This window comes from Stenotrophomonas sp. Ker107b (assembly GCF_053847245.1).
The window spans coordinates 167,456-392,368 of record NZ_JBSPHX010000001.1 but is presented as its reverse complement, the minus strand read 5'-3'; the positions used below and the strand labels follow the sequence as shown (position 1 = coordinate 392,368).

Genomic DNA, 224,913 nt, shown 5'->3' with positions numbered 1-224,913 from the left:
AACACGCGCCCATGCCACGCATCGTAGTAACGCGTGCCTTGCGCATGCGCCAGCGCGATCTGCTCGCCGTCCACGGCGTACTCGTTGCGGTTGATCAACGTGTGCAGCGCTACCCCCTCGCCCGGGAACCGGCTGGCGAAGATGCCGCCCTGCAGGCAGACCTGGTACGGCTCCCAGTCCATCGAGACCACCAGCTGCGGGAACTGCCGGTACAGGGTGGCAATCCGGCGCAGCGCTTCACCGTCGCGCGGGGTGAACTGGTTCCAGACGCCCCAGATGTTCTCCCAGGCGTTGTAGCCGATGCCGTTGAAGAAGCAGTACTGCAGGTCGTGATTGCGGTTTCGACCCCAGCGGTTCTCGTAGTTGACCATATGGCGGGGCTCCAGCCACTTCCACTTGGACACCGGCGGCACCGGGCCATCGGGCGCCTTCTTGCCCCAGCTCTGCACGTTCCAGATCAACTGCTCTTCGGAACTGATGGTGGATTCGGGCTGCACCACCACTGGATTGCCGCGTGCATCGCAGGCATCGAAGAACGCCCGCGGCACACCGTTGAAGGTGTCACCGTTGATACCATCGGCACCGACCGCCTTGACGATCTCGGCCAGCCCATCCCAGTGCGTCACGCCCGGGTCGCGGGTGCCGTGGTCCCACGGCTTGGCCGGCAGGAACACTTTGACGCCACGCTTCTGGAACGCCTGCACCGCAGTCTTCAATCCCGCCAGGCCGCCGGGCAGGTCATGCGCCAGATCGAACTGGTTGCGGTCATCGATGCCGATGTTGGGGTAGATGTACCAGATCAACACCGAATCCAGCCCGCCGAACCGTGCGGTCAGATCGTCCAGATACCGATCAACGGTGTACTGCCCGGTGGCCGCATCGAAGAAGTAGCGGTCTTCGACCATCATCTGCGCATGTACGAAGTTGCGCTGCGCCCACTGCAGCTCTGGACGACGGTAGTTCACATCCGTGTAGCCGATCCGGACCAGGTGCTCGCGGCGCCAGTCCTTGAGTTCTTCCAGCCAATCACCCGCGCTGGCATTGGCATCGATCATCCAGCTGCCGATATCGGCGAAGGGCCACGCCGGCGCCTTGCCGGGCGTCGGCAGGTAACGCCCGGTGGTCACGTGCGAGAACTTGTACTCGGTGCGGATCGCCTCACGCCCGTAGTCGGCTGCATCGGCGTCGTAGTCGGGGCTCTGATACGGCGTGGTCATGGGCAAGGCATCCAGCAGGAAACGGAAAGGAGGTACATCACTGCGCGCACCCGACTGCCAGCGCGGCATGGGCGGCGGCATCGGGAACGCGCGTGGGATCGGCCAGCAGCGCCTGCACCTCGGCGCGGGTGGGAATGCTCGCCTGTGCGCCCAGGCGGGTGCAGGTCAGCGCGGAGGCTGCGGTGGCGGCCAGCAACGCCTCGGCCATCGGTTGATGGTCCGCCAGCGCAGCGATCAGGGCGCCACAGAAGGTATCGCCAGCCGCAGTGGTGTCCAAGGGGTCGATACGGAAGCCCGGCTGCAGCAGCACCTCGCCGTTCACCCGGGCCAGACAGCCACGCGCACCCAGGGTCACGATCACGCAGGGCACCGGCACGCGCGCCAGTCCCGTGGCCAGGTCCGGGGGATGGCCGGCCACCACGTCCAGCTCACCTTCGTTGACGATCAGCACATCCAGCAGCGCGAGCAGCGCATCGGACAGGACCTGTGCCGGCGCCGCGTTGAGCGCGACCTTGAGCCCGGCCGCACGGGCGCGGCGGGCATAGGCGGTGATGGTGGGCACGGGCGTTTCCAGCTGCAGCAGCAGCCAGCCCACGCCCTCCAGCGCCGGCAGGTGCTCCTCGCGAAGCCCCAGGTTGGCACCGGGCGCGACCGTGATCGCGTTCTCGGCGGTGTCGGCCAGGCAGATGAAGGCAGTGCCGGTGGGCAGCGCAGGATCGCGCACGGTCGACAGGGCCACACCGGCGTCGCGCAGGGACGCCTCGATCGGTGCGGCGAAATCATCCTCGCCCACAGCCAGCAGCATCCGTGCCGGCACACCGCCGGCCCGCGCACAGGCCACGGCCTGGTTGGCGCCTTTTCCACCGGGGAACGTGCTGAAGCCACGGCCCAGCACCGTCTCACCGGGCGCCGGCACATGCGTGGCGCGCACCACGAAATCGAGATTGGCCGAGCCGGCGACAAGGACGGTGGAACGTGCCGCACTACTCATGGGTCTATCGCCTCATCAACGCGGTTGTAGAACGTCGTACTGATGCGCGGCAGATCGTCATTGCCGCCGGGCAGATGCTGCAGCATCAGAATCGCGACCAGGCGGCGTGCCGGGTCGATCGTGTAATAGGTCGAGGCCGCGCCCGACCAGCCGAACGCGCCCACCGAAGCGGTGCGTCCTTTCAGGGCCGGATCCAGCAACACCGAACCGCCCAGGCCGAAGCCCTCGGCATCGCTGAACTCGGTCACCGGCCGGGGCAAGGCGGTGTACACCAGCTGGTTCTGCATCATCAGGGCCACGGTGGACGGTCGAAGCAACTGCACCTCGCCAAAGCGGCCGCCGTCCAGCAGCATCTGCGCGAACCGGCCATAGTCGCCGGCCGTGGAATACAGACCACCGGCACCGCTTGGATAGGGCCGGAGCGCACTGCCGGGCACCCGCGCATGCACCTCACCGGCGAGCACCAGATCACCGTGCTCGCCCATGGTGGTCAGCGCCACCACGCGTGCGCGATCACGCACCGGCACCACGAACCCGGTGTCGCGCATGTCCAGCGGGCGGAAGATGCGCTGTTGCAGGAACTGCTCGAACGGCAGGCCACCCACCACTTCCACCAGTCGCGAGAGGACCTCGATGGAGGTGCTGTCGTAACGGAAGCGTGTGCCCGGCTCGGTCGCCAGTGGCACGCGGGCCAAGCGCGTGGTGTAGGTGGCCAGGCTGTCCGCGGCCTGCACCTGCTGGTGTTCCAGCAGCTCGGTGACGGCCTCGAATCCTTCCCCACCCGCTGCGAAACCGGCGGTATGGGTGAGCAGATGTCGTACGGTCAGCGTCTGCCTCGCCGGCCGCAGCTGTGGCGCCGCGGCGGTGCCCCCGGTGAAGACCTGCAGGCGTGAGAACTCAGGGAGATGGCGCGCCACCGGATCATCCAGATCCAGCCGACCCTCTTCCACCAGCATCAAGGCGGCCACCGAGGCCACCGTTTTGGTCATCGAGTAGAGGCGGAAAATGCTGTCACGCTGCATGGGCGTGGCATGCGCCAGATCCTGCCAACCGTAGGCGGCGTCATGCACGATGCGGCCGTCGTGAATCACCAGCGCGACCGCGCCGGTGTAGCCCTGGCGGCCGGTCGATTCGTGGAGGAGAGCATCGACCGCCGGCAGCCGTGGCGGTGAGGCGGGACGTTCCGGCAACGACGCCGCAGCCTGTCCCACCGCCAGCATCAGCCACGCGAGGACGGCCAGGCGTGCCCGGGGGCGGCAATGACGGGCGTGGGCCGGTCCGTGCGATGGCCAGTACATCCGCTCTCCTGCTGTCAGTGGCGGTAACGTCATGACAGGGTAAGGCAATAAAAACGGACCGGCGCTGCAGTGCGTCGCAGCGCCGGTCCGCGGTGACGGTCAGAAGGTGAAGGTGTGGGTCAGCGACACCATGCGGCCACGGCCGGAGAAGAAGTTCTGCCAGCCCGGCAACTGCGACCAGGTCAGCACGTACTGCTTGTCCAGCAGGTTCTCGATGCCCAGCGACAGCTTGCCGTAGGTCCCGGTGTCGTAGTTCATGCTGAGATCCCACAACGCGTAACCGTAGGTATCCTCGTCATTGCGGTAGACCGCGCCGTTGGACGGATTGACGAAGGTCTCGCGCAGGTCGCGGCTGAAGGTACGGCTCACGCCCAGCGTCGCATCGAAACGATCATTCGGTGTCCAGGTCAGCGAGGCATTGACCTTGTCCGGGGAGATGTCGAGGATGCCCATCTCCTTGTTCAGGCCCGAGCCGTCGTAGTACTGGGTCTGGCCGCGGATCCGCGAGTACAGCAGCGTCGCCTTCCACTGGTCGTTGAAGGTCCAGGCGCTGTTCATCTCAATGCCTTCGATCCGGGTCGGTGCACGGGTGAGGATGAAGTCCTCGGTCACCTTGTCCACCGTCAGCGAAGACCCGAACTCGGAGGTCGAGCGGTAGCCCGAGATGCCGACCTGTGCCTGCTCGCCGCGCCAGTTGAAGCCCACTTCCTTGTTCTTGGTGATCAGCGGCTGCAGATCGGCGATGCATGCCACTGCCTTGCACGGGCTGTTGGCCTGGATATTGCGCAGCGGGATGCCCACGTTGGCAATACCGAAGCCTTCCGAGTACGAGGCGAACACCGACCACGCATCGGTGATGCGCCAGATCGCACCGAAGTTGGGCAGGTTGGCCTTGTAGTCGAGCTTGCCGCCCTGCACCGGGGTGAAGTCGCGGTAGGCGGTGGTGGTGTAACCGTCGATTTCCAGCTCACCGTCTTCGCGGCGGATGCCGGCATCCAGCGTCACCGGGCCGATGTCCCAGCTCAGCTGCGCGTACGGCGCCAGGCTGGTGTACTTCATCGGCGGCACCCAGACCCGGTCGGTCAACGCCAGGCGCTGTTCGGCCGTGTCTTCCACCAGGTCCAGGCCGGTGCGCAGGCGCAGACCCTCCACCGCGAACAGGTCGCCGTAGGCATAAGCCACACGCAACCCCTTCTTCTCGGAGTTGATCTCCGACTGGTCCCAGATGCGGTCGGCCTCCGGCGGCGCCGGCTTGACCAGCTGGCGGTCGGCGCCGTTCTCCGGCACATAGCGCATCGCCTGCTTTGCCCAGTACAGGTCCACGCTCAGGTCACCGCCGAAGAAGTCGGCATGGGTGTACTTGGCAGCGAACTGTTCGAAATCGTTGAACTCGGCCAGCGAGCCGGCGATGGACCCCTTTTCGGCGGTGTTGGTGCTCGGAATCGGGCACTCCACGGCGTCGTAGCGGCAGCCTTCGACCGGAATGTAGTTGTGCTTCCCACCAATATGGAAGTTGCTGTAGCTGGCCTGGATGCGCTGCATCTGGCCCTCGCCAAAGTTGTAGCCGCCCTTCAGAAAGAGGTTCTTGCTGTAGGAGTCGGACAGCGAGCCGGAGGTGTTCAACCCCACCCGGCGACCGTCGCCGTCGTAGGCGATGCCGCGGTCGATGTAAGCGCCGCTGATCAGGAAGTCCGCGGCGTCGCCCTTGAAGGTGTGGGTGATGCCGATCTTGGACTGCCCGCTGTCATCCTTGAACTGGGTGCCGTAGCGCGTGCTGACCGTGGTCTGGTGGCCCTCCACTTCAGGATTCTTGGAGAGATAGTTGATGACGCCACCGGCACCACCGATGCCCTCGGCGGCCGACGGGCCGTTGATCACTTCGATGCGGCCGATCACGCCCATGTCGGTGAACGTGCCGTTGCGGCTGCCTTCGCGCAGCGGGGAGCCCTGCGGCACACCGTCGAACAGGCGCAGCGCGACGCGGCCGCGCAGGGTCTCGCCACTGTTGCTCATTGCCTGGGAGGATTCGGAGTAGCCCGGCACCATGCGTGCCAGCACGGCCGTGGCGTCTTCGGTCAGGTTGAGGGTGCGCTGCACCTGTTCCTGGTTCACGACGGTCACTGCACCGGGAACCTTCTCGATCGAGATCGGGGTCCGGCTGCCGGTCACGATCACCTGGTCCAGATCGGTGGGTGTCGCGTTCTGCGCCATGGCAGGGCTGATGACACAGGCGAACAGTGCAGTGCTGATGGCCGCGGAAAGTGGCTTGATCATTCGTTTCTCCCCCCCAAAAAAGGAAATGCGGGACAGCCGGCCGGGGAGCCGTCGCCACCGATGACGCGCGTGGGCTTTCGCCCTTCCGCCGGTCGATGCGGTTCCCTTGCGGGTTTCCACGTCCTGTCCGGCAACGAGGCGAGAGCCTAGGCGCGGCGTCATGGCGATAGAACTGCGCTCAGGTATGTTCAAAGCCTAGGATTTGTTTCGCTTCGCACGGCGCACCGCGCGAAAACCCGTGGTATCAGCGTTGCGGCTCGGTCAATGCGACGCGCGCTTCCTCCAGCAACACGTTCACCAGGCGGATGCGCACTGACGAACGCGACCACACCACGCCAATCCGGCGCGGTTCGCTGCACTGCGGCAAGGGAATGCGCACAACGTTCAACCCTTCCGGCCATGGCTTGGCCCAATCCGGCACCAGTGACACGCCAAGCCTGCGGTCGACCATGACCGCGATGGCATTGAGTGCATTGAGCTCGAATCGCTCGCGCGGCACGATCCCGGCCTGCCGCAGATAGTCATCGGCGAGACGACCACCCCATTCGTGGCGGTCGTACCGGATCAACGGCTGCTCGCGCAGCAGCTCGTGCGGGTCACGGCCCGCCAGATGGGCCGGCGCCAGCACCACCAGTGGTTCTTCGCGCAGCTGCTGCCACTTGCAGGTCTTGGGCAGCGCGAACGGCGCCTGCAGCACCATCGCCGCATCCAGATCGCCGGCCTCCACCGCGCGGTACAGATCGGCCGAGTAGCCCGGCTTGATGAAGACGTTGATCTGCGGGAAGGTCGCCACCATCCGCGACAGGATGTCCGGCAGCAGGCCGGCCAGCGCGGTCGGGCACGCGCCCAGCCGCAGCTCGCCGGCCAGGTCGTTTTCGTTGGCCACGCTGCGCAGGTCGGCGACCTGGCGTAGCAGGTCGCGCGCCCGCTGCAGGATGCGCGCGCCGTCCTCGGTGACGCTGACGGTGCGCCCGGCGCGGGCGATCAGCGGCGCGCCGAGTTCACGTTCCAGCGTGCGGATCTGCTGGGCGACCGCGGCCGGGGTGATATGCAGCGAGCGGGCCGCGGCGGCCATCGAGCCGCGGTCCACCACCGTTACGAACGTACTCAGGAACTGGGTTTCCACGGATCACCTCTCAGCGCGTGAGCAACCTACACGAGCGACTGGCGCAATGCGATTGGACCAATGGCCCGTGCGCCGGCGCCTCGACGGTGCTGGTCATGGGGCTGCCGCTTCGGCCGGGGCATCGCGGTAGATGGTCAGCCCCTTCAGCGAGCGGGTCGGCGCCGGGAAGAACAGGCTGGCCACATAGCCGATCACGATGCACAGCAGGATCGAGATCGCCAGATAGAAGTACGGGTGCACCAGGTCCATGCTCCAGCAGACCAGCGTGATCAGGATCGAGCCGGCCACACCGATCGCCACGCCCGGTGCGTTGGCGCGGCGGGTGAACATCCCCAGCGTGTAGGCACCGGCAAAACCACCGCCGAGCAGGCCGGCCAGTTCGATGGAGACATCGAACAGCGAATGGATGTCATAGCGGCTCATCACCAGCGCGATGCCGATGCCGATCAGGCCCACGCCCACGCCGGACCATTCGGCCACGCGCACGGCGGTTTTCTCGTTCGGGTCCTTGACCAGTTTCTGGTAGAAATCCACCGAGACCAGGGTCGAGATCGAGTTGATGATGCTCGACAGGGTCGACATCGCCGCGGCGAAGATGCCGGCGATGATCAGCCCGGTGACGCCGGCCGGCAGCTCGGCGGCGATGAACAGCGGGAAGGTCGCATCGATCGGCAGCAGCGGATTCAGGCGTTCGGGGTTGTTGCGGTAGTACATCCACAGGGCCGTACCGATGCCGTAGAACACGAAGCCGCCGGGAATCATGATGGCGGCGAATGCCCAGATCGATCGCCCGGCTTCCTTGTCCGAGCGCGTGGACAAGGTGCGCTGCATCAGCACCTGGTCCTTCGGGAACGTCAGCACCACATCGAACACCACCAGGAAGATGAAGCCCCACACCGTGGCCTTGGTGAGGTCGAAGCTGAAATCGAACAGCTTGGTCTTGTCCTCCGCCGCGGCCGCACTCAGCAGCTGCGGCATGTCGCCGCCGGTCTGCAGGAAGATGAAGCCGATCGCGAACAGCGCGCCGCCGAACATCACGATCACCTGCACCACGTCGGTCCAGATCACCGCCTTGGAGCCGCCCACAGTGGAGTAGATGATGGTGAACACGCCCATCAGCATGATCGACCAGACCACGTCCACACCGGTGATGGTGGAGATCGCCAGCGCCGGCAGGAACAGGATCACGCTCATGCGGCTGCCGATCTGCATCACGATGCACAACGCACTGGACAGCATGCGGATCGCCGGATGGAAGCGCGTTTCCAGGTAGGAGAACACGCTCATCAGGTCCAGCCGACGCAGCAGCGGCACGATCCATACCGCCACGAACATCAGGCCGACGACCGCGATCAGGTTGTTGGTCAGGTACTGCCAGTTGGTATCGAAGGCTTTGGCCGGGATGGCGATGAAGCTGATCGAACTGGTGTTGGTGGCATACAGGCTGATGCCGGCCGCCCAGAACGGAATCGAGCGCCCACCGACGAAGAAGTCCGCCGTGGAGGCGTTCTGGTCTTTGAGATAGAAGTAGAAGCCCATCCCAAGCATGGCCAGCAGATAGACGCCGATCACCGTCCAGTCCAGCCAGCGCAGCAGGTGCTTGCCGCCCTGCAGTTCGGCGTACTGGAGCTGGCTGCCGGTGGCGCCCGCGGTGGCCCAGGCCAGTCCGTTGCCCCACGCCGTGACGGCCTGCGGTGCTGCGGCAATCGGCGTGTCCAGTGTCGTCCATGCGTCGGTGATGGTGTGGAAGGTGCGCGCCTGGGTCACGCCGCTGCCGTCGTTCACCAGCATCAGCAGATGTGCCTGGCCCAGCGCGCGCATCGAGCCGGCGATGATGGTGCCGTCCGGCGACGCGACCTGCTGCCAGCTGGCGTCGGCGTTGCGGCGCCACAGCTGATCGGGTTGGCCAGCCACAGCGGTGGCCAGGTAGAGCGCGCCCTTCTGCGCCTGCAATGCGTGCGGCACACCGGAAGCCGGCACCTGCTCAAGATGCTGCCAGGCGGCCGCCGCCCCGCGTCGATACAACTGGGTGACGCCGCCAGCGTCGGTGCCGATCAGGAACAGTGCATCGTTGAACGCCGCTCCCTGGGCGTTGCTCAAGGGCTGCGGCAGCGGCACGGGAGGATCGAGAACCAGCGCGCCGGCGCGCAACGTCAGCGCTTGCAGCGTATCGCTCCTCACGTCCGGCCCGTCCAGCAGGTAGGTACGCCCGGCGACGCTGGCGCTGCCCTTCACCCCCCTGCCCGGCGTCGCCGCCGGCACCTTAAGCGGCTCCCACGCGGTGTTGTCCGCACTGAGTGCCCAGCCATGGCCTTCGCTGAGCGCAACGATGCGCCCGTCCACGTGGAGGAGCCCGGCCGCCGATACCGGTGTCGGCAGTGCGGGCAGGCTGCCCGAGCTGACCGTAGTCAGGCTTTCGGCGGCGACCGCGCCACTGCCAGTGAGCAGCACTGAGGCAGCAAGCAGGCGCGCCGAGCGTGCACACCGCCGGATCAAGGACGAGAAGAAGGCGAACGGGACAGGCTTGAGCATGGAATCACCCGGAAAGAGCGCGGCGTGGCCGATGCAGGCCGTCGCGCAGGAATGAGAAAGGGGTCGATGCATCCGGTTGTCGCCGTCAGGCGACCGGAGGAGAGGCCGCGGCCAGGAGGGCCTCGGCACGGCGCAGATACGGCAGGTCGATCATCCGGCCTTCGAACAGGAACGCGCCGTGGCCGTTGCCGGCGGCGCTCGCCGAAGCAGCGACGATCCGGCGGGCCTCCTCAAGCATCGCCGGCGGCACGCTGAAGGTGGCATTGGCCAGCCCCACCTGGCGCGGGTGGATGCAGCTTTTGCCAATGAAGCCCAGCTGCTGGGCGATCCGTGCCTCGGCCAGGAAGCCCTCGGTATCGGTCACGTCCGGGAAGGCGCCATCGCAGGCGAACACATTGGCTTCGGCCGCGGCAAGGCGCACCGCGAACAGCGTGGCATGCACGTTGCTGAGCTCACGGTGGATGCCATTGGGCGCGAACAGGTCGCCCAACCCGAGCTGCAGGCCGGCCACGCGCGGATGCGCGGTGGCCAGCTCCGCGGCCGTGCGCAGCGCCTTGGGGGTTTCGATGTTGATCAACAGGCCGATCGGGCGCTCCACGCCATTGGCCTGCTCGGCCCGCTCCAGCCGGGCGATCGCGGCCAGCAACTGGGCGACCGATTCGATCTTGGGCAGATTGAGCAGGCTCACGCCGGGCAGTGCCACGGCCGCCAGATCGGCATCGAACTGCGCACTGCTGGTGCCGTTGGTACGCACGATCAACTGCTTGCCGCTGGCCCGGGTGGCCGCGCGCCGCAGGACATCGGCGACGTGGGCACGCGCCTGGGCCTTGCCGGCCTCGGGAACCGAGTCTTCCAGATCGAACGAGAGTGCATCGGCCTGGCTGGCCATGGCTTTGTCGAACAGTTCCGGGCGTGCCCCGGGGACGAACAGCTTGCTACGCATGGTTTTCCCTCATCAACCCGCGCAGTCTGCAGAATTAAAAGCCCGTAAAAAGTGCGGCCCCGGACATTCATTGGATAGTTTTTGTATCGATCGGGGGAGTGCCGATGGTGACGGCCGGGCCAGCGAACAGCACCGCCCGGCATCGCGGGCCGGCCCATCCTGCCATCGACATTGCCGCCCCGCGCCCCTGCCCTTCCCGGTGCGTTTGACCCGCGGCCGGGGAATTTCCGATGGCTCGGCTTAAACTGGGCGCCTTGATGACGGCCGGCCTGCCTGCCGCGCACAGCCCGGATCGACCGCCCGTATTCGTAAGGACGTTTCTTGCAAACCACTGATTCCAAACTGAAAGCCAAAGACAGCAAGGGGACCGCCGAGCACACCCCGCTCATGAAGCAGTTCTTCGCCGCCAAGTCCGACTACCCGGACCTGCTGCTGTTCTTCCGGATGGGCGATTTCTACGAGCTGTTCTACGATGACGCCCGCAAGGCGGCGCGGCTGCTGGACATCACCCTGACCCAGCGCGGCAGCTCGGGCGGCGCGCCGATCCCGATGGCCGGCGTGCCGGTGCATGCCTACGAAGGCTACCTGGCGCGCCTGGTCGCCTTGGGCGAGTCGGTGGCGATCTGCGAGCAGATCGGCGACCCGGCGCTGGCCAAAGGCCTGGTCGAGCGCAAGGTGGTGCGTATCGTCACCCCCGGCACCGTCACCGACGAAGCGCTGCTGGACGAGCGCCGCGACACGCTGCTGATGGCCCTCTCGCGGGGGAAGAACGGCTACGGGCTGGCGTGGGCCGATCTGGCCGGCGGCCGTTTCCTGGTCAACGAGGTCGATTCGGACGATGCGCTGGAAGCCGAGCTGGCCCGCCTGGAGCCGGCCGAACTGCTGGTGCCCGATGAAGAAAACTGGCCGGCCTTCCTGCAGTACCGCAATGGCATCCGCCGTCGCGCGCCGTGGCTGTTCGATGCCGACAGCGGCCGCCGCCAGCTGCTGAGTTTCTTCAAGCTGCACGATCTGACCGGCTTCGGCATCGACGACAAGCCACGCGCTACCGCCGCCGCCGGCGCCCTGCTCGGCTATGTCGAAGAAACCCAGAAGCAACGCCTGCCGCACCTCACCGCGATCGCCACGGAAACTGCGAGCGAAGCCATCGCCATGAACGCGGCCACGCGCCGCCATCTGGAGCTGGATACGCGGGTCGATGGCGATACCCGCAACACCCTGCTTGGCGTGCTCGATACCACAGTGACGCCGATGGGCGGTCGCCTGCTGCGGCGCTGGCTGCACCGCCCGCTGCGCCTGCGCGAGGTGCTGGTGCACCGCCACGATGCGGTCGCCACACTGATCGATCGCGGCGCCGAGGGCGACGTACGCGATGCCTTCCGTGCACTGGGTGATCTGGAACGCATCCTCACCCGCGTGGCGCTGCGCTCGGCGCGCCCGCGCGATTTCTCCACGCTGCGCGATGGCCTGGGCCTGCTGCCCGAGGTGCGCGCGGTGCTCGCACCGCTGGATTCGCCACGGCTGATCGCGCTGCACGATGCACTGGGCTCGCATGACGAATGCGCGCATCTGCTGGCCAGCGCGATCGCCCCGACCCCGCCGCTGAAGCTCAGCGATGGCGGCGTCATCGCCGAAGGCTACGACGCCGAGCTGGACGAACTGCGCCGCCTGTCCACGCATGCCGATCAGTTCCTGATCGATCTGGAACAGCGCGAGCGCATCAGCAGCGGCATCGCCACGCTGAAGGTCGGCTACAACCGCGTGCACGGTTACTACATCGAGATCAGCAAGGGCCAGTCGGAGAAGGCGCCGGTGCATTACACGCGCCGCCAGACGCTGACCAATGCCGAGCGCTACATCACCGAAGAACTGAAGTCCTTCGAAGACAAGGTGCTGTCCGCGCGGGAACGCTCGCTGACCCGCGAGAAGTTCCTGTACGAACAACTGCTGGACATCCTCGCCAGCGGGCTGGAGCCGCTCAAGCAGTGCGCCGCCGCGCTGAGCGAGCTCGACGTGCTGGCCGGTTTCGCCGAACGCGCGCAGGCGCTGGACTGGGCGCGGCCGCAACTGGAAACCGGGCCGTGCCTGAAGATCGAGCGCGGGCGTCATCCGGTGGTGGAAGCGGTACGCGAGCAGCCGTTCGAGCCGAACGATCTGGACCTGCATCCCGACCGCCGCATGCTGGTCATCACCGGCCCGAACATGGGCGGTAAATCCACCTACATGCGCCAGAACGCGCTGATCGTGCTGCTGGCCCACATCGGCAGTTTCGTGCCGGCCAGCCGCGCGGTGATCGGCCCGATCGACCGCATCCTGACCCGCATCGGCGCCGGCGACGATCTGGCCCGTGGGCAGTCGACCTTCATGGTCGAAATGGCCGAGACCAGCTACATCCTGCATCACGCCAGCGCACAGTCGCTGGTGCTGATGGACGAGATCGGCCGCGGCACGTCCACCTACGATGGCCTGGCGCTTGCTGACGCGGTCGCACGGCATCTGGCCTACCAGAACCGCTGCTACACGCTGTTCGCCACGCACTATTTCGAGTTGACCGCACTGGCCGACGAGCAGCACGAAGGCGGCGCCAGCGGCATCGCCAACGTGCATCTGGATGCGGTGGAACATGGCGACGCGCTGGTGTTCATGCACGCCGTGAAGGATGGCCCGGCCAACCGCAGCTTCGGCCTGCAGGTGGCCGCGTTGGCCGGCCTGCCCAAGTCGACCGTGGCCCAGGCGCGGCGTCGCCTGGCCGAGCTGGAACAGCGCAGCCACGACACGCAGTCGGCCGTGGTCGCCGCGCAGGCGCTGGATGCACCGCAGCAGTTCGGCCTGTTCAACGCGCCCAACACCGCCGCGCAGGACGCGCTGGCCGCGATCGATCCGGACGAGCTGACCCCGAAGCAGGCGCTGGAAGCGCTGTACCGGTTGAAGACGCTGCTCTGACGATCCGGCAGTGCCGGCCGCTGGGCGGCTCCCCGCAGAGCCGGTAGCACCCGACCGTTGGTCGGGTGTCCTAGCAGGCCTGCGTGAATTCTTCGCATTCCCGTAGTGAACGCAGCGCTATGCTCGGGCGATTCCCATCCCTGCCGTGGAGCCCGCCGTGAATACCGAATCACTTGCCGCGTCCCTCTTCCAGCAACTGCAGCAGGGCCAAGGCCTGCAGCAGGTGTCCCAGCAGCTGGGCATCGACCCCAACCAGGCCAGCACCGCAGTGGGCGCGGCCCTGCCGCTGCTGCTCGGCGCGATGGGCCGCAACGCGCAGGAACCCCAAGGCGCACAGGCACTGCTGGGCGCCTTGCAGCGTGATCATGCGCCGGCCAGTGCCGGGGGCGGCTTCGATCTGGGCGGGCTGCTGGGCAGCGTGCTGGGCGGCGGGGGCGGCAATGCCACCAACGGTGCCGGGATCCTCGGCCACGTCTTCGGCGGCAACACTGACCGCGCCACCCAGGGCCTGAGCCAGGCCACCGGGCTGGACAGCAGCAAGACCAGCCAGCTGCTCGCCATCCTCGCCCCCATCGTCATGTCCTATCTCGCCCAGCGCTTCGCCAGCGGCGGCAACGCCAACCCGGGTCAGCTCAGCCAGGCCCTCGGCCAGGAAGCACAGAGTGCCAACAGCGGTGGCCTGCTGACCTCCGTGCTGGACCAGGACGGCGATGGGCAGCTGGGCGTCGGCGATCTGCTCAAGCTCGGCGGCGGCCTGTTCGGCAAGCGCTGACGGCACGCGCTCGAAATAGCCTACGCCTATCGCATTAGTTGATTCATTCGAATGTACCGAATGAACAGCAATGGCTAACGTGTAGGCACGCCTTCACATCGCGCTGCCCGGCGGCCCGATGTGCAGGCAACCTTTCCGACGTCGCCATCGCCTCCCCCACGCCGATGGTGGCCACGTTCGCCAGTACACAGGTAGATACCCATGAAAAGCGAAGCCAAGTGCCCGTTCAACCACGCCCTCGTCGGCGATGCCACCACCAATCGCGACTGGTGGCCCAAGCAGCTGCGGGTGGACCTGCTCAACCAGCACTCGACCCGGTCGCATCCGCTGGATGAGGCATTCGATTACGCCGAGGCCTTCAAGGGCTTGGATTACGCCGCACTCAAGGCCGACCTCAAGGCCTTGATGACCGATTCGCAGGACTGGTGGCCGGCCGACTTCGGCCACTACGGTGGCTTGTTCGTGCGCATGGCCTGGCACAGCGCCGGCACCTACCGCATCGGCGATGGCCGTGGCGGCGCCGGCCGCGGCCAGCAGCGCTTCGCCCCGCTCAACAGCTGGCCGGACAACGTCAGCCTGGACAAGGCACGCCGCCTGCTGTGGCCGATCAAGCAGAAGCATGGCCAGGCGATCTCCTGGGCGGACCTGCTGGTGCTCACCGGCAACGTCGCGCTTGAATCGATGGGCTTCAAGACACTCGGCTTCGCCGGCGGCCGCCCGGATACCTGGGAACCCGACCAGGATGTGTACTGGGGCCGCGAAACCACCTGGCTCGGCGGTGATGTGCGCTATGCGCATGGATCCGAAGGCGTGCAGGAAGACCACGGGGTGCTGGTCTCCGACGATGACGCGGACGGTGACATCCACTCGCGCGATCTGGAGAACCCGCTGGCCGCGGTGCAGATGGGCCTGATCTACGTCAATCCGGAAGGCCCGGATGGCAATCCCGATCCGCTCAAGGCGGCCTTCGACATCCGCGATACGTTCGGCCGCATGGCCATGGACGATGAGGAAACCGTCGCGCTGATCGCCGGTGGCCACAGCTTCGGCAAGACCCACGGCGCCGGCCCGGCCGACAACGTCGATGTGGAACCGGAAGCGGCGGGCCTGGAAAGCCAGGGCCTGGGCTGGGCCAACCGATTCGGCACCGGCAAGGGCGGCGATACCATCACCAGTGGCCTGGAAGTGACCTGGACGCGCACCCCGGCGCAGTGGAGCCATGACTTCTTCGAGATCCTGTTCGGCCACGAGTGGGAGCTGACCAAGAGCCCGGCCGGTGCGCACCAGTGGGTGGCCAAGGACAGCGAGGCGATCATTCCCGACGCGCACGATCCGTCGAAGAAGCATCGCCCGACCATGCTCACCACCGATCTGTCGCTGCGTGTGGACCCGGCCTACGAGAAGATCTCGCGCCGCTTCCTGGCCGATCCCCAGGCCTTCGCCGATGCCTTTGCCCGTGCGTGGTTCAAGCTGACCCATCGCGACATGGGCCCGCGTGCACGCTACCTCGGCCCGGAAATTCCCACCGAAGAATTCGTCTGGCAGGACCCGGTGCCGGCGGCCCCGAAGACCGCGCTCAGCGCGCAGGACATCGCCGCGCTGAAGCAGCAGATCGGCGCGGCCGGGCTGAGCGCGGGCGAGCTGGTTTCCACCGCGTGGGCATCGGCCTCGACCTTCCGCGGCTCGGACAAGCGTGGCGGCGCCAACGGTGCGCGTGTGCGCCTGGCCCCGCAGAAGGACTGGGCCGTCAACCAGCCGCAGCAGCTGGGCAAGGCGCTGGCCGCGCTGGAGAAGATCCAGGCCGGTTTCACCGGCGACGGCGGTGCGCAGGTCTCGCTGGCCGATCTGATCGTGCTGGCCGGCAACGTCGGCGTCGAGCAGGCGGCCAGGGCCGGTGGCCATGAGGTCAGCGTGCCGTTCAACCCGGGCCGCACCGATGCCAGCCAGGAGCAGACCGATGTCGAATCGTTCGCCGTGCTGGAACCGTATGCCGATGGCTTCCGCAATTACGTCAAGGGCCGCTACAGCGTGCCGGCCGAGGCGCTGCTGATCGACCGTGCGCAGCTGCTCACACTCACCGCACCGGAGATGACCGCCCTGGTCGGCGGCCTGCGGGTGATCGGCACCAACGTCGGCGGCAGCAAGGACGGCGTGTTCACCGATCGCGTCGGCACGTTGAGCAACGACTTCTTCGTCAACCTGCTCGACATGGGGACGCAGTGGGTCGCCAGTGGCGATGGCTACAGCGGCCGCGACCGCCGTACCGGCGCGCAGCGCTGGAGCGGCAGTCGCGTGGATCTGGTGTTCGGCTCGAACTCGGTGCTGCGCGCCCTGGCCGAGGTCTACGCCAGCGCGGACGGCGAGAAGAAGTTCGTCCGCGACTTCGTCGCTGCCTGGGCGCGGGTGATGGAGCTGGACCGTTACGACCTGCGTTGATTCAATACGGCAGGCACACACAACGACCGGGCCGCATGGCCCGGTCTTTTCATGTGTGCGGTGCGCGGCTCACAGTGCGTCCAGATCGCCCAGCGCACGGATCAACCGGCGCGCGCGCTTGTCCGGCTTGTGCTCTGGCGGCTGGTACCCGTTCTTTGCGGCGGCACGCTGCAGGCGCAGTTCCGCGCGGCGTGCAAGCGAGGCCTCGCTCTCGGCGTACAACTGCTGCGCCACCGGGGCCGGGCCGCGCATCTCGCTCAGGCCACGCACTTCGACCTCGAACACCTCATCGCCACGGCTGATCTGCAGCGCTTCGCCCACGCGCACCGCGCGCGAGGATTTCGGGCGTTGCCCGGCCACATCCACCTTGCCGGTTTCCACCGCCTGTTTGGCCAGGCTGCGGGTTCGATAGAACCGTGCGGCCCACAGCCACACATCCAGCCGCACGGCGGCCACCGGTGTTGCATCAGTCATGCTTTCTACCCAGCTCCACGGCGTTGGCCGGTTGTCGGTTCAGGGGTTGCGGGGCGTCCGGTGTACCGCGGCACCCGGTGCCACCGATCAGCGCCGGTACCCCCGCATCCAGATCGCGGCGCTGGCTGCCGACCTGGCATTCCGGTCGGTCCATCGGCCGCACCTGCGCATCGCGCAGGCGGTCGTCCGCACTCGAACATGCGGTCAGCGCGGCGCCAATCAAGAGGGCCAGCGCGGCGGGGATGAACCGGTCAGCCGGGAGGGCTGGATGCCGGCCAGCGGCCGTCACGACCGACGGAGCGGCTGACGTGCGGTGAGACGCGAACGTGCGCATCGCGATATCCCCTTGATGGGCTTGGTGCTAGTGTGCCGCTCTCTGAGCTTGATCTCCAGCGCACATGGCCAAAGCGCCGCTTGACCTGACCACGGGCCCGATCGGGCGCAATCTGTTCCTGTTCGCCCTGCCGATCCTCGCCGGCAACATCGCCCAGTCGATGAACGGCTCGGTGAACGCGATCTGGGTCGGCCGCTTCCTCGGCGAGGCGGCGCTGACCGCCACCGCGAACGCCAACAACATCATGTTCTTCCTGATCGGCTCGGTATTCGGGATCGGCATGGCTGCCTCGATCCTGATCGGCCAGTCGATGGGCGCGCGTGACCTGCCCCAGGCCCGGCGCGTGATGGGCACCAGCGCGACCTTCTTCATCGGCCTGTCGGTGGTGATCGCGATCGCCGGCTGGTGGTTGTCGCATCCGTTGCTGGCGGCGATGGGCACACCGGCCGAATCGCTGCCGCTGGCCGAGGCCTACCTGCGCATCATCTTCCTGGCGATGCCGACGCTGTACGCCTTCGCCTTCCTCAGTTCGGCACTGCGCGGTGTGGGTGACTCACGCACGCCGTTCCGCTTCCTGCTGCTCTCGGTGGTGCTGGATATCGGCTTCAACCCACTGTTGATCTTCGGCATCGGCCCGTTCCCGCAGCTGGGCATCGCCGGCGCCGCCTGGGCCACGTTGATCGCGCAGACGCTCTCGCTGCTCGGCCTGCTCTGGTACATGCGCAACAAGCGCCATGTGCTGTGGCTGGGGCGCAAGGACATGGCGCTGTTCAAGATCGATGGCGAGATCCTGCGCGCCTTGGTGGTCAAAGGCGTGCCGATGGGCCTGCAGATGGTGCTGATCTCGCTGTCGATGATCCTGATGATGACCATGGTCAACAGCTACGGCACCGATACCGCCGCCGCGTATGGCGCCTCGCTGCAGTTGTGGACGTACGTGCAGATGCCGGCGATGGCGATCGGTGCGGCGTGCTCGACCATGGCCGCGCAGAACGTCGGCGCGCAGCGCTGGGACCGCGTGCGTGGCACCGCCCGCAGCGGCGTGCTCTACAACTTCCTGCTGACCGGCGTGCTGATCCTGCCGCTGATCCTGCTGGACCGTTACACCCTCGCCCTGTTCCTGCCCGAGGGCAGCCAGGCGCTGGAGGTGGCGCGCCACCTCAACCACATCGCAGTGTGGTCGTTCCTGTTCTTCGGGGTGAACTTCGTGATCTCCGGCGTGGTGCGTTCGACCGGCGCGGTGATTCCGCCGCTGCTGATCCTGGCCGCCTCGCTGTGGGGCATCCGCGTGCCGTTCGCCGAGCTGCTGCAGGACCGCTGGGGGGCCGACGCGGTGTGGTGGAGTTTCCCGGTCAGCTCGTTCTGCGCGATGCTGATGTCGCTGGCGTATTACCGCTGGGGTGGCTGGCGCAAGGCGCGGATGCTGCCCAGCCATCACGAGGAACTGGCGGCCCCGGCCGAGGTCCCCGCTTCGCCGCCGTCACCGGTGGCGGACCCGAACCCGACGACGCCGCTGCAGCCTGCCCCGGCGGGCAGCGCCAGACCGGATTAACCCACGCGCCCCTGCAGCAGCGTCTTCCAGGCAGGCAGTTGGTAGCGCCGCCGCTGGTAGCGCATCAGCAGCGCCATCATCACGCCGAACAACAGCCCGGCCATGACCGCGCTGCCAATGGTGATGCCGGGCGGGAACGGGCCCAGTTCGAAGAGCAGCCACATCAGCGCCTGCCACAAGACGCTCCACAGCAGGCCGAACAGCCCGCCCATCACGAACAGATTGGCACTGAAGCTGGCAAGCAGCGGTGGCGGCACGCGCAGCCCCATGCGCCACAGCAGCCGATGCATCGGCGGTGCGCGCATGCCGGCGGGCACGTTGGCGTCGGCCATGGCCTGCAGCGCGTGACGAACATCAGCGGGATAACGGTCCATGTGCTTCTCCATCACGAGGCCATAAACGCAAACGGCCACCCGAAGGTGGCCGTTTGAGGCGACAACCGGGGTTGTCGGCCGGGAATTACTGGGCAGCCTTGGCAGCCAGGCGCGCGGCCTTGGCCTGCGCAGCAGCAGCCAGATCTTCCTTGATGCGGGCAGCCTTGCCTTCCAGACCACGCAGGTAGTACAGCTTGCCGGCGCGGACCTTACCACGACGCTTCACTTCGACCGAGTCGATGATGGCGCTGTGGGTCTGGAAGACGCGCTCGACGCCGTAGCCGTGCGAGATCTTGCGGACGGTGAACGCGGAGTTCAGGCCGGCGTTCTTGGTGCCGATGACGACGCCTTCGTAAGCCTGCACGCGCTCACGGTTGCCTTCCTTCACCTTCACGTTGACGACGACGGTGTCACCCTGGCTGAACTTCGGCAGCTCGCGGGTGATCTGGGCGGATTCGAAGTCCGAGAGGATGGATTTGTTCAGCTTGCTCATGGGTGCACCGATAATGTTCGGGTGATCGTGTCGTTCGACAACGTGGGCTCATGCAGTCACCGGACTGTGCTGCACGTTTTTTGTAGGGGTTCCTGCCAACGAGACCCAAAAGGCCGATGGCAATCCCGAATTGTAAACAAGATCCCGCCCCCGCGCTAGGGGGTTGGATCCTTGGCAACGGCCTGCCGTGCCTGCTCCAGCAGGACGCGGTCGGCCTTGGACAACTGGCCTTCGTCGAGCAGATCCGGCCGCCGCAGCGCCGTGCGCAGCAACGATTGCTGCCGGCGCCAGCGGGCGATGGCAGCATGGTTGCCCGAGCGCAGCACGTCCGGGACAGTGCCCCATTCATGCTGGGCCGGATGGCTGTAATGCGGGCAGTCCAGCAGCCCCTGCGGGCCTTCGAAACTGTCCTGGGCAGCCGATTCGGCATCGCCGAGGGCCCCCTGCTGCAGACGGGTCACCGCATCGACGATCACCGCCGCGCCCAGCTCACCGCCGGACAGGACGTAATCGCCGAGGGAGATTTCCTCGGTGACCTCGGCCTCGAGGAAGCGCTCGTCGATGCCCTCATAGCGGCCGCAGAGCAGGATCATGCGCGGCAGTGCGGCCAGCTCCCGGACCTTGGCCTGGGTCAGCGGCGTGCCCTGCGGGCTGAGGTAGATCACCGGTGCGGGCGCCGGATCGGCGGCTTTCGCGGCCGCCAGACAGGCCCGCAGCGGCTCGATCAGCATGACCATGCCCGGGCCACCCCCGAATGGACGGTCGTCCACCCGGCGGTAGTTGCCTTCGGCATAGTCACGCGGATTCCAGCCGTGCAGTTCCAGCAGACCGCGCTCGGCAGCACGGCCGACCACGCCCAGCGCGGCCGACTGCGCCATGAACTCGGGGAACAACGTGACGACGTCGATACGCATCCGGCTTAGAACTCCGGATCCCAATCGACCACGATCAGGTTGGCCTCGAAATCCACCGAGACGACGAATTCGGGCTGCACGAACGGAATCATCCGCTCACGATCCCCCTGCACCACGAGCACGTCGTTGGAGCCGGTCGAGAACAGGTGTGACGCCCGCCCAAGTTCGACACCTTCGACGGTACGCACCTGCAAGCCCTCCAGATCGACCCAGTAATACTCATCGGGTTTCGGGGGCGGCAGTGCGCTGCGCGCGACATAGACTTCGGTCCCGTACATCGCCTCGACCACATCGCGGTCGGTGATGCCGGGAAACACGGCGACCAGATGCTTGCCGGACTGACGTCCGCGTGCACCGGTGAGCGTGCTCTCCTGGCCGGCGGGGGTCCGCAGGATCCAGGGCTGATAGTGGAAAATGGCGGTACGCGGCTCGGTCCAGGACTCGAGCTTGATCTCGCCTCGCACACCAAAAGCGCCGACAATCCTGCCCAGCAGGATGCGGCGCTCGGTATCTTTCATCTGTATAGACCGATGGGCCGCGGCAGGCGCGGCCCTTCAGGATCAGGCCGCGGAGGCCTGGGCCTTGGTCGCTTCCTTGTACAGGTTGCGAACCTTGTCGGTCATCTGGGCGCCGTTGGCGACCCACTTGTCGACCAGCGGCAGGTCCAGCACGATGCGGGATTCGGCACCCTGGGCAACCGGGTTGTAGTAACCGACGCGCTCGATGTTGCGGCCATCACGGGCGCTACGCGAATCGGTCACGATGATGTGGTAGAAGGGACGCTTCTTGGCGCCGCCGCGGGTCAGTCGAATCTTGACCATGGTGTTGTTTCCTCAATTGCCCAGTCGCCAGGATGGCGCGGTAAGCCGGCGATTATAGCGGCGGCCTCCGGTCATTCCAAGCCTGTGAAGGCCGGGAAAGCTGAACAGGGCCTGCCGATCAGGCGGTTCCGGCCACCAACGGCTGCCACAGCGCCGCCGCCAGCACCTGCCGGGCCTTGGCGCACAGCGCCGCCGAGTTCGCCAGCAGGCCCCCATCGATCACCGCGATCGGCCAGATGCCGGCTGCGTTGCAGGCGATGGCCGCGTCGAATCCAGTCAGGTCCGCCAGGGCGACCGGCCGCACCTGCTGATCGCCGCCCCACCCGGCCTGCAGCAGGCGCTCCTGGGTACCGCGCAGCGCGGGCGCCTGCGGCCAGATCAACGTGTCACCCGAGGCGAAGGCGATGTTCCAGGTGGTGCCTTCGCTGACCAGGCCGTCGTCGCCGACGAACAGCGCGTCATCCACGCCTGCCAGCAAGGCCTCGCGGCGATGCTGGAACAGCGCGAACGTGCCCACATGCTTCACGTGCGGCAGTTCGCGCTGGTAGCGCACCGTCCGCAGCCGCCGCGCTATCGCCGGCAGATCGACCGGTGGTGCGACGGCGACCAGTACATCGACGGCGACGGGTCGCAGCGGCTGCCGGAAATCGAACTGCCGTGAAAACACGGTCACCCGCAGCGAGGCATCGACTGCACCTTCGGCCTGCAGCGCATCGTGCATCCAGGCACGCACCTGCAGCGGATCCAGTGCGGTGCCGAACAGCTCCACCGTGCCCTCCTGCAGACGCTGCAGATGCAGATCCAGACCCTGCACCGCGCCATTGCGCACCTGCAGCGAGGTGAAATGACCGTAGTTGGTCAGTGCGCCGGCAAGGTCATCGGCGCTGGCAACGCGGCCATTGCAGTACAGCGTCATCCGAGCAACGCCTTCGCATCGGCCCACATCTGCTGCAGCACCTCGGCCGCCGGGCGCGCCGGGGCCATCCACGCGGACTGCCCCGCCCAAGCCTGCATTGCATCAAGATTGTTGTCCCGGCCCGCCTGCGCGCGCATCGGCGCGGTCAGCCCGCGCTGCACCGGATACGGCCGCGGCGGTGGTGCGTCAGCAGACGCCGCCGCGCGCACATACGCGGTGGCCAGGCCACGGCCGAGACGACCACTGAAGGCGCGCGTCGGCCAGGTGTCTTCCGGTTCGGCGTTCGCCAATGCCTGTGACCATGCCGGATTCAACTGGCACTCCGGGGTGCGCAGGAACGCGGTGCCCACCTGCACCGCACTCGCACCGAGCGTCAGGGCCGCCGCGATGCCGCGCCCATCGGCGATGCCACCGGCCGCGATGACCGGGACATCCAGATGATCGGCCAGCCGCGGCAGCAGCGCGAACAATCCGACCAGCTGGCGCTCGGCCGCGTCTGGATCGAACGCACCACGATGGCCGCCCGCCTCGAACCCCTGCGCGACCACCGCATCGGCACCGGCCGCCTGCGCGGCACGCGCTTCGGCCAAGGTCGTGGCACAGGCGATCCAGGCAATGCCCACGTCTTTCAGGCGCTGCACCTGTGCCGCCGAGAACACGCCCATGATGGTGGAGGCCACCGCCGGGCGCGCTTCGATCAAGGCATCGAACTGCGCGTCGACATCGGCCGGCCCGGCATCGGCCGCGCTGGCCGGCACGTCCGGGCCCCACTGCGCCAGAAAGCGGCGTGTCGCCGCTTCAGCATCGGCATCGCGTGACGGCAGCGGGTCGGGTATCCAGACGTTGACCTGCGCCGGCCCTGCGGACTGCGCACGGAAATCATTCATCCACGCCACGATGTCCTGCGGCTGGGACAGCACCGCGCCCATCGCGCCCATGCTGCCGGCATTGGCCAGCGCGGCCGACAGCGGCACGGGGCAGGCGCCGGCCATCGGCGCGAGCAGGATCGGGGCCTGCAATGCAAAACGCCGACAGAAGCTGTCGGCGCGTTCGAGAAGCGGGGAAACACTCACGCTCGGCGCACCTGTGAAAGGAGACGGTGCCAGCATACGCCGCACCGCCCCTGCCCGGAATGCGCCTGCGCAGGACTCAGCGGAACGGCATGCCGCCGCGCCCGCCCATGGCGCCCATCATCCCCTTCATGCTGCGCATCATGCCCTTCATGCCGCCGCCGGCCATCTTGCTCATCATCTTTTCCATCTGCTGGAACTGCTTCATGAGCTTGTTGACGTCGGCCGGGGTCAGGCCGGAACCGCGCGCGATACGGGCGCGGCGCGAGCCATTGAGCAGGCCCGGGTTGCGGCGCTCTTTCTTGGTCATCGAGTTGATGATCGCGATCATGCGCGGCACGTCCTTGCCCTGGCTGACCTGCTGCTTGAGGTGCTCGGGGATCTGGCCCAGGCCCGGCAGCTTGTCCATCAGGCCGCCGATGCCGCCCATGTTCTGCATCTGTTCCAGCTGGTCACGCATGTCGTTCAGATCGAACTTCTTGCCCTTGGCGACCTTCTCGGCCAGCTTCTGGGCCTTGTCCTTGTCGACCTGCTGCTCGACCTGCTCCACCAGCGACAGCACGTCGCCCATGTCCAGGATGCGGCTGGCGATACGGTCCGGATGGAACACGTCCAGACCGTCCGGCTTCTCGCTCACACCAACGAACTTGATCGGCTTGCCGGTGATGTAGCGCACGCTAAGCGCGGCACCGCCGCGGGCGTCACCGTCGGTCTTGGTCAGCACCACGCCGGTCAGTGGCAGCGCATCGCCGAAGGCCTTGGCGGTATTGGCGGCATCCTGGCCGGTCATGGCATCGACCACGAACAGCGTTTCGGCCGGGTTGACCGCGGCGTGCAGCGCCTTGATCTCGGCCATCATCGCTTCGTCGATGGCCAGGCGACCGGCGGTATCGACGATCAGCACATCCACGAACGACTTGCGCGCGTCATCGATCGCGGCGCGGACGATGGCTTCCGGCTTCTGGTCGGCGGTGGACGGGAAGAACAGCACGCCGACCTGGTCGGCCAGGGTCTTGAGCTGCTCGATCGCGGCCGGACGATAGACGTCGGCCGAGACCACCATCACCTTCTTCTTGCGCTTTTCCTTGAGGTGCTTGGCCAGCTTGCCCACCGTGGTGGTCTTGCCCGCACCCTGCAGGCCGGCCATCAGAATGATCGCGGGGGCCGGCACGTTGAGGTTCAGGTCCGAGGCGGCCGAGCCCATGACCGCGGTCAGCTCGTCGCGCACGACCTTGATCAGCGCCTGGCCGGGCGTCAGCGACTTGAGCACTTCCTGGCCCACCGCACGCACCTTGATGCGTTCGACCAGCGCCTGCACCACCGGCAGCGCCACGTCGGCTTCAAGCAGCGCGATGCGGACTTCGCGGGTGGCCTCGCGGATGTTTTCCTCGGTCAGGCGACCGCGGCCACGCAGCCGCTCGATGGTGCCGGAGAGGCGCTGGGTCAGGGACTCGAACATGGAAGCGACCTGTTCAGAACAAAAGACAATGAGACCGCCAGTATAACGGTTCCGCCCCGGCTCCCGGACCGGCCCCGGCGGCGGCGCTGCGGGCATCGCCAGCACCCCGGGGGTATGCGAAACTGACACGATGACAATCGTTCTCATCGCGACCCTGCTGTACCTGACCGCCACCGGCCTGCTGGTGCGCGCGGTCGTCCGCGATGATGCGGTGACCTCCCCGGCCTGGCTGTGGCCGGCGCTGCCGGCCATGCTGCTGCACGGCGGCTATCACGTGCTGGTGGCGATGCGTACCAGCGGCGGGCCGGACATGCACTTCTTCGCCGCGCTGTCGCTGGTCGGCCTGGGCATGGCGTGGCTGACCTCGCTGGTCGCCGCGCGCGGGCGCATGGCGGCGCTTGGCGTGCTGGTGTTCCCGATGGCCGCCGTGGTGCTGTGGATCTATCACGCCTACGGCCACGAGCCGAGCAAACCGCTGGGCTGGCAATTGGCCACGCACGCGTGGATGGCGCTGCTGGCCTACGCCACCCTGAGCGTGGCCGCCTTGCTGGCGATCATGCTGTGGCTGCAGGAACGCGCCCTGCGCCGCCGTGATTTCCGCCCGTGGCTGCGTGCGCTCCCCCACTGGCGGACCTGGAAGCCCTGCTGTTCCGGGTGATCGCGGTCGGCTTTGCGCTGCTCACGCTGACCCTGGTCACCGGCGTGCTGTTCGTCGATGACCTGCTGGCCCAGAAGCTGGTGCACAAGACGGTGCTCAGCATCCTGTCCTGGATCGTGTTCGGCACGCTGCTGATCGGCCGCCGTCGCTATGGCTGGCGCGGTGCGAAGGCGGTGCATTGGACCCTCACCGCGATGGCGCTGCTGCTGCTGGCCTTCTTCGGCAGCCAGTTCGTGATCGAACTGGTGTTCGGACGCACGCGATAGCGGCGTGCCGACCAACGGTCGGCACGCCGCTATCCGCTGATCACAACCCGTACCGTTCGATCGCGTCCAGATGCGGCTGCCGGTCCTGGTCGCAAGCCTCGGCCAGGCGCAGCCAGCAGTGTGGGTGTGCCCACCCCGCCGTCGCCTGCTGCAGGAAGCGATGCAGTGCCAGCGGCGCGTGATCCTGCGGCTGGGCGACCGTGAACAGCAGCCCCGGCAGCGTCCCGCCTTCGGCATCCGGATCGGTCACGGTGTAATCCGCACGGCTGTGCGACCACACCTTCCAGCCCTGCGCCTCGGCCGCTTCCACCAACGCGTTCCATGCCGCCTCGCCCGGATGCGCGCCGTCGACCAGCCAGCTGCGTGCGAATCCCCCCCGCTCCAGCACGTGCACCTGCGCATAGGTCGGAATGAAGTGCTCGCGCTCGGCTTCGTCCTCTGGTGCGGGGTGCACCAGGCCGGCGTCGAACACCACCCAGTCACCCACCTGCTGCGCGCGGTTGGCCGGTGCGTTCTCGACGATGCGCGCGGTCACCGGCCCGCTGCGGCGGGCGTAGTACTCCACCGGCTCGCCGCCGTCTTCGCTGCGGATGATCACCCAGCCCCAGGGCTCTTCGACCACGCCCTGCTGGCTGGACAGTTCCATGCCGATCGCGGCCGCCGAGCGTCGCACCGCATCCCAGTCGCCCGCCGCACTCGCCGCACTCATGTGGTCCCAGTGCGCGGCATTCGGCTCCTCCAGCGTCTCCACCAGCTGCGCGTAGCAGGCCTGCGCATCGCTGAAGCGGCCGGTCTCCATGTACATGCTGGCAAGCGTCCGGCGTGCGCCGTTCGAGCCCGGCGACAACGCCAACAACGCCTGCGCGGCCTGTTCCAGCGCCGGCCAGTCGGACGCGCGCCGTGCACGCTGTACTTCGCACCAGTGCGCGAACACCGGCACGCTGTCGCGATAGGTCGCGGCCAGCCTGCGCAGGCCATCATCATCGCCCTGCTCGGCCAGCCAACGCATCAGGGTGTAGGCCGCCGCGCCATCTTCCTGCGCGTGGCCGCGGACGAAGTCCCAGAGCAGCGCCATGGCTTCGGTGGTTGCGCCGCAGGCGTGCAGCGCCGAGGCAGCGACCTCGGCCAGCGCGCCGTCGTCCGGCTGCTCGGCGTGCGCCTGCAGCAGCCACTGCGCTTCACGCTCAGGATCGCGCGACTGGTGCTGTTCGCCCTGCGCCTGCAGCCATGCCAGCAGTTCATCGGCGGGCACCGGCAGCGGTGCCATCTCCGGCAGTGCCTCGATCCGTGCGGCCAATCCAGCCACCAGCGCGGCAGCGCCACGATCCTGCCGCAGCTGCGCCAGATGGGTCCGGGCCAGACCGAGCTGGCGCTGCGCCACCCAGCGCGCGCCACGCTGCAGGGCCAGTTCCAGGCTCAATGCAGCGATCTCGATCACCAAGCGATGCGCGCCGACCGCGGCGAAGTGCTCGATGATGGTGTTGAAGCGCGTGCCCAGATCCCAGGTATTGCGCGCGCCATCCCGGCTGCACAGTGTCGAGGCGGAATTGGCCCACAACCGCCAGTGGTTCGGCGTCAGCTCGCTCCATGGCACCAGCTGCTGCAGTGCCTCTTCGTCACGCCCCAGCTGGGCCAGCGCCCAAGCCTTGGACAGCCGGCGCGGCACCGTGCAGTTGGCCGGCTCGTAGTCGCCTGCAGCGGCTACTTCGGCCTCGCGCTGCTCGATCAGTGCCAGCGCCTCCTCCGCACGGCCGCTGGCCAGCAGGATCTTGATCTGCATTTCCGGGAAGCTGTCGAACACCTCCTTGCCACGCGCCTGGATCGCCGCCGCCTGCACCTGCAGGTACTCCAGCGCGTCCTGGCCGCGGCCGTCGTCCAGCAGCGCGTCCGCCTTCTCGCAGCTCAGGCACTGGAAGCAGGCCCAGCTCGGGTCGATACGGCCCAGCGTCTCGTCGCAGACCTCGATGCGCTCGGGCACCCAGCCCGGACCATCGATGTTGCCGTAACAGGCGGCAAGATCCTGGGTGACGCAGATCGACTGCGGGCAATCCAGGGTATCGGCACGGTGTGCGCGTTCGAACAGCGCCACCGACTCGCCCAGTGCGCTTTCACCTTCCATGCGGTTGCCGACGCGGTTGCGCAGCGCCCAATGGCCGACATAGACGTCGACCCAGGGGTTGTCCAGCGCCTTGCCCAGCGCGCGCGCTTCGGGCAGCAGTGCATCGACGCGGTCGACCTGCAGTTCACTGACGTCATCGGCAAGGCGGGTCAGCAGGTGGGCGTTCTGTGCCTGCCCGGCCTGACGCAGGTCTTCCTGCAGTTTTTCAACCCAGTTCCAGATATCCATGGGGGGAATGCTCCTGTCTAGCGAAGGCTGGATGAGAGGGGGCGGTGCTCAGCGCAGCATCTGCTGCAGGGCACCGGCAATATCGGTAAATGCACCATTGAGATCGGGGCCCGGCGTTGCCGCCCCCCGCTGCAACGGCCGGCCCTGTGCGGACACGATGATCTTCAGCGAGCGCAGCAGGCGTGCGGCCGAGGCGGCCTGCGGGTGGCCATCGCGCTGGGCCTGCAGCAATGCCTGCACCGCTGGATTGTCCAGGTTGAGGTAGAGCCGTGACGGCGCACGCGCCTCGATTCGCGCGGTGAACTGGCGCGCCAGCCGCAGTGCGGCCATCGATACGCGCTTGTCGTTCTCGTCGTCTTCCAGTCGCTGCTTCAGCTCGGCTTCGCGGTCGGGCACCACCACCACCGGCAGCGCCTCGGGGCTGAACCGCGCCGGCAGCAGCTGTTCGCCATCGCCCAGGTGTTCGCGCAGCCAGGCCAGCTGCGCATCGTCAAGGCTGTCGTCAGTGCGGAACAGTGCGCGATTGCCCTGCTCGGTACCGAGCTCAACCAGGCGCAGGCCTTTGGCCTGGGCCCAGCGGCGCAGGAAGGGCACCACTGCATAGCGATGGCCATGCGCGACCGGCACGCCCATCGCACGGAACAACATTTCCTCGAAGCCGCCACCGTTGTCGAGGATCACATGCACCGCGCCACGCGCCGGCAACGCGCTGGCCGGCAGGTCGCCCTGCGAGGTCGGCACGCGCACGTGTTCCAGCAGCAGGTCGAACAGGCGCTCATCGCACAGGGCTGCGCCCAGCAGGGCTTCATTGTGCCGGCTGAGCACACGCCGCCAGGCTTCGGGCTGCTGGCGTGCGACGTCGGCCAGGCCATCGATCAGCGCTTCCAGCAGGGCGTGCTGCACGGCGCGATAGTGATCATCGCGCTGCAGATCCTCGCGGCTGGCCGTCGGGGTCAGCTTCGACGATTCGATCACCCCGCCGATGAAGCCGGCCCACGGCGGCAGCAGGTCGCGTGCATCGTCGTCCAGCAGCATGCCGCGCACGAACACCGACAGGTTGCGGTTGTCGCTGGTGCCGTAGGTGGCACCGTCCTGCACCCAGAGCATCCCGACGGCGTCGCTGCTGCCATCGGACTGCAGCGGCATCGTCACGATGGGCTCGAAATCGTGTTCGAAACGGGCAGCGAACTGCAGCGCCTGGCGGCGCGCCTGCACGGGATGCAGCGCGACGTCCCCCTGCCCGCGCCACGGCGGCGGTTCGGGGTTGATGGCCTCGGCGGCAGCGCCGATGAAGATCGGTTCGGACAGCAGCGCGCAGTAGCGGCCAAGCACCTCGTGCAGGCGCGCTTCGTTGGCCAGCGGCAGGAAGTCCGGATGCAGCTGCAACTCGACCTCGGTACCGATCGCCCGTGCCGGCACGTCGCTGACGGTGTACTGCTCGGCGTTGCTGGACACGTACAGGTGGCCCAGCTCCGGCGCCTGGTAGGAGGTGGTGCGCACGCTGACACGGCGCGCCAGCACGAAGGCCGACAGGAACCCCAGGCCGAACATGCCGATCAAGCCGTCATTGTCCTCGCCCTCCTGGCGCAGGCCACGGGTGTAACCCACGCCGACCGTGGCCAGGTAATCGTGGATTTCCTGCCGGGTCAGGCCGGCACCGGTGTCGGTGATGCGCAGCACGCCGGCGGCGGCATCGACCTGCACGTCGATGCGCGACACACACGGGATGCCGGGCTGCTCGATACGGCGGCGGATGATCGAATCGTGCGCGTTCTGCACCAGTTCGCGCAGCGCCACCATCGGGGTGGAATACAGGTGCTTGCCCAGCACCGTCATCAGTCCATTGAGATCGACCCCGGCGCGGCGGATTTCGGCAGCGGGGGTGCTGAACATCGGGTCCTGCATGTAATCGATTACTCCTTGCCACGGAAAAGCGCCGGAGGGCGCCTTCGTCGAGCCCGGAAAACTAGCACAGGCTGGCTGACCGCAGACCCATTCGTCATGGGTGGAGCCGAGCATGGGCTCGGCTCTACAGGGGCGCGACAACCGAGCCTCGGCCCGGCCCCGGTCACAGCGCGTCGATCGCCTCCGACAACCGCTCCACCGCGATCACCTCCATGCCCTTCACGCTGCCCGTCTTCGGTGCATTCGCCTTTGGCACGATCGCGCGCTTGAAGCCATGCGTCGCTGCTTCGCGCAGGCGGTCTTCACCGTTGGGCACGGGGCGGATCTCGCCGGACAGGCCCACCTCGCCGAAGGCGATCGTCTTCTCGGCCAGCGGCCGGTCCTGCAGCGAAGACAGCACCGCCAGCAGCACCGGCAGATCGGCGGCAGTCTCCTGCACGCGGATGCCGCCCACCACGTTGACGAACACGTCCTGGTCGCCCACCAGCACGCCGCCATGCCGGTGCAGCACCGCCAGCAGCATCGCCAGGCGGTTCTGCTCCAGCCCCACCGCCACCCGGCGCGGGTTGGACAGCGGAGAAGCGTCCACCAGTGCCTGCACTTCCACCAGCAGCGGGCGCGTGCCCTCGCGGGTCACCATCACGCAGCTGCCCGGCTGCTGGGTGCTGCCGCCGGAGAGGAAGATCGCCGAGGGATTGGAGACCTCTTTCAGGCCCTTCTCGCCCATGGCGAACACGCCCAGCTCGTTGACCGCGCCGAAGCGGTTCTTGAACGCCCGCAGCAGGCGGAATCGGCTGCCGCTCTCACCTTCGAAGTACAGCACCGCGTCGACCATGTGCTCGAGCACGCGCGGGCCGGCAATGCCGCCCTCCTTGGTGACGTGGCCGACCAGGAACACGGCGGTGCCGGTTTCCTTGGCAAAGCGCACCAGCCGTGCGGCGCTCTCACGCACCTGGCTGACCGAGCCGGGCGCGGCGGTCAGCGATTCGGTCCACAGCGTCTGCACCGAATCGGCCACGATCAGCCGCGGCTTGGCTACGCTGGCATGCTGCAGGATCGCCTCGACCTGGGTTTCGGACAACGCGTTGACGTTGTCCAGCGGCAGATCCAGGCGAACGGCACGGCCAGCCACCTGCGAGAGCGATTCCTCACCGGTGATGTACAGCACCGGCAGGCTGGCGGCCATCTTCGCCACCGCCTGCAGCAGCAGGGTGGATTTGCCGATGCCGGGATCGCCACCGACCAGCACCACCGCACCTTCGACCAGACCACCGCCGAGCACGCGGTCGAACTCGCCGATGCCGGTACTCACCCGCAGGTGCTCGGTCTGCTGTACGTCCTTGAGCGCCATGATCTTCGGCGCATCCACCTTGCCGGCCCAGCCGGAACGGCGCGACGCCGGCGACGACTTGGCAGGCGTGGCGCTTTCCAGCGTGATTTCGCTGAGCGTGTTCCAGACCCCGCACTCGGTGCACTGGCCCTGCCACTTGCTGTATTCGGCGCCACATTCACTGCAGACGTAAGCGGTGAGTCGCTTGGCCATGTCAACTTCCGCTTCAGAATCGATGCGGCAGGATAGCCGAGCCGCGTCGCAGCAACCGAGACGCCGTGCGCCCCAGCCCCCTCAAGAATCCGGCCACAGTGCCGATACTCCGGCGGGCCACCGCCTTTCCTTCAACTTTCCAGGCTTCTCCATGACCGGCACCTACAGCCAGAGTCTTGTCGTGTTCTCGCTGCTGGTTGCCATCCTCGCCTCCTACACCGCGCTGGACATGGCCGGCCGACTGGCCAGTACCCAAGGGCGGGTCGCCCGCTGGTGGCTGGCCGGCGGCGCCACCGCGATGGGCCTGGGGGTCTGGTCCATGCACTTCATCGGCATGCTGGCCTTCCATCTGCCGATCCCGGTCGGCTATGACCTGGCGATCACCCTGTACTCGCTGGCGGTCTCGGTCGGTGCCTCGGCCTATGCGCTGTGGCTGGTCTCGCGCGCGGAGCTGCCCTGGTCGCGCCTGTGCGCCGGCGCGGTACTGATGGGCCTGGGCATCGCCACCATGCATTACCTGGGCATGAGCGCCCTGCAGATGCAGCCGGGCATCGACTACAACCCGGTCTGGTTCGCCGCCTCCATCCTGATCGCCATCGGCGCGGCCGGCGCAGCACTGTGGATCGCCTTCCGGCTGCGCCTGGAGCAGCGGCGGCCCTTCCTGCTGCGCGGGCTGGCCTCGCTGGTGATGGGCCTGGCGATCGTCGGCATGCACTACACCGGCATGGCCGCGGCCAACTTCCCCGAGGGCGCGGTCTGCGGTGCCGCGTTCGGCGAAGGCATCGATGCCAAATGGCTGGCCGTGCTGGTGATCGTCACCACCCTGGGCACCCTGGGCATCGCGCTGATCTCCTCGGTGTTCGATCGACAGATGCGCACCCGCACCGGCCTGCTGGCCGACTCGCTGGCGCAGGCCAATGAAAAGCTGCTGCAGGCGGCCCTGCACGACCCACTGACCCAGCTGCCCAACCGCATGCTGCTGCAGGACCGCATCGAGCAGGCCATCGAGAAAGCACGCCGCCGACAGTTCAGCTTCGCGGTGATGTTCTGCGACCTGGATGGCTTCAAGACGATCAACGACGCCTACGGCCATCAGCTCGGCGACAAGCTGCTGATCCAGGTCAGTGAACGCGTGTCGGCGCTGCTGCGCGCGCAGGACACCTTCGCCCGGCTGGGCGGCGACGAGTTCGTCATCGTGTTCCAGATCGACGACCCCGAAGACGCCGCCGTTGTCGCCGAACGAATCATCGCCTGCGTGGCCGAGCCGTTCGAGATCGATGCACTGGAACTGCAGGTCAGCGCCAGCCTGGGCATCGCGCTGTACCCGGCCGATGCCACCACCGAGCGCGACCTGATGGCCCACGCCGACGCCGCGATGTACCACACCAAGGATTCGGGCCGGAACGGCTATACGTTCTTCACCCAGTCGCTCAACGTGAGCGCGAACCGCCAGCTCAAACTGCTGCAGGAGCTGCGCAAAGCGGTCAGCCGCAATGAGCTGGTGCTGCATTACCAGCCCAAGTTCCAGGCCAATGGTGAATCACTGATCGGCGCCGAAGCGCTGGTGCGCTGGCAGCATCCCGAGCTGGGGCTGCTCTCGCCCGACGCCTTCATCCCCATCGCCGAGCGAAGCGGGCTGATCCTGGCGCTCGGCGAGTGGGTGCTCGACCACGCCTGCCGCCAGCTGCGCCAGTGGCACGATGCCGGGAATCCCGACTGGACCATGGCGGTGAATCTGTCGCCGTTGCAGTTCGGTTCCAGTACGCTGCTCGATACGGTGCGCCGCACCCTGGATCGCCATGGCCTGGACCCGAAACGACTCACGCTGGAAGTGACCGAAACCACGGCAATGAAGGACGTCGATGCCAGCCTGCTGATCCTGCACGGGCTGACCGCGATGGGCGTGAACATCTCCATCGACGATTTCGGCACGGGTTACTCCAGCCTGCTCTACCTCAAGCGCATGCCGGCCACCGAGCTGAAGATCGACCGTGCGTTCGTGCGTGATCTGGAGGACAACGCCGAGGATGCCGCCATCGTCTCATCGATCATCGCGCTGGGCCGTTCGCTGCAGCTGCAGATCGTCGCCGAAGGCGTGGAGACGGCCGGCCAACGCCAGTACCTGAGCGACATGGGCTGCGATCAGCTGCAGGGGTATCACCTGGGCCGGCCGGTGGATGCGGCGGAGTTCATGCGGTTGGCGAAGGCGGCGTAACGCGCGGCTCGGCGCCTCGGTTCCGGTAGCCGAGCCGCGGCGGGACTCGGCTTCTCATACGGATGCGAGGGCGAACCAAACAGAAAGGCCGCCCGAGGGCGGCCTTTCTGCGTGTGGCAACGTCGCGAAGACGTCAGTGCATCATGTGCACGTTCATGTTGTGCATGACCCACAGCGAACCGGCAACGATGATGCCGATCACCACGACGGTGAAGGCCGCCGCGCTGACGTTCCAGCGCTGTTCCGAGGAGCGGTCCAGGTGCAGGAAGAACACCAGGTGCACCAGGATCTGCAGCACCGCCGCAACGACGATGATGACGCCGGTGGTGAAGCGCGGCAGGTCGCCATGCATGACCGCCCAGAACGGGATGATGGTCAGCACCGCGGCCAGCAGGAAGCCGATCAGGTAGGACTTGACGCTGCCGTGGCTTTCGCCGGCGGCACCGTGGCCATGATCGTGTGCGTGATTGTCATGTGCGGCCATTACAGCGCTCCATTCAGATAGACGACGGAGAACACGCCGATCCAGATCAGATCCAGGAAGTGCCAGAACAGGCTCAGGCACGCCATGCGGGTCTTGTTGGTCTGGGTCAGGCCGTTCTGCTTGATCTGGATGAACATGATCAGCAGCCACAGCAGACCCGCGGTCACGTGCAGACCGTGGGTACCCACCAGCGCGAAGAACGCCGACAGGAAGGCACTGTGGTCCGGACCGTAGCCCTGGTGGATCAGGTGGTTGAACTCCCACACTTCCATGCACATGAAGCCGAAGCCCAGCAGCCAGGTCAGTGCAAGCCATGCGTACATCTGGCCCACCTTCTGCTTGTGCATGGCGATCATGCCCAGGCCGAAGGTCAGCGAGGAGACCAGCAGCAGCGTGGTTTCCCAGGCGACGAAGGACAGTTCGAACAGGTCCTTCGGGCCGGGGCCACCGTCGGTGCCGCCGGACAGCACGATGTAGGTCGCAAACAGGGTGGCGAAGATGAGGCAATCGCTCATCAGGTACACCCAGAAACCGAAGACGGTATTGCCGCCGGTGTCGTGGTGCTCGTGGTCGTCATGGCCGTGGGCCGCCGCGTGCGCGGCGTGCCCAGGGTTCATGGTGTTGGGGATAGTGGTGCTCATGCCTTCAGCTCCGATTTCACCAGGCCCTGCGCCACCAGGTGGCGACGGTGCTCATTTTCGATCCGCTCCACTTCCGCGGCCGGCACGTAGTAATCCACGTCCTTGTCGAAGGTGCGCCAGATGAAGGTACCGATCATGCCGACCAGACCCACGATGGCCAGCCACCAGATGTGCCAGATCATCGCAAAGCCGAATACCAGGCTGAAGGCGCCGATCACCACACCGGTGCCGGTGTTGCGCGGCATGTGGATGTCGGTGTACTTGGCCGGGCGTTCCCACGCCTCACCACGCTGCTTGCGCTCCCAGAACTCGTCCAGTTCGTTGACGCGCGGCAGCGAGCCGAAGTTGTAGAACGACGGCGGCGAAGAGGTTTCCCACTCCAGCGTACGGGCATCCCACGGATCGCCGGTCAGGTCGGCGGTCTTCTTGCGGTCGCGGATCGACACGGCGATCTGGATCACCTGGCACAGGATGCCGGCGCCGATGATGAAGGCACCGCACATGGCGATGATCAGCAGCGGCTGGTATTCCAGGTTCGGGTAGCTCTGCATGCGGCGGGTCATGCCCATGAAGCCCAGGATGTACAGCGGCATGAACGCGACATAGAAGCCGATGAACCAGCACCAGAACGCGCGCTTGCCCCAGGTTTCATTGAGGCGGAAGCCGAACATCTTCGGCCACCAGTAGGTGATGCCGGCGAACATGCCGAACACCACGCCGCCGATGATGACGTTGTGGAAGTGGGCGATCAGGAACAGGCTGTTGTGCAGCACGAAATCGATGGCCGGGATCGCCAGCATCACGCCGGTCATGCCGCCGATGGTGAAGGTGACCATGAAGCCGATCGTCCACAGCACCGGGGTCGTGAACTGCACGCGACCGCGGAACATGGTGAACAGCCAGTTGAAGATCTTCACGCCGGTCGGGATCGAGATGATCATCGTCGTGATGCCGAAGAAGGCATTGACGTTGGCACCCGAGCCCATGGTGAAGAAGTGGTGCAGCCACACGATGAACGACAGCACGCCGATGCAGGCGGTGGCGTAGACCATGCCCTTGTAGCCGAACAGCGCCTTGCGCGAGAACGTCGCGATGACCTCGGAGAACACGCCGAAGGCCGGCAGGACCAGGATATAGACTTCCGGGTGACCCCAGATCCAGATCAGGTTGATGTACAGCATGGCGTTGCCGCCACCATCATTGGTGAAGAAATGCGTGCCCAGGTAACGGTCCAGGGTCAGCAGCACCAGGGTGATGGTCAGCACCGGGAAGGCGGCGATGATCAGCACGTTGGTGACCAGCGCGGTCCAGGTGAACACCGGCATCTGCATCAGCTTCATGCCGGGGGTACGCATCTTCAAGATGGTGATGAAGAAGTTGATGCCGCTCAACGTGGTACCCAGGCCTGCCACCTGCAGGCCCCAGATGTAGTAATCGACACCTACCCCTGGACTGTATTCCTTGCCTGACAACGGCGGGAAGGCCAGCCAACCGGTCTGCGCGAACTCACCGACACCCAGCGAGATCATCACCAGGCCCGCGCCCGCCACGAACAGCCAGAAGCTGAGCGAGTTGACGAACGGGAAGGCGACGTCGCGTGCGCCGATCTGCAGCGGCACGACGACGTTCATCAGGCCGGTGATCAGCGGCATCGCCACGAAGAAGATCATGATCACGCCGTGGGCGGTGAAGATCTGGTCGTAGTGATGGGGGGGCAGCACGCCCTCGTTGCCGCCAGCGGCCATGGCCTGCTGGACACGCATCATGATCGCGTCGGCGAAGCCGCGCAGCAGCATGACGAAGGCGACGATGAGGTACATCACGCCGATCTTCTTGTGGTCCACCGAGGTGAACCACTCCTTCCAGAGATAGCCCCACAGCTTGAACTTGGTGATCAGGGCCAACAAAAGCATGCCACCGATGCCCGCGCCGATCAGCGTGGTGATGATGATCGGGTCATGCGGGATGTCGGCAAAGGTGAGTTTACCCAACAGATTCATGGTCATTCTCCCGAGCCGCCGTGACCGGTGTGACCGGCTGCGGCGTGCTCGTCTGCAGTGTGTTCGGCGTGTGCAGCAGCATCGCCTTCAGCCATCGCGTGGCCGTCGTGCGATTCCCCGGCCGGCATGGCGTGGCCTGCGTGGCTTTCGCCCTCGGCGCCGTCATGCTTCATGGCCTTGTGGTCGTGCTTCATGCCGTAATGCTGGTTGTCGCCCATGTGCTTGGCGATGACCCAGTCGAACAGGCCGGTCTCGGTGGTACCGAAGTAGGTCACCGGGTGCCAGTCGTGGTTCTTCTCGGCGGTCAGCGCAGCAAAGGCAGTCTTGTCCAGGGTCGCGCTTTCGCCACGCACCTTGGTCAGCCACTGCTGGTACTCCGCCTCGGTCACCGAGTGTGCGGAGAAATGCATCTTGCTGAAGCCCGCGCCGCTGTAGTGCGAGGACATGCCCGGGAACTCACCGGTCTCGTTGGCGATCAGGTGGAGCTTGGTCTCCATGGCCGTCATCGAGTAGATCATGCTGCCCAGGTGCGGAATGAAGAACGCATTCATCACCGTATCGGACGTGATCTTGAAGTTCAGCGGGGTATCGACCGGGAAGGTGATCTCGTTGACGGTGGCGATGTTCTCTTCGGGATAGATGAAGAGCCACTTCCAGTCCAGCGAGATGGCTTCGATCACCACCGGCTTCTTGTCCGAGTCCAGCGGACGGTACGGATCCAGCGCGTGCGAGGAACGCCAGGTCAGCACGGCCAGCACCAGCACGATCATGCACGGGATCGACCAGACCACCACTTCGATGGCCGTGGAGTGTGACCACTTCGGCTCATAACGGGCCTTGGTGTTGGTCGCACGGTACTTCCACGCGAAGGTGAGGGTCATGATGATGACCGGCACGACAACCAGCAGCATCAGCACGGTCGCCGTGATGAGCAGGGTCTTCTCGTCGTGGCCGATCTGGCCCTTGGGGTTGAGGATGGCCGAGTTGCAGCCCGTCAGGAACACGGACAACGCAAACAGCAGGCCCGGACGCAGGAAGCGTCCAAGGGGGTTCAACGGAATCATCGGTCGATCCAATTGCGTAGGGAATGCCAGTTCAAGCCCGCCTCCGTCCCAGCCAAAGCCGGTGGTGCCGGTCCAAGGGGACAGGCACGGAGGACGATCATGTCAGCCTTCTAATTTTAGGCCGTCATGCATCATTTAAGAAAGGCATTGACAATGATCCAGCGCAGGAAAGGCCTGTTTTGGGCTGCGACACGTTGTCGCAGTGCCGGGCAATCACCCGATTCGGCAACATTCCGCCCCTTGTATAGACATGAACGAGTCATCCGCAGGGCGCCAGCGGGTGGCCACCGTACACGCCCCGGCGGCCGGCGTCACCGGCAGCGCCGCTCAGGCGGCCAGCACCTGATTCGGACAGGCCGCCCCAGTGGCGAAGTCCGTCAGGTTGCACAGCGTGATCTCGGAGATCTCCTGCAGCGCCTCCACCGTGAAGAAGCCCTGGTGCCCGGTCACCAGCACATTGGGGAAGGTCATCAGCCGCTGGAACGCATCATCGTCGATGATGTCGCCGGACCGGTCCTGGAAGAACAGCCCGCTCTCCTGCTCGTACACATCGATGGCCAGATGCCCCAGCCGCCGTGACTTCAGCGCGCGGATCACGGCATGGGTATCCACCAGCCCACCGCGCGAGGTATTGACCAGCATCGCCCCGGGCTTCATCCCGGCGAGTGACGCATCGTCGATCAGGTAATGGGTCTCCGGCGTCAGCGGGCAGTGCAGCGAGACGACATCCGAGCGGGCGAGCAGCTCGTCCAGCGCGACCGACGTGCCGATCGCGGCGAACGCCGCCGACGGATACGGATCGTGGCCCAGCACGGTGCAGCCCATCCCGTTGAAGATACGGGCCGTGGCCAGGCCGATCTGCCCGGTGCCGACGATGCCCACCGTTTTGCCATGCAGCGTGCGGCCCAGCAGGCCATCGAGCATGAAGTTGCCCTCGCGCACCCGGTTGTAGGCGCGGTGGGTCCGGCGGTTGAGCGTCATCACCAGCGCCAGCGCATGCTCGGCCACGGCCTCCGGCGAATACGCGGGCACGCGGGCCACGAACAGGCCCAGCTGCCCCGCCGCCGCCAGGTCGACATTATTGAAGCCGGCGCAGCGCAGCAGCACCGCGCGTACCCCCAACACCTGCAGCGCCTGCAGTACCGGGGCATCCAGCCGGTCATTCACGAACACACAGACCGCCTCGCAATCCTGCGCCAGCGCCGCGGTATGCAGATCCAGCGCGGCATCGAAGTACAGAAACTCGAACAGCTGCCCTGCCCCGCGGCGCTGGCTGGCCTCATCGAGAAACTGCTGGTCGTACGGGCGGGCGCTGAATACTGCGATCTTCATGAGGGTGATCCCCGGGAGTTCGAGCCTGACGATACCGCAGTACACTCCGGCCAACTGCCTGGAGCCTTCCGTGTCCCTGACTGCCCGCCTTCTCAGCTGGACCGCCACGCCGATGGGTCCTGTTCGCGCGTTGGACCCGCGCGCGCCCGTGACCTAGTATTCGCCCCTTGCAAGACGCCATGGGTGGATGTGCGTGGAAAGTTTCGAGCGGTTCAACGGGCGCCGTAGCGGTGCGGGCAAATCAGTCGCGATCCTGTCACACGGCTTTGGCACCGATCAGACCGCATGGAACACCCTGCGCCCTTGGTTTGAAGCACGCTTTGATGTGATCTCCTTCGATCTTGCCGGCTGCGGTCCGAAAGGTGCGCAGACCTACGTTTTCGAACGTCACGGCTCGCTGTTCGGCTATGCCGACGATCTGCTCGACATCCTGGACGAGCTGGACGTGCACAACTGCACGTACATCGGCCACTCGATGAGCGGAATGATCGGCGCGGCCGCCGCCGTTGCTCGGCCGGAGCTGTTCGAGCGACTGGTCATCATCGGTGCGTCGCCGCGTTATCTCGACGACGCCGGCTACACCGGCGGCTTCAAGCCGCAGGACCTGGAGCAACTGTTCGAGAGCATGCGCGCCAACTACCAGGCCTGGATCGCAGGCTTCGCCCCGATGGTCGTAGGCGTTGACGACAGCGCGGTTGTCGCCGACTTCTCCAACACGCTGTTCCAGATGCGCCCGGATATCGCACTCAATACGTCGCGCACGATCTTCACCTCCGATCTACGCAGCCTGGCTGCGCGGGTTTCCACGCCAGTGCACCTCATCCAGACCGCGCACGACATCGCCGTGCCGGTCGCGGTCGGCGAATGGCTGGCCAACGCGATCGACGACGCTACGCTCGATGTGATCGATGCCTCCGGGCATCTCCCGCATATGACCGCGCCGAACGACGTCGTGGACATTCTGGAACGGCGCCTGGGCGGAACGGCGCTGTGACCACGTCCGACAGTGAAGCGCTCGCCGCCCTGTGCCAGTTTGCCCGCCTCGCCTCCCACGCCGACCTGGTCATGGCGATGGAGGTGGAAGACGGCGGCAGGGCGACCTGGGCTGCCGCAGCACCGGCGCTGCCCTCGTCGAGCTTCAACCTGGCGCGCAGCGGCCTGTTCGAGCACACCTGGGGCGATGACGCCGTCGACGCGGCGGGGTTCCGGCTGCCGACCGCGGTGATCCATGCGCTGGAAGGCCTCCCCGCCCGCCTGCTCTACGTCCCGGCCCCCTCGCACGGGGCACCGCTCAGCGGCCTGCTGCTGCTCTGGCGAAACCAACCGGCGCCCGTCGGGCTGACCGGGCAGATGAGCCTGCTGGCAAAGAGCGTGGCACGCCTGTTGTCCGCACGCCGCGAGGCCGCCCGGCAGGTCATCGTGCGCAATCAGTTCCTCGATCTGTTCGACAGCGTGCCAGCCGGGATTGTCCTGATCGACGGCGACGGTGTCGGTGCTGCGGTCAACGAGCACGCCGCGGCATTGCTTGGCTGCATCGCCGGCAATCACCGCGCCGCGGATCTCGCCGGCCCGATGCGCGCTCTGCGCCAGCGCTGCGACAACCACACCGAACTGGAGCTGGCCTACAGCGCCCAGATGAACAACGATCAGTTCGCCGCGACGCTGAACTGGACACTGGGCGAGCGAACCTTGGAGGTGGACACCCACCCGGTGCGCGGCAACGGGGCGCACGGGCGCATCTGGCTGTTCACCGACGTCACCGCCGATCTGCTGATGGCCGCCGAACTGCGCCGCCTCGCCTCCTCCGATCCCTTGACCGGTGTTCCCAATCGACGGCACTTCGAGGAATGCTCGGCCCAGATCATCGCCGCCCGCGAAGCGAACGGCCGCGCTGTGGCGGTGCTCATGGTGGACGTGGATCACTTCAAGAAGATCAACGATACCTACGGCCATCCCGCCGGCGATGAAGTCCTCAAGGTCGTGGCCAGGCGCTGCCGGGACGCCCTTCGCGAGCGCGACCTGTTTGCCCGCTTCGGCGGCGAGGAGTTCATTGCCCTGCTGGCCGCGTCCGCCGTGGATGAGATTCCCGCCGCTGCCGAACGCCTGCGCCATGCGGTGGCCGCTGAACCCATCCTGGTGGGCGGCGACCGGATCTCCGTCTCCGTCAGCGTCGGTGGGGCGATCGGCGAGGCGTTGCCGGGCGGCGACCAGAAACTGCTGGAGGACCTGATCTCCCGCGCGGATGAGGCGCTGTATGAGGCCAAGACCAGCGGCCGGAACCAGGTCCGGATGGCGGCGCTGCAGCTGGCGCCGGTCGACCTCTGAGCCGCTCGGGCGGCACTTGTCCGCGTCAGCCTAACACTGTTAGATTCGTCGCCTAACATCGTTAGGCCACCCACAGTGCGTCAACCCATCGCGCGGGAAAACATCGTCGAGGCAGCCTTCCGGATCCTCGACGAGGATGGGCTGGAGGGCATCACGCTGCGCAAAGTGGCCTGCTCGCTGGGCATCCGCGCGCCCTCGCTGTACTGGCACTTCAAGAGCAAGCAGGCGCTGATCGACGCCATGGCCGACGCCATGATCTGCGACGTCGCCCGTGCGTTTCCCGCGGGACAGCCGTGGCGGCAGACCCTGCTGCAGATCGGGCGCGAGTTCCGCCTGGCCTTCAAGGCCCGCCGCGACGGTGCTCGGGTGTATGCCGGCACGTTCCTGGCCACCGAAAACGTGCTGCGGGTGGGTGAGGCGAGCATCGCCGCGCTGATCGGCGCGGGCGCCTCGGCACGCTTCGCTGCAACCACCTCGATGGACCTGGTGTACTACACGATGGGCTTCGTCATCGAGGAGCAGTCCTGGCCCGGCGACGGCAGCATGGAGGCGCTCGGTGAGGCCTTCATGGCGCTGGCCGAGGCGCGCTTCCCCCATTGCTGGCAGGCCCGTGACGTGTGGAGCGAAGTCGATTTCGACGCGCGCTTCGAGCAGGGGCTGGGCCTGATGCTGGATGGCATCGAGCTGCATCTGTCCCGCGACGCCTGATTCCCCCCTCCTTCTTTTTCCCGCTGTTCCGACCCGGAAAGCCCCTCAATGCGTGCACCCTCCTTCCGCAGTTTCTCCCTGATCCTGGCTGTCGCGCTGCTGTCCGCGTGTGGCGGCAAGGACGACAAGGCCTCGGCCGACGTCGCCGCTGCCAGCTCGGCGCTGCCTGTCTCTTTGGCGCCCGCGCAGCAGCAGACCATGGCCCGCACGGTGCTGGTTTCCGGGCCGGTCACTGCCTATGAAGAAATGCAGCTTGGCGTGGAGATCAGCGGCCAGCGCGTGACTGCGTTGCTGGTGGATGTGGGGCAATGGGTCAAGCAGGGCCAGGTGCTGCTGCAGGTGGACCATCGCACGTTGGACAGCGAGCTGGCGCAGGCCGACGCCTCGTTGCGACAGGCGCAGGCCTCGCAGGAGCTGGCCCGCATGAACTACGAGCGCAGCGCCAAGCTGGCCGCCCAGCAGCTGATCAGTGAAAGCAGCCTGGATGAGCTGCGCGCCTCGCGCATCAACGCCGAAGCGCAGACCGCCACCGCACGTGCCGCGCGCGATGCCGCCAAACTGCGCCGCGACTTCGCCGACCTGCGCGCACCGGCCGACGGCCTGATTTCCAAGCGCCTGGTGCAGCCGGGCCAGGTGGTTTCCGCCGGTACCGAGCTGCTGCGCCTGATCCGCGACGGCCGCCTGGAGTGGCGTGCGGAGCTGCCGGAGAACCAGCTGGCGGATGTCGCCGTGGGCAACACCGTGGAGCTGCCGTACGGCGGCCAAGTGGTCAGCGGCCGCATCCGCGCGGTCACCCCGGGTGTCGATGGGCAGACCCGCACCGGCACCATCTACGCCGACCTGCCCACGCCCGGCCCGCTCAAACAGGGCATCTATGTGGATGGCCGCATCGTCACCGGCGACGGCCCAGTGCTGACCATCCCGACCGCCGCGATCGTGCAGCGCGACGGCCACAACTACGTGTTCACCGTGAACGACAAGCAGCAGGCCACCCGCCACCGCGTCAGCACCGGCCAGGCCGTGCAGGGCCGCACCGCGATCCTTGAAGGTCTGAAGGCCGGTGACCAGGTCGTGGTGGATGGCGCCGGCTTCCTCGGCGAGGGCGACCGCGTGCGTGTGGTAACCGCGACCAAGGCCGCCGCACGATGAACATCTCCGCCTGGGCGATCAACCGCCCCCTGCCCGCGCTGCTGATCTTCTTCGTGCTGTGCGTGGCCGGCCTGTGGGGTTTCCATCAGCTGCCGGTAGCGCGCTTCCCCGACATCGCCTTCCCGATGACCACCGTCACCGTCACCCAGCCGGGCGCCTCGCCCAGCCAGCTGGAGGCCGAGGTGACCCGCAAGGTCGAGGACTCGGTGGCAACCGTCAACAACGTCAAGCGTGTGATGTCCTCGGTCAGCGAAGGCGTCAGCACCACCACCATCGAATTCCAGCTGGAAGCCGATCTGGCGACCGCGCTGGATGACACCCGTGATGCGGTTACCCGCATCCGTACCGACCTGCCGCAGGACATCCAGGAACCGGTGATATCCAAGGTCGATATCGGCGGCTCGCTGATGACCTACGCGCTGGTCGCCCCGCACATGACCACCGATGAGGCCAGCTGGTTCGTCGACCGTGACATCTCGCGTGCGATGTACGGCGTGCCCGGTGTGGCGCGCGTCACCCGCGTGGGCGGCGTGCAGCGCCAGGTGCGCGTGGATCTGGATCCCAATGCGCTGATCGCGATGGGCATCACCGCCGGCGATGTCTCCCAGCAGCTGGCCCGCATCCAGGTCGAGCGTGCCGGCGGCAAGACCGAGGTCGAAGGCGCGCAGCAGACCATCCGCACGCTGGGCACGGTCGGTGACGCACAGGCACTGCGCGACTACTCCATCGCCCTGCCGGACGGGCGCGCCGTGCGGCTCTCCACGCTGGCCACGGTGACCGACGGCGCTGCCGATCCCACCGAGGCCGCCCTGCTGGACGGCAAGGGCGTGGTGGCGTTCTCGATGTCGCGCACCCGCGGCTCCAGCGAGGTCAAGGTGGAGGCCGGCGTGCATGACGCGCTGGACAAGATCAAGGCCGAGCATCCGGGCATCGACTTCCGCCTGGTCACCACGGCGATCGACGAGACCCACCGCTCCTACGATTCCTCGATGACCATGCTCTGGGAAGGCGCACTGCTGGCGCTGCTGGTGGTGTGGTTGTTCCTGCGCGACTGGCGCGCGACCTGGGTGTCGGCGCTGGCGCTGCCGCTGTCGATCATTCCGACGTTCGCGGTGATGTACTTCTTCGGCTTCACCCTCAACATCATCACGCTGCTGGCGCTCTCCGTAGTGGTCGGCATCCTGGTGGACGATGCGATCGTGGAGATCGAGAACATCGTGCGCCACCTGCGCATGGGCAAGCCGCCGCTGGAAGCTGCACGCGAAGCGGCCGGCGAGATCGGCAACGCGGTGATCGCCACCTCGCTGACCTTGGCGGCGGTGTTTGTGCCGGTCGCCTTCATGCCCGGGATCGCCGGCAAGTTCTTCCGCGAATTCGGCTGGACCGCCGCCACCGCCGTGCTGTTTTCGCTGCTGGTGGCCCGCCTGCTCACCCCGATGATGGCCGCCTACCTGCTCAAGCCGCATGGCGAGGAGAAGCCGGAATCCAGGCTGATGACGTGGTACCTGGGCTGGGTGGACGCCGCACTGCGCTATCGCGGCCGCACCCTGTGGCTGGCCACCGGGTTGTTCGTCGCGTCGCTCGCGCTGGTGCCGTTCATCCCGGCCACCTTCATCCCGCAGTCCGATCTGGGCCGCAGCAACCTCAATCTCGAACTGCCGCCGGGCACGCGCCTGCAGGAGACCGTGGCCGTCGCCGAACACGCCCGCGGTTTGCTCAAGGACATGCCCGAACTCAAACAGGTCTATACCGCCGTCGGCAGCGTGCTCGACCTGGGCGACCCGGGTGCGACTGGCGTCGGTGAGCCGCGCAAGGCGACCCTGGTGCTGGACTGGGGCAGCGCCGACGGGCGCGACCGCGACCAGCGCGTGCTGGAACGTGAGGCGCGTGAGCGTCTGGCCGATCTGCCCGGCGTGCGCGTCAGCTATGTCAGCTCCGAGCCCGGCAACCTGCTGCAGCTGGTGCTCTCCGGTGACGACCCGCAACGCCTGCAGGATGCCGCCACCTCGCTGGAGCGCGACCTGCGCGGCATCCAGGGCCTGGGCAGCGTCACCTCCACCGCCTCGCTGCTGCGCCCGGAACTTCAGATCGTGCCGAACCCCGCCCGCGCCGCGGACCTGGGTGTGGCGACTGCCGATATCGCCGAGGCCGCCCGCATCGCCACGGCGGGCGATTACGAGCAGCGCCTGGCCAAGCTCAACCTGCCCGACCGGCAGGTACCGATCCGGGTCGGCTTTGCCGAAGCCACCCTCGCCAACCCGGGCCTGATCAGCCAGCTGCGCGTGCCCGGCCGAAATGGCCCGGTGCCGCTGGCGGCTGTCGCCGATATCCAGCAAGGCAGTGGTCCCTCACAGATCTCGCGCTACCAGCGCCAGCGCAACGTGACCCTGACCGCCGAACTCAACGGTCGCCCGCTGGGCGATGTGATGACCGAAGTGCAGGCGTTGCCGGGCGTCAAACAGCTGCCACCGGGCGTGACCTTCCTCAACACCGGCGATGCGGAAGTGTTCGTCGAGCTGTTCATCGGCTTCATGCTGGCGATGGCCGCCGGACTGATCTGCATCTACATGGTGCTGTTGCTGCTGTTCAACCACGCGCTGATGCCGGTCACCATTCTGGCGGCGGTGCCGCTGTCGGCCGGCGGTGCGTTCGGCGCGTTGCTGATCACGCAGAACATGCTCTCGCTGCCGGCGCTGATCGGCCTGCTGATGCTGATCGGCATCGCCACCAAGAACTCCATCCTGCTGGTGGACTACGCGGTGATGGCCGAAGACGAGCACGGCATGAGCCAGCACGACGCGCTGATCGATGCCTGCCGCAAGCGTGCACAGCCGATCATCATGACCACCCTGGCGATGGGCGCGGGCATGATGCCGATCGCGCTGGGCTTTGCCGGGGATTCCAGCTTCCGTGCGCCGATGGCGATCGCCGTGATCGGTGGCCTGATCACCTCGACGCTGCTGAGCCTGATCGTGATTCCGGCGGCCTTCACCGTGGTGGATGATGCGGGCGATTGGCTGTCGCGGAAGTTCCGGCGGCGGTCTTCGCATCCGGCGGGGAGTGGTGCGGAGTGAGGTGACTGTCGGCTTCGCCACAAACAAAAAGCCCCGGCCAATGCCGGGGCTTTTTGCTGCATGTGGTGTCCGGAGCAGAAATTGAGCCTGCTGCCAAGCTGACGCTGGCTGCATCACCTGCTGCATAGATACGGTTGCACTTCAAAATGCAGCATGTACAGATGCGCCATCCGCCATCGAAGTCTCATCGACAAAGTTATGGCAAGGCACTTACGAACATGTCAACGGCGCAGCTCATCTGTGATGTCAGACAGAAATCTTCGCAACCCAACCGGATCGTCTTCTCCAGGGTCAAAATCCTCGACCATTCGCTCCATGACACCGTTCAAACCATGAAGACGGTCGATCACCTCGCGCATGAAATCTCGCTCTGCCGCAAACAGGGTCACGTCCTGATCGAGGCGAACCACCCAGTTGAACGAGGACGAAAAAAAGTAGTGATCGCGCAGAAATCGCTCATCCTCCATCCAGTATCGACGCAGCGAGTCACGCGTGGGCTCCGCCCTACATTCCTCCTTGCCGGCAGCAAGGTCCTCCAAGGAGGCCATCCCGATGGCATCAGACGGGCAGGATTGTTGTTTATGCACATCCAACCAGGCTTCCCAAACGTCTGCCGGGGCAAGATCCGCATATCTATTTCTGTCAAATGCAATCCCCGCCCAACCACTGGCAACAATGGGATTGTCAGGCGGTTGCGCATCAGAAAGAACCGCGAGCAGCTTCAGTTTTAGCGAACTATCAGACATCACGCCTAATCCTTTGTGTATCGACTGGCTAACGTCCATCCATCGACCGTCGCCACCTGAACCTTCTCATCCTCAAAGGTCAACGTCACATACGTGTCTTTGAGACGTTTAAACGTGCCCAATCGATCCCCGCTCATATGACAGTTAAAATGGCCTGGGCGGATGACATCGGGCAGGATCCGTAAGTGGCGATAAGGCCAACTTAGGACAGGATGCCAGGCGGTGTTTGGATGAGCATGGTCCGCAGCGCTCTACTCCTCCAAATAACGAGTTCAAGCTCACTCATTCATGAGACCTGCGCCTGAGTCCGGCCCGATAAAATCAATCAACGCTTCGATTTCCAGCCCACGCTCATTAGGTTCATCGTCCAATTTCAGGCCAGTGGCGGAGAGCTCTCGAACAAGCGCATCAACCAACCACTCCCGATCATTGCCATCGAATAAACACTCGTCGCCCTCCACCTTCTCAAATGACAGATCACGGCCATTTTTGGCGCAAATATCCACAAGCAGTATGCGCAAATGCAATGGCATCTTTCCACTCATTTGATAATCCCCCCGCTTTTAGCGGTCGCCAAAAATGAAACTACGCTGCCAGTGCAAGCTTCTGCATTGGCGTGATGCCGCCGAGCGCCATGTCTGGGCGCTCGTGGTTGTAAGTCCATAGCCAACGAGTGGCGATGTCCTGGACCAGTTCGATGTCATTGAACAGATTGCTGGCAAGCCAAGCGTAACGCACGGTCCGGCTGTAGCGCTCGATGTAGGCGTTCTGCTGAGGATTGCCTGGCTGAATGTAGAGCAGCGCAATGTCTTGCCGCTCGGCCCATGCTTGCAGCGCTCCGCTGATGTACTCGGGCCCGTTGTCGCAGCGTATGGCGCGGGGCTTTCCGCGCCATTGAATGACCTGTTCCAAGCTGCGGATGACGCGCGCCGCAGGCAAGGAGATGTCGACCTCCATCGCCAGTCCCTGACGGTTGAAGTCATCCAGTACGTTGAGCATCCGGAAGCTGCGTCCATCAGCCAACTGGTCGTGCATGAAATCCATCGACCATGTCTGGTTGACCGCCTCAGGCACGGCCAAAGGCTCCGGCACTTCCCGGACGATGCGCTTGCGCGGCTTGATGCGCAGATTCAGCTCCAAATCGCGATAGATCCGATACACGCGCTTTTGGTTCCAAGCGAAGCCCTTCGCGTTGCGTAGGTGAAGTAAGCACAGCCCAAAGCCCCAATCGCGGTAGGCGCTGGTCAGCCTGAGCAACCGGTCGGCGATGATCGCATTTTCTTGGCAGGCCTTGGCCTGATAGCGGTAGCAGGTCTGACTCACCTCGAACGTCCTGCACGCATGAACGATGCTGGTGATGCCTGCCTGGACCGCCCGTCTGGCCATCTCGCGACGCTGAGATGGCCTCACCATTTTTTTAGAGCGCTTCCTTCAGCAGCTCGGCACTAAGCTGCGCATCGGCGTACATCTTCTTCAGCCGCCGGTTCTCGTCCTGCAGTTCTTTTAGCTGGGACTCCATGGACGCATCCATGCCGCCGAACTTGCTGCGCCACTTCTAGAACGTCGCTGAGCTGATGCCATGCTGTCGGCAAAGGTCCGGGACAGGCGTGCCGGTCTCGCCCTGCTTGAGTACGGCGATGATCTGGCTGTCGGTGAATCGTGATTTCTTCATGGGATCTCCTCGGGTTAGGTTACGCCAGCCGTGGGCTGGCACTACGGCCTGCCTAAACAAAAAGCCCCGGCCAAGGCCGGGGCTTTTTGCTGTATCTGGTGCCGGAAACAGGAATCGAACCTACGACCTACGCATTACGCATTACGAAGCCGAACGACCGATTCGGGCGAGAGTTCCAAGCGCCAAGCAGCTGTTTGCAGAAGCCCGGCTCCAAGCCACCGGTCGGCATTAAACATCGTCAACCACGCGTTATACGCAGATCGCTTTGCGAGCCCCTACCGACCGCGCTTTAGAGATGCGTAGCGGTGTGTGGATGCGGATCGTTCACTCCGAGACTTTCAACAGGGCGGATCCACGACTCTGGCCACCAAGCCAAAGGCACTAATGAGAAGAACGTTCCACCGTCCGAGTTGGGGTAGTCGGATATGTAATTCCTCGCAATATCGATGCTACGCTCAACATACTCGCACATCCGCTCACCATCGTTCCTGTTGCAATACCAATTGTCATAAGTCGGTTCAAGGCGGCCATTCTTCGGCCTGTAAACGTCACCTCCGGTGACGGCAATCTGCTGACAACTCAGCCTCCCCACTGCATCCAGCGCTCCAGCCTGATCAAGCGCCCAATTACGCACACCCAGCATTTCCAAAGACTCGCCTGCGCCCAATATCGAATCGACTTGTTCTGACCATACATACTGAACCACGATCACAACTCCTTTTCGGGCTTGAACAGCCGGTGGCTTAGGGCATCATCTGCATCTTTGATGAACTCCAAGCTGCCCTCACGCCCCTTGTATTCTCCGGTTATCGTCAACATCTCGCGCGCGACACCATCGCCACATTTAAGACTAGTCACCTGACACGCCGACTGAAACTTTACGCTTTCAGAAAACACGTGATTACCCACTGCCTTCATCTCTCTGAGCTCGCTTGGGAGATCCTTGAGCTCAGCTGTGAGGACGATGAGCCTGGTGAGTGGGGATGACATTGACCGACTATCCGCAAGTGGCGATAGAGCCAACGGAGAATGGGATACGAGCCGGTGCTTGGATGAGGATCATCCGCATGCGAGTCAATTTAAACAGGACCTCCCGCCGCCATGTAAGGCTCACCGTCGAGATCCACTGCATCCGCTGAAATGCTGATTAGCCCGCCTGACTGCATCTCAATCTTCAAACAAACTCCTCCTTCCATAGGCGAAGAATCCCAAGAAGCCTTATTGATTGAGCCGCTCGGACCCCAATGCTCCTGTCTATCAGCAGAGAATTCGCGCAATCCTCTGAAGAATATTGATCGGCTCGCAGAGTGTTCGTCCAGCACAGTTAGCTCGGCCGAGCTTTCAGCCCAGTCGATTCGTATCTTCAGAAGCGTCCAATCGTGCATCAGAGCCTCACTTTGTCTTGTGAGGAGGATGCGCTTCCGGCGAGTCCGGAGCAACGTTCTTCCCATTGATATCCAAACGTTTGCCACTCATCAGCAATGCCCTTGGCGATAAGCGCCAGCGAAGCCGGGCCGGGTCGAGGTGGCGATGTCAGTCCAGGGTGCGTCGAACGGACCTGAGCTTGCCGGCCAGCGGTCGGCACTACCCGCAAGCGATCCACAAACAAAAAGCCCCGACCAAGGCCGGGGCTTTCTGCTGTATCTGGTGCCGGAAATAGGAATCGAACCTACGACCTACGCATTACGAATGCGCCGCTCTACCAACTGAGCTATTCCGGCGAGGTCGTGAATTCTAGGGGGTGCGGACCACTTTGGTCAATCAGGGAAGCGCGCGCGCCACCGAACCGCCGCGCGCCAACGGGCTGGCCCGACGTGCTCCAGCAGCACCAAGCCTTGACGCACCAGCCCCTACAGTGGATTCCCCACCTCCGGAGGCATCCCATGCGCCCCTGTCCCCGCTTGGCCGGTCTGCTGCTGTCATCCCTGTTGTTCAGTGTCCCCGCGCTGGCACAAGGCACGGGGCCGATGCCGCAGACGCCGGACCAGCAGTGGCAGCCGCTCTTCCAGCAGGTCCAGGGCGCACACCTGTTCAAGGATCAGAAGACCTTCGCTGATGCAGTGCCCCGCCAGCCCAGCGCGCACCTCCTCACCGAGTGGCAGCGCGCCAGGACTCAGCCCGGATTCGACCTGGCAGCCTTCGTCGCCGAGCACTTCGCAGTGCCCGGTGACACCCAGCCCTACGTGCCGCCAGCGGGCGAGACGCTGCGCGCGCACATCGAGGGGCTGTGGCCCGTGCTGACCCGCACCACCGACACGGTGGATCCGAACGGCTCGCTGCTGCCGCTGCCCAGGCCCTACGTCGTGCCCGGCGGGCGCTTCCGCGAGGTGTACTATTGGGACAGCTATTTCACCCTGCTCGGGCTGGCCTCCAGTGGTCGCTGGCAGCAGGTGCGCGACATGGTGGACAACTTCGCGTTCCAGCTCGACGGCTACGGCCATATCCCCAACGGCAACCGCAGCTACTACCTCAGCCGCTCGCAGCCGCCGTTCTTCAGCCTGATGGTGGATCTACTCGCCACCCACGAAGGCGATGATGCCTACCGCCGTTACCTGCCACAGCTACGCATCGAGCATGCATTCTGGATGCGCGGCGCGGAAGCGCTGGCGCCGGGCGAGGCACGCGAACGCGCGATCAGGCTGGCGGGCGGGCAACTGCTCAACCGTTACTGGGACGACCGCGCAGTGCCGCGCACAGAGTCCTGGATGGACGATCTGGCCACCGCCGCGCAGGCGCCGCAGCGTGCGCCTTCGCAGGTGTATCGCGACCTGCGCGCCGGTGCGGAATCGGGCTGGGATTTCAGCTCACGCTGGCTCGCCGAGCCGTCTGCGTTGGCGAGCATCCACACCACGGCGATCGTGCCGGTGGATCTGAACAGCCTGCTGTTCCATCTGGAAACGACCCTGGCCCGCGCCAGCAAGGCGGCCGGTGATCGCAGCGGCGCACGCACCTTCACCCAACTGGCGAAGGCGCGTCAGCACGCCATCAACCAACTGCTCTGGGATGACACGCAAGGCTGGTACGTGGATCGCGATCTGGAGCGCGGCCAGACCCGCCCGGCCCTGACCGCGGCGGCGTTGTTCCCCTTGTGGCTGGACGTTGCTGGCCGCACGCAGGCACGCCGTACCGCGGAGGCCGTCCAGGCTCAGTTGCTGCGCGATGGCGGACTGCTGACCACCACCGTGACGACCGGCCAGCAATGGGATGCCCCGAATGGCTGGGCACCGTTGCAGTGGGTCGCGGTGGACGGTCTGCAGCGCTATGGGCAGGACACCCTCGCCCGCCGGATCGGCACGCGCTTCCTGCGCACCGTGCAGACGGTGTACGACCGCGAGGGCAAGCTGGTGGAGAAGTACGTGGTGGACGGTTCGGCCACCGGCGGCGGCGGTGGCGAGTACCCGCTGCAGGATGGCTTCGGCTGGAGCAACGGGGTCACGCTGGCGCTGCTGGATCGCCTGTGTGCGCCGAAGCGTGCGTGTGAGAGCGCCCAGGATGTGGACGCCGCGGACTGATCCACCAACCGCGCCGCGCGAACGTGATGCGCGCTATGGCACGCAACATGCCCCGTGGACAGTATTGGCCAGCAGCCGTGCACGTGCCCGCTGGTCTGCGCTCAATTCGGCATCCAGCGATTGCATGACCAGCGGAGAGACGTAGTTGGGATTCACCTGTTGCAAGGCCAGGTTGTAGGCATAGGCGGCCACCGGATCGCGCGGCACGATGCCGCCGTGTTCGTAATCCTGGGCCAGCTTGGCGACCGCATCGATGCTGCCGCTGCGGGCCAGTGTTTCCAGGTATTGCCCTGCGGTGTGCTTCCACGCCACGGCCCGCTCCGGGTCTTCCAGGATATCCGCGTAGGTGCCCAGCACATCCTCGGGCGAGCGTGCGTAGCCCAGTTGACCCTCAACAGAGCCCTGCAGCGCCGCCTGTTCCAGCCAGTTGCCGGGGTACAGATCGCGATCAAGCACCAGTGCGCCGCACTCGCGAAGCAGACGCTCGGAGCGCTCCAGGAATGCCTTCTCTGCACCCACCAGTGCCGCGGACTGCGCGAGTTGATCCACCCGGTCGGAGGTGAACGTGCGGCACTCAAGCACGGTCAGATAGATGTCGTAGCTGGCGGTACCGTCGCCAGCCTTCGAGCGCGGCAGCAACTGCTGGACATAGGCCAGCGCATCGCCGGGTGGACGGCTCGAGCCTTGGCGTGACAGCTCGTAGGCTTTGGGTCCCAACGAACGGAACGTGCCCGGTGCCGGCGGTAGCGCAGTGACCGAGGCAGGCACGCGCATCCCACTGAGCGCCACCGGAGAGGCAGCATCACCGGTAGTGCTCCGCACGTGTTGGCCAGCCGGAACGCTGTCCTGACTTCGAAGTGCCAACGCTCCTACGAAGATGCCGGCCGCAGCGACGAGCACCACTGCCACTCGTGCCTTCCCGTGTTTTCCAAGCATGAGCGTCCGTGCCACCTTCGCATCCAGTCCAGCGCGTTTGATAACGCATCCACCATGAATCCTCGCTGCCTCGGGCGAGGACACGGCATCACCGCGCCTTCCACAACTCCGCCAACCGGTCCGGCTTGCCCGCGATGCGCTCCAGCGACGGATACTTCAGCCCATCGTGATAATCCAGCGTCACCGTATCGATGCGATCGAAGCTCTTCACCAGCAGCGTCAGCGGTGCCTTGTCGGTCTTGGCGGCGGTGATCGCCTCCTTCAACTGCTCGGCCTTGAACACGCGGCCATTGAGCGCGACCACGCTCATGCCGGGAATCAGACCGGCATTGAAGGCCGCGCTGTCCCACAGCACGTCGCCGATGTAGCCGGACTCGCTGACAGACAGGCCGATGGAGTACAGCAGGTTGCTGTTCTTGCCGCGGGTTTCCTGCGCCTTGAACGCCTCGTTCGGCGTATCGGTGTAGACCAGCTTCCAGCCGGCCGCTTCCAAGCCGCCGATCAGCGGCCCGTGCCCGTCCAGGCGCTCGCGCAGGAAGCTGGCCCAGTCAAACGGCGCTACGCCGTTGAGCGTGCTCACCACGTCTTCAAAGGTGTACGGATGGACGTTCCAGTCGCCATCGTTCATGCCGAAGAACGCCTTGGCGAAATCATCCAGGCCGCGTTTGTTGCCGGTCAGCGCGCGCAGCTTGCCGTCCACCTCCAGCCACACCATCTGGCCGCCGGAGTAGTAGTCCTCGCTCATCTGGTAGTTGCGGAAGGCCAGCGCGCGGCGCTGCGCGATGGTCGGGTCGTTGGTGGTGTCCTGCAGGTTGCGCCAGGCCAGGCCGGGGCGACCGCGGTCATAAGTGCCCGCCACATTGGCCAGCACGTCGCGCGTCTGTTGCGGGGTCCACAGCCCGGAACGCGCGGCCAGCACCTGACCCCAGAACTGGGTCTGGCCTTCGTACAGCCACAGCAGGCTGTCGCCCATCGGCACGTTGAAGTTGGCCGTGGTCAGATCGGCGCCCCGACGGTACTTGCCGTTCCAGGAGTGGTTGAACTCGTGCGGCAGCAGATCACGGCCCAGCCAGGTCTTGTCCCACTCGGTGAAGTAGCCGGTGTCGCCGCTGTTCTCGCTGGAGCGCTGGTGCTCCAGGCCGATGCCGCCGAGCTTGTCGGTCAACGCCAGCAGGAACTCGTAGCGGTCGAAATGGCGTGCGCCGTAGAGCTTGTACATCTGCTGCACCAGCGCGCGATGCGCCTGGATCTGCTCTGGCTTGGCGGCCAGCGATTTGGCCTCATCGGCGAACACATTCAGGTGCACCGGCACCTTCGCACCGGGGTCCAGATCGAAGCGCTGGAAGTGGCGGCCGGCGAACAGCGGCGAGTCGACCAGGTGGTCATAGCTGATCGGCTTGAACACCACGGTGTCGCCTTCGCGGCGCTCGGTATCCAGCGCGGTGGCGTACGACCAGCCCGGCGGCAGCGTGACGGTGGCCTGCGCCTGGATGTTGCGGGTGATCACCCCGGCCGGGTACAGCGAATTGGCATTCCACTGCAGGTTGAGCATGTCCGGGGTCATCACCACGCGGCCCTGGGTGCCCTGCGAAGAGAGGAACTTGAACTCGGCCACCACTTCGCTGGCGCCCTGCGGCACCTGCACGGTGAAGGCATAGACGTCGTACGGGTCGCGCGTCCACTGCAGCGGTGTGCCGTTGGCGGTGACGACCAGACCAGCGAGCTTGTCGATCGGGCCACTCGGCGAATGCGCACCGGGCAGCCACTGCGGGTACAGCAGGGTCAGCGGGCCAGGCTTGGCCGGCACCGTGGCCTTGACCTTGAAGATGCGTCGCCCGATGTCGCGCGCGTCAACGTCGATACGCAGCAGGCCCGGGAAGGCCACGTCCTGCGGCGGCGGTGTCTGCGCCTGCACGCCGGTGGCGGACACGGCCAGCAACACGGACAGGGCAATGGCACGCATCTTCATCAGGCAGGCTCCAGCGGGGGAAGCCTCGATCCTAGTCCTCCGCCAGCGCCCTGCCCCATGGCCAAAGGTCATGCAGGGGAAAGCAGCCACAACAGGCAAAGCGCAGGCCGTGCGCCACTTGGCCTGCGCTCTGCCTCGTTTTACGGCGTGGTGCCTGCCACCTGCGGGAGCTGTTGGGTGACGTTGCCCTTGTCATCCATGAACGCCAGCGAAGGTTCACCGCTGGGGCTGACCGTCATCATGATGCGTGGCCGACCCGCGGCATCGGCCAGGATCAGCGCCGAGGAATCCCCGCGGGTGCGCCCAACGAACAGGCGCTGCGTCTGCTCGCCACCGGCCTCTTTCCACTTCTGGCGAAGGGCCTGCTTCTCCGGCCCGGCCGGTGCATCCTTGTACTGCTGGTAGAGCGCGTCATACGCCTTGTGCAATCCGCGATCGTAGACCGACAGCCCGGTCTCCATGTGCCCGTTGGACTCGTAATGATGCACGGCCAGCTGCTGGTCGCCGCCGAAGCGGTCCATTGACAGGTGTACGCCACCGCTGGGCTTGCCCTTGTCATCCAGCTTGCCGTCGTAGATCAATCCGCCCACTTCATCGCCTACACCGTTGTAGAACAGCATGCCTGGCATGACACTACGGCTGCTGTGGACTTCTTTCCCATCAATGATCGGCTCGGGCAGCAGTCCGCGTGCTGCGATGACCATGGATTTGGCACCATCGGCGCCGACAATGTTGATTTTCGCCACATCGATCTCGTCGAACGCGACGCGCGACGGTGGCGTGCGTGCGCCCATCAATACCAGCGCCCCACCTACGGTCAGCACGCCGCCCAACACCAGTTTCAACAGGCGATTCTGGGCATGCAGTTGATCCACCAGACGGGCCGCGGCATCGTCCTGGGCCATGCCCTCATGGAGGGCACCGTTCATTGCCATCGGCCCATTCGCCGGTACGGCTTGCTTGCTCATCCTTCACTCCTTGTGTGGCTCGATCCATCGCGGCACAGCCGCTCCTTGCGACGCCATGCGGTACACGCTGCGTCACAGAGGATGCTCAAGGGGAGCGAGCAACACCGTCAAGTGCCGTTCTTCAGGATGCCAAGCGGCCTGAGATGCCGCCATAGGCTGGCAGCAAGGATCGTGCAGCAAACAGCCGCGGTGCAGCGTCAGTCGACCAACCGCAGCCGCAATTCCTTCGGCAGCGCGAACACCATCGATTCGGGCTCGCCCTCCAGCTCGCCCACACCGGTGGCACCGAGCTCCTTCAGGCGCGCGATCACACCATCCACCAGTACCTGCGGGGCCGAGGCGCCCGCGGTCAGGCCGATGTGCTTCTTGCCGGCCACCCACGCGGGGTCGATCTCGTCGGCACCGTCGATCAGGTAGGACTCCACGCCATCACGGCGCGCCAGTTCACTCAGGCGGTTGGAGTTGGAGCTGTTCGGCGAGCCGACCACCAGCACCAGATCGCACCGTTTGGCCAGGTCACGCACGGCGTCCTGGCGGTTCTGCGTGGCGTAGCAGATGTCGTCGTTCTTCGGGCCCTGCATCGCCGGGAAGCGGGTGCGCAGCGCGTCGATGATGCTGCGGGTGTCATCCACCGAGAGCGTGGTCTGGGTGGTGTAGGCGAAGTTCTCCGGCTGGTCGATGACCAGCGTGGCGACGTCCTCCACATCCTCCACCAGGTAGATCTGGCCGGTGCCGCGCTCGCGGCTCCACTGGCCCATCGTGCCTTCCACTTCCGGGTGCCCGGCGTGGCCGATCAGCACCACGTCGCGGCCGGCGCGGCAGTGGCGGGCCACTTCCAGGTGCACCTTGGTAACCAGCGGGCAGGTCGCGTCGAACACCTTCAGGCCACGGCGGTCGGCTTCCTGGCGCACGGCCTGGGACACGCCGTGGGCGCTGAAGATCACCGTGTTGTCGTCCGGCACTTCGTCGAGTTCTTCGACGAAGATCGCGCCACGGGCCTTGAGGTCATCCACCACGAACCGGTTGTGCACGACCTCGTGACGCACGTAGATCGGCGCACCCAGGGTCTCGATCGCGCGCTTGACGATCTCGATCGCACGATCGACACCGGCACAGAAACCACGCGGATTGGCGAGCAACACATCCATCGGTCAGATACTCCGGCCGGCGTGAGCCGGGTTGTTACGGATACAGGAGGGAATTATCCCGCTTTTTTGGCAGCCTTGCCGTCGAACAGGCCGAACAGGGCGATACCCACCGCGCCGACCACGATCGCCGAGTCGGCGATGTTGAACGAGGGCCAGTAATGGTCCCCGATATGCCACTGGATGAAGTCGACCACGTGACCGTGCATCAGGCGGTCGATCACGTTGCCGATCGCCCCGCCGATCACCAGCGCGTAAGGCACGGCGCTGCGCCAGGCACCGCGCGCGGTGCCCCACATCCAGTAGGCCATCAGGCCGCTGATGCCCACCGCCAGTGCGGTAAAGAACCACAGCTGCCAGCCACCGGCATCGCTCAGGAAGCTGAATGCTGCGCCGGTGTTGTAGGTGCGGAACCAGTTCCAGAAGCCCTCGATGACCACCACCGGCTCGTACTCGGGCAGGCTGGACAGCACCCAGGCCTTGCTCCACTGGTCGGCGATGATGATCACTGCCGACAGCAGCAGCCACATCAGCGCGTTCGGACGCGGACGGGCGGCGGTCATCAGAACCACCGCCGGTCTTCGCCGGCACCGTCGATGTTGGTCACGCAGCGGCCGCACAGTTCCGGGTGCGCAGCGACCGAGCCGACATCGGCGCGGTAATGCCAGCAGCGCACGCACTTCTGCTTGCCGGTCGGCTGGGCGCTGACGAACACCTCGTCGGTGGTCGCCGGGCGCACCTGCACGTCACCGCTGATCAGCAGGAAGCGCAGCTCCTCGGCCAGCGGCTGCCAGCGCGCGGCGGTCTCGGCATCGGCGGCGACGGTGATCTCCGCTTCCAGCGCCGCACCAATCGCACCATTGGCGCGCATCGGCTCAAGCACCTTGGCGACCTGCTCGCGCAGGGCCAGCAGCTGATCGAAGTCGGCGGCGTTGAGCGGTGCATCGGCCGGCAGCGGGGCCAGTCCTTCATACCAGGTGGCGAACAGCACGTTTTCCTTGCGCTCGCCCGGCAGGTAGCCCCACAGCTCATCGGCGGTGAAGCTCAGGATCGGCGCGATCCAGCGCGTGAACGCTTCGGCGATGTGGTACATCGCGGTCTGCGCCGAGCGGCGGCCGCGCGAGTCCACCGGCATGGTGTACAGGCGGTCCTTGGTCACATCCAGATACACCGAGCCCAGATCCACGCTGCAGAAGTTCAGCAGCAGCTGCACGATCTCGGCCATGTTGTAGCCGGTGTACGCCGCCTTGATCTTCTCCTGCACCTCGAAGGCGCGATGCACGATCCAGCGGTCCAGCGCGACCATGTCGGCCGGGGCCACCAGGTGCTGGGCCGGATCGAAGCCGTCCAGGTTGCCGAGCAGGAAGCGCGCGGTGTTGCGCAGGCGCCGGTAGGCATCCGCGTTGCGCTTGAGGATTTCCTGCGACAGCGACATTTCATTGCTGTAATCGGCCGAGGCGATCCACAGGCGCAGGATGTCCGCGCCCAGGGTCTTCATGATGTCCTGCGGCTCGATGCCGTTGCCCAGCGACTTGGACATCTTGCGGCCCTTCTCATCCACGGTGAAACCGTGGGTGAGGCACTGCTTGTACGGGGCCTGCTTGTCGATGGCCACGCCGGTCAGCAGCGAGGACTGGAACCAGCCGCGGTGCTGGTCCGAGCCTTCCAGATACAGATCGGCCGGCTTGCCGAAGCCACGCGCCAGCAGCACGCCTTCATGGGTCACGCCCGAGTCGAACCAGACATCCAGGATGTCGGTGACCTTCTCGTACTGCGACGCTTCCTCGCCCAGCAGCTCGGCGCTGTCCAGCGAGTACCACACGTCGATGCCTTCGGCCTGCACGCGGTCGGCGACCTGCTGCATCAGCGCGACGGTGCGCGGGTGCGGCTCACCGGTTTCGCGGTGGGTGAACAGCGCGATCGGCACGCCCCAGGTGCGCTGGCGGCTGATGCACCAGTCCGGGCGACCATCGACCATCGAGCCGATGCGCGCCTTGCCCCAGCTCGGGAACCAGCCGACGTTGTCGATCGCGGCCATCGCGTCGCGGCGCAGGTTGGCCTTGTCCATCGAGATGAACCACTGCGGGGTGGCGCGGAACACGACCGGCGTCTTGTGCCGCCAGCAATGCGGGTAGCTGTGCACGATCTCAACGAAGGCCAGCAGCGCACCGGAGGCGCGCAGCACATCGACGATCAGCGGCTGCGCCTTCCACAGGTGCACGCCTGCCAGCTCGACATCGCCGGCCGGCGGGGTCGAGGACAGGTACACGCCACGGCCGTCGACCGGGTTGATCTGGCCGGCGTTGTACTTGTCCATCAGCCCGTACTGCTGGCTGACCACGAAGTCTTCCTGGCCATGGCCCGGAGCGGTGTGCACCGCGCCGGTGCCGTCTTCATCGGAGACGTGGGCGCCGTTGAGCAGCGGGATGTCGCGCTGCGGGTAGAACGGATGGGCCAGCAGCAGGTTTTCCAGCGCGGCGCCGGTGGCACGACCGTGTACGACCAGACCGTCCACGCCGTAGCGCTGCAGCGAACGCTCGGCCAGCGCGGCGGCCAGCACCAGCCAACGGCGCTTGCCGTTGTGGGCCGGGCCTTCGGCCAGCACGTACTCGATCTCCGCACCGAGCGACACCGCCAGCGAGGCCGGCAGCGTCCACGGGGTGGTGGTCCAGATCGGCACCGCCACCTCGACATCGGCCGGCAGCGTCACGCCGAAGCGCTCGGCCAGCTGCTGCGAATCACGCGACACGTAGGCCACGTCGATCGCCGGGGAGGTCTTGTCCTGGTATTCGATCTCGGCCTCGGCCAGCGCCGAGCCACAGTCAAAGCACCAGTGCACCGGCTTGGCGCCGCGCACGATGTGACCGTTGGCGAACACCTTGGAAAGCGCACGGATCTCGTTGGCTTCGAAATCGAAGCTCAGCGTCTTGTACGGGTTGTCCCAATCGCCGATCACGCCCAGGCGCTTGAAGTCGCGGCGCTGCAGTTCGATCTGCTCTTCGGCGAACTCGCGGCACTTCTGGCGGAACGCGACCGCATCGAGCTTGACGCCGACCTTGCCCCACTTCTTCTCGACCGCGATCTCGATCGGCAGGCCGTGGCAATCCCAGCCCGGCACGTAGGGCGCATCGAAGCCGGCCAGGTAGCGCGACTTGACGATGATGTCCTTGAGGATCTTGTTGACCGCGTGGCCCAGGTGGATCTGGCCATTGGCGTAGGGCGGGCCGTCGTGCAGCACGAACAGCGGGCGGCCCTGCGCGTTGTCGCGCAGGCGGGCGTAAAGGCCCTCGTCCTCCCAGCGCGACAGAATGCCCGGCTCGCGCTTGGGCAGGTCGCCGCGCATCGGGAATTCGGTTGCCGGCAGATGAAGGGTGGCTTTGTAGTCCTGGCTCACGCAGTGGCTCGCAATCTGTGTTCGGAAAGGATGTGACGGGCCTGTTCGGCGTCACGGTGCATCTGGTCGGTCAACGCAGCCAGATCTTGGAACTTTTCTTCATCGCGCAGTTTGGCGACGAACTCGACATCGATGTGGCGGCCGTACAGGTCGCCCTGGAAATCAAACAGGTGCGCTTCCAGCAGCGGCTCCACGCCATCCACGGTGGGACGCGTACCGAAGCTGGAGACCGACGGCCACGGCTGGTCGAACACACCATGGACCCAGGTCGCGTAGATCCCCGACAGCGCCGGCGTCTTCGGAAAGCGCAGGTTGGCGGTCGGGAACCCCAGCGTACGGCCCAACTGGCGGCCGCGCACTACCCTGCCCCCAATCGTATACGGCCTGCCCAGCAGATCGCCGGCATGACGGAAATCACCGGCGCGCAGCAGTTGGCGGATGCGGGTGCTGGAGATGCGCTCGCCGTGCAGGTCGACCGGCTCGATCTCCCCCGCACTGAAGCCACGCTCGCGGCCCATCGCCTGCAGCAGGGCCAGATCACCCTTGCGGCGGTTGCCGAAGCAGAACTCCGGTCCGATCCACACCTCGCGCGCGCTCAGCCGGTGCACCAGCAGCTGCTCGACGAAATCCTCGGCCTGCATCGCGGCCATGCGCGCATCGAAGCGCAGCAGGCCGATCGCATCCACGCCGAGTTCGCGCAGCATGGCGACCTTGTCACGGGCCAGGGTCAATCGCGGCGGCGGCTCGCCCTGGGCGAAGTACTCGCGCGGCAGCGGCTCGAAAGCCACCGCCACGGCGGCCACGCCCAGCGCGCGCGCGCGCGAAACGGCGTGGCGCACCAACGCACGATGACCCAGGTGCAGGCCGTCGAATGCGCCGATGCAGACCACGCTTCCGTGCGGGAACAACTGCCCGCCTTCGACGTTTCTAAACAGCCTGCTCATCTACGTGGAATGCGGCCCACCAGGGCCGATGCTTTGCAAGAGATAGCCATGAAGTATAGCCGGGCTGCCCCCGGATCAATGCTCCCGCAGGTGGCGCGGGCGGAAGCCCATGGCGACCAGGGCCACCAGATAGGTCAGACCGCCACCGCCGACCAGCAGCGCGAGGTTGCCGATGCGGTGCCATTTGTCCATGCCGGTGAAGTCCGCCATCCCGTAGCGCAGGCCCAGCAGCACCGCCACCATCGCCAGGCAGGCCAGTCCCAGCTTGGTGACATAGCCGCCCCAGCCCGCCTTGGGCTGGTAGACATCGGTCTTGCCCAGCCAATACCAGAGCAGGCCCAGGTTCAGATAACTGGACAGCGCACTGGCGATACCCAGCGCGAGATGCAGGCCCGGCTGCTTGCCCAAGGCTACCCAGACGCCCTGCGCTTTCAGCGCCTCGGGCACCATGACGTGGTACAGCACAGCCAGCAGAATGAAGTTGAACACCATGTTGGCCACCAGCGCGACCACACCGGCGCGGACCGGGGTGCGGGTGTCCTGGCGGGCATAGAAGGCCGGCAGCACCACCTTGAGCAGCGCGAAGGCCGGCAGGGCGAAGCTCAGGCCGTACACCGACAGCGCGGTCATGCGGGTATCGAAGGCGGTGAAGCGGCCGTACTGGAACACGGTGGCGATCAGCGGCTCGGCCAGCAGCAGCAGGCCCAGCATGGCGGGGATGGCGATCAACAGGGTCGTGCGCAGGCCCCAGTCCAGCGCACTGGAGAAGCCGGCCTTGTCGGTACTGACATGGTGGCGGGCCAGCGCCGGCAGGATCACCGTGCCCAGCGCCACGCCGAACACGCCCAGCGGCAGTTCCAGGAAGCGGTCGGCCAGCGACAGCCAGGACTGCGAGCCATCGGTCAGCTTGGCGGCGATCACCGTATCCAGCAGCAGGTTGATCTGCGCGATAGAGGAACCGAACAGGGTAGGCACCATCAGGGTCAGCACCTTGCGTACCCCCGGATGCCGCCAGCCCCAGCGTGGCAGGGTCAGCAGGTTGATGCCCTTCAGCGACGGTAGCTGGAACAGCAGCTGCAGCAGGCCCGCGGCCAGCACCGCCCAGCCCAGCGCCAGGATCTGCTTCTCCGGGGTGCCGCCCAGCCGCGGGGCCAGCCACAGCGCACCGGCGATCATGCACAGGTTGAGGATCACCGGCGTCAGCGCCGGCATCGCGAACTTCTGGAAACTGTTGAGCGCCCCGCCGGCCAGCGCGGTCAGCGAGACGAACAGCAGGAACGGGAAGGTCAACCGGAACAAGTCCACCAGCAGGCCGTGCTTGGCCGGGTCGGTATCCACCCCGCTGGAGAACAGGGTGGCCAGCTGCGGCGCGAAAATCAGCGCCAGCGCGGTGACCAGCAGCAACACCCCGCCCAGCGTGCCGGCCACCCGCGACATCAGTTCGCGTAGTTCGGCATGCGAGCGGGTTTCCTTCACCTCCGTGAACACCGGGACGAACGCGGTGGCGAACGAGCCCTCGGCGAACAGCCGGCGCAGGAAATTGGGCACCCGGAAGGCGACCCAGAAGGCGTCGGTCACCGCATTGGTGCCGAACGTGGTGGTGATGACCAGGTCGCGAACCAGCCCCAACACCCGCGAAATCATGGTCATGCTGCTGAAAGACAGCAGGCCCCGCAACATCCTTGGTGAACTCACCCGTGTTCCCCCTTGACAATTGACTTGACGTACATTTTTCGAGCCATCATACTTTCCAGCTTGCTGTTCCCATTACACCGATTTTTCAGGAAACCACCACTGTGGCCAATATCAAGTCCGCCAAGAAGCGCGCCAAGCAGACCGTCGTGCGCAACGCGCGCAATACGGCTCAGCGTTCGATGCTGCGCACCGCTGTCAAGAAGGTGATCAAGGCTCTGGATGCCAACGACGCCGCCGGCGCCGAGGCAGCCTTTGCTGTTGCCCAGCCGATCCTCGACCGTTTCAGCTCGCGTGGTCTGATCCACAAGAACAAGGCTGCTCGCCATAAGAGCCGCCTGACCGCGCGCATCAAGGCCATCAAGGCCGCCTGATACGGCGCTGCGGGTGTCGTAGAGCCACGCGCTGCGTGGCTTCGACCCAGCCGCAGAAAAAAGCCCGGCCCCGGCCGGGTTTTTTGTTGCCTGCGATCTCGAGCGCCCATCCTGATCGACGGCAGCGCCACGCCATGCGTGGCTGGCACCACAGAAAAACCCGGCCGGAGCCGGGTTTCTCAGGGGCGCGCGGGTGCGCTCAGTACGCATCGCGCGCTTGCGCCTCGTCTTCCTTCTGGCGATCGAAGAACGCCATCACGTTGTTCATGATCGGCCAGGTGCCTTCGCGGCCCAGCGCCGAGACCAGGTACCACGGCTGGGTCCAGCCCAGTTCGGCGACGATCTTCTCGGCGGCGGCCTTGGCCTCGTCTTCGAACATCAGGTCAGCCTTGTTCAGCACCAGCCAGCGCGGCTTGTCCAGCAGCTCCGGATCGTGCTTTTCCAGCTCGCGCTCGATCGCACGGACCTGCTCGATCGGCGAGACACCTTCCACGCCGCCTTCCATCGGGGAGATATCCACGAGGTGCAGCAGCAGGCGGGTGCGCTGCAGGTGGCGCAGGAACTGCGCGCCCAGGCCAGCGCCATCGGCCGCACCTTCGATCAGGCCGGGAATGTCGGCGATCACGAAGCTGCGGTAGTTCTCCACCCGCACGACGCCCAGATTGGGGTACAGCGTGGTGAACGGGTAGTCGGCCACCTTCGGGGTCGCCGCGGACACGGCGCGGATCAGGGTGCTCTTGCCGGCGTTCGGGAAGCCCAGCAGGCCCACGTCGGCCAACAGCTTCAGCTCCAGCTTGATCAGGCGCTCTTCACCCTCTTCGCCCGGCAGCGCCTGGCGCGGCGAGCGGTTGGTGGAGCTCTTGAAATGCATGTTGCCCAGGCCGCCGCGGCCACCCTTGGCCACCAGCAGGCGGTCACCATGGCTGGTCAGATCGCCGATCACTTCATCGGTGCTGACGTTCATGATCACGGTGCCGATCGGCACGGTGATGACCAGGTCTTCGCCGCCCTTGCCATAGGCCTGGCGGCCCATGCCGTTCTCGCCGCGCTGCGCCTTGAAGATGCGGTCATGGCGGAAATCGACCAGGGTATTGAGGTTCTCGTCGGCGCGGATCCACACGCTGCCGCCATTACCGCCGTCGCCACCGTCCGGCCCGCCCAGCGGAATGAACTTCTCGCGACGGAAACCGATGCAGCCGTTGCCGCCATTGCCGGCGATCACCTGGATTTCTGCTTCGTCTACAAGTTTCATGATTCTGGATGCCAATCTGGAGGCGGCGGGCGCGAGGTGCACCCCACCGCAGAGTCTAACGGCCCCGGTACGATCCAGGGCCGGCGGCGGGAAATGTCCCGCCCGATAGTTGATACCAACGAAAAACCCCGCCGAAGCGGGGCTTTCGTCAGCGACCCCACGCCGTGGCGTGGGCGCCTGCGTACCGCTGAAGATCAGGCTTCGGCGACGACGCTGACGGTACGACGCTTCTTCGGGCCCTTGACCGAGAACTCCACCTTGCCGTCGACGAGCGCGAACAGGGTGTGGTCACGGCCGAGGCCAACGCCGGTACCCGGATGGAACTGGGTGCCGCGCTGACGCACGATGATGTTGCCGGCATCGATGGCCTGGCCACCGAAGATCTTGACGCCGAGGTACTTCGGGTTGGAGTCGCGACCGTTGCGCGATGAGCCTACGCCCTTCTTATGTGCCATGACTGCTTCTCCTTATTACTTGCTGCCACCGGCAATGCCGGTGATCTCGATTTCGGTGTAGTACTGACGGTGACCCTGGCGCTTCATGTGGTGCTTACGGCGACGGAACTTGATGATCCGGACCTTGTCGGCACGACCCTGGGACACGACCTTGGCAGTGACCGAAGCGCCGCTCAGCGCGTCGCCCAGCTTGATGCCATCGCTGTCACCCAGCATCAGGATGTTGTCGAACTTGATCTCGTTGCCGACTTCGACTTCGAGCTTTTCAACGCGGAGCGTTTCGCCCTGCGCCACGCGGTATTGCTTACCGCCGGTTACCAGTACTGCGTACATGACCAGACTTCCTCTGTAGTTATTGTGGTCTATGGACTGCCGCCATCGAGGGCGGACAGAAGCGGAATTTTAATGACTTCAACCACTTCGGGTCAACCCACCCCCTGCTCGGACCCGCATTTGGCTGAATACGGTTCAGGAAACCGGCCGGCGGGGTCTCAGGGAATGAGACATGGGGGTGGCAAAGTCCGCGATTGCCCCCAAATCCCAAGCTCGGTAGGCTGACCGATTGCCGTTTCCGATTGCCCCACCCGCTTGCCGGCTCCCTGAGCCGAAGCCCCACAACGGATCCCCCATGGCGATGGATTTCATCCGCATCCGCGGCGCGCGGACGCACAATCTCAAGAACATCGATCTCGACCTGCCCCGCGACAAGCTCATTGTCATCACCGGCCTGTCCGGCTCGGGCAAGTCCTCGTTGGCGTTCGACACCATTTACGCCGAAGGCCAGCGTCGTTACGTGGAGTCGCTGTCGGCCTATGCCCGCCAGTTCCTCAGCGTGATGGAAAAGCCGGACCTGGACCACATCGAGGGCCTGTCCCCGGCGATCTCGATCGAGCAGAAGTCGACCTCGCACAACCCGCGCTCGACCGTCGGCACGATCACCGAGATCTACGACTACCTGCGCCTGCTGTACGCCCGCGTCGGCAGCCCCCGCTGCCCGGACCACGGCTACCCGCTGGAAGCGCAGACCGTCAGCCAGATGGTCGACCACGTGCTGACCCTGGATGCCGAGCAGCGCTACATGCTGCTGGCCCCGGTGATCCGCGAGCGCAAGGGCGAGCATGCCCAGGTGTTCGACCAGCTGCGCGCGCAGGGCTATGTGCGCGTACGCGTGGACGGCCAGCTGCATGAAATCGATGCGGTGCCGCCGCTGGCGCTGCGCCAGAAGCACACCATCGAAGCGGTGATCGACCGCTTCCGTCCGCGTGAAGATATCAAGCAGCGCCTTGCGGAGAGCTTTGAAACCGCGCTGAAGCTGGGCGACGGCATGGTCTCGGTGCAGTCGCTGGATGTGGAGGATGCGCCTGCGCACCTGTTCTCCTCCAAGTACAGCTGCCCGGTCTGCGATTACTCGCTGCCGGAGCTGGAGCCGCGCCTGTTCTCGTTCAACTCGCCGGTCGGCGCCTGCCCGGGCTGCGATGGCCTGGGCATGGCCGAGTTCTTCGATCCCTCGCGCGTGGTGGTGCACCCGGAGCTGTCGCTCTCGGCCGGTGCCGTGCGCGGTTGGGACCGCCGCAATGCGTATTACTTCCAGCTGATCGCCTCGCTGGCCAAGCACTACAAGTTCGACACCGACGCCCCCTGGCAGAGCCTGCCCGAGGACGTGCGCCAGGCCGTGCTGTACGGCAGCGGTGAGGAGACGATCACCTTCACCTACTTCACCGAAGCCGGCGGCCGCACCCAGCGCAAGCATCGCTTCGAGGGCATCATTCCCAACCTCGAGCGCCGCTACAAAGAGACCGAATCCTCGGCGGTGCGCGAAGAGCTGGCCAAGTACATCAGCGAGCGCAACTGCCCCGAGTGCAACGGCCAGCGCCTGAACAAGGCCGCGCGCAATGTGTTCGTGGCCGACCGTGCGCTGCCCGAACTGGTGGTGATGCCGATCGACGATGCGCTGAAGTTCTTCAGCAGCATGACCCTGCCCGGCTGGCGCGGCGAGATCGCCGGCAAGATCGTCAAGGAGATCGGCGAACGGCTCGGCTTCCTGGTCGACGTCGGCCTGGATTACCTGACCCTGGAGCGCAAGGCCGACACTCTGTCCGGTGGCGAAGCCCAGCGCATCCGGCTGGCCTCGCAGATCGGTGCCGGCCTGGTCGGTGTGATGTACGTGCTGGATGAGCCGTCGATCGGCCTGCACCAGCGCGACAACGAGCGCCTGCTCGGCACCCTGACCCGCCTGCGCGACCTCGGCAACACGGTGATCGTGGTCGAGCATGACGAAGACGCGATCCGCCTGGCCGACTACGTGCTGGACATCGGTCCGGGCGCGGGCGTGCACGGCGGCGAGATCGTCGGCCAGGGCACGCTGCAGGACATCCTGGACGCCCCGCGTTCGCTGACCGGCCAGTACCTGTCGGGCAAGCGCGCCATCGAGATCCCGGCGCGCCGGCACAAGCCCAACCCGAAGATGACGCTGCACCTGCGCGGTGCCAGCGGCAACAACCTCAAGGGCGTGGACCTGGATATTCCGTCGGGTCTGCTGACCTGCATCACCGGCGTGTCCGGCTCGGGCAAGTCGACCCTGATCAACGACACCCTGTTCTCGCTGGCCGCCAACGAGATCAACGGCTCCTCGCACCCGATCGCCCCCTACAAGGAAGTGGACGGGCTGGATCTGTTCGACAAGGTGGTGGACATCGACCAGTCGCCGATTGGCCGCACCCCGCGCTCGAACCCGGCCACCTATACCGGCCTGTTCACGCCGCTGCGCGAGCTGTACGCGCAGGTGCCCGAAGCGCGTGCGCGGGGCTATTCGCCGGGCCGTTTCAGCTTCAACGTGCGCGGCGGCCGCTGCGAAGCGTGCCAGGGCGATGGCCTGATCAAGGTGGAAATGCACTTCCTGCCAGACGTTTACGTGCCTTGCGATGTCTGCCACGGCAAGCGCTACAACCGCGAAACGCTGGAGATCCTCTACAAGGGTTACAACATCAACGACGTGCTGCAGATGACCGTCGAAGATGCCCTGAAGCTGTTCGAGCCGGTGCCGAGCATCGCGCGCAAGCTGGAAACGCTGGTCGATGTGGGCCTGAGCTACATCAAGCTGGGCCAGAGCGCGACCACGCTGTCCGGCGGTGAAGCGCAGCGTGTGAAGCTGTCCAAGGAACTGTCGCGTCGGGATACCGGGCGCACGCTGTACATCCTGGATGAGCCGACCACCGGCCTGCACTTCCACGACATCGAAGCGCTGCTCGGCGTGCTGCACAAGCTGCGCGACGAAGGCAACACGGTGGTGGTGATCGAGCACAACCTGGACGTGATCAAGACCGCCGACTGGATCGTCGATCTCGGTCCGGAAGGCGGCCATCGCGGTGGGACCATCCTGGTCACCGGTACGCCCGAAGACGTGGCGGCCTGCCCGACCTCGTACACCGGCCAGTTCCTGGCCAAGATGCTGCCCTCTACCAGCGCGCGTCCGGAACAGCCGGCGGCCGTGGCCAACAAGCCCGACGCCCGCCCGCCGCGCAAGGCCAAGCCGGAACCGAAGAAGGCCGTGCGCAAGACCGCCGCGACCAAAGCCCCCAGCAAGACCAAGAAGAAGACCGCATGAGCAACGAGCACAAGATCCTCGCCCGCGTGCCGATCAGCGTCCGCTGGCGCGACATGGACAGCATGGGCCACGTGAACAACGCCAAGTACATCTCCTACCTGGAAGAAGCGCGCGTGCGCTGGATGCTGGGCGTGGAGGGCGTTTCGATGACCGACCGGATCGCACCGGTAGTGGCGGCGACCAACGTCAACTATCGCCTGCCGATCGTGTGGCCCAACGACATCGTGGTGGAGCTGTTCGTCGAGCGTCTCGGCAACAGCAGCGTGACCATCGGCCACCGCATCGTGGACGAGAAGAACGACAGCACGCTGTATTCGGATGGCAACGTGGTGGTGGTCTGGATGGACACCCAGACCGGCGAGAGCGCGCCGTTGCCCGAGGCGATCCGCACCGCGTCAAGCTGATGGGTTCTGCCGCGTCAAGCTGAAAGGTCGTGCCGGCCGCTGGCCGGCACGCCCGTTTCGCCTGCAAAGGAATGACATGTTTCACCAGACCGATATCCGCACGCTGCGGCCCGGGCTCACGCCCTTCCCCACCGACGTATTCACCGCCGACCAGCCGTGGCTGGCGCGACATCTGCTGCCACTGATCAGCATCGACCTGGGCGTATTGCGCCCGGCGCTGACCGGCACCATTGCCACGATGCTGTGCCCGATCGAACCGGATGAAGGCTGCATCGGCGAAGAGACCGCAGCGCACCACACCGAGTTCACCGGCACGAACTGGATCGCATTCGAGCTGACCGCCGATAACCGCATGCGATTCCTGGGGGAGGAAGGCTATTTCCTCGGCGATCAGGTGGCAGACAAACACGTCACCGAAATGACGGAGAGCTACGCCAAAGCGCATGCCTACTTCCAGTCGCATGGCCGCCTGGCCAGCTATTCGCGATACGGCGACGGCAGCGCAGGCGAGCAGGCCTATCTTGACGCGCTGGGCGGACAGGTGTCGAACGGCAACTGGGTTGAAACCGCGCCGATTCCGGCGGCGTTCGCGCTGACCTTCACCGCCGCCGCGTACGACCGGCATGCACCGGAGGATGCCGAGCGCGTCATCATCAGCCGCGACGGCAACCCGTTCTTCTCGGTCGCCGAAGTCGCCGGCTACAACTGGTGCGCGGCAGGCCCAGATGCCATCGTGATGCTGTACGAGCCACACAGCCGCACCGTGCTGTTTTCCTTCGACTGGTCGTAGACGGTCGTTCCCGGCTGCCCAGCGTTGCGATCCTCACTTCAACGCGCTGCGCACCTGCAACGTTCCATCCACCTTGCGCCCATCTTCCAGGCTCAGCCGCAATGGCAGCTGCGCGCCTTCCTTCAGCACCACCTCCGGCTGCATCAACATCAGATGCAGTCCGCCCGGTTTGAGCGCGACCGTTGCGCCTGCCGCGATCGGCAGGCGTTCCACCGCGCGCATGCGGCTGACGCCGTCGACCAGCGTGGTTTCGTGCAGCGAGACATCGCCGAACGCCTTGCTGCCGGCAGCGACCACCACCACCGCCTCGCGGCAGTCATTGCGGATCTGGCCGTAGCCGGCCGCCATCGGCATCGCGCCCGGCGGCAAACGTACCCAACCATCGCGCAGTGACACACAGACCGGCGCTGCGGCCACGGCTGATGTTGCGAACGCACACAGCCCCAACAATACGCACACGAATGGTTTGGTTATCATCGGCTTCGTTCCCTGTCCGCAACGAGACTGCAGCATGACGACGCTCATCGAGGTGATCAACCATGGCCCCATCCGCGAACTGCGGCTGGCCAGGCCACCGGTCAACGCGTTGGACACCGAGCTGTGCCGGCACCTGATCCACGCAATCAACCAGGCCATGTCCGATGACGTGCACGGCATCGTGCTGTCCGGCAGCGAGCGCATCTTCAGCGCCGGCATGGACGTGCCGCACCTGCTCGGCCACGGCGATGACAAACACAAGCTGCTGGACAGCTGGCAGGCCTTCTTCGGCGCCGTGCGCACCCTGGCCGAATGCCGCGTGCCGGTGGTTGCCGCCATGACCGGGCACGCCCCGGCCGGCGGCTGCGTGCTCGCGTTGTGCTGCGACTACCGGATCATCGCCCGCAGCCCCGATGCCGCCCATCCCACGGTGATCGGCCTGAACGAAGTGCAGGTCGGGCTGGTCGCGCCGGAGGGCATCCAGCGCCTGATGCGCCGCGTGGTCGGCCACCATCGGGCCACCACCCTGCTGGTCGGCGGCGAAATGGTGCCGGCCGAGCGTGCGCTGCAGATCGGGCTGGTCGATGAAGTGGTCGACGCCAATCTGGTGGTCGCCCGTGCCGTGGCCTGGCTGCAGGGCCTGCTCACGCTGCCGCGCCAGCCGATGCTGCTGACCCGCGCGATCGCCCGTGCCGATCTTCACGAGGCTCTGCACGCCGACCTGATCCAGCTGGATCGCTTCATCGAGGCCTGGTACGCCCCGGACGCCCAGCAGGCGCTGCAGGGGCTGGTGGCCAGGCTGGGCAAGGCCTGAAGCCCGGCAAACGCCAACGCCCCGGTAGTGCCGGCCATGGGCCGGCACTACCCTATAATTTGCGTTCGCCCACCCCAGGTTGCTTCCCTTGTCCGCCACGCACGAACCCGTCGTTTCCGAGCTGATCGACCTGCTCTCGCTCGAACGCCTGGAAGACAATCTGTTCCGCGGCCAGAGCCGCGATATCGGCACCAAGTACGTTTTTGGCGGCCAGGTGCTGGGCCAGGCGCTGTCGGCCGCCCAGAAGACGGTCGAGAACGGCCGTCACGTGCATTCGCTGCACGCCTACTTCCTGCGCGCCGGCAACATCGACCATCCGATCGTCTATGACGTGGATCGCACCCGCGATGGCGGCAGCTTCTCCGTGCGCCGGGTCACCGCGATCCAGCACGGCAAGGTGATCTTCTTCTGCGCCGCTTCGTTCCAGCAGGCCGAGACCGGTGCCGAGCACCAGCACAAGATGCCGGAAGTGCCGCAGCCGGAGGACATCGAGCCGAACCAGCCACTGCCGCAGGCCGTCCTGGATCGTCTGCCGATCAAGGTGCAGCGCTGGCTCTCGCGCGGCGGCCCGTTCGAGTTCCGCCATGTGTACCCGCGTGACGAACTCAACCCGCCCAAGCGCCCGCCGTACCACCAGGTCTGGCTGCGCCTGAACGAGACCGTCGGCGATGCCCCGGAGCTGCATCAGGCGCTGCTCGCCTACGCCTCGGATTTCCACCTGCTCGGCACCGCGACCTTCCCGCACGGCATCAGCTACTACCAGCCGCATGTGCAGATGGCCTCGCTGGACCATGCGATCTGGTTCCACCGCCCGTTCCGCGCCGACGATTGGCTGCTGTACTCGCTGGACAGCCCCAGCGCGCAGGATTCGCGTGGCCTGGCGCGTGGCCAGTTCTTCACCCGCAACGGCATCCTGGTCGCCAGTACCGCGCAGGAAGGCCTGATCCGCGTGGTCGACGACAGTGCCGCGGCCGCCGCCGTACCGGCCAAGGACTGACATGAGACAAATCTTCAACAGCCAGCGCGTAGAAACCGTCGAAGGCGTGGCCCAGCTGCTGCGCGACGCCGGCATCGAAGTGCGCATCACCAACGGACGCTCGTACCACAGCAAGCGCGGCAGCCAGTTCAGCTATCTGGACAAGGAAAAGGCCACTACCCACCCGACCCTGTGGGTGGTGCATGCCGATGACCAGCCGCGCGCCCGCGAGATCCTGCGCGATGCACGCCTGCTGGAAACCACCCGGCGCGACCACCCGACCGCGCAGTTCGCGTTCCGCGATGAGGTCGCCCAGAACGACGCACCACGCAACTGGGCCTGGCGCATCCGCATCGGCCTGCTGCTGGTGATCGCCGCCGTGGCGATGGTGGTGGTCATGCGCCACCGCGGCGCCCCGGTCGTGGCGCCCGCACCGGCACCGGCCGTGCAGCCGACGGCGTCGCCGACCCCACCGGCAGCCACCCCGCCGGAAGAAGAGGAAGTGCGGGTCCGGATCCAGCCCACCCAATAATGGGTAGTGCCGGCCGCTGGCCGGCTGCCCGGTCACATCCGGGGCCGGCACGCGTCATGATGGGACCATCCCCGGGGGAGGACATCATGACGACGCATCCGCTGACCATCACGCTCGAACGCGAGCTGCCTGCTGCCGCAGGCGGCTGCCAGCAGTCATATGGCCGCATCGTGCTGGCCTGCCAGAACACGGTCACCGCGATCGCACTGGCGATCACCCGTGACGTGCACGCCAGCGAGGACATCGCGCAGGAAGCCTTCATCAAGGCCTGGCAGCAGCTCAACCAGTTGCACAACCACGCCAGCTTCCTGCCGTGGCTGCGCCAGATCACCCGCAACCTCGCCCGTGACTGGCTGCGCGCCAACCGCGGCCGCCCGCTGTCCGGTGAGGCCGCCGAGATCGCCATCAACATGGCCGCCGACCCCAGCCCGAGTGCCCCGGATCATCTGCAACGGGTAGAGGAAGAACTGGCCGCCGAAGACATCATCTCGGCGCTGCCGGAAGACAGCCGCGAAACCCTGCTGCTCTATTACCGCGAAGGCCAGAGTTCGCAGCAGGTCGCAGATCTGCTCGGGCTCAGTGATGCCGCCGTGCGAAAGCGCCTGTCGCGTGCACGTGCCACCGTGCGTGAGGAGATGCTGCGTCGCTTCAGCGACTTTGCCCGCAGCAGCGCGCCGAGTGCCGCCTTCGCCACGACCGTCGTATCGATGGTGCTGGTCGCCGCCCCGGGCACGGCCAGTGCTGCGATCCTGCTGGGCACCGGACTGGGCACCGGCAAGCTCGGTCTGGGCGGTGCCAGTGTCTCCGGCGGTGCCGCAATGGGGTCATTGACGGCCGCGGCCAGCCAGACGAACGTGTTGCCGCCGGATCTCGCCTGGGGCGCGATCATCGGCAGCATGGTCGGCGGCGTGCTGGGCAGCTACCTGGGCGGCCGTTATCTGCTCTCGTATGCCGAGAACGAAAGTGAGCGCGCAGCGATCCGCAGGTTCGTCCACTACAGCACCTTCACTGCGATGCTGGTCTGCATGGGCGTATTCGCCCTGGGCTTCCTGCCCCTGGCCTGGTACTGGCCAGCCGTGGCGCTGGCGATCGGCCTGGGCGTCGTCAACTATCAGTGCCTGGTCCCGCTGCAGCGGATCATGGCGCCGATGATCGCGCGCGATGCGGCCCGCCATGGGCGCACCGGGGCGAACTGGAAATACCAGTCGTTGTACGGCCCCAAAGCGCTGTGGGTCATGAATCTGCTGGTGGTCGGCACCATCGTCTGGGCGATGTACAAGAACGGCCCCATCTGATGGACGAAAAGCGCCGGTCGATGACCGGCGCTTTTCTCGTGCAACCCCTTCGTACGGCTTACTTCGCGGCCGGTGCCTTCGGCGGCATCGGCGGCTTGCCGTCGCGATGCTTGCCATCGCGATGATCGCCACGCGGGCCACCGAACGGCCCCTTGGCAGCATCGAACTCGGCCTTGCTCAGCTGGCCATCCTTGTTGGTATCGGCCGCGGCAAACCAGGCATCACGATGCTGCTTCATGCGCAGCTCGCGGTCGGCCTTGTCCAGATAGCCATCCTTGTTGACGTCCATCTCATCGAAGCGCGCGGCCAGGCGCGGGTCGGCCTTGGCCTCCTCGCGGCTGATGCGGCCGTCCTTGTTGGTGTCCAGCTTGGCCATCCAGTCACCATGCCCACCCGGGCCACGCCCATGGCGCTTGCCGTGCCAGCGCGGCAGTTCCTCACGGGACAGCTTGCCGTCCTTGTTGGCATCCAGCGTGTCGAACTGCGCAGCCAGACGCGGCGACTTGGCCGCCTCGGTGCGGTCGATGAAGCCATCGCCATTGGTGTCCAGCTTGGCGCGGGCAGGCTTGTCGGCGGCGGCGGGGGTATCGGCGGCGACCGCCAGGCCGGCAGCACCGGTGGACAGCAGCAGGGCCAGCAGCAGGAGGGATTTGCGGTTGCGCATGGGTAACTCCGGTTCGTAAGGGAAACTGCGTGCGGTGCGTGGCACCCACACCGGTAACAACGCGTGGACGCGGGAGGCGTTGACAGCCCGGCCGGCCATGTTCATGTGGCAGACAGTCGCGCCGGCTGCGACGGCACGGGGCTATGCTGTAGGCATGGCAATACACGGCGACCGCGACGACGAGCTGCGACTGTTCCAGACCGGTGACCACCCCTGTGGCTACTGGCCGGAACGGGCCGCGCGCGATCTGGTGCTCGACCCCAACGACCCGCGCCTGGGCACGCTGTACCCGATGGCGCTGGGCTGGGGCTTCCGTCGTTCCGGTGATCTGGTCTACCGCCCGCACTGCGCGGACTGCCACGCCTGCGTGGCCGTGCGCATCCCCGTGGCCCGCTTCGCACCGGACCGCAGCCAGCGCCGCTGCCTGGCCCGCAATGCCGATCTGGAAGTGCGTATCGTCGCGGCCGAACAGACCGAAGAGCAGTTCGCGCTGTACCACCGTTACCTGTCCCACCGGCACGCGCAGGGCGGCATGGACGAGCACGGCCCGCACGAGTTCGACCAGTTCCTGATCGGGCGCTGGTCGCAGGGGCGTTTCATCGAAATCCGCGCCCCGGGCGAGGACGGCCATCGCGGCCCGCTGCTCGGGGTCGCCGTGACCGATGTGACCCCGCAAGGACTCTCGGCGGTCTACACCTTCTTCGATCCGGACCAGGCCCATCGCGGCCTGGGCACCTTCGCGATCCTGCAGCAGATCGCCTGGGCCCAGCGCGGGCAGCTGCCGCACCTGTACCTGGGCTACTGGATCCGCGACCACCGCAAGATGGACTACAAGCGCCGGTTCCGCCCGCTGGAGGCCTATGACGGCCGCCGCTGGCACGCCTTCGATGACGAATTGGACGGCCGCTGACGCATCACTGACACCGCGCCGGGTGCAAAATAGGCGGATGAAAGCCCATCCCCTGATCCTTGCCCTGGCCCTGCTCTGCGGCGCCTGCGCCCAGACCCCTGCCAAGACCGCCGCCATGCCGGATACCGCCTCCGCACCGCTGCGGATCGCCACCTACAACACCTCCCTGTACAGCGACGAGACCGGCGGGCTGATCGCCGAGCTCGAAGGCGACAGCGAACACGCGCGCAAGATTGCCGCCGTCCTGCAGCAGGTCCGCCCGGATCTGGTCCTGCTCAACGAGTTCGATTACGACGACGCCCATCGCGCCGCTGATCTCTTCCAGAAGCGCTACCTGGAAGCCGCCCAGCCGGGCGGCGGTGAACCGCTGCATTACGCCTATCGCTACCTCGCCCCGGTCAACACCGGCGTGCAGAGCGGACTGGACCTGGACAACAACGGCGAGATCGGTGGCGAAGGCCGCGCCCGTGGCAACGATGCCTGGGGCTACGGCCTGCACCCGGGCCAGTACGGCATGCTGGTGCTGTCGCGCTACCCGATCGATGAAGCCAAGGTCCGCAGTTTCCAGCTGCTGAAGTGGAGCACGATGCCCGGCGCCCTGCGCCCGATCGACCCGCGCACCGGGAAATCCTTCTACAACGACCACGTCTGGTCGCAGCTGCGCCTGTCCTCCAAATCGCATTGGGACGTGCCGGTGACCACCCCGAGCGGCACCGTGCACGCCCTGGTCTCGCACCCGACCCCACCGGTCTTCGACGGCCCGGAGAAGCGCAACGCCGCCCGCAACCACGACGAACTGCGCCTGTGGCAGGACTACCTCAAGGACCGCGACACCTCATGGCTCTGCGATGACCGCGGCCACTGCGGCGGCCTCGCGCAGGACGCGCGCTTCGTCATCCTCGGCGACCTCAACAACGACCCGGTCGACGGCGACGGCCGCCATGAGGCCATCCTCGAACTGATCGAAAACCCCCGCGTCCTGCGCTACCCCACCCCGCGCAGCGTCGGCGCCGAGCAGACCAGCCTGGCCTACGCCGAGAAAGGCATCACCCGCAAAGGCGCGCCCTTCCATGCCACCGGCGACTTCGGCCCGAAATCCGGCACCATGCGCCTGGACTACGTCCTGCCCTCGGTCGGCTTCAACTACATCGGCAGCGGCGTGTTCTGGCCGTCCAATGACACCCCGGAAGCAAAAATCGCCGACGGCAGCGATCACCACCTCGTATGGGTCGACCTGAAGTAAGACCCGCGTCGCTCTCAACGAAAAAACGGCGAGCCAAGGCTCGCCGTTTGTTTGTCCTGCCATTTTCTGCCCCGCCGTTGGATCCGCCTAACCGACCCTCCGCGAAGAGGTGATCGGGCAGCCCGATGAAGGACCGTGTGCGGCATGGATGCCGCACTACGAGCCCCCAGGGATGGGTTTACGGCGTGTCCTGCATCGGGCTGCCCGATCGCCTCACACCGACAGCAACCAAGGCGCCAGCTTCGGCTTCTGCGTCGGCCAAACCCGGCTCAAGACCGCAACTCGATCCCGATAGCCTCAGCCGCCTCACGCGCAATCTTCCGCGCAGCATCGATATCCGCACCGCGCGCCAACGTCACCCCCACCCGGCGATGCCCATGCACGCTCGGCTTGCCGAACAACCGCAGCGCCGAATCCGGCTGCACCAGCGCCGCGGCCACATTGCTGAAGAACGGCACCCCCTCGCCGTGCGCCAGCAGCGCACACGACGCCGACGGACCACTCTGGCGGATCACCGGAATCGGCAGCCCCAGGATCGCCCGCGCATGCAGCGCGAACTCGCTCAACTCCTGCGAAGCCAACGTCACCAGGCCCGTGTCGTGCGGACGCGGCGACACCTCGCTGAACCACACCTCGTCGCCCTTCACGAACAACTCGACCCCGAACAGCCCCCAGCCGCCCAGTTCGTCGGTGATCGCCTGCGAAATCTCCTCCGCCCGTGCCAGCGCGCGCGGCGACATCGGCTGCGGCTGCCAGCTCTCGCGGTAGTCACCGTCTTTCTGCCAGTGCCCGATCGGCGCACAGAACGAGGTCCCGCCCGCATGACGCACGGTCAGCAGCGTGATTTCGTACTCGAAATCGATGAAGCCCTCCACGATGCAGCGCCCGGCACCGGCGCGGCCACCGGTCTGCGCATACTCCCAGGCCGGCGCGATGTCGGCGTCCTGGCGCAGCGTGCTCTGGCCCTTGCCCGAGGAGGACATCACCGGCTTGACCACGCACGGCAGCCCGATCGCAGCGACCGCCGCACGGTACTCGGCGTCGGTATCAACGAAACGGTACGGTGAGGTCGGCAGGCTCAGCGTCTCCGCGGCGAGCCGGCGGATGCCTTCACGGTCCATGGTCAGGCGTGCGGCACGCGCGGTGGGCACCACACGCAGGCCCTGTTCCTGTTCCAGCTGGACGAGCGTTTCGGTATGGATCGCCTCGATCTCCGGCACCACCAGATGCGGCTTCTCCAGTGCGATCAGCGCGCGCAGCGCCATCGCGTCGAGCATGTCGATCACGTGCGAGCGGTGCGCCACCTGCATTGCCGGCGCGTCGGCATAGCGGTCGGCGGCGATCACCTCCACCCCCAGCCGCTGCAGTTCGATGGCGACCTCCTTGCCAAGTTCACCGGACCCCAGCAGCAGCACACGGGTGGCGGAAGGAGACAGCGGCGTACCGAGCGTGGACATGGCGGTGTTCCGGGCAACAGGGGCGGGAGGGCATTTTAGCCGCTGCGCCCCCTCCATGACCGGCCTTCCCGGCACTTGCGGACTGATATCAATTTGATATCTTCCAATCAACTACCCAAGGACGCCCCGCCATGAAAGAGAAGTCGATCCGCTCGCTGTCCGGCCTGCCCTTCCTGCTGCTGGTGCTGGCCCTGACCGCGGTGGCGGTGTGGATGTTCGTGGTCGGGGTGGACAAGGGCAACCGCAACCCGGCGCTGATCATCGGCAGCCTCCTGCTGGCCACCACCGCCCTGCTCAGCCTGGTCGGCCTGTATACGGTGCAGCCCAACCAGGCCGTGGTCGTCAGCCTGTTCGGCAAGTACGTCGGCACCGTCAAGGAGAACGGCCTGCGCTGGAACAACCCGTTCTTCACCAAGGTCAAGGTGAGCCAGCGCGTGCGCAACTTCGAGAGCGGCAAGCTCAAGGTCAACGAGCTGGACGGCAGCCCGATCGAGATCGCCGCGGTGATCGTGTGGCAGGTGGTGGATGCTTCCGAAGCTGTCTACAACGTGGATGACTACGAGAGCTTCGTGCACATCCAGTCCGAATCGGCGCTGCGCGCGATGGCGACCAGCTATCCGTATGACCAGCACGAAGAAGGCCAGCTGTCGCTGCGCAGCCATGCCGCCGAGATCTCCCAGCACCTCAAGGACGAGCTGGCCGAGCGCCTGGCCGATGCCGGCGTGCAGGTGATCGATGCGCGCATCAGCCACCTCGCCTATGCCCCGGAAATCGCCCAGGCCATGCTGCAGCGCCAGCAGGCGAACGCCGTCATCGCTGCACGCACGCGGATCGTCGCTGGTGCGGTCGGCATGGTCGAAATGGCCTTGGCCGAACTGCAGAAGAACGGCGTGGTCCAGCTCGATGAAGAGCGCAAGGCGCACATGGTGAGCAACCTGCTGACTGTGCTGTGTTCGGACCGTGGCACCCAGCCGGTGGTCAACGCCGGTTCGCTGTATTGATGCACCAGCGTGCCGACCCAGGGTCGGCACCTGCCAACGCAACCCGGCGCCGAGGGGACGGCACGGGGTGTAGATAAAGGACCCCCGCATGACCGAAAAGAAAGCGTACCCGCTGCGTATCAATGCCGACGTTCTGGCGGCGGCGCAGCGCTGGGCCGACGACGAACTGCGCAGCCTCAATGCGCAGATCGAATACGTGCTGCGTGATGCACTGCGCAAGGCCGGACGCCTTCCCAGACCCACCACCGACAAGGAGAGCAAATCATGAGCAGGCGCTGGAGCTACCTGACCGTTGAAGTAAAGCCGGGCATGATGGGTATTGTGAAACCCAAAGACATACAGGACGAGCTGACCCGGCATGGCAACCTGGGCTGGGAACTGGTCAACCTTGTCTTCGCACCGCCCCTCAATACGGCGTTGCTGATCTTCAAGAAGGAGGATTGAGATGCGCGCACTGACACGCTGGGCATCAACCCTCTTGATGGTGTGCGCAAGCACCATCGTCCACGCCGCGTCACCGGAACAGACGGCGAGCGCATTGCTGGATCACCTCCAGGCAGACAGGACAGCCGCCGCCGAGGCGATGTTCACGCCAGAGATGGCCAAGGCCGTTCCGGCCGCGCAACTCCGGTCCATCTGGCAGTCGCTGGGCGAGCTTCGCGAGCGCGGGACCGCACGTTCCAGCACGCACGAGGACATGACCCTCGTCGTCGTGCCCCTGACGTTCGCCAAGGGCGCGCTCGATGCGCAGATCGTGGTGGACGCGCAGCAGCGCGTGGCGGGCCTGATGTTCAAACCTGCGGCGGCACCAGCCGCGCCCGCGCCGCCGGCCGATGCGCCCTATCGCGAATCCTCGTTCGAGGTCCCCACCGCGACCGGCGCACTGCCGGGAACACTGGCGATGCCGACCGGCCGCGGCCTCTTCCCCGCCGTCGTGCTGGTGCACGGCTCCGGCCCGCAGGATCGCGATGAAACCGTCGGCCCCAATCGCCCGTTCCTGGACGTGGCGCGCGGCCTGGCGGCGCAGGGCATCGCGGTGCTGCGCTACGACAAGCGTACGAAGGTGCGCCCGCAGGACTTCGTCGGCCGGGATTTCACCATGGACGATGAGACCACTGACGATGCCGTTGCCGCGATCAACGCAATGGCCGGCGCACCTGGCATCGACCCAGGTCACCTGTACGTCATGGGTCACAGCCAGGGCGGCATGCTGGCGCCACGTATCGCACAGCGGTCGGACAAGGTGGCCGGTCTGATCCTGTGGTCGGCACCGGCGCGCTCACTGCTGACGCTGTTGCCGGAGCAGAACCACTATCTGCTGGGGCTGCGGGGCCAGATCAGTGCGGAGGAGCAGGCCTTCCTGGACACGCTCGATGCACAGATCGCCGCCGCACGTGGCACTGCCGACGTGCCGGCCAAGGACCTGCCCCTGGGCCTGCCGGCCGCCTACTGGCGCGCCTTTGAAGAGGTTGATCCGGTCGCCGATGCGCGCGCCTTGAAGCAACCGATCCTGCTGTTGCAGGCCGGCCGCGACATCCAGGTGATCGATACGGATTGGCAGTTGTGGAAACGCGGCCTGTCGCGCCAGCGATCTGTCACCTTCCGCGACTACCCCAGCCTCAACCACCTCGGCATCGCCGGGCAAGGCCCAGGCACCCTGGAGGAATACGCCAGCCCCGGCCATGTATTGCCGCAGCTGATCGACGATGTTGCCCGCTGGATCAAGGAGCGATCATGAGCCCGCGCAGTTCCGCTCTACCACGCAGCATCGAGGTCGCCCCGGCGCCGGCCTGGCGGTTGCTCTGGCTGTGGATTCCGCTACTGCTCGTCGCTGGCCTGATGGTCGGCACCGCGCTGGACGCACCGGAGCCTTCGCACACCGAGCTGATGATCACCTTGCCTTTCCTGGCCGTGCTGGCAGCCGTACTGACCTGGGCCTACAGCCGGCGTCGCATCGTGCTGCATGAGGACGCCCTGGAGGTGTTGTCGACCTTCTACCGCAAGCGCGTGCCGGTCAGCGCGATGCGGCTGGACGAGGCGCGTATCGTCGACTTCGCCGAGCATGGCCGGTACAAGCCTTCGATCAAGACCAACGGCTACGGTGTACCTGGCTTTCAGTCCGGGCACTACCGCATGGCCGATCGCAGCAAGGCGTTCTGCCTGATCACCGACAGCAGCCGCGTGCTGTACGTGCCGCTGCGCGATGGCAGCGCCCTGGTGATCAGCCCGGAGCGCCCACGTGCACTGCTCGATGCCCTGCAGGCGCTGGCCGGACCGCCGCGCGCGCACTAAGCTGGTGACATGCGCCGATCCCCTGCCCTGCTGATCAATACCGCCGAGATCGACCTGTGGCCCGGCGGCCTGCTGCGTGCGCGCAGCTCCGCCGACGCACGCGCCCTGGCCCGTGCGCAGTGGGTCCTGCGGCGCAAACGCGATGGGCGATACCTCGCCGTGGCCACTCCGCACGGCGTATTGCCGCTGGTGCCGCGCCTGATGCGCGAGCCGGGCATCGAGGAGGCACTGGATGCGCTGGACCGCCAGCTGCTGGATCGCCGCCGTGGCAGCGCGCCCGATGCGGTGCTGCCCCTGAGTGGACTGCAGCATCGCCTCGAAACCCTCGGGATTGATGCCGATGCTTACGAGGCCGCGACCGGTCTGGCGCTGGAAGCCGAACCGGCTCAGCTGCACCTGGCCGGTTTCGACCGCTACCGGCGGCCACTCTGGCTGCAGCGTGACGCCGCGCGCAGCTGGCAACGCCTGCGCGCGCGGGCCACTGCCGATGGCATCGCCCTGGATGCGATCTCCGGCTACCGCAGCCACGATTACCAACTCGGGATATTCGCGCGCAAACGCAACCGCGGGCTGAGCGTGGAGGAGATCCTCAAGGTCAACGCCGCGCCGGGCTACAGCGAGCACCACAGCGGCTACGCGCTGGATATCGGCACACCCGGCGAACCGCCGGCGGAAGAATCGTTCGAGTCGACTGCCGCGTTCGCGTGGTTGGCCGAGCATGCGGGCCGCTTCGGCTTCCAGCTGAGCTACCCGCGCGACAACCCGCATGGGATTGTCTACGAACCGTGGCACTGGTGCTGGCGACACCCCACGCCCTGACCGGCGCGAGCCGCCTCACCCCTGCGAGCGGTTGGTCGTCGTCTTCGGATCCACTGTGAAATCTGCGATCCGCCACAGGTACAGGCTCGCGTAGGTTCGGAACGGGCCCCATTTCTCGCCGCGGGCGAGCAGTTCCTTCGGGGTCGGCATCCGCTCGGCCTTGTCCACGCGCTGGGCGCCCTTGCGGACACCGAGGTCGTCCACCGGCAGGATGTCCGGGCGACCGAGCCGGAACATCAGCATCATCTCCACCGTCCAGCGGCCGATGCCGCGGATCGGGACCAGCGCGTCGATGATCGCGTCGTGGTCCATCACCGACATCCGACGCAGGTCGGGGATCTCGCCCGCCGCCTCGCGACGCGCCAGGTCTCGCAGCGCCAGCGCCTTGTTGCCCGAGACCCCGCAGACCCGCAGCCCGGCATCATCGATGCGCGCCAGCGTATCGGCGTGCAGCCGGGGGCTGCCGATGGCGGTCTCCACCCGCCCGACGATGGTCGAGGCGGCCTTGCCGCTGAGCTGCTGGAACAGGATCGCCCGTGCCAGCGCATCGACCGGGTCGAAGGTCTTTGCCCAACCCGGCTGCGCCTGGATGGGGCCAAGCCGCTTCATCCACGTGCCCAGCCGCCGGTCGCGCCGGCTGAGCCAGTCATGCGCCTGATCGACATCGAAGCCACGGCGGTAACGGGGCATGTCAGCGCTTCAGCGCATTCAGCCCGTAGGCCAGCCAGCCCACCATCAGGGCCGTGCCGCCGATCGGTGCCAGCTGGGTGCTGAGCTTCCACAGCGCGCCTGCCACCAGGCTGCCGGAGAACAGCAGCGTGCCGATCAGCAGCACATACAGGGCCAGCCGGCCCAGCGTGTTCTGCTGGGTCGGGCCGAGTACGGCCAAGGCCACACCGTGCCCGAACGCGTATAGCGCCGCGGTGGTCACATGCGACTGCGCCAGCGGGTCGGCGATGCCATGGGAGGCGTAGGCCGACAGGCCCACCGCCGTGGCCGCGAGCAGGCCGCCCAGGCCAGCCAGCAGGGAGGGTTTGCGCGTGCGTCTTTCCAGGTTGAGCATGCTTGCATCCTTCAGCCAGTGTTCCGTGGCCGGAGCCAAAAAAAAACGCGCCGCAGGAAGCGGCGCGTTTCAGGTCGTGCGTTACATCACGGCAACCGTCGGATTACTTGACGGCCCAGTAGATGTCGTACGTGCCTTCCGGAGTGAACGACTTGTCCACGCCGTCCTTCCAGGACTCGTACGGACGATCGATCACTTCGTTGCCGCCGGTCACCGACCACGCACGCAGGGCGTTACGGGCGATGTCCAGGCCGGCCATGTGGCCGGTGTAGGCCGCGTGGGCCGAACGATGCGGCGCCACATGCACGTACTTGACCGGTGCACCATCGTCGATCTTCACCGTCAGGGCTTCGGCCGTCGCGGCTTCAGTACCCTTCTTCTTGACCGGCTGGGCCACGTCGAAGGCGTACTTCTCGGCGCCGAAATCGGTGGTGATGATGCGGAACGGACCGGCGGCTTCGAGGTCGTTGGCCTCCATGACGCGCTTGATCCACTCCTGGTTGTCCTTGATGGACTTGGTGATGGTCTCCTGGCCGCGGTCCACGTTGCCGGCGGTGACGACCAGCAGGTCCTCGGCCGGGACGTCCACGATGGCCAGATCGGTCAGCGGGGCTTCGGCGGTGCGGTAGTCCACGTTCGGCACGGTGGCCAGCATGTTGGCCATGCGCGACAGACCGAGCTTCAGGTCGTCACCGGCGTGACGGCTGACGTACAGGCCAGCGTAACGACCGAACAGGTTGAACCCGTACTTGACGCTGTAGTCCTGCGTGATCTTGACGTTGCGGCCACCCTTGCCGGTCGGCTCGAGGGTGAAGTTGGTCACCTTGTCGTGGCCCTTGGTCTGGTCCTCGATGGCGATGGCAACGTGCTTGTTCTGCTCGGACTCGGTGATCACCCAGCTACCCTGGCCCAAGGAACCTTCCTTGGAGGTGTAGTCCAGGCGTGCGCCGACACCGGCAGCCGGGCCGGAGTGCTTCAGTTCAACGGCGGGATCGCGCAGCAAGAGCGGGTTCCAGTCCTTGAAGCGGCGCAGGCTGTTGACCGTGTCGTACACGATCGTCATCTTGCGGTTGGTCTCGATGCTTTCGGAAATATGGCGCTCGCCCGGCAGACATACGCCAATGATGACGAACAGGCCAGCCACGATCCCCAAGGCGATCAGGAACTCGATAATACGGGTCATTCAGGAGTCTCCGGGGCCGATCCCACGGCCGGGTTGATTGAAGCGAAGCGCCAATCCTAGCAGGCTTCGCCGGTGTTGTTGATCAGGGTTGGCACACCGGTTTCCATGTCGGCAGCGGTTTTGCATAGACAAGGAGCGGAAAGATAACGCATCGCGCGTGTCAGCACGTAGCGTATGGGCAATATTTCTTTGCCGGATTCGGCCGCTGGACCCGTAAACCCCCTTGTATCGCTTGCGCTGCAAGGGTTTCGCGGAATTCAGAAATTACCTGCGAACCCGCGACCGCCCGAAGGCCGCCGACGGGTCCACCGGCTCAGACCAGCTGCAGCTCGAAGGCCTTGAGCACCGCCCGGGTGCGGTCGCGCACCCCCAGTTTGGACAGGATGTTGGACACGTGGTTCTTGATGGTGCCTTCGGCCACGCCCAATGAATTGGCGATCTCCTTGTTGGAGAAGCCACTGGCCATCAGCCGCAGGATCTCCGTCTCACGGTCGGTCAACGGGTCCGGCCGGTCCAGGCTCACGAACTCGTTGCGCATGTGCTCCAGGCCCGACAGCAGCCGCTGGGTGACCGCCGGCTGCACCAGCGAACCGCCATCGGCCACCGTGCGGATCGCGCCCACGAGCTGATCCAGGGTCACATCCTTGAGCAAGTAGCCCTTCGCCCCGGCCTTCAGCCCCGCCAGCACCAGCTGATCGTCATCAAAGGTGGTCAGGATGATGGTCGGCGGCAGCTGGTTCAGCCGCGAGAGCATCTGCAGCGCCTCCAGCCCGGACATCACCGGCATGCGCATGTCCATCAGGACCACGTCCGGGCGGACCTGCGGAACCACCTCGACTGCCTGGCGGCCATCAGCGGCCTCGGCGACCACCTCGATACCGTCATCGAGCGCCAGCAGCGAGCGGATTCCCTGCCGCACCAGGGTTTGGTCGTCGACCAGGCAGACGCGAATCATCAACGCACTCCTTCAATGACAGCGGTCAGCATCAATACTGGCACGCCGGGTACCGAGGCGCGCAGGCGGAAGCCCTGACCCCGGCGGGTTTCGATCTGCAGCTCACCACCGCATTGTTGCAGCCGCTCGCGCATCCCGCGCAATCCATTGCCGACCACGATGCCGTCCGCGCCGACCCCATCATCATGCGCCTCCAGCACCACGATGCCCGGCGGCTCGCGCCGGACCTTGATCCACAGGTTGCGTGCGCCGGCGTGGCGCACCGCATTGGTGATGATTTCCTGGGTGCAGCGCAGCAGCACATGCGCGCGCTCGGGGTCTTCCACGCTCAGTGGCTCATCGATGTCCAGGTGGATTTCCAGCGAGGGCACCTGCTCGGTCAGCGGGCGCAGGGCCGCGGCCAGATCGATGGCACCACTGTCGCGCAGCTGGCTGACCGCCTCGCGCACGTCGGTCAGCAGCAGCTTGGCCAGGGTGTGGGCCTGGTGCACGTGTTCCTGGGCCTGGCCGTCGGTCAGGTGGCCCGCCACCTCCAGGTTGAGGCTGAGGGCGGTCAGGTGGTGGCCCAGCAGGTCGTGCAGCTCGCGCGAGATGCGGGTGCGCTCATTGACGCGGGCGCTCTCGGCCAGCAGTACACGGGTGGCGCGCAGCTCGGTATTGAGCCGGCGCTGCTCTTCCCGGGCATCGGTCTGCTGGCGCGCGACCAGGCTGGTCACGAAGATGAACATGGAGAAGCCGCCGTACAGCAGCGACTGCATCAGCGCTTCGAACAGCGGCATGCGCAGGATCAGGTAGTACACCGGCAGCACCGCCAGCTGGCTGAGCAGCAGCCAGATCACGCCACCACGCACGGGCAGCATCCACGGAATGACGCCGGCAGCGACCATCATCAGGATGCTGCCCAGCCCCGAGCCGCTCAGATAGCTCACGCCCAGCGCCGAGGCGGTGAGCAGCACCAGCATGACCCGGTCGTACCAGCGCGAATGGCCGCCGTTGCGCAGCCCGCGGGTCAGCCAGAAGTAGCCGGCACCGAAGGCCAGGTACGCGGCGAACAACCACAGCGCCCAGGCATCGACGCCACCGCCGCGGCGCAGCAGTGCTTCGTACTGTGAATAAACCAGAGGGAGTCCGACCATGACCCAGGTGAACAGGCCGGCCAGTCGCAGTACTCGGGTGTGGCTGAGGTATCCCAACATGGACGCATAGTAGGCTGAACCTGTTCCCCTGCACTCCCACAGAAGTCATGCCTGTCGGCTCGCGGGGGGAGGCCACCCATGCAATAATCGGACCGAACGGCCCCTCGATGGGCCAACCGCGTTACCCCACGGAGTCACAATGTCGATTGTCATCCGCGACGTGCGCGAGCACGAGCTCGATTCCGTCCTGGCCCTGAACAACAATGCCGGCTTGGCCATCCTGCCGTTGGATGCTGCCCGCCTGCGTCTGTTCTATGAAAGCGCTGAGTATTTCCGCGTCGCCGAGCGCGACGGCAACCTGGCCGGTTTCCTGATCGGCTTCGGCAGCGACAGCCAGCACGACAGCAGCAACTTCGCCTGGTTCAAATCGCAACTGGGCAGCAAATTCTTCTATATCGACCGCATCGTGGTCGCCAGCCGCCGTCGCGGCGGTGGCGTCGGCCGTGCGTTCTATGCCGATGCGCAGAGCTACGCCGAGCTGCGCTACCCGCAGCTGACCTGCGAGGTCTTCCTGGACCACGGTGCCGATGCCGCCCTGCTCTTCCACGGCAGCTTCGGCTTCCGCGAAGTCGGGCAGAACACCATGGCCCACGTGGACGTGCGTGCCAGCATGCTGCTCAAGGACCTGTGCAGTTACCAGTGGGTGCACGACACCTACGGCGACCAGTTGCCGGATGTGCCCTGGGTGGGCCATCGCCGCGAGCCGCTGCGCGTCCAGCAGCAGACGGGGACCTGATCGGTGGCAGCGAACATGGATTTTGAACAGGCCGGCGAACTGAAGATCGGCCAGGTCGGCATCGCCAATCTGCGTATCCGCACCCTCGACGTCGACCGCCTCACCCGTGAAATGCAGGAACGTGTGGCGCGTGCGCCGAAGCTGTTCGGGCGTGCGGCCGTGATCCTGGATTTCGGCGGGCTCAGCAAGATGCCGGACGTGGCGACCGCCAAGGCGCTGCTGGACGGCCTGCGCAAGGCCGGCGTGCTGCCGGTGGCGCTGGCCTATGGCACCACCGAAACCGACCTGCTCTCGCAGCAGCTCGGCCTGCCGCTGCTGGCCAAGTTCCGCGCCCAGTACGAGCGCGCCGAGGCCGAGCCGGCCCCTGCGCCCCTGCCGGTCGCCGAACCGCCGCCGCGCCGTGCGCGCGCCGCCGCTGCCGTGCCTGCGGCGCCGGCGCCCAGCGCTGAGGCCACCGGCGGCGCGCCCAAGCCGGGCCGCATGCAGACCGCCAACGTCCGTTCGGGCCAGCAGCTGTACGCGGAAAACTGCGACCTGACCGTCATGGCCACCGTCGGCGCGGGCGCCGAAGTGATCGCCGACGGCAGCATCCACATCTACGGTACGCTGCGGGGCCGTGCCCTGGCAGGTGCCCAAGGCAACACCACGGCGCGTATTTTCTGCCGTGAATTCCACGCTGAACTGGTCGCCATCGCCGGCCATTACAAGGTACTGGACGATGTTCCGGACTCCCTGCGCGGCAAGGCCGTGCAGGTGTGGCTGGAACAGGACCAGATCAAGATCGCTGCGCTGGACTGACGCAGCCCCCAAACAGAAGAATCAGGAGAAATCCTTTGGCTGAAATCATCGTAGTCACCTCCGGCAAGGGCGGCGTCGGCAAGACCACCAGCAGCGCCAGCCTGGCCTGCGGGTTGGCACGTCGTGGCAAAAAGGTGGCGGTGATCGACTTCGACGTCGGCCTGCGCAACCTGGACCTGATCATGGGCTGCGAGCGCCGCGTGGTGTACGACTTCGTCAATGTCGTGCACGGCGAAGCGACCCTCAAGCAGGCCCTGATCAAGGACAAGCGCTTCGACAACCTGTACGTGCTGGCTGCCTCGCAGACCCGCGACAAGGACGCGCTGACCCAGGAAGGCGTACGCAAGGTGCTCGACGATCTCATCGCCGACGGCTTCGAGTACGTCATCTGCGACTCGCCGGCCGGTATCGAGAAGGGCGCGTTCCTGGCGATGTACTACGCCGACCGTGCGGTCGTGGTGGTGAACCCGGAAGTGTCCTCGGTGCGCGACTCGGACCGCATCATCGGTCTGCTCGATTCGAAGACCCACAAGGCCGAATCCGGCAAGAACGTGCCCGCCTTCCTGCTGCTCACGCGCTACAGCCCGGTACGGGTGGAAAGTGGCGAGATGCTCAGCATCACCGACGTGGAAGAAGTGCTGGGCCTGAAGGCCATTGGCGTGGTGCCCGAATCGGGCGACGTGCTCAATGCGTCCAACAAGGGCGAGCCGGTCATTCTGGACCCCGAATCGGCGGCGGGCCAGGCATACGAAGATGCGGTGGGCCGCATCCTTGGCGAAGAGCGTCCGATGCGCTTCACCACCGTGGAGAAGAAAGGCTTCTTCAGCAAGCTGTTCGGAGGGTAAGCATGGGACTGTTCGATTTCCTGAACCGAAAGAAGACCACTGCCGAAACGGCCAAGAACCGCCTGCAGATCATCATCGCGCAGGAACGCAGCCACCGCGGCGGCCCGGACTACCTGCCCCTGCTGCAGCGCGAGCTGCTGGAAGTGATCAAGAAGTACGTCAACATCGACGCTGATGCGGTCAAGGTCGATCTGGTCAAGGACGGCGAGCACGATGTGCTCGATATCTCCGTCGCCTTGCCGGAAGGCCCGCAGCAGCCCTGATCGACATCGCCCCTTCCGTTTTGGAAGGGGCGGTTGAGCGGTAACCCATGAACGACGCTGCCCCCACTGCCGAACCGCAGGTCACCCGCGTCGGCGATATCCGTTTCGACGATGCCCATGCCCTGCTTGCCGCCCACGATCTGCACCTGCATCGTGTGGCCGATGGCGCGCCGATTCCGGGCAGCTATTGGGGCGAACCCGAAGCCGGCATCATTGGCAGCGACGTGTATGTCCGCGACGACACCCCCGTGCACTCGATGCTGCACGAAGCCTGCCACCTGATCGTACTGCCGCCGGAGCGGCGTGCGCTGGTGCATACCGATGCCACCGATTCGGTGCCCGAAGAAGACGCCACCTGTTACCTGCAGATCGTGCTGGCCGGCAGACTGCCTGGTGTGGGCAGCGACCGCCTGATGCTGGACATGGATGCTTGGGGGTATACGTATCGGTTGGGGTCGACGAGGGCGTGGTTCGAGCAGGATGCGGAAGATGCAAAGGCGTGGCTGGTCGAACGCGGCCTTCTTCCTGCGTAAATCCGCACGTGCGTTCAGTCCCGGGCGCGTGGCAATGCATCCACGCATGGCGTGGATCTACCCGCTTTGCCCTGCCATCGCGCGCAGGGTGATGCCCACGATGTACGCCAGATACGTGCCCGTCGCGTAGCCCATCGTGCCCAGCAGCACGCCCACCGGCGCCAGCGAGGGATGGAACGCTGCCGCGACCACGGGCGCGGAGGCTGGTCCGCCGATGTTGGACTGCGAACCGATCGCGAAGTAGAAGAACGGCACCTTCAGCGCGCGTGCCAGCGCCCACAGCAGCACGATGTGCACCGCGATCCAGATCAGGCCGAGCAGGAACAGCCACGGGCGATCCAGCAACGCCAGCAGGTCCATCTGCATGCCGATGCAGGCGATCAGGAAGTACAGCAGCAGCGAGCCGAGCTTGGAAGCACCGGCGCCTTCCAGATTGCGCGCACGGGTGAAGCTCAACGCCAGGCCGCAGGTGGTGGAGATCACCACCACCCACACGAACGGCGCGTCCAGACTGAACTGCGAGGCCCAGGCGACATGCCCCTTGAACCACGCCGAGACCGGCCCGGCAATCGCGTGCGACAGGCCCACCACGCCGAAGGCAACGGCGACGATCAGCATCAGGTCGGTCAGGCTGGCCACGCGCTCGTGCTTGGCTTGGAAAGCTTCGATGCGAAGTTTGAGGGCATCAATGCCGGAGGTATCAGCACCACTGCGTGCGTCGATCTTCGCCGCGCGCCCGGCCATGAAGATCAGCACGGCCATCCACACATATCCAACACCGACATCGACCACCGCGAACTGCCCGAAGGTGGTCGCGTTGACATCGAACACTTCGCGCATGGCCAGCATGTTGGCGCCGCCACCGATCCAGCTTCCCGCGAGTGCGGCCATACCCGCCCAGGTATCGCCGGCGACGGTGGCCGGATGCAGCCATTTCATCAACTGGAACGCGACCACCGCGCCGATCATGATGCTGAGCGAGGCGCCCAGGTACATCACGATCAGTTTCGGGCCCAGCCGCAGGATGCCTTTGATGTCCACGGCCAGGGTGAGCAGCACCAGGGCAGCGGGCAGCAGGATGTCACGGGCGACCGGGTTGTAGAGCTGTGTGTTCTGGCCGTCGATCAGACCGACCGTGTTGTACACGCCCGGAATCATGTAGCACAGCAGCAAGGCAGGCACGTAGGTGTAGAAACGCTTCCACAGCCCCTGCTCGCGCGAGGCGGTCCAGAACACGGCACCGAGGGTGGCGGCGATCAGGCCGAAGACGACGATGTCGTTCTGGATCAGGGCAGGTGCTTTCACGGAGATGGGGTGCCTGGGTCGTGCCGGCCGCGGGCCGGCAACCTCATGAATACTGAAAGCGCGGTGCAGATGCCGGCCAGCGGCCGGCACTAGCGATGAAAAAGCGCCGCCCCTGGGGGCGGCGCTTCAAACCGGCTTAGTCACCGATGTGCTGCTTCAACCAGCCGTTGACGGTGTCGTGCCACTGCACGCTGTTCTGCGGCTTGAGCACCCAGTGGTTCTCATCCGGGAAGTACAGGAACTTGGACTCGATGCCCTGGCGCTGCGCAGCGGTGAACGCGGCCAGGCCCTGCTCCACCGGAATGCGGTAGTCGAGCTGGCCGTGCACGATCAGGATCGGCTTCTTCCAGTCGGCCACGTGGTTGACCGGGTTGAACTTCTCGTAGCTGGCGGCCTTCTCGTACGGCGTGCCACCCTGCTCCCACTCGGTGAACCACAGCTCTTCGGTGGCGTAGCCCATCATGCGCTGGTCGAACACGCCGTCATGATTGACCAGGCACTTCCACGGCTCGTTCCAGTTGCCGGCGATCCAGTTGACCATGAAGCCGCCATAGCTGGCGCCCAGGGCGCACGCCTTGTCACCGTTGAGGAACGGGTACTGCTTCTGTGCCGCGGCCCAGCCCTTCTGCAGGTCTTCCAGCGGGCGGTCGCCCCAGTGCTGGCTGATCGCATCGGTGAAGGCCTGGCCGTAGCCGGTGGAGCCGTGGAAGTCGATCATGACCACCGCGTAGCCCTGGCCGGCGTAGGTCTGCGGATTCCAGCGGTAGCTCCAGCCGTTGCCGAAGCTGCCCTGCGGGCCACCGTGGATCAGGAACGCGACCGGGTAACTCTTGCCTTCCTGGTAGTTGTACGGCTTGACCACGTAACCGTGCACGGTCTCGTTGTTCCAGCCCTTGAACTGAAACTGCTCGTAATCGCCGAAGGCGACGTCGGGCAGCATCTCACCGGCGCTCGGGGTGATCTCGCGCGGGTTGGCACCATCGAAGGCGGCCACGATGATCTGATCGCCGCTCTTCAGGCTGTTCCTGGTGTACGCCAAGGTGGTCCCGGCGATCACCGGCGAGCCGATGCTGCCGCCGTCGGCCACGACCTCGGCCTCACCGGTGGCGATGTCGACGCCAAACAGACGGTGCTCGCCCATGTCGTCGGCACTGGTATAGATCAGCGTGCCGTCACCGGACAGCACGATCTCGCCGGCCGAACGATCCCACTTCGGTGCGATCTCGCGGGTCTTGCCGGTGGCCACGTCCATCGCCATCAGGCCGAAGCGGTCCGCTTCGAAGCCCGGGCGCTTCATGGCGCGGTAGTACAGGGTCTTGCCGTCGGCGCTGAACACCGGGCCGGCATCCCAAGCCGGGTTGGCCGCGGTCAGGTTGACCGGCGCCTGCTTGCCCTCGGCGTCCAGGCGGTACAGATCAAAGTTGGTCGACCACGGCTCCTGCTTGCCGGCCACGCGGATCGCGGCGACCACGCTCTTGCCATCCGGCGACCAGGTGAAGTCGTCATTGCCGCCGAACGGCTTGGACGGTGCATCGCCGGCCAGCGTCGCGCTGATCGCCGAAGCACCCTTCACCGCGGCGGCCTTGCCTGCCGGCAGCGGCGCCACGAACAGCGTGTTGCGGCGGCCATCGGCCCAGGTGTCCCAATGGCGCACGAACAGAGTGTCGAAGACTTCACCGGTGTTCTTGCGTGCCTTGTGCGCGTCCAGCTTCTTGCTGGTGCAGGCCAGGTCCGAACCGCAGTCCTGGAACACGCCGCTGCTGAAGGCCACGCGGTCGCCCTGCGGGGAGACGTGGAAGCTGTCCACATCGACCGGGAAGTCGGTCAGCTGGCGCGGCGTGCCGCCGGTGGTCGGCTGCGCGTAGAGCTGCTGGCTGCCGTTCTTGGCGCTCAGGAAGTACACCGTCTGGCCATCGGCCGACAGCGCAGCGGAATTGACGTTCCAACCCGCCGGGGTCAGCGGCTTGGGCGGGGCCAGGTCACGCGTGCGCAGGTTGCGGATGTACAGGCCGGTGCTGGCCTTGCTGTCGGTGCCGACCACGCGCTTGGCGAAGATCACGTTGCCGCCATCGGCGGTCAGCAGCGGGCTGGAAACCCGATCCAGCGCGATCATGTCGCGCACATCCAGGCCACGCGTGGCCGCCAGCGAGGGCATCGCGGTCAGCAGGCACAACGGCAGCAGGGCGTAACGAAGTTTCATCGGGGTCTCCGCGGAACGGCAAAACGCCGATGGTAGGGCCGCAGGGGCCGCCCATGCAAAGGCCATCGGTCATGCAGGGGGATGGGCGAGCCGCAGAAACGACAAACCCCGCCGGAGCGGGGTTTGTCATGAGGTAGATCCGGGCGTTTTAGACCGACCCCACCGCGCGCTTGCCGGTGCGGTAGATCAACCAGCCGACCAGGAACAGCACGGCCAGACCGATCCACTGCGCGCCCGGCAGGTGGAACGGCAGCGCCAGCACGTCCGCGCGGCTGGTGATCACGATCGGCACCGCGATCGCGATACCCATCAAGGCTTCACCGGTGATCAGGCCCGCAGCGAACAGCACGCCCGGCTTGTGCACGCGATCGCGGCCTTCTTCATCGTCGCCGCGGATCTTGTGGAAGCGCTCCACCAGGTAGGCGATCAGGCCGCCCAGGAAGATCGGCACCATCAGTTCCAGCGGCAGGTAGATGCCGATCGCCGCAGCCAGCACCGGCACGCGGAAGCGTGCGTTGCGCGCCTTCAACCAGTTGTCGAAGGCGATGATCGCCGCGCCGACCACGGCACCGATGCCGATGAAGGTCCACGGCAGCTCGCCGCCGAACAGGCCCTTGGCCACCGAGGCCATCAGGTTCGCCTGCGGCGCGGCCAGCGCGTTGGGATGCAGCTCGGACTTGACGCCGATGCCGTAGGCGGTGGCCAGCAGGTTCAGCACCGGGGCCATGATCAGCGCACACGAGAACGCACCGATGCCCAGCATCAGCTGCTGCTTCCACGGGGTGGCGCCGACGATGTAGCCGGCCTTGAGGTCCTGCAGGTTGTCACCGCCGACCGCGGCCGCGCAGCACACCACCGCACCGATCATGATCGCGGCCACCGCACCCAGCGGGGCACCGCCGACGCCAACCGGCTTGAGGCCGTCGGCGCCCAGCAGCACCACCAGCACCGCCGAGGCGAACAGGATGGTGGAGATGGTGATGCCCGAGACCGGGTTGTTGGAGGAGCCGATCAGGCCCGCCAGGTAAGCCGAGACCGAAACGAACAGGAAGCCGGCCACGATCATGATGAGCGTCATCGGGATCGAGACGTGCCACTGGCCCACGATGGCCTGGTACAGCGCCAGCAGCGGCAGGGTGAACACCACCAAGGCCACCAGCATCCACTTCATCGGCAGGTCTCGCTCGGTGTGCGCCAGCGCCGGGCCGCCGCTCTTGCGGGCCGCGGCGAAACCGCTCTTGACGCCATTGAGCAGCGACTTGCGCAGCGAGATCAGGGTCCAGACGCCACCGATCAGCATCGCGCCCACGCCCAGGTAACGCATCTTCGCACCCCAGATGGCGAAGGCCGCCTCGGTGGAGCTGGCCGTGGCGATCGAGGCGGCCAGCGCCGGATCGGTGTTCATGAAGAACGACTGGTACAGCGGAATGGCGATATGCCAGGTCAGGATCGAGCCGGACACCACCACGATGCCGACATTCAGGCCGACGATGTAGCCCACACCCAGCAGCGCCGGGGACAGGTTGGTGCCGATGAAGGCGGTGATCTTCGAGCTGCCCACGTAGGCCGAGGTGGCCCAGGCATCCGGAATCAGGCGCAGGCCGCTTTCGGCCGCCAGCTTCACGAAGGCGCCGATCACCGCCGACACGGCCAGGATCTTCAGGCCCGGGCCCGGGTTCTCACCGGCCTTGAGCACTTCGGCGGCCGCCTTGCCTTCCGGGAACGGCAGCGGATCTTCCACGATCATCGAACGGCGCAGCGGCACCGAGAACAGCACGCCCAGCAGACCACCCAGACCGGCGATGCCCAGCACCCACCAGTACTTGAAGTCCGGCCAGTAGCCCATGATCACCAGCGCGGGAATCGTGAAGATCACGCCGGCGGCGATCGACGAACCGGCCGAAGCACCGGTCTGCACGATGTTGTTTTCCAGGATCGTGCCACCGCCGAGCAGGCGCAGCACCCCCATGGAAATGACCGCGGCGGGAATGGCGGTGGCGATGGTCAGGCCTGCGAACAGACCGAGGTAGGCGTTGGCGGCCGACAGAATCACTGCCAGCACGATGGCAAGCACCACCGCGCGGAAAGTGAGCTGGCGTGGCGCAGCGTCGTTGTTCATGGAAGCCCCTGCTGGCAAAAAATCCCTGCCACGCTAGCGTTCATGTACGGGCAAGTCCAGTAGCGCCGCCCGCTGGCCGGCACCCCTGCACCACCCGATCGAGGCCCCTGTTGACCTTCGCGTGCCGCCGCAGCCGCAACCCGCCGGACTCGGCAACGTCCAAGGCCGGGCCCATCCACTTTAGTTATGTTATATCCTATCGCGCCGAGCAACCGGCGCTGCTGTGACGTATTCCCCCACCTCCCGCCTGACCTCCATCGACCAGTTGCGCGGCACCGTCATCGTGCTGATGCTGCTCGACCACGTGCGCGAAACCTTCTATATGCACCAGCAGGTCGGCGACCCGATGGTGGTCGACCAGGTCGAACCGGCGCTGTTCGTCAGCCGGCTGCTGGCGCATCTGTGTGCCCCGGTGTTCGTGCTGCTGACCGGCCTGTCAGCCTGGTTGTACGCCAATGGCAAACCGGATGGGCGCCGGGCCGCATCGGCCTTCCTGCTCAAGCGCGGCCTGTTCCTGGTGGTGCTGGAGCTGCTGGTGGTCAATTTCGCGTGGACGCTGCAGTTCCCGCCCAACGTGATGTACCTGCAGGTGATCTGGGCCATCGGCATCAGCATGATCGCGCTGGCCGGGCTGTTGTGGCTGCCACGCGGGGCGCTGGCGGTGCTGGCACTGGCCGTGATCGCCGGGCACAACCTGCTCGATGGCGTCCGCGTGCAGGGCGACGGGGTGCTGGCCGTGCTGTGGAAGGTGCTGCACCAGCGCGACTGGATCACCGTGACCGACGGGCTGCGCCTGCGCACCTCCTACCCGGTGCTGCCGTGGATCGGCGTCATTGCACTGGGCTGGGTGATCGGCCCGTGGTTCGCGCGCGGCGGCGATGCCCTCCTGCGCCAGCGTCGCCTGTGGATGGCCGGCGCCGGTGCGCTGCTGGCGTTCGTCATCCTGCGGGCGGTGAACCTCTACGGCGACAGCCCGTGGCAGTCCTTCGCCACACTGGGCAGCACGCTGATGAGCGTCTTCAACGTCACCAAGTACCCGCCCTCGCTCCTGTTCCTGCTGCTGACCCTGGGCATCGGCCTGCTGTTGCTGCGCCTGTACGAGCAGCCGCGCGTGGCACGGGCGCTGGCGCCGCTGGCCGACATCGGCGCAGCACCGATGTTCTTCTACCTGCTGCACCTGTACGTGCTGAAGCTGCTGTACGTGCTGGCCGAAGCACGCTGGGGGCACACCCACGGCGCGTATGTCGCCGTGGACCATGTGGCGAGCCTGTGGGTGATTACCGCGGTGCTGGCACTGGCGCTGTATTGGCCGACACGGGCATTCGCGCGGTTCAAGGCGCGGCGGAGGGATCTGGCCTGGCTTCGCTATCTGTAGACAGCGGAGCGGCCAGACCCGGCACGGATACACCGTCACCCCGGGCCTATACTCGCCCCCTTGTCCGCCCTGCCCGATCCCTCGATGACCGCAGCCGCCCTGCCCGCCTCCGCCACGTCCACCTCCACCGCGACCGACGACTTCCTCGGCCATCCCAAGGGCGTCTACATCTGCTTCTTCACCGAGATGTGGGAGCGGTTCTCGTTCTACGGCATGAAGGCGCTGTTGCTGCTGTATCTCACCAAGTACCACCTGTTCGGCGACAAGGCCGGCCTGGATCTGCTCGGCGCGTACGGTGGCCTGGTTTACTGCATCCCGGTGTTCGGCGGCCTGCTTGCCGACCGCTGGCTGGGCATGCGCAAGGCGGTGGTCTTCGGTGGCGTGCTGCTGGTGCTCGGCCACCTGGGCATGGCATTCGAAGGGCACGCGGCGGTCCGCATTGACGGCGCCGTGGTACGCGATGACGCGGCCCTGGGCATCACCTACCTCTCGCTGGCCCTGATCATCATGGGCGTGGGCTTCCTCAAGCCGAACATCTCCACCATCGTCGGCAAGCTCTACCCGGAGAACGATCCCCGCCGCGATTCGGGCTTCTCGCTGTTCTACGCCGGCATCAATCTGGGCGCGCTGTTCGCCTCGCTGGTGTGCGGCTTCCTCGGCGAAGCCTATGGCTGGAAATACGGCTTCGGTGCGGCCGGCGTCGGCATGGTGATCGGGCTGGGCATGTTCCTGTGGGGCCAGAAGTATCTGCAGGGCCACGCCGAACCGTCCGACCTGCCGGCGCTGCACCAGCGCGTGCTCGGCATCCGCCGCGAATGGCTGATCTATGCGGTGGCCGTGCTCGGCGTAATCCCCGTCGCTGCCTTGATGTGGGCCGCGGCCAACGGCGCGTTCGCGCTCGGCGGTGAAATCAGCCTGGCACTGATGCTGATGATCGTCGTGCTCGGCGGCGTGCTGGTCTGGTTCGCCTGGTTCACCGGTACCCGCTGCACGCCGGTGCAGCGCCAGCAGATGATCGCGCTGATGGCGCTGATCTTCATGGCCCTCGTGTTCTTCACCCTGTACGAGCAGACCTACGGGTCGTGGGTGACCTTTACCGATCGCCTGCTGACCAAGGATCTGGTGCCGTCGCTGGTGATCCAGGGCGGCACGCCGCTGCCGTGGTCGATCGCCTCGCTGCTGCTGGCGCCGCTGGGCTTCGTGGTGGCCGCGCGCCTGTCGGAGCGGAACCCGGGTTCGTCCGCGCCGCGCAACCTGTTCATCGCCATTGTGGCGGCGATGCTGGTGATGCTGATCCGCGACTGCCTGGTGATTCCGCAGACGGCCGGCTCGCTGACCTACCTGGGCGGCCTGTTCCTGGTCGTGCTCGCGCCGCTGTTCGCGATGCTGTGGGCGTGGCTGGACCGTCGTCGGATGGACCCGTCCAAGCCGGTTAAATCGTCGATCGGGCTGATTTTTGCCGCACTCTCGTTCGTGCCGTTGGCCCTGGCTGCCCAGCACGTCGGCGCGACCGGGCAGATGGCCAGCGTGTGGTGGCTGGTGCTGGCCTACCTGATCCTGGAGGTCGGCGAGATGTGCCTGTCGCCGGTCGGCTTGTCGGCGGTCACCCAGCTGGCCGCACCGCGCGTGGTCAGCCTGATGATGGGCACCTGGTTCCTGGCCACTGCGTTCTCGGAAACGCTGGCAGCGCTGTTCGGCAAGCTCGCCGCGATCGAGGTGCCGGAAGGCCAGACCATGGATATCGCCAGCGCCGCCGCCAGCTACGAACACCTGTTCTGGCTGCTGATGTGGATCGGCCTGGGCTGCGCGGCGGTGGCGCTGATCTGCTCGCCGCTGCTGAAGAAGATGATGCACGGGGTGAAGTAGCCGAACCGCGGCAATCAGGGCTCCGGCAGTGTCACCTCATTCTGCGCATTGGCCGCGCGCAGCTGATAAAGGAAACGGCGCACAAGCACGCGTCCAGACTCGTCCAGATTGCGCCCGTCAAGATGCTCGAAACGCATATCCGGATGGAGCGCATCTGCGTTCAGGGCCAGGCCGCCGAGTTCTTTCACCAACGGCGCGGGCACGATGCCCTCCAGCAGCAGCTTGGGCAAAGCACCTGGCTCGGCGTGCCATGCGTCGCCATTCGGTCCGGACACCTGCTGAAAGTCCACTGCAGTTGCGGCCACATGGGCAGGTGACGTGGCAATCGTTTCCGCCGCGCGCTGAAGGAACTGGCGATAGCGTGTCGCCAAGGCGGTCGCATCACTACCGTGGGCATCGAGAGGTGCAAGCGTCCACTCCAGCGCGGGCAACGTGCATGTCAAGGCTGCCTGCGCCAGGCGAACGGTGTGCGCTTCATGCCGGTCCTCCCCCTGCTGCACCTCCTGCACCCGACATTCGGCCGTGGCCGCGCGGCGGGCAACTGCGCGCGCGAACCCGGTGACGTCCTCGCGCACGGCACCCCACAGCACTTCCGGAAAGCTCAGCAGGAGGTGCGCGGCGATCGCATCCTGCAGGTCTGCCGACGCTTCTCCGGCAACCTGCATGCGCTGCATCAGTTCCCGCACCGCCATGCGCACCGATTCGGCCTGCGGCACCGGCATCGGCATCCACACAGTCGGCGGCACCTCCATTTCCGCCAGCAGTTGTTCGCCCACGACGGCACCACTGCTCGTCCAGTTACGTCCGTGTGCATCGCTGGACAAGGAGAGACTGCCGCTGATAGACCAAGGCCGGGTCTCGTCGCGGCGCTCGCCGGCCAACATCGACCGCTCCAGTGCATCTACCGATGGTACGGCCTGTCCCTGCACGACAGCCGTCATCAGCTGTGCAAGCGCACGACTCTTGTGCATATGTGGTGCGATGCAAACGTACTGGACGCGATAGCCCACCCTATCGGTGGATGCGGCGGCGACAGGTGCGCCATCAACAGGCTCGCGCCGGACGTCCTGTGCCAGGCAACGAGCGCCATCGCCGGCGAATCCCCATGCTGGCGATGCCGCCAGTAGACGACCTGCCGCTGTGCCCTCAAGCCGGTTGCCGTACGCAAATGCGACAACACTTTCGGTCATCAGCTTGCCCATTGTCAGTAACTGGACGGTGTGATGAAGTACCGCGGCGTCGGGCTCGCTCAATGGCCCCACGGGCTCGCTGCCCCGCATCAACCCGTGCAACCGGATCGCCCTCTCGTCCACCTCGCCGGAGAGCACTGCGATCATGAGCGCCTGCTCCACCGTCAACTGCAGACCGTCATCGATGTCGGTCGCACGGGAGGGATTGCAAAACAGAACAAGCAGCAAAGGCGCTGACCAGCACGAAAAAAGCCGCAGGTGGGACGTTGAGGAGAGGTAGCGCCGCATGCTGGGAAGACCCGAAGGGAGAGCTGCCCAGCATCCCGCAGGGTCGCACCCGGGCACCATGCAACAACTTGCAATCTGCCGCGTTCAGCCCTCCCCACACACAACAACGGCACCTCACGGTGCCGTTGTCTTCTTAAGCCCAACGATGCGGTCAGGGCTGCGCGGCGTTGGCCGCCTGCCCTCCGATGTGGCGCGACAGGAACGCCAGCAGCTTGGTGTAGTACTCGCGGCGATGCGGATCGGTGTAGAAACCGTGTCCTTCGGTGGGGTAGTACAGCGCCTCCACCGGCACGCCCGCCTTCTTCAGTGCCGCCTCCATCCGCTTGGTGTGCTGGATCGGCGCGCGCTGGTCTTCGCCGCCCGCCGCCAGGAACACCGGCACCTTGATCCGGTCGGCGAGGTTCACCGGCGATACCGCGGCAAGCTGCGAGCGGTCACCGATCCATTCCTTCAGATAGGTTTCGCCCGAGCCACGGCGCTGGATGTCGCCGGTGGTGAACATCATCGGCAGGTCGTAGACGCCCACATAGCCCGCTGCACATTTATACAGCGTTGGCTCCTTGGCCACGCCCATCAGCGCCGCGTAGCCACCGTAGCTCGCACCGTACATGCAGATCTTCGATCCATCGGCGATGCCTTCGGCCACCGCCCAGCGCGTGGCATCGGTCAGATCGTCCTGCATCGTGCCACCCCACTCCCGGCCACCGGCATGGGCGTGCGCCCGACCGTAGTTGGATGAGCCGCGGAAGTTGACCTGCAGCACGGCGTAACCGGCCGCCGCCAGCAGCTGGCTTTCCATGTCGTAGGCACCATCGTCATGGACGAAGAACGGCCCACCATGCGGCATCACCACCATCGGCAGCCGCTTGCCCTCACTGCCCCTGGCCCGTGTGACGAACCCATGCAACGGCAGACCGTCACGGGCTTTCAGCGCGATCGGCTGGACCACCGCTGATTGGGCCGGGTCCACCCACTGGCTGCGGCTGACCACCAGATCGGCCTTCTTGGTCTGCGTATCGAAGACATAGAAATCGCCGGGATTGCTGCCGGACCAGACCCGTACCATCGCCAGCTTGCCATCGCGCGAGGACGAGGTCACGAACACGGCCTCTCCCGGGAAGGCCTGCTCGAGGCTGCGCTGCAGGCGCGCATCGGCCGAGGCTTCATCGAAGAATCGGGTACGCGGCTTATCCCCTTGGTACAGCGCACCGATCGGCACCGAAGTACCGCGTTTGTAGATCACCCTGGCCGGATCGACCACCTCATCGCGCAGCAGCTCACGGCGCTCGTCGGTCACCGGGTTCCAGGACACGATCGCATCCGGGCCACGCGGCTTCTCGACCAGCAGGTACGCCACGCTGCCATCTTCGGAGAAGCCCAGGGGCTGTTCGATGCGCTGGCTGACATTCTGGTCGTTGATCATCTTCCAGGGCGCGCCCGCACCCTCGCGGTAGTACAGCTTGTTGACGTTGTCCGAACCCGCACCTCTGGCGAAGCGCACCTCGCCCTTGCCATCGGCGACGAAGTCGGCGCGCTGCACCGGCGCGCGCGCCACGGTGCTGCGCTGGCCGCTGATCACGTCCAGCCGTTCGGCCGTGGTGAACGGATCGTCCGAAAACGGCATCACCTTGACCAGCACGCGGCGGTCATGATCCGGCAGCGCATCGATCACGAACGCGGCAACCGCCTCGACCTTTTTCGGCTGGATGCGGGTACCCAGGCCACGACCCTGCACACGGTAGCCGATCAGCAGGTCGCCCCCGCGACCATCGGCATTGATGCCGAACAACTCACCGGTCAGCTGTGGCTGATCCAGCGAACCGAACTTCTCTGCCAGGCCGATCAGCACGCGCTGGTCGTTGACCCAGTCGAAGTCACTGGCATGGTTGTTCTTCGGGGGTACGAACGACCCCATCAGCTGGCTGTCGGCGCGGCGCATGATGGCCAGGCCGGTGCGGTCCTCCATCGGAATGGTCGCCGCATAGAACTCGCCCGTGGGCGAAATCTTGATATCCGTAAAAGCATCCCGGCGCAGATAGTGCTCCAGATCCACCGCACTGGCCTGCCCGGCCAACAGCACTACACACAGCCCCCAGAGGCGTACCCGTTTCATCCTTCCCCCATGCTCCATTGGACGTCATGTCCGGAACGGCGATTCTAGGCAAAAAAATGGCACCGCGAACGGTGCCATTTCCAGGACCTGCATCGAGGAGAGAGTTCAATGCATGCCGCGGAACGCGAGGCTGAGCGCCAGGATCGACAGGATCACCGCGATGGTGCCGTCGAGGATGCGCCAGGTTTTGGGCTTGGTGAACAGCGGGGCCAGCAGGCGCGCGCCCAGGCCCTGGGCGGTCAGCCACAGGCAGCTGGCGGTGAACACGCCGGCCGCGAACGCCATGCGCGCGTTGCCGAAGTTCTCGGCGATGCCGCCGATGACCATCATGTCCAGCCAGAAATGCGGGTTGATCAGCGAGAACCCGACCGCCGAGATCAGCACCGCGCGGCGCGAGGTACTGTCGCCGTCGTCCACGTGCATGCCACCGCCACCGGCCAGCGCGCGCCGCGCCGACTGCCAGGCGTACCAGGCCAGGAAGGCGACACCGCCCCACAGGACCACGGTGGTGAGCCACGGCAGGGCCTGGGTCAGCGTGCGCAGGCCCGCCACGCTGGCGAAGATGAAGATGCCATCGATGGCGGCGCAGGTGGCCACCACGGGAATGATGTGCTTGCGCAGGATGCCCTGGCGCAGGATGAACGCGCTCTGCGCGCCGACCACCGCGAACAGGCCGATGCCGGTTGCGGCACCACTGAGCCACGCGCTCAGACCGGCACCGCCGGAAAGGATGGAAAACATGGGATACCACCTGTGTCTTGCTGGGGGGCGGTGCCTCGCCAAGGCGTACAGCACCGGATGGCGCGTATTGTCGCGCCGCAACATTAAAAAGTAGAGCTAAACTTACTTAACCATCTTTAGCAGAACTTAAGATCATGCGCATCGACCATGCCCAGCTCCGCGCCCTGGCGGCGGTGATCCGCGAAGGCAGCTTCGACCGTGCCGCGCAGTCGCTCAATGTCACCGCCTCGGCGGTCTCCCAGCGGGTCAAGGCGCTGGAGGACCGGGTCGGCCGCCTGCTGGTCAAACGCTCGTCCCCGGCGGTGGCCACCACCGAAGGCCAGGTGCTGGTGCAGCTGGCCGAGCAGACCGCCCTGCTCGAGCACGATGCCCTGCACCGGATGGGCATCGCCGATGAGGACCTGCCCCACGCCAGCATTCCGGTGGCGGTCAACCACGACAGCCTGGAAACCTGGTTCCCCGAGGCCGCCCTGCAGTTCGCGCGGCAGACCGGCACCACGCTGGACCTGCGCTCGGAAGACCAGGACCACACCGTGGCCCTGCTCCGGCAAGGGGCCGTGCTCGGCGCGGTGACCACGCTGGATGAGCCCGTGCAGGGTTGCCAGATCCATGCGCTGGGCAGCATCCGCTACGCCGCCACCTGCACCCCGGCCTTCCATGAGCAGCACTTCGCCAAGGGCGTCAACGCGCAGTCGCTGGCCCAGGCGCCGGTGCTGGTGTTCAACCGCAAGGACGACATGCAGGCCCGGTTCGCCCGCCGCCTGGCCGGCAACGACCTGCCGCTGACCGCGCCGACCTGGTGGATTCCCTCCACCCGCGCGTTCGTCCAGGCCAACCTCGGCGGGTTGGGCTGGACCATGAACCCGCTGCCCCTGGTCAAGCGCCATCTCGACGCCGGCCGCCTGGTGCACATGAAGCAGCGCGCCTGGGAAGACGTGCCGCTGTACTGGCAGCACTGGAAGGGCGATGTGCAGACCATGGCACTGCTGACCCGGGCAGTGCTGGCGGCCTCGGCGACGCTGGTGCGCAAGAAGCGATAACCCCCGACCTGTAGAGCCGCCCTACACGACCTGACGACCGGCCCCGATGCAGCATCAGCGCATTCCCGCCGCGGGCACGTCGATGGACACCGATCCGGTCTACCTGCACATCCGCGTGGTGCTCAGCATCATCCTCGGCCTGAGCATCACCACCCTGCTGCGGGGTCTGGCGGGGATCATCGAGCACCCCCAGCGCCGCGGCTGGTCGTGGATCCACCTGTGCTGGGTGATCTGGGCGCTGATCTCGGTGGTGACCTTCTGGTGGTGGGAGTTCCGGCTGGGCGAGGTCCGGCAGTGGACCTTCGAGCTGTATCTGTTCGTGATCGCCTACTGCGCCGCGTGGTACCTGCTGTGCGTGCTGCTGTTTCCGGACGATGTGCGCGAGTACGGCAGCTATGAGAATTACCTGCTGCAGCGGCGCGGTGGCTTTTTCGGGATGCTGGCGCTGGTCACGCTGCTGGATCTGGTCGATACCGCCATCAAGGGTCACAGCCGCTGGCAGATGCTCGGCGACGCCTACTGGGTCCACACGGGGGTGATGCTGGTCATTGCCGGGCTGGGCATGGCCCTGCGCCAGCGCCGCGCCCATCTGTCTCTGGCCGTGCTGGCACTGGTCTATCAAGCCGGCTATTTCCTCCTCGAATACTTCACTTTGGCCAGCGACTGACCCGGCCCGGCACACCCACCGGATGCTGCGTTGCACCAAATCCGTACCGGAAAGGGCTAAAATCGCTCCCAAGGTACCGCTGTGACGCCCGTCTTCACGGGCGTTCCCGGCAGCGGCGGCATCCTTCCCATGTCTCCCTACCTGAGATCCCCATGAAAAAACTAGCGAAGGTCGTCCTCGGCCTGCTCGTGGTGTTGCTGTTGGCAGCGGCACTGTTCCTGTACTGGCCGCTGCATCAGCGTTCGGTCCCGGCTGCCGGCAACGACAAGCCGGTCGACGTCGTCCTGGTCGGCGGCGGCATCATGAGCATCACGCTCGCCACCTTCCTGCAGGAGCTGCAGCCGGACTGGAACATCCAGGTCTATGAGCGCCTGGACGGGGTTGCGCTGGAAAGCTCGGACGGCTGGAACAATGCCGGTACCGGTCATTCCGCGTTCGCCGAGCTGAACTACACCCCGGAACTGCCCGACGGCAGCATCGAGACCAAGCGTGCCGTCGGCATCGCCGAGCAGTTCGAGATCTCGCGCCAGTTCTGGTCGCACCAGATCCGCGAAGGCCGCCTGAGCCAGCCCAGCGATTTCATCAACCCGACCCCGCACATGAGCTTCGTCTGGGGCGATGAGAACATCGCCTACCTGCACAAGCGCCAGCAGGCACTGGTCAAGAACCCGCTGTTCTACGGCATGCAGTACTCCGAGGATCGCGCGCAGATCACGCAGTGGGCGCCACTGTTGATGGAAGGCCGCGACCCGAAGCAGAAGGTCGCCGCCACCTGGATGCCGCTGGGCACCGACGTGAACTTCGGTGTGATCACCCGCCAGCTGACCGCTGGCCTGGAACGCAGCCCGAACTTCAAACTGCATCTCAACCATGAAGTGCGTGCCCTGCGCCAGAACGATGACAAAAGCTGGAACGTGACCGTCAAGGACCTGAAGTCCGACAACGAGACCACGGTCAAGTCGCGCTTCGTGTTCATCGGTGCCGGTGGCGCCGCGCTCAAGCTGCTGCAGCTGTCGGGCATTCCGGAGTCGAAGAACTACGCCGGCTTCCCGGTCGGTGGCCAGTTCCTGGCGTTCCAGGACCCGGCGATCGCCAACCGGCATTCGGTCAAAGCCTACGGCATGGCCGAAACCGGCTCGCCGCCGATGTCGGTGCCGCATCTGGATGCGCGCAAGCTGGATGGCAAGCCGGTCGTCCTGTTCGGGCCGTTCGCGCTGTACAGCACCAAGTTCCTCAAGCATGGCTCCTGGTTCGACCTGTATTCCTCGGTCAACCACAACAACGTGGCCGGCATGATGGACGTGGGCCTGGAGAATCTGGACCTGGTGAAGTACCTGATGGGCCAGGCGCGTCTGAACGATGACGACCGCCAGGCCGAGCTGGTCAAGTACTTCCCCCACGCCAAGCGCGAGGACTGGAAGCTGGTCACCGCCGGCCAGCGCGTGCAGATCATCAAGAAGGACCCGGAAAAGGGCGCGATCCTGCAGTTCGGTACCGAGATCGTGACCGACCAGGACCACACCTTGGCCGCCCTGCTTGGCGCCTCGCCGGGTGCCTCCACCTCGCCGCCGATCATGCTGGACCTGCTCAAGAAAGCCTTCCCGGAGCAGATGGCGGCGGGCTGGGAAGCGCGCCTGAAGCAGATCGTCCCGTCGTATGGCCGCAAGCTCAACGACAGCCCGGCGCTGACCAATGAGATCCGCCGCCTGACCAGCGACACCCTGAAGCTGCCGTACCTGGATGTGCCGGTCGAGACCAGCCCGGCGGTGATGCTGACCCCGCCGCCGGCCGCCAAGCCGGCCGAGGCCAAGCGCAACGCCAACGAAGAACTGCAGGCGCTGTAAGCCTGCACCGGCAAGGGCCTGAGAGCCCCTGCCACGATGTTCCCTCCGGCCACCCTTGCGGTGGCCGGTTGCGTTCTGGGGGCCTGGAAAGTCTGAATGTTCAGGATTTGTAAAGCGAATGAGAACGCTTTACATTTGCACCCCGCCGGGCTTGGGGCCCGGCCATGTCCCCCAGATGATCACGAGACCCGCATGTACGCCTGCGCTGCTTCGCTTCGCCTCCCCCGCCGTGCCCCGCTGGGCCTGGCCCTGCTTTCCGTGTTGATGCTGACCGCGCCGCAGGCCTTCGCCGATGCGCCGGCAGATGCCAGCAGCAATGCCGATGCCAAGACCCTGGACAAAGTCAGCGTGGTCGGTGCGCGGGCGATGCCGTCGAGCACCACGCGGTTGCCGATCAGCCTGCAGGAAACCCCGCAGTCGGCTACCTCGATCGGCCTGCAGCGCCTGCAGGACGAATCGCTGTTCAGCATCAACGATGTGATGCGCAACGTCACCGGCGTCAGCGTCTCCTTCTACGACACCCAGCGTCCGTTGTACTACGCACGCGGCTTCGCCATCACCGATTTCCAGGTGGACGGCATCCCCACCTACAGCGGCTCGACCAACCAGGAATACGACACCGCCTTCTACGATCGCGTCGAAGTGATCCGCGGCGCCAACGGCCTGCTGAGCGGCGCCGGTGTGCCATCAGCCACGGTCAACCTGCTGCGCAAGCGCCCGGGCAAGGAATTCGATGCCTCCTTCGCGGTGAGCGCCGGCAGCTGGGACTACCAGCGCATGGAAGCCGACGTGACCGCGCCGTTGACCGCGGACGGCCGTTTCCGCAGCCGCGTGGTCGCCGCCTACACCGACCGTGATCTGTATTACGACCGGTACCACGAGAACAAGATGGCCGGCATGGCCGTGCTGGAAGGCGACCTGACCGACAGCACCACGCTGACCGTGGGCTACCAGACCCAGGACAACAATCCGGTCGGCTCGACCTGGGGCACCGTGCCGTTCTTCAACAGCCAGGGCGACTTCGCCCATCTGCCGCGCTCGACCAACGTGGCGCCGAAGTGGAGCTACTGGCAGCGCGAGACCAGCACCGCGTTCGCCAACCTGGAACAGCGCTTCGGCGAGAACTGGCTGCTGAAGATCAACACCGCCTACACCCAGGGCAACGTGCAGAACGTGCGCGTGTACGGCAGCGGCTACCCGGATCCGGCCACCGGTGCGGGCATCTTCCTGCGCACCGCCGCCGGCGATTCCGAAGACACCCGGCGCAACGTGGATGCCTACCTGAGCGGCACGTTCTCCCTGTTCGGCCGCGAGCACGACCTGACCGTGGGCGGGCAGTGGGCGGATCTGGAAGGCACGACCAACACCATCGCGCTGCGCTATCCCACCGACTGGGCACGTTGCGGGACCGAGCGCTGCTACTACATCCCGGATATCCGCGCCTGGGATGGCGACATCTCCGAAGTGACCTACGCACGTACCGGCGCACGCCGCGTCGCCAAGACCACGCAGAGCGGCGTCTACGTCGCTACCCGCCTGCGCCTGGCCGATCCACTGGCGCTGATCGCCGGTGCGCGCCTGAGCCGCTGGGAAACGCTGTCCCGCTCCTACAACGCGGCCGGTGCGTACACCGGCACCAGCGGCGCGTACAAAGTGACCGATGAAGTCACGCCCTATGTAGGCCTGGTATACGACATTACTCCGCAGGTGGCGGCGTACGCGAGCTACACCGAAATCTTCAACCCGCAGAACTTCAAGGACCGCAACGAAAACCTGCTGGCGCCGGTGGAAGGTTCGAATCTGGAAGCGGGCATCAAGTCGCAGTGGTTCGACGGCCGCCTGACCGCCAATGCCGCGGTGTTCGAGGCCAAGCAGGACAACTACGCGGTGCTCGACACGAGCGTGCCGGAGCGCTCGCTCAGCGATGGCAGCTCGGCCTACATCGGCATCAATGGCACCAAGGCACGCGGCTGGGAAGTGGACGTCAACGGCGAGATCCTGCCGGGCTGGACCGTCAATGCCGGCTTCACCCACGTCAAGGTGACCCGCGCGGCTACCGATCTGCTGTATGCCAACCCGGCCGAAGATCTGCTGCAGCTCAACACCCAGGTGCGGCTGCGCGGCGCGCTGGAGCGCCTGAGCGTGGGTGCGGGCGTGCAGTGGCAGAGCAAGGTGCAGGGCTACAACATCCCCTATCCGCTCGGCGGCACGGTGACGGTGAACCAGCCGGCGTATGCGCTGGTGCAGTTCAATGCCAACTACCGCATCAGCGACAGCTGGACGGCGACCTTGAGCGTGCGCAACGCGCTGGACAAGACCTACTGGGCCAACCTGGACTACAACAACTACGGCGAGCCGCGCTTTGTTGCGGTGAGCCTGCGCTGGAAGTACTGAGGCCCGACGACATCGCTGTGTTGAACGAACGGGTCGCCTTCGGGCGGCCTGTTCTGTTTTGTGCAACCCACCGTATACCGGTAGTGCCGGCCGCTGGCCGGCTCCTCGAAGACCCGGCATTGCGTGGAGCCGGCCAGCGGCCGGCACTACCGGGGTCGCGTCTCGCGCAGCGTCCACATCACCGGCAGCACCACTACCGCCACCACGGCGATCATCGCCCCGGGGGCCGACGACCAGCCGGTATGCCGCACCAGCAGTTCGGCCAGCAACGGCGTCGCGCCACCGAAGAACGCCGTGGCCATGGTGACGCCCAGTGCCAGCCCGCTGAGGCGCCCTTCGCCGGGGAACTGCTCGGCCGTGGCCGGGGCCGCCACCGCACTCACCCCACCGGCCAGACACGCCAGCACCACCGCCGCCAGACCGATCGCCACGGTACTGCCACCGGCCATCACCGAGAACATCGTCAACGGCAGCAGCACCGACAGCGCGGCCAGCGCGATCAACACCGGTCGACGCCCGACCCGGTCGGACAACGCGCCCGCCAGCGGCGTCACCACGATCACCGCCACCGCCGCAACCGTGGACAGCCACAACGCCTCCGATTCACTCACCTGCCCCACCGAACCGAGGAACGCGGGCACGTAGGTGATTCCAACGTAATAGGTGATCGAGCCCAGTGCGGAGATCGCAAACGTGCGCGCAATCGCGGGCTTGTGGTGCCGCCAGCTATCGCGGATCGGCGACGTCGGCACGGTGCCCTCGGCCTGTTGCCGCTCGAACTCCGGCGATTCGTGCATGGTCGAACGTGCCAGCAGGATCGCACCGGCCAGCGCCGCCCCGACGAAGAACGGAATCCGCCAGCCCCAGCCATCCAGCTGCGCCGTGCTCAGCAGCGCGACGGTCAGCGCCGACAATGCCACCGCCAGCAGGGCCCCCACTTCGCTCGCGGCCGACGCCAATGAGGTCACCAGCCCGCGCCTGCGCACGGGTGCGGTTTCCAGCAGATATGCGACCACGCCGGTGTACTCGCCGCCCACCGAGAACGCCATCAGGCAGCGCAGCAGCAACAGCAGCGCACCGGCAGCGGCACCGATGCTCTCGAAGGTGGGCAGCAGCGCGGTGGCAAGCATCGCCACGGTCATCAGCAACATTGAGGCCAGCAGCATGTAGCGTCGACCGAAGCGGTCGCCGAGATGGCCGAACACCAGCGCACCCAAGGGCCGCATCAGATACGACACCGCAAACCCGGCCAGGGTGGCCAGCAGCGCATTCTCGCCGCCGCCGAAGAACACGCGCGACAGCACCGTGGCCAGATACAGGTAAAGGGTGAAGTCGTACCACTCCACCACGGTGGAGAGGCCGGCGATGATCATCGAGCGCGTCTGCGGGCGCGCTGTGGGCGCGGTGGCAGCCGTACTCAAGCGTGCATCCTGAAAACACGCAGGCCTTCGCGGCGCGGCAGGGGACGAGATCGCATCGAGGAACTCCCGGCCGCCTGGGCCGCATCTGGACGGCGACAGCCTACGCCAGTCGATCTGCACGCCGCGTCACAGCAGAGTGCTCACGCCACGGCCGCCGGCCGAACATCACCGCGCCGGTAACTCAGCAGACGGCCGTTGCCCGGCGCATTGCCTTCATCCTCGAACAATCCCAGTTCCTCGGTCACATCAAAGCCCTGCAGGGCCATGCCACGCGAGAACGAGCCCACGTTGCCGCGGCCGGGATCGGTGATCAGCAGCTCCGCGTCCGGTTTGGCATGCCGCTGCATCATCGCCGCGATCTGATGGGCATGCCCCCGTTCGTAGAGGATGTCGCTGCCGATGATCAGGTCGAATCGCCCCAGCGAACCATCAGGGACTTCCCAGGGCAGGTCGCGGTAAGTCACCGCGGGCAGGTCGTTGAGGCCGGCGTTGTAGGCGAGGAAGGATTCGGCCAGCGGATGGTGGTCGGTCGCCACGACATCCGCGCCGCGATGCGCCAGTACCAGGCTGGACAGCCCCAGCCCGCAGCCCAGCTCCAGGATCCGCTTACCGGTCACGTCGACGTGGCTCATGGTATCGGCCAGCGCGCGGCCGGCCGGCCAGATCTGACCGAACAGGCTCCACAACGACGAGTGGATGCCGGCCCGCTGGGCGCGTCCGGTGGGATCGGAAAACTGCTGCAGATCGCTGAGCGCGCGGATACGGAAGTCGTGCCCGCCGACCGGGATGGTGAGAATGCGGGTGGTATAGCCCGGCATGAGCGCTCCGTGGGACACGGGAGCCTTCATTCCGCTGGCGGCATGAAGGGCTCTGAGAAAGGAGCGAAGGCGATCAGGTGTCGATCGCGCAGGACGCGCGTACGTGCGTGTTGCCCCCATCCTACGCCATGGGCGAGGACCTGGCTGAACGCCTCCGGGCGGTCTTGCGTGCGTTCGGCGCGACCTTGCGCCCGGCAGGCGCGGCGCCGTAGCGCACCTGGCACACCGGGCAGAAGAACGCCCGCCGCCGGGTAGTGCCCGGGTAGGTCTTGCTGATCGGCCCGCCGCAGTGGGGACAGATGCGCTTGGTATGCACGAGCCAATGCTGGCGCAATACGAACTGCCGCTTCCAGTCCAGGAAATCGAAACTGTACTGCCGCGCCTGTTTGATGATCTCGCCCAGCTTGCGCGGTGGCAGCGCGCCGACCGTGGATTCGGGATGCACGCGGGTGCGGAACAGCACCTCGTTCTTGATGATGTTGCCCACGCCGGCAAAGATATCCTGGTCCAGCAGCGCGTCGCAGATCAACGTTTCCGGCTGCTGCTTGAGCTTCCTGCGCGCCAGCCCGGGATCCCAGGCCGGGTCCATCACATCCCCGCGCCAGTCGTAGGTGTCCTCCAGCGCGCCTTCGATGTACTTCACCGACGAGGCATAGAGGTTGAGCTCGCCGTTGTCGAACTGCAGCGACACCCGCGGTGGCGACGGCTTTCGCTCATCGATGCGGTAGCTGCCGAACATCAGCATGTGCACGCGCAGGCTGAAGCCGCGGAACTCGATCAGGAAGTGCTTGCCCCAGCTGCGCAGCGCGACCACGCGGCGCCCCTCCATCCGGGTGAGGTCGAGCGAGCTGTTGCCGGTGGCCAGACGCACGGTCTTGCCGCGGAACTTGGCGGCCGCTTCACGCAGGATGACGATGGAGGGACCTTCAGGCATGTCCGGGCTCCTGCAGGGCGGCACCGCTCAGTATCTCCTGCAGCCGGGCCGCATTGGCGATGGCGAACCCATGGGCAGTGTTGTCGAAGATCACCCAGCGCGCACCGGCTCTCCGCACAGCAACCGTTCTCGCCACTGCATGCAGCGCCGCATCGTCATACGCGCTGTAGTACATGCGGGGCGCGCCATGCCATCGCCAGTAATGCCATCGGGCGTCACCGCCTGGCTGCGCAGCCTCGGGAACTCGCGCAGGGTCCGCGCCGACACGCCCGATCGCATGCCGCTGCAGCATCGCATCGGCCTGCGGCGTGAACCAGCTGGTATGGCGTGGCTCGCAGACCAGGCGCACATCGGTGCGACGGCGCAGCATGCCGAAGAAGCCGGCCGCCACCCGCGCATCGAAGGCATGGATCGGCGGCAGCTGCAGCAGCAGTCCGCCGAGCGTGCGGCCCAGGCCGGCAGTCTCCTCAAGGAAGCGGTCCAGCGCCGGACCGCAACCGCGCAGCGCTGCCTCGTGCGAGATGGCTTTGGGCAGCTTCACCGAGAATCGGAACGCGGCCGGCACGCTCGCGGCCCAGCGTTCATACGTGCGCTGCTGGTGCGGACGGTAGAAGGACGAGTTGATCTCCACCACCGGGAACCGCGTTGCGTAGCGCGCGAGCATGCTCTCACCCTCGCCGGTCAATGCGGCATGACGGCCGGGAATCGACCAGCCTGCGCATCCGATCCTGACTGACGTCGCGGGCATGGCTTACAGGCGGATCTCGCCGTCGTCCTCGCCCGACCAGTAGTGGATGCGGGCCGCGTTGACCTGGATCAGCACGATGCCAGGCGTATCCACGCCCTGCTTGAACCAGCGCTCCAGGTCCGGGACCCAATGCGCCTGCAGGGTCGCGCGGTCGCGGCTGAGCGTGGCATGGCCTTCCACGGCCACGAACAGCGGCGGCTTGCCCAGCAGCGATTTGCTGCCGGTGAAGGACAGCGCCACTTTCGGGTCGCGCTCGATCTCGGCCACCATGTCGGCGCTGTCGAAGGCGAAAAAGTAGCTGTCGCCGTCGTAGTCGACATCGCCGTTGTTGCTCATCGGCCGGCCGGCGATCTCACCGCTGGCGGTGTGGGTCTGCAGCATCGCGAAATCGATGCCGGCCATCTTCTTGGCCAATTCGGGCAGGGTCAGGGTGGTCATGGCATCTCCGCAGGTCAGGGCTCGTGCGCCCAGCCTCCGCGCAGCCCGGTGACCGAGGCGTGCACACCCACTGGCGGAAATTTCACATGAGGTGATCCTCATCGGGCACGCATCCGCACACCATCAGCGCGACCGCAGCGTGATCAGCGTGATCTCGGACGGCACGCCGATACGTGCTGCGAAGCCCGGCCACAGCCCGGCACCGTTGCTGACATACAAGGTCATGCCATCCACTTCGTAGCGCCCGGACACGAAGCCGCCGTTGGCGCGCTTGACCAGCTGATCCATACCGACGATGTGGCCGCCGTGGGTGTGGCCGGAGAGCTGCAGCGCCACGCCCTTGGCGGCATTCGCGCGTGCCTCCACCGGGCGATGGTCGAGCAGGATCACCGGCGCCTGCGGGTCCGCCCCGGCCAGTGCGGCCTTCAGGTCCGGCATGGGCAGGCCGTAGCGCGCGGCCACCGGATCGGTGACACCGGCGATGGTCAACGTCGCACCGTCACGCTGGACCTGCGTGTGGGTATTCTCCAGCACCTGCATGCCCTGCCCGCGGAAGGCCTGCATCCACTCGGCGTACTGCGCGTAATACTCATGATTGCCGGTGATCGCGATGACGCCATCGAGCGCGTGCAGCCTGGCCAGCGGCGCAAAGTCGTTGGCGCGGGCGCTGACGCTGCCGTCGATCAGATCCCCGGTGATCACCACCAGATCCGGATGCAGGGCATTGCTCTGGGTGACCACCTTCTCCACCCAGGCACCGGTGAGCAGGCGGCTGGCGTGGATGTCGGTGAGCTGAAGCACCCGGTAGCCGTCAAACGCGGCCGGCAGCCCATCGATGGCCACCTCGATCTGCCGCGGCTTGGGGACCGCCATGCCCTGCCAGATGCCGTAGGCGGACAGCAGCAGCGCCAACGTGCCCGCCGCAGGGCGCAGCCACGCCGCGCGGAGCATCGGCAGCACGCGCCGCGCCCGGACCAGGCGCGCGATCAGCAGCAGCGCATCCAGCACCAGCACGAACACCGCACTGATCAGCAGCGTGGTGAACCCGGTCGCAAGCACCGCGATCACCGCTTTGGGAATCTCGGGCGAGGCCATGGTCCCGGCGAACTGGGCCACGATCCGGTGGTGCAGTGCCAGTGCGACCACCAGCAGGCCCAGTACGATCCGCACCGGACGCGACAGCCGCAGCGGCCAGATCACGCGCCACACCAGATACAACGCAAGCAAACAGCCGATCACACTCAGCACAGGCACATCCTGGAAACGTGGGGGGACAAACCCTGCCATCGTTCCTGATTCAGGCCGCGCATTCCAGTGCAGGCGTTCGGGATGATTCAGGCAGCGCCAGGCCGGCGGGTGCAGTGTCGGCCGCGCCGATGGGTGTGGGAAACTGTCGTCCGTTGTACCCGCCGTCGATACGCTGCACCTGCACGCTGTCCGATCCTGCGGGTGCACGCCGGCACTCCCAGGACAAGGACTACAAGGATGGCGTCACTGCGCGGCCCGTTGCTGGGCATTCTCTTCTTCAGCGGTGCGTCCGCTGCCGCTGCCCCGCCTACCGAAGCGGTCTATTTCATCAGCCAACAGGTCAGCGCGGCCGACAGCGCGGCCCCCGCGCTGCGCAAACGCATGTTGACCGGTGTGACCCTGGCGCCCGGCCACGGTCTTCGCACGCGCCTGCTGTGGTCCGCGCCGACCGGCAGTGGCGTCGGCCGCAGCACGCTGGCGCTGGATCCGGATACGCCCGATGCGCAGGCGCTGCTCGAGGTCATGGCCGCCGGCATCGACATGCATCTGGACGACCAGGGCCGTGTCACCGAGGTGCGTTCACTGGCGCCACAGGCATGGCAGGCACTCACTGCCCGTCAGCCCTACCTGGCGCAGGTGCTGACCTCGTCGGAGCAGGCGCTCGGCCTGCGCCCCCGGCGTCTGCCCGCGGCGCTTACGGTGGGCCAGCACCTCGTGCAGCACGATGCCACGCAGGGTCTGGGCGCGATCGTGTGGCGCATGCAGGTCCGTGCGGTGACCGCCGATGCCGTGGTGCTGGACACCACCGTGGAGGGCGACACCTTGCGCGGCAGCGGCCGCCAGGCATTGCGCCGTGCCGACGGCATGCCGTTGGAAGCGCGCTTCGAATTCCACGTGGCCGCCGGCAAGAACGGCACGCCGGCCACCACGCACCGTATGCACCTGGCGAACCTTGCCGAGATCGCCACGCCGGACGTGCTCTCGGATGAGGACGGCGCGTCGGCGCATGACGCCACCGATGAGGCGCTGCGGCGCCCTCCCTTCTCTGCTCCATCGCGCGATCCGGCAGATTACGTCGTCGATTCGCAGGAAGATGGCACGCTGGAGCCCTGGATGCTCGATGCGGCCGCGCTGCCTCGCATCGAGAAGAGCCTGCTGTTCGGTCTCAGGCCTGATGCCCGCACATCGCGCCCTCTGCTCCGCCTGGGAGGTGAGATGCGCGCCGCGCGTGACATCTCCGGCAACACCCCCACCGCACCACCCCTGGTGGTCTCCGCGCGGATGCGCGAGGTTGAACTGCTCGACCATGCCGGTCGTGCGCTTCCCCACTTGCGGGCGGTCCCGGTGCCACACCTTTGGATGCTGATGGAGAGCTACCAGATCGGCGAAAGCGACCTGGCGTTTCCACTGCGGCTGCCGCTGGATACGCGCGCGGCGCAACTGGAGGCACTCGACAGCCTGCGGGCGACGGTCGATGTGGAGACTTACCAGTGGGACGGCAGTGAGTCACTTGCCCAAGGGCAATCGTCGCAGCGCAATCCCCAGGCGCGGATCGTCTGGACCTCGCCCCAACGCGTCACCGTGTTGCAGGACCTCCCGCCGCCCGCACAGACCCGCGGTGTCTGGACGACAGCCGTACCGGTGGACGCGGCCGGCCGCCCGATCGCTGCCGCAACGCAGATGGCCGGACGCACCGCCGGCACTGGCACGCGGGAAGGCCGCGAGCGACCGCTGAGCTGGGAGCAGGATCGCCTGCCGCTACGGCTTGAGATCGCTACGGCGCAGCCGATCGCCGCGCTGAAGCTGCGGCATTACCGTTGGGAGACCATGTCACGCCAATGGGTGTTCCAGAACGCGAGCACGCTGAGCGGCGCCGCGCCGCACTGACACACCACGATTGTGGCCTGCTGAAGCGCAGGCCTTTTCCGCAGCCTGGCCAGGGAGGATCCGTCAGGCCCCCGCATTGCTCTGCGCGGCCGTCAGAGGACGGATGACCGCACCCAATGCAATGTTATATTATTTCTTTTTAACCACACGCCCGGAAAGGCACGACCCGATGAGAACCAAGGCAATGGTGTCCGCCGTATTGGCGACCCTGTGCGCAGGCGAAGCACGCGCACAATCCGGCGATGCTGCGATCACCCTGGGCAGCGTGCACGTGCGCGAAGGCTCACACCGCCCCTTGGCCGCCAGCCGCGTGCTGACCTCGGTGGATGTGCTGGGCGGCGACCAGGTGCATGAGAAGAATGTGTCCAACAGCTGGGAGCTGCTCGGCCAGATGCCGGGCATGCAGCTGACCGAAACCCGCCAGGGCGCGGAATCCGGCAAGGCCACCTTCCGCGCGTTCAATGGCGAGGGCTACCTCAACGGCATCAAGATCCTGATCGACGGCATCCCCAGCAACGTCAACAGCGGCAACCAGCGCTTCATCGACATGGTGTTCCCGCTGGACATCGACTACATCGAAGTCGTGCGCGGGACCAACGATCCCCGCTACGGCCTGCACAACATTGGCGGCAACATCAACCTCGGCACCCGCCAGGGTGGCAACTACACCGATGCGCGGCTCACCTACGGCAGCTACCACACCCGCGAAGCGCAGGTCGCGATCGGTCGCGAAGCGAACGGTGTTGCCCAGAACTACTTCCTGGCGTCACAGGCCTCCGATGGCTACCGCGACCATGACCGTTCGAAAAAGTACTCGCTCGGCGGCAAGTGGTTCTACAGCGGCGAAGAGGATCTGTTCACCATCGGCCTGATCGCACGCGTGTACCACCACGAGGCGGACGAGCCCGGCTTCATGACGGCTGAAGAGTTGGCCACTGACCGCCGCGGATCCGCGCTCAAGAATGCCAACGATGTCGACGACCGCGACATGCGCCATCTAAGCACCCATCTGGACCTGCAGCTGAGCGACACCGTGCATGTCAGCAACAAGCTGTACTACAACCGCTACGAGGACGATCGGCAGGTCACCTTCACCCGTTACGTTCCCGGCAACGCGCCGCGCCAGCGCCGCCAGTGGGATGAGAAACAGACCGGCCTGCTCAGTACGCTGACCTGGGCGGCCACGCCTGCACTGACAGTCGAGGGCGGCCTCAACGCCGAGCATCAGGACAACACGTATCGCCGGCTGCGCTACAACCACGCCATCCCGACCGACTTCTCGACCCCGGCGCGGATCCAGAACGACGACCGCTATTCTTTGGACAACCTCGGTGCTTACGTGCAGGCCGTGTATCAGCCCACCCCTGCCCTGAAGATCGTGCCTGCCTACCGCGTCGACCGCTTCTCCGGCAGCACCCACCTGCCCGGTGGCATCACCGCCCCGCTGCAGCACTACGGCACGATCGAGCAGCCCAAGCTGAGCGTGGTCTATGCGATCACCCCGGCCTTGAACGTCTATGCCAACTGGGGCAGGACGTTCCAGGTACTGACCGGCTCCACCGCACCGGCCTACCTCACCGCCGGCCAGGCGACCTTCCGGCCCTCGATCAATACCGGCAAGGAGGTAGGCATCAAGTTCACCCCGGCGGTCGGCACCGACGCGCGCATCGCGGTGTGGCGCCAGGATGCAACCGACGAGGTCGCCAACATGCCCGCCACCGGCACCTCGGTCGGCCTGGGCCAGACCCGTCGCGAAGGCGTCGACCTGCAGGTCACCACGCGCCTGGGCGACCAGTGGACGCTGTGGGGCTCGCACGCCATCCAGCAGGCCAAGGTGGTCAGCGCCTTCACTACCGACGGTACCGCGCTGGCCGGCAACGAGGTGATCGCCACACCGCGCTACATCAGCAACATCGGCCTGGACTACCGCACCAACGAGCGCTGGACCTTCGGCCTGCAGGGCCGGATGCAGGGTGACTATTACATTGAAGAGCGCAACACGCAGGGCAAGTTCGGCGCCTTCGCGGTGCTCGATGCCAGCGCGTCGTATCAGCTGTCCGAGCGGCTGAGCGTGGACGTGCAGGTGAAGAACCTGACCGGCCGCGACTACGCGTATGCGTGGTACGACAACTTCTTCTGGGGCGGCGATGACCAGCCGATGTTCTCGCCCGCACCGGGGCGCTCGGCGTATGTATCGTTGAACCTGAAGCTCTAGGGGCCCTGCCCTCAGATCCAGCGCTGATCCAGCAGTTCGCGCTTGATATAAGCGTAGAACACCGGGGCCGCAACCAGTCCCGGCAGCCCGAACGCGGCTTCCATCACCAGCATCGCCAGCAGCAGTTCCCACGCACGTGCCTGGATCTCGCCGCCGACGATGCGCGCATTGAGGAAATACTCCAGCTTGTGGATGACCACCAGGTACAGCAGCGCGACCACGGCCACGTAGAACGACACCGACAACGCGACGATGGTGATGACGGTATTGGAGATGATGTTGCCCACTACCGGCAGCAGGCCGGCGAGGAAGGTGATCAGTACGAGGGTTTTCGCCAGCGGCAGATGCACACCGAACAGCGGCAGCACCCCGAGCAGGAAGATGGCGGTGAACAGCGTATTGAGCAGGGAGATCTTCACCTGTGCGAACACGACCTGCCGGAAGGCCGTGGCCATGCGGCTGGTGCGGCCGATCAGCTCCTGTGCCAGCGGCCCCATCTTGGGCAAGGGCAACTCGTCGTAGAGCGCGATCATCGCCCCCAGCACCATGCCGATCAGGATCCGCACGCTGATCTGCACGGCCGAGGTGCCGGCGATGCCGAGCTGCTGGCGGTGCGTCGCCGCCCAGTCGTTCATGGCCGTGCGCAGCGCCTGCAGGTCTTCCGGGATATAGGGCTGCAGCAGGTCCGGTACCTGGTGGCGGGACGTGTTGAGGATGTCCATCAGGCGCATCAGCAGCGCATCCGGTCCACCGGTCTCGTTGCGGAAGAACGAGGCGATGCCGATCGCCGCCAGGGTCAGCGCCCCGATGATCAACGCCGACAGCACGATCACCGAATAGGCCCGTGCGCGCCCCGGCGGCAGCTTGCCTTCGACGGTGGAGGCCAGCAGGTGGGTCAGGTGGAACACCAGCAGGCCCGACAGCAGGGTTACCACCAGCCCGAGTTTCAAGGTCAGCCACATGCCCAGCAGCATCAGCACCCAGGCGGCGATGCGGGCGGTGGGCGGCTTGGGCAACGCGGGGATCACTATGGACATGCGGGCGCATCCTGACGGGTGGTCCATGGTACTGCCCAGCGCCATCAAGAAACTGCACAGGCCCAGGCGAACGGGTTCAGCTCGCCGCCATCGCGCAGCGTCGGCCCGAGCTCGATGGCTGTCTGCAGCGAGCACATTAAGCAGGCCACTTCGGCTGCAGAATCCCCGGCGCCTCGCCCACATTCAACGGCGCAGATGATGCTGCGTGCTATCTCTTCAAGGCGCTGGAGTACGTCTTTCAATACGCTTCAGCGATCAGAAATGAGACCACCATCTTGGCCCCGGCGCAGGTCACCATGTTAGTGTTTCGACAAGCAAGCAAGGAGCTGTATCGATGCCTGATGGAATCTCCACGATGTCGACCATGCACACTTCACGCCATCCGATTGACCGTCTCGCAACGAGACCACATTTGGCACAACGGCAGAACGCCATCCAGCGCTCAATCAAGCCGATGGCACGCCTGAAGATCCCACCTTCGCTGTAATCGCCGCCGCCATCGCGGCCATCTGATCTCTTCATGACTGACGACGGCCGGTTCTTCATGAGCGAGATCGCCGCACGGTTGAGCGGCTGCGAAGTGCCACTCAATCATGGCCACGCGTATGGCTTTGATCTTCTGCACGCGATCATGGATACCTATGTAGGGCGGCACCCCGAACTGGTTTACACGCGTGACAGGGCTGTTGGCGATCTTCTGCTGCCGGCGGTTGCTGGCGTTGTGACCCGGTTGTCGACAGCACGGGAACTCATGGCCTATCCCGGCGTGCTCAGCTGCCAGATGAACGTTGCGATCGGCGATTGCATTCAACCGAAGCGATCGTCCGGATTCTGCGCCGGCTACGTGCAGGTCGAAGGACGGACGTCTGCCGAGGTCCAGGAGCGCATGCAACGGATCCTCGACGGCTTCGTCCTGGATGTTGCCCACACCCCTTCTTGAACGCCATGCAGGAGCAACGAATGAACCACTTGACCGCGCGGATGGCGCTTCTGGGTATCCCCGCCTTGCGCTGGGTCATAGTCAGCTGCCTGTTGGCGAACATCGGCGCTGGCATGGTGCTGCTTACCATGTCGTGGACGGTCGTAAACCAACACGCATCCGTATCCGCACTGGCGGGACTGATGGTCTGTTTCTGGCTGCCCTCCCTGCTTCTTGCCCCCGCAATCGGCCTGCTGGTCGACCGGGTGGACAGACGTCACATCGTCATGGCGACGAAGATCCTGCGCGTGGTTGCCCTTGTTGCTGCCGCTGCACTCTACATCAGGCACCCGGGCGTTGCTGCGCTGATGGCTCTGGCGTTCGTGATGGGTTCCTGTGCTGCCCTGTACACACCAGCCCTGCTGGCCATGGTCCGTGAGCTGGTCGACGACAGCAGGCTGCTGCATGCCAATTCCACGGTTGACATCGCATTCGAGGTTGGTTTCATCGTCGGCATGCCGATCAGCGGAGCACTCATGATGGTCGCTTCACCGGCGACGGTGCTGCTGATAACCGCGGGCCTTTTCGCAGCGGCATTTTTTTGCATGCTGTTCGTGCGCAAGGAACACCTGGAGTTCCGCTGCGATCCAACCAGCAAGGGCAGCTACTGGCAGGACACCCGTGACGGCGTCCGCTACCTGCTGGGAGAGCATAGGCTGGTACTGCTGTACAGCATACAGATGCTTGTTTACGTCACTCTGATGACGACAAGCATCCTGCTTGCGCCGTTCGCCAAGGTGGTGCTGGACCTCAGTTCAGGCCAGTTTGGTGCAATCGAAGCGTCGCTGTCGGCAGGTGCCGTGATAGGGGCGTTCGTCCTCCCGGCTGCCGCCACGCGGTGGGGTTATGGTCCTGCGCTGGTGGCCGCGACGCTTGTAATGGCCCTCTCTTTTGCGATCTTTGCCCTGACCAGTTCGTTCTGGAAGGCATTCTTCCTCTACTTTGTGATCGGCACCTGCCTGTCCGCTTGGTCGGTGGTGACGACCGCCGCGCAGCGGCTTACCGAGAAGGGGATGCAAGGGCGTGTACAGACTGCAGCCAACGCGGTCTCCAGCGCTCTCATACTCGTCATGTATGGCCTGGTCGGCGGAGCCGGCGCCCATGCTTCCATCCGCTGGAGCTATGCTTCGGTCGTGATAATCTCAGCGATGGCATGCGTCATTGCCTACTACGCGTACTTCGTCTGCAAGGAGCCCGTTGCAGACGCACCTGCGTAATGGAATCGATTGGGTGCATGGCTGCTGAGGCTGCGGTGACACCGGCACCGCGGATGGACACGTTGCCCCGCCGCTTCGGCCAACCGGCGCGGCGGGGTGCCAGGCACCGGACTGCCCTCACCTCCGCCCGGGCGAGGCAGTCGAGCCCCGCAGCATCAAACTGAAATCCAGCGTCTGCTGAAGCGGCACATCAACACGTTCGATGATGGCGAGCAGCAGGTTGACCGCGCGGGCACCGATCTCCCGCATCGGTTGCCTGATGGTCGTCAGCGGAGGCGTGAGGTAACACGACGATGCCAGGTCGTCGAAGCCGACGACGGACAGATCACCCGGCACCCGGATGCCCAGATCCCGGCAGGCCGCCAGGACGCCCAGCGCCATCTGGTCGCTGAAACAGAACACCGCCGTCGCTGTTGGCGCGCGCGCCAACAGCGACATCCCGGCCGCGTGCCCGGATTCGATGGTGAAGTCGCCCGGCACGACGCTCAACTGGCGCAGGCGGCCACGCGCCTTGGCAGCGGTCCGGACGCCTTCCAGTCGTTGCTGGTGCAGAGGATTGTCGCGCGGCCCACCGACCACGGCGATCCGCTCGTGCCCCAGCCCGTACAGGTGTTCCATCACGGCGCGCGCGGCGGCCGCGTTGTCGATGTGGACGCTGGGGATGCCCAGCGCGGGATCGAATTCGCAACCGTTGACCACCGGCGCGGCAATGCCCTGCTGCTGGACGATGTCACGTGCCGTAGGCGGGAGGCGATGCCCCAGCACGATCAGGCCGTCAGCCTCGTTGCGCCGGAGCATCTGCGCGTAGCGTTCCTCGCGCTCGGGCAGGTTCTGGGTATCGCCCAGCAGGACGGCGTAACCAACGGCCTGCGCCGCGTCCTCCGCGCCCTGCAGGATCTGGGCGAAGAACGGGTTGGCGATGTCCGGCACGGTGACCAGGATCTTGCCGCTGCGCTGGGTCTTGAGTGTCCGGGCAACCGTGTTGGGGACATAGCCCAGCGCGGCGGCCGCCTGCTCGATGCGCGCGCGCGTGGCCGGCAGCACTTTCTCCGGCCGGGACAGCGCCCGCGACACCGTGCCGGCCGAGACGCCGACGTGCTTTGCAATGTCGTAGATGGTGGCCATGGCGTTACCTCTTCCTTCCGCTGTGCAGTGCACAACGGGTCTTTCGAATGCCCCTGCTAGGATAATGCAATCGATTGCATCGAGGGCGAATCCTCTTGAAAACGCTCAAGGGTCCAGCGCTGTTCCTGGCGCAGTTCATCGGCGACACACCTCCTTTTGATCGGCTGGACACGCTGGCCGGCTGGGCCGCGGGGCTGGGCTATTCTGGCGTACAAGTGCCGACCAGCGCGCCCCACCTGTTCGATCTGGCCGAGGCGGCGCGCAGCCAGGCCTACTGCGACGACGTCGCCGGCATGCTGGCCGGGCATGGCCTGCAGATCACCGAGCTGTCCACCCACCTGCAGGGGCAGCTCGTTGCGGTCCATCCGGCCTATGACAGTCTGTTCGACGGATTCGCGCCACCGGACAAACGCGGTGATTCCGCGGCCCGCCAGGCCTGGGCGGTGGAGCAGCTGCTGCTGGCCGCCAAGGCCAGCCAGCGCCTGGGGCTGACCGCGCACGCCACGTTCTCCGGCGCGCTGGCCTGGCCCTACTTCTATCCCTGGCCGCAACGACCGCCGGGGTTGGTGGACGAAGCCTTCGCCGAACTCGGCCGCCGCTGGCGCCCCATCCTGGATGCGTTCGACACCTGCGGCGTGGATCTGTGTTTCGAGATCCATCCGGGCGAGGACCTGCATGACGGCGCGACGTTCGAGCGCTTCCTCGATGTGGTGGACCATCACCCCCGCGCAAAGATCCTGTACGACCCGAGCCATCTGCTGCTGCAGCAGATGGACTACCTGGGTTTCATCGACCGCTACCACGCGCGCATCGGCATCTTCCACGTCAAGGACGCGGAGTATCACGCCAGCGCGCGCAGTGGCGTGTATGGCGGTTACCAGGACTGGATCGATCGTCCGGGCCGGTTCCGCTCGCTCGGCGATGGGCAGATCGACTTCAAGGCGATCTTCTCGAAATTCGCGCAGTACGACTTCCCCGGCTGGGCAGTGCTGGAGTGGGAGTGCTGCCTGAAACACCCGGAAGACGGCGCGCGCGAAGGCGCCGCGTTTATCCGCGACCACATCATCCGCGTGACCGAGCGCGCCTTCGACGACTTTGCCGACAGCGGCACCGATCCTGGATCACTGCGCCGCATGCTGGGGATCTGAGCCATCACTGCCTGGGAGGGCAAACCATGACGCACACCATGTCGCGCTTGGGCGCGATGATGTTTCTGCAGTTCTTCATCTGGGGGGCATGGTTCGTCACCCTGGGGACCTATCTGGTGCAGGGGCCGTTGCAGGCCAGCGCAAGCCAGGTCGCGACGGCGTTCCTCAGCCAATCGATCGGCGCCATCGTCGCTCCCTTCCTGGTCGGCCTGATCGCGGATCGCTACTTCGCGGCGCAGCGCATCCTTGCGGTACTCCACCTCGCTGGCGCGGCGCTGATGTGGCTGGCGTCCACGGCGACAGACTTCAGCACCTTCTCCGTCTATGTCATGGGGTACATGCTGCTGTTCATGCCAACGCTGGCGCTGGCCAACAGCGTGGCGATGCGGCACATGCAGTCGCCGGAAAAGCAGTTTCCGCTGGTGCGGGTGGCCGGCAGCATCGGCTGGATCGTGGCCGGCGTGCTGATCGGCTGGCTGGGCTGGGAACAGGCGCATCGGCTCGAGCTGACCTTCCAGATGGCGGCGATGGCGTCGCTGGCGCTGGGCCTGTATGCATTCACCCTGCCCCACACGCCGCCGCTGGCGCAACAGCGCGACGCCGGCCTGGGACAGATCCTGGGGCTGGATTCGCTGCGGCTGCTGAAGTCGCGCTCCTACCTGGTGTTCTTCCTGGCGTCCATCGCCATCTGCATCCCGCTGGCGTTCTACTACAACTTCACCAACCCGTACCTCAACGATCTGGGCGTGCGCGGCGCGGCCGGCCTGCAATCGCTGGGCCAGGTGTCCGAAGTCCTGCTGATGCTGGCCATGCCGTTCCTGTTCGTGCGGCTGGGGGTCAAGACGATGCTCGCCGTCGGCATGGCCGCATGGGTGGTGCGCTACGCCATGTTCGCCTTTGGCGATGCGGGCGGGGGCTTCTCCCTGCTGGTGATCGGCATCGTGCTGCACGGCATCTGCTACGACTTCTTCTTCGTCACCGGCCAGATCTACACCGATGCGCATGCCGGCCCGGCCGCGCGCAGCAGCGCGCAGGGCTTCATCACCCTGGCCACGTATGGCGTGGGCATGCTGATTGGCACGTTCCTGTCCGGCGCGGTGGTGGAGCACTACACCACCGCAGCTGGCCCGGACTGGCAGCAGATCTGGCTGTTCCCGGCGGGCGTCGCGCTGGTCGTGCTGATCGCCTTCCTGCTGCTGTTCCGCGACCGGCCGGTGGTTGCGGCCGCCCCTTCCACCCCCTGAGGACCGCACCCGATGCCCAAGCTTGGAATTGCCATCGTCGGCACCGGCATGATCGGCGCCGTACACCATCGCGCGGCGCTGCTGGCCGGTGCGGAGATCCGGGGCGTGGCCGCCTCGTCACCGCATCGCGCACGCGACGTGGCGCAGGCATGGAATGTCCCGCGCGCCTATCGTGACATCGAAGAGGCGGTCACCGATCCGCAGGTCCACGTGGTGCACGTCTGCACGCCCAACCATCTGCACCGCGCCATGGCGCAGGCGGCGCTGGAAGCGGGCAAGCACGTGATCTGCGAGAAACCGCTGGCCACCACGCTGGAGGACGCCCAAGCGCTGGCCGCATTGGCCGCCTCGACCGGGCTGGTCGCCACGGTGCCGTTCGTCTACCGCTACCACCCGGTGGTGCGCGAGGCGCGCGCCCGCATCGCGCAGGGCGAACTGGGGCCGCTGCACCTGATCCACGGCAGCTACCTGCAGGACTGGCTGCTGGACCCGGCCAGCAACAACTGGCGCGTGGACCCGGCGCTGGGCGGCGCGTCGCGCGTGTTCGCCGACATCGGCTCGCACTGGTGCGACCTGGTGGAATGGGTCAGTGGCGAGCGCTTCGTCGACGTCAGTGCGGCATTCGCCACCGTGCTGGCCGAGCGCGGCGCTCTCACCGGCCAGAGCTTCACCACGCCGACGGCGGGCGGCGCGATGCAGGCCGTATCCAGCGAGGACGTGGCCGCGGCGATGTTCAAGACCGGCGCAGGCACGCTGGCGTCATTGACGGTCAGCCAGGTCTCGGCCGGACGCCACAATCGCCTCTGGTTCGAGATCGACGGCACCCGGGCCAGCGTGGCGTTCAACCAGGAGGACGCCGAACGGCTGTGGATCGGCCGACCCGACCAGCGCGAGGAAACCTTCGTGCGTGGGCCAAGTGCCGGCAGTGCCGAACAACGCCGGCTGTCGGTGTTGCCGCCCGGCCATGCGCAGGGCTACGGCCACTGCTTCGAGGCGTTCGTCGCGGACACCTATCACGCCATCGACGGCGAGCGGCCACAGGGCCTGCCCACCTTCGAGGACGGCCTGCGTTCGGCGTTGATCGTCGACCGCGTGATTGCATCGGCCAGGTCCCGTGCCTGGACCACCATCGGTTGAATTCCGGGAGGATGTGTTGATGAACATCGCTACGCGCAGGACCACCACCCTCGCACTGCTGCTGCTCGTTGCCCTGCCTGCCTTCGCAGGCGCCCCGGCCGGTCCACAGCAGCCCATCGCAGTGCAGATGTACACGCTGCGCGACGCCGGCACGCTCGACCAGCAGTTGAAGATCGTGCATGACGCGGGCGTCGGCGCGGTGGAGACAGTCGGTACCCAGAATGTCAGCGCAGCCGAACTCAAGCACCTGCTGGACCGCTATTCGATCAAGGCCATTTCCTCCCACGTGCAACTGGCCGATCTGCGCAGCGACCTGGACGGGGTGGTGGCCTTCAACCGCTCGATCGGAAACACCACCCTGGTGGTTCCGTACCTGGACAAGAAGGATCGGCCGACCGATGCCGCAGGCTGGACCGCACTGGGCCAGGAACTGGGCCGGATCGCGGCGCAGGCAAACACCCAGGGGATGCGATTGGCTTACCACAACCATGACTTCGAGCTGGTCGACTTCAACGGCAAAACCGGCCTGGAGCTGCTGTTCGCTGCGGCCGGCCCCGACCTGCAGACCGAGCTGGACCTGGCCTGGGTAGCCCGTGCGGGCCATGACCCGGTGGTGATGCTGGGCAAATTCCGTGGCCACGTGTTCGCGGTACACGCCAAGGACAACGCACCCAGAGGCCAGGCCGAAGACGAGGGCGGCTTCGCCGCTGTTGGCCAGGGCGTGCTGGACTGGAACGCGATCCTGCCTGCCGCCGCGGCGGCAGGCGTGCAGTGGTACATCGTCGAGCACGACCACCCTCGTGATCCGGCCAAGGTCATCAAGACGGGCGCGGACTACCTGCGTCAACACCTCACCGCCACGCTGCCCGCCAGCGCACTGCGCTAGCCTGCCAAGGAGCCCCACGTGAACAAGATCCTGACGCTGGCCCTGACGCTGTTCGGCACGGTGCTGGCCCCCACAGCGTGGTCCAAGGATGACCCGGCCGCTGGCGCACAACTCTATGCCGTGCACTGCACGGCCTGCCACGGCTCGGATCGGGCCGGCATTCCGCCGACGTTCCCCGCACTCACCGATGTCGCCAAGCGGTTGCAGCCGGCGCAGATCAAGGAAAAGATCAGCAAGGGCGGCGGCTTGATGCCGCCCTTCTCCCAGCTGTCGCCACAGGAAATCGACAATCTCGCCAGTTACCTGGCGAAATAGGAGTCCACTACAGCTCCCGCACCCAGATGTTGCGGTAGCTGACCTTGGAATCGTGTTCCTGCAGGTAAATCGGCGCGCACCCATGTGGCGCGTACGACGGCGCGCCGATGTACTCGGTCCTGCCCGCCAGCACGGTGTCGTCCTGTGCCAGCACACCGTTGTGCAGCACAGTGATGCGCGCGGGCGACGTGAGCCCGCCGCCCGGCGAGAAGCGCGGTGCCTTCCAGATGATGTCGTAGGCCTGCCACTCGCCCGGCGCACGCGAGGCGTTCACCAGCGGCATGGCCTGTTTGTAGAGCGAGGCCGCCTGGCCGTTGGCATACGTCGAATTGTTGTAACTGTCGAGCACCTGCAGCTCGTAGCGTTCCTGCAGGAAGATGCCACTGTTGCCGCGGTCCTGGCCCTCAAAGCCCTTGGTTTCGACAGGCGTGCGCCACTCGACATGCAGCTGGACGTCGCAGAAGCGCTGCCGGGTACGGATGCCCTTGCTGCCCGGAACCACCGTGAGCGCGCCATCGGCGACGCGCCAGGGCACGCGTCCGCCCTGCTCCGACTCCCAGGCCGAGACATCCTTGCCATCGAACAGCACGATGGCGTCGGACGGCGCCTTTCCCGGCGGGGTGGCCACCGTTGCAGGCACGGGCGTCCATACCTCGGTCTTCGCCGGATCGTGCGCGGGATCGGCACCGGCCTGCGCGAGCGCAGGTGCGGCAACCAGCACGGCGGCGGCGACCAGCACAGGGGTGATCATTCCGTTGCGCTCCATCAGCTGGTCCCCCACGCCGGTGTACCGGGGATATAGGCGAGGTCGCCGTCGTAGCGCCCCGGCACCGCGACGTACTGCAGCACCTCGGTCGCGCCAACCTTCGAAGTGAAGAAACCGAAGATGGCCAGCTGCTTGAGCATCGTGAAGTAATGCGGCATCGCTTCTCCCTCCTCGGCGGTGCCGGTCTCGCTCACCTCGACCGCGTGTTTCCTGGCCTCTGTATCCAGCGCGCGCAGCAGCTCGGCGCGGGCCTGCGGCGCAAGTGAAAGGAAGCGGCCGCCCGCGCGTTTGTCGATATCGGTCAGGCCGGCGCGGAACGTCGCCTGCTGCCGGGCGGTGTAGCAGTCGCTGACGAACGTCGCCATGAACGCACCGGCGCCTGCGTCTTTCGCCCCCGGCGTCTTCGTCCGCGGCAGGATGGTCTCTGCGATCTCATCCAGCGTGCCGACATCCGCGTCGGAGAAGGGCGCCTTCGCCCCTGCGGCAGGAGCCTGCGCCTGACCGAGTGCGGGCAGACCGATCATGGCTGCACCGGTGGCGGCGACGATCATCTTCAGCAGTTCGCGGCGGTCCATCAGAGATTCCCCGCTTTCAGTTCGCGCACGGCGTGGTCGGCAGCGCGTGCCGTCAGCGCCATGTAGGTCAATGAAGGATTCACGCACGCGCTGGAGGTCATGCACGCACCGTCGGTCACATAGACGTTGGGCGCATCCCAGACCTGGTTGTGCTGGTTCAGCACGGAGGTGCTGCGGTCACGGCCCATGCGCGCGGTCCCCATTTCGTGGATGCCCTTGCCCGGGGCGTAGTCATTGTCATGCATCTCCACGTCCTTGACGCCGGCGGCCTCGAGCATTTCGGCGGCATCGGCGGCCATGTCCTTGCGCATGGCCAGTTCGTTGGCGCGCATGGAGACATCCATCGCCAGCACCGGCAGTCCCCACTTGTCCTTGCGGTCGCTGTCCAGGCGGATCGTGTTGTCGTGGTGCGGCAGCATCTCGCCGAAGCCGGTCATGCCGATGCGCCAGTCACCGGGCACGGTCAGCGCCTCTTTCAGGTCGGCACCGATATTCAGCTCGGCGATCTCGCGCGACCATCCCGTGCGGCTGGCACCGCCCTGGTAGCCGAAGCCACGCAGGTAGCGGCGCTTGTCCGCAGCCACGTTGCGGAAGCGGGGAATGTAGAAGCCGCAGGGACGACGGCCGAAGTAGTACTTGTCCTCATAGCCATCGACCCGGCCCGAGGCGCCCGCGCCGAAATGATGGTCCATCACGTTGTGGCCCAGCTCGCCCGACGATGCGCCCAGCCCGCCCTCCCAGACATCGGTGGCCGAGTTCATCAGCAGCCAGGTGGAGTTGAAGGAGGACGCATTGAGGAAGATGACCTTCGCCGTGTACTCATAGGTCTGCCCCGTCTCGGCATCGATTACCTCTACGCCGCGCGCACGCTTGCGGTCCTTGTCGTAGAGCACTTCCTTGACGATCGAGAACGGCCGCAAGGTCAGGTTGCCTGTCTTCATCGCCGCCGGCAGCGTCGCCGCCTGTGTCGAGAAATACGCGCCGAAGGGACAGCCGAGGATGCACTTGTTGCGGTACTGGCAGTTGACGCGGCCCTGCTCGGGCATCGGCTGGGTGATGTTGGCGGTGCGCGAGTGGATCATGTGCCGGGTGCCGCCGAAGGCCTTCCTGATCCGCGCGGCCACGTCCTTTTCGACGATATTCAACGGGATCGGCGGCAGGAACTGGCCGTCCGGCAGCACGTCCAGCTCTTCACGGGTGCCAGCGATGCCGGCGAACTTCTCCACATGGTCGTACCAGGGTGCGATGTCGGCGTAGCGGATCGGCCAGTCGGTAGCGATGCCCTCCTTGAGATTCGCTTCGAAATCCAGATCGGAGAAGCGATAGCTCTGCCGGCCCCACATCAGCGAGCGCCCCCCGACGTGGTAGCCGCGGAACCAGTCGAACCGTTTGGTCTCGATGTAGGGCGATTCCTGTTCGTCGGCCCACATCCCCTGCAGGTTCTCGGCCAGCGCGTAGTCGCGCATCAGTACCGGGAACGCGGCCTTCATCGCCTGGGTTGGCCGGTTGCGGTGCGGGAAGTCCCACGGTTCCTTCATCGCATTGACGTAGTCCTTCACGTGTTCGATGTTGCGCCCGCGTTCCAGCATCAGCACCTTGAGGCCCTTCTCGGTCAGTTCCTTGGCCGCCCAACCGCCACTGATTCCCGAGCCAACGACGATCGCGTCGTAATGATTGTCTGCCATGGATCTCTCACCTGGTGGATATCGTTTCAGACGTCGCAGAGGCGGATCGCCTCGCGCAGCGAGCCGACGGGATCCGGTGCCGCAGGCATGAATTCCTGCGCCAGATATCCGTCGAAACCGGTGTCGCGGATCGCGCGACAGATGGCGGGATAATTGAGTTCCTGCTGGTCCCCGATCTCGTGCCGGCCCGGCACGCCCGCCGTGTGGTAATGCTTGAAACAGGCGTGATCCCTGCCGATGGTGGCGATGATGTCGCCCTCCATGATCTGCATGTGATAGATGTCGTAGAGCAGGCCGAAATGGTCCGAGCCGAGCCGCTGGCACAGCGCCACGCCCCATGCGGAGGTGTCGCACAGGTAGTCGGGATGATCGACCCTGGAGTTCAGCAGCTCCATCACCAGCACGACGTTGCGTTTCTCGGCGTGCCGGAGGATGCGCTTGAGCCCCGCTTCGGCATGGGCCATGCCTTCCTCGGGGTCCATGCCGTTGCGATTGCCGGAGAAGCAGATGAGGTTGCGGTAGCCGGCATCGGCGACCAGATCGATGTGCCGCGTGTAGCGCTCCACCAGTTGGTCGTGGAACTCGCGGCCGGCAAAGCCCTTGGTCAGGCCCAGTTCCGCACCGTTGCACATCGAGCTGTCCACGCCATGGGCCTTCAGCGTGGGCCAGTCTTCCGGGCCGACCAGATCGATGGCGGCGAACCCGATGTCCTTCACTGTCCTGCACAGTTGCGCGACCGACTGCTGCGGAAAGGTCCAGCGAGCGACGGAGTGCTTCAGGTTGCCCTTGAGCGGCGCGGCCGCGGCAAACACCGGCAGCACGCCCGCAGCACCCAACCCAAGGCTCGCGGCGACCGCCAGGCGCAGTGCATCGCGCCGCGTGAGCCCCGGCCCCGATGCCGGTGCCGGTCTGATCGAATGGATGGACATCCGTCTTCCGGCCTCCCAACCGGTATCAAACGCTGATGATCCGCTGCAATGCAATCGATTGCACCATAGAGGAGGAACTGATTTTTTTGCAAGACGCGGTGCACGAAAACGCATGCTGCGGGGCACAACGCGCGTGATGCCTTTCGACGCGTGCGTGCGATGGGAGGGCGGCGTGCAACGCAATAGCGTTCACCGGGCTGCGGGAGGACAGCGCCGCCGCGCAGCAGGCATCCGATCATCGCCCGCGATGCATCGCCTGGCGCAGCTGCTCCCGCGCCTCCGGGTCGGCCTCGATAATGCGCCGCAGCGAGCGATAGACATACGCGCGGCAGAGCCCCGGCCAAGCGACCAGCAGATAGACCGCGCCGGCGATCAGCCACGCATTGGGTGCCTGCTTCATCAGGCCGGTGTAACCACCGGTCGCGGCCACTGCCAGGATGACCAGCAGGACCCAGCGGAACCAGCGCCAGAACCGCATTCCCCAGTCGACATTGAGCACGTGCTTGAGCTCCTGGTCCGTCAGTCGCATGCCGTCACTCCTCCCTTGAGTTGTGACCCATCGTGCCACGACCAGAGATCGAAGACCGGCGCCAGACCAGCAGGAACCAGAACGTACCGTGCAGAAAAGAAAAACCCCAGCGAGCACAGTGGCTTACTGGGGTTCTATTTACACCCGTAAAAATCAGAAATCAAAAGGGTTGTGCCTACCAAAAAGGTAAACAACTGCCACATGCGCTGGCATGCAATGCACCCAGCGTACTACTGCCTCGCGAGTGTCAACAACTTCGCCTACCAGATAAACCTGTTGACATTCTTGCCCGCTATCCACTGGGAACACCCGCAATAGCTGGAAGCCAAATCGCCCCCTTCCCCTCTGCTGGCATACGACCCAACGGGACGCGTTCGACGCCACCTTGCTAACCCTGAACAGGACGGTCGGATTGACTCAATCATCTGGATCGTCGTGCAGCGGCCGGAACGTTTGGGGTTTGCTGGGGATTCTGCCTGCCGGCGCGTTTCCTGTTGTTCAAGGACCCGACTGCGCTCCGCTTCGGTGCGTGCCAACCTTCCGATCCAGAAACTCCCGGATTACCGGAATGATCTCGTCCGCATGCGTCTCCAGCGCGAAGTGCCCGGTATCGAAAAAGTGGATTTCGGCATCCGGAATGTCGCGCTTCCACGCCTCTGCACCGGCGGGCAGGAAGTACGGATCGTTTCGCCCCCACACGGCAAGCAGCGGCGGTTGATGCGTCCGAAAGTAGGCCTGGAACGCGGGGTATAGCCGCACATTGGAGGCGTAGTCCAGCAGCAGGTCCAGCTGGATATCCGCGTTGCCGGGCCTGGATACATGCAGCCCCTCAAGGGTGTAGCCATCCGGCGCCACCAGGCTGGGGTCGCGCACGCCTTCCAGGTACTGCCATTTGATCGCAGCGGCCGTGGGGAACTCAGCCAGGGCAGCGCGGTTCTGCGCACTGGGATCGTTCCAGTAGGCGCGGATCGGATCCCACCCCTTCGCCAGGCCGTCCTCGTACGCGTTACCGTTCTGCGAAATCAGGGCGGTGATCCGCTCTGGATGTGCGCTGGCAAGACGCCATCCCACCGGGGCGCCGTAGTCGTGCACCACCAGCGCGTAACGCTCCAGCTTCAGCTGCTCGGTGAAGCGCTGCAGGGTGGCGGCCAGGGTGTCGAAGGTGTAGTCATACGCGCCACGCGCAGGTGCCTCGGTGTAACCGAAGGAGGGCAGGTCCGGAGCGATGACGTGGTATTTGTCCGACAGCGCCTCGATGACGTCCCGGTACATGTACGACGACGCCGCGAACCCATGCAGCAGGAGCACGGTGGGGCCCGAACGGGGGCCGGCCTCCCGATAGAACACCTTGACCTCGCCCACCTGTTCGTAGCGGTACTGGACCTGGGCGTGCGCGGTGGCGGTGGCGGTGGCGGCGAGCAGGGCAGCCGTCGCGCCGAATCGGGCGAGCGTATTCGAAGGAGTCATGAGCGTTTTATGTAACCACATTTGAGTTGATTTGAAGGTTACGTGCGGCGGTGGTAACCTGTCAACAACATTTACAGGGGTTACGCATGATCGACTCAGCTCCATCCCCCGCATTGTTCGTGGCCAATGATCTGGCGCTCGACTTCATCAACTCGGCCTACGGCCCCAGTACGGCCCCGGTGGACGTGCTTCAGGGCGACCAGGCGGCAATCGACTGGCTGGCCGCGGCGGGCGTCCTGGACGCAGGCGCGGTCCCCATCCCGAACGGCGTGGCGGAGCTGGCCGCCGCCTTGCGCGACGAAGCACGCGAACTGCTGACGGCTGCACGGGCAGGGCGCCCGTTCCAGGCACCGATAGTGAACAAGGTGCTGGAGGCTGGCCGACCGATCGTTCAACTGCAGTCGTCCACTGACGGTGCAGGCCCTTGCGTGGTCGAACGCCGCCGCGATGACAGCGCAGAAAGCCTGCTGGAGCCCATCGCAGTGGCGCTGAGCCGGCTCCTAGCCGGTGGCGACCTGCAGCACGTACGCGAGTGTGAAGCGCATGACTGCACACTGCTGTTCCATGACACGACCAAGTCGCGAAAGCGCCGTTGGTGCAGCATGGCGCTCTGCGGGAACCGGATGAAAGTGGCGGCGTTCCGGTCTCGCAAACTGAATCCCCCCGGGTTCGGTGGAGGCAAGTAGGGTTACGTCAGGCCGCCACCGCGGCGGCTTGACTGGCTAGTTGCCGATAGTAGTTTGCCTCAGCTTCGGCAGGCGGGATCGACGTCCCCCCGAGATTGAGTAGCGAAGCGGTTTGGAGTCCAATTCTCAATGACAAGGAGATTGGACGTGAAGAAGCGCTTTTCCGAAGAGCAGATCATCGGCTTCCTACGCGAAGCTGAGGCCGGCATGCCCATCAAGGACCTCTGCCGCCAGCATGGCTTTAGCGAGGCCTCGTACTACCTGTAGCGCAGCAAGTTCGGCGGCATGAGCGTGCCCGACGCCAAGCGGCTCAAGGACCTAGATACGCTGCAACGGCCTCGTCAGGATGAACCAAACAAAGTGGCCCCTGTGCATTTGAGAAGGTCTCAATGCCAATGTCGTCTCGCCGGCGGCGCTTGACCTGCGCCAAGTTCCCGTCAGCTGTGCACAGCCAGAGGAACTCGAGCAAAGCTCTCGCGTGAACAAAGCCAGCCTCGATCATAGGATTGGCGATGGTGGCGACATTTCCTCTAAGGATGCTCTGAGCAGATCACCCGCGATGTTGGATTCATGAGCCGAACGCGTCCCGCGCCCACCTGCTGCGGTTTATTTCGCTGGAAATAGGGTTTTGAGGCCCCGTTGGGCGCCTCCAGACGGATTTATCCTTGGGCCGGCACGAACTGCCAGCGGGTCATCCACAGATTGGACAGCGCAAACAGGGTCAGCACCTGCGAGCTGTTCTTTGCCAGCCCGCGATAGCGCACCTTGGTGTAACCAAACTGGCGCTTGATCACCCGGAAGGAGTGTCCACCTTCGCGCGCATGCTGGCTTTGCAACGCTCCCAGCGCTCGTGCTGCCGACGGTCGCGCGCGTTCTTGATCGCCTTCACTTTGCCCCGCTTCCTGGCGGTTAAGAACGCCGCCTTGGCGTCCTGTAGCTCTGGCCGCGAGTCCGCCCCGGTATAGCCATTGTCGCCCAGCACGCAATCCTCGTTACCGTGCAGAAGTTCGTGCGTGACTGTGACATCGCCTACATTGGCAGCGATGCATGTCACATGGTGCACAAGGCCCGAAAACTGATCCACACCGATGTGCGCCTTCATGCCGAAGTACCACTGATTGCCCTTCCTGGTCTGGTGCATTTCCGGATCAGGCCTTCGGCACCACCGAATGTCAGCTGCATGGAGGGTCCTTCAACGTGGTCTGATGGACCTCAAGCTTGCCGGCCAGCGGCCGGCACTACCATCGGATTTCGCGCAGATTTGTTCAGACCATCCCTAGCAGTGATGCCAGTTCACTTTCCTCTGCACGCCCATCACCTGCTTGGCGGCTGCATGAACTCGATTGTGATGTGATCGGGGCCGGAGACGTAGGCCGCTAGTGTCCCCTTGCGTGGACCGCCTGGAATTGGTTGTGGACTGCCCTTCGCCTTCCATCCCGCAGCCTCTACACGGGCGATGGCGGAGTGAATATCCTCCACGGTCAAAGCCAGGTGTGCAGCTCCGATCGCGCCGGCACTCTCCGGCGCGGCTCCATGCTGGCGACCTCCAGAGTACTGCAGCAGCTCAACCATGAACCCATTCGGCGCCAAGACGATTGCCGTGCGCACGTTCGGATCATCAACGCCTGTAACCTGATACAGGAAATCGCCACCCATCTCCGATTGGCGTTGCAGCTCGAAACCCAGTGCCTGGGTCCAAAAGTGGATGGATTCGTCCAAGGAGGAAACCGTAAAGCCGGCGTGATCAACGCCAACGAGGTGCGTCGTCTTAGTCATGGCTGCATGATCATAGGGGCCGACTCGGCATGTAGGCCGTCTTTGGGGTTACGGCGAGATAGTTGGTTTCATCAGGAAATCTAGGTGGCGCGGCTTGTTCGGTCAAGTGAATGCGCAAAGGCGGCCTCGGCACCTTCACCATCATCACCGGCGACAGCAGCGGCGTGTCAGCCGATATCCACGACCGGATGCCGGCGTGGCTGCAGCCTGGCCAGGTCGACGACTGGATGGCCGCCGAGCCCGACGACGCCGTGGCGATTCTGCTGGCCAGCGAGCCCCCCACTTCAATCGCACGCAGCACGTTGCTGATCGTGTTAGTTGAAAGATTCCTACCCCGAACCTGAGTAAGCGCAAACACGGTGGGGCGAAAGAGCGGGCACCCATGCTCATCCAGCAGTACCGGAAAGCGTCGCCAGAGGCGAACAAGACGATCCGAACGCGAAATGCCGGCCTCATCGTTTACATCCTCTACTAGTAGAAGATTGGCCTCAGACTAGCAGGATGCAGAAATCCATGCGTAAACAAGAAAACCCCAGTAAGTACAATGACTTACTGGGGCTTTTTTGTATGAAGGAAGTGCTAAAAATTAGAACGGGATGTCGTCATCGGCGAAGTCGTCCATCGGCGGCGCCGACTGCTGCGGCGCCTGCTGCTGCGGGCGCTGCTGACCGTAGCCACCGCCGCCGCCGCGCTGACCACCACCGCCACCACCACCACCACCGCCGTACTCCTGGCGCGGGGCCTGCTGGCGCTGCGGACGTTCGCCGCCGCCACCGCCACCGCCGCCTTCACGGCCGCCGAGCATCTGCATCTCATCGGCGATGATGTCGGTGGAGTACTTCTCCACGCCATCCTGACCGGTGTACTTGTCGTAACGCAGGCTGCCTTCGACGTAGACCGAGCTGCCCTTGCGCAGGTATTCACCGGCGATTTCGCCGAGCTTGCCGAAGAACACCACGCGGTGCCATTCAGTACGCTCCTGCTGGTTGCCATCCTTGTCCTTGCGGACGCTGGTGGTGGCCAGGCTGATGCGGGTGATCGCCATACCGCCCTGGGTGTACTTCACGTCCGGGTCGTTGCCGAGGTTGCCGACCAGGATGACTTTATTGATGCCGCGCGCCATAGGGTTGCTCTTCCGTTGTCCGAGGGCAGGCCGCAGTCATATCACAGCCCCGAGCGGGGTGCAGATCTGCCGGGCCGCCCTTGGGAAAATTGGGGGGATCCAGATTGCACCATCTTATCATCGCCGCCGTCCCCGACCCTGTCGGAATTCCGGCCGGAAACGACCGGAAACCTGCTCGAGCCATATGCCGCAACGGTGACGGCGGTTCCGTCCAAGGGCTGCAGGCCACTGGCCGCCCGCCCAGCGCCCGACCCGGCCCCGCCCCGGCGGCGCATGGCATGATGTCCCTTCACTGCCTCACCCCCCTGTTGAAATGACCATCCGCGGCAAAGCCACCTCCCTCGATATCGCCCACCTGGCCGGCGTCTCCCAGCCCACGGTGTCGCGGGCGCTGCGCGGCAGCCCGATGGTCAACGCCGAGACCCGGGAGCGGATCCTGGCCATTGCCCGGGAGCTGAACTACAAGGTCGACAAGAACGCCTCCAGCCTGCGCCTGCGCAATGCCGGCACGCTGGCCCTGCTGTTCTTCGAAGACCCCACCAATGACGACTCGCTGATCAACCCGTTCTTCCACGCCATGCTGGGCTCGATCACCCGAGCCTGCGCGCTGCGCGGTTATGACCTGCTGGTTTCCTTCCAGCAGCTGTCCACCGACTGGCAGGCGGATTACGAGGACAGCAACAAGGCCGACGGCATCATCCTCCTGGGCTATGGCGACTACCACGAGTCGCGCGAGCGGCTGCAGCGGCTGGTCGAGCAAGGCACCCACTTCGTGCGCTGGGGCGCGTCCCTGCCCGATCAGCCCGGTGTCTCGATCGGCAGCGACAATTTCCAGGGCGGGTTCGACATCACCGTGCACCTGCTCGACCAAGGCTGCCGCCGGATCGCGTTCGTCGGCCATGCCTCCAGCCACTATCCCGAGTTCGAGCAGCGCTACCGCGGCCACGTCGAGGCGATGCAGGCGCGCGGCCTGACCGCCGAGCCCTCACTGCAGCATGATGCGATCACCACCGAGCAGTCCGGCTTCGATGCCTGCCAGGCATTGTTGGCGCGCGGCGAGCGTATCGACGGCCTGTGCGCGGCCAGCGACCTGATCGCGATCGGTGCGATGCGCGCCCTGCGCGAGCATGGCCTGCGCGTGCCCGAGGACGTGGCGGTCACCGGCTTCGATGACATCCCACTGGCCGCCTCGGTCTCCCCGCCGCTGTCCACCGTGCAGCAGGACACCAAGCAGGCCGGTCACCTGCTGGTGGAAAAACTGCTGGCGCTGATCGAAGGCCAGCCGGTGGAAGGCCAGAGCATCGCGGTGAAACAGGTGCTGCGGGACTCCTCGCTGCGCGGCTGAGCGACGCGCGCGCGGCCTTACTTCAGGCGACGATCCAGCACGAAGTACACCACGTTGCCCAGCCCGGTCGCACCGAGCAGCAGGGCGATCGCGCCAGGCGTGACCCGGTCGATACCGAGCAGATCGACCAGGCCGAATGCCAGCGCCAGGGTCAGCAACACGCAGCCCCAATGCAGCGAGGCCAGCCGCCGCTTGGTGGTATCGCCGGCCAGCAGCGAGCGCACCAGCTCTTCCGAGCCGCGCGCTTCAACGATCCGGCGGCGGGTGTGGCCATCGACCACGCTCTTGATGGCATACACGATGCCGAGGATCAGGACGACGGGAAGAATCAGGTTGTAATCCATGATGCGTTCGTTCCGTTGAGGGGCTTGTCCACTGAGATACGGCCAAGGCGGGATCGGTTGCACGGCGCCTGGTTGCAACCGATGCAGCACTCGACGTATCCCTATGGTGATGCGTACGCCGCCGTCCTCCCCTGCTGAGTGTCTCGACGCCGACCGTGCATTGGTCGCCGCGATTCTGTCGCGGCAGCCCGGCGCGTTCGAGCAGCTGGTGCGCGAGTATCAGGGACTGTGCTGGCGTGTGGTCGACCGCATGGTCCGCCACCCTGACGACACCCGCGAGCTGTGCCAGGAAGCCTTCCTGCGCATCCATCAGACGCTGCATCAGTACCGCGGCGAAAGCGCGTTGAAATCCTGGGTGGCGCAGGTCGCCTATTCGATCGCCAAGCGCCACCTGGAACGGCGCCGCATTCCGCTGGTGGAGAACACCATGGGCGAGGACGGCACCGCATTGATCGAACAGATCGGCGATGGCATCGATCTGGAAGCACGTACCAGCGAGCAGGACATCAACGCGCACCTGCATGCGGCGATCGACGCCCTGCCGCCGCTGCAGCGCACCCTGCTCACGCTTTATCACCTGGAGGAGATCTCCATCGCCGAGATCGCCACCCTGACCGAGCTGGCCGAAGGCACCATCAAGAGCCATCTGTTCCGCAGCCGCAAGCGGTTGCGCGAACTGCTTGAATCCCGCATTGGAGTGCCCGCATGAGCAGCGCAGACGATCCCCGCATCGATCCGGAGGAATGGCAGGCCCAGGAGGATGCGCTGCGCGCCGCTCTCAGCGGCCAGCGCGCTGCGCCGGACGCCGCCGACTACCTGCGCATCGCCCAAGCGATCGCTTCCGCCCCGCAGAGTGGGCCGCCGATGCGCTTCGCCCGTGATGTCACGCTGCGCATTGCCCGGCATGACGCCGGTATGGAGCGTTGGGTGTCGCGGGTATTGCTTGCCTTGTTGGCCCTCGCCGTACTGGCCATCGGGGCGATGTTCGGCCCGGCGTGGTGGGGCGCGATCAAGCAGAGCGCCGGGCCGACCGCATCCGGCTGGCTGCTGCTGGTGGCAGGCTGCATGGGCGTGTCATGGCTGGCCGGTCACTGGCGCACACGTGTCCAGAAGCACCCAAGGGCTTCCAGCAACCGCCCTACACCACCTCCACCGAACTGCTCGCCTACATCCGCGCCGAAACGCCGGCCGACCGCCAGCAGCTGGTGACGGAGCTGTTCGAGAAAATCAGCTTCTACGACAACCGCGTCCTGACCGCGAGCGCGCAGAAGCGTGCCGATGGAACGTACGACGCCACTTTAACGCAGCGTCAGCGCGGGCCGTCGGCGAAGTCCTTGAGGATTTCGCCGACGCCGGACGGCGAGATCTCAAAGCCCAGCGAGGTGCCCGGATTGATCACCACGCCGTAGCCGCCGGGGACGCGCTTGAGCACCTCCAGCATCAGCATGCGGATCGTGTGCGGGGCCTGCTGGCTGTGGAAACCGACGCGGCTCATATCGGTGAACACGGACACATGCAACACGCCCTGCTTGTCGAACAGCAGCGGATCGAAACCGCTGCCATCCGGCGTCACCAGGCTCCCGGTGAGCAGCACCACTTCGGACGCCACGAATGCCTTCATGAACAGGCCGATCGGCAACTGACCGTCCATCGCCGTCTTGAGCAGCGTTTCGATCGGGGTCTGGGGGGCAGCGTCGTTCATGGAATGCGGGGGTATGGGTGGGGGCCGACAGTGTACCGCCGGGGCTGTCGGGAGCCGGCCAGCGGCCGGCACTACAGGCGCGGTGGACCGCCGATCAGGTAGAGGTAGAAACGCGGGTCATCGTCGGCCAGCGCGACATGCGGCAGGCCGAGACGCGGCAGGGTCCGCAGCCAGTGGGCATGCGCAGCCACGTCGCCGCGGAACACTGCGAGCAGCCATTGCCCCTCGCCGGGGCGCACCAGTGCGTTGACCACATACGCGGCCAACCCTTGCCGCCGGTACTTGGGAAGCACGAAGAGATCGGCCAGTTCAGGATAGTGGTGGCCGTCCCGTTCCACCCGGTCCACCAGCACGAAGCCGGCGAGTGCCTCGTCGACGAACAACAGCCGCGCCCACTGCGGGGCGTTGCGCAGGGAGTCCTCGACATCGCTCCGATCACAGTCGAACAGGCCGTCGGAGCGGACTTCTTCTCCGCTCCAGGCCGACGCCTCGAAGTAGTAGAACTGCATCAGATGGAACAGGCGCTCGGCGTCGTCGGGCGTCGCGGGGCGCAGGGACAGGCGTGACATGGAGAACGTACTCGAAAGGATCGCCGTGCGCGATCGCGAGCCCGATTGTAGTGCCCGGCCCACCGCGAACGGCAGACCGGGCATTCCCCGGCTACTTCGCCAGGCGTTTCGTGCGGGCCTGCTGGTCCTCCATCGCCGCCTTCAACTGTTGCTGCAGCGCGACCTGGTCGACCTGCGCATCCAGCACGAACACGCGCACACCATGCGCAGGCACCTCGGCCTTCAGTGATCCGTTGACCGTCTGGCTGGCGCCGCCCAGCGCGTCGCGCCAGGTGCCGGCCTGCAGGTAACGACGGACCTCGAGGGTCCGGGCCGCATCACCCTTGTTGAGCAGGACCAGCGCGGTCTGCGCGGTATCGCCCTGCTGCAGCACGCGGAAGAACACCGCTTCATCGCCGTGCAGGCGCTCATTGACCTGCAGCCCGCGCTGCAGGGCCGGTGTGGCCTCACGCAGTTTGGCGATCCGCTGCAGCGGCGCATAGATCGGGCTCTTCGGCGCATCATTCACGCGCGCCTGGCCGAAGTAGGCGCGGTTGCCGGCGTGCTCGGCACGGCTGCGCATGAAGCCGGTTTCCGAACCGTAATAGATCACCGGAATGCCGCGCGCGGTGAACAGCCAGTTGTGGGCGTCGATGAACCCGGCATCGGTTGCGTCCAAGCGCGCCATGTCGTGGTTGTCGTAGAAGCTCATCAGCTCGTACGGATTCGCATACGGCCCGTCGAGCAGGTGCAGCGGTTCGGCCAGGGTCTCAAAGCCCTTCTGTTCCTTGCCGAACACGGACGACAGTGCGCCGCGCAGCGGGAAGTCCAGCACGCTGACATTCGCGTTGGCCGGCCAGGTGTGCTCGGCGATCTTGCTGGCGTCGTAGTCGAACGCTTCGCCGAACATGAACATGCCGGGATGCTCGGCACGGATGCGGTTGACGAAGGCATGCCACCACGGGTGCGGCAGCCAGCCGATGGTGTCGATGCGCAGCGCATCCACGCCCTGCGCGGTCCATTGCAGGTACGCACCCACCAGGTAATCCATCACCGCCGGATTGTGCTCGTTGAAGTCGGACAGCTCGGCCAGGTTGCCGTCGAAGATCGAGCCTTGCTTGCCGTCGACGGGGCCGATGTTGTTGTAGAAGGCATGCAGCGGGTTATGCACCGGGTCCAGCTGCTGCGGCGGCAGGTTCTGGTGATCGGCGATCAATCGGCCGTCCTTGTCGAATATCTGGCCGAACTGCGGCTGCGCCACCGGCATCGTCCACGCGGGCGAGCCATGGTTGCCGACGATATCCAGCACCACCTTGAGGTCAGCGGCATGCAGGCCGCGGGTGAACGCGGCGAAGTCCAGGTCCCTGCTCGGCAGATGCTCGTCGAGCGTGTAGAAGTTGACGCCCCAGTAGCCGTGGTAGCCGGTCTTGCCGCGGTCGGTCAGCGTGCTGGTGCAGCTGATCGGCTTGCTGCCGGTGAAGGCCTGGTCGGGGTTGTCGATGATCGGGGTGATCCATACCGCACCGAAGCCCAGGTTGCGGATGTACGCGGCGTTGTCGAGCACGCCCTTGAAGTCACCGCCGAGGTAGCCGATGTTGCCATCCACCTTGTCCGGGCAGGGCACCGGGATATCGAACGTGCGATGCGCGCCGCCCTGATCGCGGTGATCGTTGGACGGATCGCCGTTGACGAAGCGGTCGGTGACCACGAAGTAGACCGCCTGGCTGGCGAACGGCTCACGCGTGCCGACATAGTCCGGGCGTTCGATGGCCAGAGCGGGACCGGCGGACAGCGCGAATGACAGGGCCAGCGACAACGACGAATACCGGGACATCAGACAACCTCCTGTTGAGATGGCACATACAGCACGCATAGACCGGCCAGCAGCAGGCTGCCGCCTCCGAGGGCGAGCACGTGCATCGGATCTCCGCCCAGCCAGGTGCGCAGCAGGAAGCCGAGCGCACTGGCCGCGACCAGCTGCGGAATCACGATGAAGAAATTGAACAGGCCCATGTAGATGCCCATCTTGGCCGCCGGCACGCTGTCGGACAGCAGCGCATACGGCAGCGACAGGATCGAGGCCCAGGCGAAGCCGACGCCGACCATGGACAGCAGCAGCCAATGCGGATCACGGATGAACAGCATCGAGATCAGCCCCAGCCCGCCCAGCCAGAGGTTGACCAGGTGGCTCCAGCGCAGGCCCAGTGCGCGCACCATCACCGGGATCAGCAGCGCGGCCAGTGCCGCGAAGCCGTTGTAGGCACCGAACAGCACGCCGACCCAGTTGGCGCCCTCGTTGTAGGCGGCAGAGCCGGTATCGGTGGAACCAAAATGGGTGCCGGCGACAGCGGCGGTGGTGTAGATCCACATCGCGAACAGCGCGAACCACGAGAAGAACTGCACCCAGGCCAGGCGACGCATGGTGCGCGGCATCGCACGCAGGTCGTCGACGATGGTGGCCAGCATGTTCGCCCCCGGCACACAGCGCGCCACACCCAGCAGCACGCCATAGGCGATGCACAGGCCAGCCAGCACATACAGCATGCGGTCACCCTGACGCGCCGCGATGGCGGCGGCCAACACGATGCCCACCGCCACCCAGCCGCCGATCTGCGCCCACGGCGGCGGTCCTGCCACGCGCGCACTCTGGTGCACCGCGGACGGCTCGGCGTCATCGAAGCTGGCCAGCTCGGCCGGCGAGTATTCCCGGGTGCTGATCACCGTCCAGGTGATCGCCGCCAGCAGCACCGCCGCGCCGAAGTAGAACGCGTAGCGCACGGTATCGGGCACCTGCCCGGCTGCCGCCGTATTGGCGACGCCGAAGTGGGCCAGGATGAAAGGCAGGAAGCTGGCGACGATCGCACCGATGCCGATGAAGAAGCTCTGCATCGCAAAGCCGGTCGGCCGTTGCCGTGGGGCCAGTTGATCGCCGACGAACGCGCGGAACGGCTCCATCGATACATTGATCGAGGCATCCAATACCCACAGCGTACCCGCGGCGATCCACAGCGTCGGCGAGTTCGGCATCACCAGCAGGGCGAGCGTGGTCAGCACCGCACCGATCATGAAGAACGGACGGCGGCGGCCCCAGCGCGTCCAGGTGCGGTCGGACAGGTAGCCGATCACCGGCTGCACCAGCAGACCGGTCAATGGCGCGGCGATCCACAGCCCAGGCACCGCGTCCATCGGCGCGCCGAGCGTTTCGAAGATGCGGCTGGCATTGGCGTTCTGCAGGGCAAAGCCGAACTGGATGCCGAGGAAGCCGAAACACATGTTCCAGATCTGCCAGAACGACAGTGTCGGTTTGGGCGACCGGCTCATCGGCGCGGCTCCGTCGAGGCCGCGACCGGCATCAGGGTCAGCGCGGATACGCGGGCCTGATTGAGCACGCCCTCACTGCCGCCCTTGCCGCCGTTGTACTGCGCGAAGTGGGTCAGCGCACTCATGTTGAAGCCCTCGTCCAACGTGATGCGGCAGGCGCGTGTCGGCAGCTCGAATTCAACCGCCGTGGAGTCCTGTTCGCCCACGCTGTGCGGCATCACGATGGGGCGGCGCTGCTCCGGTTGACCCCCGCATTGCAGCACCAGCGTCTTCACCGCTGCGGTCACACCGGTGTTGATCGGGCCGTTCGGGTTGTCGTAGCGCAGGCGTGCACGCCAGCGGCCGGCGGTCGGTGCGGTCCACTGCCAGTGCCTGTCGCCGGCCAGCACCTGCTGCGGGCCGATGCAGGTCATCGGGCTGTGCAGCGATTCCAGCGTGCCCTCCCGGCGGGTCAGGCTCAGGCAGTGACTGGCACCGTCCCTGGCAATCGTGGCGACACCCCGTGTGGGCGTCAGCGTCTGGCCGTCGCGCCACAGCACGTGCCCGGCAGGCACCGTCATCTGCCAGCCTGCCGTCGTTTCACGCGGCACCGGGGCAGCGGGGGTGGCCGGGGCGAACACCGCCGAGGGACGCAGGATGGCCGGTGATGGCGTCGCGCCCGTGGCATGCAACGGCACCAGCTGCACCGTGGTGGTGCTGCCATCGCGCTGGATGTCACCCGCCACCAGCAGCTCGCCGGCAAGCTGCTTCGGTCGCACCAGCACGTATTGCTGTCTGCCATCGTCCAGGCGGATGCGGTCATGCTCACCGAACAGCGTCGGCACCAGGGACACCGGCAGCTTCGGCGCGATGCGGCCATCGTCTTCCACGCCGAACACCCCTTCCAGGACCATCGAGAGGTACCCGGCCACCGACCACAGCTGCCGCGGCGAATTGACCACCGGGCCGCTGAGCACGCCTTCATCGACATGCACGGCCAGCGTGCGCATCTCGTAGTTTTCCATGTTGGAGCCGGCCAGCGCGGTACCGCGCATCAGCGATTCGATCTCCATGGCAATGCGCGGGGCATCATCCAACCGGCGGGCTGCCCGCAGCGAGTACGCGCTGACGAACGGCCAGATGCCGCGGTTGTGGTAGATCGGCTGCTGCGCTTCCTGCGGCCAGACGACCGGGCTGCCACCGGCCACGGCCGGGTAGTTCGCCAGCGCGCGGCGTGCGCGATCGGCCGGGAACACATCGGCCAGCACGCCCAGCGAGAGCGCGAGCAGGTCGTACTTGGCGTACGGCACCGGGTGCGCCGCCTCGCCGATGTAGCTCATGTACTGACCGGCATCCTCGCGCCAGAAGCGTGCGTCGATCTGGCGGGCCAGTGCATCGGCCCATTGGCCGTACGTGGTGGCGCGCGCGTCGCCTTGCTGGCGTGCCAGCTGCTCGGCCAGTCGAAGCGCCTGGTAATGCAGCACGTTGGTGGACAGCGCGAAGGACTCGCCGATGAAGCGCACATCCTCGCGGGTCCAGTCCGGGTAGGTCTGCTCGCGCCAATCCAGGAATGAGGTCTCGCCGCGATACAGGCCGATCCGCGCGTCGAACACCGCCTCGCGGTCCTGCGCCAGAGTCGCCTGCAGTGCCTGCCAGACCTGGTCGGCAAAGGCCGCGTCATCCAGCAGCCCGCGTGCGGCCAGGAACCACACCACGCGGTCGCTGCTGATCGGCCAGCTGCCGCCGGAGCCGGTGTCCTGCGCCACGAACACGCCGGGCGTAATCCCATCGCGCGCGGTGGACAGCTTGAACTGCAGCGACTGGCGCGTGCGCACCGGATCCAGACGCGACAGCGCCAGATCAGCGGCGAAGCTCACATCGCGGGTCCACACATAGGGCCAGCGCTCGCCGGTCTGGAAGCAGGCACAAGGAACCGCCTTGCCGTGATTGAAGGCCGGGTCGCGGATCGCCTCCACGCGGTCGGCATCCATCTCCTGCTGGGCCAGCCCGAACAGCGCATCGAACAGCACACTGCCGGTTTCGCTGCGCATCGGCTGCGCGCTGACGTGCACCTCGCCCTGCGGCGCATGCAGACGGTAGCCACCTTCAGCGGCGGTCTCGGCGCGCGCATGGCGGCCGTCGAAATCCAGGTCGGCCGCACGGGCGGTGGACCCCATCGCTGCCCCGAGGGCAACGGTCAGGCAGATCATCTTCAGCATCGAAGTGGCGAACCGGCTTGCGCCTGTTGCCTCCCTCCCCTTTGCTCGCGTTGTAGGTCCGCACCGCCTCGCGGCAATGCGCTCGCGGCCCCCCTCCCAGGGTGCCTTGGGCCCATGGTAGACGGCACGCCGCAGCCTGCATCGAGCTGCATACGTATTCATGGCCAGGGCGGTCGGCAATCGTGACGCCATCGCTATAGTCCGGGGGTGTTTTCGGCCGCCTTGGGAGGGGAAATGCCGTCACTGTCGCATCCAACAGACGGGCCTTTCGCACGTCGTCGCCTGCCCCTGCTGGGCTGGATCCTCTGCGCATTCAGCGCCACCGTCTCGGCGGAACCGGTCACCGTCGCCCGTGTCGAGTCGCCCGGCAAGGTATTGCGCGTGTCACTGCAACTGGATGGCGGCACCCCCAGCTACCGGGTTGAACGTTTCGGCGAGGCCGTGGTGGACACCTCCAAGCTCGGCTTCCAGCTGCGCGATGGCCGCCTGGACCGGGATCTTGCCGTGCTTGGCCAGCAGTCGCGCAGCGTCGATGAAACCTGGGAACAGCCTTGGGGCGAGCGCCGGCTGACCCGCAATCACTTCAACGAAGTGGTCGTGCAGCTGGCCGAACGCGGTGGCGCCAAGCGTCGCATCGATGTGGTGTTCCGGGTCTATGACGACGGCCTGGGCTTCCGCTACCACTTCCCTGAGCAGCCGGGCATGCGCGAGGCGATCATCGACGATGAGCTGACCGAGTTCGCGATCGCACCGACCTCCACCGCCTGGTGGATTCCGGCCGGTGAGCCGATTCACTACGAGTATCTCTACCAGCGCACGCCGCTGGACCAGGTGCCACTGGCACATACGCCGATGACGCTGCGCAGCCGCGATGGCCTGCATGTCGCCATCCACGAAGCCGCGCTGGTGGACTACGCCGGCATGTGGCTGCGCCGCACCGAGGGCCAGCACCTGCGCGCGCAGCTGTCGCCCTCGGCCGAGGGCTGGAAGGTGCGGCGCAGCCTGCCCTTCGATACACCGTGGCGCACACTGCAGATCAGCGACACCGCCGGCGGACTGGTTGAGTCCAGCCTGATCCTCAACCTCAACGAGCCCAACGTGCTGGGCGACGTGAGCTGGGTGAAGCCCTCCAAGTACCTGGGCGTGTGGTGGTCGATGCATCTGGATGAGGAGAGCTGGGCGACCGGCCCACGGCACGCTGCGACCACGGCCAAGACCAAGCGCGTGATCGACTTCGCCGCCCGGCATGGTTTCCGCGGCGTGCTGGTGGAAGGCTGGAATCCGGGCTGGAACGGTGACTGGGTCGGCAATGGCTACGCCTTCGATTTCACCCGGCCCACCGCGGACTTCGATATCGAGGCACTGTCGGCTTACGGCGCGAAGAAGGGCGTGCACCTGATCGGCCACCATGAAACCGGCTGCGCGATCGAACACTACGAAGATCAGCTCGGCGCGGCGCTGGATCTGTATGCGCGGCTGGGCGTGGATTCGTTCAAGAGCGGCTACGTCTGCGACGACGGCCAGGTCGACCGTCGCAACCCGGCCGGTGGCCCGCTGTGGCGCGAGTGGCACGACGGCCAGTTCATGGCCCGCCATCACCTCAAGGTGGTGCAGGAAGCAGCCAAGCGGCATATCGCGGTGAATCCGCACGAGCCTATCAAGGACACCGGCCTGCGCCGCACCTATCCAAACTGGATTACCCGGGAAGGCGCGCGTGGCATGGAGTACAACGCCTGGGGCCAGCCACCGAATCCGCCCGAGCACGAGGTCAACCTGGTGTTCACCCGGATGCTGTCCGGGCCGATGGATTACACGCCCGGCATCCTGAGCCTGAAGGGCCGCGGCGGTCAGGCGATCCCCAGCACGCTGGCTCGCCAGCTCGCGCTGTACGTGACGCTCTACAGCCCGATCCAGATGGCCGCCGACCTGCCCGAGCACTATGAGCAGCACCGTGAGGCGTTCCGTTTCATCGAAGACGTCGCGGTGGACTGGGATGACACCCGCGTGCTCAACGGCGAGGTGGGCGACTACGTGACCATCGTGCGCAAGGACCGCCACAGCCGCGACTGGTTCCTGGGCAGCATCACCGACGAACACGGCCGCGTGCTGCCCGTTTCGCTGGGCTTCCTGGAGCCGGGTGTGCGCTACCGCGCGGAGATCTACCGCGATGGCGACGGCGCCGATTTCCGCAGCAATCCCTTCGCCTTCGTGCGCGAAACCCGCGAGGTCACCAGCGCCGATGCGTGGGTGCTAAACCTGGCACCGGGTGGCGGCCAGGCGATCCGCTTTACCCCGTTGTAAGTGTCCCGCGAACGCGATAACGCACCTGTAATCGCTTCCAATGCTGCAAACGTCATTGAATACGTATGCAGGGTGATTCCCGCAGCCGATGCGCTGCCTACCATAGCCACGCAGTCAACGGCCACCGCGCCATGACGCTCCCGGGTCCTCCGGGCAACCAAAAAATCGATTGGCAACATTGCCTGGGAGGGGAAAATGTTGAACCGCAAGCGCAGCGCGCTGAGTCTCGCGCTGGCCGTCGCCCTGACGCCGTTGATGGCGTCGGCGCAGACCGCCGACCCCAGTACCACCACCACACCGACCGGCACCGCGGCAACCAATCTGGACACCGTCCAGGTCACGGGCATCCGCCGGGGCATCGAGAACGCGATCGCGATCAAGCAGGACGCCACCTCGGTGGTCGAAGCGATCTCGGCCGAGGACATCGGCAAGCTGCCGGACGTGAGCATCGCCGAATCGCTGGGCCGCCTGCCCGGTCTGGCCGCCCAGCGCGTGGCCGGGCGTGCCCAGGTGATCAGCGTGCGCGGTCTGTCGCCGGACTTCGCCACCACCCTGCTCAACGGGCGCGAAGTGGTCAGCACCGGTGACAACCGCAGCGTCGAGTTCGATCAGTACCCCTCGGAACTGGTCAACGGCGTGACCGTCTACAAGACGCCGGATGCGGCGCTGGTCGGGCAGGGCCTGTCGGGCACCATCGACATGCAGACCGTGCGCCCGCTGAGCTTCGCCGAGCGCGTGATCGCCATCAGCGGCCGCTACCAGAAGAGCTCGCTGGGCGAGGCCGCCAACGTCGATCCGTACGGCAATCGTTTCAGCGCCAGCTACATCGACCAGTTCCTCGACAACACCCTGGGCATCTCGATCGGCTACGCGCACAGCGACATGCCGATCCAGGAAAACCAGGTGGGCCTGTACGAGCCGTGGACCACCGAGCAGACCGACCAGGGCAATCGCCCCGGCCTGGCCCCGGGCACGGTGTTTTCCGATGGCATCAAGGCGCTGCGCCGCACCGGCAACAACGAGCGTGACGGCGTGATGGCCACCGTGCAGTTCCGCCCGTCGAACGTGTGGACCAGCACCCTCGATGCGTTCCACACCGAAGCCGAGCAGATCGATACTGCCAACCAGTTCGAGGTCAACCTCAGCAACTACAACGGCGGCTATACCCCGGGCCTGCTGATCACCAACCCGCAGATCAACGCCGATGGCACCTTCGCCGGCGGCGTGGCGACCGGCGTGTATCCGCTGGTGCGCGGCATGTACAACAAGCGCAAGGACAAGATCGACGCGTTCGGCTGGAACAACGAGTTCAACTTCGAACGCGTCAAGGTCGTCGCCGATGTGAACTACTCCAAGGCCACGCGCAACGAACTGAACCTGGAGAACAACCTGCAGCTCACGCCGATGCCGCAGCTGGATTCGGTCGGGGTGGCGGTCAAGCCGGACGGGTTCTCGCAGATCAGCCCGGGCCTGGACTATTCCAACCCGGACGCGCTGTTCCTGACCAACACCATCTACGGCTCCGGCTACGGCAAGGTGCCGATGGTCGAAGACCGCCTGAAGGGTGCCCGCCTGCAGGCCACCTTCGCGATGCCCGATTCGCTGCCGTGGTTCTCCGATGTGGACGTGGGCGTGAACTACGCCGACCGCCGCAAGGACAAGACCCAGGCCGAGGGCAACATCCTGCTCGGCGACCAGGGCGATGCCAACATCGCCGGTGACCTGCAGTACGCACCGGTCAACCTGGGCTTCGCCGGTATCGGCTACATCCCGGCCTGGAACGTCCCGGCTGCGGTGGACCGCTACATGGTCTTCAACCCGGTCACCAACCTGGACTACCTGATTCCCAAGGCCTGGACGGTGCAGGAAAAGACCAGCACCGCCTGGATCCGCGCCAACATCAACACCGATCTGGGCGAAGTCGGCCTGCGTGGCAATATCGGCGTGCAGATGGTACGCACCGACCAGAGCTCGCAGTCCAACTACTTCGACCGCTCGCGTCCCGATGGCCAGAACATCCTGCCGATCGATGACGGCAAGACCTACACCGATTGGCTGCCGAGCTTGAACCTGGCCTTCATGTTCCCGCACCAGCAGACGCTGCGCTTCGCCGTGGCCAAGCAGGTGGCACGCCCGCGCGTGGATCAGATGCGCGCCGGCCTGGAGTTCGGCGTGGACACCGCCACCGGCAAGCCCGGCGGCAGCGGCGGCAACCCGCTGCTGGATCCGTGGCGCGCCAATGCGATCGATCTGTCCTACGAAAAGTACTTCGGCGAAAAGGCCTACGTGGCTGCGGCGGTATTCTTCAAGGACCTGAAGTCCTACGTCTACACGCAGTCGCGCGATGATTACGACTTCAGCGACCTGCTGGCCAGCTACGTACCGCCGCCGGGCATGATCGTCCCGGTCCTGCCGACCGGTACCTTCTCGGCCCCGCAGAATGGGCAGGGTGGCAAGCTGAAGGGCCTGGAGCTGACCGCCTCGTTCCCGCTGGAGATGCTGACGGAGAGCTTGCGTGGTTTCGGCGTGCAGGCCAGTGCGACGTTCAATGACAGTGACATCAAGATCCTGGATCCGGAAAGCGCGTCCAGCGTGGGCAGCGATCCGATCAGCCTGCCGGGCCTGTCCGAGCGCGTGTACAACTTCACGGCGTACTACGAGCGCAGTGGGTTCGAGGCCCGCGTGAGCCAGCGCCGTCGTTCGGATTTCATCGGTGAAATCGGCAATTTCAACGGCAACCGGACGCTGCGTTATGTAGTCGGTGAGAACGTGACGGATGCGCAGGTCAGTTATACGTTCGCCGACAGCAGCAGTCTGCATGGGCTGACGCTATTGCTGCAGGGAAGCAATCTGACCAACGAGCCGTATCGCACTTACGCTGGCACGACGGATCGTCCGTTGGAGTACGTGGAGTGGGGCCGCACGTACATGCTGGGCGTGAACTACAAGTTCTGATGTTGCTCTTGTCAGCCACTTAGTGGCGAAATCGAGAACCCGCTGCTTGTGCAGCGGGTTTTTTGTTGGCTTCTCTCTGACTCTGAAGAGCGTCAGCGCCGGCTGTCCGTGGGCTGGTCGGGGGTGTGTGGGTTCGCGGGACGCGCCGTAAACCCATCCTTGGGGGCTCGTGAGCCGCATCCATGCGGCACAACGGTCCCGCCAACCCACACACCCCCGCCCTTCGACAGTGGGTTGGCGGCCGTGGGAGTGCAATGCAATGCAATGCAAAGAAACGCAACGCAACGCAACGCAACGCAAAGGAGTATCGAACGAGGTCTACGGTGACTAGCAGCTCGAGCAGTTCGACTGCGCGGACATTTTTCGCCGTGCCGACTACGTCGAACGCGCCGATAGCATTGACTGCCCGGAGCGTTCCGATCACACCGATCAGCCCGGTCATCTCGACCGCGCTGGCCGATACGACCATTGCGCATGCTTCAACTGCTTCAACTGCTTCAAAGCCTGAGACCAGCGCGACAGCTCAAGCCTTTCGGATTCCGGTCAACATCAGCCTCGCGGGTGCCATGACGTGCCTGCCCGTCATCGCTTTTCCCTTGCGCACCGGCACATTGTCAAAGGGTGGGCAGGGGTGGGTTGGCGGGACCGTAGGCCGCCATGGATGGCGGCATACGAGCTTACATGGACGTACTTGCAGCGGGTCCCGCTGACCCACCCCTGCCCGCCCAGACCAGCACATTTACAGCCCCGATTGCTGTGGCTGTGGCTGTGGCTGTGGCTGTGGCTGTGGCTGTACCCCAACGCACGAACGCAAGACAAAAAAAGGGCGAGGCACCCGGCCCCGCCCTCTCAATACCACCGGAAAACCGATCAGCCGCGTCGCGCGCAATACATCGACTGCGCCGGCAACACCAGCTCATTACCAACAACCTCGCCCACGTCCGGACCCGGCACATGTACCGCCTGCCACTCCCCCACCGGCAGCGCAACTCGGACACTCTCAGCCGAAAGATTGAACGCCAACAGCAACGTCTCCTCCCCGTGCACCCGCTCGAACATCAACACCGGCTCGGCGCACGCAAGAAAACGGATGTCCCCCACCAACAGCGTCGGCATCGTCCGCCGCCACGCCAGGAACTGACGGAACGCAGTCAACACCGACTGCGGATCATGAACCTGCGTCGCCACCGACGCGGCCTGATGCTCCGCCGGAATCGGCAACCACGGCTCACCCGTCGTGAAGCCCGCCTTCGGTGCATCCAGCCACGGCATCGGCGTACGGCACCCGTCGCGGCCCTTGAAGTTCGGCCAGAACGTAATGCCGTAAGGATCCTGCAGCGCCTCGAACGGCACGTCCGCCTCGCCCAGCCCCAGTTCCTCGCCCTGGTACAGACAGATCGAACCGCGAAGCGAGCACAGCATCGCCACCAGCATCCGCGCCAGGCGCGGTTGCGCCGGATGGCCACCCCAGCGCGTCACCGCCCGCTCCACATCGTGGTTGGAGATCGCCCAGCACGGCCAGCCTTCGGTCATGGTGGCCTCCAGCCGCGATACGGTGTCGCGGATGTAACCGGCGCTGAAGTCCTTCACCAGCAGCTCGAAGCTGTAGCCCATGTGCAGGCGGCCCGGCGCCGTGTACTCGGCCGTGGTCGCCAGCGAATCTTCCGCGGAGATCTCGCCCAGGCTGACCGAGCCCGGGTACGCGTCCAGCAGCACGCGTAGTTGCTCGATGAAGCCGATGTTCTCCGGCTGCGTGTTGTTGTAGTAGTGGTACTGGTAGGCGTACGGATTGTCCGCGCTGAAGCCACGGCCGAGGCGCTTTTCCAGCGGCTTGGCCGGGTTGTCGCGCAGCAGTGCATCGTGGAAACAGAAGTTGATGGAATCCAGGCGGAACCCATCCACGCCACGGTCGAGCCAGAACCGCACGTAGTCCAACGTGGCCTGCTGCACTTCCGGGTTATGGAAGTTCAAGTCGGGCTGGTCGGCCAGGAAGTTGTGCAGGAAATACTGCTCACGCCGCGGCTCCCACTGCCAGGCCACGCCCCCGAAGATCGACATCCAGTTGTTGGGCGGGGTGCCGTCCTCGCGTGGATCGGCCCACACGTACCAGTCCGCCTTGGGATTGGTGCGGTCCTGCCGGCTCTCCTGGAACCAGGCATGGTCGATCGAGGTATGGCTGAACACCTGGTCGATCATCACCTTCAGGCCCAGCGCATGCGCCTTGGCCAGCAACTGGTCGAAATCGGCGAGTGTGCCGAACAACGGGTCGACGTCGCGGTGGTCGGCGATGTCATAGCCGAAGTCGGCCATCGGTGATTTGAAGAACGGCGACACCCAGATCGCGTCGACGCCGAGCGCGGCGACATAGTCCAGGCGCTCGATGATGCCGGGCAGGTCGCCCACGCCATCGCCGTTGGCGTCCAGGAAACTGCGCGGGTAGATCTGATAGATGACGGCACCGCGCCACCATGGAGACTGCGACATTGGGGCCCCCCTTCGGGCTTCCACGGCACCCGCGAGGGGGCCAGAAACGAACCCGACAAGCTTAGCGGGGCGCCTCCAGCGGTGGGGTCGCATGCATACGTATTCACGCCGGATCGCGGTGCGCGGGGCGTTACGGGCACCCGGTCAGGCGGCGCTTCGCCCAGCAGGGCCCCGGGCGCCGGCGGCCAAGGTCGGCACGATCCGGCGCCCTGCCCCGCGCCTTGACCGGACCACCAGTGCGTCTTCGCGGGCGGAATACGACCGCACCGCCTATAATTCCGCCCAAGCCTGAAAGTCAGACCGCATGACCATCACCGAAGACACCCGCCCCGCGCTGGGCCTGCCCCAGATCCAGACGCTCGCCGCGCCCGACATGGACGCCGTCGATGCGCTGATTCGTCGCCGACTGTCCTCGGATGTCGTGCTGATCAACCAGATCGCCGACCACATCATCTCGGCCGGCGGCAAGCGCCTGCGCCCGATGCTGGTGATGCTGGCCGGCCACGCGGTCGGCCAGGCCGGCCCGGAACACCACCAGCTGGCGGCAATCATCGAGTTCATCCACACCTCGACCCTGCTGCATGACGACGTGGTGGACGAATCCAGCCTGCGCCGCGGCCGCAGCACCGCCAATGCGCTGTGGGGCAACGCCCCAAGCGTACTGGTGGGCGATTTCCTGTACTCGCGCAGCTTCCAGCTGATGGTCGAACTGGACCGCATGCCGGTCATGCGGATCCTCGCCGATACCACCAACCGGATCGCCGAGGGTGAGGTGCTGCAGCTGCTGCATGTCCACAACCCGGATACCGACGAAGCGGCCTATCTGCGCGTGATCGAGCGCAAGACCGCGGTGCTGTTCGCGGCTGGAACCCGTCTGGGCGCGCTGGCCAGCGGCGTGGACGAAGCCACCCAGCAGGCGCTGTACGACTACGGCATGAACCTGGGCTACGCCTTCCAGATCGCCGATGACGTGCTGGACTACTCGGCCAATGCCGAGGAGCTGGGCAAGAACCTGGGCGACGACCTTGCCGAGGGCAAGGCCACCCTGCCGCTGATCCACGCGATGGCGCACTCCGATGCCACCACCCGCGAGCGCCTGCGCGAGATCGTGCAGAACGGTGACGCCGAGGCGATGCCCGAGGTGCTGGCGGCCATCCACGCTACCGGCGGGCTGGAATACAGCCGCGCCCGTGCCGAGGAATACGCCGATGCCGCCGAGCGTGCGCTCGACGGCCTGGCCGACAACGATGCCGTGGCCGCTCTTCGCGGGCTGGCCCGTTACGCGGTACAGCGCTCGCATTGACCGGAGGCGTGCCGACCAACGGTCGGCACCTACCGGCGTGTCGTCTCGAACCGCTCCTCGAAGAACTCGTCCAGCGCCTTCCACGCGCGCTTGGCCGCGCGTTCGTTGTACTGGCACCCCGGCGGACTGTTCGCATCCGACTCGGCAAAGCAGTGCACCGCGCCGCTGTAGTTGGTGAACTCCCAGTCGACCTTGGCGGCGTTCATTTCCTGCTCGAAGCTGGCGATGTCGTCCTTGCTCACGCTCTTGTCGTCGGCGCCATTGAGCACCAGTACGGAGGGATGGGTCCCACCGGCCTTGGCCGGCAGCGGCGAGCCCAGCCCGCCGTGCAGACTGACAACACCGGCCAGCGGCGCACCGGCGCGGGCCATCTCCAGCACCGTGGTGCCGCCGAAGCAGAACCCGACCGCGCCGATCCGGCTGGCATCCAGCGGTGCCTTGCCGGCCTGGGCCTTCAACACGTCGATCGCCTTGAGCGCACGCGCCCGCAGCACCGGACGGTCATTGCGCAGCTTGGTCGCCACCGGACCCGCCTCGGCATCGGTCTTCGGGCGCACGTCCTTACCGTACACGTCGGCCACCAGCACCACATAGTCATCGCCGGCCAGCTGCTTTGCCTTGGCGATGGCCGAATCGTTGACGCCCTTCCAGTTGGGCACCATCACCAGGCCCGGGCGTTTGTCGTTGTCACTGTCGTCGTAGACCAGCACCCCGCTGAAGGTGGTGCCATCCTGGGTCCACTCCACCGGCTTGGCCTGCATCGCCGCCAGCGCGGGCAGCGCCGTCATGCCCAACAGCACCGCCGCACCCCACCGCCATTGCTTGTTCATGCGTCTGCTCCCGACAGAAAGAGCCCTGAGTGTATGACGGCCGGCTGACGGGACCGTGTAGACGCGCCGGCGCGACGTGCGACCCCGTGATCTGACAGGCCGGCCGCGCCCGACCTCATCTGAATTAACTACCTCCGTCCCTGTTATGGCAGGCTGGCCGGCCCCTGTGCATGGAACCCCGCATGAGCCTTGTCGATCGTTTCCTTTCCGGCCTGGTGCCGCGCCTGCCCGACGACGATGCGCGGATGTGGGCCTGGGTCGAAGGGGCCAGCGCGGCCGATCTGGCGCGCCTGCGCGAGCGCTGGCCGCAGGTGCCCGAGAGCCTGGTGGCGCTGCTGGGGCGGGTCGATGGCACGCATTTCCGCACCTACCCGGGTGGCGAGGCGGTGGTGCTGATGCTGGGCTCGGATGTCGAGGAGGGGCATTACCCCTACTACCTGCGTTCGGTGGGCCAGATATTCGAGGACAGCGCGCAGTGGGATGACAGCATCCGCTCGATCTACGAGGAATGGCTGGAGGAAGACCCCGAGATCCTCGGCGACGGCATCGATGCGGACCTGCCGATGGGCAAGCGCCTGTGCTTCTCGCACTGCATGAACAATGGCGGCACCTCGATGCTGTATCTGGATTTCGATCCCGCACCCGGTGGCACGGTCGGCCAGGTGGTGCGCTACCTGCACGACCCGGACAGCTATGCCGTGATCGCACCGGGTTTCGATGCGTACCTCCAGCAGCTCATCGATGGGGATTACGCGTTCATCGATGAGGAAGAAGCCTGATGCCTGCATCACCGGCGTAACCAAGGTGAATGAAGTACCCCGCGTGGCGCTACATCGACAGATCAGGCGATCCCGATGCCCGGGATCGCCGTGATCGCATCCGGATCAAAGCCGGCCAGTTCGGCGAAGTGGCGGCCACGGGCGACGTAGTCGCGGTACACGCCATAGCTCGGCGCCCCCGGCGAGAGCAGCACCACCCCGCCCTGCCCGCCGAGCGCGGCCTGCACCAGCCGCATGGCCTCGGGCAGATCGGCGGCGGCATGCAGACCGAAACGGCCTGCATCGGCCAGCGGCTGCAGCAGCGCGTGGATGCGCGGGCCGTTGGCGCCCATCGTGACGATCTCCACCGGCGGCACGTCGTGCGCCATGTGCGCGACGAAGTCGTGCCAGTCCAGGCCACGATCATGCCCGCCCACCAGCAGCGCGATGCGACGACCGGCGAAGCACTCCAGCGCCGCCAGACTTGCGTGCGGCGTGGTGCTGATCGAATCGTTGACGAAGGTGATCCCCTCGCGCGTACCGATGGTCTGCAGGCGGTTGGGGAGCGGGCGGAAATCCTGCACCGCCGGGGCCAGTGCCACCGCGTCCAGGCCCAGCGCCTCGATCGCCGCCAGCACCGCGCACAGGTTGCCGCGGTTGTGTCGGCCGGGCAGCGGCGTGTGTGAAGTATCGAACACGGCCTGCTCGCCGCGATGCACGACGTCGCCGCGCATATGCCAGCCCAACGGCTGGTTGAACCAGATGATCTCGCTCTCCGGCAGCGTCACCCCTGCCAGGTGCGGGTCGGCCGCATTGAGCACCGCGATCCGCGGCGCGGCCCCGGTGACCAGCTGCAGCTTGTCGTCGATGTAGCGCGCTTCGCTGCCGTGCCAATCCAGGTGCTCGGGGAACAGGTTCAGCACGATGGCGACCTGCGGGTGCGCGCCACTGCGCGCGACTTCGCCGGTCTGGTAGCTGGACAGTTCCACTACCCAGTAGTGCGGCGCCGGCTGCGGGGCCAGCACTTCCAGCAGCGGCAGGCCGATGTTGCCGATCAGCCCGGTGCGTGCGCCCGAGGCGCGCAGCAGATGCGCCAGCAGCGCCGTGGTGGTGCTCTTGCCCTTGGTGCCGGTCACGCACACGGTGTCGTGCACGATGCCGTCGGCAGCCGCCTGCTCGGCAAACCACAGCGAGGTGCCGCCGATGAACTGCGTGCCCTGGGCGGAGGCGTGCAGGGCCGCCTCGCCATACGGACTGATACCCGGTGATTTGATCACCACCTCGAACGCGGCCAGCGCCGCGCCGGTGACATCCGAACGAACCGTCAGCGCACCCCGGGTTTCCTCACGGGCAGCGGCGGCCTCGGCCTCCGGGCAGAACAGGGTCAGCGGCAGCGACGGCAGCCGCTGCTGCAGGACGCGGAACGCCGCGCGCCCCTCACGTCCCCAGCCCCACAACGCAACGCGCCTGCCTTCAAGCTGCGAAATTCGCACGCAGACGCTCCCAGATCGCCGGCGGAATGCGGTGTTCGCCTTCCAGTGCCAGCAGCGGTTCGATCTGCAGTTCCGTGGCGTCCAGCTGCGGGCGGATCTCGTGGACGAAGCGCTTCACCAGCGCGTCTTCATTCCATTCCGGGCGCGCGGCCAGGGTCGCCATCGCAGCGCGGGATTCGCGGCCTTCGCCCACGCACTCGAACGGCTTGTGGTCCTGGAATTCCAGCAGCGCATCGAAGCCCGGGGCCTGCTCGATATCGTCGAGCAGGTTGCGGCCGAAAATGCCGACCAGCCGCATCTTTGGCATGAACGGGGCCAGCGCCAGGAACACGAAGTGGCACTTCGGGCAGACGCCGCACCAGCGGTTCACCGGGCGCTCGCCCAGGATGTGGAAGTTGCGGTTGCAGCTGGAGAAATGCGCGTCGTAGAAGTCACTCTTGGCAAACTGACGCGCCACCGCCAGCTCCGAGAGCGGGCGCAGCAGCGAGTAGTAATGCAGGTCCGCCGCGACGTGCCGTTCCAGGTGCTCGCCGAAGGCCTGCTCGAACGCCCAGCCCTTCGACCACTGGTGATTGACCTCGCCGGTGCCCGGAATCTGGCTGCCATAGCTGGCCGAGCGTTCGTTGGAGAACACCACCTGGTCCACGCCCTGCAGCAGCGCGGCCAGCACCAGGATCGCCGAGTTCACCGCGGTGACCGGGATATGGCCGTTCCAGGCGCCCTGGCGGTTGAGCTCGAACAGCTCCGGGGCCAGCGTGCGGCCGATGTTGAGGATCGGCAGGCCGGTACGCTCGGCGCAGGCACGGATCAGCTGCGAACCGCCGATCCAGGTAACCGTCTCTTCGATGCCCAGGCTGCGCAGCGCTTCGATGCTGACCAGCGAATCCTTGCCGCCGCCGATGGCGACCAGCGCGTGTTCGCGCAGGCCCAGCGCCGGTGCGGCGAAGGCCTCGCCCTCGACCGGCAGGCGGAAGCGGCCACGCAGGTTCAGGCCATTGCGGTAGGCGAATTCGCCCAAGCCGTTGAGGTACACCGTCTCGACCAGCGCCGCGGTGGCCGAATCGATGGTGTAGCTGTCGATGCGCACCTGCTCGGGCACGCCGGCCTTGTAGTAGCTCACGCCGGCCATCAGGTGCAGCAGGCGCAGGGCGCGCTGCACTGCCTCGGCGCGGTCACCCTCGAGCACGAACGGCGCGCCCGGGATGGTCACCGTCTCGATCAGCTCCGGGCCGTCATCGAAGGCGTAGACCAGCTGCGCCACGCCGGTGTCCGCGGCGAAGTCGCAGCGGACGAAGCGGAAAACGGCAACCTGGTGTTTATCAAAAGCAGTCATGGTGTATCCGGTTTGAAAGGCGGCAGGCAGCGGTCACGGGCCATCATCGATGACGTCCTCGCGCGGCAGCTCGCGCTGGTTGTAGGTGTTGGCCATGACGTAGCCATACGCGCCGGCATCGGCGATCAGCATCACATCGTCCGGCGCGGTCGAGGCCGGCAGGCGGCGGCGCTTGCCGAACACATCGCTGGATTCGCAGATCGGGCCGACCACATCGAACATCGCTTCGGAGTAACCACTCAGCCGGCTGAGGTTCTCGATGTCATGCCAGGCGTCGTACAGCGCCGGGCGCATCAGCGTGTTCATGCCCGCATCCAGACCAACCCGGCGGATGCCGTCCTTCTCCACCACCTGGGTGGCCCGCGCCAGCAGCACGCCGGACTCGGCCACCAGGTAGCGACCCGGTTCGATCGCCAGCCGGAACGCCGGGTGCACGGCCTTCACTTCGGCCAGGCCGATCGCCCAGGCCTCCAGATCGAACGGCTCGTCGTCGGCGCTGTACGGGATCGGCAGGCCACCGCCGATATCGATGGTCTCGATGCTGCCGATGCGGCGGGCGAACCCGGCCAGTTCATCGCACATCAGGCGCCAGTGCTGAGCGGTTTCCACGCCGCTGCCCAGGTGCGCATGCAGGCCGACCACGCGGGTGCCCAGCTCGCCGGCAATGCGGACGAACTCATCCACGCGGGCGATCGGCAGGCCGAACTTGGAGTCCTTGCCGCCGGTGCGGACCTTGGCATGGTGGCCTTCGCCACGGCCCAGATCCACGCGCAGCCACAGCTCGCGGTTGCTGAACAGTTCCGGCCAGCGCTGCAGCGCTTCCACGTTGTCCAGGGTAACGGTCACGCCCAGCGCGAACGCGGCATCGTACTCAGCATGCGGCGCGAAGCTGGGGGTGAACAGCACGCGCTTGGGCGACAGCGTCGGCAGCGTGTTGAACACGTGCTTGAGCTCGCCGTGCGACACGCACTCCAGGCCGAAGCCTTCCTGCTCCAGCACCTCCAGGATGGCCGGGTGCGAGTTGGCCTTGATCGCGTAGTAGCGCTGGTCGATCGCCTTGATCGCGTTCAGCGCGCGCGCGCGCGCCCGCACCGTCGGCAGGTTGTAGACATAGCGCGGCGTCCCGGCCTGGGCGAGCGTCAGCAGGTGCTCGCGCTGGCCCCGCCACCAGGCGGTTTCGCGCGGGCGGATGGTGCCGGCGATTTCGCGCCAGCGCGGGCCGAACACTTCGCCCTCTTCCACCGGCATCGCGCCGCTGTCGATCAGCTCGGCGTGCAGGATCGGCAGCAGGCCGTCCGCGTCCGCTTCGTCGATGACGAAGGTCAGGTTCAAGTCATTGGAGGACTGCGAAATCATGTGCACACGTTCGCGGCCGAAGGTGGCCCACACGTCCGAGAGCTTGTGCAGCATCGAGCGCATGCCGCGGCCGACCAGGGTGATCGCCGCGCACGGCACGATGATCTTGACCTTGCAGATCTGCGACAGGTCGGCCGACAGTGCAGCCAGCACATCGGTGCTGACCAGGTTTTCGGACGGGTCCAGCGAGACGGTCACGTTGGTTTCAGCCGAACCGATCAGGTCCACGGAGAGGCCATGCTTCTTGAACAGCCCGAACACGTCGGCCAGGAAGCCGACCTGCTGCCACATGCCGATGCCTTCCATCGAGACCAGCACGATGCCGTTGCGGCGGCTGATCGCCTTTACGCCCGGCACCGCTGCGGCATTGCCATCGATGCTGGTGCCCGGCAGCTCGGGGCGCTCGGTATCCAGGATCGCCATCGGCACGCCGGCATCGCGACACGGCTTGATCGAACGCGGGTGCAGCACCTTGGCGCCGGTCGTCGCGATTTCCTGCGCCTCGTAATAGTCCAGGCGGGTCAGCAGGCGCGCGTCGGGCACGTCCTTCGGGTTGGCGCTGAACATGCCCGGCACATCGGTCCAGATCTCCACGCGGCTGGCACCGAGCAGCGCACCGAAGTACGCCGCCGAGGTATCCGAACCGCCGCGACCGAGGATGGCGGTGCCACCATCGGCATGGCGGGAGATGAAGCCCTGGGTGATCAGCATGCGGGTCGGCTGGGCGCGGAAACGCGCCGCCCACTCCGCCTCGGCACGCCACTGGCAGTTCACCGACAGACGCTGCGACCACTCGCTCTGACTGGGTTGCGGCGGCAGTGCATCGAGCCACTCGCGTGCATCCATCCAGCCGAAATCCAGGCCACTGGCGCGCAGGTAGGCCGCACCGACGGTCGAGGACAGCAGTTCGCCCTGGCCCAGCACCTCGGCCTGCCACTCCAGCGGCCGAGCGGCGGCACGCGGATCGTCCAGCAGCCCGGCCAGCGCGTCCAGACGCACGTCCAGCGCGGTGGCATCCAGCTCCAGCTCGGTCAGGAATTCGCGGTGGCGCGCGACCAGCGCGGCGACACGGTCGCGGCTGTCGGCGGCGCCATCGGCGATCGCGGTGAGTTCATTGGTTACCCCGGACAGCGCCGATACCACCACCAGCACGCGCGAGCCCGTTTCTTCCGCCCGTTTTTTCGCCAGTTTGCCGATGGTGTCCCAGCGGTGACGACGCGACACGGAGGTGCCGCCGAACTTCAGTACGATCCAGCGATCGACAAGGGGGGAAGCTGACATGGAGGTGGAGGTTTGGGTAGTGAGGGGGATCGCCCGGCACGCCGGGCCGAACCCCCGATTCTATGCCAAGCCTGCCCGTTGCAGGGGCCGGGCCCGGAACACGGCCCCGGTTGGTAAGCTGCCCGCCCGTTTTTCGTTGAGCGCCCCGCCATGACCTCCCGTCGTTTCCTGCAGCTGGATGTGTTCTCGCCCTACCCCGGCGCCGGCAACCCGCTGGCCGTCGTGCTTGATGCACAGGGCCTGGACGAAACGGCGATGCAGGCCATCGCCCGCTGGACCCGGCTGCCGGAGACCACCTTCGTGTTCCCGCCTGCCGCCCCGGGCGCGAGCTACGGCATCCGCATGTTCAGCCCGCAGAAGGAAGTGCCGTTCGCCGGCCACCCCAGCGTGGGCACCGCGCATGCCGTGCTGGAACTGGGCGTGGCCGCGCCGGTCGAGGGCGTGCTGGTCCAGGACGGCATTGCCGGGGCCCTGCCGCTGCGCGTGGACGGCACCGGTGACGCCCGCACCATCGCGGTCCGTACCCCGCGCGCCGCGGTGGCCGAAGTGACCACTGCCGCCGACCCGCGCCTGCAGACCGCGCTGGCGGGCTGGCCGCTGGGCAATCTGCCGCCGGCGCGCATGGCCGGTGGCCGCAGCTGGTGGGTGGTGGAACTCGCTGACGAGGCCGCCCTGCGCGCGCTCACCCCCGATTGGGATGCCGTGGCCACCTTGGCCGAGGCCACCGACAGCATGGGGGTATTCGCCTATGCACGCAGCCAGGGTCAGGCGTGGGATCTGGCGGTGCGTGCGTTCGTCGGCAACGGTCGCCGCTTTGAAGACGCCGCCTCCGGTGCGGCCAATGCGGTGTTGGCTGCCTGGCTGGACAGCCGCGATGCGCTCCCTGGCACCGCGCACGGCTACGTCGTCAGCCAGGGCCGCGAAGTGGGCCACGATGCGCGCCTGACCCTGCGCATCGATGACCATGGCGATGTCTGGTCCGGCGGCCAGGTGCAGACCGTCATCCGCGGCACGCTGGACTGGTGATCCCCGCGGCGGCGCGTCGTCAACGCGCCGCGTCGTACACCGGTGCGCCATCGACCCAGGTCGAGCGCACCTGAAGGTCGGCCAGTTCGGCGGGGGCGACGCTGAGTGGATCGCGGTCGAGCACCACGAAATCCGCGCGCAGGCCGGGCTGCAACCGGCCGACCTGGGCCTCGTCATGGCCTGCCCACGCGGCGTCGGCAGTGAAACCCCGCAGCGCTTCGGCTGCGGTCAGGCGCTGATCGGGCTGCCAGCCCGTCGGCGGTTGGCCGGCACGGTCCTGGCGGGTGACGGCGGCATACAGGCCCAGGCGCGGATCCACCTGCTCCACCGGGAAATCCGAACCCAGCGCAAGCCGGGCACCGGAGGCCAGCATCCGCCGCCACGCATAGGCCCCAAGGATGCGCTCGGGACCGACCCGATCCTGCGCCCAGCCCATGTCCGAGGTGGCGTGGGTAGGTTGCATCGAGGCGATCACGCCGAGCTGGGCAAAGCGCGGAATGTCCTCCAGCGCCACCACCTGCGCATGCTCGATCCGCCAGCGATGGTCGCTGCCACGGCGCTCGCCCAGCACCCTGGCATAGGTGTCCAGCGCGATCCGGTTGCCGCGATCGCCGATCGCATGGGTGGCGACCTGGACATGACAGGTATCGGCTTTGCGCACCGCCGTTTCAAAATCGGCCGGCGAGGTCACCAGCAAGCCGCGGTTGTGCGGGTCGTCGCTGTAGTCGGCCAGCAGCGCGGCGCCTCGGCTGCCCAGCGCGCCATCCATGAACAGTTTGACGCCGCGCATTTCCAGCCGGCCACCGGCGTGCTGGTAGGCCCCGTTTGCGCACAGATCGGCCAGCGCCTCGCCGTTGCCATCGGCATAGGCGTCGATGCGCAGTGGCAGCCGCCCGGCATCGGCGAAGCGGCGCATCAGGGCCAGATCGGCGCGCGATACGCCCATGTCGTGCACACCGGTCAGGCCTTGGCTGACCGCCTTATCCAGTGCGCGGGTCAGCATCTGCTCGCGGGTGGCATCGCTGGGCGTCGGGATCGCCGCCTGCACCAGGGTCATCGCTTCATCGACGAACACCCCGCTCGGTTGCCCCTTGGCATCGCGCACGATGCGCCCACCGGCCGGCTGCCAATTGCCCCTCAACGCGCGTTGGCCAGGCTGACGTGCGACCGCGCGCAGTGCCGCGCTGTTGCCCCAGCCGGCATGACCATCAATGCGACCCAGCCAGACCGGTCGATCCGGGAATGCCGCGTCGAGGTCGGCCAGGGTCGGGAACTGTTTGTCCGGCCACCGGTTCTGGTCCCAGCCGCTGCCCAGCAGCCAGCCGTCGGGGTTGTCGGCCGCAAAGCGCTGCAGACGCGCAACGATGTCCTGGCGGCTGGTCGCGCCGGTCAGGTCGGCCTGCATCAGCGTGCCACCGAGGAACATCAGGTGTGCATGCGCATCGATCAGCCCCGGGATCACGGTGGCCTCGCCAACGTCGGTCAGCGCCGCCAGTGGATACAGCGCCAGGAGTGCCTGCCGATCACCGACGGCGAGCACGCGCCCGGTGTCGGTATCCCAGGCCAACGCCGTGGCCGCCGGTGCCTCGGGATGGCCAGTGTGGATGGTCGCGGCGGTCAGCAGACGCACATCGGCCTGCGCGGTGCCGGCCAGCAGGCAGGCCATCAGGGTGGCAAGAGCGGTCGGACGCATGCAGATACCCCACAACAGGAAAGCGGCGACTATGCGGCCGCCGCTTTCCCATCACAATCTGCTGTGCACCAATCGCGGGCGCGGATCAGCCGGCCAGCTCGGCCTCAAGGCTGATCGGTACCGCACTGAGCGCCTTGGACACCGGGCAGTTCTGCTTGGCGTCATCGGCGATGGCACGGAACTGGGTGGCCTCGATGTTCGGCACTACGGCCTTCACCTTCAACGTGATCTGCGACAGCTGGGGGCCACCCTCCATCGAGAGGTCGACCTTGGCTTCGGTATCCAGCGAGGTCGGCACGAAACCGGCTTCGGTGAGCTTGGCTGACAACGCCATCGTGAAGCAGCCGGCATGGGCGGCGGCGATCAGTTCCTCCGGGTTGGTGCCCTTCTCGTCGCCGAAGCGGCTGCTGAAGGCATAGCGGGTTTTGTCCATCAAGCCGCTCTGCGGCGTGCTCAATTGTCCCTTGCCTGTCTTGAGGTCACCTTCCCAATGCGCGGTGGCGTGGCGTGAAATACCCATCGTGAGATCTCCTGCGGCGTGAATGACCTGACCAGCCTAGACCGTGGCGCGTTAGTGCCATGTCTGATCGCTGTCAGGTGATCGGCAGGTGTCGACCCCAGCTGAATCGGCCCTCAAGACCGATGCTGTTTTCAAGCGGTTTTCGTGCGACAGTCGGGGTGCGACGGTCCATGACCGATGGCCTCCGCCGCGAGGGCGGACCCTGTTTTTTGGCTATGACCTGATGCACTGCGGTAACGAAGGGCGTGGAAATCACGAATATTTATGCGTTTGCCTATTGGCGGCGCCCCATAGTTGCCCTACATTTCGCTTGCCGACGGGGTTCGGCGCGACCAAACAACCAACCGTTCACGGAACAGGAAACCATGGCAAAGACCGCTAAGAAGGCTGCCCCGAAGAAGGCAGTAAAGAAAGTCGCTACGAAGGCAGCCGCGAAGCCGGCCGCTCCCAAGCCGATCAAGGAAGTGCTGAGCAAGTCTGGTCTGGTTGCACACATCGTTGAAGCGTCCGGCGTTGTCGCCAAGGACGTGCGCGCCGTGCTCGCCTCGCTGGAAGGCGCCGTCGCCGCTTCGGTGCACAAGAAGGGCGCAGGCAGCTTCACCCTGCCGGGCCTGCTGAAGATCTCCACCGTCAGCGTGCCGGCCAAGCCGAAGCGCAAGGGCATCAACCCGTTCACCAAGGAAGAGCAGTGGTTCGCCGCCAAGCCGGCGTCCACCAAGCTGAAGGTGCGTCCGCTCAAGAAGCTCAAGGACGCCGCGCTCTAATCTGCGCGCTTCCTGCAGCACCCGGACGGGACGGCCTATGCCGTCCCGTTTTTGTTGGGCTCGGCGCACGCAGCGAAACACAGCGTTGCCAAAGACGCCTGCGGCGCGTACTTCGCGCGCAGATGCTTGTCCTGCCGCGATCTGGGCCATAGCAGAACCGACCGGAACGCATCGGGTGGAACACTGCGTGCGACGGCACCTGTCGTCCGCACGCGGGACGCGGCCTATGGTGGCCCTGTCCCCCACCGCGAAGGCAGCCATGGCCAGCTCTTCTTCCCAGCGTTACCGCATCACCGTCACCCCGATCGAAAAGGACGGCCTGCAGTGCAGTGGGCGCTGCACCATCGAACTGGAACACCGCGCGCAGCAGGACTGGATGCGCCTGCTGGAAATCGCCCGGCGCAACACCGGGCTGAGCGGCGATGAGCGTGCCGCTGCGATCGTCGCGACGCAGCTGCTGCGCGATCTCGCCCAGCGCCACGCCGATGCGCCCAGCCATCCGCTCACCGTGCTGCAACCGCAGCTGGACGAGGTACTGGCCGCGCTGGAGTCGATCCAGGGCGCGCCCTGAGCCCCGCGTCCGGCGCGGCGTTACACTCGGCGCTCTCCGGGGAGAGTCCTGCATGCGCCGCGCCGTCCTGTTACTGCCGTTGCTGATCCTGCACGGGTGCTCCTGCCAGCAGCACCCGCCCGCATCCGATCCGTCCGCGCCTCCCGAAAGCACCGTGGCGGACGCAGCACCGGCGTCTGGCGATGACACTGCGCTGACGCCGGCCCCCTCCACACCCGCACCTGCTTCGCTCAGCGCGGTGGCGACCGACGCACCCGATGAGCCGATGGTGGTCCACCGCTATGTCACTGCAGTGGCGCAGGGCGACCTGGCCACCGCCGATGCACTGTGGACCGGCGGCAGCCCGGGCGGCCGACCAGATGACGCCGCGCTGCGGGCATTGCCGGACTTCCGCGGGCTGCGCATCAAGACCGGCGCGCCGATCGCCCGGGACACCGCCCAGCCCTCCAGGCTGCGCGAAGTCCCGGTCCAGATCCGGGTCAGTACGGACACCGGCACACTGCGCTTCGAAGGCTGGTATCGGCTGCAGCCACGCGTGGATGGCAGTGGCTGGGAAATCCACGGTGCGTCGATCCAGCCGGTGATGAACTGATCCCGCCGACCGCCCCCACGCTCAGTGCTGACGATGACACGTCAAAGCTGGATTCAGCCGCGCGCGCTATTGTTGGGCTCTCATTCCCCCACGGCCTGCCGTCATGAACGTTCGCCCGCTGTTGTCCCGCCTCGCCGCCTGCACCGTATTGCTTGCCGCCGCCGTGGGCGCGCAGGCCGCACCGAGTGTGTCCGGCCACCAGTTGTCGGTCGGTGCGACCGACGTGCAGCAGTATCTCGATGGCAGCTTCCCGCGCACGCAGGATGCACTGGGTGGTCTCATCGCAATGACCATGAGCCACCCCAAGCTCACCCTGCCACAGGGCAATCGCCTGGATCTCGGTTTCGATGTCGCCATGGCGACTGCGGGCGGCACCCCGGCGCCGCTGGGCAAGGTCAAGCTGAGCAGCGGCCTGCGCTATGACGCGCAGACCCAGGGCTTCCATCTGCAGGAGCCGACGGTGGATGATTTCACGCCGGCCAACAACGGCGGCAAGCTCGACTCGCGTACCCGCGGCCTGCTCAATGCCTGGCTGGTCGACTACGCGCGGCGCGAGCCGATCTACAAGATCGACCCGACGGTCGCCGCGGTGCTGGGCACGCTGCAGGTCCAATCGGCGCAGGTCGAAAACGGCAAGCTGGTGGTCACCTTCAATCAGGACCTTGGCGAGCTGGTCCCGGCAGGGCTGCTGGGCCGGTAAGCACCCACCGTTGGTGGGTGCGTTGATCGGATCGCTGCCCGCAGCATTACCCCGCCAACGCCTTGGCGACTGCATCGGCGAACGCCGGAATGTCACCCGGTTTGCGGCTGGTGATCAGGCCACCATCGACCACCACCTCGGCGTCGGTCCACTCGGCGCCTGCATTGCCCAGATCGGTTTTCAGCGACGGCCACGAGGTGACCTTGCGGCCTTTAGCCAGGCCAGACTCGACCAGCAGCCACGGGCCGTGGCAGATCGCCGCGACCGGCTTGCCTGCCGCGCCAAATGCCTTGATCAACGCAATCGCATCGGTGTCGATGCGCAGTTTGTCGGGATTGATCACGCCACCGGGCAGCACCAGCGCGTCGTAGTCGTCGGCCTTCGCGCCCTTGAGCGGGGCATCGACCTTCACGTTTTCGCCCCAGTCCTTGTCTTTCCAGCCACGGATCTGGCTGGCATCCCCCGGCGCGATCACCTTGACCGAGGCGCCCCAGGATTCCAGCAGACGCTTGGGTTCCTGCAGCTCGGACTGTTCAAAACCATCGGTGGCGAGAATCGCGATGTGCTTGCCGTTGAGTGCATGTGCCATGGATCGGCTCCAGTAAGTGGGAGCGATCAGTCTGGCCACGGGCGCATTGGGCGACGGTGACCACGATGTGCACAGCGTGTCGGCGCAGCCACCGACCGGGGGTCGGTGGCGAGCGGAGGGATCAGCGCTTGGGCTGCAGCATGGTGCCGGTGCACTTCTTCGAGCCGCAGCGGCATTCCCAGATCTTCTTCAGGCGCGCGGTGTGACGCTCGGCCAGGGTAATGCCGTAGTTGTAGGTCAGCTCGTCGCCCGGCTTGATATCCTTGATCGACTCGATGAACACCTTGTCCTCGCGGCGGTTGTCACCCTCGGCTTCCTCGATCACCGCTTCGCAGTTCGGATCGCAGCTGTGGTTGAGCCAGCGCGCGTCGTTGCCCTTGTAGTTCGCATCGATGACGTAGTCGTCGTTGAGGGTGAACAGGAAGGTATGACCGCTCTCCACATCCCCGGTGTCGTCGGCGTCCACGTCGGCGTGGCTGCGCAGCAGACCCTTGTACTGGATGACCCGCTCGCCCTTCTTGATCGGCGCCAGCGCGAACACGCCATTGCCATGGATGGTGGACTTGCGGGCCTGGATCTTCTTGGGCATCTGGCTGACCGTTGCGGTGGGAAGCCCCGATTCTCGCTTAATCTTTGTGATTGCCAAAGCGATGCGGTTCACTACGCGCCCAAGGCCGCCCTGCGGGCGCCTGAACGGGCGGGTTGGATGCCGCCGGAGAAAAGCGTACAATTTCAGTCCGCTTTATGGTTCTGCACCCCACATGCTCCGCGTCACCAAGCTCACCGATTACGCCACCGTCGTGTTGACCGTGCTCGCTGCCCGCCCGGGCGAGGTGCTCAGTGCAACTGAACTGGCCGAGTTCGCCCGTCTGGAACCGCCCACCGTCAGCAAGCTGCTCAAGCCGCTGGCCCAGGCCGGTCTGGTCGAAGGCCTGCGCGGCGTCCGCGGCGGCTACCGGCTGACCCGCGCGCCAGACCAGATCACGCTGTTCGAGATCGTGGAAGCCATGGAAGGGCCGCTGGGCCTGACCGAGTGCGCCCATGACCACAGCCAGTGCGGCCGCGAGCTGCAGTGTGGCGCGCGCAGCAGCTGGCGGATGATCAACGACGTGGTGTCCGAAGCGCTGCGCGCGGTCACCCTGGCGCAGATCCTGCCCCCTCTTCCCCTTGTTGACGCCCACCGCCGCGCGATCGCGGCGGATGTCGTCTCCTGATCAGGCAGCCCCCATGGCCACCGATACCCTCGATACCGTCGCCACCGGCGACACCCCCAACCGCGAGATCCATGAGCAGCTCGGCCGCAAGTATTCGGCGGGCTTCATCACGGACATCGAATCGGACTCGTTGCCGCCCGGCCTGGACGAGGACACCATCCGTGCCCTGTCGGCCAAGAAGGACGAGCCGGAATGGATGACGCAGTGGCGCCTGGACGCCTACCGCCACTTCCTGACCATGCCGATGCCGGACTGGGCCAAGCTGCAGATCGCGCAGATCGACCTGCAGGCGCTGAGCTATTACTCCGCGCCCAAGGGCCCGAAGTACGCCTCGCTGGACGACGTGCCCAAGGAACTGCTGGACACCTACGACAAGCTCGGCGTGCCGCTGCATGAGCGCGCCAAGCTCGCCGGCGTCGCCGTGGATGCGGTGTTCGATTCGGTTTCGGTCGGCACCACCTTCCGCAAGGAACTGGCCGAGAAGGGCGTGATCTTCTGCTCCATGTCCGAAGCGATCAAGGAACACCCGGAACTGGTCAAGCAGTACCTGGGCACGGTGGTGCCGGTCGGCGACAACTACTTCGCCGCGCTCAACTCGGCGGTGTTCTCCGACGGCAGCTTCGTGTTCATCCCCAAGGGCGTGCGTTGCCCGATGGAGCTGAGCACCTACTTCCGCATCAACGCCGGCCACACCGGCCAGTTCGAGCGCACGCTGATCATCTGCGAAGACAAGGCGTACGTGTCCTACCTGGAAGGCTGCACCGCGCCGATGCGCGATGAGAACCAGCTGCATGCCGCCGTGGTCGAGCTGGTCGCGCTGGAAGATGCCGAGATCAAGTACTCCACGGTGCAGAACTGGTACCCGGGCGATGAGAACGGCGTGGGCGGCATCTACAACTTCGTCACCAAGCGTGCCGAATGCCGTGGCGCGCGCAGCAAGGTCACCTGGACCCAGGTCGAGACCGGCTCGGCGATCACCTGGAAGTACCCGTCCTGCGTGCTGCTTGGCGATGATTCGGTCGGCGAGTTCCACTCGGTCGCGCTGACCCACCATCGTCAGCAGGCCGACACCGGCACCAAGATGATCCACATCGGCAAGCGCACCAAGAGCAAGATCGTCAGCAAGGGCATCAGCGCCGGCCATGGTCAGAACACCTATCGTGGCCTGGTGAAGATCGATCGCGGCGCCGAGGGCGCGCGCAACTACACCCAGTGCGATTCGCTGCTGATCGGCAAGAAGTCCGGCGCGCATACCTTCCCCTACATCGAGGTGAAGAACCCCAGCGCGACGGTCGAGCACGAAGCGACCACCTCCAAGATCTCCGACGACCAGCTGTTCTATTGCCGTGCCCGCGGCATCGACCAGGAAAACGCGGTCTCGATGATCGTCGACGGCTTCTGCAAGCAGGTCTTCCGCGAGCTGCCGATGGAGTTCGCGGTGGAAGCCAAGAAGCTGCTGGACGTCAGCCTGGAAGGCTCGGTCGGATGATCCGCATCCTGATCAGCCTGGGTCTGCTGCTGGGCGCGGTGGCGCCGGTGGCCGCGCAGGACGTGAAATGCGATCCGGGTGGCAACCAGCTCGAGCTCAATGCCTGCGCTGACGGCGAGTTCAAGCAGGCCGATGCCGAACTGAACGCGGTGTACCGTCAGATCGTGGCCAAGCTGGCCGGCGAGCCGGTCGCACTGGCAAAGATGAAAGCAGCGCAGCGCCTGTGGGTCCAGTTGCGCGACGCCGATCTGGACGCGCGCTACCCGGTGGGCGATGACGAGAACCCTCGCCTGCTGTACGGCTCGATGTACCCGATGCTGTATTCCGGCGCCAAGGCGGCCTTGACCACCGCGCGGGTCACTTACCTGCGCAACGAATTCCTCGAGCGCAGCGAATACGACCTCTGAGTCGCGCTGCCTCCAGTTCCCCTATCTGACAAGACGATTATCGACATGTTGAAGATCGACAACCTCCACGCACGCATCGGCGACAAAGACATCCTCAAGGGCCTCTCGCTCGACGTGAAGCCCGGCCAGGTGCACGCCATCATGGGCCCCAACGGCGCCGGCAAGTCCACCTTGGGCAACGTCCTGGCCGGCCGCGACGGCTATGACGTGAGCGAAGGCAGCGTGCAGTTCGAAGGCCGTGATCTGCTCGAGCTGGCGCCGGAAGAACGCGCCGCCGCCGGCCTGTTCCTGGCCTTCCAGTACCCGGTGGAAATCCCCGGCGTGAACAACACCTACTTCCTGCGCGCCGCGCTCAACGCCCAACGCAAGGCGCGTGGCGAGGAAGAACTGGACTCGATGCAGTTCCTCAAGCTGGTCCGCCAGAAGCTGGCCGTGCTGCACCTGAAGGACGAGCTGCTGCACCGCGGCGTCAACGAAGGCTTCTCCGGTGGCGAGAAGAAGCGCAACGAGATCTTCCAGCTGGCCGTGCTCGAGCCGAAGCTGGCGATCCTGGATGAAACCGACTCCGGCCTGGACATCGACGCGCTCAAGAGCGTGGCCGACGGCGTCAACGCGCTGCGTTCGCCGGACCGTTCCTTCATCGTGATCACCCATTACCAGCGCCTGCTCGATTACATCAAGCCGGACGTGGTGCATGTGCTGGCCGATGGCAAGATCGTGCAGAGCGGCGGCCCGGAACTGGCCCTGGAACTGGAAGCCCATGGCTACCACTTCCTGAAGGACCGTGTGGTGCCGGAGGCAGCGGTCTGATGAGCGCCCTGCTCGATTCCCTCGCCAGCGGCTTCTGCGGCAGCGATGCACGTCGCGCCGAGCTGGATGCCGCCCTGCAGGCCGGCCTGCCCGGCCCGCGTACCGAAGCCTGGAAATACACCTCCCTGCGCCAGCTGGAGCGTCGCAGCTTCCAGCCCGCCCCGCTCGCCCCGGCCGTGGTCGATGCCGCCCTGCTGGCCGACATTCCGTCGCCGCGGCTGGTGTTCGTCAATGGTCGCCCGTCCGGCGCGCTGAGCGATGTCGCTGCGGTGCCGGCCGGTGTGCAGCTGGCCACCCTGTCCTCGGCACTGGCCGCGGGCGATGAAGCCGCTCGTTTCCTCGGCCGTCGCTTCGAGCGCAGCGAGGAGGTGTTCGCCCGCCTCAACGCCGCGCTCGCCGATGAAGGCGTGCTGCTGCGCGTGGAAGCAGGCGTTCAGGTCGAGGCGCCGCTGCAGCTGGTCTTCATCAGCGTGGCCGGCGATACCGACCTGTCCTGGCACCACCGCCACCTGATCGAACTGCGCAGCGGTGCCGCGCTGGGCGTGGTCGAGCATCACCTGCATGTCGGCGATGCCGCGCACCTGGACAACACCCTGGTGCACGTCCACCTGGCGCAGGATGCCGTGCTCTCGCACGCGCGCGTGCAGGCCGACGCCACCCGCGCCACCTCGCTGCTGCGCACCGACGCCGTGCTGGCCCGCAACGCGCAGTACCGCCGTGTCGATCTGGAACTGGGCGCCGCGCTGAGCCGCCATGAGCTCAACGTCCGCCTGGAAGGCGACAACGCCCAGCTGACCGCCAACGGCGTGCTGCTTGGCAACGGGCGCCGCCATGTCGACACCCGCCTGGGCATCGAGCACATTGCGCGCGATACCGCCTCGGAAATGGTCTGGCGTGGCGTGGCGGCCAATCGCAGCCGCGTGGTCTTCCACGGTGGCATCCACATCCGCGAAGGCGCCGATGGCACCGACGCCAACCTGTCCAACAAGAACCTGCTGCTCTCCGCCGATGCCGAGATCGACACCCAGCCCACGCTGGTGATCGATGCTGACGAAGTGAAGGCTGCCCACGGCGCCACGGTCGGCCAGCTCGATGCCAATGCGCTGTTCTACCTGCGCTCGCGTGGCCTGCCGGCCGATCGCGCGCAGCAGCTGCTGAGCGCGGCGTTCTGCCATGAACCGCTGAACGCGCTCGACGCACGCCTGACCGAGCAGCTCACCGCCCAGCTCGACCGTGCGCTGGCCCTGGCGGGCGTGGCATGAACCTGTCCACGCCGCGCCCGGTCGCCGATACCGGCGCCGCACCCGATTGGGACCGCGTGCGCCTGGACTTCCCGCTGTTGATGCGCGAAGTGCACGGCAAGCCGCTGGTGTATTTCGACAACGCCAACACCGGCCAGAAGCCGGTGCAGGTGATCGGCGCGCTGGACGAGTTCTACCGCCGTTACAACGCCAACGTCAGCCGTGCAGTGCATGCGCTCGGCACCGAAGCGACCGATGCCTACGAAGGCGCACGCAACAAGCTGGCGCGCTTCCTCAATGTACGCGCCAGCGAGCTGGTGCTGTGCAGCGGCACCACCTTCGCGATCAACCTGGTCGCCTATTCGTGGGCACTGCCGCGGCTGAAGGCCGGCGATGTCATCCTGGTCTCGCGCATGGAACACCACGCCAACATCGTGCCGTGGCAGCTGGTCGCCCAGCGTACCGGCGCGACGATCCGCGTGGCCGAGATCACCCCGGATGGCGCCCTGGACCTGGACGCACTGCGCAAGGCCATGACCCCCGAGGTCAAGCTGCTCGCGGTTGCCCACGTCTCCAACGTGCTGGGCACGGTCAACCCGGTCCGCGAGATCTGCCGCGAGGCCCGCAAGCGCGGCATCATCACCGTGGTGGACGGCTCGCAGGCCGCCCCGCACCGCAGGATCGACATCCCGGCGATCGGCTGCGACTTCTACGCCATCACCGGCCACAAGATGTGCGGCCCGACCGGCACCGGTGCCCTGTGGGCCAGGCGCGAGCATCTCGATGCCATGCCGCCGTTCCTCGGCGGTGGCGAGATGATCAAGGAAGTGAGCTTCGAAGGCACCGTGTTCAACGACGCCCCGCACAAGTTCGAAGCCGGCACCCCGAACATCGCCGGCTTCATCGGCCTGGGCGTGGCGGTGGATTATCTGGAATCGCTGGGCTTGGAGCATGTGGAAGCCCGCGAAGGCGAACTGCTGGCGCATTTCACCGAAGAGCTGAACAAGATCGACGGCCTGCGCATCTTCGGCACCACGCCGGACAAGGCAGCGGTGGTCTCCTTCCTGGTGGAAGGCGCGCATTCGCACGATCTGGCCACCCTGCTCGACCTGGAAGGTGTCGCGGTCCGCTCGGGCCAACACTGCGCGCACCCGCTGCTGCAGTACTACGGCGTCGCCGCGACCTGCCGCGCCTCGCTGGCGTTCTACAACACGCATGACGAGATCGAGCGCTTCATCGTGGCGCTGAACAAGGTGCGCAAGCTGCTGGGCTGAGCCCGCCCCTGGTCTGCGCCCCACCGGAACGCCGTGGCCTGCCACGGCGTTTTTTGTTGTCCGTGCCGGTCGTTTCCGTCCCGGCCCCGGCCAGCCTAAAATGGCCGCATGAGCACCCTCACCTACCGCGCCGCCACGCTGGCCGACATCCCCGCCCTCGTCACCCTGGTCACCTCCGCTTACCGAGGCGACGCCAGCCGCGCCGGCTGGACCACCGAGGCCGACATCCTCGATGGCGCCCGCATCGACCCGCAGGGCCTGCAGGCCGACATCGAGCGCCCGCGCAGCACCATCCTGCTCGCCGAGCGCGACGGCCAGCTGCTGGCCTGCGCGCACGTGGCCGATGACCAGGGCAAGGGCTATTTCGGCATGTTCTCGGTGGATCCGGCCCAGCAGGGCGGCGGCATCGGCAAGCAGGTGATGCTCGCCGCCGAGGCCCACGCCGCGCGCGAATGGGGCGTACCGGTCATGCAGATGACGGTGATCGACATCCGCGACGAGCTGATCGCTTTCTACGAGCGCCGCGGCTACCAGCGCACCGGCATCAAAAAGCCCTTCCCGTATGGCGATGAACGCTTCGGCATCCCCAAGCGCGACGATCTGCGCTTCGAGATCCTGGAAAAGTCGCTGGCGGTGCCGGCGTGAGTGAGACCTGGACCTTCGTCTGCGCCAGCGCCGAGCTGCTGCCCGGCGAGATGAAGAGCACTTTCGATGAGGTGACCGGCACGCCGATCGTGGTGTTCAACCTGGACGGCGAGCTGTACGCGCTGGAAGACCAGTGCACCCACGACGAGTTCGAACTGTCCTCGGGCGCCTTCGATACCGCCGAGGCCAGCATCGAGTGCGTCCTGCACGGGGCCCGCTTCGACGTCCGCGACGGGGCCGCGCTGTGCGCCCCGGCCTACTCACCGGTCGCCAAGTTCCCGGTCAAGCGGGAACACGACGCCGTCTGGGCCCGCGACGACCGCGACTGATCGGGACGGAACGACGCCCTATAGTCGCAAATCATTCCCATTTGCACCTGGTAACAAATCTCACTACAATCTCGGCGCGTTGCGAACCGGAGGTCCGGTCCGCCGTTTCGGGACCTTCCCTTGCGCCACCCCCACCGTCATCGCAGCTTTGCCACCGCCATGCGGGGGCAGCGCCCGGCGCTGCCTGTGGTGCTGGCGTGGTTGGCGGTGCTGGCGATGCTGTTTACCGGCCTGCCGGTGCTGGAACGGGTTGCCCCGGGCAGCACCGTGATGGTCCTGCAGATGCCGATGGACGAGCGCCCGGCCGGCGGTGGTGAGACCGCTGCGCAGGACGAAGCCCCGGCCAAACCGCGCCGGGTCGCCAGCGCGCGCCCTGCTCCGACGCCACCGCCGCAGCCCTCGCTGCCGCCCATGGTGGAATCGCTGGATGCACTGATGGCCACGTGGGTGGCACAGCCGCCACGGGTCCTGCCCGCCATTGATTCGGCACCGGCTACGCCGCTGCCTGCTGCACCCGGCCTGCGCGTCCAGCGCGGCCAGGCCCCTCCGCAGGGCTGATCCCGACTGCCCGCGGCGCCATCGCGCCCCGCGCGGTCACGCACGCTCTGCCCGTTCCGGGCCTTCCTGATTCCTGCGCGTGTTGCCGCCCTGCGGCCTGCCGCGTTGCGTCCGCGTTCTTCTTTCCGAGGTTACCCCCATGGCCCAGCGCCATCGTCGTCGCACGTCCCTGTCCCGCTGCACCCTGTCCATCGCCCTGCTCGGTGCGCTGAGCACCCCGGCCTTCGCCAACGGTGAGGCCGCCGGCCCGACCACGCTGGACAAGGTGGTCGTCACCGCCGCGGGCTTCGAGCAGAAGATCGCCGATGCCCCGGCCAGCATCAGCGTGATCAGCCGCGAAGAGCTGAGCAAGCGCCCGTACACCAGCCTGGTGGATGCGCTGCGCGACGTGGAAGGCATCGACGTGGGCATGGAGCCGACCGACAAGAACGGCCGCGCCACTATTTCCATGCGCGGCATGCCCTCGGATTACACCCTGGTGCTGATCGACGGTCGCCGCCAGAGCAATGCCGGCAACCTGTACCCGAACAACTTCGGCGGCGGCCAGTTCTCGTACATGCCGCCGCTGGATGCGATCGAACGCATCGAGGTGGTGCGTGGCCCGATGTCGACGCTGTACGGCTCCGATGCGATGGGCGGAGTCATCAACATCATCACCCGCCGCAACCAGACCGAGTGGCATGGCGCGGTCACCCAGGGTTTCACGATGCAGCAGGACGACCAGTTCGGTGATGCACGCAGCACCGATGTCTATCTGAGCGGCCCGCTGATCAAGGACCGCCTGGGCCTGTCGGTGCGCGGCAGCTATTACGACGCCAAAGCCTCCAACCCGGAATGGGATGACCTGCAGCTGCCGGATGGCACGATGTGGTCGCGCAGCATCGGCTTCGGTGGCGGCGGCAAGGCGGTGGCCAACACCAACTGGAACACCGGCCTGCGCCTGAACTTCATCGTCAATGACGACCACGAGCTGTGGCTGGATTACGACGTGTCGCGCCAGAAGTACGACAACAGCGAAGGCCAGACCGGCACCCTGGACAGCCTGGCCAGCCTGTGGCGCGTCGGCAATGCGACGATCCGCAACCCGAACGGTCCGGGCAACATCACCCGCCGCGTGGTGCAGCCGCGCGTGGGCTACACCGCCTACCAGCGCTACGAGCGCGACCAGCTGGCGCTGACCCACCAGGGCCGCTATGAATTCGGCACCTGGCAGACCACGCTGACCCACATCACCAGCAACAACCTCGGCCGCTCGCTGCCGCTGACGCTGGATGAGCGCGCTGATCTGCAGGGACTGTGGAACGACGTCTGCCGTCGCACCGGCGCCGCCGCCAACTGCGCGGCCGGCGCACGCAACGGGCTGGGTGCGCTCAACGCCGCCGAACTGGCGCGCCTGCAGGCCTTCCTGCCGCGCCCGCTGCGCACGATGGAGCTCAAGGGCAACGTGCTGGACACCATGCTGGACCTGACCTTCGGCGCGCACAAGCTCACCGTCGGTGGCCAGTACAACGACACCGACATGGTCGATGGCGTGTTCGGCATGGACGGCAACGGCTACAAGAACAACGTCAAGCAGCAGCACCGCATGTGGGCGCTGTTCGCCGAGGACAACTGGTCGCTGACCGACACCCTCACCGCCACGGTCGGCGTGCGCTATGACGATCACAACATCTTCGGCAGTCACGTCAGCCCGCGCGCCTACCTGGTGTGGAATGCCAACGATGCCTGGACCGTCAAGGGCGGCGTCAGCACCGGTTACAAGACCCCGCGTCCGGACCAGCTGTTCCCCGGCATCGTCGGCTTCGGCGGCCAGGGCGTGACTCCGCTGGTCGGCTCGCCGAACCTCAAGCCGGAAACCAGCACCAACTACGAGATCGCCACGTACTACGAAGGCGATCGCTGGGGCTTCAACCTTACCGGCTTCCTCAACAAGTTCGATGACAAGATCGCCAGCGGCGGCACCTTCGCCAATTGCGAAGTCGCCCCGAGCGATGGCAGCTACTGCGTGGACATCGGCCCGGGCTGGGCCGAGCTGGGCTATAGCACCTTCGGCCAGAGCGTGAACATCGACAAGGCGGAAACCCGCGGCGTGGAAGCGGCGGCCCAGGTCGATCTGCTGGACAACCTGCAGCTGCGCGGCAACTACACCTGGACCAAGAGCGAGCAGACCAGCGGCACCGGCAAGGGTCTGCCGATCACCGGCAACCCCGCCAAGCACATGGCCAATGCCAGCCTTAACTGGCAGATCAGCGAGGCGGTCAGCCTGTCGCTGATCGGCGAAGGCCGCTACGACCGCTACCGCGACACGCTGGTCAGCAACGTCGGCGGCGGGAGCAGCTCGCAGACCCGCTACTACGAGGACTACACGATCTTCCACCTCGGGGGCAGCTGGGACATCAACAAATGGCTGACCGTCAACGCGCGGGTCAACAATTTGCTTAGTAGAAATTTTGTGTCGCAGTCGTGCGTTCTGTCGAGCGACACCGAGTACAACTGTGTTGACGACTATTCCGTCAAGGACCAACGACGCAACTATTGGATTTCTCTAAACGCAAAGTTCTGACGAACTAGTCGCCTTAGCAGTCAAATCACGTCTAATGGAGGAGGCCGTACAGATGAAATCTTACGCTTGGATCACAAGCGCAATATTGATTCATATTGCATTGCTACAAACAACCTCAGCGAACACGCCTCATAGCCCCGAAATCCCAAAGAATGCTTTGGAAACACGTATAGTCCGCGCCAGTCATGCTTTGGATGTTCAGGGAAACATCGAACTATCGCTCCACAAGCTTGAGGACGGTAGATGGCTATACCAGCCTTGGTCCCAAAACTCATCCGCCATGAAGGCACATCAGGATGTCTGTAAGTCTTATGGAAGGGATGCTGCTACTGACGTGTCAGTCACTTTGGATCAAGACGTAGAATTCGCATTTCCTTGCGAGTCCAAAGAATGGATCGCTAACAGTTCAATATCGCCGAAAGCACAAGGCTGCCACGCCAGCGCGCAGATGACAGGCCCTACTGCAGTCATACAAGGGGTTCTCGATGTCTTCGAGGGAGAAGCACTTCTGGAGAAGGATAATCGGCCAGGGAGCGTGACGGGTTCACTTGCAGTTTCCGTAGCAGGACAGTGTGGAACCACAATCCACGCTGAGATCCTTGGCGGGGAAGGTGCGAGCCGGAGCCTCTTCCTTCCGATCGGATGCGCAATAGGCTCAATTGGACAGTACGCGGCTCTCGCGGTGGCTACAGTGTGTAATGAATGGAACACGTATGACCATCCATTCACCGTGCTGCCAAATTAGAAAAAGTGGTTGTACCAACATGGCTGATCGATGAGGGTCGCTGCGACCGCTATTCGACGAACTGGTTAACGAGGTCGGCGGCAGCATCAGCTCCGCAGACCGCGGTGCTCCTGGACTAAAAAATGGCCACCAGCGGCGCCATGAATGGCGCCGCCACGGTTCTTGACCTCAGGCAGCGCGCCGGCGACGGAACGCTGCCTTCTTTTTTCACAAATTGCGAACCATTCTCATCAATGGTGTAATTCGCCCCTCAGTACTCTCTCTCCCGACCGTGGCCACCAGCGCTCCTTCTTCCAGCGTGCAACAACAACGCCGCGGCTTCTGGCTGCGCACGCTGCACCAGTGGCACTGGATCAGCTCGGCGGTGTGCCTGATCGGCATGCTGCTGTTCGCCGCGACCGGCATCACCTTGAACCACGCCTCCAGGATCGAAGCCACGCCGGAGGTGGTCAGCCGCCAGCTGGCGCTGCCTGCCGACCTGCTCGGCAAGCTTGGCGACTGCGCCGATGGCAAGGCACCGATCCCCCGCGTGGCCAGCCGCTGGCTGGATGCGCAGCTCGGCATCTCGATCGGGCGCCGCCCGGCCGAATGGTCCGATGGCGAAATCTATCTCTCCATGCCCAGCCCGGGCGCGGATGCCTGGCTGAGCATCGACCGCGATTCGGGCGCCGTGGAGTACGAATCCACCACGCGTGGCTGGGTGTCCTATTTCAACGATCTGCACAAAGGGCGCAATGCCGGGCCAGCCTGGGGCTGGTTCCTGGATATCTTCGCCGTGGCCTGCCTGGTGTTCTGCATCACCGGCCTGTTCCTGCTGCACCTGCATGCCCGCCAGCGCCGCATGACCTGGCCGCTGGTCGGCCTGGGCCTGCTGATCCCGCTGCTGATCGCCCTGATCCTCATCCACTGACCGTCCCTTCCGGAGCCGCACCATGCGCGTCACCCTGACCATCGCCCTGAGCGGCCTGCTGGCCACCTCGCCGGCCTATGCCACCACCCTGGATATCAACGTCGAGGTGCCCAAGCTCAACGTGGCCGAGTACCACCGCCCGTATGTGGCCGTGTGGCTGGAAGGGGCCGACCAGAAGGTCGCCGCCAACCTCTCCGTCTGGTACCAGCAGACCGGCAACAGTGAGGGCCACGGCACCAAGTGGCTGCCCGACCTGCGCCAGTGGTGGCGCAAGAGCGGCCGCACCCTGGAGGTGCCGGTGGACGGCGTGACCGGCCCGACCCGTCCGGTCGGCAAGCACGCGCTCTCCTTCAGCGACAAGCAGCCGGCGCTCAAGGCACTCGCCCCGGGCAACTACACCCTCGTGGTGGAAGCGGTGCGCGAAGTCGGCGGCCGCGAACTGCTCAAGATCCCCTTCACCTGGCCGGTCACGTCCGCACAGTCGGGCAAGGCCCAGGGCGCGACCGAACTCGGCCTGGTCACCCTGACCACCAAGCCCTGATTCCCTATTCACCTGGAGTTTTTCGATGAAGCGCACGCTCGTCCTCGCCGCCGCCATGGCCGCCGCACTTCCGTTCTCCGCCCTGGCCCACAAGGCCTGGCTGCAGCCCTCGCAGACCGTGATCGCGGGCACCAACCCGTGGATCACCGTCGACGCGGCGGTCTCCAACGACCTGTTCTACTTCAACCACGTGCCGCTGCGCCTGGACAGCCTGGTCATCACCGCGCCGGACGGCAGCACCGTGCAGCCGCAGAACGCGGCGACCGGCAAGTTCCGCAGCGTGTTCGATGTCGAGTTGACCCAGCAGGGCACCTACCGCTTGGCCACGGTCAACAACGGCCTGTCAGCCAGCTGGGAAGAAGACGGCAAGCCCAAGCGCTGGCGCGGCACCCCGGCCACCTTCGCCACCGAAGTGCCGAAGAACGCCAGGAACCTGCAGGTCTCGCAGTCGGTCGGCCGCGTGGAAACCTTCGTCACCAACGGCACCCCGAACGACACCGCGCTCAAGCCGACCAACCAGGGCATCGAGATGATCGCGCTGGCCCACCCGAACGATCTGGTCGCCGGCGAAGCCGCGCGCTTCCGCGTGCTGGTCGACGGCAAGCCGACCGCCGGCCTGGCGTTCGAGATCACCCGCGGCGGTACCCGTTACCGCAACGCGCAGGAAGAGATCAAGGTCAGCACCGATGCCAAGGGCGAGTTCGCCGTCACCTGGCCCGAAGCGGGCATGTACTGGGTGGAGACCGGCACCGAAGACAGCAAGACGTCGATCAAGGAAGCCAAGAAGCGTCGCCTGAGCTATGTGGCCACGCTGGAAGTGCTGCCGGAGTAACGCCCTTCGGCGTGCAGTGCAGTGCACCGTCCGCCTCACCCTGCCCCCGTCCACACGACAGGGGCTTTTCACCCGACGCAGTCCGGCTATCGGGCTTACTGGTCCCGACGTGCCCAATCCCATGAACAACCCGGATGTCGACATCGCCAGCCTCGGTGGCCACACCATGGGCACCACCTGGCAGGTAAAGCTGGTCGCGGCGCGGAGCCGCGACCTGCACCCGCTGCATGCCGGCATCCAGGAGCAGCTGGACGCCATCGTGGCGCAGATGAGCACGTGGGAAGCCGACAGCGATATCTCACGCTTCAACCGTGCGACCGCGGGTGAGTGGCAGGCGCTGCCGCCATTGTTCGACACCGTGATGCAGTGCGCACTGGACATCGCACAGCGCAGCGGCGGTGCCTTCGATCCCACCGTGGGCCCGTTGGTGGCGCTGTGGGGATTCGGTGCGCAGGCACAGGCCCGGCGCATTCCCGATCCGGCCACCCTCGCCGCGACCCGTGCGCGGTGTGGCTGGGAACGGCTGCAGTGGCAGCCCGGTCACCTGCTGCAACCCGGTGGGCTGGCGCTGGATCTGTCGGCGATTGCCAAGGGATTTGGTGTCGATCAGGTCAGCACGTGGCTGCGCCAAAACGGCGTGCACGCCGCGCTGGTGGAGGTCGGCGGCGAGCTGCACGGCTTTGGCCGCAAGCCCGATGACCAGCCGTGGCGCGTGCTGGTGGAATCCGCGCCGGAAGACGATGCACAGGCAGCCCATCCGCCGCGCGTGCTCGCGCTGAGGGATCGGGCGGTGGCCACCTCCGGTGATCGCTGGCATCACTTCGAACAGGGCGGCGAGCAGTTCAGCCACACGCTGGATCCGCGCATCGGTGCACCGGTCACGCGCGCTGCGGCGGCGGTCACCGTGGTCGCCGGGAGCGCCATGCAGGCCGATGCCTGGGCCACTGCATTGACGGTGATGGGCCGGGACGACGGCATCGCATTTGCACGTACCCATGCACTGGCCGCACGCTTTGTCAGCCGGGGTGCGCACGGTATCGAGGAACACATGAGCCCCACATTCGAACAGCTGCTCGCCGACGACCGCGCAGGCGCGGCATGAGCCTGCGTCCTTCCCGTGCCTGGCTGGGCAACCTGGCGGTCATGCTGTTGCTGGCGGTCATCGCCTGGGCGCTGCTGCGCCTGCATCTGGGCGACGCGTGGTGGCAGAGCGCACCGCTGGGCTGGCAGTGGCGCTGGGCTACCGGCAGCCTGGTGGGCTATGCGGCGTTCTGCACGCTGATCTGGTGGCGCGGGCGCGCGCGCGAAGACCACGTCGTCGCTGACGGACCCGCCCCGATCCTGCTGGTCTGGGCGAGCCAGACCGGTTTCGCGCAGCAGCTGTGCGAACGCAGTGCGCAGGCGTTGCGCGCTGCCGGCCTGCCGGTCCGCCTCCGCGCACTGCATGCGGTGACCGCCGAGCTTCTGCAGCGCAGCGGGCAGGTGCTGTTCGTGGTCAGCACCACCGGCGAAGGCGATGCGCCGGATCATGCCCTGCCCTTCCTGCGCAAGGTGATGCCACAGGCGCTGGAACTGCCACAACTGCAGTACGGCGTGCTGGCGCTGGGGGATCGCAGCTACGGGCATTTCTGCGCGTTTGGCCACCAGCTCGATGCGTGGCTGCGCCAGCACGGTGCGCACCCGCTGTTCGATACCGTCGAAGTGGACAATGCCGATCCCGGCGCACTGCGCCACTGGCAACAACTGCTCGGCCAGCTGGGCGGTGAAGCGACCGAACTGCCGGACTGGGCCCCGGCCGAGTATCTGCCGTGGCAACTGCAGGCGCGGCATCTGGAAAATCCAGGCAGCCCGGGCGCACCGACGTACCGCATCACGCTGGTGCCTTCCGACGGGGTGCTGCCCGCGTGGCAGGCCGGCGACGTGGTCGAGATCGGCCCGCAGCATTCGCCGGCCGAGGTCGAGGCCTGGCTGCGCGATACGCCCTGGGAGGGCGATGCGACCATCGCTGGACAGCCGCTGCGTGCACATCTGGCGCGGGCGCATCTGCCCAGTGACGGGGAAGTCCCGGCGCTTGCCGACGCGGATGCAGTGGTCGCCGGGTTACGTCCGCTGCCGCACCGCGAGTACTCCATCGCCAGCCTGCCTGCCGAAGGCCAAGTGCAGTTGCTGCTGCGTCGGCAGCTGCGTCCTGATGGCACTCCGGGGCTGGGCAGCGGCTGGTTGTGCGATCACGCTGCGTTGGATGGGCGCATCGATCTGCGCTTCCGCAGCAATCCCAATTTCCACGGTGTGCCAGCGGCAACGCCGCTGATCCTGATCGGCAACGGCACCGGCATCGCCGGCCTGCGCGCCCACCTGCGCGAGCGCATCAGCGCCGGCGCGCGCCGCAACTGGCTATTGTTCGGCGAGCGCACGGCCGCGCACGATTTCTTCTTCGGCGACGACCTGCGCGCCTGGCAGCGTGACGGCTGGATCGCCCATCTGGATACCGTGTTCAGTCGCGACGGTGGCGAACATCACTACGTGCAGGACCGGCTGCAGGCGCGGATCCGGGAACTGCAGACGTGGGTAAACGATGGCGCCACGATCCTGGTCTGCGGCAGCCTGCAGGGCATGGCCCCGGGGGTGGATGCGGTGATCGAGAAGGCGCTGGGCCGCGACGGGAAAGAAGCGCTGATCGTGGCCGGTCGCTATCGGCGCGACGTGTACTGAGGGTTGCCTGCAGCGCCTCAGGTACTGCTGCCACCCGCACTCACACGGATCGCCAACAACTCGCCGCCGCCGCGCAATGCGAACCGGCGGCGTTCACCCGCGGCCAGCCAGGCGGTATCACCGGCGGCCAACGGTGCCAGCAACGGCTCGCCTTCAAATTCGGCCTGGCCGGCGAGCAGATGAATCGCCCACGCCACGCCGGGTTCGGTGAAGAAGAACATGCTGCCCACGAGCGGCCGGTGCAGCAGTTCGGCCTGCACGGCATCGCGCCGCCACATCAGATTGAAATCATGGGTGACCCCGTCGATCAGTTCACCGGTCAGCTGCGCCTCGCCGGCAAAGCGCAGGCGGTCGTGCGGCGGCATCAGCGTGTGCAGCGCGCCATCGGCAAAACGCAGTCGCAGTCCTTCACCGCGCAGCAGCACCAGTTCGCGATCGATCCCGGGAAACGCGGAGAACGCGGCGTCCTGTTCGATCTCGGCGATCGACAGGCGCACCTGCCAGTCCTCGTTGTCGGGCAGGCGCAGGATCTCGCGGGTCCAGCCCAGGCCGTTGCGCCAGCGTTCGCGGCGGTATTCGAAAGAGGGAATGACGCGGCTGGCCGCGCTCAGGACGGGATCGGTCGACATGGCGCTAGTGTGCCTGAGCCGACGCAGCAGAGCTGCCTCAGGACACGCCGCCGCAATCGGGTTCCAGCAGGCGCGAACGCGCCAGCCAGTCCTTGTCGGGGTAATACGCGAACACCATGGTGCCGCCGCGCAGACTGTCGATCAGCGGGCGCGCCACGGACAGCCGCACCGCCGGGCACCCCAGGCTGCGGCCCAGGCGGCCCTGCAGGCGCGCGATCGCAGGATTCACGTACGGCGCGCCGTGGATGACGATCGCGCGGTCGCGGGCATGGTCGTTGAAGCCCGGCTCCAGCCCGTCCAGGCGCAACGAATAGCCGTTGCCGCCCATGTAGGTTTCCTTGGCGGTGAACGCGCCCAGGCTGGACATGAAGCTGCCGTCCTTGTTGGAAAAATGCTGGGTGCGGTTGTCGCCACTGTTGCGCCCGTGCGCGACCCACTCTTCAAACAGCAGCCGCTGGCGGGTCAGATCGAAAATCCACATACGCGGTTCGGTCGACGGCCGCGAGTAATCGATCACGCTCAACTTGCCCGGGTCGACGCCGAGCTCCGGCCGGCGCAACGCACAGCGCATCGCGCGGGCCGCCAGCTGCAACACGTGTTTGTCCGCAGCCGGTGCGGCCTTGGAGAGCATCTCGGCCATCTGCACCGGATTCGCCTCCGCGGCCGGCGCAGGGCTGGCCGCACCCGCGGTGGCGGACGCGATCAGGCCGCAGAACGCGGCGGGCAGCAACTTCACAACAGGCATGGGCAGCACACCAACCGGGGGCATCCCTTACAACGTGGACCCGCCGGCGTCAGATTCCAAGACGGGCTGCAGGTTCTGTTCATCGGCCACCGGGCGAACCGCGGGCAGGCTGGTCACCAGCAGCGTGGTGCCGGGCACCAGCACGCCGTACAGCTGTTCGGCGAATTCCGGCGGTAGCGCCATCGGCAGGCTCGGCGTGGCGAGCAGATCCGGGGTGGCATTGGCGGCGGTCTGGCCCAGCAATGGATAGGCGGTCCAGCGGTGCAGCGGGCGGTGCGGGTCCAGCGGGCTGGGGTTGTCCTGGTAGCCCTGGCCCATCACAAACAGCGTGGTGCCCTCGAAGGCCGGCAAGGCCTTTGCTTCCAGCCTCGACTCGCCGATCAACACGCCATCGCGCAGCACGTACAGGCGCTGATCGTGCAGGCTGACCAGGATGCCAACCTGGCCGGCCGGTGCAGCCGCATCATTCCAGTAGTGCGCGGGCGCGTCGGTGCTCTCCACCAGCGGCGTGCCGGTGCTGCTGACCGGCGCCAGCACGGCCGGATAGGCCAGCGTCATCGGCGCGCTCTTGGCATCGGCCACCACCACGGTGTCGCCGCGATGGGTTTCGCCGAACAGTTTCTGCGCGAACGCCTGCGGCAACCGCACGCAGCCGTGCGAGGCCGGATGCCCGGGCAGGCTGCCGCCGTGCAGCGCGATGCCGTCCCAGGTCAGGCGCTGCATGTAGGGCATCGGCGCGCTGTTGTAGAGGTTGGATTTGTGGTCCTTGTCCTTCTGCAGGATCGTGAACACACCGGTCGGGGTTTCATGCCCGGTCTTGCCCGAGCTGATCGTGCTCATGCCGATCGCGATGCCGTTGCGGTACACGTAGGCGCGCTGCTCATCGAGGCTGACCACCAGCACGATCGGGCCGGCCGGGGAAATCTCCGGATGCCAGAGGAATTCACCGGGCTTGAGATCGGTCGGGCCGCGCGGGGCCTGCGTGGTCGTGGCTGCCGTCGGCGCCGCGTTGGCGGCCGTGGCGGGGAGCATCCCGGTCGCCAGCAGCGTCCCGAGCGCCAGACTCAACAGCGTGCTGCGTACTGCCATGTCGTGCATCCATTCAAAGAGATGCGGTCACGCTACACGAACTGCCGGCACGCGATCGCGAAACCCCGCGATCCGTTTCAGCCGCCCCAAAAAGCATTGCCCGGCCACACCTCCTGTGCGAACCGGGCAATCGATACATCCTTGTCGGCATCCCGCCTTCCCCCTGTGCATCCTGCCCAGTCTGGGTGCCGGCCATGCGTCCTGCACTCGGCCGTATATGCTTCCGCCATCTCAACCCTTCCCGGGGTCTGGATGCCACCGTCCTGGTGGGTCCGCGCCAATCCTTCCGCGCCGCCTCCCTGCGTGCTGCGTCCGTGCAGCTGTCGGTGCCGCCGCGGCATCCTGCCGTGGCGACCAGTGACCGGCGTCCTGCCTGTCCCGACCTGTCCTGTTTTTCAGCGCCTTGGTACGGAGGCCGGCGCTGCCCTCCTGGGCGGTGCCTCGGCCGGCGCCTGCCTGGCCCCGGTCGTCATCCGTTGTCGATTCCGTTCGACGGTAGCTGTCCCTATCCCCTTCACCCGCGCCAGATCCTCGACGTGTACGAAAGGGCCGTGTTGTCGCCGGTACGCGACGATCGCCTCGGCCTTCATGGGCCCCACGTTCGCCAATCCCTGCTGCAGCGTCGACGCATCCGCCGTATTGATGTTGATCCGATCGGCCGCGAAGGCCATTCCGCTCAACAGCAGTCCCAGCACCAGCGCCCTGCACGAAAACCAAGGTCCCACTGTGCAACTCCTTGTGGCTCGGAACCGGCCCCTGCCGGCAATCCTGTCGAAGGTTCCAGCGTCCCTCGCCACATACACACAGCCTATCGTCCACAGCACCTTCACACAGCAGGCCTAATACCCGACGTGGTGTAGGGAAATACCTACCCCAGCGCAGGCGTAGAATGGCGGGACTTGTCAAAAGCACTCCGGAGTTCAGATGGACAGCGCCAAGCTCGGCCAATTCGTCAGTGAAAAGTGGGACAACGAAATCGTCCCGCAATTGGTCGATTACATCCGTATCCCCAACAAATCGCCGATGTTCGACGCCGATTGGGTCGCCAACGGCTACATGGAACAGGCCGTCACCCTGATGGAAACCTGGGCGCGCGCCCAGAACCTGCCCGGCCTGACCGTCGAGGTCGTGCGCCTGGAAGGCCGCACCCCGCTGCTGCTGCTGGAAATTCCGGCGTCCGGCGCCGAGACCGGCGACGACACCATCCTGCTCTACGGCCACCTGGACAAGCAGCCGGAAATGACCGGTTGGGACGACGATCTGGGCCCGTGGATTCCGGTGCTGCGCGGCGACAAGCTGTACGGCCGCGGCGGCGCCGATGACGGCTATGCGATGTTCGGTTCGCTGGCCGCCGTGCTGGCGCTGCAGGAACAGGGCCTGCCGCACGCGCGCTGCGTGATCCTGATCGAAGCCTGCGAAGAATCCGGCAGCTACGACCTGCCCGCCTATGTCGACCACCTGGCCGACCGCATCGGCAAGCCCTCGCTGGTGGTGTGCCTGGATTCGGGCTGCGCCAACTACGACCAGCTGTGGTGCACCACCTCGCTGCGCGGCCTGACCGGCGGCAACTTCTCGGTCAAGGTACTCAACGAAGGCGTGCACTCCGGCGATGCCTCCGGCGTGATCCCGTCCAGCTTCCGCCTGCTGCGCCAGCTGATCTCGCGCATCGAGGACGAGAACACCGGCCGCATCCTGATCGACGGCATGAATGTCGAGATCCCGGCCGAGCGCCAGGAGCAGGCCAAGCGTGCCGCTGAAGTGGTGGACACCGCGATCTTCGAGAAATTCCCGATGGTCGACGGCCTGCGCCCGATGAACGACGACCTGGCCGAACTGGTGCTCAACCGCACCTGGCGCCCGGCGCTGTCGGTCACCGGTGTGGACGGCCTGCCGCCGCTGGCCTCGGCCGGCAACGTGCTGCGCCCGCATACCGCGGTGAAGCTGTCGCTGCGCCTGCCCCCGACCGCTGACGGCAAAGCCTGCGGCGAGCTGCTGAAGGAAGCCCTGCTGCGCGATCCGCCGAACGGTGCGGAAGTGAAGCTGGAGCTGGAAAAAGCCTCCAGCGGCTGGAACGCCCCGGCGATGGCGCCGTGGTTGACCCAGGCGATCGACGACGCCAGCCAGACCTTCTTCGGCAAGCCGGCGATGTACATGGGCGAAGGCGGCTCGATCCCGTTCATGGGCATGCTCGGCGAGAAGTTCCCGGGCGCACAGTTCATGATCACCGGCGTGCTCGGCCCGCACTCCAATGCACACGGCCCGAACGAGTTCCTGCACATCCCGATGGGCAAGCGCGTGACCGCGTGCGTGTCCAAGGTGATCAGCGAGCACTACGCCGCCAGCCTGCGCGGCGAGACCAGCGGTTCGCCGGTCGCCGCCGACAGCGGCACCCGTCACGGCGGCCACGGCTGCTGCTGACGTTGGCGGACGCAGCCTGGCCTTGCTAGGCTGCGTCCACCCTCTACTGACGTCTCTGGCATGAACGGACTGTTTGGCAGCACCAGCTGGCTCTACATCATCCTGGTCGGCTTCGTCGTCGGTCTGCTCGGGCGCTTCTTCATGCCCGGCAACAACCGCATGGGCTGCCTGCTGACCATCGTGCTCGGCATCGTCGGTGCCCTGCTGGCCGGCTGGTTCGGCCAGTACATGGGGTGGTATGCCCGCGGCGAGCCCGCGGGGTTCATCGGCGCGATCCTCGGTGCGGTCGCAGTCCTGGCCGTGCTCCGGCTGTTCAGCAGCAAGCGCTGAGCATCGCCGCTCTTTTCTTTCCCGCGCGCCGTCCGGCGCCGCTTCGACGTACCCGTCCATGAACGATCCTGCTTCCGATCCGCTGCGCGCCGAACATCGCCGGCAGTGGACCTGCGCCGCCCTCGGCGATCCGGCCACCGCGCTCGACCGTGCCTCGGTCGATGCCGGTTTCCGCAGCTACTGGCGCGCCACCAGCGCGCGCGGCAGCCACATCGTGATGGACTCCCCGCCCGGGCTGGAGGATGTGCGGCCGTGGCTGCGCATGCATGACCTGCTCGAGCCCAACGGCGTGCGCGTGCCGCAGGTGCTGGCGCGCGATGAAGACAACGGCTTCCTGCTGCTGGAAGACCTGGGCGGCCCCACCCTGGCCCGTCATATCGACAACGACAATGCTGATGCCTGGTTCGACGCTGCCTTCGCGCAGCTGATCCGACTGCAGTCCATCCCGGTGCCCGAGGGCATGGGCAGCTTCGGCGAGGCACTGCTGCAGCGTGACGCCGGGCTGTTCGACGAATGGTTCCTGCAACGTCACCTCGGCCTGGAACTGGACTGTGGCGAGATCGAGAACCTGCAGCGCATGCACCGTCTGCTGATGGACAACGCACTGCAGCAGCCGCAGGTGCTGACCCACCGCGATTTCATGCCGCGCAACCTGATGCCCATCGAGGGTGGCCCGGCGGTGCTGGATTTCCAGGATCTGGTGCGCGGACCGATCGCCTACGACCCGGTCAGCCTGTTCAAGGATGCGTTCCTGAGCTGGCCGATCGAACGTGTGGACGCGTGGTTGGCGCGCTATCACGCGCTCGCCCTGGCCGCCGGTCTGCCGGTGCGGCCGTGGCCGCAGTTCCTGCGCGACGCGGACTGGATGGGCGTGCAGCGCCATCTGAAAATCCTCGGCCTGTTCGTGCGCCTGCGCGATCGCGATGGCAAGGGGCACTACTTCGAGGATGCACCGCGCTTCATCCGCTATCTGGACGAAGTACTGCCGCGCCATCCCGAACTCGAGCCACTGCACGATCTGTTCGAGCTGCGCATCAAACCTGCCCTGGCCCGTATCGCCGAACCGGTGCTGGCCCGCCCATGAAGGCGATGATCTTTTCGGCCGGCAAAGGTGAGCGCATGCGTCCGCTGACCCTGCACACGCCCAAGCCATTGCTGGTGGCCGGGGGCAAACCGCTGATCGTGTGGCATCTGGAACGCTTGGCTGCGGCCGGCATCGATGAGGTGGTGATCAACACCGCCTGGCTCGGCGATCAGTTCGCGCCCGCACTCGGCGACGGTGCGCGCTGGGGGCTGCGCCTGCACTTCATCCATGAAGGCGACGTACCGCTGGAAACCGGCGGCGGCATTCTCAACGCGCTGCCGATCCTGGGCGAAGCACCCTTTCTGGTGATCAACGGCGATGTGTGGACGGATGTCGATCTCGCCACGCTGCCACGCAGACCCACGGGCGATGCGCACCTGGTGCTGGTCGACAATCCGGCCCAGCACCCGCGCGGCGACTTCGTCCTGCATGCCGATGGTCGGGTCAGCGATGACGGGGACAGCGCGCGGCTCACCTATGCCGGTGTGGGTGTGTACCGCCCGGCGATCATCAACGATTGGCGCGCGGTGATCGGCGAAACCGCCGGTGCCAGCGCGACACCGCCACAGTTCGGTCTCGCCCCGCTGCTACGGCATGCGATGGCGCAGGGCGGCGTGACCGGCCAGCACCATCGCGGCCGATGGACCGATGTGGGCACGCCGGAACGGCTGGCGCAGCTGGACGCGGAACTGAACGCCTGACGCTGCAAGGGTAGCGCCACGCCATGCGTGGCTGAGACAACTATGAGCCGGCACCCGATGCATCCACGCATGGCGTGGATCTACAGGCCGTTTCCGGACGGTTACAACAGGTGCGGGCCGTCTTCCAACACCTGGCGCAGGAACGGCACGGTGATGCGGCGCTGTGCCGCCAGCGATTCGCGATCCAGCCAGTCCAACAAACTGACCAGGCTGCCCAGCTCGCGGCCGGTACGGGTCAGTAACCATTCGATCGCCGCTTCATCGATTGCCAGCCCACGGCGTGCCGCCCGCTCGCGCAGCACCGCCGCGCGGCCTTCGTCATCCAGCGGCTGCAGCACCACGCGCACGCACTGCTGCAGGCGTGAGCGCAGGTCCGGCAACACCAGCCCCAGTTGATCCGGTGCGTGCTGCGCGGTGTACAGCAGGGTGATGCCCGCTGCGCGCGCACGGTTGTGGAAATCGAACAGCGCCACTTCATCCTCGCGCTGCCCGGCCACGGCATCCAGCCCATCCAGCGCGACCAGGTCGCGGCCTTCCAGCGATTCCAGCGCGGCGCGCGTGCGCCCGACCACCGCCTTCAGCGGCAGGTAGGTCGGCTGGCGGCCGGCCTGTTCGGCCAGCGAGCACATCGCCAGCGCCTGATGGGTCTTGCCGGTGCCCGGCGCGCCCTCCAGATACACCCAGTCGTGCGCAGCGCCCACGGCAATGGCGCGCAGCTGCGCCAGCGCACCATCCGGCGCACCGATGAACGTCTCCAACCGCTCGTCCTGCGGGTAGCGCAGGGCAAGCGGCAACTGCGGAACGACACTCACTGCGCGTCCGGCCCCTTCGGGTTGCCCACGACCACGATCCCTGGCGTGTCCACATAGGCATCGAGCACGATCGCCGATTTCTCACCGGCGTACAGATCGCTCTGGCGATAGCGCTGATGTGCATAACGCAGCAGCACGTTGCTGACCGCCGCCACCGGCAGGGCCAGCAGCATGCCGAGGAAGCCGAACAGCTGGCCACCGGCCATCACCGCGAAGATCACCGCCACCGGGTGCAGGCCGATCTTGTCGCCGACGATGCGCGGGGTCAGCACATAGCTTTCCAGCAGCTGGCCCACGGTGAACACGACGCCGACCAGGATCAGCAGCTTCAGATCAAAGCCCTGCGCCTGCACCAGCGCCGCCGCGACCGCCATGACGATGCCGGTGGTCGCGCCGAGGTACGGAATGAAGCTGATCAGGCCGGCCACCAGGCCGATCAACAAGCCCAGCTTCAGGCCGACCAGCGACAGGCCGGCGGCGTACACCACGCCCAGCGCGATCATCACCAGGAACTGGCCGCGGATGAACGCACCGAGCACTTCGTCCGATTCACGCGCCAGCTTGGTGATGGTGCCGACGTGGTTGCGCGGAATCATCGAGGCCACGCGCTCGACCAGCTTGTCCCAGTCGCGCAGGAAGTAGAACGCCAGGATCGGCAGCAGCAGGATGTTGACCACCCAGGTCACCATCGTGAAGCCCGAGCGCTGCACGTAGCCGAAGAAGGTCTTGGCGAAGCCGCCGGCCTGCTGCCAGTGGCTGCGCACCCATTCAATCAAGCGGTCCGGGTCCATCCACTGCATGATCTCCAGCCCCGTCTTCTGCTCGAACCACGGGATGCCTTTTTCCATCAGCCACTGCTGTGCCTGCGGGATCGCCGCCACCAGGGTGGCGACCTGACGCTCGATCATCGGCACCAGGATCAGCAGCGCGGCGGTGATCAACAGGATCATCGCCACGAACACCAGCACCACGCCGGTGTTGCGCGAGCGGCCGGTAGCTTCGATCCGGTCGACCAGCGGATCACCCAGCCAGGCAAGCGCCAGGGCCAGCACGAACGGGGTCAGGATCGGGCCGAGCAGCCAGATCACCCAGCCGGCGGCGAGCGCGACCAGCACATATTTCAACCGCCTGAGGAACTGCGCGATTTCCGCTTCGGGGGTGAGAATCATCGCAGGCGGTACTCGTTGCTGGCAGGCGGCGGCAGGGCCGAGGGGGTGGTTTCATCGATCGGCACCGGCAGCGGCGCGGTCGGCGCGATCACGCCGTTGTCGCCCAGCATGCGGTTCAACCCGGCCAGGCCGGTGGTCATCTCCAGCGACAGCTCCAGGCGATCGCCCGAGGCGCGCACCGGGGTGACGTTGCGGACCACGGCGGTCTCACGCAGGCCGGCGGCCAGGCGCATGTAATCCTCGGCACTGTTCAGGCCCAGCACCACGATGGTGTACGTGCCGGCCGCACCGGTGGCGGCCCCGGCCTTGGCATAGCGGCGGACCAGCGCATCGGCCGCGCCGTCGGCACCGCCGGCCATGGCGCGGCGGGCGTCACTGTCCTTGGTGGTCCATTTGTTCAATTCCTTGCCGCCATCGACGAACACCCAGTCGGCCACCCAGCCGCTGCCCTGGCGGTACAGCTTGCCGACCAGCTGCATCGGCGGGGCATAGCGCGAGGAGGCGCGGGCCACCGCGGCGGTGTCCTGGCGCCAGATCGCGCCGACCAGGGCCTGTTCGGCCGCGCTGCCGGTGGGCAGGCCCAGCTTGTAGCCGCGCTCGATGGCGCGGTTGAGCAGCGGGCGGGCCGCATTGGCCTGCTGGACGGTCACCAGGCGCGGGCCGGAGCCATCATCGATGGCCAGCCAGATCACCGGCTTGGGTCGCGGCTGCGGCCACAGCGGCAGGCCGAGGGCCGAGATCAGGCTGTCGACGTCATCCTCGCGGAACCGGGCGACCAGAATCGTGCGGTAGCTCGGCGCGCCACCGGCCGAAGTGCTCTGGTCCTGCCGGTAGTCATAGCTGGCCACGTAATCCTTGGCATTGCGCAGGGCCTGCATCACCCCGGGGCGGCTCATCACGCTGCGGTCGCCCGAGAGCTTGGCCAGCACATTGCCCAGCGCCCGGGACAGGGCACCGTTACGGTCCGAATCGGCCTGGCTGTTGACCGGGACCTCGGCCTCGTAAGCACCACTGGCACTGGCCACATCGCCTTCGGTACGAAGGCCGCTCTGGGCCATCGAGGCCACCGGCAGGCACAACGCGAGGAACATCATGAAAAAGAGGCTGCGGCGCATCAGGACTTCCATTGAGCGTATCCGGGGGGAATTGTTGCCCGAATAGGGCCTGCGCGCCAACGTGGCCTGTTAAAATCGCGCTTTCACCCCAGCGCAGCGCCGACGCCCGTGACCAATTCCCCGTCCAACCCCTCTCCCCTGACCTACCGCGACGCCGGTGTCGATATCGACGCGGGCAATGAGCTGGTCGAGCGCATCAAACCGCTGGTGAAGCGCAGTTTCCGCCCGGAAGTCATGGGCGGGCTGGGTGGCTTCGGCGCCCTGTTCGACCTCTCCAACAAGTACCGCGAGCCGGTCCTGGTCTCGGGTACGGACGGCGTGGGCACCAAGCTGAAGCTCGCACAACAGCTGGGCCGCCATGACACGATCGGCATCGATCTGGTGGCGATGTGCGTGAACGACGTGCTGGTCCAGGGCGCCGAGCCGCTGTTCTTCCTCGATTATTTCGCCACCGGCAAGCTGGATATCGACACCGCTGCGGCGGTCGTGGGCGGCATCGCCAACGGCTGCACCGAGGCCGGTTGCGCGCTGATCGGCGGTGAAACCGCTGAAATGCCGGACATGTATGCCCCGGGCGAGTACGACCTGGCCGGCTTCACCGTCGCCGGCGTGGAGAAGAGCGAACTGAAGGACGGCGCCAGTGTGGCGGCCGGCGATGTGCTGATCGGCATCGCCTCTTCCGGCCCGCACTCCAACGGCTACTCGCTGGTGCGCCGCATCTACGACCGCGCCGGGCAGCCGGCCGATCTGGAGCTGGACGGCGGGGTCAAGCTGGTCGATGCGCTGATGGCGCCGACCCGCCTGTACGTCAAGCCGATCCTGGCGCTGCTCAAGACCCACGGTGCGGCGATCCACGGCATGGCCCACATCACCGGTGGCGGCCTGACCGAGAACATCATCCGCGTGGTGCCCGACGGCCTGGGCCTGGACATCAAGGCCGACGCCTGGACCCTGCCGCCGGTGTTCCAGTGGCTGCAGAAGGAAGGCGCCGTGGCCGACAGCGAGATGTGGCGGACCTTCAACTGCGGCATCGGCTTCGTGCTGATCGTGGCCGCCGACCAGGTCGCCCCGGTCAGCGCCGCAGCAACTGCGCAGGGCCTGGAGCACTGGACCATCGGTGAAGTCACCCGCGCCGCCGGCGCCGAACGCGTCAAGATCGGTTGAGCCAGGTGACGGAGCCCGGCCCGGAGTTCCCTGCCCAGCCGCCGTCGCTGCCCACCGCCGCGGCGCCGGTCGTACCGGCCGCGGCGGTGGATACCTCGCAGCTGCAAGTGCTGTCGGTCTTCCACTATGTGGTGGCCGGCCTGACCGCGGTGTTCTCGCTGTTCCCGCTGATCTACCTGTTGATGGGCGTGGCGGTGATCTTCGCCGCGCCACCGCCGCTGGCCCCCGGTGAGGCGCCGCCCCCGTTCGATCCGCGCCTGCTCGGTTGGGTGTTCGTGCTGATCGGCGGCCTGGGCTGTGCGGCCGGGCTGGTGCTGGCCGGTTACATGGCCTATGCCGGGCGCTGCCTGGCGCAGCGTCGGCGTTACCTGCTGTGCATGGTGGTGGCCGGCGTCGCCTGCATCTTCATGCCGTTTGGTACCGCGCTGGGCGTGTTCACCCTGGTGGTGCTGTCGCGCCCGGCGGTCAAAGCCGCGTTCCAGACCGCATGAGCAGCCGTATCGCCGTCCTCGCCTCTGGCCGGGGCAGCAATCTGCAGGCCATCCTCGACGCGATCGCCGCACAGCGGCTGGATGCGCAGGTCGTGGCCGTGCTCTCGGACAAGCCGGAGGCCTCGGCCCTGCTCAAGGTGGGCCCGGATCAGCGCTGGGCACGTTCGCCCAAGGACTTCCCGGACCGCGCCGCCTTCGATGCGGCGATCGCCGATGCGCTGGACGCTTTCGCGCCGGACTGGATCGTCTGCGCCGGTTACATGCGCATCCTCGGCGCCGCCTTCGTGGCCCGGTTCGATGGCCGTCTGGTCAACATCCATCCCTCGCTGCTGCCGCTCTACAAGGGGCTGCACACCCATGCGCGTGCGCTGGAGGCCGGTGACGCCGAGCACGGCGCCAGCGTGCACTTCGTGGTGCCCGAGCTGGATGCAGGCACCGTGCTCGCCCAGGCCCGCGTGCCGGTCCAGGCCGGCGACACCGCCGAGGCGCTGGCCCAGCGGGTGCTGGCCGTGGAGCATCCGCTGCTGATCGCCAGCCTGGTGTTGCTGGTCAGTGGTCGCGTAACTGAACGGGCAGGTCAGCTCCAGCTCGACGGTCACCCTCTGTTTAGCCCCCTGCGCCTAGATTGCGCCGGACAGCTGAACCGATAAGCGGCGCGCACACACGCTGCTGATCCCGGCGCTGGCATCCTCTCCCCCTCCTCCCCCGACCGGCCCGCATGAGAACGCCTTTGTTCAAGCCCGTGCTGCTGATGGCATCCCTGCTGTGCACCGCCGCCCTTGCCCACGCGCAGGAAGCGGCGACGCCCCCGTTGCCCGCCCTGCCCGCCATGGACTGGGAGGCACCGCCGCTGCAGCCGTTCACCGCCACCTACCAGGCCCTCTACAAGGGCAAGCAGGCTGGCGATGCCACCATGCGCGTCACCCACACCGGGGGTGACCAGTGGCGCGTGGACATGCAGGTGGTTGGCCGCAGCGGTTTCGCCAGCGTGCTCGGCCTGAATCTGGAGCAGAGCACGGTGTTCGAAAACCGCAACGGCACCTATGTGCCGTTGAGCCAGAGCACCGTCCGCAAGGGCCTGTTCCTGGGCAAGAAGGTCACCGGCACCTACGACTGGCAGGCCGGTACCGCGCAGTGGCTGGGCGATCTGAAAAAGGAGCGCCGCCAGCCGATCCCGCTGCAGGCCGGCGACCAGAGCGCACTGCTGCTCAACCTGGCGATCATGCGCGATGCGCGTCCCGGCGGGCAGATGCATTACCGCTATGTGGACGTGGGCCGCGTTCGCCAGCACGACTACCAGGCCGCGCCGGACACCGAGAACGTGCCGGTTGGCGATCTGTCCTACAACGCGCTGCGGGTGTATCGCACCAACGGCGGCAATGACGAAACCATCCTCTGGATCGCTAACGGTGTCCCCACGCCGGTGCGCATCCTGCAACGCGAAGATGGCGAAGATCGGATTGATCTGCGCCTGATCGAATACCAAGGAGTCTGAGCATGACCACACTGAACCGTCCGCTGACCTGGCTCGCCGCTGGCGCCCTGGCTGTCGTGAGCCTGCCCGCCATGGCGCTGCAGCCGTTCAAGGCTGACTACCAGGCCAGCTACATGGGCATGCAGGCCAATGGCACCATGACCCTCACCAGCGAAGGCGCCAACAAGTGGCGCTACAGCCTCAACGTCAAGAACCAGCTGGCCGATCTCAGCCAGAACACCGTCTTCGAAGAGGCCAACGGCCGCCTGCGCCCGCTGAGCAGCAATGACCGCTCGGTGCTGCTGGTCAAAAAGCGCAACGTGGATGCCACCTATAACTGGAGCAGCAACCAGGCCACCTGGACCGGCGACGTCAAGCCGGATCGCCGTGGTCCGGTCGCGCTCAAGGCCGGCGACATGGACGCCCTGCTGATCAACCTGGCGATCGCGCGTGATCTGGCCGCCGGCAAGCCGCTGAACTACCGCATGGTCGACGAAGGCCGGATCAAGCCGATGTCCTACAAGGTGGTCGGCAAGGAAAAGATCACCGTGGCCGGCAAGTCCTACGACGCCACCAAGGTGTCGCGGACCGATGGCAACAAGGAACTCATCGCCTGGATCGTGCCCGAGTTCCCGGTGCCGGCGCGCCTGCTGCAGCGTGAGAGCGGCAAGGATGCGCTGGATCTGACGATCAAAGGCATGAACTGACCCAAAAAAACGCCCGCATTCGCGGGCGTTTTTTTCATTCCGGCTTGGCGTCGCCGAACACCGTCTTGCAGTCCACCCGGATCTGCTGCCGCGTGTCGCGCCAGTAGTACGTGCTGCAATGGCGGTTGCCGTCGACGGTCTTGTCCACGCCGACCGCATAGAACGACTGGAACACTTCGGTACGGCTGACCGTGCCATCCGCATTCCAGTCCATATCTTCCTGCTGGATGCCCTGGGTGATCGCGATGCCGGCGTACCAGGCGTAGCCCAGCCACGCCAGCACGATCAGTACCAGCACCAGCAGCGCCTTGCGGCGGCGGGTGAACCGGCCGCGCAGGATCATGCGGCGATACGCCGGATGGTGGCGCCCAGCGAGGACAGCTTCTCTTCGATGTTCTCGTAGCCGCGATCCAGGTGGTAGATGCGGTCGATGGTGGTGTCACCTTCGGCCATCAGGCCCGCCAGGATCAGCGAGGCCGACGCGCGCAGATCGGTCGCCATCACCGGCGCCCCGCTGAGCTGCTCGGCACCACGCACGATCGCGGTGTGGCCTTCGACCTGGATGTCCGCGCCCAGGCGCAGCAGCTCGTTGACGTGCATGAAACGGTTTTCGAAGATCGTTTCGTTGATCACGCCTACACCGTCGGCCACGCAGTTGAGCGCCATGAACTGCGCCTGCATGTCGGTCGGGAATGCCGGGTACGGCGCGGTGGTCAGGTTGACCGCGCGCGGGCGCTTGCCTTCCATGTCCAGGGTGATGCTGTCTTCGGTGGTCTCGATCTTCGCACCGGCTTCGACCAGCTTGGCCAGCACCGCGTCCATGGTGTTCGGGCGGGCACGGTTGACCGTGACCTTGCCGCCGGTCATCGCCGCGGCGACCAGGAAGGTGCCGGTCTCGATGCGGTCAGGCAGCACTTCGTGACGGCCACCGGACAGCTTCTCCACGCCTTCGATCACCAGGCGGGCGGTGCCCAGGCCTTCGATCTTCGCGCCGAGCGCGATCAGGCAGTGCGCCAGATCGGTGACTTCCGGCTCCATCGCCGCGTTGTCCAGCACGGTGGTGCCTTCGGCCAGCACCGCGGCCATCAACACGTTCTCGGTGCCGGTGACGCTGACCATGTCGAAGGTGAAGTGCGCCCCCTTCAGACGGTTGGCCTGGGCCTTGATGAAGCCGTTCTCGACGGTGATCTCCGCCCCCAGGGCCTGCAGGCCCTTGATGTGCTGGTCGACCGGACGCGAACCGATCGCGCAGCCGCCCGGCAGCGACACTTCGGCCGCACCGAAGCGGGCCAGCAGCGGGCCGAGCACCAGGATCGAGGCGCGCATGGTCTTGACCAGCTCGTAAGGGGCCACGTGCTGATTGACCGAGCGCGGGTCGACCACGATCGCGCTGCCGCGCGAGAGGGTGCCCTGGTCGATGCTGACCTTGGCGCCCAGCTCACCGAGCAGCTTCACGGTGGTGACCACGTCGTGCAGGTGCGGCACGTTGGTGATCTCCACCGGCGCATCGGCCAGCAGGGTCGCGCACAGGATGGGGAGGACGGCGTTCTTGGCGCCGGAAATGTTCACTTCACCGTGCAGCGGCTTGCCGCCGGTCACTACGATCTTGGCCATGGAATCTACTTGGAATGAGGTAGAGCCGACCGTGGGTCGGCTGATTGAATCGGTGAGGTAGCGCCAACCATCACTGGGCTGACTAGCCCGCTTCGGCCGGGGTGACGGTCTTCAGCGCCAGCGCGTGGATCGCCCCGCCCATCAGATCACCCAGGGTCGCATAGACCATGCGGTGGCGCGCCAGCGGCATTTTGCCGGCAAAGGCGTCGCAGACCACGGTGGCCTCGAAGTGCACGCCGTCGTCACCCTGCACGTCCGCGCGGGCGCCAGGCAGGCCGGTTTCGATCAGATTGCGGATGGTCTCGGCGTCCAACGGGCTTTCCTAATAAAATGAGCGCTCATTCTACTCTTCCACGTGGCGCTCGCATGGCTGTCTCGCCCCAACTCCCCCATCCGGCCGACGCTGCGGCACTGGTCGCCAGCGGCCGCCGCGTGTTCGAGATCGAGCGCGATGCCTTGGCCGCGGTCGCCGAGCGGCTTGGCGAAGCGTTCAGCCAGGCCTGCCAGCTGGTCCTGCAGAGCAAGGGCCGCGTGGTCGCCACCGGGATGGGCAAGTCCGGCCATGTGGCCCGCAAGATCGCCGCCACGCTGGCCTCGACCGGCACCCCGGCCTTCTACGTGCACCCCGGTGAAGCCGGGCATGGCGATCTGGGCATGATCACCGAAGCCGACGTGGTGCTGGCGCTGTCCTATTCGGGTGAGTCCGATGAGCTGCTGATGCTGCTGCCGGTGCTCAAGCGCCAGGGCAACCGCCTGATCGCCATGACCGGCCGCCCGCAGTCCAGCCTGGCCAGCGCCGCCGACGTTCATCTGGATGTCAGCGTGCCGGCCGAGGCCTGCCCGCTGGCGCTGGCCCCGACCTCCAGCACCACCGCCTCGCTGGCGATGGGCGATGCGTTGGCCGTGGCCCTGCTGGATGCCCGTGGCTTCACCGCCGACGATTTCGCCCGCTCGCACCCGGCCGGCAGCCTCGGCCGCCGCCTGCTGCTGCACATCACCGATGTCATGCACAGCGGCGATGAGCTGCCGCGCGTGGACGTCGGTGCCAGCCTCAGCGAGGCCCTGGTGGAGATGAGCCGCAAGCGGCTGGGCATGACCGCCGTGGTGGATGCCGACAACCACCTGATCGGCCTGTTCACCGACGGCGACCTGCGCCGCGCGCTGGATACCGACCTGGACGTGCGCAGCGCGCGGATCGCCGATGTGATGACCCGCGGCCCGCGCACCATCGGTGCCGATCAGCTGGCAGCCGAGGCGGCGCAGCTGATGGAAGCCCACAAGATCAATGGCTTGATGGTGGTCGATGGCGACGGTCATCTGGTCGGCGCGCTCAACATTCATGACCTGTTGCGGGCCCGGGTGGTTTAAACCACAGTTGCCTTCCTCCATTCAGCTGAGCTGCCCCCAGACGATGCCCTACTCCCCGTTGCCCGGTTTCCCGTCCCACCTGCATGCCGCTGCCGGCCGTATCCGGCTGGCCTGCTTCGACGTGGACGGCACGCTCACCGACGGTCGGCTTTACTACGACAAGGACGGCAACGAGAGCAAGGCGTATTACGTGCAGGACGGACTCGGCCTGAAACTGCTGCAACACCACGGTATCCACCCGGTGCTGATCACCGCGCGCAACAGCCAATCCGCGCTCAAGCGTGGCGCGGACCTGGGCATCGATACCCAGATCGCGGTTGGCGACAAGCTGGCCAGCGTCAAAGCGCTGTGCGAGCAGCACGGCATCGGCCTGGACCAGGTGGCCTTCATGGGTGACGACCTCCCCGATCTCGGTCCGCTGTGCGCGGTCGGCCTGGCGGTTGCGCCGGCCAATGCCCACCCATGGATCGCCGAGCGCGTGCATTGGCAGACCCGCAGCGATGGCGGCAAGGGCGCGGCGCGTGAGCTGTGCGACGTGCTGTTGGCTGCGCAGGGCCATGTGGACGCGGTACTGGCGAGGTTCGGCGCATGACCATGAACCTGCGTACCGCCCTGGGGATCGGTCTGCTGCTGGCGACCGTCTTGACCGGTTGGCTGGCGCTGCACGATCGCGACAAGGGCACGGCCGAGGCGGGCGACGACGCCACCAAGGATTACGTGCTGCATGATTTCCAGATCGTGGCGCTGGACGAACAGGGCAAGGAATCCACCACCCTGCGCGCCCCGCTGCTGGAGCGCACGCGCAGCGATGAAACGATGAACATCACCACGCCCCTGTTCCTGCTGCCCGACCAGGACGGCAACCACTGGGAGCTGCGTAGCGAGACGGGCTGGGTCAGCGCCAAGGGCGATCAACTCAAGCTGATCGGCAACGTCAGCGGCGACAGCCCGAAGATCGCCAGCGTGCCGCCCACCACGTTCCGCACCGATCACCTGGATGTCTTCCCGAACGAAAGCCGCGCCAAGACCGATGCCCTGGTCACCATGACCCGCCCCGGCATGAGTCAGTCCGGCGTCGGTTTCGAGCTGGATTCCAAAACCAAGACCTACCATTTCCTGAGCCAGGCCAAGGGCCGTTACACGCCCCAGCGCTGAGCCACCGCCGCCGCGGCGACGTCCCCACGGACAGGCGCCGGCAGCGCAGGAAACCCCGCGATTCACCGGCCGGACTGACGTCTGGTCACGACCCCTACTCTGGCAGGACAGACCCATTCCATGAAGATCCTATTTGCAGCCGCCTGCGCGATCAGTCTTCTCGCCCCCGCGTTCGCGGCCAGCGCGAAGTCCACCGACCGCAATGAACCGATGACCATCGATGCCGGCACCCAGTCGGGCACCCTCGTCGGTGACGGCAAGACCACCCTGTCCCAGGGCGTGGTGGTGACCCAGGGCACGCTCGATCTGCGCAGCGCCGATGCCGAGATCTACATGAAGGACGGCGAAGCGGTCCGCGCCGTGTTCACCGGCAAGCAGGCCAAGCTCAAGCAGCAGCTCGATGACGGCAGCTGGATGGACGCCAGCGCCGACCGCATCGATTACGACATCAAGGCCGAAGTGCTGACCATGACCGGCAACTACCAGGTCAAGAGCGCGCGCGGCACCAATGCCGGCCAGAAGATGACCTACAACACCCGCACCGGCGAGATGAACAGCGGTGGCGACGGCACGCGCGTGCGCACCGTCATCCAGCCCAAGAACAAGACCGCTGCGCCGGCTGCGCCGGCCGCCAAGACCACCGTACCGACCCCCGGGAGCAAGAAGTAATGCTCGTCGCCAAAGGCCTGCGCAAGCGCTACAAGCAGCGTGAAGTCGTCAAGGATTTCGGGCTGACCCTGGAGGCCGGTGAAGTGGTCGGCCTGCTCGGCCCCAACGGTGCCGGCAAGACCACCTGCTTCTACATGATCGTCGGCCTGGTCGAGACCGACGCCGGCAGCATCGTGCTGGACGGAAAGGACATCACCGGCGACCCGATGTACACCCGCGCCAAGCAGGGCGTGGGCTACCTGCCGCAGGAACCCTCGGTGTTCCGCAAGCTGACCGTGGCCGACAACCTGCGCCTGGTGCTGGAGCTGCGCGACGATCTGGACAAGGCCGGCCGCGAAAAGGAACTGGCCAGCCTGCTGGACGAACTGCAGATCAACCACGTGGCCGACCAGCTCGGCGCGAGCCTGTCCGGTGGTGAACGCCGCCGCTGTGAAATCGCCCGCGCGCTGGCCGCCAAACCGCGCCTGATCCTGCTCGATGAACCGTTCGCCGGTGTCGACCCGATCTCGGTCGGTGAAATCCAGCGCATCGTCACCCACCTCAAGCAGCGCGGGATCGGGGTGCTGATCACCGACCACAATGTCCGCGAAACCTTGGGAATCTGCGACCGCGCGTATATCCTCAACGAGGGCAGCGTGCTGGCACAGGGCGCGCCGGACGAGATCCTGGCCAACGCCGACGTCCGCCGCGTCTACCTTGGGGACACCTTCAAGCTCTGATCCAGCGGCCGCCGCAACGCCTTCCTTCCGTTCGGCACAGGCATGAAAGCACGGCTGCAGACATCGATGGGGCAACACCTGGTCATGACGCCGCAGCTGCGTCAGGCGATCAAGCTGTTGCAGATGTCCAGCGCCGAGCTGGAGCTGGAAATCAACGAGGCGGTGGAGACCAACCCGCTGCTGGACTGGGCCGAGAACGCTGAACCGGCGCTCGAGGCCAGTCCTGGCGAGGACACGCCTCCGCCCGCCCCCACCGATACCCACGCCGATGGCGAGCACCAGGTCTCGGCCAGTGATGACTGGTCACCCGGCGAGGGCGACTGGACCAGCGGCAGCAGCGGCGGCTCCTTCGACGATGACGACAACGGCAGCGCTGCAGAGCGCGTGGCCGAGACCGAATCGCTGGCCGACCACCTGCTCTGGCAGTTGCACCTGTCGCACTTGTCGGCCCGCGACCGCAGCATCGGCGCGGCCCTGATCGACGCCTTCGAAGAGGACGGCTACCTGCGCGAGCCCTTGGCGACCATCGCCGAGACCCTGCGCCCGGCGATCCAGGCCGACGAGCCTGAAATCCTGACCGTGCTGCACCAGATCCAGCGCTTCGACCCGGTCGGGGTCGGTGCGCGCACGCTGGGCGAATGCCTGGACCTGCAGCTGCTGGTGCTGCCCGCCGACACCCCCGGCCTGGGCCTGGCCCGCCGCATCGCCGATGGCCCGCTGGAGCGCCTGCCACGCAGCGGTGTGGCCGGGATCGCCCACGAGCTGCGCGAGCCGGTGGCCGAGGTCGAGGTCGCGGTGCAGCTGCTGCGCTCGCTGGACCCGCGCCCGGGTACCCAGATCGGCGAACTCTCCCACGACAGCTACGTGGTGCCGGACTGTGTGGTCTGGCGCCAGAACGGCGTCTGGCGTGCCGCGCTGGCCGGCCATGCCGGGCCCAAGGTGGTCATCCACCGCGGCTATGAGCAGCTGATCCGCCGCTGCGGGGAGGCCGACGCCGGCTACATGCGCGCCCACCTGCAGGAGGCACGCTGGCTGCTCAAGGGCCTGGAGGCCCGCGGCGAGACCCTGCTGCGGGTGATGCGCTGCCTGCTCGACCAGCAGGCCGCCTTCCTGGAATTCGGCGAACAGGCGCTGCGCCCGCTGACCCTGCGCGAGGTGGCCGGCGAGTTGGGCCTGCACGAATCCACCATTTCACGCGCGATCGCCCGCAAGTACGTGCGTACCCCGCGCGGCACCCTGCCCCTGCGCGCCTTCTTCGCCTCCGGCATCGATACCGACAGCGGCGGCGAAGCCTCCAGTACCGCCATCCAGGCCATGCTGCGCCGCCTGATCGATGACGAGAACCCGCGCAAGCCGCTTTCTGACGCCAAGCTGGCTGACCTGCTCAAAACGTCGGGAATACCGGTAGCGCGACGCACCGTGGCGAAGTATCGTGAAGCCATGAACATTTCCGCCTCGCACGAAAGAGTACGAATCGTCTGACGCTCCACCGCGCCCGGCGGGAAGGTTCATTGGCACATCCGAACAAAGGAGAAACCCGATGCACATCGAGACGTTTGGCAAGGACCACCTTGAGATCACCCCGGCTCTGAACGAGTACGTGGAGACCAAGCTGGAACGGCTGGGGAAGCATTTCGACCAGCACTGCGAGGTTCGCGTGCAACTGTCGATCCGCAAGCCGGAGCACCATGCCGATGCGAGTGTGAATGTTCCCGGGCAGACTCTGCACGCGGACGCCAGCGGCCCCACCATGTATGCGGCAATCGACATCCTGGCCGACAAGCTCGACCGCCTGGTCATCAAGCACAAAGAGAAAAAGCAGCAGCACGCACCGCAACCGCTGCCGGTGGGCGACAATGAGGGCTGATGCCCTCGTTTCCACCCCGACATGCCTCTGACTGATCTTCTGGCGGCCGTCCGCACGCAAGTGCTGCCGGCCGCCGATCGCGACAGCGTGCTGAAGGCCGCAGCCCGCCTGCTGGCCTGCCGCGAAGCCAATGCCGAGCTGCTGTACCAGAACCTGTGCCAGCGCGAGACGCTGGGCAGTACCGCGATCGGCCACGGCATCGCCATCCCGCACGGCCGTGCCCCCCTGCTGGAACGCCCCCGCGGCGCCCTGCTGCGGCTGGAATCGCCGGTGGAATTCGGCGGCGATGAACCGGTCGACCTGGTCTTCGCGATTGCCGTGCCCGCGCACTACACCCATCAACACCTGATGCTGCTCTCCGAGCTGGCCGAGCTGTTCTCCGAGCCGGCCATCCGCCAGGCGCTGCGCGAAGCGCGCGACGGCGAGGAGCTGCGTCGGGTCATCGAATTCCCCCCGCCGGCGAGTGCCGCATGAATACCAGCATCACCGCGCGCGAACTGTTCGAACAGCAGCGCGACCGCCTGAGCCTGCGCTGGGTCGCCGGCCAGCAGGGCGAGCGCCGTGAGCTGGAGGCCGGCAACAAGGTCTCTCGCCGTCCTTCACTGGCCGGTTACCTCAACGCGATCTACCCCAACAAAGTGCAGATCCTCGGCACTGAGGAACTGTCCTGGCTGGACTCGCTGGACTCGCGCCAGCGCTGGGAGACCATCGAGCGGATCATGCAGTCCCATCCGCTGGCGCTGGTGATTACCCGCAACCAGTCCTGCCCGGAAGACCTGCGCGCGGCCGCGGACGAATCGCAGACCCCGCTGTGGATTTCACCCAAGCGCGGCCACGAACTGCTCAACCACCTGTCCTACCACCTGGCGCGCACGCTGGCGCCGCGGGTGATCCTGCATGGCGTGTTCATGGAGATCTATTCCATCGGCGTGCTGATCACCGGTGAAGCCGGCTCGGGCAAGAGCGAGCTGGCGCTGGAGCTGCTCAGCCGCGGCCACCGCCTGGTCGCCGACGATGCCCCCGAATTCACCCAGATCGCCCCGGATGTGCTCGACGGCACCTGCCCGGAGCTGCTGCAGGATCTGCTGGAAGTCCGCGGCCTGGGCGTGCTCAACGTGCGCGAGATGTTCGGTGACACGGCGGTAAAGAAGAACAAGTACCTTCGGCTGATCGTCCACCTGACCAAGCCGATGACCGAACCCACCCCCTACGGCTATGAACGCCTGACCGGCGACTCGGGTACCCGCCACGTGCTGGACCTGGATGTGCCGCTGATCACCCTGCCGGTGATGCCCGGCCGCAACCTGGCCGTGCTGACCGAAGCCGCCACGCGCCTGCACATCCTGCGGACCAAGGGCATCGACCCGGCCGCGATGTTCATCGCCCGCCACAGCAACATGTTGGAACGCCGCACGCCATGACCACACCCGCCCCCGCCTCCGCCCCGACCGCCGCCACCCTGATCATCGTCAGTGGGCTGTCCGGGTCCGGCAAGACGGTCGCGCTGAAGACCTTCGAAGACCTCGATTACTACTGCTCGGACAACCTGCCGATCGACCTGCTGCCGGATTTCGTGCGCAGCCTGCTCGGCGATCCCGGCCGCGAGGCCCCACGCCGGCTGGCGGTCGGCATCGACGTGCGTGCGCAGAGTGACCTGACCCAGCTCTCGCACTGGCGCGAAGACGCCAAGGCCGCCGGCCTGGATGCACAGCTGCTGTTCTTCGATGCCACCGATGAAACCCTGCTCAAGCGCTACGCCGACACCCGTCGTCGCCATCCGCTGAGCCAGCTCGGGCTGTCGCTGCCCGAAGCGATCGCCCGCGAGCGCGAACTCACCGCGCCGCTGCGCGCCGCCGCCGATGCAGTGATCGACACCAGCCACCTCAACGTGCACCAGCTGCGCCGCAAGGTGGTGACCGAATTCGCGCTGGCCCACGGCAACAAGCTTTCGCTGCTGTTCGAATCGTTCGCCTACAAGCGCGGCGTGCCGGCCGAAGCCGACTTCGTGTTCGACGTGCGCGTGCTGCCCAATCCGCATTGGGACCCGGAGCTGCGCCCGCTGTCCGGCCGCGATGCCGGGGTGCGCGAGCACCTGGACGAGCAGCCCGATGTGCAGCGCTACGCCGGCCAACTGGTCGATTTCCTGGATACCTGGCTGCCGCGGCTGGGCAATGACACCCGCAGCTATGTGACCGTCGCCTTCGGCTGCACCGGCGGCAAGCACCGCTCGGTGTACATGGCCGAGCGCATGGCCCGCCATGCCCGCGACCAGGGCTGGCCGGAAGTGGCGACCTTCCACCGCGAACTGGACTGAATGCGGCAGTGCCGGCGACGGCCGGCATCGACACGCTGAACCGCGGAACACAGCAGTCTTTCACGCGTGCTATCGCCAATTCATGTTGACCTGTTAACGTTCGGGAATGACCTGTGGCATTCTCCTCGTAACTCATCCCGGTGTCGGCACGGCCCTGCTGGACGTGGCGACCCGTCTGCTGCGGCACCTGCCGCTGAAGACCGAAGCTTTCGAAGTACCGTTCGACGCAGATATGGACGTCCTGCTCCCGCTCGCCTCGGCCGCTTTGCGCCGGGTGGACAGTGGCCAGGGCGTGCTGATCCTGACCGACCTGTACGGCGCCAGCCCCAGCAATCTGGCCGGGCAACTGGCTCGTCTGGGCACCCCGGCTCGCCGGGTTTCGGCGCTGAGCCTGCCGATGTTGATGCGGGTGATGAATTATCCGGAACAGGGACTGGATCAACTGCCTGCCACAGCCGCGGCAGGCACTCGCAATGGAGCGATTGTCGACGATGCTTGAACGTGAACTCACTGTTTCCAACCGCCTGGGCCTGCATGCCCGCGCCACTGCCAAGCTGGTGCAGGAGCTGGCGCCTTTCCGCTGCAACGTGACCATGGCCGCCAAAGGCCGTGAGATCAATGCCAAGAGCATCATGGGCGTCATGCTGCTGGCCGCCGGCCAGGGCACCCCGGTCACCGTGCGCATCGAGGGCGAAGACGAAGTCGCCGCGATGGACGCGGTGGTCGCCCTGTTCGAGCGGCGTTTCGACGAGGACAACTGAGCATGGGGGGGCAGCCGCGATCGGGATCCTCCGCACCGGCCCGGACCGCGTCCGGGGCGATGCTGTTGTCCGGCCACGGTGCCTCGCGCGGTAACGCCCTCGGCCGTGCCCGGGTGCGCCTGCCGCATGCCCTGGAAGTGGCCGAGCAGCGCATTGCGCCGGCCAAGATCGAGGCTGAGCTGGAGCGCCTGCACGTGGCCGTGGAAGCGGCCCGTGGCGAAATGCACGAGCTGCGCCAGCGCCTGCATGGCGCGCTCAACCAGGAGGTCGGCGAATTCCTCGATCTGCATGCCCTGCTGCTGGATGACCCCGAACTGCTGTTCGGCCTGGACGAACTGATCCGCAGTGGCCCGTACAGCGCCGGCTACGCCTTGCGCGTGCAGCGCGACCGCCTGGCCAAGGTCTTCGATGGCATGGACGATGCCTACCTGAAGAGCCGCATGGACGATCTGGACCATGTGATCGGCCGTATCCATGCCTTCCTGCAGAAGCGCCCGCCGGACGTCAAAGGCATGGCCGGCGAGATCCTGATCTGCGACAACATCGCGCCCTCCGAGCTGGCCCAGCTGCAGGCCCACGGTGTGGTCGGCATCGTCACCGCCGGGGGCAGCGCGCTCTCGCACAGCGCGATCCTGGCGCGCAGCCTGCACCTGCCGTTGATCGTCAACGTCCCGAACGTGCTGCAGAAGGTCGCCGATGGCGACGTGCTGATCATGGACGGCAGCGATGGCACGGTCACCATCAACCCCCAGGCACAGGACCTGCGCGACTACCGCGTGCGCCTGCGTGAGCACGCGCGCGAGCAGCGCGAACTCGGGCGCCTGCGCACCAAACCCAGCCGCACCCGCGACAACGTCGATATCGCCCTGCTCGCCAATGCCGAGTCCAGCGAAGACGTCACCCAGGCGCATGCGCTGGGCGCACACGGGCTGGGCCTGTACCGCACCGAATTCCTGTTCCTGCAGCGCAACGAGTTGCCGGACGAGCAGGAGCAGTTCGAGACCTACCGCGATGCCGCCCTCGGCATGAGCGGTCGGCCGGTCACCATCCGCACCCTGGATCTGGGCGCGGACAAGGCCGACCGCACCGGGCTGACCCTGAGCAACGAAGAAAACCCGGCGCTGGGCCTGCGTGGCGTGCGCCTGTCGCTGGCGCGGCCGAAGGTGGCCGATACCCAGCTGCGCGCGATCCTGCGCGCCTCGGCTTACGGCAAGCTGCGCATCCTGATCCCGATGGTGAGCACCCGCGAGGAAATCCTTGCGGTCCGCCGGCGCCTGGCCAAGCAGGCCGAGCTGCTGCGCGCGGAAGGCCACGAAGTGGCCGAGCACATCCCGTTCGGCGCGATGATCGAAGTGCCGGCCGCGGCGATCGCGCTGGAGAGTTTCATCGATCTGGTCGACTTCCTCTCGATCGGCACCAACGATCTGGTCCAGTACCTGCTTGCCGCCGACCGCAACAACGAGGCGGTCGGCGAGCTGTACTCGCCGCTGCACCCGGCGGTAGTGCGCCTGCTCGCGCACATCCTGCGCACCGGCCAGGCGTACAACATTCCGGTGGCGGTCTGCGGCGAGATCGCCGGCGACCCGTTGATGACCCGCCTGCTGCTGGCCCTGGGCCTGACGGAATTCAGCCTGCACCCGGGCACCCTGCTGGAAGTGCGCCGCGCGGTGCGCGACAGCGATCTGTCGGTGCTGCAGGCGATGGCGCCCAAGCTGCTGCAGGCGCGCGACCGCCGCGGCATTGAACGCTGGATCGAGAAGGCCGGCCTCCATCGGTAGGTATCGACCGTTGGTCGATACGCGCCTGACCGTGCGACGTCGCAGGCGCGACACGACCAGCGGTCGTGCCCTACCGGATTGACATGTAAGCGCGCGATAATGACGCGGTGACCACCGCCCATGCCGCATCCTCTACCGGATAGCGGCCTTTTTCTTTTTCCGCAGGAGCTGCGCATGGCCGAAGCCGTACGCCACGACAAGACGGCGCGCCAGCTGCGGCTGTTGTCCGATGCACTGGACAGCGGGCGGTTGGGTCCGGTCCGTCGATTGGTCAACACCCTGGCGCCGGCGGAAATCGGCAACCTGCTCGAATCGCTGCCCCCGGGCAAGCGCGAGATTGTCTGGGGCCTGGTCGATCCGGAAGACGACGGCGAGGTGCTGGTCCACGTCGGCGAGGAAGTGCGCGAAAGCCTGCTGGCCGACATGGACCCGGACGAGATCATCGCCGCGGTCGAAGACCTGGACATCGATGACCTTGCCGATCTGGTCGAAGACCTGCCGGACACGGTCATCGACGAAGTGCTCAAGTCGATGGACCGCGAGAACCGCGAGCGGCTCGAGCAGGTGCTGTCGTATCCCGAGGACAGCGCCGGCCGCCTGATGAACCCGGACGTGGTGACCGTGCGCGCCGACGTCAATGTCGATGTGGTGCTGCGTTACCTGCGCCTGCGCGGCGAACTGCCCGACCACACCGATCACCTGTTCGTGGTCAGCCGCCGCCATCAATACCTGGGCCGCCTCTCGCTGGCCGCGCTGGTGACGCACGAAGACAACACCCCGATCAACCGCCTGATCGATGACGAGCAGCCGGCGATCGATGTCGGCGAGAGCGCCGATGAAGTCGCGCGCCAGTTCTCCGATCATGACTGGGTGTCCGCCCCGGTGGTGGACGACAACAACATCCTGCTCGGCCGCATCACCATCGATGACGTGGTCGACATCATCCGGTCGCAGGCCGAGCACCAGGCGCTGGGCGCCGCCGGTCTGGACGAAGAAGAAGATCTGTTCTCGCCGATCAAGCGCGCCGTGCGCGGCCGCGTGGTCTGGCTGGGCATCAACCTGTGCACCGCGTTCCTGGCGGCCAGCGTGATCGGCCAGTTCGAGCTGACCCTGCAGAAAGTGGTGGCGCTGGCCGTGCTGATGCCGATCGTAGCCGGCGTGGGCGGCAATGCCGCCGTGCAGGTGCTGACCCTGATGGTGCGCGGCATCGCGCTGGGCCAGGTCGGCCAGAGCAACGCGCGCATCCTGCTGTGGAAGGAATCACGCGTCGCCTTGATCAACGGCACCCTGATCGGCACCGTGGTCGGCATCATCGCCTACCTCTGGTTCCACAGTTTCCTGCTGTCGCTGGTGATCACGCTGGCACTGATCATCAACTTCTGCGCCGCGGCCCTGGCCGGCGTCCTGCTGCCGCTGCTGCTCAAGCGCATGAACGTCGATCCGGCAGTGGCCGGTACCGTGGTGGTCACCGCCGTCACCGACGTCATGGGCTTCTTCAGCTTCCTCGGCTTGGCATCCCTGATCCTGCTGCACTGACCCTGGACCCCGCATGGCCCTGACCCTCGACAACTACTTCGTTCCCGGCTGGCGCGACGCGACCTATACCTGCGCCGCCTGCGAATGGCAGGGCAGCGCGCGGCAGATGCCGATGGAACTGCACGAAGACGAAGCCCAGTTCGACTGCCCGCAGTGCGAGAACCCGATCCTGCTGGTGGTCCACCCCAGCTTGGCGCAGGTGCAGGCGGCCGCCGCCGACGGTCACCCCGAAGCGATCGAGCAGCTGGACATCCTCGCCGCGGCCCCGCGCCCGCACTGATGCACTGCAAGATGCTCCGGCGCGCCACCGGGCCTAGACTGAAAACGATTTCAATCAGGGCACGACAATGGCACGACGCTGGGGTGGATGGCTGCTGTGGGCGGTGGCGATGATGACGGTGGCCGGCTGTGCGAGCACCCCGGCGGCCTCCGGCGGCCAGTTTGTCGGCCGTGCGGTGAAAGTGGATGGGCAGACCGCGTATTACCAGGTATTCGTGCCGCGCACGGCAGCCGCCTCGCGCGGCGAACTGCCGGTGGTGCTGTTCCTGCATGGCTCCGGTGAGCGTGGCCGCGACGGCCGCCGCCAGACCCAGGCCGGGCTGGGGCCCTACCTGCGCCAGCACGCCTCCACCTTCCCCGCGCTGGTCGTGCTGCCCCAGACGCCGGATGACCAGGAGTGGTCGGGCGAGAACAACCGCATCGCGCTGGCCGCGCTGGATGCCGCCATCGCCGAGTTTGGTGCCGACCCGCAACGCCAGTACCTGACCGGGATGTCGATGGGCGGCTACGGCAGCTGGAACATCGCGCTGGAGCACCCGGACCGGTTTGCCGCGATCGTGCCGGTCTGCGGCGCGGTGCTGTCCCCGCACCAGAGTCGCCCGGACCTGCAGGTGGAGGCCGTGGCCGGCCAGAGCGACCCGTACGCCGCCATTGCCCAGCGCCTGCGCAACGTCCCGATCTGGATGTTCCATGGCGCGCTGGACGACCTGGTGCCGCCGGAGGACGACCGCAAACTGCACACCGCGTTCCAGCAGGCTGGCGCGAAGGACGTGCGTTACACCGAGTACCCCGAGGGCAACCACAACGCCTGGGACGCCACGTATGCCGACGACGCGATGTGGGCGTGGATGTTCGCGCAGAAGCGATGATCGGCTGATGGGACAGCGAATCTGGTAGTGCCGGCCGCTGGCCGGCTCTGCAGCAAACCGTCATCAATCGCATACGCTTCGTGAAGCCGGCCAGCGGCCGGCACTACCTTGTTTGGGTCTTCGGCGATAACGGTTTGCGCCATTGGCCGATATCATGGCGCTGCGGCATCACTCACGATGCAGCATGAGTTCTTCTCGACTACGCGTGGGGCGCTGTTCCATTCCAGGACAGACCTATGTCCTGACCATGGTCTGCCATCACCGTAGGCGCTGGTTTGTGGATCCCGAGGTTTCCGCAATTGCCATGTCGCACCTGAAGGAAATGGACGAACGTGGATACGTACGATCCCTTGCCTGGGTGGTCATGCCCGACCATCTGCACTGGTTGGTGGAACTGGAAGCTAAGCCACTTGCCGATATCGCTCGACGCTTGAAATCATCGACTGCGTTGGCGATCAATCGATCGCTGGGTCGTGGTGGTTCGTTCTGGCAAGCCGGTTACCACGATCACGCCGTGCGTTGCGACGAGTCGCTGCATCGGCACGCCCTTTACATCCTCGGCAATCCGATCCGTGCAGGGCTTTCAGAGCAGATCGGAGACTACCCGTACGCGTGGACCCTGTGGCCACATGACCGGTAGTGCCGGCCGCTGACCGGCTGCCGATGCATGCTGCAGAGCCGGCCAGCGGCCGGCACTACCTTTCATGGGTATCGTGTGCGGTTCGATACCCATGACACTTACCCCAGCAACGTTTCCAGCACCGCCATGCGCACGGCGACGCCGTTGGCGACCTGGCGCAACACCCACGACTGCGGGCCATCAGCCACTTCGTCGGTGACCTCCACGCCGCGGTTGATCGGGCCCGGGTGCAACACGGCGGCATCGGTGCCGGCACGCTTCAAGCGCGCGGCATCCAGGCCGTACTGGGCGTGGTACTGCTCCAGCGAGGGCACCAGGCCTTCTTCCATGCGCTCGCGCTGCAGGCGCAGCATCATCAGCGCATCGGCGCCTTCCAGCATGGCGTCGAAATCGGTGCCGACGATGCAGCCCTTGAGGGTGTCATCGTCCGGCAGCAGCGACTGCGGGCCGCACACGCGGATCTCGCCGACGCCCAGCGTGCGCAGGGCATGCAGGTCGGTGCGGGCCACGCGCGAGTGCTTCACGTCGCCGACGATGATCACCTTCATCTTCGAGAAATCGCTGCCCTTGGCCTGGCGCAGGGTCAGCATGTCCAGCAGGCCCTGGGTCGGGTGCGAGCTGCGGCCGTCACCGGCGTTGACCAGGGCAGTGCCCTCGCCCGCTGCGGCGGCCAGCGCCGCCACAGCGCCATCGTCGGGATGCCGGACGACGAAACCGCGCACACCCATCGCCTCCAGGTTCTTCAGCGTGTCGCAGGCGGTCTCGCCCTTGCGGGTCGAGGACGTGGAGGCGTCGAAGTTCAGCACGTCCGCGCCCAGCCGCTGCGCGGCCAGCTGGAATGAGCTGCGGGTGCGCGTGGACGGTTCGAAGAACAGCGTGCAGACCGCCGAGCCACCGAGCACGTGACGCTTGTTGCCGACCCGGCCAACGGCCGCATCGCGGATCTGGCCGGCGCGGTCGAGCAGCTGCAGCAGGGTTTCGCGGGGCAGACCTTCCAGGGTCAGCAGGTGGCGCAGGCGTCCATCGGAATCGAGTTGCGAGGCGGTCATGGGCAGGGTCTGAGGGTCAGGAAACGGGGGTGGCGTCATCCGGGCAGGAGAGCCAGCGTTCGATGATCACCGCCGCGGCCACTGCATCGAGTGCAGCGGCATCGCGACGGCGTTTGCGGCCTTCGGCGCGCTCGACCGCGAACCGGCGTGCCGCCTCGACCGAGCTGGAACGCTCGTCGACCAGCACCACCGGCAGTTTGAATCGTTCCCGCAGCTGGCGGGCAAAGCCCTGCGCACGCTTGCGGTTGGGCTGGTCCTGGCCGTCCAGGGTCAGCGGGTCGCCGACCACCAGGCCGTCCGGCCGCCACTCTTTGATCAGGCGCTCCACCGCGGTCCAGTCCGGGCCGTTGCCGTGGACATCGACCACCGCGATCGCACGCGCATGGGTGCCGAACGAGCTGCCGATGGCCACGCCGATGCGGCGCGAACCGACATCGAAGCCGAGCACCGTGCCATCACGGCGGATGGTCGGCGGCGCGGGCGTGGCGGGCGCTGGCGTGGCCGGCTCAGACATGGCCGCTGTAATCGGTGAGGCGGAACAGGTCCACGCCGATACGTGCCGCCGCACCTTGCCAACGCTGTTCGAACGGGGTACTGAACAACAGCTCGGCATCGGCCGGCACGGCCAGCCAGCTGTTCTCGGCCAGCTCGGATTCCAGCTGCCCTTCGCTCCAGCCGGCGCAGCCCAGGGTGACCAGCGCATTGCGCGGGCCTTCACCACGGGCCATGGCTTCAAGGATGTCGCGCGAGGTGGTGAGGAACACGCCCTCGCCCACGGCCAGGCTGGAATCCCAGTTGCGCGCATCGTCATGGATCACGAAGCCGCGCTCGGGATGCACCGGGCCGCCGTTGAGCACGATCTGGCCAGGCAGCGTGTCACTGGTGGTGGTGATGTCCATCTGGGCCAGCACCTCGCCGAGGGTGTACTCGGAGGGCTGGTTGACCAGCACGCCCATCGCGCCGTTCTCGTCGTGCTGGCAGATCAGCGCCACGGTACGGGCAAAGGTGGGGTCGGTCAGCGACGGCAGCGCGACCAGCAGGTGGTGGGCAAGCGAAGTAGACAGTTCAGACATGGCCCCATTCTAGCCGCTGGCCGTGATGTGCGCTTTCGCGCTGACATAATGCAGGCCTGCGCGCGTGCCCCGGCCCGTACGCCTGATCCGCCATCGCAAGGAGCTGCACGTGTCCGGTTACTGCCTCATCGCCCCCGGCCATCCGGTCCACGGCCACTACCATGACCACGAGTACGGCTTCCCGCAGCGCGAGGAGCGCGAGCTGTTCGAGCGCCTGATCCTGGAGATCAACCAGGCCGGTCTGAGCTGGGAAACGATCCTGAAGAAGCGTGAGGGCTTCCGCGCCGCCTACGACGGTTTCGACGTGGACACGGTGGCCGCCTATGGCGAGCGCGACATCGAGCGCCTGCTCAACGACGCCCGCATCATCCGCAACCGGCTCAAGGTGCACGCGGCGGTTCACAACGCCCAGGTGATCCAGCAACTGCGGGGCAGCCATGGCAGCTTCGTTGCCTGGCTGGATGCCCACCATCCGCTGGACAAGGCGGCCTGGGTGAAGCTGTTCAAGAAGACCTTCCGCTTCACCGGCGGGGAGATCACCGGCGAGTTCCTGATGAGCCTGGGCTACCTGCCCGGCGCGCACAGCCCGGACTGCCCGGTGTTCAAGCGTATCGACACCCTCACGCCTGCCTGGCGCCAGAAGTGACGCACCCGGTAGTGCGGGCTGCGCTGCTCGCTGCCCTGAGCCTGCCGCCGCTGGCTGCCGCAAGCGATCTGGACGGCGTGCTGGAGCGCCTGCGCGCGGAGATCGCCGCAGTGCCGGCCGACGACCCGGCCCCGATCGATACCGTGCTGGCCCGCTACCGCGACGAGACCGGCATCGACCTGCAGATCCCGGTGGCCGGTGACAGTGATGCGCCGCTGCCCGCGCTGGTGCGCCCGGCCAACGTCACCCCGGCGGACTGGGACGCGGTCAGCCGCTACCTGCGCCAGACCGATGCCCAGCACACCGTGCCGGTGGAGATGGGCGAGCTGTCGCTCTCCCTGCTCGATCTGGATGGCGACGGCCAGCGTGACCTGGTGCAGAGCGCCTACAGCGGCGGCACCGGCCTGTACACGCAGGTGGACATGCTGCGGCGGGATCCGCAGCGCGGCTTCGTGGTGCCGGACAGCCTGGACCCGCAGCGCCCCTGGGCGCAGGGCCAGTACGGCCTCAGCGGACGTGGAAGCGATCAGGGCCTGTACTGGCTGCGCATCGACGGGGTCAGCTACATCGCCTACCGCGATGGCGACTACTACGGCGATACCCTGCTGCTGAACCGGCCGTTGTCCGCCGACCCGCGCGAGCGCAGCCCCACGGTGCAGTTGAAGGTGCGCTATGGCCGCGAGCATCGGCTGGCCGATCCTGCGGTGCATGCCGATGGCGAACCGCTGGACGCGAACGCCACCGCCATCGCGGCCGACCGCCGCCTGCTCAAGCACATCGACCGCCTGCTGGCCGCGCTGACCCTCGATGGCGACGGCGTGGCGCACTTCGGCGACGAGCAGGCGCGTTGCCCGGTGCCACCCGGCACCGATGCGGGCGAGGCCGACATCTGGCCGTGGCGCGGCGCCGGCAGCTACACCTTCGATACCGCCGCCGACACCGTGATCCGCTCGGGGAAGCAGTGCTACAGCGCCACGCTCATTGCCCTGCGCAGCAGCTATGCCGGCGACCATGCCCTGTGCTGCCAGCTGTGGTTGTACCGCGGCCCTGGCGAGCAGGTGGCCACGCTGGACCTGCGCAGCCGCCGCTGGGTCTCCGGCGTGACCGTCGTGCCGGTGCCACCGCAGGGCGAGTAACGGGCGTCAGACGCCCATGTAGCGGCCCGGGCGGTGGTTGAACATCAGCACCAGGCTGAGCACCACCGCACCGATCGCCGAGTACATCACCTTGGATGGGGAGAGCACCGAGAACGCCACGCACATCAGCAGCGTGTCGAACGACATCTGCACCTTGCCGGCGCTCCAGCCGCGGGTGCGCTGCAGGTACACCGCCAGGATGCCGATGCCGCCCAGGCTGGCCCGGTGGCGGATGTAGAACAGGATGCCCAGGCCGGCCAGCGCCCCGCCGACGATGGCCGAGTACAGCGAGCTCATGTGGGCGAAATCGGCCCAGCGCGGCAGCAGGTCGGTCAGCACGCCGCAGGCGGTGACCGCCGCGAAGGTCTTCAGGGTGAATTCCCAGCCCATGCGGCGCACGGCCACCCAGTAGAACGGCAGGTTGACCAGGACGAACACCAGGCCGAAGTTCCAGCCGAAGGTGTAGTGGGCCAGGAAGGCCAGCCCGGCCATGCCGCCGATCATCAGCCCGCCCTTGGCGAAGATCGCCAGGCCGAGCGAGGCGACCAGGGTCGCCAGGACCATGCCCTGCACGTCCTCGGCCACGGAATGGCGCAGCGCCTTCTCGTCGGCCACGGTGCCGGCACTGTCCGGAGGCGGGGTCAGCGGGCCTGCGGTGACCAGGTGGCCGTCAGCGTCGTCGCACGGCGCGGGGCCATGGGAATCAAGGGACATGGGGGTGGGGGTGTGACGTGGGGAGCGGTATTAGACACGATCGGCGTGACAGTTGCTGGTGAGATTGATTCAGCCGCCTGTTGTTCACGCTCCGCCGCCCCGTGGCCTTGGGGCGTCTATGCCTGGGGAGACGACGCCGGACGTAACCTTTCATCCCGCCTGAACACCCTGTCGACGCAGCATGCACGGGTAGCACCCGCACCGCCCATCCCTCCCCCCAGGAGTTCCGTGCCATGCCCTACGTCACCACCGCCGACAAGACCGAGATCTTCTACAAAGACTGGGGCAAGGGTCAGCCCCTCGTGTTCCATCACGGCTGGCCGCTCAGCGCCGACGACTGGGACACCCAGCTGCAGTTCTTCCTGCTTCAGGGCTACCGCGTGATCGCGCACGACCGCCGCGGCCATGGCCGCTCCTCGCAGACCAGCGGCGGGCATGAGATGGACACCTACGCCGCCGACGTCAACGCGTTGACCGATCACCTGGACCTGCGCGATGCGATCCACATCGGGCACTCCACCGGCGGTGGCGAAGTCGCGCACTACGTGGCGCAGGCCAAACCCGGGCGCGTCGCCAAGGCGGTGCTGATCGGTGCGGTGCCGCCGATCATGGTCAAGAGCGAGGCCAACCCGGGCGGCACGCCGAAGGAGGTCTTCGATGGCTTCCGCCAGGCACTGGTCGCGGGCCGTGCGGCGTTCTACCGCGACGTACCGATTCCCTTCTACGGCTTCAACCGCGAGGGCACTCCCCCGCAACAGGGCATCGTCGACAACTGGTGGCGGCAAGGCATGATGGGCGCGATCAACGCGCACTACGACTGCATCCAGGCCTTCTCGGAAACCGACTTCACCGACGACCTGAAAAAGATCGACGTGCCGGTGCTGGTGATGCACGGCGACGACGACCAGATCGTGCCGATCACCGATTCGGCGGAGCTGGCCATCAAGCTGCTCAGGCACGGCACGCTGAAAGTCTACAAAGGCTACCCACATGGCATGTGCACCACCCATGCGGACGTGATCAACGCGGATCTGTTGGCGTTCATTCGCGGGTGAGTGGCCCATCCCGGGGGTGACAGACTCACCCCGGGATTCTTGAACGGCAGAAGCGCTGGCTGCTGCTTTAAAACCCCGCGCGGAGCCACGCACTGCAATGTGCCGTGAGGGCTGGCGCCAAGGCTGCGTCCCGACGCAGGGGGCCGTGCTCCACGAATGGATGCAAGCGCGCCCAGACGACACGTGCCGCATCGCCGGAACGCTGAAATACAGCGTCACGCACATTCATCTCGCCCGCCTGCAGATCGCGCGTAGCCAGTGTGCCCAGAACATGCCACTGGGCACATGCACCTGCCAAGTAGGCCAGGGGTTCGGTGTCCACCGCGCTTTCAGGCGCGGAGAAGAATGCGTCCAGGTGCGCTACCTCGTGCGCGAAAAGACGGACCGCTTCGGCAGCCCGGTGTTCTTCGTCATCCAGCCACCGCACCGCTAATCGCACTGTCAGCCCACCGGGTGGAGAGAAGCTGCGCCATCGCCAATCCCAGCGCGTATCGGGCGCTACGGTGTCGACGATGATGCGATGCGCGCCCTGCCGTTCAGAGAAATTGGATATGTAGGTAACACCCGCGAGTATCTGCTCACAGAGCGATCCAGCAGCCGGTGCGCGAACGCTCGGATCGCGCCAGCGCACTTCCACTTGGTAACGGTCATTCATACAGCCATTCTTTTGGCGCATACCGGTCAGTGGTGTCAGATCTCCAGGGATGTACTGGGCAGACACAAGGTAGGACATCCCTGCCCACGACCAGCCACTGACCATTGCTGTCCCTTCCTCGGAAACCTGCTGCTTTACATCATGGGGAAAGAACGATGCGCAGCCTCCAAGCATCAGGGCAGCGAGCACCAACGCTCGTTGCCGAAACCCGGGAACGCAACTTCGCGCTCCCAGGCAGATTCTCCCTACTCCCGACATGGGCTGACAGTGGGATAACCAGGGCAGTCGGGAGTGCCATCAAAAACTACCGCAAACCGGTTCAACTCCTGTCCCTCATAGGAGGATGCTCCAGCAATAACCTGACGTCCCGGTCCATAGTTTGAAACAAATGGATCCAATTCGTAACCAAGCGTATCGGCATCACCGGCATTGGCATAGGCCCAGCGATTGACTTCATCCGGATCTCGGGCACGTATAACAGTACCGCTACGTACCCAGGCAAATCGACGGGAAGCTACCACACGACCAGTGGCGGCATTGGACATTATTACCTCCATTTGGCCGTGGGCTGGATAGGGAACAGTCGAGTCACTTATGTCCAGCACATAGCTCTGCGAATCAGGTGCGACTCCCGTTCTAGACAAAAGATGATAGAGAAGGCTCCCGCGCCGCTCCCCCCCTTCCCATCTTGCCTCAACGCTCACACTACATTCCCCGCCGCCTCCCATCTTAGTTGTGCAACCGGCCTTACCAGTCACGTGCTTAAGCGATGCACATGACGTCGTCATCAAGCACAACGGAAGTACCAACAGCGCAGCTGTCAATGTTCTCATCACTGCCTCCCCTTGCTGGCCACATGGCGAATTTCAAAATATAAGAATTGAAAAACAAAAGTGGGAGACAGCTCTCAACAAACACCATCAAATCATCGAAATTTCCAATCGGGTCTTGATCAACAATTGGAACAGACTGCCCAGGACCACTCGACAATCAATCGTCCTTTGTTCAACGGACAAAGTTAAGCAGCGTCCCTCAACGCGCGACAAGCTTCTGCCGCTCGGCGTTGTAGCGATCCCCGACGATGGCGATGCTGTCCAGCGCCGCACTTATCTGCTGCAGGTTGGCCTCACTCAGCACCACCGCAGCCGCGCCCAGATTCTCGGTCAGGCGGTGCAGCTTGGTCGTGCCGGGAATCGGCACGATCCACGGCTTGCGCGCCAGCAGCCAGGCCAAGGCGATCTGGGCCGGCGTCGCGCCCTTGTCGGCGGCAATCGCGGTGATGCGATCCACCAACGCCTGATTGGCCTGGCGCGCTTCAGCTGCAAACCGCGGCACGCTGTTGCGGAAGTCATCGGCAGCGAACTGCGTATCCACCTTGATCGCACCGGTCAGGAAGCCCTTGCCGAGCGGGCTGAACGGCACGAAGCCGATACCCAGTTCTTCCAGCACCGGCAGCACCGCCTGTTCCGGCTCACGCCACCACAGGGAGTACTCGCTCTGCAGCGCCGTCACCGGCTGCACGGCGTGCGCACGGCGAATGGCATCGACACCGGCTTCGGACAACCCGAAGTGCTTCACCTTGCCCTCGGCGATCAGGTCCTTGACCGTGCCGGCCACGTCCTCCATCGGCACGTTCGGGTCGACACGGTGCTGGTAGAACAGATCGATGCGGTCGGTCTTCAGGCGTGACAGGCTGGCCTCGGCCACCGCACGGATGCGCTCGGGGCGACTATCCAGGCCCGCATCGGCATGGCCGTTCTTGAAGCCGAACTTGGTGGCGATCACCAGCTGGTCGCGGAACGGTGCCAGCGCCGCGCCGAGCAGCTCCTCGTTGAAGAAGGGGCCGTAGGCTTCGGCCGTATCGAAGAAGGTCACGCCCTGCTCGACCGCGGCGCGCAGCAGGGCGATCGCCTCGGTGCGGTCGGTGGCTGGGCCATAGCCGTAGCTCAACCCCATGCAGCCCAACCCGAGGGCGGAAACCCGCAGGCCGCTGCGGCCCAGTTCACGTGTCTGCATGGGGGTACTCCTGCCGGTGAGCCGGCCTCATGGGGGACAGCCACGATAGCCCTGTCGGCTGGGGAGATTGGATAGTGCGGAGTGCTGTCGGTGATGAGCGTGGCTAATCAATGCGGCGTCCCAACGCCGTTCGTACGGCCGTGGAAATCACGCCAGCAAGCGCGGCACCACCCAGGCCATGCCGCCGATGACGATCACCAGTAACAGACCCAGCTCCAGATACTGATACGCCAGCACGAAGGCCACCGCACCGCCGTTTCGCTGACGTGACTGCAGCACCAACCGGGGTGCCAGGATCGCCACATAGCCCAAGAAGACCAACAGCATCGCGACCGTGCCCATCGGCTTACCGAACAGCGCACCCGCCATCGTCGACGCCGCGACTGCGAGCAACACCGCGCAGGCGCGGCCCAGCAAGCCATAGCCGACGAAGGTATCGCGCGCGGACACCGCCTTCTCCGCTGCCCGGCTGCCACGCGCAGACGCCATGGACGCCAGCTCGGCTGAGGCGATCCCACGCTCGGCCAACTCGGCGGCGAGGATCGTCTCGGCCCAGTCAACCCGCTCGTGATTCGCCCACATCTCCAACAGCGTATCCGTATCCATGCCGGCGAAACTCGCCTTCAATGCCATTTCCTGTGTCACCGAAGTTCCTCCTTGAATTACGTACAAGTCAGCGCAATGCGCTGCTGAAATGAAGCGGGCTGCAAGGTTTTTGCGGCCCGTGGACGCTCCGCGGAACTCCGTTGCTCAGCGGACTT

At 66.2% G+C, this 224,913-nt stretch carries 209 protein-coding genes, 1 tRNA gene and 5 pseudogenes (2 of these 215 only partly in view); 108 read left to right on the top strand and 107 right to left on the bottom strand.

Annotation, left to right across the window (positions count from 1 at the left end):
* The 7 genes from ACWV8V_RS01965 to ACWV8V_RS01935 form a co-directional block, all read right to left on the bottom strand.
* A protein-coding gene (locus ACWV8V_RS01965) for a formylglycine-generating enzyme family protein (protein WP_455898805.1) crosses the window boundary here: on the bottom strand, positions 1–1,217 show its 5' portion. Its footprint begins 973 nt before the window's first position; the window shows 1,217 of its 2,190 coding nt (coding positions 1–1,217); its start codon is at positions 1,215–1,217; its stop codon lies beyond the left edge, outside the window.
* Positions 1,218–1,254: 37 nt separating this feature from the next.
* Positions 1,255–2,208: a ribokinase gene (locus ACWV8V_RS01960; protein WP_455898804.1), complete on the bottom strand. Its 954-nt coding sequence runs from the start codon at positions 2,206–2,208 to the stop codon at positions 1,255–1,257.
* Positions 2,205–3,506, bottom strand: a complete 1,302-nt coding sequence (locus ACWV8V_RS01955; RefSeq protein ID WP_455898803.1) for a serine hydrolase domain-containing protein — start codon at positions 3,504–3,506, stop codon at positions 2,205–2,207. The genes ACWV8V_RS01960 and ACWV8V_RS01955 overlap by 4 nt, the downstream gene beginning before the upstream one ends.
* Positions 3,507–3,605: 99 nt before the next feature.
* Complete coding sequence (locus tag ACWV8V_RS01950; protein WP_259262175.1) at positions 3,606–5,780, bottom strand: TonB-dependent receptor; 2,175 nt, start codon at positions 5,778–5,780, stop codon at positions 3,606–3,608.
* A 244-nt stretch (positions 5,781–6,024) separates the two neighbouring features.
* Positions 6,025–6,906 (bottom strand): LysR family transcriptional regulator, encoded by an 882-nt coding sequence (locus ACWV8V_RS01945; protein ID WP_346468786.1) that lies wholly within the window; start codon positions 6,904–6,906, stop codon positions 6,025–6,027.
* 93 nt (positions 6,907–6,999) lie between these two features.
* Positions 7,000–9,438, bottom strand: coding sequence for a sodium:solute symporter family transporter (locus ACWV8V_RS01940; protein ID WP_455898802.1), 2,439 nt, complete (start codon positions 9,436–9,438; stop codon positions 7,000–7,002).
* Positions 9,439–9,523: 85 nt separating this feature from the next.
* Positions 9,524–10,381, bottom strand: a complete 858-nt coding sequence (locus ACWV8V_RS01935; RefSeq protein ID WP_259262171.1) for an HpcH/HpaI aldolase/citrate lyase family protein — start codon at positions 10,379–10,381, stop codon at positions 9,524–9,526.
* 321 nt (positions 10,382–10,702) lie between these two features.
* Between ACWV8V_RS01935 and mutS the strand changes: the two genes are divergently transcribed.
* The 3 genes from mutS (at position 10,703) to katG (ending at position 16,532) form a co-directional block, all read left to right on the top strand.
* Positions 10,703–13,324 carry a DNA mismatch repair protein MutS gene (mutS, locus tag ACWV8V_RS01930; protein ID WP_455898801.1) on the top strand — a complete coding sequence of 874 codons (2,622 nt, stop codon included), beginning with the start codon at positions 10,703–10,705 and terminating at the stop codon, positions 13,322–13,324.
* A gap of 157 nt (positions 13,325–13,481) precedes the next feature.
* Entirely contained in the window at positions 13,482–14,096 is a 615-nt protein-coding gene (locus ACWV8V_RS01925; RefSeq protein ID WP_259261397.1) for a DUF937 domain-containing protein, read from the top strand.
* A 201-nt stretch (positions 14,097–14,297) separates the two neighbouring features.
* Entirely contained in the window at positions 14,298–16,532 is a 2,235-nt protein-coding gene (gene katG / locus ACWV8V_RS01920; RefSeq protein ID WP_455898800.1) for a catalase/peroxidase HPI, read from the top strand.
* A 69-nt stretch (positions 16,533–16,601) separates the two neighbouring features.
* Here katG and ACWV8V_RS01915 read toward each other — a convergent pair whose 3' ends face one another.
* Positions 16,602–17,006 carry an RNA-binding S4 domain-containing protein gene (locus ACWV8V_RS01915; RefSeq protein WP_265309380.1) on the bottom strand — a complete coding sequence of 135 codons (405 nt, stop codon included), beginning with the start codon at positions 17,004–17,006 and terminating at the stop codon, positions 16,602–16,604.
* The gene (locus ACWV8V_RS01910; RefSeq protein WP_369348596.1) at positions 16,999–17,160 is read right to left on the bottom strand and encodes a hypothetical protein; all 162 of its coding nucleotides are present in this window, start codon (positions 17,158–17,160) and stop codon (positions 16,999–17,001) included. The genes ACWV8V_RS01915 and ACWV8V_RS01910 overlap by 8 nt, the downstream gene beginning before the upstream one ends.
* A 244-nt stretch (positions 17,161–17,404) precedes the next feature.
* On the opposite strand from ACWV8V_RS01910, the gene ACWV8V_RS01905 reads away from it, so the two are divergent.
* The gene (locus tag ACWV8V_RS01905) at positions 17,405–18,892 is read left to right on the top strand and encodes an MATE family efflux transporter (RefSeq protein ID WP_259261393.1); all 1,488 of its coding nucleotides are present in this window, start codon (positions 17,405–17,407) and stop codon (positions 18,890–18,892) included.
* Here the strand turns inward: ACWV8V_RS01905 and ACWV8V_RS01900 are convergent.
* From ACWV8V_RS01900 to ffh, 8 genes are all read right to left on the bottom strand, one after another.
* Positions 18,889–19,266, bottom strand: coding sequence for a DUF6404 family protein (locus ACWV8V_RS01900; protein ID WP_259261392.1), 378 nt, complete (start codon positions 19,264–19,266; stop codon positions 18,889–18,891). The two genes, ACWV8V_RS01905 and ACWV8V_RS01900, sit on opposite strands and share 4 nt — an antisense overlap.
* An 85-nt stretch (positions 19,267–19,351) precedes the next feature.
* On the bottom strand, positions 19,352–19,759 hold the full coding sequence (rplS, locus tag ACWV8V_RS01895; RefSeq protein ID WP_019184486.1) for a 50S ribosomal protein L19: 408 nt from the start codon (positions 19,757–19,759) through the stop codon (positions 19,352–19,354).
* A 155-nt stretch (positions 19,760–19,914) separates the two neighbouring features.
* A complete protein-coding gene (trmD, locus tag ACWV8V_RS01890) occupies positions 19,915–20,673 on the bottom strand; it encodes a tRNA (guanosine(37)-N1)-methyltransferase TrmD (RefSeq protein WP_455898799.1) in 759 nt (252 codons plus the stop codon).
* A 5-nt stretch (positions 20,674–20,678) separates the two neighbouring features.
* Positions 20,679–21,191: a ribosome maturation factor RimM gene (gene rimM, locus ACWV8V_RS01885; RefSeq protein ID WP_070473373.1), complete on the bottom strand. Its 513-nt coding sequence runs from the start codon at positions 21,189–21,191 to the stop codon at positions 20,679–20,681.
* A gap of 42 nt (positions 21,192–21,233) precedes the next feature.
* Positions 21,234–21,494: a 30S ribosomal protein S16 gene (rpsP, locus tag ACWV8V_RS01880; RefSeq protein ID WP_017356068.1), complete on the bottom strand. Its 261-nt coding sequence runs from the start codon at positions 21,492–21,494 to the stop codon at positions 21,234–21,236.
* A gap of 118 nt (positions 21,495–21,612) precedes the next feature.
* Complete coding sequence (locus ACWV8V_RS01875) at positions 21,613–22,410, bottom strand: aminotransferase class IV family protein (protein ID WP_455898798.1); 798 nt, start codon at positions 22,408–22,410, stop codon at positions 21,613–21,615.
* Positions 22,407–23,483, bottom strand: coding sequence for an NAD(P)H-dependent flavin oxidoreductase (locus ACWV8V_RS01870; RefSeq protein ID WP_455898797.1), 1,077 nt, complete (start codon positions 23,481–23,483; stop codon positions 22,407–22,409). Before ACWV8V_RS01870 ends, ACWV8V_RS01875 begins: the two co-directional genes overlap by 4 nt.
* 76 nt (positions 23,484–23,559) lie before the next feature.
* Complete coding sequence (gene ffh, locus ACWV8V_RS01865; protein WP_259261388.1) at positions 23,560–24,939, bottom strand: signal recognition particle protein; 1,380 nt, start codon at positions 24,937–24,939, stop codon at positions 23,560–23,562.
* Between the two features lie 250 nt (positions 24,940–25,189).
* On the opposite strand from ffh, the pseudogene ACWV8V_RS01860 reads away from it, so the two are divergent.
* A pseudogene (locus tag ACWV8V_RS01860) lies at positions 25,190–25,863 on the top strand (cytochrome C assembly family protein).
* Between the two features lie 40 nt (positions 25,864–25,903).
* Here the strand turns inward: ACWV8V_RS01860 and ACWV8V_RS01855 are convergent.
* The 3 genes from ACWV8V_RS01855 to radA form a co-directional block, all read right to left on the bottom strand.
* Positions 25,904–28,210 carry a tetratricopeptide repeat protein gene (locus ACWV8V_RS01855; protein ID WP_259261387.1) on the bottom strand — a complete coding sequence of 769 codons (2,307 nt, stop codon included), beginning with the start codon at positions 28,208–28,210 and terminating at the stop codon, positions 25,904–25,906.
* A 48-nt stretch (positions 28,211–28,258) separates the two neighbouring features.
* On the bottom strand, positions 28,259–30,115 hold the full coding sequence (locus tag ACWV8V_RS01850) for an ATP-binding protein (protein ID WP_455898796.1): 1,857 nt from the start codon (positions 30,113–30,115) through the stop codon (positions 28,259–28,261).
* A gap of 163 nt (positions 30,116–30,278) precedes the next feature.
* Complete coding sequence (gene radA, locus ACWV8V_RS01845; RefSeq protein WP_455898795.1) at positions 30,279–31,658, bottom strand: DNA repair protein RadA; 1,380 nt, start codon at positions 31,656–31,658, stop codon at positions 30,279–30,281.
* 151 nt (positions 31,659–31,809) lie between these two features.
* On the opposite strand from radA, the gene ACWV8V_RS01840 reads away from it, so the two are divergent.
* A complete protein-coding gene (locus ACWV8V_RS01840) occupies positions 31,810–33,873 on the top strand; it encodes a putative bifunctional diguanylate cyclase/phosphodiesterase (protein ID WP_455898794.1) in 2,064 nt (687 codons plus the stop codon).
* A 133-nt stretch (positions 33,874–34,006) separates the two neighbouring features.
* Here the strand turns inward: ACWV8V_RS01840 and cyoD are convergent, their stop codons facing one another.
* The 5 genes from cyoD to ACWV8V_RS01815 all read right to left on the bottom strand — a co-directional run bounded on the left by cyoD (position 34,007) and on the right by ACWV8V_RS01815 (position 39,394).
* On the bottom strand, positions 34,007–34,357 hold the full coding sequence (cyoD, locus tag ACWV8V_RS01835) for a cytochrome o ubiquinol oxidase subunit IV (protein WP_019184497.1): 351 nt from the start codon (positions 34,355–34,357) through the stop codon (positions 34,007–34,009).
* A complete protein-coding gene (gene cyoC, locus ACWV8V_RS01830) occupies positions 34,357–34,974 on the bottom strand; it encodes a cytochrome o ubiquinol oxidase subunit III (protein WP_429000562.1) in 618 nt (205 codons plus the stop codon). Before cyoC ends, cyoD begins: the two co-directional genes overlap by 1 nt.
* Positions 34,975–34,994: 20 nt before the next feature.
* Positions 34,995–36,992: a cytochrome o ubiquinol oxidase subunit I gene (gene cyoB / locus ACWV8V_RS01825; RefSeq protein WP_259261420.1), complete on the bottom strand. Its 1,998-nt coding sequence runs from the start codon at positions 36,990–36,992 to the stop codon at positions 34,995–34,997.
* An 8-nt stretch (positions 36,993–37,000) separates the two neighbouring features.
* Entirely contained in the window at positions 37,001–38,062 is a 1,062-nt protein-coding gene (cyoA, locus tag ACWV8V_RS01820) for a ubiquinol oxidase subunit II (protein WP_455898793.1), read from the bottom strand.
* Between the two features lie 327 nt (positions 38,063–38,389).
* Positions 38,390–39,394 (bottom strand): 2-hydroxyacid dehydrogenase, encoded by a 1,005-nt coding sequence (locus ACWV8V_RS01815; RefSeq protein ID WP_455898792.1) that lies wholly within the window; start codon positions 39,392–39,394, stop codon positions 38,390–38,392.
* A gap of 187 nt (positions 39,395–39,581) precedes the next feature.
* Here ACWV8V_RS01815 and ACWV8V_RS01810 point away from each other — a divergent pair, with 187 nt between their 5' ends.
* From ACWV8V_RS01810 to ACWV8V_RS01790, 5 genes are all read left to right on the top strand, one after another.
* Positions 39,582–40,388, top strand: a complete 807-nt coding sequence (locus ACWV8V_RS01810) for an alpha/beta fold hydrolase (protein ID WP_455898791.1) — start codon at positions 39,582–39,584, stop codon at positions 40,386–40,388.
* Entirely contained in the window at positions 40,385–41,719 is a 1,335-nt protein-coding gene (locus ACWV8V_RS01805; protein ID WP_259261380.1) for a GGDEF domain-containing protein, read from the top strand. Before ACWV8V_RS01810 ends, ACWV8V_RS01805 begins: the two co-directional genes overlap by 4 nt.
* Before the next feature lie 75 nt (positions 41,720–41,794).
* On the top strand, positions 41,795–42,427 hold the full coding sequence (locus ACWV8V_RS01800) for a TetR/AcrR family transcriptional regulator C-terminal domain-containing protein (protein WP_259261379.1): 633 nt from the start codon (positions 41,795–41,797) through the stop codon (positions 42,425–42,427).
* Between the two features lie 48 nt (positions 42,428–42,475).
* Complete coding sequence (locus tag ACWV8V_RS01795; RefSeq protein WP_455898790.1) at positions 42,476–43,576, top strand: efflux RND transporter periplasmic adaptor subunit; 1,101 nt, start codon at positions 42,476–42,478, stop codon at positions 43,574–43,576.
* On the top strand, positions 43,573–46,650 hold the full coding sequence (locus ACWV8V_RS01790; protein WP_455898789.1) for an efflux RND transporter permease subunit: 3,078 nt from the start codon (positions 43,573–43,575) through the stop codon (positions 46,648–46,650). Before ACWV8V_RS01795 ends, ACWV8V_RS01790 begins: the two co-directional genes overlap by 4 nt.
* Before the next feature lie 221 nt (positions 46,651–46,871).
* Here the strand turns inward: ACWV8V_RS01790 and ACWV8V_RS01785 are convergent, their stop codons facing one another.
* From ACWV8V_RS01785 to ACWV8V_RS01760, 6 genes and pseudogenes are all read right to left on the bottom strand, one after another.
* Positions 46,872–47,396 (bottom strand): hypothetical protein, encoded by a 525-nt coding sequence (locus ACWV8V_RS01785; protein ID WP_455898788.1) that lies wholly within the window; start codon positions 47,394–47,396, stop codon positions 46,872–46,874.
* Between the two features lie 278 nt (positions 47,397–47,674).
* Positions 47,675–47,941: a hypothetical protein gene (locus tag ACWV8V_RS01780; RefSeq protein ID WP_455898787.1), complete on the bottom strand. Its 267-nt coding sequence runs from the start codon at positions 47,939–47,941 to the stop codon at positions 47,675–47,677.
* A 40-nt stretch (positions 47,942–47,981) separates the two neighbouring features.
* Positions 47,982–49,068: pseudogene (locus tag ACWV8V_RS01775) on the bottom strand (IS3 family transposase).
* Positions 49,069–49,357: 289 nt separating this feature from the next.
* Positions 49,358–49,774: an Imm40 family immunity protein gene (gene imm40, locus ACWV8V_RS01770; RefSeq protein ID WP_455898786.1), complete on the bottom strand. Its 417-nt coding sequence runs from the start codon at positions 49,772–49,774 to the stop codon at positions 49,358–49,360.
* A gap of 2 nt (positions 49,775–49,776) precedes the next feature.
* The gene (locus ACWV8V_RS01765) at positions 49,777–50,058 is read right to left on the bottom strand and encodes a hypothetical protein (RefSeq protein WP_259261370.1); all 282 of its coding nucleotides are present in this window, start codon (positions 50,056–50,058) and stop codon (positions 49,777–49,779) included.
* Positions 50,059–50,713: 655 nt separating this feature from the next.
* Positions 50,714–50,789 (bottom strand) — tRNA-Thr (locus tag ACWV8V_RS01760).
* Between the two features lie 162 nt (positions 50,790–50,951).
* On the opposite strand from ACWV8V_RS01760, the gene treA reads away from it, so the two are divergent.
* Positions 50,952–52,580, top strand: coding sequence for an alpha,alpha-trehalase TreA (gene treA, locus ACWV8V_RS01755; RefSeq protein ID WP_455898785.1), 1,629 nt, complete (start codon positions 50,952–50,954; stop codon positions 52,578–52,580).
* 33 nt (positions 52,581–52,613) lie between these two features.
* On the opposite strand, the gene ACWV8V_RS01750 is transcribed toward treA, so the two are convergent.
* The 8 genes from ACWV8V_RS01750 to murJ form a co-directional block, all read right to left on the bottom strand.
* Entirely contained in the window at positions 52,614–53,354 is a 741-nt protein-coding gene (locus tag ACWV8V_RS01750; RefSeq protein ID WP_455898784.1) for a hypothetical protein, read from the bottom strand.
* 250 nt (positions 53,355–53,604) lie between these two features.
* The gene (locus ACWV8V_RS01745; protein ID WP_455898783.1) at positions 53,605–55,485 is read right to left on the bottom strand and encodes a M61 family metallopeptidase; all 1,881 of its coding nucleotides are present in this window, start codon (positions 55,483–55,485) and stop codon (positions 53,605–53,607) included.
* A gap of 140 nt (positions 55,486–55,625) precedes the next feature.
* Entirely contained in the window at positions 55,626–56,453 is an 828-nt protein-coding gene (locus ACWV8V_RS01740) for a hypothetical protein (RefSeq protein ID WP_455898782.1), read from the bottom strand.
* 197 nt (positions 56,454–56,650) lie between these two features.
* Entirely contained in the window at positions 56,651–57,601 is a 951-nt protein-coding gene (gene ispH, locus ACWV8V_RS01735) for a 4-hydroxy-3-methylbut-2-enyl diphosphate reductase (RefSeq protein ID WP_123728670.1), read from the bottom strand.
* Positions 57,602–57,654: 53 nt separating this feature from the next.
* Entirely contained in the window at positions 57,655–58,161 is a 507-nt protein-coding gene (gene lspA, locus ACWV8V_RS01730) for a signal peptidase II (RefSeq protein WP_259261365.1), read from the bottom strand.
* Positions 58,161–60,992 carry an isoleucine--tRNA ligase gene (ileS, locus tag ACWV8V_RS01725; RefSeq protein ID WP_455898781.1) on the bottom strand — a complete coding sequence of 944 codons (2,832 nt, stop codon included), beginning with the start codon at positions 60,990–60,992 and terminating at the stop codon, positions 58,161–58,163. The genes lspA and ileS overlap by 1 nt, the downstream gene beginning before the upstream one ends.
* On the bottom strand, positions 60,989–61,936 hold the full coding sequence (locus ACWV8V_RS01720) for a bifunctional riboflavin kinase/FAD synthetase (protein ID WP_123728667.1): 948 nt from the start codon (positions 61,934–61,936) through the stop codon (positions 60,989–60,991). The genes ileS and ACWV8V_RS01720 overlap by 4 nt, the downstream gene beginning before the upstream one ends.
* Before the next feature lie 75 nt (positions 61,937–62,011).
* The gene (gene murJ / locus ACWV8V_RS01715; protein WP_455898780.1) at positions 62,012–63,616 is read right to left on the bottom strand and encodes a murein biosynthesis integral membrane protein MurJ; all 1,605 of its coding nucleotides are present in this window, start codon (positions 63,614–63,616) and stop codon (positions 62,012–62,014) included.
* Between the two features lie 116 nt (positions 63,617–63,732).
* Between murJ and rpsT the strand changes: the two genes are divergently transcribed.
* Complete coding sequence (gene rpsT / locus ACWV8V_RS01710; protein WP_019184515.1) at positions 63,733–64,002, top strand: 30S ribosomal protein S20; 270 nt, start codon at positions 63,733–63,735, stop codon at positions 64,000–64,002.
* A 199-nt stretch (positions 64,003–64,201) separates the two neighbouring features.
* Here the strand turns inward: rpsT and obgE are convergent, their stop codons facing one another.
* From obgE to rplU, 3 genes are all read right to left on the bottom strand, one after another.
* Complete coding sequence (obgE, locus tag ACWV8V_RS01705) at positions 64,202–65,254, bottom strand: GTPase ObgE (protein ID WP_259261363.1); 1,053 nt, start codon at positions 65,252–65,254, stop codon at positions 64,202–64,204.
* Positions 65,255–65,448: 194 nt separating this feature from the next.
* Positions 65,449–65,709, bottom strand: coding sequence for a 50S ribosomal protein L27 (gene rpmA / locus ACWV8V_RS01700; RefSeq protein ID WP_019184517.1), 261 nt, complete (start codon positions 65,707–65,709; stop codon positions 65,449–65,451).
* Between the two features lie 15 nt (positions 65,710–65,724).
* Entirely contained in the window at positions 65,725–66,042 is a 318-nt protein-coding gene (rplU, locus tag ACWV8V_RS01695) for a 50S ribosomal protein L21 (protein ID WP_019184518.1), read from the bottom strand.
* Between the two features lie 295 nt (positions 66,043–66,337).
* On the opposite strand from rplU, the gene uvrA reads away from it, so the two are divergent.
* The 3 genes from uvrA (at position 66,338) to ACWV8V_RS01680 (ending at position 70,507) form a co-directional block, all read left to right on the top strand.
* Positions 66,338–69,313 carry an excinuclease ABC subunit UvrA gene (gene uvrA, locus ACWV8V_RS01690; RefSeq protein WP_259261362.1) on the top strand — a complete coding sequence of 992 codons (2,976 nt, stop codon included), beginning with the start codon at positions 66,338–66,340 and terminating at the stop codon, positions 69,311–69,313.
* A complete protein-coding gene (locus ACWV8V_RS01685; protein WP_455898779.1) occupies positions 69,310–69,717 on the top strand; it encodes an acyl-CoA thioesterase in 408 nt (135 codons plus the stop codon). Before uvrA ends, ACWV8V_RS01685 begins: the two co-directional genes overlap by 4 nt.
* Positions 69,718–69,793: 76 nt before the next feature.
* Positions 69,794–70,507, top strand: a complete 714-nt coding sequence (locus ACWV8V_RS01680; RefSeq protein WP_259261361.1) for an enolase — start codon at positions 69,794–69,796, stop codon at positions 70,505–70,507.
* 33 nt (positions 70,508–70,540) lie between these two features.
* Here ACWV8V_RS01680 and ACWV8V_RS01675 read toward each other — a convergent pair whose 3' ends face one another.
* Positions 70,541–70,984 carry a copper chaperone PCu(A)C gene (locus ACWV8V_RS01675; RefSeq protein WP_455898778.1) on the bottom strand — a complete coding sequence of 148 codons (444 nt, stop codon included), beginning with the start codon at positions 70,982–70,984 and terminating at the stop codon, positions 70,541–70,543.
* 34 nt (positions 70,985–71,018) lie between these two features.
* Here ACWV8V_RS01675 and ACWV8V_RS01670 point away from each other — a divergent pair, with 34 nt between their 5' ends.
* The 4 genes from ACWV8V_RS01670 (at position 71,019) to ACWV8V_RS01655 (ending at position 74,601) form a co-directional block, all read left to right on the top strand.
* Entirely contained in the window at positions 71,019–71,798 is a 780-nt protein-coding gene (locus ACWV8V_RS01670; protein WP_455898777.1) for an enoyl-CoA hydratase/isomerase family protein, read from the top strand.
* An 88-nt stretch (positions 71,799–71,886) separates the two neighbouring features.
* On the top strand, positions 71,887–72,795 hold the full coding sequence (gene tesB / locus ACWV8V_RS01665; protein ID WP_088432131.1) for an acyl-CoA thioesterase II: 909 nt from the start codon (positions 71,887–71,889) through the stop codon (positions 72,793–72,795).
* Between the two features lies 1 nt (position 72,796).
* On the top strand, positions 72,797–73,306 hold the full coding sequence (locus tag ACWV8V_RS01660) for a DUF2007 domain-containing protein (protein WP_259261359.1): 510 nt from the start codon (positions 72,797–72,799) through the stop codon (positions 73,304–73,306).
* 86 nt (positions 73,307–73,392) lie between these two features.
* On the top strand, positions 73,393–74,601 hold the full coding sequence (locus ACWV8V_RS01655; RefSeq protein WP_455898776.1) for a sigma-70 family RNA polymerase sigma factor: 1,209 nt from the start codon (positions 73,393–73,395) through the stop codon (positions 74,599–74,601).
* 58 nt (positions 74,602–74,659) lie between these two features.
* Here the strand turns inward: ACWV8V_RS01655 and ACWV8V_RS01650 are convergent, their stop codons facing one another.
* Positions 74,660–75,265 (bottom strand): EF-hand domain-containing protein, encoded by a 606-nt coding sequence (locus ACWV8V_RS01650; protein WP_455898775.1) that lies wholly within the window; start codon positions 75,263–75,265, stop codon positions 74,660–74,662.
* Between the two features lie 154 nt (positions 75,266–75,419).
* Here ACWV8V_RS01650 and ACWV8V_RS01645 point away from each other — a divergent pair, with 154 nt between their 5' ends.
* Both ACWV8V_RS01645 and ACWV8V_RS01640 read left to right on the top strand, forming a co-directional pair.
* Positions 75,420–76,175 (top strand): arginyltransferase, encoded by a 756-nt coding sequence (locus tag ACWV8V_RS01645; protein ID WP_259261356.1) that lies wholly within the window; start codon positions 75,420–75,422, stop codon positions 76,173–76,175.
* A 37-nt stretch (positions 76,176–76,212) separates the two neighbouring features.
* Positions 76,213–77,418 (top strand): endonuclease/exonuclease/phosphatase family protein, encoded by a 1,206-nt coding sequence (locus ACWV8V_RS01640; RefSeq protein WP_455898774.1) that lies wholly within the window; start codon positions 76,213–76,215, stop codon positions 77,416–77,418.
* Positions 77,419–77,687: 269 nt separating this feature from the next.
* On the opposite strand, the gene purT is transcribed toward ACWV8V_RS01640, so the two are convergent.
* Complete coding sequence (purT, locus tag ACWV8V_RS01635; protein WP_455898773.1) at positions 77,688–78,875, bottom strand: formate-dependent phosphoribosylglycinamide formyltransferase; 1,188 nt, start codon at positions 78,873–78,875, stop codon at positions 77,688–77,690.
* A gap of 131 nt (positions 78,876–79,006) precedes the next feature.
* Between purT and ACWV8V_RS01630 the strand changes: the two genes are divergently transcribed.
* The 6 genes from ACWV8V_RS01630 to ACWV8V_RS01605 all read left to right on the top strand — a co-directional run bounded on the left by ACWV8V_RS01630 (position 79,007) and on the right by ACWV8V_RS01605 (position 82,987).
* Positions 79,007–79,876, top strand: coding sequence for an SPFH domain-containing protein (locus ACWV8V_RS01630; protein WP_346468885.1), 870 nt, complete (start codon positions 79,007–79,009; stop codon positions 79,874–79,876).
* Between the two features lie 88 nt (positions 79,877–79,964).
* Positions 79,965–80,144, top strand: coding sequence for a hypothetical protein (locus ACWV8V_RS01625; RefSeq protein ID WP_046272204.1), 180 nt, complete (start codon positions 79,965–79,967; stop codon positions 80,142–80,144).
* Positions 80,141–80,320 carry a DUF4177 domain-containing protein gene (locus tag ACWV8V_RS01620; protein WP_123728652.1) on the top strand — a complete coding sequence of 60 codons (180 nt, stop codon included), beginning with the start codon at positions 80,141–80,143 and terminating at the stop codon, positions 80,318–80,320. The genes ACWV8V_RS01625 and ACWV8V_RS01620 overlap by 4 nt, the downstream gene beginning before the upstream one ends.
* Position 80,321: 1 nt before the next feature.
* Complete coding sequence (locus tag ACWV8V_RS01615) at positions 80,322–81,614, top strand: alpha/beta fold hydrolase (RefSeq protein ID WP_455898772.1); 1,293 nt, start codon at positions 80,322–80,324, stop codon at positions 81,612–81,614.
* Positions 81,611–82,168 carry a PH domain-containing protein gene (locus tag ACWV8V_RS01610; protein WP_455898771.1) on the top strand — a complete coding sequence of 186 codons (558 nt, stop codon included), beginning with the start codon at positions 81,611–81,613 and terminating at the stop codon, positions 82,166–82,168. Before ACWV8V_RS01615 ends, ACWV8V_RS01610 begins: the two co-directional genes overlap by 4 nt.
* Before the next feature lie 9 nt (positions 82,169–82,177).
* Positions 82,178–82,987 carry a M15 family metallopeptidase gene (locus tag ACWV8V_RS01605; protein ID WP_455898770.1) on the top strand — a complete coding sequence of 270 codons (810 nt, stop codon included), beginning with the start codon at positions 82,178–82,180 and terminating at the stop codon, positions 82,985–82,987.
* A gap of 15 nt (positions 82,988–83,002) precedes the next feature.
* Here the strand turns inward: ACWV8V_RS01605 and ACWV8V_RS01600 are convergent, their stop codons facing one another.
* The 5 genes from ACWV8V_RS01600 to ACWV8V_RS01580 all read right to left on the bottom strand — a co-directional run bounded on the left by ACWV8V_RS01600 (position 83,003) and on the right by ACWV8V_RS01580 (position 87,384).
* On the bottom strand, positions 83,003–83,677 hold the full coding sequence (locus ACWV8V_RS01600) for a DNA-3-methyladenine glycosylase family protein (RefSeq protein ID WP_259261349.1): 675 nt from the start codon (positions 83,675–83,677) through the stop codon (positions 83,003–83,005).
* A 1-nt stretch (position 83,678) separates the two neighbouring features.
* Positions 83,679–84,050: a DUF423 domain-containing protein gene (locus ACWV8V_RS01595; protein WP_259261348.1), complete on the bottom strand. Its 372-nt coding sequence runs from the start codon at positions 84,048–84,050 to the stop codon at positions 83,679–83,681.
* A gap of 103 nt (positions 84,051–84,153) precedes the next feature.
* A complete protein-coding gene (locus tag ACWV8V_RS01590; RefSeq protein WP_259261347.1) occupies positions 84,154–85,233 on the bottom strand; it encodes a polyketide cyclase in 1,080 nt (359 codons plus the stop codon).
* Between the two features lie 313 nt (positions 85,234–85,546).
* Positions 85,547–86,188 (bottom strand): response regulator, encoded by a 642-nt coding sequence (locus ACWV8V_RS01585; protein WP_019184539.1) that lies wholly within the window; start codon positions 86,186–86,188, stop codon positions 85,547–85,549.
* Positions 86,188–87,384 carry a sensor histidine kinase gene (locus ACWV8V_RS01580; protein ID WP_455898769.1) on the bottom strand — a complete coding sequence of 399 codons (1,197 nt, stop codon included), beginning with the start codon at positions 87,382–87,384 and terminating at the stop codon, positions 86,188–86,190. Before ACWV8V_RS01580 ends, ACWV8V_RS01585 begins: the two co-directional genes overlap by 1 nt.
* A gap of 139 nt (positions 87,385–87,523) precedes the next feature.
* Between ACWV8V_RS01580 and ACWV8V_RS01575 the strand changes: the two genes are divergently transcribed.
* Genes ACWV8V_RS01575 through ACWV8V_RS01555 form a run of 5 tightly spaced genes read left to right on the top strand, consistent with a single transcriptional unit; the run spans position 87,524 to position 90,559 of the window.
* Positions 87,524–88,120, top strand: a complete 597-nt coding sequence (locus tag ACWV8V_RS01575; protein ID WP_259261345.1) for a GNAT family N-acetyltransferase — start codon at positions 87,524–87,526, stop codon at positions 88,118–88,120.
* Positions 88,121–88,135: 15 nt separating this feature from the next.
* Complete coding sequence (minC, locus tag ACWV8V_RS01570; RefSeq protein ID WP_259261344.1) at positions 88,136–88,918, top strand: septum site-determining protein MinC; 783 nt, start codon at positions 88,136–88,138, stop codon at positions 88,916–88,918.
* A 35-nt stretch (positions 88,919–88,953) separates the two neighbouring features.
* Positions 88,954–89,763 carry a septum site-determining protein MinD gene (gene minD / locus ACWV8V_RS01565; RefSeq protein WP_088432112.1) on the top strand — a complete coding sequence of 270 codons (810 nt, stop codon included), beginning with the start codon at positions 88,954–88,956 and terminating at the stop codon, positions 89,761–89,763.
* A 2-nt stretch (positions 89,764–89,765) separates the two neighbouring features.
* Entirely contained in the window at positions 89,766–90,026 is a 261-nt protein-coding gene (gene minE / locus ACWV8V_RS01560; RefSeq protein ID WP_017355894.1) for a cell division topological specificity factor MinE, read from the top strand.
* A 47-nt stretch (positions 90,027–90,073) separates the two neighbouring features.
* On the top strand, positions 90,074–90,559 hold the full coding sequence (locus ACWV8V_RS01555; protein ID WP_455898768.1) for a hypothetical protein: 486 nt from the start codon (positions 90,074–90,076) through the stop codon (positions 90,557–90,559).
* 57 nt (positions 90,560–90,616) lie between these two features.
* Here ACWV8V_RS01555 and ACWV8V_RS01550 read toward each other — a convergent pair whose 3' ends face one another.
* The 3 genes from ACWV8V_RS01550 to ACWV8V_RS01540 all read right to left on the bottom strand — a co-directional run bounded on the left by ACWV8V_RS01550 (position 90,617) and on the right by ACWV8V_RS01540 (position 96,183).
* On the bottom strand, positions 90,617–91,864 hold the full coding sequence (locus tag ACWV8V_RS01550) for a DUF819 family protein (protein WP_455898767.1): 1,248 nt from the start codon (positions 91,862–91,864) through the stop codon (positions 90,617–90,619).
* Positions 91,865–92,000: 136 nt separating this feature from the next.
* Positions 92,001–94,064 carry a prolyl oligopeptidase family serine peptidase gene (locus tag ACWV8V_RS01545; protein ID WP_455898766.1) on the bottom strand — a complete coding sequence of 688 codons (2,064 nt, stop codon included), beginning with the start codon at positions 94,062–94,064 and terminating at the stop codon, positions 92,001–92,003.
* A gap of 148 nt (positions 94,065–94,212) precedes the next feature.
* Complete coding sequence (locus ACWV8V_RS01540; RefSeq protein ID WP_455898765.1) at positions 94,213–96,183, bottom strand: OPT family oligopeptide transporter; 1,971 nt, start codon at positions 96,181–96,183, stop codon at positions 94,213–94,215.
* Positions 96,184–96,406: 223 nt separating this feature from the next.
* Here ACWV8V_RS01540 and ACWV8V_RS01535 point away from each other — a divergent pair, with 223 nt between their 5' ends.
* Positions 96,407–97,558 carry a DUF1624 domain-containing protein gene (locus ACWV8V_RS01535; protein WP_259261339.1) on the top strand — a complete coding sequence of 384 codons (1,152 nt, stop codon included), beginning with the start codon at positions 96,407–96,409 and terminating at the stop codon, positions 97,556–97,558.
* Between the two features lie 84 nt (positions 97,559–97,642).
* Entirely contained in the window at positions 97,643–99,424 is a 1,782-nt protein-coding gene (locus ACWV8V_RS01530; RefSeq protein ID WP_455898764.1) for a peptide MFS transporter, read from the top strand.
* Positions 99,425–99,438: 14 nt separating this feature from the next.
* Here the strand turns inward: ACWV8V_RS01530 and ACWV8V_RS01525 are convergent, their stop codons facing one another.
* The 3 genes from ACWV8V_RS01525 to ACWV8V_RS01515 form a co-directional block, all read right to left on the bottom strand.
* Positions 99,439–100,842, bottom strand: coding sequence for a hypothetical protein (locus ACWV8V_RS01525; protein ID WP_259261337.1), 1,404 nt, complete (start codon positions 100,840–100,842; stop codon positions 99,439–99,441).
* A 211-nt stretch (positions 100,843–101,053) separates the two neighbouring features.
* Entirely contained in the window at positions 101,054–103,015 is a 1,962-nt protein-coding gene (locus ACWV8V_RS01520; protein WP_455898763.1) for an alpha/beta hydrolase family protein, read from the bottom strand.
* Positions 103,016–103,120: 105 nt separating this feature from the next.
* Positions 103,121–103,756 (bottom strand): LysE/ArgO family amino acid transporter, encoded by a 636-nt coding sequence (locus ACWV8V_RS01515; RefSeq protein ID WP_121043335.1) that lies wholly within the window; start codon positions 103,754–103,756, stop codon positions 103,121–103,123.
* Between the two features lie 134 nt (positions 103,757–103,890).
* Here ACWV8V_RS01515 and ACWV8V_RS01510 point away from each other — a divergent pair, with 134 nt between their 5' ends.
* From ACWV8V_RS01510 to ACWV8V_RS01495, 4 genes are all read left to right on the top strand, one after another.
* Entirely contained in the window at positions 103,891–104,796 is a 906-nt protein-coding gene (locus ACWV8V_RS01510) for a LysR family transcriptional regulator ArgP (protein ID WP_259261335.1), read from the top strand.
* A 46-nt stretch (positions 104,797–104,842) separates the two neighbouring features.
* Positions 104,843–105,463, top strand: a complete 621-nt coding sequence (locus ACWV8V_RS01505; RefSeq protein WP_455898762.1) for a hypothetical protein — start codon at positions 104,843–104,845, stop codon at positions 105,461–105,463.
* Between the two features lie 152 nt (positions 105,464–105,615).
* Complete coding sequence (gene mqo, locus ACWV8V_RS01500; protein WP_455898761.1) at positions 105,616–107,307, top strand: malate dehydrogenase (quinone); 1,692 nt, start codon at positions 105,616–105,618, stop codon at positions 107,305–107,307.
* Between the two features lie 192 nt (positions 107,308–107,499).
* Positions 107,500–109,701: a TonB-dependent siderophore receptor gene (locus tag ACWV8V_RS01495; protein ID WP_259261332.1), complete on the top strand. Its 2,202-nt coding sequence runs from the start codon at positions 107,500–107,502 to the stop codon at positions 109,699–109,701.
* A gap of 146 nt (positions 109,702–109,847) precedes the next feature.
* Here ACWV8V_RS01495 and ACWV8V_RS01490 read toward each other — a convergent pair whose 3' ends face one another.
* From ACWV8V_RS01490 to ACWV8V_RS01465, 6 genes are all read right to left on the bottom strand, one after another.
* Entirely contained in the window at positions 109,848–111,074 is a 1,227-nt protein-coding gene (locus ACWV8V_RS01490) for an MFS transporter (protein WP_455899591.1), read from the bottom strand.
* Between the two features lie 188 nt (positions 111,075–111,262).
* Entirely contained in the window at positions 111,263–111,940 is a 678-nt protein-coding gene (locus tag ACWV8V_RS01485) for a class I SAM-dependent methyltransferase (protein WP_455898760.1), read from the bottom strand.
* A gap of 121 nt (positions 111,941–112,061) precedes the next feature.
* The gene (locus ACWV8V_RS01480) at positions 112,062–112,874 is read right to left on the bottom strand and encodes a DNA-formamidopyrimidine glycosylase family protein (protein WP_455898759.1); all 813 of its coding nucleotides are present in this window, start codon (positions 112,872–112,874) and stop codon (positions 112,062–112,064) included.
* The gene (locus ACWV8V_RS01475) at positions 112,867–113,622 is read right to left on the bottom strand and encodes a DUF72 domain-containing protein (RefSeq protein ID WP_455898758.1); all 756 of its coding nucleotides are present in this window, start codon (positions 113,620–113,622) and stop codon (positions 112,867–112,869) included. Before ACWV8V_RS01475 ends, ACWV8V_RS01480 begins: the two co-directional genes overlap by 8 nt.
* Positions 113,623–113,625: 3 nt before the next feature.
* Entirely contained in the window at positions 113,626–114,060 is a 435-nt protein-coding gene (locus ACWV8V_RS01470; RefSeq protein WP_455898757.1) for a pyridoxamine 5'-phosphate oxidase family protein, read from the bottom strand.
* A 123-nt stretch (positions 114,061–114,183) separates the two neighbouring features.
* Positions 114,184–115,308, bottom strand: coding sequence for a metallophosphoesterase (locus ACWV8V_RS01465; protein ID WP_455898756.1), 1,125 nt, complete (start codon positions 115,306–115,308; stop codon positions 114,184–114,186).
* Positions 115,309–115,545: 237 nt separating this feature from the next.
* Between ACWV8V_RS01465 and ACWV8V_RS01460 the strand changes: the two genes are divergently transcribed.
* Both ACWV8V_RS01460 and ACWV8V_RS01455 read left to right on the top strand, forming a co-directional pair.
* Entirely contained in the window at positions 115,546–117,195 is a 1,650-nt protein-coding gene (locus tag ACWV8V_RS01460) for a hypothetical protein (RefSeq protein ID WP_455898755.1), read from the top strand.
* A 169-nt stretch (positions 117,196–117,364) separates the two neighbouring features.
* Positions 117,365–119,410, top strand: a complete 2,046-nt coding sequence (locus tag ACWV8V_RS01455; RefSeq protein ID WP_455898754.1) for a TonB-dependent receptor — start codon at positions 117,365–117,367, stop codon at positions 119,408–119,410.
* Positions 119,411–119,421: 11 nt separating this feature from the next.
* Here the strand turns inward: ACWV8V_RS01455 and ACWV8V_RS01450 are convergent, their stop codons facing one another.
* Positions 119,422–120,447, bottom strand: a complete 1,026-nt coding sequence (locus tag ACWV8V_RS01450; RefSeq protein ID WP_259261325.1) for an AI-2E family transporter — start codon at positions 120,445–120,447, stop codon at positions 119,422–119,424.
* Between the two features lie 520 nt (positions 120,448–120,967).
* On the opposite strand from ACWV8V_RS01450, the gene ACWV8V_RS01445 reads away from it, so the two are divergent.
* Entirely contained in the window at positions 120,968–121,387 is a 420-nt protein-coding gene (locus ACWV8V_RS01445) for a hypothetical protein (protein ID WP_353087097.1), read from the top strand.
* Positions 121,388–121,407: 20 nt separating this feature from the next.
* The gene (locus ACWV8V_RS01440; RefSeq protein ID WP_455898753.1) at positions 121,408–122,643 is read left to right on the top strand and encodes an MFS transporter; all 1,236 of its coding nucleotides are present in this window, start codon (positions 121,408–121,410) and stop codon (positions 122,641–122,643) included.
* Positions 122,644–122,760: 117 nt separating this feature from the next.
* On the opposite strand, the gene ACWV8V_RS01435 is transcribed toward ACWV8V_RS01440, so the two are convergent.
* On the bottom strand, positions 122,761–123,768 hold the full coding sequence (locus ACWV8V_RS01435; protein WP_455898752.1) for a LacI family DNA-binding transcriptional regulator: 1,008 nt from the start codon (positions 123,766–123,768) through the stop codon (positions 122,761–122,763).
* Positions 123,769–123,863: 95 nt separating this feature from the next.
* Between ACWV8V_RS01435 and ACWV8V_RS01430 the strand changes: the two genes are divergently transcribed.
* From ACWV8V_RS01430 to ACWV8V_RS01410, 5 genes are read left to right on the top strand one after another with little or no spacing between them, the layout of a single operon-like run.
* On the top strand, positions 123,864–124,916 hold the full coding sequence (locus ACWV8V_RS01430) for a sugar phosphate isomerase/epimerase family protein (protein WP_455898751.1): 1,053 nt from the start codon (positions 123,864–123,866) through the stop codon (positions 124,914–124,916).
* A gap of 26 nt (positions 124,917–124,942) precedes the next feature.
* Positions 124,943–126,160, top strand: a complete 1,218-nt coding sequence (locus tag ACWV8V_RS01425; RefSeq protein WP_455898750.1) for a nucleoside permease — start codon at positions 124,943–124,945, stop codon at positions 126,158–126,160.
* A gap of 12 nt (positions 126,161–126,172) precedes the next feature.
* Positions 126,173–127,297, top strand: coding sequence for a Gfo/Idh/MocA family protein (locus ACWV8V_RS01420; protein WP_455898749.1), 1,125 nt, complete (start codon positions 126,173–126,175; stop codon positions 127,295–127,297).
* A gap of 19 nt (positions 127,298–127,316) precedes the next feature.
* Entirely contained in the window at positions 127,317–128,183 is an 867-nt protein-coding gene (locus ACWV8V_RS01415) for a sugar phosphate isomerase/epimerase family protein (RefSeq protein WP_455898748.1), read from the top strand.
* 18 nt (positions 128,184–128,201) lie between these two features.
* The gene (locus ACWV8V_RS01410; protein ID WP_455898747.1) at positions 128,202–128,498 is read left to right on the top strand and encodes a c-type cytochrome; all 297 of its coding nucleotides are present in this window, start codon (positions 128,202–128,204) and stop codon (positions 128,496–128,498) included.
* A gap of 7 nt (positions 128,499–128,505) precedes the next feature.
* Here ACWV8V_RS01410 and ACWV8V_RS01405 read toward each other — a convergent pair whose 3' ends face one another.
* The 6 genes from ACWV8V_RS01405 to ACWV8V_RS01380 all read right to left on the bottom strand — a co-directional run bounded on the left by ACWV8V_RS01405 (position 128,506) and on the right by ACWV8V_RS01380 (position 134,449).
* Positions 128,506–129,249 carry a 3-keto-disaccharide hydrolase gene (locus tag ACWV8V_RS01405; RefSeq protein WP_455898746.1) on the bottom strand — a complete coding sequence of 248 codons (744 nt, stop codon included), beginning with the start codon at positions 129,247–129,249 and terminating at the stop codon, positions 128,506–128,508.
* A 14-nt stretch (positions 129,250–129,263) separates the two neighbouring features.
* A complete protein-coding gene (locus ACWV8V_RS01400) occupies positions 129,264–129,839 on the bottom strand; it encodes a gluconate 2-dehydrogenase subunit 3 family protein (protein ID WP_455898745.1) in 576 nt (191 codons plus the stop codon).
* Complete coding sequence (locus ACWV8V_RS01395) at positions 129,839–131,524, bottom strand: GMC oxidoreductase (protein WP_455898744.1); 1,686 nt, start codon at positions 131,522–131,524, stop codon at positions 129,839–129,841. Before ACWV8V_RS01395 ends, ACWV8V_RS01400 begins: the two co-directional genes overlap by 1 nt.
* 26 nt (positions 131,525–131,550) lie before the next feature.
* Entirely contained in the window at positions 131,551–132,453 is a 903-nt protein-coding gene (locus ACWV8V_RS01390; protein ID WP_259261314.1) for a hydroxypyruvate isomerase family protein, read from the bottom strand.
* 235 nt (positions 132,454–132,688) lie between these two features.
* A complete protein-coding gene (locus ACWV8V_RS01385; protein ID WP_455898743.1) occupies positions 132,689–132,982 on the bottom strand; it encodes a hypothetical protein in 294 nt (97 codons plus the stop codon).
* Positions 132,983–133,480: 498 nt separating this feature from the next.
* Positions 133,481–134,449, bottom strand: a complete 969-nt coding sequence (locus ACWV8V_RS01380; protein ID WP_455898742.1) for an alpha/beta fold hydrolase — start codon at positions 134,447–134,449, stop codon at positions 133,481–133,483.
* A gap of 86 nt (positions 134,450–134,535) precedes the next feature.
* Here ACWV8V_RS01380 and ACWV8V_RS01375 point away from each other — a divergent pair, with 86 nt between their 5' ends.
* Both ACWV8V_RS01375 and ACWV8V_RS01370 read left to right on the top strand, forming a co-directional pair.
* Entirely contained in the window at positions 134,536–135,135 is a 600-nt protein-coding gene (locus ACWV8V_RS01375; RefSeq protein ID WP_134832126.1) for a CGNR zinc finger domain-containing protein, read from the top strand.
* A 129-nt stretch (positions 135,136–135,264) separates the two neighbouring features.
* Positions 135,265–135,399, top strand: a pseudogene (locus ACWV8V_RS01370) (transposase); the annotation flags it as partial.
* 395 nt (positions 135,400–135,794) lie between these two features.
* On the opposite strand, the pseudogene ACWV8V_RS01365 reads toward ACWV8V_RS01370, so the two are convergent.
* Together ACWV8V_RS01365 and ACWV8V_RS01360 are read right to left on the bottom strand one after the other, a co-directional pair.
* Positions 135,795–136,285: pseudogene (locus tag ACWV8V_RS01365) on the bottom strand (IS5 family transposase); the annotation flags it as partial.
* Between the two features lie 164 nt (positions 136,286–136,449).
* Positions 136,450–136,911, bottom strand: coding sequence for a VOC family protein (locus ACWV8V_RS01360; RefSeq protein WP_134832125.1), 462 nt, complete (start codon positions 136,909–136,911; stop codon positions 136,450–136,452).
* Between the two features lie 110 nt (positions 136,912–137,021).
* On the opposite strand from ACWV8V_RS01360, the gene ACWV8V_RS01355 reads away from it, so the two are divergent.
* A complete protein-coding gene (locus ACWV8V_RS01355) occupies positions 137,022–137,255 on the top strand; it encodes an SOS response-associated peptidase family protein (RefSeq protein WP_241655230.1) in 234 nt (77 codons plus the stop codon).
* 242 nt (positions 137,256–137,497) lie between these two features.
* On the opposite strand, the gene ACWV8V_RS01350 is transcribed toward ACWV8V_RS01355, so the two are convergent.
* A complete protein-coding gene (locus ACWV8V_RS01350) occupies positions 137,498–138,034 on the bottom strand; it encodes a single-stranded DNA-binding protein (RefSeq protein WP_353087071.1) in 537 nt (178 codons plus the stop codon).
* A gap of 313 nt (positions 138,035–138,347) precedes the next feature.
* On the opposite strand from ACWV8V_RS01350, the gene ACWV8V_RS01345 reads away from it, so the two are divergent.
* The gene (locus ACWV8V_RS01345; protein WP_455898741.1) at positions 138,348–139,379 is read left to right on the top strand and encodes a LacI family DNA-binding transcriptional regulator; all 1,032 of its coding nucleotides are present in this window, start codon (positions 138,348–138,350) and stop codon (positions 139,377–139,379) included.
* Positions 139,380–139,396: 17 nt separating this feature from the next.
* Here ACWV8V_RS01345 and ACWV8V_RS01340 read toward each other — a convergent pair whose 3' ends face one another.
* A complete protein-coding gene (locus tag ACWV8V_RS01340; RefSeq protein ID WP_121043262.1) occupies positions 139,397–139,723 on the bottom strand; it encodes a hypothetical protein in 327 nt (108 codons plus the stop codon).
* A 109-nt stretch (positions 139,724–139,832) separates the two neighbouring features.
* Here ACWV8V_RS01340 and ACWV8V_RS01335 point away from each other — a divergent pair, with 109 nt between their 5' ends.
* From ACWV8V_RS01335 to ACWV8V_RS01325, 3 genes and pseudogenes are all read left to right on the top strand, one after another.
* Positions 139,833–140,432 (top strand): RNA polymerase sigma factor, encoded by a 600-nt coding sequence (locus tag ACWV8V_RS01335; RefSeq protein ID WP_455899590.1) that lies wholly within the window; start codon positions 139,833–139,835, stop codon positions 140,430–140,432.
* On the top strand, positions 140,429–140,932 hold the full coding sequence (locus ACWV8V_RS01330; RefSeq protein WP_455899636.1) for a hypothetical protein: 504 nt from the start codon (positions 140,429–140,431) through the stop codon (positions 140,930–140,932). The genes ACWV8V_RS01335 and ACWV8V_RS01330 overlap by 4 nt, the downstream gene beginning before the upstream one ends.
* Positions 140,842–141,024 (top strand): annotated as a pseudogene (locus tag ACWV8V_RS01325) (hypothetical protein); the annotation flags it as partial. The gene ACWV8V_RS01330 and the pseudogene ACWV8V_RS01325, both read left to right, overlap by 91 nt.
* Positions 141,025–141,032: 8 nt before the next feature.
* Here the strand turns inward: ACWV8V_RS01325 and ACWV8V_RS01320 are convergent.
* The 5 genes from ACWV8V_RS01320 to ACWV8V_RS01300 all read right to left on the bottom strand — a co-directional run bounded on the left by ACWV8V_RS01320 (position 141,033) and on the right by ACWV8V_RS01300 (position 147,492).
* Positions 141,033–141,425: an SseB family protein gene (locus ACWV8V_RS01320; protein WP_121043258.1), complete on the bottom strand. Its 393-nt coding sequence runs from the start codon at positions 141,423–141,425 to the stop codon at positions 141,033–141,035.
* 71 nt (positions 141,426–141,496) lie between these two features.
* Positions 141,497–141,994: a GNAT family N-acetyltransferase gene (locus ACWV8V_RS01315; protein ID WP_455898740.1), complete on the bottom strand. Its 498-nt coding sequence runs from the start codon at positions 141,992–141,994 to the stop codon at positions 141,497–141,499.
* A gap of 91 nt (positions 141,995–142,085) precedes the next feature.
* Entirely contained in the window at positions 142,086–143,807 is a 1,722-nt protein-coding gene (locus tag ACWV8V_RS01310) for an alpha-amylase family glycosyl hydrolase (RefSeq protein ID WP_455898739.1), read from the bottom strand.
* Entirely contained in the window at positions 143,807–145,294 is a 1,488-nt protein-coding gene (locus ACWV8V_RS01305; RefSeq protein ID WP_259261304.1) for an MFS transporter, read from the bottom strand. The genes ACWV8V_RS01310 and ACWV8V_RS01305 overlap by 1 nt, the downstream gene beginning before the upstream one ends.
* Positions 145,291–147,492 carry a Six-hairpin glycosidase-like protein gene (locus tag ACWV8V_RS01300; protein WP_455898738.1) on the bottom strand — a complete coding sequence of 734 codons (2,202 nt, stop codon included), beginning with the start codon at positions 147,490–147,492 and terminating at the stop codon, positions 145,291–145,293. Before ACWV8V_RS01300 ends, ACWV8V_RS01305 begins: the two co-directional genes overlap by 4 nt.
* A gap of 234 nt (positions 147,493–147,726) precedes the next feature.
* Here ACWV8V_RS01300 and ACWV8V_RS01295 point away from each other — a divergent pair, with 234 nt between their 5' ends.
* Both ACWV8V_RS01295 and ACWV8V_RS01290 read left to right on the top strand, forming a co-directional pair.
* Positions 147,727–149,793: a glycoside hydrolase family 97 protein gene (locus tag ACWV8V_RS01295; RefSeq protein WP_455898737.1), complete on the top strand. Its 2,067-nt coding sequence runs from the start codon at positions 147,727–147,729 to the stop codon at positions 149,791–149,793.
* A gap of 195 nt (positions 149,794–149,988) precedes the next feature.
* Positions 149,989–152,748, top strand: coding sequence for a TonB-dependent receptor (locus ACWV8V_RS01290; RefSeq protein WP_455898736.1), 2,760 nt, complete (start codon positions 149,989–149,991; stop codon positions 152,746–152,748).
* Between the two features lie 870 nt (positions 152,749–153,618).
* On the opposite strand, the gene ACWV8V_RS01285 is transcribed toward ACWV8V_RS01290, so the two are convergent.
* Entirely contained in the window at positions 153,619–155,232 is a 1,614-nt protein-coding gene (locus tag ACWV8V_RS01285; RefSeq protein ID WP_455898735.1) for an alpha-glucosidase family protein, read from the bottom strand.
* Between the two features lie 304 nt (positions 155,233–155,536).
* Here ACWV8V_RS01285 and ACWV8V_RS01280 point away from each other — a divergent pair, with 304 nt between their 5' ends.
* Positions 155,537–156,535, top strand: a complete 999-nt coding sequence (locus ACWV8V_RS01280) for a polyprenyl synthetase family protein (RefSeq protein WP_123728607.1) — start codon at positions 155,537–155,539, stop codon at positions 156,533–156,535.
* 29 nt (positions 156,536–156,564) lie between these two features.
* On the opposite strand, the gene ACWV8V_RS01275 is transcribed toward ACWV8V_RS01280, so the two are convergent.
* Complete coding sequence (locus ACWV8V_RS01275) at positions 156,565–157,365, bottom strand: dienelactone hydrolase family protein (RefSeq protein ID WP_455898734.1); 801 nt, start codon at positions 157,363–157,365, stop codon at positions 156,565–156,567.
* 182 nt (positions 157,366–157,547) lie between these two features.
* Between ACWV8V_RS01275 and ACWV8V_RS01270 the strand changes: the two genes are divergently transcribed.
* The gene (locus ACWV8V_RS01270; RefSeq protein ID WP_455898733.1) at positions 157,548–158,144 is read left to right on the top strand and encodes an SMI1/KNR4 family protein; all 597 of its coding nucleotides are present in this window, start codon (positions 157,548–157,550) and stop codon (positions 158,142–158,144) included.
* 62 nt (positions 158,145–158,206) lie between these two features.
* Here the strand turns inward: ACWV8V_RS01270 and murD are convergent, their stop codons facing one another.
* The 3 genes from murD to ACWV8V_RS01255 are packed head-to-tail and all read right to left on the bottom strand — an operon-like array spanning position 158,207 to position 163,586.
* Positions 158,207–159,616, bottom strand: coding sequence for a UDP-N-acetylmuramoyl-L-alanine--D-glutamate ligase (murD, locus tag ACWV8V_RS01265; protein WP_455898732.1), 1,410 nt, complete (start codon positions 159,614–159,616; stop codon positions 158,207–158,209).
* Positions 159,597–160,949 carry a UDP-N-acetyl-alpha-D-muramoyl-L-alanyl-L-glutamate epimerase gene (gene murL / locus ACWV8V_RS01260; RefSeq protein ID WP_455898731.1) on the bottom strand — a complete coding sequence of 451 codons (1,353 nt, stop codon included), beginning with the start codon at positions 160,947–160,949 and terminating at the stop codon, positions 159,597–159,599. The genes murD and murL overlap by 20 nt, the downstream gene beginning before the upstream one ends.
* Before the next feature lie 33 nt (positions 160,950–160,982).
* Positions 160,983–163,586, bottom strand: coding sequence for a bifunctional aspartate kinase/diaminopimelate decarboxylase (locus ACWV8V_RS01255; RefSeq protein ID WP_346468561.1), 2,604 nt, complete (start codon positions 163,584–163,586; stop codon positions 160,983–160,985).
* Between the two features lie 150 nt (positions 163,587–163,736).
* Here ACWV8V_RS01255 and ACWV8V_RS01250 point away from each other — a divergent pair, with 150 nt between their 5' ends.
* Positions 163,737–164,612, top strand: coding sequence for a PhzF family phenazine biosynthesis protein (locus ACWV8V_RS01250; RefSeq protein WP_455898730.1), 876 nt, complete (start codon positions 163,737–163,739; stop codon positions 164,610–164,612).
* A 19-nt stretch (positions 164,613–164,631) separates the two neighbouring features.
* Here ACWV8V_RS01250 and ACWV8V_RS01245 read toward each other — a convergent pair whose 3' ends face one another.
* Entirely contained in the window at positions 164,632–166,305 is a 1,674-nt protein-coding gene (locus tag ACWV8V_RS01245) for an amidohydrolase (RefSeq protein ID WP_455898729.1), read from the bottom strand.
* An 85-nt stretch (positions 166,306–166,390) separates the two neighbouring features.
* Positions 166,391–166,825, bottom strand: coding sequence for an OsmC family protein (locus ACWV8V_RS01240; RefSeq protein ID WP_123728599.1), 435 nt, complete (start codon positions 166,823–166,825; stop codon positions 166,391–166,393).
* Positions 166,826–167,190: 365 nt separating this feature from the next.
* On the opposite strand from ACWV8V_RS01240, the gene ACWV8V_RS01235 reads away from it, so the two are divergent.
* From ACWV8V_RS01235 to ACWV8V_RS01220, 4 genes are all read left to right on the top strand, one after another.
* The gene (locus tag ACWV8V_RS01235; protein ID WP_019185677.1) at positions 167,191–167,589 is read left to right on the top strand and encodes an HU family DNA-binding protein; all 399 of its coding nucleotides are present in this window, start codon (positions 167,191–167,193) and stop codon (positions 167,587–167,589) included.
* A gap of 259 nt (positions 167,590–167,848) precedes the next feature.
* Positions 167,849–168,160: a DUF3861 domain-containing protein gene (locus tag ACWV8V_RS01230; protein ID WP_259261292.1), complete on the top strand. Its 312-nt coding sequence runs from the start codon at positions 167,849–167,851 to the stop codon at positions 168,158–168,160.
* 52 nt (positions 168,161–168,212) lie between these two features.
* Positions 168,213–168,752, top strand: coding sequence for a hypothetical protein (locus tag ACWV8V_RS01225; RefSeq protein ID WP_455898728.1), 540 nt, complete (start codon positions 168,213–168,215; stop codon positions 168,750–168,752).
* A 103-nt stretch (positions 168,753–168,855) separates the two neighbouring features.
* Entirely contained in the window at positions 168,856–169,452 is a 597-nt protein-coding gene (locus tag ACWV8V_RS01220; RefSeq protein WP_455898727.1) for a DUF1439 domain-containing protein, read from the top strand.
* Between the two features lie 46 nt (positions 169,453–169,498).
* On the opposite strand, the gene ACWV8V_RS01215 is transcribed toward ACWV8V_RS01220, so the two are convergent.
* A complete protein-coding gene (locus ACWV8V_RS01215) occupies positions 169,499–170,041 on the bottom strand; it encodes a type 1 glutamine amidotransferase domain-containing protein (protein ID WP_346468557.1) in 543 nt (180 codons plus the stop codon).
* Between the two features lie 121 nt (positions 170,042–170,162).
* Positions 170,163–170,630, bottom strand: a complete 468-nt coding sequence (locus ACWV8V_RS01210) for an SET domain-containing protein (protein WP_123728596.1) — start codon at positions 170,628–170,630, stop codon at positions 170,163–170,165.
* A gap of 172 nt (positions 170,631–170,802) precedes the next feature.
* Here ACWV8V_RS01210 and ACWV8V_RS01205 point away from each other — a divergent pair, with 172 nt between their 5' ends.
* From ACWV8V_RS01205 to ACWV8V_RS01135, 15 genes are all read left to right on the top strand, one after another.
* Positions 170,803–171,255, top strand: a complete 453-nt coding sequence (locus ACWV8V_RS01205; protein WP_259261288.1) for an SUF system Fe-S cluster assembly regulator — start codon at positions 170,803–170,805, stop codon at positions 171,253–171,255.
* A 13-nt stretch (positions 171,256–171,268) separates the two neighbouring features.
* Positions 171,269–172,744 carry a Fe-S cluster assembly protein SufB gene (gene sufB, locus ACWV8V_RS01200; RefSeq protein WP_346468556.1) on the top strand — a complete coding sequence of 492 codons (1,476 nt, stop codon included), beginning with the start codon at positions 171,269–171,271 and terminating at the stop codon, positions 172,742–172,744.
* On the top strand, positions 172,741–173,151 hold the full coding sequence (locus tag ACWV8V_RS01195; RefSeq protein ID WP_259261286.1) for a lysozyme inhibitor LprI family protein: 411 nt from the start codon (positions 172,741–172,743) through the stop codon (positions 173,149–173,151). Before sufB ends, ACWV8V_RS01195 begins: the two co-directional genes overlap by 4 nt.
* 45 nt (positions 173,152–173,196) lie before the next feature.
* The gene (sufC, locus tag ACWV8V_RS01190) at positions 173,197–173,961 is read left to right on the top strand and encodes a Fe-S cluster assembly ATPase SufC (protein WP_259261285.1); all 765 of its coding nucleotides are present in this window, start codon (positions 173,197–173,199) and stop codon (positions 173,959–173,961) included.
* Entirely contained in the window at positions 173,961–175,223 is a 1,263-nt protein-coding gene (gene sufD, locus ACWV8V_RS01185) for a Fe-S cluster assembly protein SufD (protein WP_455898726.1), read from the top strand. The genes sufC and sufD overlap by 1 nt, the downstream gene beginning before the upstream one ends.
* Positions 175,220–176,476, top strand: coding sequence for a cysteine desulfurase (locus tag ACWV8V_RS01180; RefSeq protein WP_455898725.1), 1,257 nt, complete (start codon positions 175,220–175,222; stop codon positions 176,474–176,476). Before sufD ends, ACWV8V_RS01180 begins: the two co-directional genes overlap by 4 nt.
* A 108-nt stretch (positions 176,477–176,584) precedes the next feature.
* Positions 176,585–177,121, top strand: a complete 537-nt coding sequence (locus ACWV8V_RS01175) for a GNAT family N-acetyltransferase (protein WP_455898724.1) — start codon at positions 176,585–176,587, stop codon at positions 177,119–177,121.
* Complete coding sequence (locus ACWV8V_RS01170; RefSeq protein ID WP_259261281.1) at positions 177,118–177,450, top strand: non-heme iron oxygenase ferredoxin subunit; 333 nt, start codon at positions 177,118–177,120, stop codon at positions 177,448–177,450. The genes ACWV8V_RS01175 and ACWV8V_RS01170 overlap by 4 nt, the downstream gene beginning before the upstream one ends.
* Before the next feature lie 120 nt (positions 177,451–177,570).
* Positions 177,571–178,008, top strand: coding sequence for a hypothetical protein (locus ACWV8V_RS01165; RefSeq protein ID WP_259261280.1), 438 nt, complete (start codon positions 177,571–177,573; stop codon positions 178,006–178,008).
* Between the two features lie 139 nt (positions 178,009–178,147).
* Complete coding sequence (locus ACWV8V_RS01160) at positions 178,148–180,571, top strand: TonB-dependent receptor domain-containing protein (protein ID WP_455898723.1); 2,424 nt, start codon at positions 178,148–178,150, stop codon at positions 180,569–180,571.
* Between the two features lie 1,016 nt (positions 180,572–181,587).
* The gene (locus tag ACWV8V_RS01155; protein WP_455898722.1) at positions 181,588–182,226 is read left to right on the top strand and encodes a PepSY-associated TM helix domain-containing protein; all 639 of its coding nucleotides are present in this window, start codon (positions 181,588–181,590) and stop codon (positions 182,224–182,226) included.
* Between the two features lie 22 nt (positions 182,227–182,248).
* Positions 182,249–182,767, top strand: coding sequence for a DUF2271 domain-containing protein (locus ACWV8V_RS01150; RefSeq protein ID WP_455898721.1), 519 nt, complete (start codon positions 182,249–182,251; stop codon positions 182,765–182,767).
* Positions 182,768–182,792: 25 nt separating this feature from the next.
* Entirely contained in the window at positions 182,793–183,599 is an 807-nt protein-coding gene (locus ACWV8V_RS01145; protein ID WP_455898720.1) for a DUF4198 domain-containing protein, read from the top strand.
* Positions 183,600–183,720: 121 nt separating this feature from the next.
* Positions 183,721–184,701 carry an FAD:protein FMN transferase gene (locus ACWV8V_RS01140; RefSeq protein ID WP_455898719.1) on the top strand — a complete coding sequence of 327 codons (981 nt, stop codon included), beginning with the start codon at positions 183,721–183,723 and terminating at the stop codon, positions 184,699–184,701.
* The gene (locus ACWV8V_RS01135; protein ID WP_455898718.1) at positions 184,698–186,311 is read left to right on the top strand and encodes a sulfite reductase subunit alpha; all 1,614 of its coding nucleotides are present in this window, start codon (positions 184,698–184,700) and stop codon (positions 186,309–186,311) included. The genes ACWV8V_RS01140 and ACWV8V_RS01135 overlap by 4 nt, the downstream gene beginning before the upstream one ends.
* A gap of 17 nt (positions 186,312–186,328) precedes the next feature.
* On the opposite strand, the gene ACWV8V_RS01130 is transcribed toward ACWV8V_RS01135, so the two are convergent.
* The 4 genes from ACWV8V_RS01130 to ACWV8V_RS01115 form a co-directional block, all read right to left on the bottom strand.
* Complete coding sequence (locus ACWV8V_RS01130; protein WP_455898717.1) at positions 186,329–186,940, bottom strand: HutD/Ves family protein; 612 nt, start codon at positions 186,938–186,940, stop codon at positions 186,329–186,331.
* Between the two features lie 37 nt (positions 186,941–186,977).
* Positions 186,978–187,685: a murein L,D-transpeptidase catalytic domain family protein gene (locus ACWV8V_RS01125; protein ID WP_346468543.1), complete on the bottom strand. Its 708-nt coding sequence runs from the start codon at positions 187,683–187,685 to the stop codon at positions 186,978–186,980.
* 27 nt (positions 187,686–187,712) lie between these two features.
* Positions 187,713–188,774, bottom strand: coding sequence for a L,D-transpeptidase (locus tag ACWV8V_RS01120; RefSeq protein WP_455898716.1), 1,062 nt, complete (start codon positions 188,772–188,774; stop codon positions 187,713–187,715).
* Between the two features lie 395 nt (positions 188,775–189,169).
* Positions 189,170–189,445, bottom strand: coding sequence for a ComEA family DNA-binding protein (locus tag ACWV8V_RS01115; protein ID WP_123728576.1), 276 nt, complete (start codon positions 189,443–189,445; stop codon positions 189,170–189,172).
* Positions 189,446–189,698: 253 nt separating this feature from the next.
* On the opposite strand from ACWV8V_RS01115, the gene ACWV8V_RS01110 reads away from it, so the two are divergent.
* From ACWV8V_RS01110 to murU, 4 genes are read left to right on the top strand one after another with little or no spacing between them, the layout of a single operon-like run.
* The gene (locus ACWV8V_RS01110; protein ID WP_455898715.1) at positions 189,699–191,192 is read left to right on the top strand and encodes a M20 family metallopeptidase; all 1,494 of its coding nucleotides are present in this window, start codon (positions 189,699–189,701) and stop codon (positions 191,190–191,192) included.
* A 60-nt stretch (positions 191,193–191,252) separates the two neighbouring features.
* A complete protein-coding gene (locus ACWV8V_RS01105) occupies positions 191,253–191,522 on the top strand; it encodes a GlsB/YeaQ/YmgE family stress response membrane protein (RefSeq protein WP_019185648.1) in 270 nt (89 codons plus the stop codon).
* Positions 191,523–191,580: 58 nt separating this feature from the next.
* Positions 191,581–192,606: an aminoglycoside phosphotransferase family protein gene (locus tag ACWV8V_RS01100; RefSeq protein ID WP_259261270.1), complete on the top strand. Its 1,026-nt coding sequence runs from the start codon at positions 191,581–191,583 to the stop codon at positions 192,604–192,606.
* On the top strand, positions 192,603–193,307 hold the full coding sequence (murU, locus tag ACWV8V_RS01095; protein ID WP_455898714.1) for an N-acetylmuramate alpha-1-phosphate uridylyltransferase MurU: 705 nt from the start codon (positions 192,603–192,605) through the stop codon (positions 193,305–193,307). Before ACWV8V_RS01100 ends, murU begins: the two co-directional genes overlap by 4 nt.
* A gap of 101 nt (positions 193,308–193,408) precedes the next feature.
* Here the strand turns inward: murU and hda are convergent, their stop codons facing one another.
* Genes hda through ACWV8V_RS01080 form a run of 3 tightly spaced genes read right to left on the bottom strand, consistent with a single transcriptional unit; the run spans position 193,409 to position 196,403 of the window.
* The gene (gene hda / locus ACWV8V_RS01090) at positions 193,409–194,119 is read right to left on the bottom strand and encodes a DnaA regulatory inactivator Hda (protein WP_019185422.1); all 711 of its coding nucleotides are present in this window, start codon (positions 194,117–194,119) and stop codon (positions 193,409–193,411) included.
* Positions 194,116–195,288 carry an AI-2E family transporter gene (locus ACWV8V_RS01085; protein WP_346468539.1) on the bottom strand — a complete coding sequence of 391 codons (1,173 nt, stop codon included), beginning with the start codon at positions 195,286–195,288 and terminating at the stop codon, positions 194,116–194,118. The genes hda and ACWV8V_RS01085 overlap by 4 nt, the downstream gene beginning before the upstream one ends.
* Positions 195,285–196,403: a DUF2066 domain-containing protein gene (locus ACWV8V_RS01080; RefSeq protein WP_259261267.1), complete on the bottom strand. Its 1,119-nt coding sequence runs from the start codon at positions 196,401–196,403 to the stop codon at positions 195,285–195,287. Before ACWV8V_RS01080 ends, ACWV8V_RS01085 begins: the two co-directional genes overlap by 4 nt.
* Positions 196,404–196,541: 138 nt before the next feature.
* Here ACWV8V_RS01080 and purM point away from each other — a divergent pair, with 138 nt between their 5' ends.
* From purM to ACWV8V_RS01055, 5 genes are all read left to right on the top strand, one after another.
* On the top strand, positions 196,542–197,567 hold the full coding sequence (purM, locus tag ACWV8V_RS01075; protein WP_455899589.1) for a phosphoribosylformylglycinamidine cyclo-ligase: 1,026 nt from the start codon (positions 196,542–196,544) through the stop codon (positions 197,565–197,567).
* Between the two features lie 5 nt (positions 197,568–197,572).
* Positions 197,573–198,058, top strand: a complete 486-nt coding sequence (locus tag ACWV8V_RS01070) for a hypothetical protein (protein ID WP_455899588.1) — start codon at positions 197,573–197,575, stop codon at positions 198,056–198,058.
* Positions 198,055–198,708 (top strand): phosphoribosylglycinamide formyltransferase, encoded by a 654-nt coding sequence (purN, locus tag ACWV8V_RS01065; RefSeq protein WP_455898713.1) that lies wholly within the window; start codon positions 198,055–198,057, stop codon positions 198,706–198,708. Before ACWV8V_RS01070 ends, purN begins: the two co-directional genes overlap by 4 nt.
* Before the next feature lie 68 nt (positions 198,709–198,776).
* Positions 198,777–199,553, top strand: a complete 777-nt coding sequence (locus ACWV8V_RS01060; RefSeq protein ID WP_429000555.1) for a DUF3108 domain-containing protein — start codon at positions 198,777–198,779, stop codon at positions 199,551–199,553.
* A 2-nt stretch (positions 199,554–199,555) separates the two neighbouring features.
* On the top strand, positions 199,556–200,239 hold the full coding sequence (locus ACWV8V_RS01055; RefSeq protein WP_259261265.1) for a DUF3108 domain-containing protein: 684 nt from the start codon (positions 199,556–199,558) through the stop codon (positions 200,237–200,239).
* Positions 200,240–200,273: 34 nt separating this feature from the next.
* Here the strand turns inward: ACWV8V_RS01055 and ACWV8V_RS01050 are convergent, their stop codons facing one another.
* The 3 genes from ACWV8V_RS01050 to ACWV8V_RS01040 all read right to left on the bottom strand — a co-directional run bounded on the left by ACWV8V_RS01050 (position 200,274) and on the right by ACWV8V_RS01040 (position 202,166).
* Positions 200,274–200,582: an EF-hand domain-containing protein gene (locus ACWV8V_RS01050; protein ID WP_152153538.1), complete on the bottom strand. Its 309-nt coding sequence runs from the start codon at positions 200,580–200,582 to the stop codon at positions 200,274–200,276.
* Entirely contained in the window at positions 200,579–201,853 is a 1,275-nt protein-coding gene (gene murA, locus ACWV8V_RS01045; protein WP_455898712.1) for a UDP-N-acetylglucosamine 1-carboxyvinyltransferase, read from the bottom strand. The genes ACWV8V_RS01050 and murA overlap by 4 nt, the downstream gene beginning before the upstream one ends.
* Before the next feature lie 82 nt (positions 201,854–201,935).
* Positions 201,936–202,166 (bottom strand): BolA family protein, encoded by a 231-nt coding sequence (locus ACWV8V_RS01040; protein WP_088432818.1) that lies wholly within the window; start codon positions 202,164–202,166, stop codon positions 201,936–201,938.
* A gap of 53 nt (positions 202,167–202,219) precedes the next feature.
* Here ACWV8V_RS01040 and ACWV8V_RS01035 point away from each other — a divergent pair, with 53 nt between their 5' ends.
* The 17 genes from ACWV8V_RS01035 to ACWV8V_RS00955 all read left to right on the top strand — a co-directional run bounded on the left by ACWV8V_RS01035 (position 202,220) and on the right by ACWV8V_RS00955 (position 215,808).
* Positions 202,220–203,221, top strand: a complete 1,002-nt coding sequence (locus tag ACWV8V_RS01035) for a KpsF/GutQ family sugar-phosphate isomerase (RefSeq protein ID WP_455898711.1) — start codon at positions 202,220–202,222, stop codon at positions 203,219–203,221.
* Between the two features lie 43 nt (positions 203,222–203,264).
* Complete coding sequence (locus ACWV8V_RS01030) at positions 203,265–203,813, top strand: KdsC family phosphatase (protein ID WP_123728563.1); 549 nt, start codon at positions 203,265–203,267, stop codon at positions 203,811–203,813.
* A gap of 2 nt (positions 203,814–203,815) precedes the next feature.
* Positions 203,816–204,376, top strand: a complete 561-nt coding sequence (gene lptC, locus ACWV8V_RS01025) for an LPS export ABC transporter periplasmic protein LptC (protein ID WP_455899587.1) — start codon at positions 203,816–203,818, stop codon at positions 204,374–204,376.
* Positions 204,377–204,496: 120 nt separating this feature from the next.
* The gene (gene lptA, locus ACWV8V_RS01020; protein WP_123728561.1) at positions 204,497–205,045 is read left to right on the top strand and encodes a lipopolysaccharide transport periplasmic protein LptA; all 549 of its coding nucleotides are present in this window, start codon (positions 204,497–204,499) and stop codon (positions 205,043–205,045) included.
* Positions 205,045–205,764 (top strand): LPS export ABC transporter ATP-binding protein, encoded by a 720-nt coding sequence (lptB, locus tag ACWV8V_RS01015; protein ID WP_259261260.1) that lies wholly within the window; start codon positions 205,045–205,047, stop codon positions 205,762–205,764. Before lptA ends, lptB begins: the two co-directional genes overlap by 1 nt.
* A gap of 42 nt (positions 205,765–205,806) precedes the next feature.
* A complete protein-coding gene (locus tag ACWV8V_RS01010; RefSeq protein ID WP_259261259.1) occupies positions 205,807–207,246 on the top strand; it encodes an RNA polymerase factor sigma-54 in 1,440 nt (479 codons plus the stop codon).
* Positions 207,247–207,304: 58 nt separating this feature from the next.
* Positions 207,305–207,631: a ribosome hibernation-promoting factor, HPF/YfiA family gene (gene hpf / locus ACWV8V_RS01005; protein WP_259261257.1), complete on the top strand. Its 327-nt coding sequence runs from the start codon at positions 207,305–207,307 to the stop codon at positions 207,629–207,631.
* A 21-nt stretch (positions 207,632–207,652) separates the two neighbouring features.
* Positions 207,653–208,105, top strand: a complete 453-nt coding sequence (locus tag ACWV8V_RS01000) for a PTS sugar transporter subunit IIA (protein ID WP_259261255.1) — start codon at positions 207,653–207,655, stop codon at positions 208,103–208,105.
* Positions 208,102–209,052 carry an HPr(Ser) kinase/phosphatase gene (hprK, locus tag ACWV8V_RS00995; protein ID WP_019185403.1) on the top strand — a complete coding sequence of 317 codons (951 nt, stop codon included), beginning with the start codon at positions 208,102–208,104 and terminating at the stop codon, positions 209,050–209,052. The genes ACWV8V_RS01000 and hprK overlap by 4 nt, the downstream gene beginning before the upstream one ends.
* Complete coding sequence (rapZ, locus tag ACWV8V_RS00990) at positions 209,049–209,945, top strand: RNase adapter RapZ (RefSeq protein WP_183073811.1); 897 nt, start codon at positions 209,049–209,051, stop codon at positions 209,943–209,945. The genes hprK and rapZ overlap by 4 nt, the downstream gene beginning before the upstream one ends.
* Before the next feature lie 106 nt (positions 209,946–210,051).
* Entirely contained in the window at positions 210,052–210,444 is a 393-nt protein-coding gene (locus ACWV8V_RS00985) for a PTS sugar transporter subunit IIA (protein WP_019185401.1), read from the top strand.
* On the top strand, positions 210,437–210,706 hold the full coding sequence (locus tag ACWV8V_RS00980) for an HPr family phosphocarrier protein (protein ID WP_121043139.1): 270 nt from the start codon (positions 210,437–210,439) through the stop codon (positions 210,704–210,706). The genes ACWV8V_RS00985 and ACWV8V_RS00980 overlap by 8 nt, the downstream gene beginning before the upstream one ends.
* A 59-nt stretch (positions 210,707–210,765) precedes the next feature.
* The gene (gene ptsP, locus ACWV8V_RS00975) at positions 210,766–212,484 is read left to right on the top strand and encodes a phosphoenolpyruvate--protein phosphotransferase (protein ID WP_259261245.1); all 1,719 of its coding nucleotides are present in this window, start codon (positions 210,766–210,768) and stop codon (positions 212,482–212,484) included.
* A 174-nt stretch (positions 212,485–212,658) separates the two neighbouring features.
* Complete coding sequence (mgtE, locus tag ACWV8V_RS00970) at positions 212,659–214,020, top strand: magnesium transporter (protein WP_123728558.1); 1,362 nt, start codon at positions 212,659–212,661, stop codon at positions 214,018–214,020.
* Positions 214,021–214,033: 13 nt separating this feature from the next.
* Positions 214,034–214,300, top strand: coding sequence for a hypothetical protein (locus ACWV8V_RS00965; RefSeq protein ID WP_123728557.1), 267 nt, complete (start codon positions 214,034–214,036; stop codon positions 214,298–214,300).
* A gap of 67 nt (positions 214,301–214,367) precedes the next feature.
* Positions 214,368–215,168 carry a carboxylesterase family protein gene (locus ACWV8V_RS00960; protein ID WP_259261242.1) on the top strand — a complete coding sequence of 267 codons (801 nt, stop codon included), beginning with the start codon at positions 214,368–214,370 and terminating at the stop codon, positions 215,166–215,168.
* 184 nt (positions 215,169–215,352) lie between these two features.
* Positions 215,353–215,808, top strand: coding sequence for an REP-associated tyrosine transposase (locus ACWV8V_RS00955; protein ID WP_346468533.1), 456 nt, complete (start codon positions 215,353–215,355; stop codon positions 215,806–215,808).
* 98 nt (positions 215,809–215,906) lie between these two features.
* Here the strand turns inward: ACWV8V_RS00955 and ACWV8V_RS00950 are convergent, their stop codons facing one another.
* The 3 genes from ACWV8V_RS00950 to ACWV8V_RS00940 are packed head-to-tail and all read right to left on the bottom strand — an operon-like array spanning position 215,907 to position 217,930.
* Positions 215,907–216,857 (bottom strand): aspartate carbamoyltransferase catalytic subunit, encoded by a 951-nt coding sequence (locus ACWV8V_RS00950; RefSeq protein ID WP_455898710.1) that lies wholly within the window; start codon positions 216,855–216,857, stop codon positions 215,907–215,909.
* A 16-nt stretch (positions 216,858–216,873) separates the two neighbouring features.
* Positions 216,874–217,371, bottom strand: a complete 498-nt coding sequence (gene ruvX, locus ACWV8V_RS00945) for a Holliday junction resolvase RuvX (protein ID WP_346468532.1) — start codon at positions 217,369–217,371, stop codon at positions 216,874–216,876.
* Complete coding sequence (locus tag ACWV8V_RS00940; RefSeq protein WP_259261241.1) at positions 217,364–217,930, bottom strand: YqgE/AlgH family protein; 567 nt, start codon at positions 217,928–217,930, stop codon at positions 217,364–217,366. Before ACWV8V_RS00940 ends, ruvX begins: the two co-directional genes overlap by 8 nt.
* A 109-nt stretch (positions 217,931–218,039) precedes the next feature.
* Between ACWV8V_RS00940 and ACWV8V_RS00935 the strand changes: the two genes are divergently transcribed.
* Together ACWV8V_RS00935 and ACWV8V_RS00930 are read left to right on the top strand one after the other, a co-directional pair.
* Positions 218,040–218,576 (top strand): DNA-3-methyladenine glycosylase I, encoded by a 537-nt coding sequence (locus ACWV8V_RS00935; protein ID WP_346468531.1) that lies wholly within the window; start codon positions 218,040–218,042, stop codon positions 218,574–218,576.
* Positions 218,573–219,712, top strand: a complete 1,140-nt coding sequence (locus ACWV8V_RS00930; RefSeq protein ID WP_455898709.1) for a hypothetical protein — start codon at positions 218,573–218,575, stop codon at positions 219,710–219,712. The genes ACWV8V_RS00935 and ACWV8V_RS00930 overlap by 4 nt, the downstream gene beginning before the upstream one ends.
* Before the next feature lie 6 nt (positions 219,713–219,718).
* On the opposite strand, the gene ACWV8V_RS00925 is transcribed toward ACWV8V_RS00930, so the two are convergent.
* Entirely contained in the window at positions 219,719–220,426 is a 708-nt protein-coding gene (locus ACWV8V_RS00925; RefSeq protein WP_123728550.1) for a YitT family protein, read from the bottom strand.
* A gap of 233 nt (positions 220,427–220,659) precedes the next feature.
* Here ACWV8V_RS00925 and ACWV8V_RS00920 point away from each other — a divergent pair, with 233 nt between their 5' ends.
* Entirely contained in the window at positions 220,660–221,481 is an 822-nt protein-coding gene (locus ACWV8V_RS00920) for an alpha/beta fold hydrolase (RefSeq protein ID WP_455898708.1), read from the top strand.
* Positions 221,482–221,548: 67 nt separating this feature from the next.
* On the opposite strand, the gene ACWV8V_RS00915 is transcribed toward ACWV8V_RS00920, so the two are convergent.
* The 5 genes from ACWV8V_RS00915 to ACWV8V_RS00895 all read right to left on the bottom strand — a co-directional run.
* On the bottom strand, positions 221,549–222,325 hold the full coding sequence (locus ACWV8V_RS00915; RefSeq protein ID WP_455898707.1) for a hypothetical protein: 777 nt from the start codon (positions 222,323–222,325) through the stop codon (positions 221,549–221,551).
* Positions 222,326–222,381: 56 nt separating this feature from the next.
* Positions 222,382–222,681: a hypothetical protein gene (locus tag ACWV8V_RS00910; RefSeq protein WP_455898706.1), complete on the bottom strand. Its 300-nt coding sequence runs from the start codon at positions 222,679–222,681 to the stop codon at positions 222,382–222,384.
* Between the two features lie 487 nt (positions 222,682–223,168).
* Positions 223,169–224,152 carry an aldo/keto reductase gene (locus ACWV8V_RS00905; protein WP_455898705.1) on the bottom strand — a complete coding sequence of 328 codons (984 nt, stop codon included), beginning with the start codon at positions 224,150–224,152 and terminating at the stop codon, positions 223,169–223,171.
* 147 nt (positions 224,153–224,299) lie between these two features.
* On the bottom strand, positions 224,300–224,797 hold the full coding sequence (locus tag ACWV8V_RS00900; RefSeq protein WP_455898704.1) for a hypothetical protein: 498 nt from the start codon (positions 224,795–224,797) through the stop codon (positions 224,300–224,302).
* A 105-nt stretch (positions 224,798–224,902) separates the two neighbouring features.
* Positions 224,903–224,913, bottom strand: the 3' end of a protein-coding gene (locus ACWV8V_RS00895; RefSeq protein WP_123728545.1) for a PilT/PilU family type 4a pilus ATPase. It continues 1,126 nt past the right edge of the window; the window shows 11 of its 1,137 coding nt (coding positions 1,127–1,137); the start codon falls outside the window, past its right edge; the stop codon is at positions 224,903–224,905.

What these genes read in the sequence shown, in the direction of transcription:
- cyoC (WP_429000562.1), bottom strand. Translation starts at nt 34,974, where the DNA reads ATGAACCCTGGGCACGCCGCGCACGCGGCGGCCCACGGCCATGACGAC.
- ACWV8V_RS01490 (WP_455899591.1), bottom strand. Translation starts at nt 111,074, where the DNA reads ATGATCATCGCCGGCCTCTCCACCGTGGTGGAGTGGTACGACTTCACC.
- ACWV8V_RS01335 (WP_455899590.1), top strand. Translation starts at nt 139,833, where the DNA reads ATGCGTACGCCGCCGTCCTCCCCTGCTGAGTGTCTCGACGCCGACCGT.
- ACWV8V_RS00960 (WP_259261242.1), top strand. Translation starts at nt 214,368, where the DNA reads ATGGCACGACGCTGGGGTGGATGGCTGCTGTGGGCGGTGGCGATGATG.
- ACWV8V_RS01300 (WP_455898738.1), bottom strand. Translation starts at nt 147,492, where the DNA reads ATGCTGAAGATGATCTGCCTGACCGTTGCCCTCGGGGCAGCGATGGGG.
- ACWV8V_RS01900 (WP_259261392.1), bottom strand. Translation starts at nt 19,266, where the DNA reads ATGGACCGTTATCCCGCTGATGTTCGTCACGCGCTGCAGGCCATGGCC.
- ACWV8V_RS01605 (WP_455898770.1), top strand. Translation starts at nt 82,178, where the DNA reads ATGCGCCGATCCCCTGCCCTGCTGATCAATACCGCCGAGATCGACCTG.
- ACWV8V_RS01445 (WP_353087097.1), top strand. Translation starts at nt 120,968, where the DNA reads ATGACTGACGACGGCCGGTTCTTCATGAGCGAGATCGCCGCACGGTTG.
- ACWV8V_RS01375 (WP_134832126.1), top strand. Translation starts at nt 134,536, where the DNA reads ATGATCGACTCAGCTCCATCCCCCGCATTGTTCGTGGCCAATGATCTG.
- murL (WP_455898731.1), bottom strand. Translation starts at nt 160,949, where the DNA reads ATGACTGCTTTTGATAAACACCAGGTTGCCGTTTTCCGCTTCGTCCGC.
- ACWV8V_RS01555 (WP_455898768.1), top strand. Translation starts at nt 90,074, where the DNA reads ATGAACGACGCTGCCCCCACTGCCGAACCGCAGGTCACCCGCGTCGGC.
- ffh (WP_259261388.1), bottom strand. Translation starts at nt 24,939, where the DNA reads ATGTTCGAGTCCCTGACCCAGCGCCTCTCCGGCACCATCGAGCGGCTG.
- ACWV8V_RS00910 (WP_455898706.1), bottom strand. Translation starts at nt 222,681, where the DNA reads ATGTCCAATGCCGCCACTGGTCGTGTGGTAGCTTCCCGTCGATTTGCC.
- ACWV8V_RS01340 (WP_121043262.1), bottom strand. Translation starts at nt 139,723, where the DNA reads ATGGATTACAACCTGATTCTTCCCGTCGTCCTGATCCTCGGCATCGTG.
- ACWV8V_RS01440 (WP_455898753.1), top strand. Translation starts at nt 121,408, where the DNA reads ATGAACCACTTGACCGCGCGGATGGCGCTTCTGGGTATCCCCGCCTTG.
- ACWV8V_RS01320 (WP_121043258.1), bottom strand. Translation starts at nt 141,425, where the DNA reads ATGAACGACGCTGCCCCCCAGACCCCGATCGAAACGCTGCTCAAGACG.
- ACWV8V_RS01575 (WP_259261345.1), top strand. Translation starts at nt 87,524, where the DNA reads ATGTCGATTGTCATCCGCGACGTGCGCGAGCACGAGCTCGATTCCGTC.
- ACWV8V_RS01425 (WP_455898750.1), top strand. Translation starts at nt 124,943, where the DNA reads ATGACGCACACCATGTCGCGCTTGGGCGCGATGATGTTTCTGCAGTTC.
- ACWV8V_RS01905 (WP_259261393.1), top strand. Translation starts at nt 17,405, where the DNA reads ATGGCCAAAGCGCCGCTTGACCTGACCACGGGCCCGATCGGGCGCAAT.
- ACWV8V_RS01175 (WP_455898724.1), top strand. Translation starts at nt 176,585, where the DNA reads ATGAGCACCCTCACCTACCGCGCCGCCACGCTGGCCGACATCCCCGCC.
- ACWV8V_RS01210 (WP_123728596.1), bottom strand. Translation starts at nt 170,630, where the DNA reads ATGCCCAAGAAGATCCAGGCCCGCAAGTCCACCATCCATGGCAATGGC.
- lspA (WP_259261365.1), bottom strand. Translation starts at nt 58,161, where the DNA reads ATGACCGCCGCCCGTCCGCGTCCGAACGCGCTGATGTGGCTGCTGCTG.
- ACWV8V_RS01685 (WP_455898779.1), top strand. Translation starts at nt 69,310, where the DNA reads ATGAGCAACGAGCACAAGATCCTCGCCCGCGTGCCGATCAGCGTCCGC.
- ACWV8V_RS01505 (WP_455898762.1), top strand. Translation starts at nt 104,843, where the DNA reads ATGCAGCATCAGCGCATTCCCGCCGCGGGCACGTCGATGGACACCGAT.
- cyoD (WP_019184497.1), bottom strand. Translation starts at nt 34,357, where the DNA reads ATGGCCGCACATGACAATCACGCACACGATCATGGCCACGGTGCCGCC.
- ACWV8V_RS01400 (WP_455898745.1), bottom strand. Translation starts at nt 129,839, where the DNA reads ATGGACCGCCGCGAACTGCTGAAGATGATCGTCGCCGCCACCGGTGCA.
- rpsP (WP_017356068.1), bottom strand. Translation starts at nt 21,494, where the DNA reads ATGGTCAAGATTCGACTGACCCGCGGCGGCGCCAAGAAGCGTCCCTTC.
- sufB (WP_346468556.1), top strand. Translation starts at nt 171,269, where the DNA reads ATGGCCACCGATACCCTCGATACCGTCGCCACCGGCGACACCCCCAAC.
- ACWV8V_RS01495 (WP_259261332.1), top strand. Translation starts at nt 107,500, where the DNA reads ATGTACGCCTGCGCTGCTTCGCTTCGCCTCCCCCGCCGTGCCCCGCTG.
- ACWV8V_RS01380 (WP_455898742.1), bottom strand. Translation starts at nt 134,449, where the DNA reads ATGACTCCTTCGAATACGCTCGCCCGATTCGGCGCGACGGCTGCCCTG.
- ACWV8V_RS00905 (WP_455898705.1), bottom strand. Translation starts at nt 224,152, where the DNA reads ATGCAGACACGTGAACTGGGCCGCAGCGGCCTGCGGGTTTCCGCCCTC.
- ACWV8V_RS01620 (WP_123728652.1), top strand. Translation starts at nt 80,141, where the DNA reads ATGAGCAGGCGCTGGAGCTACCTGACCGTTGAAGTAAAGCCGGGCATG.
- ACWV8V_RS01650 (WP_455898775.1), bottom strand. Translation starts at nt 75,265, where the DNA reads ATGCGCAACCGCAAATCCCTCCTGCTGCTGGCCCTGCTGCTGTCCACC.
- ACWV8V_RS01105 (WP_019185648.1), top strand. Translation starts at nt 191,253, where the DNA reads ATGAACGGACTGTTTGGCAGCACCAGCTGGCTCTACATCATCCTGGTC.
- ACWV8V_RS01480 (WP_455898759.1), bottom strand. Translation starts at nt 112,874, where the DNA reads ATGCCTGAAGGTCCCTCCATCGTCATCCTGCGTGAAGCGGCCGCCAAG.
- mqo (WP_455898761.1), top strand. Translation starts at nt 105,616, where the DNA reads ATGAAAAAACTAGCGAAGGTCGTCCTCGGCCTGCTCGTGGTGTTGCTG.
- ACWV8V_RS01330 (WP_455899636.1), top strand. Translation starts at nt 140,429, where the DNA reads ATGAGCAGCGCAGACGATCCCCGCATCGATCCGGAGGAATGGCAGGCC.
- ACWV8V_RS01750 (WP_455898784.1), bottom strand. Translation starts at nt 53,354, where the DNA reads ATGCGCGTGCCTGCCTCGGTCACTGCGCTACCGCCGGCACCGGGCACG.
- ACWV8V_RS01460 (WP_455898755.1), top strand. Translation starts at nt 115,546, where the DNA reads ATGGCGTCACTGCGCGGCCCGTTGCTGGGCATTCTCTTCTTCAGCGGT.
- ACWV8V_RS01745 (WP_455898783.1), bottom strand. Translation starts at nt 55,485, where the DNA reads ATGAAGATGCGTGCCATTGCCCTGTCCGTGTTGCTGGCCGTGTCCGCC.
- ACWV8V_RS01270 (WP_455898733.1), top strand. Translation starts at nt 157,548, where the DNA reads ATGAGCCTTGTCGATCGTTTCCTTTCCGGCCTGGTGCCGCGCCTGCCC.
- ACWV8V_RS01915 (WP_265309380.1), bottom strand. Translation starts at nt 17,006, where the DNA reads ATGACTGATGCAACACCGGTGGCCGCCGTGCGGCTGGATGTGTGGCTG.
- ACWV8V_RS01840 (WP_455898794.1), top strand. Translation starts at nt 31,810, where the DNA reads ATGACCGGCACCTACAGCCAGAGTCTTGTCGTGTTCTCGCTGCTGGTT.
- ACWV8V_RS01655 (WP_455898776.1), top strand. Translation starts at nt 73,393, where the DNA reads ATGACGACGCATCCGCTGACCATCACGCTCGAACGCGAGCTGCCTGCT.
- ACWV8V_RS01230 (WP_259261292.1), top strand. Translation starts at nt 167,849, where the DNA reads ATGGCCAGCTCTTCTTCCCAGCGTTACCGCATCACCGTCACCCCGATC.
- ACWV8V_RS01450 (WP_259261325.1), bottom strand. Translation starts at nt 120,447, where the DNA reads ATGTCCATAGTGATCCCCGCGTTGCCCAAGCCGCCCACCGCCCGCATC.
- ACWV8V_RS01195 (WP_259261286.1), top strand. Translation starts at nt 172,741, where the DNA reads ATGATCCGCATCCTGATCAGCCTGGGTCTGCTGCTGGGCGCGGTGGCG.
- katG (WP_455898800.1), top strand. Translation starts at nt 14,298, where the DNA reads ATGAAAAGCGAAGCCAAGTGCCCGTTCAACCACGCCCTCGTCGGCGAT.
- ACWV8V_RS01250 (WP_455898730.1), top strand. Translation starts at nt 163,737, where the DNA reads ATGACCTCCCGTCGTTTCCTGCAGCTGGATGTGTTCTCGCCCTACCCC.
- ACWV8V_RS01310 (WP_455898739.1), bottom strand. Translation starts at nt 143,807, where the DNA reads ATGTCCCGGTATTCGTCGTTGTCGCTGGCCCTGTCATTCGCGCTGTCC.
- ACWV8V_RS01035 (WP_455898711.1), top strand. Translation starts at nt 202,220, where the DNA reads ATGGCTGTCTCGCCCCAACTCCCCCATCCGGCCGACGCTGCGGCACTG.
- rapZ (WP_183073811.1), top strand. Translation starts at nt 209,049, where the DNA reads ATGACCACACCCGCCCCCGCCTCCGCCCCGACCGCCGCCACCCTGATC.
- ACWV8V_RS01590 (WP_259261347.1), bottom strand. Translation starts at nt 85,233, where the DNA reads ATGACCCGTATTATCGAGTTCCTGATCGCCTTGGGGATCGTGGCTGGC.
- ACWV8V_RS01625 (WP_046272204.1), top strand. Translation starts at nt 79,965, where the DNA reads ATGACCGAAAAGAAAGCGTACCCGCTGCGTATCAATGCCGACGTTCTG.
- ACWV8V_RS01675 (WP_455898778.1), bottom strand. Translation starts at nt 70,984, where the DNA reads ATGATAACCAAACCATTCGTGTGCGTATTGTTGGGGCTGTGTGCGTTC.
- ACWV8V_RS01145 (WP_455898720.1), top strand. Translation starts at nt 182,793, where the DNA reads ATGAAGCGCACGCTCGTCCTCGCCGCCGCCATGGCCGCCGCACTTCCG.
- ACWV8V_RS01280 (WP_123728607.1), top strand. Translation starts at nt 155,537, where the DNA reads ATGACCATCACCGAAGACACCCGCCCCGCGCTGGGCCTGCCCCAGATC.
- ACWV8V_RS00980 (WP_121043139.1), top strand. Translation starts at nt 210,437, where the DNA reads ATGCTTGAACGTGAACTCACTGTTTCCAACCGCCTGGGCCTGCATGCC.
- ACWV8V_RS01225 (WP_455898728.1), top strand. Translation starts at nt 168,213, where the DNA reads ATGCGCCGCGCCGTCCTGTTACTGCCGTTGCTGATCCTGCACGGGTGC.
- murJ (WP_455898780.1), bottom strand. Translation starts at nt 63,616, where the DNA reads ATGTTGCGGGGCCTGCTGTCTTTCAGCAGCATGACCATGATTTCGCGG.
- ACWV8V_RS00965 (WP_123728557.1), top strand. Translation starts at nt 214,034, where the DNA reads ATGGCCCTGACCCTCGACAACTACTTCGTTCCCGGCTGGCGCGACGCG.
- rplS (WP_019184486.1), bottom strand. Translation starts at nt 19,759, where the DNA reads ATGAGCAAGCTGAACAAATCCATCCTCTCGGACTTCGAATCCGCCCAG.
- ACWV8V_RS01780 (WP_455898787.1), bottom strand. Translation starts at nt 47,941, where the DNA reads ATGAGTGGAAAGATGCCATTGCATTTGCGCATACTGCTTGTGGATATT.
- ACWV8V_RS01670 (WP_455898777.1), top strand. Translation starts at nt 71,019, where the DNA reads ATGACGACGCTCATCGAGGTGATCAACCATGGCCCCATCCGCGAACTG.
- ACWV8V_RS01785 (WP_455898788.1), bottom strand. Translation starts at nt 47,396, where the DNA reads ATGTCTGATAGTTCGCTAAAACTGAAGCTGCTCGCGGTTCTTTCTGAT.
- ACWV8V_RS01350 (WP_353087071.1), bottom strand. Translation starts at nt 138,034, where the DNA reads ATGGCGCGCGGCATCAATAAAGTCATCCTGGTCGGCAACCTCGGCAAC.
- ACWV8V_RS01435 (WP_455898752.1), bottom strand. Translation starts at nt 123,768, where the DNA reads ATGGCCACCATCTACGACATTGCAAAGCACGTCGGCGTCTCGGCCGGC.
- ACWV8V_RS01130 (WP_455898717.1), bottom strand. Translation starts at nt 186,940, where the DNA reads ATGTCGACCGATCCCGTCCTGAGCGCGGCCAGCCGCGTCATTCCCTCT.
- sufC (WP_259261285.1), top strand. Translation starts at nt 173,197, where the DNA reads ATGTTGAAGATCGACAACCTCCACGCACGCATCGGCGACAAAGACATC.
- ACWV8V_RS01055 (WP_259261265.1), top strand. Translation starts at nt 199,556, where the DNA reads ATGACCACACTGAACCGTCCGCTGACCTGGCTCGCCGCTGGCGCCCTG.
- ACWV8V_RS01275 (WP_455898734.1), bottom strand. Translation starts at nt 157,365, where the DNA reads ATGAACAAGCAATGGCGGTGGGGTGCGGCGGTGCTGTTGGGCATGACG.
- ACWV8V_RS01645 (WP_259261356.1), top strand. Translation starts at nt 75,420, where the DNA reads ATGGCAATACACGGCGACCGCGACGACGAGCTGCGACTGTTCCAGACC.
- ACWV8V_RS01295 (WP_455898737.1), top strand. Translation starts at nt 147,727, where the DNA reads ATGCCGTCACTGTCGCATCCAACAGACGGGCCTTTCGCACGTCGTCGC.
- lptB (WP_259261260.1), top strand. Translation starts at nt 205,045, where the DNA reads ATGCTCGTCGCCAAAGGCCTGCGCAAGCGCTACAAGCAGCGTGAAGTC.
- ACWV8V_RS01615 (WP_455898772.1), top strand. Translation starts at nt 80,322, where the DNA reads ATGCGCGCACTGACACGCTGGGCATCAACCCTCTTGATGGTGTGCGCA.
- ACWV8V_RS01790 (WP_455898789.1), top strand. Translation starts at nt 43,573, where the DNA reads ATGAACATCTCCGCCTGGGCGATCAACCGCCCCCTGCCCGCGCTGCTG.
- ACWV8V_RS00920 (WP_455898708.1), top strand. Translation starts at nt 220,660, where the DNA reads ATGCCCTACGTCACCACCGCCGACAAGACCGAGATCTTCTACAAAGAC.
- ACWV8V_RS01720 (WP_123728667.1), bottom strand. Translation starts at nt 61,936, where the DNA reads ATGAGCAGGCTGTTTAGAAACGTCGAAGGCGGGCAGTTGTTCCCGCAC.
- uvrA (WP_259261362.1), top strand. Translation starts at nt 66,338, where the DNA reads ATGGCGATGGATTTCATCCGCATCCGCGGCGCGCGGACGCACAATCTC.
- ACWV8V_RS01415 (WP_455898748.1), top strand. Translation starts at nt 127,317, where the DNA reads ATGAACATCGCTACGCGCAGGACCACCACCCTCGCACTGCTGCTGCTC.
- ACWV8V_RS01955 (WP_455898803.1), bottom strand. Translation starts at nt 3,506, where the DNA reads ATGTACTGGCCATCGCACGGACCGGCCCACGCCCGTCATTGCCGCCCC.
- sufD (WP_455898726.1), top strand. Translation starts at nt 173,961, where the DNA reads ATGAGCGCCCTGCTCGATTCCCTCGCCAGCGGCTTCTGCGGCAGCGAT.
- ACWV8V_RS01255 (WP_346468561.1), bottom strand. Translation starts at nt 163,586, where the DNA reads ATGTCAGCTTCCCCCCTTGTCGATCGCTGGATCGTACTGAAGTTCGGC.
- radA (WP_455898795.1), bottom strand. Translation starts at nt 31,658, where the DNA reads ATGGCCAAGCGACTCACCGCTTACGTCTGCAGTGAATGTGGCGCCGAA.
- ACWV8V_RS01940 (WP_455898802.1), bottom strand. Translation starts at nt 9,438, where the DNA reads ATGCTCAAGCCTGTCCCGTTCGCCTTCTTCTCGTCCTTGATCCGGCGG.
- ACWV8V_RS01010 (WP_259261259.1), top strand. Translation starts at nt 205,807, where the DNA reads ATGAAAGCACGGCTGCAGACATCGATGGGGCAACACCTGGTCATGACG.
- ACWV8V_RS01515 (WP_121043335.1), bottom strand. Translation starts at nt 103,756, where the DNA reads ATGTTTTCCATCCTTTCCGGCGGTGCCGGTCTGAGCGCGTGGCTCAGT.
- ACWV8V_RS01585 (WP_019184539.1), bottom strand. Translation starts at nt 86,188, where the DNA reads ATGATTCGCGTCTGCCTGGTCGACGACCAAACCCTGGTGCGGCAGGGA.
- treA (WP_455898785.1), top strand. Translation starts at nt 50,952, where the DNA reads ATGCGCCCCTGTCCCCGCTTGGCCGGTCTGCTGCTGTCATCCCTGTTG.
- ACWV8V_RS01135 (WP_455898718.1), top strand. Translation starts at nt 184,698, where the DNA reads ATGAGCCTGCGTCCTTCCCGTGCCTGGCTGGGCAACCTGGCGGTCATG.
- ACWV8V_RS01360 (WP_134832125.1), bottom strand. Translation starts at nt 136,911, where the DNA reads ATGACTAAGACGACGCACCTCGTTGGCGTTGATCACGCCGGCTTTACG.
- ACWV8V_RS01100 (WP_259261270.1), top strand. Translation starts at nt 191,581, where the DNA reads ATGAACGATCCTGCTTCCGATCCGCTGCGCGCCGAACATCGCCGGCAG.
- ptsP (WP_259261245.1), top strand. Translation starts at nt 210,766, where the DNA reads ATGCTGTTGTCCGGCCACGGTGCCTCGCGCGGTAACGCCCTCGGCCGT.
- minC (WP_259261344.1), top strand. Translation starts at nt 88,136, where the DNA reads ATGGATTTTGAACAGGCCGGCGAACTGAAGATCGGCCAGGTCGGCATC.
- ACWV8V_RS01520 (WP_455898763.1), bottom strand. Translation starts at nt 103,015, where the DNA reads ATGAAACGGGTACGCCTCTGGGGGCTGTGTGTAGTGCTGTTGGCCGGG.
- ACWV8V_RS01125 (WP_346468543.1), bottom strand. Translation starts at nt 187,685, where the DNA reads ATGCCTGTTGTGAAGTTGCTGCCCGCCGCGTTCTGCGGCCTGATCGCG.
- ACWV8V_RS01875 (WP_455898798.1), bottom strand. Translation starts at nt 22,410, where the DNA reads ATGACGCTGTACTGCAATGGCCGCGTTGCCAGCGCCGATGACCTTGCC.
- ACWV8V_RS01160 (WP_455898723.1), top strand. Translation starts at nt 178,148, where the DNA reads ATGGCCCAGCGCCATCGTCGTCGCACGTCCCTGTCCCGCTGCACCCTG.
- ACWV8V_RS01580 (WP_455898769.1), bottom strand. Translation starts at nt 87,384, where the DNA reads ATGTTGGGATACCTCAGCCACACCCGAGTACTGCGACTGGCCGGCCTG.
- ACWV8V_RS01740 (WP_455898782.1), bottom strand. Translation starts at nt 56,453, where the DNA reads ATGAGCAAGCAAGCCGTACCGGCGAATGGGCCGATGGCAATGAACGGT.
- ACWV8V_RS00925 (WP_123728550.1), bottom strand. Translation starts at nt 220,426, where the DNA reads ATGTCCCTTGATTCCCATGGCCCCGCGCCGTGCGACGACGCTGACGGC.
- purN (WP_455898713.1), top strand. Translation starts at nt 198,055, where the DNA reads ATGAGCAGCCGTATCGCCGTCCTCGCCTCTGGCCGGGGCAGCAATCTG.
- ACWV8V_RS01470 (WP_455898757.1), bottom strand. Translation starts at nt 114,060, where the DNA reads ATGACCACCCTGACCCTGCCCGAATTGGCCAAGAAGATGGCCGGCATC.
- trmD (WP_455898799.1), bottom strand. Translation starts at nt 20,673, where the DNA reads ATGCGTATCGACGTCGTCACGTTGTTCCCCGAGTTCATGGCGCAGTCG.
- ACWV8V_RS01540 (WP_455898765.1), bottom strand. Translation starts at nt 96,183, where the DNA reads ATGAACAACGACGCTGCGCCACGCCAGCTCACTTTCCGCGCGGTGGTG.
- rpmA (WP_019184517.1), bottom strand. Translation starts at nt 65,709, where the DNA reads ATGGCACATAAGAAGGGCGTAGGCTCATCGCGCAACGGTCGCGACTCC.
- ACWV8V_RS01680 (WP_259261361.1), top strand. Translation starts at nt 69,794, where the DNA reads ATGTTTCACCAGACCGATATCCGCACGCTGCGGCCCGGGCTCACGCCC.
- ACWV8V_RS01910 (WP_369348596.1), bottom strand. Translation starts at nt 17,160, where the DNA reads ATGGACCGACCGGAATGCCAGGTCGGCAGCCAGCGCCGCGATCTGGAT.
- hprK (WP_019185403.1), top strand. Translation starts at nt 208,102, where the DNA reads ATGAATACCAGCATCACCGCGCGCGAACTGTTCGAACAGCAGCGCGAC.
- ACWV8V_RS01850 (WP_455898796.1), bottom strand. Translation starts at nt 30,115, where the DNA reads ATGCAGGACCCGATGTTCAGCACCCCCGCTGCCGAAATCCGCCGCGCC.
- ACWV8V_RS01345 (WP_455898741.1), top strand. Translation starts at nt 138,348, where the DNA reads ATGACCATCCGCGGCAAAGCCACCTCCCTCGATATCGCCCACCTGGCC.
- ACWV8V_RS01060 (WP_429000555.1), top strand. Translation starts at nt 198,777, where the DNA reads ATGAGAACGCCTTTGTTCAAGCCCGTGCTGCTGATGGCATCCCTGCTG.
- ACWV8V_RS01240 (WP_123728599.1), bottom strand. Translation starts at nt 166,825, where the DNA reads ATGGGTATTTCACGCCACGCCACCGCGCATTGGGAAGGTGACCTCAAG.
- mgtE (WP_123728558.1), top strand. Translation starts at nt 212,659, where the DNA reads ATGGCCGAAGCCGTACGCCACGACAAGACGGCGCGCCAGCTGCGGCTG.
- cyoA (WP_455898793.1), bottom strand. Translation starts at nt 38,062, where the DNA reads ATGATTCCGTTGAACCCCCTTGGACGCTTCCTGCGTCCGGGCCTGCTG.
- ACWV8V_RS01475 (WP_455898758.1), bottom strand. Translation starts at nt 113,622, where the DNA reads ATGCCCGCGACGTCAGTCAGGATCGGATGCGCAGGCTGGTCGATTCCC.
- ACWV8V_RS01405 (WP_455898746.1), bottom strand. Translation starts at nt 129,249, where the DNA reads ATGATCACCCCTGTGCTGGTCGCCGCCGCCGTGCTGGTTGCCGCACCT.
- ACWV8V_RS01610 (WP_455898771.1), top strand. Translation starts at nt 81,611, where the DNA reads ATGAGCCCGCGCAGTTCCGCTCTACCACGCAGCATCGAGGTCGCCCCG.
- ACWV8V_RS01385 (WP_455898743.1), bottom strand. Translation starts at nt 132,982, where the DNA reads ATGCGACTGACGGACCAGGAGCTCAAGCACGTGCTCAATGTCGACTGG.
- ACWV8V_RS01245 (WP_455898729.1), bottom strand. Translation starts at nt 166,305, where the DNA reads ATGCGTCCGACCGCTCTTGCCACCCTGATGGCCTGCCTGCTGGCCGGC.
- ACWV8V_RS01530 (WP_455898764.1), top strand. Translation starts at nt 97,643, where the DNA reads ATGACCGCAGCCGCCCTGCCCGCCTCCGCCACGTCCACCTCCACCGCG.
- ACWV8V_RS01935 (WP_259262171.1), bottom strand. Translation starts at nt 10,381, where the DNA reads ATGCGTAGCAAGCTGTTCGTCCCCGGGGCACGCCCGGAACTGTTCGAC.
- ACWV8V_RS00940 (WP_259261241.1), bottom strand. Translation starts at nt 217,930, where the DNA reads ATGTCTGAACTGTCTACTTCGCTTGCCCACCACCTGCTGGTCGCGCTG.
- ruvX (WP_346468532.1), bottom strand. Translation starts at nt 217,371, where the DNA reads ATGTCTGAGCCGGCCACGCCAGCGCCCGCCACGCCCGCGCCGCCGACC.
- ACWV8V_RS01545 (WP_455898766.1), bottom strand. Translation starts at nt 94,064, where the DNA reads ATGAAACTTCGTTACGCCCTGCTGCCGTTGTGCCTGCTGACCGCGATG.
- ACWV8V_RS01765 (WP_259261370.1), bottom strand. Translation starts at nt 50,058, where the DNA reads ATGTCATCCCCACTCACCAGGCTCATCGTCCTCACAGCTGAGCTCAAG.
- ACWV8V_RS01630 (WP_346468885.1), top strand. Translation starts at nt 79,007, where the DNA reads ATGAAAGAGAAGTCGATCCGCTCGCTGTCCGGCCTGCCCTTCCTGCTG.
- ACWV8V_RS01220 (WP_455898727.1), top strand. Translation starts at nt 168,856, where the DNA reads ATGAACGTTCGCCCGCTGTTGTCCCGCCTCGCCGCCTGCACCGTATTG.
- murU (WP_455898714.1), top strand. Translation starts at nt 192,603, where the DNA reads ATGAAGGCGATGATCTTTTCGGCCGGCAAAGGTGAGCGCATGCGTCCG.
- ACWV8V_RS01235 (WP_019185677.1), top strand. Translation starts at nt 167,191, where the DNA reads ATGGCAAAGACCGCTAAGAAGGCTGCCCCGAAGAAGGCAGTAAAGAAA.
- ACWV8V_RS00950 (WP_455898710.1), bottom strand. Translation starts at nt 216,857, where the DNA reads ATGACCGCCTCGCAACTCGATTCCGATGGACGCCTGCGCCACCTGCTG.
- ACWV8V_RS01215 (WP_346468557.1), bottom strand. Translation starts at nt 170,041, where the DNA reads ATGGCACATGCACTCAACGGCAAGCACATCGCGATTCTCGCCACCGAT.
- ACWV8V_RS01950 (WP_259262175.1), bottom strand. Translation starts at nt 5,780, where the DNA reads ATGATCAAGCCACTTTCCGCGGCCATCAGCACTGCACTGTTCGCCTGT.
- ACWV8V_RS01085 (WP_346468539.1), bottom strand. Translation starts at nt 195,288, where the DNA reads ATGATTCTCACCCCCGAAGCGGAAATCGCGCAGTTCCTCAGGCGGTTG.
- ACWV8V_RS01810 (WP_455898791.1), top strand. Translation starts at nt 39,582, where the DNA reads ATGTGCGTGGAAAGTTTCGAGCGGTTCAACGGGCGCCGTAGCGGTGCG.
- ACWV8V_RS01960 (WP_455898804.1), bottom strand. Translation starts at nt 2,208, where the DNA reads ATGAGTAGTGCGGCACGTTCCACCGTCCTTGTCGCCGGCTCGGCCAAT.
- ACWV8V_RS01115 (WP_123728576.1), bottom strand. Translation starts at nt 189,445, where the DNA reads ATGGCCTTCGCGGCCGATCGGATCAACATCAATACGGCGGATGCGTCG.
- hpf (WP_259261257.1), top strand. Translation starts at nt 207,305, where the DNA reads ATGCACATCGAGACGTTTGGCAAGGACCACCTTGAGATCACCCCGGCT.
- murA (WP_455898712.1), bottom strand. Translation starts at nt 201,853, where the DNA reads ATGGCCAAGATCGTAGTGACCGGCGGCAAGCCGCTGCACGGTGAAGTG.
- ACWV8V_RS01110 (WP_455898715.1), top strand. Translation starts at nt 189,699, where the DNA reads ATGGACAGCGCCAAGCTCGGCCAATTCGTCAGTGAAAAGTGGGACAAC.
- ACWV8V_RS01815 (WP_455898792.1), bottom strand. Translation starts at nt 39,394, where the DNA reads ATGAAGATCGCAGTATTCAGCGCCCGCCCGTACGACCAGCAGTTTCTC.
- ACWV8V_RS01355 (WP_241655230.1), top strand. Translation starts at nt 137,022, where the DNA reads ATGCGCAAAGGCGGCCTCGGCACCTTCACCATCATCACCGGCGACAGC.
- ACWV8V_RS01420 (WP_455898749.1), top strand. Translation starts at nt 126,173, where the DNA reads ATGCCCAAGCTTGGAATTGCCATCGTCGGCACCGGCATGATCGGCGCC.
- purT (WP_455898773.1), bottom strand. Translation starts at nt 78,875, where the DNA reads ATGTCCACGCTCGGTACGCCGCTGTCTCCTTCCGCCACCCGTGTGCTG.
- ACWV8V_RS01390 (WP_259261314.1), bottom strand. Translation starts at nt 132,453, where the DNA reads ATGTCCATCCATTCGATCAGACCGGCACCGGCATCGGGGCCGGGGCTC.
- ACWV8V_RS01315 (WP_455898740.1), bottom strand. Translation starts at nt 141,994, where the DNA reads ATGTCACGCCTGTCCCTGCGCCCCGCGACGCCCGACGACGCCGAGCGC.
- lptC (WP_455899587.1), top strand. Translation starts at nt 203,816, where the DNA reads ATGAACCTGCGTACCGCCCTGGGGATCGGTCTGCTGCTGGCGACCGTC.
- ACWV8V_RS01000 (WP_259261255.1), top strand. Translation starts at nt 207,653, where the DNA reads ATGCCTCTGACTGATCTTCTGGCGGCCGTCCGCACGCAAGTGCTGCCG.
- rplU (WP_019184518.1), bottom strand. Translation starts at nt 66,042, where the DNA reads ATGTACGCAGTACTGGTAACCGGCGGTAAGCAATACCGCGTGGCGCAG.
- ispH (WP_123728670.1), bottom strand. Translation starts at nt 57,601, where the DNA reads ATGGATGTGTTGCTCGCCAATCCGCGTGGTTTCTGTGCCGGTGTCGAT.
- ACWV8V_RS01180 (WP_455898725.1), top strand. Translation starts at nt 175,220, where the DNA reads ATGAACCTGTCCACGCCGCGCCCGGTCGCCGATACCGGCGCCGCACCC.
- ACWV8V_RS01030 (WP_123728563.1), top strand. Translation starts at nt 203,265, where the DNA reads ATGCCCTACTCCCCGTTGCCCGGTTTCCCGTCCCACCTGCATGCCGCT.
- ACWV8V_RS01305 (WP_259261304.1), bottom strand. Translation starts at nt 145,294, where the DNA reads ATGAGCCGGTCGCCCAAACCGACACTGTCGTTCTGGCAGATCTGGAAC.
- ACWV8V_RS01120 (WP_455898716.1), bottom strand. Translation starts at nt 188,774, where the DNA reads ATGGCAGTACGCAGCACGCTGTTGAGTCTGGCGCTCGGGACGCTGCTG.
- ACWV8V_RS01795 (WP_455898790.1), top strand. Translation starts at nt 42,476, where the DNA reads ATGCGTGCACCCTCCTTCCGCAGTTTCTCCCTGATCCTGGCTGTCGCG.
- rimM (WP_070473373.1), bottom strand. Translation starts at nt 21,191, where the DNA reads ATGAAAGATACCGAGCGCCGCATCCTGCTGGGCAGGATTGTCGGCGCT.
- ACWV8V_RS01395 (WP_455898744.1), bottom strand. Translation starts at nt 131,524, where the DNA reads ATGGCAGACAATCATTACGACGCGATCGTCGTTGGCTCGGGAATCAGT.
- ACWV8V_RS01595 (WP_259261348.1), bottom strand. Translation starts at nt 84,050, where the DNA reads ATGCTCAACCTGGAAAGACGCACGCGCAAACCCTCCCTGCTGGCTGGC.
- ACWV8V_RS01660 (WP_259261359.1), top strand. Translation starts at nt 72,797, where the DNA reads ATGAGACAAATCTTCAACAGCCAGCGCGTAGAAACCGTCGAAGGCGTG.
- ACWV8V_RS01640 (WP_455898774.1), top strand. Translation starts at nt 76,213, where the DNA reads ATGAAAGCCCATCCCCTGATCCTTGCCCTGGCCCTGCTCTGCGGCGCC.
- ACWV8V_RS01510 (WP_259261335.1), top strand. Translation starts at nt 103,891, where the DNA reads ATGCGCATCGACCATGCCCAGCTCCGCGCCCTGGCGGCGGTGATCCGC.
- ACWV8V_RS01455 (WP_455898754.1), top strand. Translation starts at nt 117,365, where the DNA reads ATGAGAACCAAGGCAATGGTGTCCGCCGTATTGGCGACCCTGTGCGCA.
- ACWV8V_RS01140 (WP_455898719.1), top strand. Translation starts at nt 183,721, where the DNA reads ATGAACAACCCGGATGTCGACATCGCCAGCCTCGGTGGCCACACCATG.
- lptA (WP_123728561.1), top strand. Translation starts at nt 204,497, where the DNA reads ATGAAGATCCTATTTGCAGCCGCCTGCGCGATCAGTCTTCTCGCCCCC.
- ACWV8V_RS01080 (WP_259261267.1), bottom strand. Translation starts at nt 196,403, where the DNA reads ATGCGCCGCAGCCTCTTTTTCATGATGTTCCTCGCGTTGTGCCTGCCG.
- ACWV8V_RS01205 (WP_259261288.1), top strand. Translation starts at nt 170,803, where the DNA reads ATGCTCCGCGTCACCAAGCTCACCGATTACGCCACCGTCGTGTTGACC.
- ACWV8V_RS00955 (WP_346468533.1), top strand. Translation starts at nt 215,353, where the DNA reads ATGAGTTCTTCTCGACTACGCGTGGGGCGCTGTTCCATTCCAGGACAG.
- ACWV8V_RS01050 (WP_152153538.1), bottom strand. Translation starts at nt 200,582, where the DNA reads ATGATCCTGCGCGGCCGGTTCACCCGCCGCCGCAAGGCGCTGCTGGTG.
- ACWV8V_RS01855 (WP_259261387.1), bottom strand. Translation starts at nt 28,210, where the DNA reads ATGGATATCTGGAACTGGGTTGAAAAACTGCAGGAAGACCTGCGTCAG.
- ACWV8V_RS01150 (WP_455898721.1), top strand. Translation starts at nt 182,249, where the DNA reads ATGCGCGTCACCCTGACCATCGCCCTGAGCGGCCTGCTGGCCACCTCG.
- ACWV8V_RS01285 (WP_455898735.1), bottom strand. Translation starts at nt 155,232, where the DNA reads ATGTCGCAGTCTCCATGGTGGCGCGGTGCCGTCATCTATCAGATCTAC.
- ACWV8V_RS01290 (WP_455898736.1), top strand. Translation starts at nt 149,989, where the DNA reads ATGTTGAACCGCAAGCGCAGCGCGCTGAGTCTCGCGCTGGCCGTCGCC.
- minE (WP_017355894.1), top strand. Translation starts at nt 89,766, where the DNA reads ATGGGACTGTTCGATTTCCTGAACCGAAAGAAGACCACTGCCGAAACG.
- ACWV8V_RS01600 (WP_259261349.1), bottom strand. Translation starts at nt 83,677, where the DNA reads ATGCCCCGTTACCGCCGTGGCTTCGATGTCGATCAGGCGCATGACTGG.
- obgE (WP_259261363.1), bottom strand. Translation starts at nt 65,254, where the DNA reads ATGAAACTTGTAGACGAAGCAGAAATCCAGGTGATCGCCGGCAATGGC.
- ACWV8V_RS01485 (WP_455898760.1), bottom strand. Translation starts at nt 111,940, where the DNA reads ATGCCGGGCTATACCACCCGCATTCTCACCATCCCGGTCGGCGGGCAC.
- ACWV8V_RS00985 (WP_019185401.1), top strand. Translation starts at nt 210,052, where the DNA reads ATGACCTGTGGCATTCTCCTCGTAACTCATCCCGGTGTCGGCACGGCC.